Below are 230,686 nucleotides of genomic sequence, written 5' to 3'. Positions count from 1 at the left end.
TCTTTCAAATAATCATAAATTTTTGAAATTGGTGTATCAGGATTAATGGCAATTCCTTTTTTAAAACCAGGGTTTTTTCATTGCAGGAATTCTTTTAATTGTTCTTCTGTTAATGCTTCATAATGCAAAGTAATATTTTTAACTTGCGGTAAAATTATAAATGGTTTTAAATAATCACATACTTTTAATGTTGTTATCTTTACCATCATATGACAATCAATATTGATATTAGAACTAAATTTACATACATCACTTAATATTTTTGCACCAAAACTTAAATTTTCAACAAAATGATGATCCATAACATCAAAATGAATTCAATTAATTCCTGCATTTTGTAAATTTAATAAATCATCTTTTAAAGATAGAAAGTTAGCAGTTAAAATGCTAGCGGCAATTGTTACTTCTTTTTTCATATATTACCATCCTTTATTTTAAATTATTAACTTTATTGAATTCTATTAAAATTTTACAATAATCTTCATAAAAAAAACCAGAAATTATTTTATTTGCAACTGCTTTTTTAATTGCACATTCTGGTTCTTGCTGATGTAAGCAAGTACGAAACTTACAATTTTGTCAAATATTAGTAAAACTAGGAAAATTAGTAGCAATATCAATACTACTTAAACCTTGCAATTGAAAGACCGAAAAACCAGGTGTATCTGCAATAATACCATCATGTAAAAAATAAAGGCGAGTTTTAGTTGTGGTATGTTTACCACGATTTAAACTTGTAGAAATATCCTGTGTTCATAGTTTTAAATTATTATCCAAACTATTTAAAGTTGAACTCTTTCCCACTCCTGAAGTACCTGTTAATATTGATAACTTGTTTGTAAAAACTTTTTTTAAATCTTCAATACCATTTTTTTTAACATTTGAAATAAAAATTACTGGTAAATTTAAATTCTGATATGCTTTAACTTTTGTTCAAACTTCATTATCTTTAGTTACCAAATCAATTTTTGTAAATATTAAAATTATTTTTAAATGATAATAATTAAAAATAGTTAATAATTTATTTAATAGAAAACTACTAAGAAAAGGATTAACAAGAGAACTAACAATTAATACTTGATCAACATTAGCAATGCTTGGTCGATATAGTTCATTAAATCGAGGTAAAATTGATTCAACCAAAGGATTTTTATCATCTTTAAAATTAACTTTAACATAATCACCAACTAAAATTTTTGTTGTTTGAAATTTTAAATTTCCTTTGATTAAACAAGAATAAATTTGATTTTCAATTCTTACTTCAACAAAGTTATTTGCAACTCCAATAACTATTCCTTGTTTAAAGTTCATAGTGTCCTCCAATTAATATAAAATTAATATGCTTATAATAACACCAATAAGTAATAATATAATTAAAATTAAAGATGATAAAAATTCTTTTTTTAAATAAAATGGTTTTTTTAATTTTTGTGAATTTAAGTAATTTTTCTTAAATAACATATTATTTTTATTTTCCGTTTTTAAACAACAATCTAAATCATTACTCAATTCACTAATTGTCCGATAGCGATCATTAATATCCTTAGCAGTTGCCTTCAAAATAATATTTTCTAAACTTTGTGGAATATTTTTATTAATTTCATGAATTAATGGCATTGGTTCTTTAATATGTTTGGCCGCTAATATTTGTGGATTTTTATGAAAAAAAGGTGGTTTACCAACTAATAATTCATATAATATAATACCTAAAGCATAAATATCACTTTGAATTGTTGGTTTTTGAAATTTTACTACTTCTGGAGCAATATATTTCATTGTTCCTACAACTTGATTAGCGTATTTTTTAACTTCATAATCATCAATAACAGCAATACCAAAGTCTAAAACTTTAATTGCTCCACTACTAGTTAAAATAATATTTTCGGGTTTTAAATCACGATGAATAATATTGACTGCATGACACGCATTAACCCCTTTTAAAATTTCTTTCATAATAACTATAACTTCATTAACTGATAAAACTGAATAATTACTTAAATATTCTTTTAATGTTTTACCTTCTAATAATTCAAAAACTAAGCATCAATCTTTCTTATCAATAAAAACATCATATACCAAAATAACATTGGGATGTCTAACTCTAGATACTGCTCTAATTTCTTGCAAAAATCGTTCTTTTATTAAGTCATCTAGTGATGAAATTGGATTAATTACTTTTAAAGCAACTTGCCGATTTAAATATTTATCTTGTGCTTCATAAACTTTAGCCATACCACCCGAACCAATAATTTTTAAAATATAATAACGATTATTCAATAATTTATTTATTTCCATTAGTTTCACCATTACTTTTAAATTTATTTTTTAAAAATTACTAACTTATTTATAATTTATATTTTACACAAAAATGTCAAAAGACTAAAATTTTATTTCCATTAATAATACAGTAACATTATCAGTTGAAACATTAAGTAATGCTTGCTTAATTAATAACTTAACTTTGTTATTAATATTTCCATTTTTTTCTAATATATTAACTATTTCATATTCTTCTAAAAAATCATGAACACCATCACTAGTTAAAAGAAAATATGATGGAATTATTAAGGGTAAATGAAAAATATCGGTTTTTAATGGCTTACGTGGACCAAGAGCACTAGTTAATGCCTTTCAATAAGTGTGATTTAAATCAACACTTGATTCTTTAGTTGTGTTTTTTTGTAAATATAGATTTAAAATATTATGATCAACTGTTAACTGTTTTAATCCTTGTTCACTATATTGATAAATACGTGAATCACCAATATTTACTAAATAAGCTTTGTTATTAGTAATTAAAATTATTACCATAGTTGTTCCCATATCAAGCGCTTGTTCATTACTTAAACTAAAATTATTCATTTCAATTTGAATAATATCTATCTTTTCTTGTAATCATGCATGAATTTGTTTATCGTATTTTAATTTAGTAAAATCTGTTGTTTCAAAAAATTTTTTTAACATACTAACAGCCATATTACTGGCCACTTCACCACATTTATGACCACCCAAACCATCACAAACAACACCAATAACTTGTCCCGTATTATTTGTTAAATATAAAACGGCATCTTGATTATTTGTACGATAATTACCAACATCTGTTTTATAACTAGCATTTATTTTCATAAACTGACCCCCTATATTCCTTTTTTTAATTTACAAATATAAAATCCATCAGTATTGTTATTAAAACCAAAAAATTGTTTTTCTGCAATGATTGTCATATCTGCGTGATTTTTAACAAACTTCTCAATTTGATTTTGATTTTCTTTAATATTGAAAGTACAAGTAACATACACAATTATCGCTTCGGGTTTTAAAAGTTGATAAGCCTTATTTAATAATTTTGCTTGAACAGTAATTAAGTGATTAATTTCTTCTTTACTTCAATTGATAAGTTTAACTTCTGGTTTTCTTTTAATTAAACCTCAAGCAGTACTAGGAGCATCAATTAAAATTTTGTCAAACTTATTATTAAAATCCAATATTGTAGAATCACCATATTTAAGTTCAGTATTTGTTACGCCTAATTTTTTTAAATAAGTAGCACCAATTTTTAATCGTTCTTCATTGATATCACAAGCAACTATCTTACCGTGATTAGACATTAAAGCTGCCATATGAGCTGTTTTACTAGCAATTCCTGCACACATATCTAATACTTCATCATATGGTTGTGGATCTAAAAAATGACTAACTAGCATACTTGCTTGGTCTTGTTTAATAATTTCACCATTTTCATATAATTTTGTGTTAAAAATTGACTTTGAACTAATAATACCATCAGATACTATCTCGCTTAAACAAAAGTTAAAAGATTTATAATTTTCATTGTTTAACACTTTATTAACAGTAGTTTTTAATGTATTAACTCTAAAACTAATTAATGGCATTTTTAAGTTATCTTTTATCAATTGATTTGCAATATTAATACTAAATTGTGATTTTATTAAAGAATATAATCAACTAGGATAACTATATTTAATTAATTTAATATTTTGTTTACTTTCTTTTTGTAAGTTAAATTCTGATCTAAATTCAGTAAAACATAAATCTAATACTTTAGAAATAATAAATGTTAGTTTATTATCAATGGTGCTTACTTTTTTTAAAGTATTTTCAATGAAAATTTCTTTATTAGTAATTTCTAAAAAATAGATTTCATATAAAACTATTCATAATAAAATAGTTATGTGAAAAGGAATAGTAATTACTGATTTCAAAACATTTCATATTTGATTTAATATATAATCTAAATAAATTTGATTTTTTAAAGTTCCTAGTACTATCTTTTCAATTGCTTCTTTTTCTGATAATGTTAGATTTTTATCTCGCATCATTTGTGCTAATAAAACATTACAATGACCTTTTTCTAGGATTACTTGTACTAGAATTTTATAAACATCATTTTGAATTATCATTATTTAACCCCACAAAATTTTTAATTATACATATATTATAACTTAAATTATTATTTTTAATTTTGATAAGTATTTTACTATTATAACTATTAAAAAATGCATCATTACAATGCATTTTTAGTAATAAATTATTATTTTTAATAAAAACTAAACTATTAAAAGTTGCTCTTTATATTTACTTTACCTTTTCATTTTTTACAATCTTCACCATATTTATACATATTATTAATTTTAATACCAAGAATAATTCCTGATCATATTGCACAAGGTGTATTAGCACAAATTATAACTAAATCTTTCATTAAAATTGTTGATTCAGATCCGCCATGATATGATAAATGAATAATGCCCCATAATACTCATAAACTGTTAGCTGTTGTATAAAGAATAAATGTAAGTAAAGAAATACCATCTGTTTTTTTAGTTTTTATTGTTTTTAAAGATTGTGGACAAAATGCTATAACAGCAACAAGTGCTCCAATAATCCCTATTATAGTAATAATTCATCATTCAGTATTTGCCATTATTTTTATTCCTCCAAAGTTCTAGCATTTTCGCCCAACGTTTTCATATTTTTTACTTTAACATAAATAATACAATTAGTTGCAGTCATTGTTACTGTATACGGTATTATTAAGGTAGAACCTCAAATTGCAATTTCAAGAGTATCAGCACCTTCTGGTCACATTACTGGTAATGTTACTGAAAGTATTCCAAATATCAAGAAAAAAAGATTAGCAATATTATAAATTATATAAGTTGATAAGATTATATGTTTAGTTTCCTTAGTTTTTATTGTTTTTATTGCTTGTGGAATAAATGTTATAATAGATAATATTCCGGCTAAATAACCTATAATTCCAATAAAAGTTTGCATTTTCATCCTCCATTAAATTTTAAAAATATTTTAGTAGTTTTTTTAAAACTATTAATATATTTATTTCTTGTTTTATTAAAAAAACATTATTTTACTTTTAATCATTTAAAATAGAAAGTGTTTAATTAATATTTTTTCAAATAAATCTAAAAAAATTAAAAATAATTTATAATAAAAAAATAAAAAACCACTAAAATAGTAAAAATTTATTTAAAATAAAATAATAAATTTAAAAAATATTAGTTAAAAATTAAATAAAATTTTAATTTTACAATAAATATAAAAGGGCGGTTGTCAAAGGACGTATGAGATTAACCCTTAGAACTATGAAGTAACATTAACAATATAACTGCAAATTCTATGATTTGTTAATTAAATTATACCATAAATTTTAAAAAGATTAAAAAATATAATTATAAAATTACATTTAAACAACACAAAAATTCTAATTTTAAAATTAGAATAAAAAATATGAAATTTTAACTTATTAAGTACTATTAAGATAACTTCTAGCATTTAAATAATTTGCTTTTGCTATTAACATATTATTCAATGTTTGATGATGATATATTTTTGCTCCATTAGTTAAAGATTTTAAAAAATGATATACATCACTTTCAGCACTACAACCAATATTTCAATCAGCATTTTGATTAATAATTCCTTGTTCATTATTTTTAAAATAATTATAAGTTTTTTTAGTAACTTTATTATGATTATTTTCTAAAATAGTAATTAATTCATTATACTTACCATTTGAAAAAGTAGTTGTTACATCTAAATACTTTGTTCAATCAAGTGCTTTCTTTTGATGTTTACCACGAACATTAACAAAAGATTTTCATAAATAACTATAAGCATGATATTTATCTAAAATATAATAACAACCCAATCAACTAGCCATTGCTCTAATTCATAATGCACCATCCCCAGCAACTACTACATTATAATTATTATATTCTCAATTAATAGCAAATATATTTAATTTAATATCATAATGATTATTAATAGTTTGCATTGTAAAATTATGTAATTCTTCTTGTTTTGGAGCATTATTAGTTTTAAATAACATAAATGAAGTTATTTTCTTATCTAATTTATTTCTATATGAATAAATTTCTTTTCTACCTAAATTAAAAGTTAAAAGTCTACAACAATATTGCTGTTTTAAACCATTTTCATCTCAACAAGTTATATAAGCATCATCTGCACATATATTTAATTTTTCATTATCTAATACTTTAAATTTTTGTTCTGGTATTAATTTTTCAATTTTTGCATTTTTAAAAATTCTTGAAATAAGATTTTTAGAAAAAGAAGTATATTTAAATTCTGATTGAATATTAAAATAACCTTTTTTACTTATTAAATTTTCAATTAAATTATCTAATATTTCAAAATATAAATCATTAGTAATTCTTGCTCTTTTTTTAATCCCAAATTCTTCATAAATTGGATAATAATGTTTTTTATTTATTTCATCTCAATAAACTCTTTGTCTAAAAGTTCCTATTCCAATTGGAGTATTTACTGTTCTATTACATGTTCAAGCAACTTTATATTGATTTTTATTTCTATTTAGAAAAAAATATTCATCATAATCATGGATTTTTTGAAAATATTTTGCTAAAATATTAGTGATTTCAGATTTTAGAGTATAATATTAAAAAACGATAAAATAAACTGCAAATTCTATTTACGTTTAAAAGATAACTTTTATTAGTTATCTTTTCTTTTTTAATAAAATAATGTACAATAAAGAAAAATATAAATAGAAAAGGAAAATAAAAATGTTAGAAAGAACATTATGGATATTATTAATAATAGTAGTAGAAATGACATGAATTTTATTAATACATTATGGAATTAAATATTGTAATAATGATAAAATTTTTGGTATTTTTTTGATAACAATTTCATTGCCTATAGTAGGTACTTTTATTGGTTGTATGATTATGTATAAATCACAACATCCCGAATATAAATTTTGAAAAAATTTAGGAAATAAAATTAAAAAAATGTTTAAATTTAAAATCAAATTAAAAAAAGTAAATAAAAAAATAGCAGTATAATGCTATTTTTTGTTATAATTATATTATAAAAATTAAATAAAAAAGTATATGAAGTAATTAATAAAGTTAATAAGTTATTACGACCCAGTTCTAACTTAAAGATTATATTAATTATAGCATAAATTTTTATGTTTTTAAAGCATATGAAAGGAGATTTTTATGTGCAAGAAGAAAAAATAAAAATAAGAACAATTTTTAATGATGCTACAAAATTAAGAGAAGCATTAGAAAATTATTTTATTCATTGTAAAGATTTTGATGAAATACCTACTAAATTAGGAATGTTAATTTATTTAGATATAACTGAAAATACTTTAAAAAAATGAAAAGAAAAAAAGAGAAATACTTTTTTACAACAAATTAATTGAGCGCATTCTCAAATTGAACACTTAAATTTACAAAGATATTTAAAGTCACATTCTTCTAATTCTTCATGATATTTAGAAAGAGCATATGTTAATAAATATCATTTATCTACAAAAATTGATATAAAAAATAATGATAATACCACCCCTATAGCAATTAGTTTAGAAAATAAGAGTAAAAATAAATGTTAGAACATTTTGGATATCTTAATGATATTTTAAAACAAATGTATTATAAAAAATCTTTAACTGTAAAAAGAATTGACCAATTAGGTAGTCGTAAATCTGGTAAAACTATTCAAGATTTTGATTTTGAATGTAAAGCAACTGTATTACCTAATACAAAAGTTAAAACTTATGTTTTTAGAAATATGAGTGAACAATTATATGATACTTGAAATCAATTAAAAAATAGATGAGTATTATTTGCAATTGGGTTAGATTATACACTTTCTGAAACACGTAAAACTATTAAATATAAAGATAGTGAAATTGAATGTCGTGCTTTATATAAACAAAATAATAGTGAAATTAAATTAACTGGTTTACCAGATAATTCAAAATATGATTATGTAATTAGACATGTTGATGAAGCACATCAAATTGCTGAAAAAGATTGACAAGATATGGCAGATGCTATTCGTGGTTATAGTCAATTATTAGAAATTAATAGTTGTAATCCTTGAAGTATTTTAAATTATTATATTAAAAATGTAGTTACTTATTGTCCACAAAATGAAAAACAAATAATTAATGAATATGAACAATTTTATTTTAATGAAAAAGATAAAAGAATTGTTCATTATCAAAATTGAAAACTTAATTATTTATTACCAAAACATGAAGATGAAAGTTTATTAGAATTAGAAGCTCTAGACCCAATATCTGCAAGAGTCAGAAGTCATGGTTTAGTAGGTTATGAATCTGGTGGAATATATTCACATTTAATTCATAAAATTAGTAGATTATTACAACCAAGTTATCGCTTTAGTGCTGGATTAGATTATGGATTTAAAGATGATGCTTTAGCATGTTTATTAATAGGATTTGATTATAATTTTAAATTTGTTAATGTTATTGATTCATTAAAAATAGAAAATAAATTAATTCGTTATGATAATAAACAATTAGCAAGATTAGTAGTTGAGTTTTATATTAAATTAGCAAAAGAAAATAATTTGTTATATGAATATGGTTTAACTGTATATTGTGATTTTAGTAATTATACATTTATTGAAATGTTAAATGATACAGCAATTAAATATCAAGTTAATTCATGGCTATATTTTAAAGATTGTGTGAAATTAAGACTTGAATTTAGAATAGGTAAGAATGTGGCTTTAATGGCATCAGAACGCTTAAATATTAGTATGAATGCACAAGCATTATTAGATGAATTTAGATTGGCTGTATGAGACCCTAAGAGTATTAAACAAATACCATTAGCGGGTAATGACCATTTACGAGATGCATTTGATTATGCTATAGAACCATATATTAGAAATTTAAGTGCAAATATAAATCCTTATTTTGAAAGGAAGTAACATATGAATAATCATAATACTGAAATATTAACTCCTAAGTGATGTATGATAAATCTTCAAGAAATAATAGCAAATCATGCAAGTAAATTATTATGAGGTAATGGTTATACTTTAACAAGTGAACATCCAGAATATAAAAATGCTATTGAAAAATTAAAAGAATGAAATAATTTTGATAGTTTATTTTATCAAGATTGTCATATTAAATCTGGTTATGGTTATAGTATTGTTCAAATTGATAGAAGTAAAACTGGAAGAATAGCATTAAATTTTGCTCAACCATATGCTCAATCAAGAGTAGCTAGAGTATTAGAAACTGAATATAGTGCATCAACATGGTCAAGAGTACAATATGATGACCAAAATATTTATGTTAAAACAACATATACTCCAAATCAAATTATTAGATATTTTACTAGTGATACAGTTACATTAGATGGTTTACAAGAAAAAATAAGTAAAGATTTACAATTACCATTAATTTAAAATCATAATTTAGGTATTATTCCAGTTAAATTTATGCAAAATTTACCTAAAAAGAATTTCTTTGGTGGAGTTATTGGTGATTATTATCCAGATATGACTCCAATTAAAAATTTACAAAAATTATTAAATAAAACATTTGAATCAATTGAACATGAACTTGAATGTAATATAACTCGTGTATTTTTAGATATTACTGAACAAGAAATAAATCAATCTAAAACTGCTTTTGATTTAAAAAAATTAATAGGTAAATTTATTTTACAAGCAAATTTAAGAAGTATGGGAAGTACTAGTGGAACACCACCAATTGCAATATTACAAGGTAATCCCATTTTAGATAAATATGGTGAATTTATACAATTTATTATTGATAAAGCATTTGAGGGTAGTGGCTATAGTCCAGTAAATGATACTACAAGTCAAAAAACTGAAGCAGAAGTATTAATTACTAATTCAAGAGATATGGAAACTACAAGAATTAAAAGAACTTTAAATCAAAATGATTGAAATGAAATATTGCAAAGATGTTTTATTCTTATGGAATTAGATGGTGATAAATCTAAATGAACATTTGAAATTAAAGAAAATACTATTACAGATAGATTAAAATCACTTGAAATTGATGAAGCAGAATTAAGATTAGGTATTACTAATATTAAAAGAATTATTGTAAAAAGATATGGTGTTAGTGAAGAAGAAGCACAACAAATTATTGAAGAAAATAGAAAATATCAAAAAGAAGAAATTGAATTTAATAATACTTTTTTAGGAGAAACTAAAAATGATACCGAAAATAAATCATCAATTAATTAAAACAGTTTGAAAATCAACTGGTGAAATTGAAAAAGATTTTACACAAAATAAAGATTTACAATTTCGTGTATGTCCTTTTACTATTATTTTAGGTGCTATAAATTCAACAGAAACTGGTTATAAACCACCAACTAGCATTCCTAATGATTATACTTCATTTAGTAAAATATTTACTGGTAGAGAAGCAATACAAGCAGTTTGAGACCATTCTTATTATCCTATTCAAAATAAAGATAATCCAGATGAAGCATATAAACAATTACAAATTGGTGATGTGTTTTATGGGAATATATTATCAGACCAATTAGGTATTACTTATTCAGCAACACCAGCAAATAATGCTTTTATTCAAGAACAAGCAATTAAAAATGTAGTTATTAATATTCCAAATGAAAAAAAGAATTTTAATTTTATTAATAATATTGTTTCAAATTTATATAAGTTATATATGATTCCAGAAATTAATAAAGTTATAAATACTGATAAAAGTATTAAAGTTGATAGACAATGATATATTCTTGAAGTTGCTAGTAAAACATATAATAATGAAAATAAAGAATTGGCTTATATTCAATGTACTTTTAGTAGTTTAAATGATAAATTAGCGCATAGTGGATTAGCAATTAATCAATATGTACAATTAGGTGCACCTGCTGACCCAGTAGCATTACCAGCATTAGATGAAAATAATAATATTATTTTAGATTCAAATTATTTAACACCTTTACCAGTTACTCATTGTCAAATATCTTTTTATGGTTCAGTAGAACCTATTTCAATAGCATTATGAGGTAGAGAGATTGATAATAATCCTGAAAATACTAAACAACATAAATATAGACAATATCCAAGTAAATTATTATTTCCATGAGAATATCAATGTAGTACATATGACCCAGTAAGTTTTCAAGCATTACCAGAAACTAATTATGTATTAACTGTTCAAGGACAGAGTGTTATGGATAGTTATTCAGATTGACAAAAAGTAATTGCACCAAATTATGATGATGGTGCAACTAAACATTATGAAGGTCATTTAAGAACTAATGTTGAAAAAACTAAAAATACTAATAAAGTTGATGTATCAAATAGATTAGTAAATTATTGAGATAATAATTTTTTAAATGGTGCAGAAATTGAAAATTATAATTATGCAACGGCTGGTAATCCATATTTTCAATATTATAATAAAAATAATAAAAAATTTATTGGTAATACTCATTATAATATGAATAATAATAAATTTAAACAATTAAATACTATTAATGCATTACATTATTTTATTTATAATCCTATTAGTGAAATACCGTTAACAATCAGAGAAACTATTAAAATTAATCTTAATACTATACCTATATTTGGCTCATTTATGAATGCTTTTGTTGGTGGTTTAGATATTGGAGCAAAATTAAGTAGTAATTTATTAATACCTCAATTTCCTTATATCAATGGTTTAATATCTACTGAATTATATAATTTTTATACAACATTATTATATAGTTCACAAAGTACTAATCCAGCATTAATTCCATTCGATGTATTTAGAAATGATACTCCAGATGCTATTCAATCTGTTGCTGGAACAGCAAGTCATATGACATCATTTACATTTAATTTAACTGATAGTTTAGCAATGTCAAAATTTAATATTAATGATAATACTAGTATTAATAGTTATAATCTTACAACTGATAATTTAGTTCAATTAGATAAAACTGATAAAACACAAATATATTTATTACCACCAGATAATGATATTAATCCTTTATTAAAGGAATCAGATTTTACTAATAAAAATATATTAAAATGAGCAATTGATATGATTGATATTAAAGTTGTAGGTAAAAGTAATTTTAAAATCACATTTTATTCAATGCCAGATAATAGAAGTGGTGCTATTAATGATAATTTTAGTATTTGAAGTGGTACTTATCAAACAGTTGGTAAAGCAAGTAATAATAGTAGATTAATTCAAAATACATTTATTTTAGCAAATAATACTTTTAAATTTGACCAACCATTTAATTATCCACAAGCAATACAACCACCACCATTAATAGAAAGAGCACATCCTATATTTATTGATTTAAGTAATCAAAGTCAATATGGGATTAATAATGATATTAATAGAACATTAGAAGCATCACTAAATGATATTTTTCAAATGAGACCACATATTTTAGAAGATGTTAAAGGTAAATTTCATAATAGTATTGGTATTTATATAAATCAATATGGTTATGATAATGTTGATAAATTTAAAGAAGATTATGAAAGTATAACATTTAATTTTACATTAAATATGAAAGATAATTGAAATTTTTCTCCAGATAATCCGAGTTATACTAATTCAAAAAGTTGATTTACACCTATTAAAATAAATTTAAATGATATTGGTAATTTACCAGATAACCAAAATGATACTGCCCTTTTTCAAGATAAGGATATTATTTATAATAATAATTCTGGAAATCATAATGATACTAATAATAATTGGATATTTAATATAAATAATCGTACTAGTTTACCAATTAGTCAAACTGCTTCTTTAACAAATGCAGAAAGATTAAATAATATATATATTAATGATTTATTATGAACAAATGATACTCCAAGTAGTGGTCACACAATACCTTCATCAACATGATTTAAAATAATGGCTTTTAAAACAAAAGCATATCAAAGTCAAGATGATAATTTAATTATCATTGAATATCAATTTATAACTACATTTGATGCACCTACAAAAATTCTAAAATCTGGATTTGCTAATGCTAATTGAAATCTTTAAACTACGTCATTGGTAATTAATCCCAAAAGTTCAACTTAGAAAGGTGGTGGTAATTATGGTAAATGAAACAATTAATGAAATTTATGCTGTTATAGAAAGTTTAAAAGTAATTAATGATAATAACCTAAAAAAATTAGAAGTAGAAAATTTATTAATTACCCTAGTAATGAAATTAAAATATTAATGAAAGAAGGTAATACTATGGAAGAAAAAGAAAAAGATGAACAAGAAGAAACTAAAGAAGAAGAAGTAAAATCAGAAGAAAATACTGAAAAAGAATCTGAATCTGAAGATACAAAAGAACCAGAAACTGAAGAAGTTAAAGAACCAACTTTAGAAAATAAATATAAAGAATTAGAAGAAAAATATAATGCTTTATATAAAGAAAAAACTGATAAAGATAGAGAAATTAGACATTCAGAAAGTTATAAAAAATATAATTTATCACAAGAAAATATTAATTTGCTGAGTTATACTTGTAAGTGCAAGTAAATAAAATTGCAAAAAATTCTCATATAAAAATTTCATAATGCTAAATTTAGTTTAGAAAAAAGTAAGGAGTTTTTATATGAGTTATAAACATCTTGGCATAGATGAAAGGATTTATATTGAGAATCAATTGAAATTTAAATTTAAAATTAGTGAAATAGCTAAAAATCTTAATCGAAGTATTAGTACTATTATTCGAGAAATTAATAGAAATAAAGATAATAATCATTATTTTTCATTAATTGCACAAAATAAAGCTGAAAATCGAAAACAATCACATATTAGTTTTCATAAGTTTAAAAATAAGAATTTAGTAAAATATGTACAACAAAAATTACTATTAGGTTGATCACCTGAACAAATTTATGGCAGAATTAAAAATTTTCATAAAGAGTGAGTTATTAGTTTTAAAACAATTTATACTTGAATTTATTTTGGAATGCTTGATAAAGTTACTAGTAAAAATTTAAGAAGAAAAGGTAAAAAACGAAAATCTAAAGAAAATCGTGGCAAGTTTAATGGTAAATCAATTAAAGAACGAGATATAAATGTTAATGATCGTATAACACTTGGTCATTGAGAAGGAGATACTATAGTATCATCACGAGGTAAAAGCAAATCATGTTTAATAACTTTAGTTGAAAGAGTATCACGATTTACTTTAGCAATATTAGTTAAAAACAGAACTACTAAAGTTATTAATAAAAATGTTAGTTATTATTTATCAATTCTTCCTAAAAACATTGTTAAAACTATTACTTTTGATCGTGGCAAAGAATTTTCAAATTGACAACAACTTGAAAAAAATTTAGATATAAAAATTTATTTTGCCAATCCATATTCACCTTGACAAAGAGGTACTAATGAAAATACTAATGGTTTAATTAGAGAAAAATTTCCTAAAAAATTTATTTTTTCAAAAACTAATAAAAATGAAGTTCATAAATTTATATTGTCTTTAAACCAAAGACCAAGAAAAATACTAAATTATCTTTCACCAATCGAATATTTGGATAGAAAAATAATTTAGTTGCACTTACCTTTACAATTTAGCATTTATTAAAAAGATATCTTGGAGATAAAGATGATATTGATGAAGAATTATCATTATTAAATAAAGATTTTCCACATTTATTTAATAAAAATAAAGATACAAATATTAGTAATTCTTTAGATGTAAAAGATAAATTTAAAGAAGAAAAAGAAGATGAAGTAGATACTAGAAAAATAGGAATGGTAGGTTAAAAATATGGCAATTATTACAACACAATCAACAACAATTAATGACCCAAGTAATCCAACTGGGAAATTAGATTTATCAGTAAAATATATTAAAAATTTAAAAGTTTTATTATCAAAAAGAGTAGCATTAATTAATGCAACAGTAGAAAATAGAGAACAATTAGATGCTGGTACTGCTATTTATAATATTACGAAAAGAAATCCTACTGAAGATTATACAGCAGGTGCTGGTGCCAATAATCTAACAGCAGTGAATACAGTTCAAATTCTTTTAAATAAAAAGAAAGAAATTAATTTTGAAGAAGAAACATTAGATTTAAAGTTATTAGGTGCAAGATATGAGGATGGTAATGTTCTTGTATCAGATAGTTTAGCATCAAGTTGAATTGATGCAAAAGCAAAATCAGTAGAAATATATTTAGTAGCAAAATTATTAGCATTAGCAGTTAAAACAGCCAAAGATAATGGAATTATTAATATTGCATTACCAAGTAATCCAAAAATAGATGATTATAGAATGCTTTTATGATTAAAAATATCAAATACATTAGCAACATTAAAAGCAAGAATTACTGATGAATATATTGGTACAGATGAAGAAGATTATGTATTATGAGTATCTAGTTTTTTTAAACCATTAGTATTATTATCAATAACTACATTAGGTAGTGATAGTGCTTCACAAGCATTAAAAGATGGTAAAATTGTAGAAATTGGTGGTATTAAAATTATAGAATGTCCTTGATTAGGAAGAAATTATCCTGCTGGAGTTATTGATAAACAAGAATCATTTAATTTTTTAGGATGTGATGCTGTATTAGTTCATAAAGAATCAATAGCATTTCCATTTAATCGTGGTCAAGATAATACTTTTGTTTTACAAACAAATGGTAATGTTAAGAATTTTCATAAGTTTTTAGTTTCAGAAGGTAAAGCATTACGTCCAGATTTAGTTAAAGGATTTACAGTTACTTCAAGTATAGATATTGCCACAGCAATTGAATTTACTAATTTAGGAAAAATAACTATGGCTGGTGATACTCCAACTGCAGATGAAGTAGAAAAAGCAGTTATTGCTAAAAATCCTAATTATCAAAAAGGTAATGCTAATTTTTCAAATTTAACAGCAACAAGTGCAAATGTTGAAGGTAAAACTTTATATGATGGTTCTTTACAAGTAACTTTTACAAAGAAGTAATAAAGAAGTAATTTAAATGCCTATTATATTATTATTAAGAATGATATTAGAAACTGCTGTTAGTGATATACAAACTGCTGAATTAATAGAAAAATTTAAAAAAAGTAATTCATTATTTAATAGTTTTTTAAAAAATCCAGCAGGAATATTAAAAAATCAATTAATGTTAAAAGTATTAGGACAAGGTAAATCTCAAAAAGAATTAGCTGAATTTCAACAAGTTTTACAAAAATTAACAAATTTACCAGTAATTCATAAAAAAATAATGACACATATTACTAATAATAATATTGCTAAATTACAACATATTCAAAAACAATATTTAAATGGTAAGTCATTAATGGATAAAGGTAAAGAAATAATAATGAATTCTTTAACACAAGAAGATTATGACAGTATGATTGGAGTTTATGTAAATCTTTCTAGTAGTGCATTAACAGGTGGTATATGAACTCCCGTAGTACAAGCACAATCTGGTACGTATGGTATTGCTACATTAACATATAGAACAAATTTAAGTAAATCATATGATTATTTTAATGTTTGAAGAGAAACTTGAATTGATATGTGTAAATCTATGGGTGCTTATGGTACGGGTGCTAATAGTATTTTTATTAGAGAGTATTTAGGTGGAGTTAATAAAACTAGAAAAGAAATGAATTCTACTGTTAGAAAAAATGTTAGTCAATTAAATAGAGCAGTAACTAAACCTAATAAATCAGTTATTAGTACGGTTAATAAATCACAAGCAGTACAAGGATATGGAAGGTATAAAGATTATGGAAAACAAAAATAATATTGATTGAAATGTAAATTTAAATTATATTACAAAAGATGATTTAAAAACTATATATGGTTTTATACCAGATGCAGACCAAACTACTACTGATAATACTAAAACTGATTTTACTATTATGGCAATTGCTATTTCAAGTGAAAGAATTAATACTATTACTGGTAATCAAATTGAAGTAATAGGATTTAAAAATCTTAATGAAACTCAACAACAATTAGTTAAAAGAGCAACAGCAAGAATGACTATATATTATTTAACTGATGGAATGGCATTTATAAGAAGTTCAGTATCTATTAGTGGTAATGGTTTATCAAGTAGTATTAGTCCACCAAGTGAACCAGATTATGTATTAATGGAAGTATATAATTTATTACAACAAGCAAATTTACATACTCCAAGAAAAGCAATTAATAATCCTATTTCATGTAATACAGATAATTTTAATACACCTAGTATATTTGATGAAAGTGATACAAGAGTTATTACTTGAGATTCTGGTAATAAAACATTTTTACAAAAAATGGGATTAATTGAAGGTACTGGTATTACTATTCAAGATGTTAGTGATACTATACCTAAATTAAAATTTAATGTTGATAGTAATATTGATTCATTATGAGAAGTTGATAAAGATAATCCTAATTTTATAAAGTCAAAAGATTATAAAGGTATTGATGTTAATGGAAAAAGAATTATTGATGTTGGTACCCCTACATTTTTAAGTGATGCTACAACTAAAGAATATGTTGATAGTAAAATTCCAGATTTAACTAACTATTATAATAAACAAGAAACTAATCAATTATTAGATAAAAAACAAGATAAATTAACTGTTGGTTCAAATATTAATATTGATGAAACTAATACCATTAGTGCAAATTTAACTAATTATTATAATAAATCAGAAATTGATAAAAAATTAGAAGATAAAGTGGATATAGATAAATTTTCATATGCTTTTACTATTAATGCTCTTAGTACTGAAAATCCTAATTTAGAAACTACTAATAAAACTATTGTTGGTGGTATTAATGAGTTAAAAGAAAAAATAAAAGATAAAAAATTTTCAAATGATTATTTTAAATATAATACTGAAACAAATGAAGTTTCATTAAATGATGAAGAAAATTCATTACTTTGTAAGGATTTATTAGAAAATAATGAATATCAAATATTAAAAACTCAAAATAAAAAATTATTACAAGCAATTAATGAAATATTAGAAAAACAACCACAACCAACTCCAAGTGGTTCAAATTGAAAAGAAGTAGGAGAAATTATAACAGATAAAAATAATAATAATCAAAATTATATAAAATATATATTTAAAGATAAAACACATTATAGAATATATATAAGTTATGGGGATTATACACGTCAAGAAAATAATAAAAATTATAGTTGACAAATAATTAATTTTTATTATCAATTAGATACAAGCGTTGTAAAAAGTAGTTTATGAATAGCAAATAATAATAATAATAACCAACAAATTGAAATTAATGTTTATAACAATAGAATAATGTGGGGTATGGGTAGAGATTATATTTTTAAAAAATTAGAAGAATTACAGGAATAAGATTATGATTTTTAAAATTATAAAAATTATTTTAGGTTTAATTCGAGTGTTATTATCTTCGGCTGTTGCTGGTTTAATTATATTTATTATAGTAAAAATTGTATTAAAAATTAATCAAATATTTTAGAAAGGTGGTGATTAATATGGATACTACAACAATTATTATAGTTGCTAATTTATGTATTAATGGAGGTTATGTTTTAATTAAATTAGGAAAAGCATTAGTTGCATTTGGTAAATCTTTAACAGACCCTAATAAAAAAGCACTTAAAAAACAAAATAAAATTAATAAATTACAAAGTAAATTAAATTCTATTAATAAACAACCAGAAATAAAAAGTATTTATTAATAGTAAAAAATGCCTTTAATAGGCATTTTTATTTATTTATAAACTCATATGATTATAATCTCAATTTAATGAAGCATTATCATAATTTAATGGTACTTCGCTCATATTATCACTACCGTATTGACTAGTTGTTTCACTATTAATAGTAAATCTATTATCATTAATTAATCTTGTAGTTTCATTATTAAATGGTGTTTCTTGCATTTCTGTATTATTATGATTTGTATCAATTGGTAATAAATTATGAATAATTTCACTTGCACCAGCAACTATTGTAGGAACTGCATAAGCATTATTAAAATCATTATTAATACCCATAGCAACACCACTACTAATCAAACAACCACCAGTAGCCATATTTGCTATTTTACGTATAGTTTCAAATTTACTTGGTATTAATTCAGTAATTCCAGCAACTAAATTTGCAATACCATATGAGTTAAGACTAATAAATGTATCTCAATCCATTAAATGATTATCATTATTATTAGTAGTACTTAATAATAAATCTGGTGGAAAAGGGTCAACAGTAGTAGTTATTGGACTTTCTGTTGGATTAGGATTAATTGAAGAGTTAGTAAATTTAGCATAATTAACTATTCCAATTGTTCCTAATCCTAATGCTATTTTTTTACTTGAATTTAATAGTTTACTTTTTAAACTTGGCATTTGATTTAAATTTCATATATCAATACCTAATTTTTTGCTAAATAATAATGAATTAATACTACCTAATATTGGATTACCTATAAGTTGACCATAATAAGCACTTGTACCAATCATTGCACAAATTGGACTTATTCCAGTTCTTATTAATTTTAATAAAGTATAATTTGATTGTGAATTTTCTGTATTTGGCATTTTTTATTCTCCTTTTATAAATTTAAATTGCATATTTCCTACTGTATCTCGATTATTACCACAAATAATTAAATATCCAGTATTATTTTCTAATATTCATGAATAATAAATATATTGTGGATATAATTTTGGATATAAATTTAATGCTAATAAATAACATAAAGCATCTTCTTTATTTTTTAATAATCCAACTGTTGGACATTTTATTTCTTTTGGACTTTTTTCATTATAAAATCATTCAGTTCTAATATTTCTCATTATTTCACATCCTTTTATGAACTCATCAGCACCGTAAATAAACGGTGGACTATAGAATTATAATGTTATCCAAATTTTAATAATTCTATAGTTTCGTTCTGTATAGAGATAAAATCTCTGTTATAGTTAGGACTTACATTGACATATTTTAAGCAAGAATAAAAAATAGGGAATAGGAGTTAGAAAGGATATATGTCAAATGCCTAAATATTAATTATTGTTTACTTTCCTTATCTTTATTTAGTTCTTTATTTTCGTATTCTATAAAGCAGATTTCATGCATATATCATTTTATTTTTTTGAATCAAAAAATTTTTCTATAATTTCTTATTCAATTACCATCCATTATGAATTTTTTACAATAATTACATTTATAAATTATCATTATCAAATTCTCCATTTTCTATAAATTCAAGTACTTTATAATAAGCAGTAAGTTTACCTGCTTCTTTTAAAGAATCACATAAACAAATACTAATTTGTTTATTTAATCAAATAATTAATTTTTCTTTATTCATTATCAAATACACCTCTTTCTAAATATTCAATTATTAATTCCATATCTAATGTGTCATGTTCAATTAAATATTCAATTAATTTTTCTTTATTAATACAATTTTTATGTCTTGATTTATTAATTTCATCAACTATTTTTCTATGAATAGAACAGTATACTCTGCCATATTTATCTGGTTTTTCTTCTGATTTATTTTCACATTGTATTTGTATATTATCTACTTTATTTTCTATTAAAGTTCCTAATGATTCAGTTCACATACATGTCATGATAAATTTACCTTTCATTAAACTTCAAAATTTTCTATAATTTCTTCTTCTTTTTCTAATTCTTTTAATTTAGATAAGGTAGAATTTAAATCAGTATTATCAATATTATTATTTGAATTAATAATTTTAACTTCATCACCATTATTATCTTTATAAGCAATAGTTTCTTCATCAATTACTACACCTTGGTCTAATTGAAGTGCTAAATTAATATCATCTTGATTATTTAATACAATAATTGGTGTTTTATTAATTTCTCGAATAAGTGCTTTTACAACAGTTTTTAAAGCCATTTGGTCAAAAGCAGAAGTTCATATATGATTTAATTTTCATTCTTGACTTTTTTTATTATAAGTTTTGCCATATTTATCTTTATGTTGATTAATTTCTTCAACAGTCATTCCTTTATAAAAATTATTAATTTTACCATTTTTATCTAAAAGAGAAATATAACAATAATAATCAATTGTATTAATAGTTTTTCTTTCAAAAATTAATGCTGGATTAATTTCTCATTTATTATTTTCTTTATTAAATTTATGTGCAGTTGTTATTTTTTCTCTTTGAAAATCAATTACTAATCCAGTTCTTTGTAATAATGTTAATCAACCATCTTCTTGAATTTGTACTTGTAATTCATCACCATAAGGTATTAATGCTAATTCTTTTTTAATTGGATTAATAGAAAGATTTAACTTATATAAATTAATTAATGCATTAATTAAACTTTGTGTATTCATAGTTTTTAAATCTTTACTAGAATTTATAATCATTTCATAATAATTTCTAAATTTTACATATTCTTCTTTATTACTTTTAATAAAATTAGGAATTTTTAATTCATTTTTATTATTACTCATTAGTTGATTCTCCTTTTTTATTTAATATTTCTAAAATTTCATCTAATTTTTTATTAATTTTGCCTATATGTTTTAATAAAATTAAAATTGATTTATCCATGATTGTCATCCTTCTTATTACTTGTTATTTCATCAACTATTTTTTCTAAACATTTCATACATCAATTTTTACTTAATCAAATTCTTTTATTACAATATTTACATTTATTCATACTTATTTATCCTTGTTTTTAATAAACTTAATTCATATTTAATTTGTTTTCTAATTTCAAATTCAATTACTTCATCATGCGAATATTCTAATAATTCATTTAAATATTTAATATTTTCTTTAATTTGTTTGATTGTTAATTCGTTTTTTATTTCATTAAATGTTTTCATTTTTATCTTCTCCTTTAAAATATTTTGTTTTTGCATTCATTCATTCAATTATTAATTCATTTGTTATTTCTATTTTTATTTCTTGTTGACTATTTTTATTAGTTAAATAAACATAAGTTTTATAAGATGGAGTTATACCATTCTCAAGTAACATACAATAATAAGCAGTTAATTGTAATTTAATTCTTTTTAATTTATCTTCATCAATACAAGCATAAGTTTTATAATCTACTAAATAATATTTATTTTCTTTTTTATCTAAATAAACTAAATCTGGTGTTCCAGCAATTAAATTATCAGCAATAGGTTTTTCAATAATAAATTCATAATTATTTTTATCTTTAAATTTTTCTTTTAAAAATATTAGTGATTTTTTACAATAAGAATAATTTATTGAATTAGTTACTGGTTTTAATTTTTTTAATAAATTATTAATAATATTTTCTTCATTAATATTTTGTAAATATAATTCATTAAGTTTATGAACTCATTTACCACGATTTGAAGCATTTTTTAATACTTCTGGTGCTATATGACTATAACTAAATCCTAAATAATTATCAATAATTCTAGAAACTGATATTAATTCTTTATCTTCTAAAAAATATTGATGAGTTTCTTTTTTAAAAATTAATTTACTCATATTTTTTTCTACCTATTAATATTCAAAAACATTTATTACATAATCTATTACCAAAAGAAGATTGTTTTCTACATTTATCACAAGAACCAACCATTCTATATTCTCTACATTCCATAAATATTTTTCCTTTCATTAATGTTTAGAAGCAATAATTATTAATGTTAAAATCATAATAATAATTCCAATTGTTAAAAATATAATTCTACTTTTTCATGATTTTTTATAAAATTCTTTTTGCTCTTCAATTAATTCAATTTGTTCTTTTAATAATTTATTTTGTAATTCTTCTTTTTATTCTTCCATTTTTAATTCCTTTCATTAATCATGTAAATCTCTAAAACAGTGATAGTGATATGTATATTTAATATCTTGAAAATTGAAAGCAACATATGAATCATTACCAGAAGAATATGAAATAACCATATCTGTTTCAATAATTTCTTTACAATGACAACATTTCATATTTTTTCCTTTCATTAATTAAGTTTTTCTTGATTTGGATATTGCATATCTAATTCAAATGCTAATATTTCATAATGGATAATATATGCATCTTCTAATAAATGATGTTTATAATTTTTATGAAAATTATTTGCTTCCTTAAATGTATAAAAAACTTTATATTTTGTTTCAAATGTATAATTAACTTTATATTTTATTAAATAAACGTATGTCATATTTATTTTTCTCCTTTATTTTATTTATTGTGTTATGATATTGTTAATGAGGTATGTATTTATATATAAATCCCCTATTTTCTTAAATAATACAAATGTAATTATTAATTAGACTAATGGGTTCTTTACTGAACCATAATAAGGCTATTCAAATTAATCTATAATTACATTAAGCGATATACTGTTATTTTCTAATTTGCTTAACATTAGAATCCTTTTATACTGATAGAAGAATAGGTCTATAACCAACAGTAATTTATTTTTCTTCCAACAGGGTATTAAGTTTTAATCTTTAACAAAAAAAGAACGATAGTTATATCGTTCTTTGTTATCCAATTATGAATCTAAGGGTTAAAGTGATGCGCCCGTGGATTAAGTGAAAGTGTAGCCCTTGGATTAGGTGCAAGTGATTTAATTGCTAGTATTAGTGCTGTTGGTGTAGAATTTTTAACTGATTTTACTATTAATCAAGTTTATGATTATTTAAAAGGAAATGTAACACCATTAAATACTTTTTTTAATATATTACCAGCATTTGCTGGACTTAATAAAATTAGTCGTGGTTATCGTACAACTAAATTTATTAAGTTAGCACAAAAAACTAAAACATTAGAACAAGTTGGTATTAAAGAAGCAAAAAACTTACAAGAAATTATTAGTCAAGTAAGTGGAAAAGAAATTTTAACAGATAAAATTATTGGTAATAAACGTTATTTAATGAAGTATAGTTTTACTCCTAATCGTGAAACAGTATTACGAGATTTAGGATATGTTGCTGAAAGACAATATAAGAATAATTTTCAAAAACTAGAAACAGAAAAATTAATGGAACACTTATTATTACAAAATACATTAATAAAATTAAGTCCACAATTAACTCCTAAATTTAAAATTAAAGATATTGAAAAAGCAAATAACTTTTTAAAAAAATTTAATACTGATTTAAAAGAAGTATTAAAAATGAATCAACATGATTGATTAAATTTAGTTCATACAATACATACAGAAAATAGATATGGAAAAACTTTAATTTTAGATTTACAAAAAATTCGTGCTAATGCTATTAAATTTAATTTTAAAAATAATGTTATTCATCAACTTGTTTTAAAAGCAAATCAAACTTTTAAATATTTTGATATTAGATTTTATTTAAAAAAAGGTTTAAATAAATTTTGAAAAGATACACCATATTTTGAAAAAATACGAGAAAGTATATATAAATTACAAAAAAAATTTGAAAAGTTAGAAAAACAAGTATTTGAAAAAATTCAGAAATTAAAAGAAAAAGCAACTGATTTATTTACTAGTGCAGAAAAAAGAGCAATTAAACACGCACAATTAATTCCATTAAATTCACCAGTATTTATGGGTTGTAAAATTCAACCTTTGTCATTAGATAAATGTGCAATTACTATTTATCATCGCAATCCTAAATATAAACCAATTACAGTTGTTGATAGTATTCTTAAAGCAAAAACTTTTGTTACTCAAATACATCCATTCCATTGATATCGTTGATATAGTGGTTGATACATTGGTTATGGAGTTAATCAAAATAAATGATTAAAAGCAATAGCATTTGCTCCACCAGTGGTGCAACAAGTAATTAGAGATAGTTTTAAAGTATATAGAGAAATATTTAGAACTATTAGAACTTATCATAAAGTAGTAAATGTTATTAATAATCCTATTGAAAATATTAACAAATCATTTAAAAATGTTGGTTTAAAATTTAGTGTTAATACTTTATTTGGTACTGGATTATTACATCATTTAGAAAAGTTTGCATATAGTCAAGTTGTAACAAAAAGTAAGAAAAAAATAAAAAAAGGTAAAAATAAAATACAAAAAGAAATTGAACATATAACACATAAAAAAACAAAAAAACATACTCATCATTATAAACAAGCATTTTTTAAGGAATGATAAATTATGATTAATAAACTTTGAACTGATGTCAGTCTTGAAAATTATAATAACTGATATCCATTAACTGGAAAAATTACAGAAACACCACAGCAATACATACAAACATGACCTAATGTTAATGATTGATTTAAAACTTTTGCTATTCGTGCTCAAAATGATATTAATGCTTATCTTGATTTTATTTTATCTAAATTTCCTTTTGATAGTTTTAAAGATGAATTAATTAAAGAAACATTAAGAGATATGGTTTATGTAATGGTTGAACATTGAGTATTTAATCGTACACCAATTGAATTTAATGTTGATGCTACTATTCAATTTAATAATGGTACTCAATTTAGTGCAAATAGTACTCCTACAATTAATGTTTGAGATTTAGCACCTAGTAGAATGAAAATATGAGCAAGATTAACAGAATTAAAACAAATATTTTCAAGTTATAATGATGATGAAATAGATGTTGAAAAAATTGACTTAAAAGCATTTTATACTAGAAATCAAGTTGATGAATTAATTAAAGAACAAAAAGAATTTACATTATTAAAACAAATTAAATTATATGATGATTTAGTTGATGATAATGAAAATGAAATATATAGAGGTCCTGTTAGTAAATTTGTTAATAAAGGTTATGTTGCAACTGGTTATGATAAAGAAACTGAAACAATGATTTTAGATTGACCAGATGAAATTGGAACATTACCACCTGAAGCATTACAAAATAATCCACAAATTGGTGATTTTACACATGCACCAACCTGTGATTTTTCTGCTAAACAACAAAAAAATATTACAGCCTTAACTAATACTAAACAAAATAAATTAATTACTGGCCATGGCATTAATATTACAGAAGATAATGTAATATCTGTAAGTTCTTATTTAATAACACCACAAGATTTTTTAAATAATCCACAATGAGAAGAGCAAAAATCAATGATTTTAACAAGAAATACATATTATCAAATTTTTTGGTCACCTAATATGTCAAGCAGTCAAGGACTTAAAGGAGTATTTTTCTTTTATGGTGCAGTACCAACAGCCCATAATGTAGCTATTGATTCAGCAGGTTATTACTCAAATTCTACTAATGAAATTAAAGCTCATTTAAGTGTCCAACCCGAAAATGATGAATTAATACTATCATATTTTGATGGTAATTCTTGAATAGTAACTAATCTAGATGGAAATAAACTAGGAACTAAAATATATAAGCCTAAAACAAGTAATAAAATTTATAGCATTAAAAGTAATACATTAGATATTACTTCACCAAGTGTAATTAATATAGATAAACCTATAAAAATTAATTCAAAAAGTTTAGAAACTAATGAAATAGAAGAAAATAATTGAGATATTGAATTAAAAGATAGTCCTCCAACACCAAGTCCAAGTGGTTCAAATTGAAAAGAAGTAGGTAAAGTCGTAGTAGATAAAAATAATATTACACATATAGAATATATATTTAAAGATAAAACACATTATAGAATATATTATAGTTTTGGTGATTATACTAGTAAAGAAAATAATAAAAATTATAGTTGACAAATAATTAATTTTTATTATCAATTAGATACAAATGTTTTAAAAAGTAGTTTATGAATATCAAATAATAATGTTAATGCGGATACTGAAATTAATATTTATAATAATAGAATAATGTGGGGTATGGGTAGAGATTATATTTTTAAAAAATTAGAAGAATTACAGGAATAATATTATGTTTTTTAAAAATATAAAAATTATTTTAGGTTTAATAGGAGTAATTTTATCATCAGCAACAGCAGGTTTAATTATATTTATCATTGTAAAAATCATATTAAAAATTAATCAAATATTTTAAAAAAAGGTGGTGAATATTATGTTAAGTCTATTTAAAAGAAAAGAAAAAAGTAATATTAGTGATAATCAAAATGAAAAAGTAAAATTTTTAACTAATAAAAATAAAAGTACACATGCTTCAATTTTAAATTATTTTGGTTTTAATGATTTTAATCATGAAACTTATTTTACTGATTTTGTAGCAGAAAATAATGCTAATTTATATAATGCTCCATTAGATATTAATAATAAAACTATTAAACAATATTTAATTAAACAAGAATTTTATAGAAAAAATTGAAACTCTATTTTTAAATTAAGCAAATTAGGAATTAGTGGTTATTTAATTTATATTGCTAATGATGACTTATATTTTCAAGTAGTAGATATACAACAAAGAGTTTATGATATTACTGGTAAATTAATTCAATGCACTATTTTTTATGATAGTTATGAACAAAATGCACAAATGGTAAGATTATTTGAAATTTATACATTAAATAATGAACAAGTCACAATTAACCGTGCAATTTATAGTGTTAATGATAGTAAAAAACAATTTCCATTATCTTTTAAAGAATATATTAATAATCCCAATTTAGAACAAGAACAAACATTAAATATTAATTATATTCCAATAGCAATTATGCGTAATAAAGCAAATGAGTTAGCAGATTGTAATAAAGTAATGGATAAAATTAAAGCATTAGATGTTATTTATGAACAAATTGTTTTAGATACTATTTTAAACTCACCAAAGTTTATTTTTAGTCAAACTTATGGTAATGTTCAATCAACATTAGAAGAAGCAGTAAGAACTTTGGTTACTAAAAATTATATTTTTAAAAGTGGCGGAGATAATAACGAACAAAACGAAAATATCAATATGACAAATAGTAACTTTAAAGGTAAAAATTTAACTGATATATATGATTGAAATGTTAATGAAATATTTAAACGTTGTGGTATTCATACTCCAAGTCAAAAGAAATCAACACAACAATCAGTTCCCGAAAGTACAGCAGTAAATATTTCAACTATTAATTATATTGAACAAAAATTATGACAATTTAATATTGATATTCTTAAATTTATTCAAATATTAGTGAAAATTGATAAAGATTTATTAAATAGTAAAACATTTAATATTAATGATGAACAAGAACTTAATAATTTAACAGTTAAATTAAAACTATTTAATCCCAAAAATAACCAATTAATAGGAGAGAACAATGGAAAACAAAAACAAACCACAAACGAAGTTTCCACAGAAACAAACTAAACTTAATCAAGCAGAAGTAGAAAATGATTATTTAATTGATAATATTCCTTATGATTTTACTAATATGATGAGTGCTAGTAGTGACCCAGATATTAATAGAGCATACGATGAATTTAAAAAAAGAACTTTATATATTTATGAAATTGAGCGTTTATTTAAAAATAATGAAAATAATAGTTTAAAATTTTCAGCAAATACTATTAAAATAGGTTTTATTGATATTGAAAAAGTATTAAAAACTACTGCTGTTGAAACATCAGACTTTACTATGCAATTAAATCAAAGAGCAAGTACTAATATTAATGATAATACAATTGAATATAGTATGACTGATATTAAAAATTTAATTTTTCAAGAAATAAATTTATTAAATCAATTTAAGTTATATGCAGTATCTATTAATGAACCATTAACTGAAAATAATATTGATAATTTATATATCATAAATAATTATTCACAACCTTATCAAAATCCAAAATCAAGAAGTACTAAAAGTATTACTATTATTAAAATTAAAGATTTTAAAACAAGAGATGGTTATCCCATTATTATTAAATTACAAAAACCATTAGATAAAGATACAAAAGTAACTGGTTTAAAAATTAAAGCCCCTAGAAGCATGATTTTTGGTAATATAAAAGTACTTGGTGAAGTTGACAATATGGAAGTATACCCTAAATTATTTGTTAAAGATAAAATAGCATTTCCGCTGTTATCAATGTCTATTGAAACTCAACCAAAAGTTAGAATATTACAACAATGATTTAGTGAACAAATATTACCATGAAATTTAGCAAAACAATTTATTGGACAAGAAAAATCAGTTTTAAACTTAATTAAAATTAGTAGTGGTTCTGTAACAAGAAGAGAAGTTATTAATAATGCAAGAATAACCCATGCTTGATTAGGATATGAGTTTAGTAATGTTTTAGGTGGTAAATGACCATTAAAAAGTCAAAAAGAATTAAAGGATAAAGAAGTTTGAAATTTTGTAGGTGAAAGTCAATTTTATCAATATGTTGCAACTAATAATAAATTTGATGATATTGAAATAGAAATTAAAGATGCACCAACTATTGATAGTTTACAAAAAGTATTATTAGATATGTTAACTTATACATATACTTATAATAGAAACTTTGATGGATTTCAACCTAATGATTTAACTTCTAAAATAGCAGAATTACGTTCAAAATTTGAAGGACAAAAACCAGAAGATGTAATTACTAATTTATTTAAACAATGAAAATTAGATTATCCAAATTATGTCAATTTACCACAAGTACAAATATTTAAACAAATAGTTATTATGTTATCAAACAATATTTATTCTAATATATCAATAAATAAAGGTTTAAATGATGATTATAAATTATTATTACCTTATTGTTTTGAATTAAAATCAAATCCTATACACACAGGTTCTAACGAAATTTGAGAATTTAAAGATGTAAAAGTAGTATTAAAATCCGATTATTTTGATTTTACGAATATGAATAATATTAAATTAAAAAATAATGATATCAGTCAAAATGAACTATTCAAACTAGATGACAATCAATTTAACTGATTATCTATTACAAATGAATTAGAAAGTAATAATATACCATCATTAATTCCAGCAGATTGAACATTAGGTAATGGTGAATATGGAAAATATTTTACAAGAGCAATGATTGATAAAAATAAAATTGAAAATGCTTTAAATTTATATGGTTCAAATAAATATCAATTATTTTCAAAACTAGAATTTTATAAAGAAATTTTAAAGATTGATAATGATAACAAATTTGAATTACTAATTGAAAATCCGATTAATAACTTAAATCGGATTTTCAATTAGTGGTATATTTGGCGCTGGTAACTATGATTTAATTTTAATAACAGATAAACAAGAAATAAATTTAAATAGTATTAATTTATTTGATAAATATAACGAGAATATTTCATACATTAATTTAGAAATTTAACTTATTTTTTTGAATACCTTTTTCTGTTGGATATTCTCTTAAAGTTTCTTCTCATGGTTTAATTTTTTCTTTTAGATTATTAATCACTTTTGGTATTTGTGGTTTTTGTTGTTTATTTAAAGACAATGAATTACTTGAAGGTAAAGAATTTGTTGATGTAGATTTCGAATGAAATCCTTCATCACTACTGCTAGATAATAATTTATTTTCTAAATCACAAATTTTCTCATTAAGTTTAAATATTTCTGATTCATATTTTTCAATCGTTTGTTCATCAACTTTGATAATTACTTTTTGTTGTTTTTGATTTAATAAGTTAAATAATAAATTACTATTATTTTGTAATAATTTATTATTATGGTTCAATAATTTATTTATATTTTCAGTTATTTTATTAATATTAGTTATTAAATTTTTATGATTTTCTTTTTTTTCATTATAAGTTAAATTTAAAGTTTCAATTTTTTTCTGATTATTTAAATTTGTTTCTTTTAATAATTCACAATTTTTCTCTTCTTGTTGAATTAAATTATTAATATTTTGATTTATATTGATTTTTCCAAATGAAAAAATTTTAATAAAAAAATTTTTAAATATATTAATTTTTTGTTTTTTTAACTTTAAAATTTGATTTTTATAATTAATTATTTTTGTTTCTATTTTTTCCTTTTGTTCACTTCAAAAAATAATATTAGTTTTAAAATTTTTTATTGTAATTTCATTTATTGAAATTTCGTTTTGAAAATAATTTCTTTCTTTTTCTAAATTTTGAATTTGTTTTTCAATTTCTTCAATATTTTTTTGATTTTCTAATATTTGACCATTAATAAAATCTTGTTCTTTTTTTGTAATCATATTTTTTAAATCTCCTTAAAAATAAAAAACTCATTTACTTTAAAAATAAAGCAATGAGTTAAAAAAACTTTATTTAGTTCTTATTGAAATTATATATGTTTATATATAAATATCAATATTATTTGTTAAAATATCCATCGGGATATTTGCCATCTCATTTTATATCTCCTTGATGTCTTGATTTAATATCAAAATACAAAAATATTTTGTGTTGATTATTCATAGGTTGTGACCATATAATTGCTCCTTTACCACCAACAGTTTTTATACGGTCATAATTATAAAATGATAAATCTTTACTATTTTCGTGGGTAAGCATTCCCCCCATGATTAATCCTATTGTTCCGGTTGTAGCACCAGTTAGTGCTAATGCTAATGTTATTTTACTTAAATTTGTTTTTATTCATGTTTTCATCTTTAATTACTCCTTTTTTCCTTGATTTTACTTATAAATTGTACTATTTTTGATTATTTTTACAAGTATCCTTTTAAATGCAAAATATCGCCTAAATTAAAAGCGTTTATTTTGTGAGACCTATACTATTAATTATATGTAACTTGTTGATTATATTGAAAATATGAAAGTACTTTTTTTCACAATACCATTATTTTAGTAATAATTACGTTCTTATGTGGATTATTGTGAATAAAATAAAGAAAAATAGATTATTATTTTAATTTACCATATTTTAACACTTTAAATTTATGTAAATTAAAATTAATAATTGATGCAGAAACAGATTAGGAGAGTAAAAAAATATGAGTTTTAATTATAAATGAAATTTTAGAGAACAATATGCCAAAATTGATAAATTAGTTTTAGAACATATAACAAAGAAATGAGAAAAACGAGATTGAAGAATATTTAAAACAAGAGATAAAAAGAAATATAAAATAGTTGATTATCAATATCGAACAAGAAAAACATTATATGGATTAGTAACTTATAAAAGAAGAATTTATGAATATTTTGATGAAAAATTACAAAAATGAGTTCGTATTTGTTTAGTTGATGAATGACTAGAATTACCTAAATATAAAAGAATTGGTGAAGATGTTGAACAAACTATTATTGAATATTTTGCTGATGGAAAAAGATATCATGATATTTGTGCTATTTGTAAAAAAGCAGGTATTAGTGTTAGTACTATTCATAGAGTTTTTAAAAATTTAGAAGTAATTGAAGCAAATCCAGTAAAAGTAAAATTAGAAAAAAATCAACCTATTTTTGTAGCAATTGATGATGGACATCGAAAGTTTTGAGATTTTAAACGTAAAGGTATAAAACACTCTATGCGTTTAATAGTAACATATACAGATAATATTAATCACAAGGTACAAAATAAAAGAGTAAAAGCAATTATAAGACCAACAAAAACAGCAATTGGAGTTAAAAAAACTGCTGAATTTGTTAAAAAACATTGTCAAAAATTTTATGAAAATATTGAGCAAGCAAAAATTATTATTTGTGGTGATAGTGCTGGATGAATTAAAGATGTAGCAGATTATTTAGGTGCTGAGTTTGTTTTAGATAAATTCCATTTAATTAGAACATTATATCTTGCTATAATGTCTGGAAATAAAGGAAAGTATGTAAAAGAATATAATAATTGTAAAAATTTAATTAATAATGGTCAATATGAACAATTAATTGATTATTTATATAAAGAATTAGATAATCATAAAAAATTAAAGAAAAAATATTTTAAAAATAATAAACAAGGTATTGAAAATCAAAGTGCAAAGTGAAATATTGGTTGTTATACTGAAACTAATATTTGACATGTTTTAAAAGAAATGCTTGGTAATAGAACATATAATATTTTAATTTATATTAAAATGGTTATTTCTAAATATAATAAAATAAATACGGAGATACAATTATTATAAATTAAAAATTTAGTTTTTTTAAAAAAAAACTAAAAATAAATTAAAACTTATTAAATGCACTTTAGTAAGAATTTTTGTTGTGTATAAATATTTAATTTATTTTAGTAATTTTTAAAATTAAGTATTTTAGTTGAAATATCTTTTAAAAAATAGTAAGATGAATATACAATTTCATAAAAATCCAAATTATTTCTTGTCTAAAATATAATAAGACTATATAAGATTTAATTTATTCCGGATTTTTAACAATCTCCCAATATAAAATTATGAAATAAATTCGTCTTTTTATAAAAAAGTGATTTTTTTATTGTATATTCATTTTTTCAATTATAGACTTAAATTAAGATTTACTTAGAATTCAAAAATAAACAATAAATAATAATTTTTCAATTAAAACTATATTCTATAAAAAATAATTTGTTATCAATTTATGTTATTAACAATATTTTTAATATTGTCATAAATTTAACTTATCATTTTATTTTTTATAAATTTACAAACTAATTTAATGTTCTTACACCATTTCGTATTTTTTTAAAATCCTAAATATTATAAATATAATCTATGTTCTAAGTAAATCTTAAATTATGGGAATATATAAAAAAGTATTGGAGTTAAAAATGAAAAAAAATAATTTTATTTATGCGAGATATGATAAAGAAGATAACTGTTTAGGTGTTTATGACACTATAGAAGAAGCAATATTAAAAGTTTACCACATTGATAAAACTAATAAAAAACGCTATTATCAAGTCTATAATAATATTTGTCGTTCTTATCAAAAATATAAAAATAATTTTGGAAATGTTGTTTGTTATGAAGGTTTTTGATTTAAAATACCACTAAATGAAAATGGCTATTAAAATTAAAAAAATAAAATAGTTATACTATGAAATGGTTAAGGATACTTAATAAAAATATTTTTTAATTTTATAGTTAAAGCTCAATAAATTAAAAAACCATTACTTTGATTTATAGATATTTATTTTATTAAATTTTTTCAATTATTTCTTTAGTTTAAAACTTTAACTATTAATAAGAATTTAAATCATAATATTTAATATTTTATTATTTATAATTTATAAGTTGAAAAAAATCTGAATGTTAGTAAACTAAATTAACCTTTACTAACATTCTTTTTTAGATTTAAATTTTTTTATATATTTTTCTAAAAAAACAGCATACTTAATCAATCTTTTATAAAACTACTTTTTTATTAGACTTCTTTTACTCATTGATTAGGTACTACTGAAAAACCAATAGTATTATTACCAGTATGTGTTTTTAAAATATTACATAATGGTTCAACTTTATATTTGGTAAATCCTCTATTTTTTACTTTTTTAATTGCTTCATCAATAATATCTTTTCTACATCAACCATCAATAATATATATTGTTTCTTTAGTAACATCTTTAATTTTAGTAATAATATCTAACATTTCTTCCATAGCTTTACTTAAAGTTCTAACTCTACCAATATTATCAATTGTTTCTTTACATCTTAAAATTGGTTTAAAACGTAAAAAATTACCAATTCTTGCTTTACTCATTGGTAATCTACCACCACGAGCTAAAAATTTTAAATCATTAGGAGCAATATAAGATTCATAAGTTTTGCGGAATTTATTTAAAATTTCTAAAATTTCAGGAATTTTTTTTCCATTTTTAACAAGAGTAAAAGCAATTAAAACCATAAATTTTAAAGGTATTGAAGCAGCACCTGTTTCTAAAATATGGACTTTATTTTTATATTTTTCTTCTTTTTGTAAAACTTGCGAACTTGCATATTGTCCTGAAGCATTATTAGCAATTGGTAAAAATAAAATTTGATCATATTTACTCAAAGCATTATCTCAATATTGTTCAAGTTTACCACGACTAGTTTGACTAGTTTTTAAAATATAGTGTTCATCAATCATCTTTTTACGAATTGTTTCACTATCAATATCAATATTATTATCATCATAAGCATTTTCTCCTTCAATAATATTTAAAGGAATAATTATTATTTCAGGATATTTTTTCATATCTTCAAGGGTAAAACCAGTAGCTGAATCACTTACAATTCCAATTTTCATTTTGTTTGCTCCTAACCTTTTATACTAATAAATTATAGTAAAATTATAACAAATTTATTTTACTATATATCGTTTTAATTTGAAAAAATATAAAGTGACTATAAACTTATTAGTAGTAAAAATAAAAATAGTCTTAATTATTGAGTAATTAAGACTATTTTTTAATTAGTTTTAAGTTAAATAAATAATACGATCAGCAATAATTTCTGTATAGTAAAAATCATTAGATTTATTAGCAAATGTTTGAATTCTACCTTTAATACCAATAATTGCATTCTTTTTTAATAGTGTTTTTAATTCCTCTGTATTAGCTATTCAAGTTTTAATAGTGATAAAATCAATTTCAAATTGATTTTGACGATTTTTAAAAGGTCTTTCAACTGCCATTATAAACTTGGTTCATTTTGTTGGAATTTGTTCTCTGGTTGGTATTATTTCTGGTTCATTCATTAATTTACCTACTAATACAACATTATTTATCATTTTAACACCCCCTCTTATTTGATAATTATAAATTTAGTTCATAAATAAAATATCAAATTATTTTATTTATGAATAAAAGAAAAAATAAATTAATTCAACAAACTCAAATATTAAAATAAGATTAGATAAAATAATTTATTAATTAACACAAAAAGAGCATTGTCAACTGCTCTTTTTGTAAAATATAATTGTATTAATATAGTTTTAATCTAAAACTGGTAATGATCCAATTCTTGAATCTTTTAGTGCATTTACTTTCCCAAAATCTACTTGTAATCACACTCTCTGAACATTAATAAATCTAGTAATTTTATTACCATTTTTAGCGGCATCATAAAAAAATGTATAAACTTTTGTATTTAATAAACCAATTAAAGCTTCTCATTGCTTTTGTTTATATGATGAAAATTCTAATTTAAAACCAGAGGCTAAACTTCCTTTTTTAACTCCCACATTATTATAAAGTTTCAAATCAGGTAAAATTTTTCAAAATTCTTCACTAACATCTAAATCCTTATTGTCGGCTGTATTAATAATATAAGATTTTAAAATTTCATTATTTTTGATAATATCAATTTGACATTTACCTGCTTCTAATTCAAAACCATCTTCGGTGTATTTTTCTTTAATTTCTCCTGGAAAAGTATTTTTAATACTAACAGTTAAACTAACAATTTCAGCATATTCTTCATCTGAATAAACACCAATTTCATCACCAATTTTGAAACCTAAATCTTTTAAAATGTGCTGCATTAGCATTTTCTGCCCTATATTTATGAGGTGGTGCACCTGTTCTTAACAATTTATTTTTAAAAAGATCATTAATTTTCATTAAGTGATCATCTGCAATAACCGAATATTTTTCACTATCAGATGTATTATCATAGTTTAATTTTTGTAAAATTAAACTTTTACCATCAGTATCATATCAACCTAATAATTGTGCATATTTACTGTCTAATTGTGGTAATGAATAATTATCACATGCAACTGTACTAAGGGTTGCTGTTGTTGATATTCCCACAGTAGCTGTCGTTGCTAATATTTTTTTAAATTTTTTCATAAATCCAAACACCTCTCTATATAAATCTTGTGTAAAAATATTGTACATGATTCTTAACAGTAGATTACTGATATACTTATTAGTAATCAATAAAAAAATAAAATTTATTTTTCATCTATCTTTATTTTTTTATTTCTTTATTATTTAATAATAATAACAACTTTTTTTATTGTATATTATTTTTTTCACATATAAACTTTAATTAAGATTTACCTAAAATAACTATTAAAAATATTAGAATTTATCATTACTAATTTATATTTATACAAAACTGTTTCAACAAAATTAAGTATTAATCTACTTTTTTAAATCTATAACAAAACTAGTAATATATTATTGATTAAATTATATATATATATATGATGTTATTATTACTATTTTAACTTTATAAATAATATAAAAAGACTAATTTTTATATGAATTAAATTAATTAACAATATTTTACATTTTTTTCTAAACCTACGATATTAAATAATAAAAAATCAAATTTTTGGTAAATCTTAATATTAAAAATTAATATTTATATTAATTTAAAGAAAGAGGTACTTATTAAAAAATGATAAATAATAAAAAGAAAATATTAGAAAAAGAAAGTCTAACTAATAATAAATATAAAACCAAAATTGAAAAATTAAATAAAAAACTACAAGAAACTCTTGATGATTTAAAAGAAATAAGTGATCTCTATGCAAAATCAGAAAGAGATGCATTAGATAAAAGAAAAATAATTACAAATCTTGCAAATAAAATTACAGAATTAGAAACACAGTTAACAGAAACTCAACAACAAGCAGAAATAAAAAATAATAATAAAAAAATTATAATTCCAAAAATAAATTTAATAATACCTGGTGAAATATGTTCTTTAGCAACTAATACAAAAGGTAATCTTTATCTTGGAACTAGAAATAGTTCTTGACATGGTGCTTTTTATAAATGTTTAGCAGGAGAAACAAACTTTAAACCAATATTAGGAATATATGGTGAAATATGAACAATAGCTATTGATAAAAATGAAAATGTTTATATAGGTACTAGAGAAAGTAGTTTTAAAGGTAACGTTTATAAATATCAAAAAAATCAAAATATTTTTAAAAAAATGGATGGTATAAATAAATCTGTTTCTTCTTTAACTTTTGACAATGATGATAATATTTATGCAGGAGTTTGAACCGGTTCATATCAATCTCCTAGTAATGGTGAAGTTTACAAATGTTTAGCAGGAGAAACAAACTTTAAACCAATGTCTGGAATAAAAGGGGGGGAGTACTATCATTAGTTTTTAATAAAAATACAAATTTTTTATATGTTACTACATGAAACGGAGATGGAAAAACTAAAACTAATGATGGTTCACTTTATAAATGTTTAGCAACAAATAATGTCTTTACTTTAGTTCAAAAAAATTTACCAGCTATATGACATCTAAAAACCAAAGATAGTGAACCATTTATTGAACTTGAATATTAACAAATATCAAAAAAATATAATTGAAATTAATAATTATTAATTTAACATTATTGAAAAATTGATTTCAATTAAATTACATAATTAATCTCTAATGAAAAATAATTTAATTATTTTTCATTAGAGATTTTTAATATTTATATTTTCTAATTTTATTAAACTTCTAATCACTTTAAAATTAAAATTTTACTTCTTAAATTCCAAATTTAATATTGATAACTGATCAGATGAAATTTCACTAGGACTATTTGTTAATAAACAAATACCACGATTATTTTTAGGAAAAGCAATAGTATCACGAATTGATTCATTCTTAATTAAAAGCATTAATAAACGATCAATACCAAAAGCAATACCACCATGTGGAGGAACTCCGTAATTAAAAGCTGATAAGAAAAAACCAAATTTATTTTCAATTTCTGTTTTACTTAAATCTAATAATTCAAAAATCTTTTTCTGTAATTTATAATCATGAATTCTAATGCTCCCACCAGCAATTTCAAAACCATTTAAAACCAAATCATAAGCATCTGCAGTTAAAGTTCCTAAATCTTTATTTTTTATATCTAATAATTTTTCAGGATTTTTTGGACTTGTAAAAGGATGATGACAAGCTTGTCATTTATTTTCTTCCTGTTCAAACATTGGTCAATCAATAATTCAAATAAATTCAAAGTTTTCAATATTATTCATAAAATCTTTATGATTAATTCGTTTTGACAAATCATTAATATAAAAACTTCTAATAGCACCCATAACTTTATTAGCAATATCTTGTTGTTCATATACGAAAATTAAAAAATTATTATTATATTTTATTTTTGATATTTCTTCTGATAAAACTAAATCATCACCCTTTACTTTAGAATTATTATGAATAATTTTTTTCTTAATTAAGTCATAAATTATTAATGTTTTTCCTCCATGCTGATTGCTAATTTCTGTTAATTTTTTTATAGTTGTTTCGTTCATTTTATCATTAACTATAAAACCCTTATAAATAAATCCATCACTATTATTGTTAATATTAATATTTATTAACTTACATGTACAACGTAAATCGGGTTTATCACTACCATATAAATCCATTGCTTGATCATAGGTAATTGATGAAAATGTTGAAGGAATATTACCAATTTTTAAAGTATTAAAAAGACTTATTAGCATATTTTCTACTATTAATTTAATTTCTTTACTAGTAGTAAATGCCATTTCTAAGTCTAATTGTTGAAATTCGGGTTGTCTATCAGCACGAAAATCTTCATCACGAAAACATTTAGCGATTTGATAATATTTGTCAATACCTGATATCATTAATAATTGCTTATAAATTTGTGGTGATTGTGGTAAAGCATAAAAATGTTTTTTTTGAATACGAGCAGGAACTAAAAAATCACGAGCACCTTCTGGTGTTGATTTTGTTAAGCAAGGAGTATCAATTTCTAAAAAATTATTTTGATTCAAAAATGTTCGTAAACAACTAAGAACTTGGTGTTTAAATTTAATATTATAATTCATTGCTGGTCTTCTTAAATCTAAATAGCGATATTGTAAACGTAATTCTTCACTAGCAAGCGTATTATCATTTTTAATAACAAATGGTAAATTAATAGAATTGCTTAATATTTCAATATCTTTTGCTACTACTTCAATCATATCATTAGCAGTTTTTGCATCTTTATTTTTTCGTAAGACAACTGTTCCAATTACTTTTAAAACAGATTCAACTTTAACATTTTTTATTTCTTTATAATATCCGTTATCTGGTTTAACAATGACTTGTGTTGTTCCGTACATATCACGTAAATCAATAAAAATACCAAATTTATTAATACGAATATCTTTAACTCAACCACTAATAATAATTTCTTTTGTAATATCACCCTGCGTTAAATTACCACATGTATGAGTTCTAAAGAGTTTTTCCATATTCTTCATTCTCCTCTAATAATAGATTTTTAACCTTACTAAGCAATTGCTGTTCAGTATCAAAAATTAATTTTATCATTTCTTTTTTAACAAAAGAATAAAAACTAACCTGATTTTTTTCTTTTAAAAATAGTATATTTTTGGCTAAACTACGATCAATAATCTGTGACTTATTTTTATCTTGATATAAATTATATTCCATATCAATATGATAATTTTCTTTACGTAATTGTAATAATAAATCGGAAGCCATTATTAATCCTAATTCGCTTAAAGCAATAATTTGTAAATCAATAATTGGTGGTTTATTAATATTTTTATTTTCTACCAATAATAACATTAATCTTTCAATACCAATTGCAAAACCAATAGCAGGAATTTTTAATGGTGAGCCCAATTCATTAAATAAATTATCATATCTACCACCACCAAGTAAAGTATTTTGACTTTCACCAATTCGTGAATCAATAGTAGTTATTTCAAAAATAATACCATTATAATAATCTAAACCACGAACTAAATGCTCATCAATAATAAAATTAACTTTATTATTTTTTAAACTATTAATAATAGTTGTAAAATATGTTTTTTCTTCATTAGTTAAAAAATCATTTAAATATGGTATTTCTAAATTTAATTTAGTACAAATTTTACATTCAAGAACTCTTAGTGGTGATACATTAACTCTAATTTGACAATTTTCACACAATTGCTTACTTTGATTTAATAATTGTTCTTTAAGTGCTATTTGATATTTATTTTTTGTTTCATTAGATCCAAAATAATTAATATTTAAAGTTAAATTTGGTATTGAAAAACTTTTTATCATTTCTAAGGCCATCATCATTACTTCAACATCAACTAAAGGATGTTTAACACCAACAGTTTCGATACCAAATTGATTAAATTGACGTTGACGCCCTTTTTGAGGTCTTTCATATCGAAACATCGAACCATAATAAAAATACTTTAACGTTTGCTTAGATTTATATAATTTATTTTCAATTATAGCACGAACAATACCTGCTGTTCCTTCAGGACGAAGAGCTAATAATCTATCATTTTTATCATTAAATTGATAAATTTCTTTCTGAATAATATCAGTTGTATCTCCCACAGCTCGTAAAAATAGTTGAGCATTTTCAAAAATAGGAGTAATAAATTCTTGATAATTATATTTAATTGCACACTGTGTTAAAGATTTAATAATATTACGATATATAATAACCTCTTCATTATACATATCACGTGTTCCTCTTGGCTTTTGAAATTGCATACTTTTTTTTACTCCTTTTAATAAAAAATAAATCTTCTAAAAAAACGTTCCTTTATTTTAGGAACGTTTCTTAACGCGGTACCATCCTAATTCATTTACAAAATAAATGCACTTAATTATAATTTATCATATTTAATTAATTAATAATACAAGCTATTTAATGTCATAAAATTAGTTAACCAGTGTTTGCACCAACCACACCGTCTCTTAATGTTTACCCTAAATTTACTTTTAAATGCTGAAAATATTATACTAAAATATTACATAATTATTCTGTTTATTGCAATAATATCAGGAATTTTTTTAATTGATGAAATAATTTGATGTAAACGTTCAATATTAGAAACTTTAATTAAAATTTTTAAACTTCCATGATTTTCCTTAAGTTTATTATTAGCATCAATACTTTGAATTTGTGCCTTTAAATAGCCCAAAATATTTAAAACATCAGTCATCAATGCTGGTCGATCTAAATATCGAATTTGAATTTTTGAATTATAAAGATGATCACTGGTTGCTAATAAATTTCACTTAGTATCAATAATACGTTCTTTCCGCTCTGGCAAACTAACATTAGGACAAATTAAACGATGAACTTTAATACCTTGCCCTTTAGTAATATAACCCGCAATTGGTTCATCAGGAATAGGTAAGCAACAATGAGCCAATGATGTTTTAGTATTGGGGGCATTTTCAATAATAATTTCATTATTACTACTTAAATTCATTGTTGTTTGTTGTTTAGTTTTTAATTCTTGAAATGTTGCTGAATCACTATATAAAATAGTAGTAACCGCCTGTTCAATTGTATAAGTTCCATTAGCAACATCTAAGCAAAAATCTTCATACGTTTTATATTTTAATGATCTAATTCTTGACATAATAACATTACGTTTTGCAATTTTTCAACGAATGTGATTTTCAATAATATATTCTTCTATTTTTTCCTTTGTTTTTTTTATTTTCTCTTTGTTTTCTGTATCTTTAATTTTATTTTCTTGATTAAATTTTTCTTGCTGATTATTTAAATATTTTTTTATTTTATGTTGAGCAAAATTGGTCTTAACAATATTTAATCAATCATGAGAAGGACGTGCGGTTTTTGCGGTTTTAATTTCAACAATATCCCCTGATTTTAAAACAGTATTAATAGGAGAATAAATACCATTTATTCTTGCACCCACTGTTGTTTCACCAATTTCAGTATGAACTTTAAAAGCAAAATCTAAAACAGTTGAACCAAATGGTAATGTTATAACATTACCATTTGGAGTTAATACATAAATTAAATCACTAAAAATATCTTGTCGAATTTCTTTTTCTAAATTATTATCTTTGGCAATATTATCTGCTAATATGTTTTCATCAACATTTGGATTTAAGTCATTTAAATTTAATATTTCTTGAAAAATATTTAATTTTTCATCAATTTCTGCTTGACGTTTCTTAGGATTTTTATTTTCCCCTTCTTTATATCTTCAATGCGAAGCTGCACCTGCTTCAGCAAAATCTTCCATTTCTTCAGTTCTAATTTGTAATTCATAAATTTCATTATCAAAAACAACAGATGTATGTAATGATTGATACATATTATTTTTTGGTGTTGCAATATAATCTTTAAATCTACCCGGAACAGGAGTAAAACTTTGATGAATATAACCCAAAATGGCATAACAACTATCAATAGAATTAGTAACAACTCTAATTGCTAAAATATCATGTATATCATCAAAATCTTTTCCAAAATAATACATTTTACGATAAATAGAATATAAGTGTTTACTACGACCATAAATTTTAAAAATTAAATTTTTATGTTGTGATAATGTTTTACTTAATTCTTTAATAATTTCATTAACTAATTTTTCACGTTTTTCACGATCTAAATTAATAAGGTTATCAATTTTTTTATACTCTTTAGGATGTAATACTGCAAAAGAACGATCTTCTAGTTCTGATTGTAATTTACGCATACCTAGACGATGAGCAATAGAAGCATAAACTTCTAAAGTTTCTTTAGCAATAATTATTTGTTTTTCAGGATTTAAAAAATTAATAGTTCTAATATTATGTAAACGATCTGCCATTTTAATAATAATGACACGAATATCATGAGCTAAACTTAAATATAATTTACGTAAATAATTAGCTTTAATTTCATTTCTTTTTTCTTTTGCAAAATGGCTAACTTTAGTTACAGCTAAAACTAAATTAGCAACTTCCAAACCAAATTCTACTACTAACTCATCAAAAGTTGTTGGTGTATCTTCTAAAATATCATGTAAAAATCCTGCTTGTATTGAAGAGACATCTAAATGCCATAATACTAAATTGTATGCTGTTGATAAAACATGATAAACATAAGGATCACCATTCTTTCGATATTGATCTTTATGTTTTAATAATGCATATTCATAAGCTACTTTAATTTTTGTAATTTGCTTAGGATCTTTGATAAATATTTTTGCTTCCGCTAATAATTGATTAAAATCTTTACAAGTTAAATTATTCATTATTTACTACTTATTAAAACTTAATTATTTCTAACAGCGGAATATTATCAAAATGATGTTTATTAGCAAATTCAGAAAGCGAAATTAAAGTAGCAATACCAACTGATTGAGCGTTACTTTGCTTTATTAAATTAAGACAAGCATTAATTGTCCCTGAAGTTGCAATCAAATCATCAATTATTACTACTTTATCTTTTGTTGAAAGTACATTTTGCTGCATTTCTAATATAGCAGTACCGTACTCTAAATCATAAGTTACTTTATAGGTTTTACCTGGTAATTTACCTTTTTTACGTGCAAGAACTAATTTAATACCCAACTTATATGCTATAGCAGCACCAAAAATAAATCCTCTTGCTTCAGGTACTAAAATTGCTGTTGCTCCACATTTTTTAATAAAATCTACAAAAATATTAACAACACTTTGAAATGCTTCTGGATTACTTAATATTGGGTTAATATCTTTAAATTGGATACCTTTAATTGGAAAATCAGGAATATTAATAATAATCTTTTTTAATGATTCTTTTGTCATTGCAACCACCTATTCATTAATACCTTTAATAACATATTCATCTGCACCAATGAAATGTTTTTTAATTTTATTAATACGTTTTTTATATCTATAAACTCTTCATTTCTCAAAATAAGTTCAAATAAAAGGAGCAATAAAGTAAGATGATACTAAACTTACTATACAACCTATTAATAATGATAAACTAACTATTCAGAAACTAGGAATAATAAACATAACAATTACTGATGTTATTAATACTACAGCATTAATAACTAATGTTCTTGGTAAAGCCTTTTGAACACTTTTATTTGAAATTTGAATTATTTCTTCTGTGCTAATAACTTGTGTTTGATTATTATTAATCTTAATTTCACGAATATTATCAAAAATTGACATAATACTAATTATTGTTAAAATCATTACTCCCAATAATATTCCAACAATTGAAGTAGAAATTACAATTTGGAAAATACTAATAATAGCAAGTGTCATTAGTAAACTAAAAATAATAGCTAAAATTAAAGGAATAACATAAGTCAATTGAAATCTAATAATAATATAAATTAAAATAACAATAAAAGATAAAGCAATTGAAATAATCATATTAACTAATAAATCTACACCTGACTTAGCAACAACTAGATCAATTTCTCCTCATTGTAAAATAGATTCTTGTTTTCAATTTCTAGTAATCTTTCCTAAAAAATTCTTAAACCTTTGCTGCATACTTTGAGAATTTACTGTTGTTTGAACAATAATCTTAAACTGATATGGTTTTCCTTCACCACCAGCAATTAAGGAAAAATTAATATTTTTAAAATATTTACTAAATTGACTATTATTTTGAATTTCTTTATTAATAAAATCTTTTGCTAATTCTGCTTCTTTAATAATATTGTAACTAGGATCACTTGGATCTTGAGTAATTGTACCCATTCCAACAAAATCAGTTCGTTGATCAAAACCAGAACCAAAATTAGAACCAATTACACCATAAGTAATACCTGAAGCAAGAACAATAACAGCAGAACCTGAAAGAATTCATTTTGTTAATTTATGAAAATAATTTCAGTTACTTATTTTAAGTTTTGAAAAAACATTTTTAAAATTAACTAATATTTTTTTGTCTTTTGCTTTAACTATTTGAATTTTTAACGGTTTTAATGCATTAATTAATTCTTGTTTCAATTTATTAATTTCTTGTGAAAGATTTAATTTTAAATCTTTTACTTTTGACTTATAAACTGATCTTGATTTACTATGTTCTTTTTTTAATTGCTGCTTATCAACTTTAAATTTTTTAATTAATTCTTTAACTTTATTTTTATAACTAATTTTAAGCTGACATTTTTCTGAAATTAATTGTTTTTTTATTTTTTTATCACTACTTTTAATATTATTTGTATCTATTGAATTATTTAAAACTATAGTGCTTTTTCTACTAATATTATTAGTTCCTAAAAGTTGAGGTTTATTTTCTAACCAGTTATTTCGTAATAATGTTCATAACATTAATCTTAATAAGATAATTCCAAAAATAATTACACCAAAAGTAGCAATAGAAGTCATAATAATAAAACCTTTGATAGCACGAGTTCCAAATCAGAAAATAGTTAAATTAACAATTAAAATAATAGCACTACAATCTAATGAAGAAGATAATGTTTTCTTATTTGCTGATTTAAAAGCACTAATCAAAGTTTTACCTTGCATATATTCATTTTTAAAACGTTCCAACAAATTAATAATCGTATCTAATAATAGTGCAAAACCAATAATTAAAGCAATTACGCTTTCAGGAGCAATTATGCCATTAATGAAAACAAAACTAACAATAGTAAATAATAAAAATAATGATATTATAATTAGAACAATAACTCCTAACATACGATAATAAAACAGAACAATAGTCATAAGAACAAAGGTAACTAATATAATAATAACAACTGCAATTTTTAAAGATGTTGCACCTAGCGTTGGACTAACATTAGCATAAGATAACATAGTAAAATTATTTTTTGACAATCCTGATGTTAAAACACTTTTCATTTGTTCAACTGTTTCAAGATTAAAAGTATCTGAATTAATTGAAATACTATTGTTAGTTACTTTAACTTCACCAACTCAATATGGAATATAACGATAATCAATAACATCTTCATGTAAAATATCTGAAACATCTGGTAAACGTAATAAATCTTTAATATAAGGCAATCATGCATTCATAGGTGAACCAACAATAGGGGAAGCAAAAGGATCAAAGCGATTAGCAGGATCATATGTATTTTTTTCATCATTAGTATCAACAGAAAGACTATGAACTGAACCTAAATTATCAGAATAAATTCAATTAATACCAAATTGACCATTTTGATTAGGATTTAATAGTCGTGCTAAAGTAGGGTCTTGTGCTTTAGCTCTAGCTAAAATATCAGTACCTTTACCAAGACCTGGTGTATTATTATCTAATAATGATGTTAATGATGCTTTAATCTTACCATCAGTATCATTTTTAAGATTATCAATTATAAAAGCAAGGGAGCGAATACCCTCCATACTACTTCGAATATAATCTAATAACTGACCAATATCTGAATAAATATAAAATGTATTTTCTTTGGCAGAAGTAAGTTCTTTTAAAACTGAATCATTTTTAACATCAAAAACAAGTTCTGGGCGATGAGTAACAGAATTATTAACAGCTTTAATAGCAGAAAAAACATCACTAGTTAATAATCTTTTATCTCTTTTTGTTCAAGTAGTAGCTTTGTCATCTTTCTTTTCAGTTGCTAATAAGTCATTACCATCTTTATCAACAATATAAGAATAACCACGTCGTGATACACTGTGAACAAAAGTAGAAATATCAACTCCCGCATCTTTACTCAACGCTAAATTATACTTATTATTATTATTGCTAGTAATGCTTTCAATATAAACGTTACTAGTACCTAAAGGGTCAACTCTGTCTTTTAATAAATTAATAACATCTTTTTGTTTACCTTTAGCCTCATATTGAACTTGTGTTTGATAACCACCAGCAAACTCAATACTTAATTTACTATTATTTTCAACATATTTAGCACTAAACACTACTGAAATTATTATTGCAGAAACAATAATTATTAAACTAAAAATCCTTAAAAAAAATCCAAGATTTTTAGTTTTTCTTGTCCTAGAAGAAGTGTTCATATTTCTTCACTCCTAAATCATTTTATTTGTATAAACATAGATTGTATATTATTTAAGCACTATATAAGAATACCAACATTCGTTATAAATAACAATTGTTTTACAATAATATCAAAAATAATTATTTTCTAAATAAAATTATATTATTATTAATATACTCTTTACCAATAATTGTTATTTTACGACCCTTAGTTGTCTTAGTAATTAAACCACAATGAATAAGTCAAGGTTCATAATGAATTTCAAGATTTTTTCTTTCTTCATTCAAAAGTTGACAAATAATTTCAATACTCAAACTTTTATCTAAATTTACATTATTAAACAATGCTAAATATGCCAATTGTAAACTATTTAAACCTAAAGGATAAATTTGCAAAAAAAATAAAATTTGCAAAATATTAGTTTCATTTAAATCTACATTCATAACAACACAATAATTATACAATTGTTTAATGATGTTAATAATGAGTCGCGGAATATTACGACAATGATTAGCAATAATATTTATTATATTATTTTCTAATTTTCAATTTAAACTTAAAAAAACTTGTGAAATAATACTTTTAATATCCTGATAATTATAATCAGATAATTGTAAAATATTAGGAATACGACTTATCAACGCTTTAGTTAAGATTCCTACTTTATTAGTAGCACCAATAAATGTAAAAGAGGATAAATTAATTTTAACAATTTTATTATTATAATCTTTACCAATCATAATATTAATAAAATTACCTTCTAATGCAGAATATAATACTTCTAATATTTCATAGTTAACAACATGAATTTCATCAATAAAAACTATATCAGATTGTTTGATATTTGCTAAAATACTAATAATATCACTAGTTTTATTAATGCTTGTTCCTTCTAAACTATGAAAATTTACTTGCAATTCTTCTGCTATTAATCGTGCAATAGTTGTTTTTCCAATACCAGGAGGACCAATCAATAAAATATGACTTAAAGCAATATTTTGAATTTTACTACCTTTGATTAAAATTAGAATACGTTCAATAACATTATTTTGTCCAACAAAATTATTAAAACTACTAATACCCATATTTTATTTCCTTAATAGCTAATGCAATAATTTCTTCAACTTCCAAATCTCAATTAATATTTCTTAATAAAAAATTATTAATTACTATTGAACTAAAACCTAATTTTAATAATGTATCAAATACTAAATCTGATTTTTCATTTTGACTAGTTGTTAAATTACTTATTACTTTAATATGATTACTAAAATAATTAATAATATTATTAGCAATTTTATGAGTTATACCTTTACACTGTTGCAATATCTTATAATCTTGTTTGCTTATAGCCAACTTAATACTATCAAGTGATAGTTGATTTAATAATCTTAAAGCAGTTTTTGGTCCAATATTACTAATATTAAGTAAGTGAATAAAAAAGGTTTTTATTGGTTTTGATACAAACCCAAAAAATTGTTCATAAGTTGGTTTTTGATGAAAATAAACATAAATTTTCATTTTAATATTTAATGGTAATGTTTGTAAATTAACACCTTCAATAATATATCCATGATCATTACATTCAAAAATAATTTTATTTTCATAAAATTCTTTAATAATACCTAAAAATATTCATCCATAACTTATTCCTCCTTTTCTATTCTTACTATTAATTAGATGAAAAAGAAAAATAAACCTTTTTATTTTTTAAAATTATGTTCAATTGAAAGCACATCATCATCATTTTCAATTGTTTCTAACAATATATCAATTAATTTAATTTGTTGTTGATCAGTAATGGTAATCAATTCATGGGGAATATTAACAATTTCATTACTAATAAAATCATTAATATTATTTTTTTCTAATAAATTAGTTACAGCATTTAACTGTTTAGGATTAACTTCAATATCAATAATATCTTCATTTTTTTCAATATTAAAAATTTCAAAATCAATTATTAACTCCAATATTTCTTCAACTGATAATAAACTTGAAAATTGAATTACCCCCGTTGTTTGAAATAAATATTGAACAGAATTAGTAGCAGCTAAATGACCACCCAATTTATTAAAATAACTTCGAATATTACTTGCAGTTCGATTTTTATTATCAGTTAAACAATGAATAATTATGGCAATATTACTTGGTCCATATCCTTCATAAGTGACTGCTTCATAATTAGTTATTTCATTTTTATTACTAGCTTTATTAATAGCACGATTAATATTATCCTTTGGCATATTTATACGTCGTGCTTTTTCTAACATTAATTTTAATCGTGGATTATTTTCAACATTTGCACCACCTAATTTAACAGCAACATAAATTTCTCTTGATAATTTTTGAAAAATTTTACCACGTTTGTTATCTTGGGCATCTTTACGATGTTTAATATTTTCATATTGTGAATGTCCAGCCATATTCTCATTCCTTTATTTTTTTCTTGTTCATTTTGGAGCTTGCGATACAGGTATTCTTTTGTGTGCACTATTCTGATGCATAAATTCAATTTTATTAATTACTGATGATGGTATTAATGATTTATTTCCTAGTAAATATTGATCTAATTGTTCATACTTAAATTGCATTTCCATTTCATCGGTTTGTCCATCTCATAAACCAGCAGTTGGCTTACGAATAATGATCTCTTCATTAACTTTTAATATCTTTGCTGCAGCAAAAACATCTTTTTTTAACAAATGAATAATTGGTAATAAATCAACACCACCATCACCATATTTAGTAAAATAACCAATGTGTCATTCGTCACTATTATCTGTTCCTACAACTAAATAATTATGATTTTGTGCATATGCATAAAGAGTATTCATTCTTAATCTAGCTTTTAAATTTCCTAAAATTAATTTTGATTTTTCTATATTAATTTCAGTTTCTAATGTTTTTTTAAAACTTAAAAAAACATTATTTAAATTAACTACTTTGGCATTTAATTTATGAATATTAACTAAATTATTTGCATATTCTAAATCAATATCTGGTGAAAAACAAGGCATAATTAATGCTAAATGATCATTAGGAAAAGCTTTTTTAATCAATAATGCTACTACTGCTGAGTCAACACCACCACTTAAACCAACAATTAAACCTTTGGCATTTGCTTTTTTTACTTCACTTTGTAAAAATTTAATAATTTCATCTAAATATTGTTCTAAATTCATAATTATTCACTCTCTTTTATTTCTTCAGACATTTCAAAAATATTGTTATAATGTCCAGCAATTTTATTATGGGTTTTATCTAAAGTTTCAATGGCTTTATTAGTTGTATCAAAACCAGACTTAACTTTTTCTCATCTATCAACCCAACGATCAAAATCATCTTTGAATAAACGTAATTTTTTTGCCATTTTTTCTAAATTTTTATTGAAATCAATGTCTTTACGATTTTTATCAACTGTAAATAAAACAGCAGATAAAGTAGTAGGAGAGGTAATTCAAACACGTTTCTTAAAAGCATATTCAACAATATCATCAGCAAATTGTGCGTAAATAAAAGCAAATATTTCTTCAGAAGGAATAAACATTACTGCGCTAGAAATCTTATTTTTAATATTAATATATTTTCCAACTTCATCAATTCGTTTACGAATATCATTACGAAAATCTTTTAAATAATTTTCTTTAACTTTAATATCTTCACTTACTAAATACCTTTGATAGTTATCAATTGAAAACTTTGAATCAATAGCAATTCCTTCTTTTTCAGAATCTGTTTTTACATAGGCATCAACAACTTTGCCATCAATTGTTTTATATTGTCGTTCTCATAATTTTTGATTTGAACCCAACATATTAGTCAAAATTTTTTCTAAAACAAATTCACCAACATTACCACGTTTTTTAGTATTAATAAAAACTTCTTGTAAACTTTGAATATTATCATTAATTTTTCCTAAAACAGTTGATGATTCTTGTAACTTTGCTAAATCTTTAATAACATCTACTACTTGTCTTTGAATGACATCAGCATTGCGTTTATAATCATCTTCTTTTTTATCTAAATTTTTTTGAAAATTATCAATATTACTCATTAAATTAATTAATTTTTCGGTTTTATCACGATCTGAACCATTTCATGATGTTTTAAAATCATTTAATTGTTCTTTTAAAGTTTCTACTTGCATTTTTAAAAAGTCTTGTGCAATTGGGTCACTAGTAACATTCTGACTTTTTTTAATTTGCATATAAATTATTAAGCCACCAATACTACTAATAATTAAAATAACTACCAATAAATTAATTACTATTTCCATTTCCTATTTTCCTTTGCCCTTTTTTATTCTTCTTCTCAAATCATATCATAATTAAAAATCTTAACATGATCACCTTTTTTTATTCCTTGCTTTCTTAATTCATCATAAATTCCTAAATCTTGTAATTTAATTTTAAATAATAAAATATTATGATAATTATTTAAAGGATTTTTTTGATATATTACTTCAACGGTTTTACCAGAAATAGTTCATTGATTACTTGCAATTTTAGTAATAAAAACTTGTGGAACTTCTTCTTTATTAATATATTCATAAAGAATATGTTCTTCATTATTTTCATCATTATTAACTTGATGCAGTTGTTCTTTTTCAACAGCTTTAGCAATATCTTTAATTAATATATCCAAACTAATATGTTTCATAGCAGAAATTGCAATTATTGGTAATTTAATTTGTTCTTTTAATTTCTCTAAATTAGTTTGTGCATCTGGTAAATCAATTTTATTTGCAACAATTAAATGAGGTTTTTTTGTCAAATCTTTATTATAACTTTCTAATTCACTCATAATTAATTGATAATTTAAAAAATGATCTTGAGTCTTATCACTAATATCAATCATATGTACTAAAACTTGACAACGTTCAATATGACGCAAAAATTGTAAACCTAATCCTTTTCCTAAACTAGCTCCCGCTATTAATCCAGGCAAATCCGTCATAACAAAATTATTATTTTTATCAACTCTAACAACACCTAAATGCGGATTAAGAGTAGTAAAAGGATAATCAGCAACTGCTGGAGTTGAAGCAGAAATAGCTCCTAATAATGTTGATTTACCGGCGTTAGGCAACCCAACTAATCCGGCATTAGCCAATAATTTCAACTCACAAATTATTTCAAAATGTTGTCCAGGCATTCCTTTTTCACATATTTTAGGTACTCGATTTATTGCCGAAGCAAAACGAGCATTTCCTCGTCCACCAAGACCACCGGCAGCAATTATTATTTCTTGTTTATCTTTAATAATATCACCAAGAATATTTTGAGTTTTGTTATCTCTAATAATAGTACCCAATGGAACTTTTACATAAGTATTGGTTCCTTTACGTCCATGCATATTTTTGGGTGCACCATTTTTACCATCTTCAGCAGTTATCTCTTTATTTTTACGTAAGTCTAATAGAGTATTCATGCCTGAATCACCAATAAAGATAATATTACCGCCTCTTCCTCCATCTCCACCAGATGGACCACCTTTGGCTACATAAAGTTCACGACGAAAAGCAACAACACCATCACCGCCTTTGCCGGCAGTAACTTTTAATTTTGTTACATCTATAAAACGCATTTCTTACTCCTTTTTTATATTAATAAAAACTCTTATTATATAGTTTTAACATTTTTGTGTAAAATACTATTTTATTTTTCATATAATTTTAGTATACAGATATTATTGTTAAAAAAATAATAATTTACTATATCTAGTTAATATTTTTTGTAAACCATTTTTGCTTTATGAAAAATTATATGAAAAATAAAACTTATAGGTGTTTTTATTAATTTGCTTAAAATCAAATAAATAGTTTTTTTATTTAGTTTTATCTTTGAAAAAATATATTGTATATTGTTTTTTTCACATATAAACTTTATTTGAGATTTATTTAAAGTAATTTAAAAAAATAAATGAAAATTTAATTAAAAATAAATATTTATATTTAAAAAGGGGTACTTTAAAAAAGATAAATGATAAATATAAAAATATAGTAAAAAAATCTGATGTTGATAGTTGATGAGGTATTACCACTAGCAATAAATGTGATAAAAAAATTGAGAAATTAAATAAAAAATTACAAGAAACATGTAATAAATTAGACGAAATAAGCAATCTTTATACAAAATCAGTAAAAGAAAACAAAAATTTTGAATATAAAGTTAAAGAACTAAAAGAAGAATTAAAAAAAATTCAAGATAAAAATACAAAATTAGAAATAGAATTAAATGATTCAAAAAACAATAAAAAAGAATTAGAAACACAATTAAAACAATTTCAAGACAGTAAAGAAAAACTAGAAACAGAACTTAAAGATTATAAGGATAATAATCAAAATTTAGAAGAAGAACTAAAAGCAACTCAAGATAAAAATACAAAATTAGAAACAAACTTAAAAGAAGCAACAGAAAGTATTGAACATTTACAAGAAATAATCCAAGATTACATGGATAATAAAGAAAAACTAGAAGAAGAATTAAAAGAAACTAAAGGTATTAAAGAAAAATTAGAACAACAATTAAAAGAAGCAGAAAAAAATATTAGATATTTACAAAAAAATAATACAAGAAAATACAGAAAATAAAACACAATTAGAAAAAGAATTAAAAGATTATATAAATAATAACCAAAAATTAGAAAAAGAACTAAAACAATCTCAATATCATAAAGAAAAATTAAAAAAACAATTAAAATATTCAAAAGAAAACATTGAAGAACTAAAAAAAATAATACAAGATTGTAAAAACACTGTAGAAAAACTAGAAAAAGAATTAAAAAACACTAATGATATTAATAAAAAAATTAGAAACTTTGTACTTGAATGTATACCTTTAAATTAAAAATATACTTAAATATATAACGTTTTCTTATATATTTATTGATACAAATTAATTACATACTCAAATTCTATTATAAAAAATAAGCAATATGATATTTTAATTTTAAATATATATTGCTTATTTTTTATAATAGAGTTCACTATATAAATAAAATTTTTTTAAAATAATCTATTGTTAGGGAAAAATATTAAAGCAATAAATTCTATTTTTATTATATTAATAATTTAAAATATTTTTACTTATAATATCAACTATCTGTTTAGCAACTTCCACTTTTGAACCAATCAAATTATAATTATTATTTTTAAAATAAAAATTAATTTCTGTTTCATTTTTACCCATAACACTAATATTATTAATACAAATACCATCGCAATTTTTAATTTTCATTTTTTCGATACCAAGATTTTTATCATTAACTTCTTGAGCAGCAAAACCAATTAAAACTTGTTGTGCTTTCTGCTTACCTAAAAATGCCAATACATCAATATTAGCAATCAGTGATAAAGATAAATTTTCATTTTTATTTTTAATTATTTTATTAGGAATATATTTACTTACTTTATAATCATTTAAAGCAGCAGCACATATTACAATATCAGCATTATCAAAGTTTTCTTTCATTGCTAAGAACATTTTTTCATTAGTATTCGCTTTAATAATAGTTAGGTTTTTTTGCGATTTAATTTCAAAATCACAATCACCTGCAACTAATACTACTTTAGCGTTAGTTTTAAGAAAAGCATCTACTAATGCTTTACCCATTTTTCCTGAAGAATTATTAGTAATATAACGAATTGGATCAATATAAGTTCTAGTGCGACCAATATTAATTAAAATTTTTTTATCAGATAAATCAATATTTTTTTTAAAAAAATCTTTAATTTTTGCTAATGCATTATCTGGACTTTTAACCCGTCCATCACCAATCATCTTACAGGCTAATATTCCTGAATCTGGAGGAATAATAGTAATATTTTCAAAATTAGATAATTCTAATAAATTTTTTTGAAAACTTTGATTGTGATACATATTATGATTCATTGCTGGAAATAATATCTTTTCTGCTTTAGAAGCTAAAAATACTGATAATGCTAAACTATCAGCAATTGCTAAATTTGCTTTACTAATAAAACTCATAGTAGCAGGATAAACAACAATTAAATTTGTTTTAATCGCTAAATTAGTATGAGTAATTAAATCTCCTTTAACATATGATTCTTGTTCAAACATTTCAGAATAATAAGAAAATGTTTTATCTTCTAGAAAATGTAAAGAACTTTTAGTACAAATAATATCAACTAAAAATTCTTTTTTTAATTGTTTTAATAAAATTAAGGCTTTGTTTGCTGCAATACTACCAGTAATTATTAAAGTAATATGTTTCATTATTTTCTCCTATCATATCATTAAACATAAAATAAACAAACAAAACCTATCTTCAAAATATGATAGCATTGAAAATAGGTTTTTATTATTAAAAATTTATTTTTACTTTTTATCAAGTATAACTGAAACTCGTGTTTTATTTTTTTTAAAAATAGTATACTTAACAATTCCTGATTTTAAAGCAAATAAGGTATCATCACCACCACGTCCTACATTTTCACCAGGGTGAATTTTAGTTCCACGTTGACGATAAATAATTGTTCCCTCTTTTAAACTTTGTCCATCACCAATTTTAGCACCTAAACGTTTAGAATGTGAATCACGACCATTACGAGTTGAACCCACTCCTTTTTTTGAAGCAAATAATTGTAAATTTAATTTATAAAACATAATTACACCTCCTTTATGTTAATATATTTTGGATATTGTTCTTTAATAGTTTTTAATTGTCAAAGCATTGTTTTTAAAATGATTTGACTATTATTAGTGAAACTAGCAACTTTAAGTTTAACTAATCCAGCAGTATTATTAATTACTTGAACTTGATTATTATCAAGTTCATGAAGTGCATTTAATGTACCAATAACAATGGCTGAAATCCCTGCACAAACAATATCATTTCCAATTTTTGAAAAATTAGCATGACCAATAATTATAACTTCTACAATGTTACTATTTTGGTAATTATAAGTAACTTTAACCATAATTTAATATTACCTTAAATTATTTTTTATTATTTTCATCATCTTCTTTAACAACTTTAACAGTCATATTTTTATGATCAAAAATAGTTTTTAAATTACCTTCACTAACAACAGTTTTAGTGTTATCTGGTTCTGTAATATTATCCTTAACAACTGATTTAGTTTTAACAAGTTTTTCTTTTGTAAGTTCTTTTTTTACTTTACTAACTACTGATTTTGGCTCTTTAATAATAGGAGTTACTACTTCAGAAATTACTTCTTTTTTTACTTCATCTTTAATTACTGGTTTTGATTGTTCAGTCTTCTTATCAACAAGACTTTTACCACCAAGTAAGATATCAGTAATTAATACCTTTGTATATGGCTGACGGTGTCCATACATTGTTTTTGAATTTTTCTTAGGTTTATATTTAAACACTCGAATCTTTTTTGATTTATCTTGTTTAATAATCTCACCATGAACTTCAGCACCTTTTAGGAAAGGTTTACCGAATTGTTGATCAATCATCAATATTTTGTCAAAAATAATCTTATCTTTAGCTTTGCCAACAAGTTTTTCAACAAAAATCTCTTGACCATAGGAAACGTTAATTTGTTTTCCTCCTGTTTGAATAACTACAAACATTTTTCTTATTACCTCCAGTTTAGACTCGCCTTATAGGTGGAATAAATCACTTGTTAACCTAAAGTAGAGCGGTTGAAACTGCATAAACAGTCTTAAATATTATAAAGTATTTTTTATTAAAAGCAATACAAAATTTAGTAATTATACACATAATTTAAATATAAAAATTACTAAAAAAGAAAAATAAAAAAATATATCTTTAATATTTAATATTTAATGTAACTATAATTATATCTACACTAAATTATGTAATTAATATTTTTTTATAATTATTATTAGAATTATGATATTATTTTTCTAAACTTAATATAAGTTTTTAATTCATTACTTGTTAAAAAGTAAATGAGTTTTTTTATTTTTAGAAAGGAAGATAAAAAGAGATGACTAAAGATAAAAATATCATTAATGAAACAATTGATTATTTACCGTTGTTTGGTGCTAGATTAGGAGCTGGATTAGGAGCAATTGACGGTCTTTCATGAACAATCCAGTGCCTGTTACCAACATTGCGATTGGTGCTGCAGCCGGAGGAATAGCAGGTTATCAAATTAAAAAAGCTGTAAAAAATAAAGATAAAAATAAAACTAAAGTTGGAACATCATTAATTTGTGGTGATGGTGGTGGTGTATTAAATGCAGTATTAAATCCAGAAGCATCATTAATGAATACATTAGAAGCAACTGCTGGTGGTATTGTAATTGCTAAAGGTGGTAAATATATTGTTGATAAAGGCAGTAGTTATGTAAAATCTAGACCAGAATATCAAATATTGAAACAAGGATATAAAATTAATAAAAAAGTAAATAAGATTCAAGATTTTTCTTCAATAAAAAAAGAAGCAAATTCACTAAATTCACAAAAAAATCTTCAACAAATCAATATAAATTAAAACTAATGTAAACTGATCAATAGTAAATTAAAATATTAAAAAATTATTTAGGAATGAAAATAAAATTGATATTCAATTTAACTCATTCCTTTTTAAGTATTGAAATTCAAACAAAAAAACAATATAATAACACTTTGGAGTGGTGAAATATGAAAAGAAAATTAAGTTACAAAAAAATGCTAGCAACAGTTGGTGTATTAACTGTTGTATTACCAATGTCTTTAAGTATTGCATCATGTGCAATAAAAGAAAAACAAAAAAAATAATGATCAAAAAATAGTAAATGCAATTAATCAAACTAATTATTCACTTGATAATATTATAATTAATAGTACTATAGATGAATTAAAAACAAACATTAGTTCAGACTTTATTAAAAATTCATTAGATGAAATTAATCAAAAAAATTTTAATAATAATTTATTTTCATTAAATAAAATTATAAATGAAAAAAATGAAGAAATTAATAATAATGACTTTAAAAAAATAGGACTTATTAATGCAAAAATTAATTATAATTATGGAAAAATTAAAAATCAATTTGTTGATTTAAAAATCAGTGTAAAATATTCAGATAAACAAATTGTTGATGCTATTAATGAAACAAAATATACAAAAAAAGTTAATTTTCAAAGTTCAGTAATGGAATTAAATGATTCAATTAATGCTGAATTTATTAAAAATTCATTAATTTCTGAAATTAAAAATTCTTTTAAAAATAATTTATTTTCATTAAACAAAATTACTAATAATAAAGAAATTGATTTAAAAGATGAAGACTTCACAGTTAGTGGTTCTATTAATGCAAAAATTAATTATAATTATGATTCATTTAAAAATTTAACTACTAATCTAACAATTATCATAGGTGAAGGTCAAATTTCTAATAAATATGAATTAAATGATGGAAAAATAAATAAATTTCTTCAAATCTCAGATAGTATAATATTTGCTGCAACAGAAAACGGAAATATTTGAGAAATTGATTTAGAAACTAAAACCCATAAATTAAAATATGATTTTAAAAATAAAAATAATATTATTTTTGATATTAAAGCACTATCTGATACCGAATTAATATTAGCAACAGAAGACAAAATTTATCAGTATGATTTAATCAAAAATGAAATAACAGAAAAAATTAATTTGAAAGATGGTAAAATTTTTTCTTTATCAATAGAAGATTTAAATAACAAAATATATGCTACAACTGATAATAATAATGTTTATGAACTTGATTCAAGTTTTAGTCAAGTAAAAAACAAATATGAATTAAATGCTTCAGTATATTCATCATTAATAGTTGACAAAAAACTATTTGCTGGAACGATTACAAATGTATGAGAATTAGATATTGAATAATTTTTATATAGTAAATAAAAAACACATACTTAAGAAGGTGCGTAACATATATTACGCACCTTCTTTTCGTTTTATTTTTTTAGATTTATATCACTTATTATATCTTAATATATGATTTTTTTGTTTTTTTTCTTAATACTAATAATAAAATAATACTCGTTAAAAAAATACCAATAACAGCACCAGCGATTGAAATAATAAAACGTATTAAAATTTGTTGAGGAGTTAAAAAGTATCCTGACAAATAAAATAATGATAAAACAAAAGCAAATGGAATACTATATGTAAATTGATCTAATTGATGTAATTTTAACTTATATGTAATAAAGGTTATAATAAAAGTAAATATAATTAAACTTAAACTAGAAAGTACCATTATTCAAAAAGGCAATTTAAAAGTAAAAGTAAAATCAGTACTAGTAGTAAAAAAAAGAAAAATTCCTGGAATTAATACTTGTATTATTAAATAACCAACACTTAGAAAAAACTTAGTTCTTGGAAATGTATTTTCACTATTATTTTCAAAATTAACTTCTTGGTTTTTATTTTCCATACTTATCCTCTTCTATAATATAATTCTTTACAATTTTAACATGCTTTTATCAATAATTAAATAACATTTATATTTATTAAATAACACTTATTTTAATACAAAAATTTAAAATAAAAATAGTTTTCCACAATTTAATGAAATTAAAAATTACCTATCCTATAAATTAATTGATTTTTTTGATTTAATTTTTGTTTTATTTTGTAAATCGTATTAAAATTTATTGCGTGTTTTTGTGCTTCTTCTAAATCTTGTTTTTGTACTTTTTTCTTTTCATCAAATTTTTTTGCTGCTGCTTTTCCTTTTATAATAGCTACATGACTACCTTTAACAACTGCATAAGTAACACCACCAGCAACAGCAGTTCCTGCAACAATAATACCAGCAGGTGGAGATACAAAAAAAGATGTAACCAAAATAGCACCAGCACCAATAATAGTACCTCTAACAGCACCTTCAGGAATACCTTCATAACCCCCCTTAACAAGTTCTTTAGTAGATGCAGAAATAATTTTTAATGTTTTTGCTGCTGTTGAATGTTTTGTTTTAAATTTTTTTCAGTATTTGTATTTTTTCTTAGTCATTTCTGGATGATAATTACTATCAACTAATATAAAATTAGTTTCATCTTTTTGTCTTTCATCTAAATCTGCAATTGCCTTTTCTACTTCTAATCAAGTCATTATTAACTTCTCCTTTTTTAAAAAAATAAAAAAACTCATTTACTTTTGAATAAGTAATGAATTTAAAACTTATATTAAGTTTTAAAAAAATAATATCATATTTTCTATATTTAGTATCGAAAATTTAATTATTTTTATCAATATTACATAAATTTTTATACTATCTATATGATTAAAATTTAATAAACTATATCTATAATGACTAGGCTTACTTCAATTAACCACTTACTTTTTAATTTTTATTCTTCTTAATATTGCTATAACTACTGGAATAGCAATAATAACTAATAAAAAAGTACTACCAATAATTATAATATTTCAATTATTAATTAAAGTTGTTGTCTTTGGTTTTATTTCTGCTAAAGCAAAAGGGTTATTTTTATATTAGTAGCTTCTTGTAAATACTGATTAAATTCAATACCAGATTGACTATTAGCAAAATTAGTAAAACCAGAAAACTTAGTTGATAAAGGATTAATATTATAAATATTTAAATATTGTCTTGAAGAATTATCAACTTTATCATTTACTATTCTTTGTAATAAATAAATAGTATGATCTTCAGATTGATATGTTTTTAATGGTTGATTTGAAATAGGTGTTACCTTTTCTTCTTGCGGAACAAGATTATCATCAACACGCTGATATGTTCATTTATCTTCACTAACATTAGCAGTAATAACAACTTCTGATTTAATTTGACTAAAAGCAATCATTTGTAAATTACTATTTTTTTCATCATTAATAAAATATTGATGAATTAATGAAGATTTATCTTCTTTTTCATTAATAACTTGAATGTCTGGCATAGAACTATTAATAGTAAGTGTTTCTTGTCTTAAAACAGTACTACCATCACTATCATTTCATTTAACATTATAATAGTGGGCTTATTTTTACTATAATCTTGGTTTAAAATAGCATAGTCAAAAGTTTTATTACTATTAGTTTTAACATTTTTTTTATTTCTCTGTTTTCATTATTAATAGAAATTTCTAATCCTGATTTTTTAAAAGGAGGATGCACATAAAAAACAAACATTTCATTACTAAAACTATCCTTAGTATTTGCAAATGGTCCAATTGGAAATATTTTAGCACGCGTTTCAAAATTAGATTTTTGAAAATTAGTAGTTGGTTGTAAATTATATGGAACTTCCATTAAAGTATTAATGTCACTTGCTTCATATATTGTTGCAAAAAGTCCTGCATCAATACTTTCTTTAATTGTTTGATGATATTGTAAAATTAAATTATTACTTTTTTCATTAAAAGTATGACCAAAAACACCTGCAGTAAGAAAACCTTCTGCATTTTTAAAATAACTACTATTATCATTAATAATATTTTTTAATTGACTATAACCTTGATCATTAATAATATCATTGGTTTCAATATTACTATGTGTTCAATCATTATTAATAATTTGATCATAACTATCAAAATTAACATTTAATGGTGTATTTTTAACATTATTATATAAATATTGTGAATCATTATTTCAAGATTTAAATACTATTAACTAAGTTACGATTTGATGACTTAACAGTAATATGAAAGCCGCTAACTTTACTATTACTAGTTTGATGATTTTTATTATTAAAACTAATACTTAATACTGAGGTTACTAATAAACTGCTAGCACTAAGTAATAAAATTAATTTTTGTTTAAATTGTTTCATAATATTTCCTTATAAATTTAATATTTAAAAGTTATTAAATTACTATTATTTATTTTTATCTAGCAATTATGTAATTAGTATATCAATTCTTTTAAAAATATGATATATATTATTTACATGAGAAATATATATTTAAGATCTAAAATACCTACAAGATCTATCACAAATATTAATATTATATTAAGTTTCTTTAATTGAAAATACTTATCCCTAAGTCAATTAAATATAAAATTAGCAGTTACTACTTGAAACTGCTAATTTTATTTGTTAGTATATTAATATGATTAGCAATCAAGTAATTATACTGCTAAAAAGAGGAGTGACATTATGCAATTAAATGAAATCCCTAACTATAGTAATGATCCTAAAATTCTTGATAAATTCGCTCGTAATCTAATTGTACAAGCTAAAACAGGAAAAATGGATCCTATTATTGGACGTGATGAAGATATTCGTAAAGTAGAAGAAATACTCTCACGAAAAACTAAAAACAACCCCGTCTTAATCGGTTTACCTGGTATTGGTAAAACTGCTATTATTGAAGGTTTAGCCCAACGTATTGTTCGTGGTGATGTTCCTAGTAACTTAAAAGATAAAATTATTTATGAACTAGATATGGGAGCACTAATTGCTGGCGCTAAATTCCAAGGTGAGTTTGAAGAACGATTAAAAGCGATTATTAACCAAATTAAAAATTCTAATGGAAAAATTATTTTATTTATTGATGAACTACATTTAATTGTTGGTGCTGGTAGAACACAAGGTTCAATGGATGCTTCTAATTTACTAAAACCAATGTTAGCGCGTGGTGAGCTACGTTGTATTGGTGCCACAACGCTTGACGAATATCGTCAATACATTGAAAAAGATGCAGCCCTTGAACGAAGATTTCGTAAGATGATTATTAAAGAACCAACAACAGAAGATACAACTGCTATCTTACGTGGTTTAAAAGAACGTTTTGAAGCTTATCATGGTGTAAAAATTCATGATAGTGCATTACGAGAAGCTGTTTATCTATCTAATAAATATATTAATGATCGTTACTTACCTGATAAAGCAATTGACTTAATTGATGAAGCTTGTGCTAGTATTAAAACTGAAATTGCTTCGGTTCCTAGTGATTTAGATGATATAAGAAGAAAAGTCTTACAATTAAAAATTGAACAAGCAGCCTTAAGCAAAGAAAAAGATGAAAACTCGCAAACAAGACTAATTGAAGTCGATAAACAATTAAAAACTAAAAAAAATACTTTACAACAATTAGAAGATAAATGAATCAAAGAAAAGTCAGCATTAGACCATATTACTAGTTTAAAAAATAAATTAGAAAATGCTAAATCAGAACTAGAATTGTATCAATTATCAGGTAATTTTACAAAAGCTGGTGAACTACAATATAGTATTATTCCCAACTTAGAAAAAGAACTTAAAGATAGTGAAAATATAAAAAAAGATAATCCTTTACTACGCGAAGATGTTACTAGTGAAGATATTGCAAAAGTTGTTGCAAAATGAACCGGCATTCCTGTTACTCGTTTATTAGCAACCGAAAAAGAAAAATTAATAAAATTACCCTTAACTTTAAATACAAGAATTAAAGGTCAAAGTAATGCCCTACAGTTGGTAAGTGATGCTTTAATTAGAGCTCGTGCTGGTATTAAAGGTCCCAATCGTCCAATTGGTTCATTTATTTTCTTGGGTCCAACCGGTGTTGGAAAAACTGAAGTTGCCAGAACCTTAGCTGATATTTTATTTGATAGCGAAAAAAATATGGTTCGTATTGATATGTCAGAATTTATGGAAAAACACGCAGTTAGCAAATTACTAGGTTCACCTCCTGGCTATGTTGGTTATGAAAATGGTGGACAATTAACCGAAAAAGTAAGAAGAAATCCTTACAGTATCATTCTTTTTGATGAAATCGAAAAAGCCCATCCTGAAGTATTAAATATTTTATTACAAATTCTTGATGAAGGTAGAATTACAGACAGTCACGGTCTCTTAATTGACTTTAAAAACACAATAATTATTATGACTTCAAATCTTGGTTCACAAGAACTATTAAGTGGTAAAGATAACAGCAAAGAACAAGCATTAAATATCTTAAAAAAATCATTTCGACCAGAATTTATTAATCGAATTGATGAAATTATTATCTTCAATCCATTAAGTAAAAAAGTAATAACAGAAATTATTATTAAAGAATTAGATACTTTATTATTACGATTAAGACAAGAAAAAAATTTACAATTATCTTATGAATCAGAAGTAGTTAATAAAATACTAAAAGATGCTTATGATGAAGAATATGGCGCACGACCGATTAAACGCTATATTCAACACTATATTGAAACTATTATCGCACAAGCTATTATTAAAGAAGAACTAATACCCCACAAACGAATGGTAATTACTATCAATAAAGATAATATGTTTATTCTCAGTAAAAAAATAAAATTCAATTAAGTCTTGATATTATTACACTCTCAGTTATAATTATATAAGTATTGGCATTCAATGTTAATGAATGCTAAAAAAGGTGGTGAACAATGTTAAGTAACAGACAATCACAAATTTTAAAAATCATTGTTGAAAAATATATTAAAACAGGATTACCAATTGGTAGCAAAACTATTTTAGAAAATAATAACAATATTAATTTTTCTAGTGCTACTATTCGTAATGAATGTGTTGAATTAGAAACATTAGGATTATTAGAAAAAGCACATAGTTCTAGTGGTCGTATTCCTTCAACAAAAGGTTATCGCTATTATGTTGATAATTTAATGAATATGGGTGAACACCAAGAACTAGAAATCTTGAAGAAAAAAATAGCAGAAGTATTTAATAACCGTAACTTAGTAATTACCGAAGTATTAAATAAAACTAGTAGTATTTTAAGTGAAATGACTAATTTGATTAGTATTGTTACTGGTCCTAATCTTAATGAAGATACTTTAAAGAAAATTGAATTAATACCGATTAGTAATGATAATGCTTTAACAATTTGTATTACTAGTAATGGTCATGTTCAAAACAAAATGTTTAATATTCAAGAAACATCATTAACCGATTTATCAATTGCTATTGATATTTTTAATACCAGATTAATTGGTACTAAAATTAGTGAAATTAGTGAGAAAGTAAATTTATTAAAACCAATTCTTGAACAACAAGTACAAAAATCAGAATATATTATTCAAGGATTTGTTAACACTTTAATTAATTTCTCACGACCACTATCAACAACACATGGTGTTCAATATATGTTAGAAAATCCTGAATTTAATGATATTAATAAGGTTAAAACAATTATTAAATTCATTGAATCACAATCACCATGAATGTATTTTGATGAATTAAATAATAATCAACTAGAAATTAAAATTGGTGAAGAACTGGGCAATGAAAATAACGATATGGCAATGATTACTACTACTTTTAAAGTTCATGATGGTGAACAAGGACAAATTGCAATTGTTGGACCAAAACGTTTAGAATATGAAAAACTAACCAAAATTCTAAATTGGATTAATCAAACATTGATTAAAAACTTTAAATAGAAATGAGATGATAAAATGACAAAAGCTAAAAAAGATAACATTGATAACGTATCAGCAACAGAAACTAAAGATACAACTATTTCAACTCCTGTTACTGAAACACCAGTAAGTGTCGAAGAAGAAAAAATATCATTAAATAAAGAAATCGAATTAGAAACAAAAATTAAAGAATTAACAACAGAACTTAATAAAATTAATTCACAGCAAAAGCAATTAATGCTAGCTACTAGATTAAATACGATTAAAGAATTAGAAATTCAAAATAAAGAACACATTAAATATGCTAACCAAAAAATTATTAAAGATTTAGTTCATACTTTATTAAATTTCCAACGAGCACTAAACTTTAAAACTGATAATGCAGCAGTTCAAAATTTCCTAGTTGGTTTTAAATTTATCTATGAAGAATTAATTAAAGCACTTGGTAAAGAAGGTTTAAAAGAAATTACTGCTAAAGTTGGAGATCAATTTAATTCTCACCAACATGAGGCAGTAGAAATTATTAATGATAATACAAACAATGCTTATCAAAATGTAAAAAATAATACTATTGTTGAAGTTATAGCTAATGGTTATGAATTGTATAATCGTGTCATTAGCACTACTAAAGTTAAAGTTTTTCAAACTAAAGAAGAAAAAACAGAAACAAAGAAAAATTAAGGAGTGAAAATATTATGTCTACAAATAAAACAACAAATAAAGAAATCATTTTAGGAATCGATCTAGGAACAACTAATTCATGTGTTGCCGTAATGGAAGGTGATAAGCCAAAAGTTATTGAAAATACCGAAGGTGGAAGAACAACACCATCAGTTGTTGCTTACAAAGATGGTCAAATTATAGTTGGTGAAGTTGCTAAACGTCAAGCTATTACTGATCCAGATAATACTGTTAGTTCAATTAAAAGAATTATGGGAACTAAAGAAACAGTTAAAGCCGCTACTAAAACACGTAAACCAGAAGAAGTGTCTGCAGAAATTTTACGTACTATTAAAACCTTTGCTGAATCAAAACTAGGTAAAAAAATATCAAAAGCAGTTATTACTGTTCCTGCTTACTTTAACAATGAACAACGTGAAGCTACTAAAAATGCAGGAATTATTGCGGGATTAAAAGTAGAAAGAATTATTAACGAACCAACTGCTGCTGCCATTGCTTATGGTTTAGATAAACAAGATAAAGATCACAAAATTTTAGTATTTGACTTAGGTGGTGGAACATTTGACGTTTCAGTTCTAGAATTAGCGGGTGGAACATTTGAAGTATTATCAACTAGTGGTGATAACAAACTTGGTGGTGATGACTTTGATGACTTAATTGTTCAACATTTAGTTAGTGAATTCAAAAAAAGTAATGGTGTTGACTTATCAAAAGATAAAATGGCAATGCAACGTTTAAAAGATGCTGCTGAAAAAGCGAAAAAAGACTTATCAGGAGTAGTACAAGCTGATATTTCATTACCGTTTATTTCAATGAATGCCTCAGGTCCATTACATTTAAATGAAAAATTAACACGTGCCAAATTTAATGAACTAACAAAATCACTAGTTGAAAGAACTATTGCTCCTGTTCGTGATGCCTTAAAAGAAGCTAAATTAAGCAAAAATGAAATTGATGAAGTTATTTTAGTTGGTGGTTCAACAAGAATCCCAGCTGTGCAAGAAGTTATTAAAAACGAAATTGGTAAAGAACCACATCGTGGTGTTAACCCTGATGAAGTAGTAGCTTTAGGTGCTGCTATTCAAGGAGGAGTATTATCGGGTGATGTTACTGACGTTTTACTATTAGATGTAACTCCTTTATCATTAGGTATTGAAACTTTAGGAGGAGTAATGACACCATTAATTTCTCGTAATACTACTGTTCCTACTAAAAAGTCACAAGTATTTTCAACTGCCGAAGACAATCAACCCGCTGTTGATATTAGTGTTTTACAAGGAGAACGTCCACTAGCTAAAGATAATCATTCACTAGGTCGTTTCCAATTAAGTGGTATCGAACCAGCACCAAGAGGTATTCCACAAATTGAAGTTACTTTTGATATAGATGTTAATGGTATTGTATCTGTTAGTGCTAAAGATCTAAAAACTAATAAAGAACAAAAAATTACTATCAGCAATAGTGGTACTTTAAGTAAAGACGAAATTGAAAAAATGGTACAAGATGCTGAAAAGAATCGTGAAAACGATGAAAAACATAAAGAAGAAATTGAATTATCTAATCAAGCACAAGCCTATATTTATGATATTGATAAAATGACTGCTGAAGTTACTAAATCAGCAAAAGAAGGTGAAGCAGAAAATCCACAAATTGCTGAAATGAAAAAACTACGTGATGACTTACAAAAATCACTAGATGAAAAAAAATATGATGATTTAAAAGAAAAACTAGAACAATTAAAACAAGCGTTTGCTGCTGCACAACAATTTATGAACCAACAAAAACAAGAACCAACAGATCATATTAAAAAAGATGATAATAAAAGTGATGATGTTATTGATGTTGACGCAACAACTAAATAAAATAATTAGAGGTGGACAAAATGGCAAGTAAAAAACGTGATTATTATGAAATTCTAGGAGTTTCACGTAATGCTACTCCAGATGAAATTAAGAAAGCGTTTCGTACGCTTGCAAAAAAATATCATCCTGATTCACCAAGTGGTGGTGATGAAGCTCGATTTAAAGAAATAAGCGAAGCTTATCAAGTTTTATCTGATACTAATGAAAGAGCAAAATATGATCAATTTGGTCATGATATGCCTGGAGTTGGCAGTTCTTCTGGTTTCGGTGGTTTCGGTGACTTTAGTTCAGCATTTGGTGACTTATTTGGTGACTTATTTGGTGGTAATAGAAGACAACAACAACAACGCTATAATGGTAAAACACCAGGTGATAATATCCTAACAAAAGTTGAAATTAGTTATCGTGATGTATTCTTTGGCAAAAAAATGACCATTAGTATTAACATTGATGTTGCTTGTAAGGATTGTAAAGAAACTGGTGCTAGAACTCCTAATGATATTAGTACATGTGATAAATGTAAAGGTAAAGGAGTTCTTGAATATGTTCAACAATCACCATTAGGTATGTTTAGACATCAAGGTGTTTGCAACCAATGTCAAGGACTTGGTAAAATTATTCGTCAAAAATGTTTAAAATGCAAAGGACATCGCTATTATATTGAAAATCAAAAATTAGAATTTGATATTCCTCGCAGTATTTTTGATGGTCAACAAATTAGAATTAAAGGTAAAGGTAAAATTGGTCATAATGGTGGCACTCAAGGCGATTTATTTGTTGGTATTAATATTAAGCGACACGCTTTCTTAGATCGTCAAGGTAGTGATATGTATATTAAATTACCAGTATCTTACTTAGATATTATTTTGGGAAATATTATTATGATTCCTACCTTTGAAGGAATAATTAAACATAAATTACCATTAGGACTACAATACGGTGACAAAATTACTTTAAAAAATCAAGGATTCTATTACCCTAATAGTAGTAAACGTGGTGATTTACATGTTATTCTTGATATACAAATGCCTAATAAAGTTACTAAAACAGAGCAAGAAAAATTATGAAATATTAATAACGAAACTAAATTTGATCCAAATGAAGATTTTGTTAATAGTGCAATAAAAAGAATTTAATAAATTAATTGGACCTTTTTTACCAATATAACACATTACACAACTAGTTTCATTTAAATATTTGAATAATCTTCATTAGAGTGGAACCTTTGTCATTGTTTTACTTCTCATATTGGTATGTCGGTAATATTAATTACTACAACATTAAAATACAACGGACTTAATAATCATAATAAATGATATAAATAATTTATATCACTATTAATATTTTTAAATAATAAATCACAAATAAACAATGCTGTCATCATATATCAAAACCCAATTTCTGCTAAATAATTAGGGTGACGACAATCTTTTCATAAACCATAATTAATAAAAAATAAATCATGTTTTTTCTTTAAGGAAAATCTAAACTTTTGTCAATCTGCAATTGTCTCAATAACTAAAAATAAAATAGCAAGCATAATAAAAATAAGTAAGTAATTATTAAATGTTACTATTAAAATAAACAATATCAAGACTTAATGCAAAAACCGTAGGAATACTAATCATAAAAACTGAAATTCCTTGTAAAATTGAAAAAATACTAAATTTTCAAAAATTAATAATAATTTTATCAAACCGATATTCAACCTTATGTTTAATAATTTTTAATAATAAAAAACTACTTAATCTTAGAACTCAAATATTATAAAGAACAAACAACGAAATTTGGACAGGACTAAAATTTTGCTTTCAAGCAACGATAATCACACTTAAACAAATAAAACTTAAACAATAAATAATTTCAGTTAAAATAGCAGTTTTAAAAATAAAAGCTATCATAAAGAAAATAAAATTAATAGTTAATGATATTAAAAATATTCAAAGTATAATATAAAAATCCATAATAAATACCCCTTAAATTATATTAAATATATTTCAATTATAACAACTAATGAAATAAGTTTAATAACTTAGATTTAAATTTTAATTTTGTACAAAAATATAATTAAATTATATATTTAAAATATATAATTTAATTATAAACTTACATAATATAAGTTTATAATTAACTTTAGTTTTAAAGTAATTGAATTTTTAATTTTAAAATAAAGGAGAATTAAAATTATGCCATCAATAACTGAAATAGTTAATATATATTACACACAAGATTTGTTAAAAGAAAGAGAAAAAAATAAAAATATTAAAAAAGAAAAAGTACCTGACAAATTAGATGTTAATAAAATAAATTCTAATGATACACAAAATAAACAAACATTAACAAACAAAGATAATAATTATTGCAGTATTTCATAATTTGTTATTAATACAAATATACAAAAATAGTTAATTGCATTTATTTTTAAAAACACTAAAATGTAGTTAACTTCTTAAATTTAAGAAGTTATTGGAAAAACAAAAAGGGGGTTTTCATTATGAAAACATTAATAAAAACATTAAGTATTTTAACACTTGCAACAACCACAGGAAATTTAACGGGTTTCTTAAACTCAACTATACAAAAAAATAATATTACAACTAACTATATTCAAAGTAAAACTCAACAAGATACAATTTATATTGACAAAGATGGCAAACAAATAACAACTAGTGAAAGAGACTTATCAAAGATAAATAGTAAAGAAATTATTCAAATTGGATTTTTTAAAAATATATTAGGAGAAATTCAAGTTGTTAGAATGCCAAGAACAATTGAAAAAGTACCTGACAAATTGCCACCAGAAATAACATCTTTAAAAAATATGTTTACAGGTACAACCTTATTCAATCAAGACCTTTCAACATGAGATACTTCCAATATAACAAATATGAATTTTACATTTAATGGAGCCACTTCATTTAATAGCAATATTACTAATTGAAATGTTTCTAATGTAAAAAGTACTTTTGTTATGTTTGCAAATGCAACCTCATTCAATCAAGACCTTTCAACATGAAATGTATCTAATATAAACCGTTTTAGTCTTATGTTTTATGGTGCAACCTCATTCAATCAAAACCTTTCAAACTGAAATACTTCTAATGCAGTATATATGAATTTTATGTTTTATGGTGCTAAATTATTCGATCAAGACCTTTCAACATGAAATGTAAAAAAAGTAAGAGAACATAGTAACTTTGCAAATTATTCAGGAATTACTAATCCTAATAAATTACCAAAATTTAAAAATAATATTATAACAATATATTAATTAATATATTACTAATTTTTCTTTCCTTTTATATTAATACTTAAAGTGTTAAAATTAAGATGGATAGAAAATATTTCCTAGTTTTGGATTAATATTATCATTCCTAAAATTTATAGAAACTATTATTAATCCAAAATATCCTTTTAATTTATCACATATATAAAGAAGATGTTTAAAATGAAAAATTTAATTACTGCCCTAAGTGTTTTAACACTTGGTACAACTGTAGGAAATTTAAGTAGTAACTTAAAGACTAATCAAAAAACAGAAGCTGTTAATACTATTTTAAACCAAGATATAAAAAAAGTAAGTAATGTTGATTTATCTAATATTACTGCTGAAAATAACGTTTGAAAATATCTAACAAAAAATAACGTAGCAACATATGCAGGTGGCGAAAACTATTATCAATATTATTTTGCTTACCATGTTATTGGATTAAATCATGATACATTACATAAATTAAATAATGCGATTGGTTCGGGAATAGGAGCAGTCTCTGCTGTCCTAGGTGTTGCCTTACCAGCATTAGCTCCAATAATTGGTGCAGTTGCAGCAATATTAATTGCACAATGATACATATGACAAATTACTGACTATATAATGGTAATGGAGTTGTTATTGATATGATTGGTTTAACACCAACATGAATCGTTAATGTTTCATCACAATAAAAAATAATAATACTTAAATTTATTAAAAACAGACCCGTGAAATAGGTCTGTTTTTAAAATTTCTTTAAATCTTTTCTATAACGTGTTATTAAATTACCAATAGCCGATTTATCTGATGCAATTAGGTTTATATACTGACTTTTTACTATTAAATTATCATCGTATTGACTTAAATGACACTGTATTACTCAATATAATCTTTTATAATACATTCTACTTTCACCAATTTTTAAATAATAATCAACAGCATTTTTATTTTTCATTATTTTAATTTCTTCATTAGAAAAAGATATTGTTGATTTTAATGAAGAATTTGTTATTTTATTAACTTTGATTTCATTTTGAATATATTTTAAAAGATTAATGATTCTTTTTTTACTTTTTTCTTCAAAATTTATACAATAATACAAATCAAATAAATTATATAAAATATCTACTAATATATTTTTTTCAAATACAATACTATCTACTTTACTTTTTATTAACTCAAAAAGATTATTTTCATTTTGTGAATTAAGTATATAATGAATTAATAAATTAAAAGTGCAAGTAATTTTAGTATTAAATTGATACATATATGTAACTCCTGTACCAATTGATGGACTTTCAATATTTAATGATTTTATAACTAAATCATTGAAATAATTATCAATATTATCTATTTTTATTTTTGAAAAAAATATCTCTTCAAAATCTTTATATGCCGAATAAAAATTATTATGATTATATAACATATATATGATTCAAATAACATGTGTATAATCATCTAATAAAATAATTTTGGTAATATCTCATTTATTTTTTTTAAGAAAAAGATAATTTTCAATATAATTTGCAATAAATTTAATATTAAAATATGATTCTTTTTTTAAAACATTTGGATCAATGAATAAAGAAACTAAACGAAAAAATATATATTCCCTATTTCATGTTCCTTTTGAATAATATTTAATTATTTTATATAACTGGTTATAACTAATTATCATTTTATCTTTGATTTCTAAATAAAACTTATCAAATATATCTATTTTTCTATTATTCAAACAGTGAATATAAAAATTACAGATTTTAGTTTGAAAACTATTTAAAGGATCATCAATAAATAAAAAATAAAATTTTTTCATATTAGAATCAAAACATTTTAAAATTAAACTTTTTATCTTTTCCAATTCTTTTTCATAATTTTCTTTAGAAAAATTAATATTTTCAAAATAAATTAAATGTTGATTTAATTCTTTTCTTTTATCTAAATACTTAAAATAATTTAAAATATAATCTGTCTTAATTTTTAAAATATTATCTTGTTTTTTTGAATTTCTTATTTTTTTAAAGTTATTAATTAATTCAGTTTTATTATTATCTATTTCTATTACTGAAATTAAACTTTTTAAGGAACCATTTTCATTTGACATTTCATCTAATAAATAATTTTTAATATATTCACTTTTTTGTTTTATTGAAAATGAGATAAAATTACTTTCTTTTGTACCAATCTGATTATAATCTGTTCAAGTTCTAACTATTGCTCCAACATTTTCATTAACATCATCATCTCAATAATGTTTACTAGGAACTAATTTTAATTTTTCTTCATCTTCTTTATTTTTTTTGTTTATTGCATCATCAAACTCTTTAAAAGTATAATTAAAAATAACTTCTTTTCAAATATGTTCATATATTTTTTTAAAATATGGTATTCTGTATTTTAAATATTCTTCTTGCTTTTCAATTGGAAAATTTAATTTAATATACTCATAATCAATTAAAATAATTTTTTCAAATTCTATTGTATCTAAAAAAGATGCTCCTAAAAATACAAAATCATCACCTAATCTAAATATTGCATAATCACTTTCAACATTTAACAAAAAGTTTTTATTATTTAACAGCTTAAAAAAAGTATCTGAATTTGGATTATTTTTTAAATCTATTGCAAATGCTATTAAAAATAATTTATACATAAGAGGACTATATGGCAAATAGTCATTTCAATCTAAATTTAATAAATTATTTTTTATTAAATTAATTTCATTATCTTTTCAACTTAAATATATATAATATAAATTAATTATTATAAAGTTATTTTTTAATGGTCATTTTCTAAAATTTTTATTTCATTTTTTTACAAATAAGTTATTTTCTTCTTCTTTAATTCAATAATTTAAATAATTATTAATTTTTAAAAAATCACCAGATAAAATATATTCTTTCAAATTTTTAATATCAATATTTTTATTTTTAATTTCAAAATATATAAAATCATTACTTCTTTTAAATTCTAAATTTTCTTTAATACTTAATAAAATAATAGCATTTCTATCATCATATATCACATCTGTTCTTAGTTCACAAAGTAATAAATAAGTATATATTTTATAAAAATTGTTTAAAGAAGTATTACTTTTGTTTTCTTTGAAAATACAATAAGAAATATAACAACAATATAGTAAAGAAGTATTTGAATATTCTTTAACTGTAGAAGAAAAAATATTTTCAGCAAGTTTTATTTTAGAAATTACATTTTTAATTTTTAATTCAATTTCATTAAATTCCCTAAGATAATATAATTCATTTATATATAACATAAAATTAGTATTTTTATCATCACTTATAACATCAAACATTTTAAACAAATTCTCCTAACCATTTTCTAATTTCTTTATCATTAATCCTTCATTTAAGTAATTTTATATATAACTTAGATTTCCCTAAAAACTGTACTATATCTTGTGAAAGAGAAATTTCTTTATTTTTATATAATCAGTCAAATAAATTATTTAAAATGCCATCAATATACTTTTCTTTATAAGTAATCTTAGAATTTAAAAGATCATATTTTTTTCCAAAAAAATCTATAATGAATAATAATTCTTGTTTATTTTCAAATTTAGTATTAATTTTGTCTGATTTAAAATACTCTTCAAAATTAAAGTTTTTTGATTCATTAATAACTTCATGATTAAAAACTAAATCTATTTCATTTAATAAATCATATATGTTTGCATATTCTTTAATATAATTTAAAAATTTTTTAATAACTTCAAATAAATTTATACATTCTTCACTATTAAAAATCTTACTAAATTCAATATACTTTATTCCATAAAGTTTAGAATCTAATGGTGGCTTCTTGTCACATTTAACGTATTTAGTGGACAATACCACTGGAACATTAACTTTACACTTATCACAACAATCACATTTATTTTTTTGTTTTTCATAGTCATTAAATAATACAACAAAATTTTCATTCTCTCATGTTTTAACTTTTGCTTTTTCTAAAATAAAAGTCGCCAAACTATTGGCTACAAACTGATCTTCAAAACTATAACCTAAAAAAATAAATGTATAATTTTGATTTACTGCATCTTCTATTATTTTTTTAAATGATTCTGTAAAATTTTCAATAATTCAATTCTCAATAAAACTTTTATAAGTATCTATAAATTCTATTTTTTTACCTTTTTTATTCAAATTATTAACTTTATGTTCACTTGTTTCATTTGATTTTTCATTAATTCCAGTTATTGAACAATGAATTGGATATACTTTATCATTTAATTCTTCAATACTATTAATTCAATTTTTTATATATTGTTTAGGATTTTCTAATTTATTTCAAGCAAAAATATTATCATAATTTGTAGTAATTATTTTATCAAAATTATTATTTATTAATTCTAAAATTTCTTTTTTTTCACTATCAATTTCCTTTTTTTCTATATCAAGTTTACTACTATATTCTTCTATAAAAAAAAGCACTTGCACTGTCTTTTTTCTCTTTTGTATCTAATAAACTTTTTAAATTATCCAAAACTTTTGAAAGATCAAAGTTATTTTAAACCATACTCTTCAAATTCTTAAGTTCTTTTTTATAATAACCATCTAAATCTTGAAATTCATTCTCTTTTTTTTCAATAATAGAAATTAATAATTCTTTTCATAAAGGAAAACCAAAATTTGCAGAAAAACCTGCTCCTAAAAATAATATTGTTTTCTTTTCAATTATTTTTGAACTAATAAACTTAATGTTTTCTTCTACATTTTTGTCTAAATAATCTTTTGAATCTGCCATTTAATTTTGCATCTTTCTATTATAGATTAATTTAAATTTAACATAAAAAAGTAGTTATTACTACCTTTTTAATTAAACAACATAATTAACATTTTTCGCTGATTTATCGCTTTCAATAATTTTTTTAGCATCTGCTAATTTAATGGCTACCATTTTCGTAATTCCTTGATTTTGCATAGTTGTACCATATAATACATCACAATTTTCCATTGTACCTGGACGATGAGTAACAATAATAAATTGCGTATATTGTGAAAAACTACGAACATATCTAGCAAAACGTTCTAAATTAGCTGGATCCAATGGCGCTTCAACCTCATCTAATATTGTCAATGGCAATGGCTTGACTTTTAAAATAGCAAATAATACCGCTAATGCAACTAATGATTTTTCACCACCTGATAATAAGTTTAAATTACTAATTCTTTTACCAGGAGGATTAGCAAGCACTTCCACACCTGTATTTAAAATATCATCAGGTGATGTATATCGTAAACTACAAGCTCCTCCACCAAATAAAGTTTGAAATGTTTCGGGCAATACCATATTAATAGCTTTGATTGTTTCATCAAATTGCGTTACCATAACATTATCCATTTCATCAATGGCTGTTAACAACGATTGTGATGCTAATTGCAATTCATCATGTTTAGTTTTTAAACGTAAATAACGTTCATTTTCATTTTCAAATTCTTCAATAGCATTAATATTTACAAATCCTAAATCTTCAATCTCACTACGTAATTGTTGTACCAAATTACGTGCTTGTTGTTCATCTGCTAATGGTTCACTATAATGTTCTCTAGCATATTCATAAGTTAAATTATAAGTTTCAACTAAACGTCTTAAATGTTGTTCTACTTTTGACTCCATTTTTACTTGCTCAAGTTTTTGATTATTTAATTTATCACTAGTCATAAAATGTTCTTGATTTAAACTATATAATTCATTTTCTAAAGTTTGCATTTGTTCTAATAATTGATGTTTCTGTTTACGAATTAATTGTAATTGACTTTTTATTGTCGCTTGATCATATTTAGAATTTTCATATTGAATAAAAATATCATTTAATTGATTTGTAGTATCAATATCTAATTTTTTACCAGTCAATGTTTGATATTGAGTAGTTAATAATTGTGATTGATTAGTGATATCACTAATTTCACTAATCAATTTATTTATTGTTAAAGTAATTGTCAACTTTTGACCTTGATAATTATTTAATTCGCTTTCAATACTTGTTCTTTGGACATTTATATTAACTAATTGTTGTTCTAATGATTTAATTTCTTCTTTTAATTCAGAAACTATTAACTTTTCTTTAAAAACATTAATACTATTTTGATGTTGATAACCTCCAACAATAGCACCTCCAGCTTTAATTAATTGACCATCTAAAGTTACACATTGATATTTAGCAGCAATTAATTGTGAAATAACTCTTGCGCTTTCTAAGTCTTCACAAATAATAGTACGACCTAAAAGAAAATTAATAATTGGCTGAATTCTATTATCAACTGCTGTAACTAAATGATGAGCAAAACTTAAATAACCCGATTTGCTATTAACAATAATTTCATCTTCTTTAGTCGCTGTTCGAACTTGAATTGAATTTAAAGGTAAAAAAGTGGCAATTCCCGCTTTATTTTGTTTTAAAAATTCAACAGCCTTGGTTGCATCTTTGTTAGTCGCCGTAACAATGTTTTTTAAAGTATTACCCAATACTTTAACAATCGCTTCACTATAAAGATCGGGTACCGAAATTAAATCACTCACTACTCCAATGATGCCATATAGTTTATCTTTATTATTTAAAATTGTTTGAACACCCAAATATTTTTGATTTTGTCGTTGTTGATAATTAATTACCGATTCTAATTGTGCTTTTTTTTCGCCTAAACCACGATGAATATTATTTTGTCCTAAAATTAAATCTTGATGTTGAACATTTAGTTCTTCAAATAAATTATTAATTTTATCAAAGTTTTCTTGTTCTTTTTTTTGTAAAAAAGTTTTTTGTTCAATAATAGTAAGCAAAGTTTCAATTTCATTTTTTAATTTTTCAACTTCTGTTTGATCTTTTATTTCATTTTGTTTTGTTTTCATTAATGATTTTTGTTGTTCTAAAACTTGCAATAAACTATTAACATTAGATAAATTCATTTCTAAACTATTAATGTTTTTATCTAAATCATAACTTTTATTTTTTAAAAATTTTAATTGTTGTTCATTCTTACTAATATTTAAATTAAGTTGTTGTTGTAAAATTTCATTATCATTTATACTGACTGTTGTAAGTTTTAATTGATTATGATATGTCTCCAAATCTTTAACAATAATAGTAATTTCATATTTTTTTAAATTATCACGTAATTCAACATAAGTTTTAGCTTTCTGTGCTTGTTTTGCTAATGGTTCAATTTTTCTACTTATTTCACTAATAATATCATTAACTCGAACTAAATTTTCATTAGTACGCTCTAATTTACGTAATGACTCTTCTTTCCTCTTTTTGTATTTTGAAACACCCGCAGCCTCTTCAAATAAAGTTCTTCTTTCTTCTGGTTTAGAATCAGCAAATTTTGAAACATTACCTTGACTAATAATTGCAAGTGAACCTTTAGCTAAACCTGTACCCATAATAATTTCTTGTACATCTTTTAAACGAACACGAGCTTTATTAATGTAATATTCATTTTCTGAACTATTACGAAAAGTTTTTCTAGTAATTTGTACTTCATTAAAATCAACTTTAAATATTTTATTAGTATTATCAAAAACTAAAGTAACTTGAGCACTATTTAATGGTTGTTTACCTTTAGCACCATTAAAAATTATATCTTCACTATTTTCACCACGTAATGATTTAACTGATTGTTCACCTAAAACTCAACGAATAGCATCATTAATATTAGACTTTCCAGAACCATTAGGACCAACAATACCTACAATATTAGTATCAAATTCTATTGTTAAAGGCTCTGCAAATGACTTAAAACCATATGCTTCAATTCTTTTTAAGAATGCCATCTTACCTCACCTATTTTAAAATATATACTTATATTTTACCATGAATCAGTTTAATATTTATTGTTAAGATTTAGCAGAAATATTACTTTATTCGCATTATTATTTGTTCTTTAATTGTTTTATAATAAAATTTATTAATTCACAAATAAAATAATGTAGTACTAATAATAGTACTAATAATTAATATTATAACTAAGATACTATTAATTCATAATGGAATTCCAATAATTGAATAATTAAAGTTGAGAATATTATAAGGATAAATAAAATTTTTAACATCATTTGTTTGTAAAATGCTGGCTCTAATATAAATATAAGTTAGATAAATAATTGGATAAATAACTACTAATATAAATTGTTTTTTAATATTGATATTAAATTTATTTTTTTTAAAAGTTAAAATTAAAAAAGTAATCATCAATATTGGTGATACTAAATGATCTAAAAAGGAACAAAATAAAGATAAATTATTCAATTTTCAAAATCAATTAAGTTCTAAATCTAACTTTGAAACACTATCAATAAATATCCCCACTCAAAAAATAAGGACAGTAATAGTTATGTATATTGTTAAATTAATTTGACTATAAATATTAGTGAATCTATTTGTCTGCTCTTTTTGATGATAAATTAAAGAAAATAAAAATCAAATATTAACAATAAATATTGTTTGAGAAGACCAAAATGATAACATTATATCAAAGTTTTGTAATACTATAGAATTATAAAAATTATCTTTATTAGTACTATTAACATATCAAAATTCAGTAAATACAGAAAAGATGATAGTCAATATTGATAAAATAAAAATGAATATACAACTTAATAATTTATATAAAAATCTTCAATCTTTAATTTTTTGCTTATATAATAAAAACACAAATTATTCCTCTTCGAAAAACAAAATCATATTTAATAAATATAATAATAACAATTTTTTTGCTAATTTAACAAAAAATAAGTATTAATTAAATTTTGACATGAATATTTTAATAAGAAGCAAGCGAAGTTGAAGATAAATTTCTACTAGAATCACTTTCTTTACTTTGTTCGAATTCAACAAAATTGTTTTCTAAAATTGGTAAAAATTCTAAATCACATTGCTCCTTTATACCATTAAAACTCATAATTGGACTATTTTTTTAGGTAGCACATTTTTTAATTGTGTCTCTAGTTGTGCAATTTTTTCTTCTTTTTCTTCAAGAATTTTTTTTAAATGTTCTATTTCAGTATCTTTTTTTTCAAAATCAGATTTAAAAGCAGTAGTTATTGCTTCAACTGCATCTCAATCTTCATCTTTGCTTTCTTCTCATTCTTTTTCAATTTCTGCTTTAATTTTTGGAATTGAATCTTCTATATATGTATCAATATATTTAATAATCATTTCAAATAATAAAGAACTTTCATCTTTAGTTCCTACATTTTCATTATTATCAATTGTCTTTCAACTATCAATAACTTTTAATCTTTCAATAGGAAAAAATTCTTTTAATGATGTTACAAGTGACTGATATTGTTCTTCAATTTTTTGAAATATTTCATTAAGTTTTGCTTGAAAAAATTCTTTTTGTTTATTATTTGTTAATTGAGGATGTCAATATCGAGTGAAAATTTCCCAAAAATATTTATAAAAAAATAAATTATTTTGGAAAGTTACAGTGTTAAATAAATATAAACACGAATTCCAAATAAACGTTAAAAATTTAGCTTTAAATTTTGATTTGCGAACTTTTTTTTGTATAATTTAATTAAGTTTAATATAAGTTTTTAACTCATTGCTTTAATTTCAAAGTAAATGAGTTTTTATTTTGAAAGGATGAAAAAATGAATAAAAATTTACAAGAAGAATATAAATGAATTAATAGAGAATTGAAAAAAATAATTATTAATAAAAATCAATTTACTCCAGAAATTATTAGTAATAGAGTTAATTTAGCTCAAACTACTATTGTTGATATTAATGAAAATTTAAAAAAACAAAAGATTAGCAAATTTAAAAAAATTAGTTATTCAATATTGAAAATATTTACTTTTGGAAAAATTGATAAAAATAAAATAATTAAAGAAAAAAATGATTTTTTTATAAAAATATCAAAAGAACTTTTTGGAAATATTAAAAAAGTAAAAGAATTATATATAAGAAAATCAAATAGTGAAATAAATATAGATGTTAATAAAATTAATAATGTAACTTTAAATAATTTATTAATAAATCCGACTAAATCAAACTTACCACAAATGTAAAAACGAGAGATTGCAATTACAATTTCTTTTATATTTAAAATCAATTTTAGAACACCAAATTTGCTCATACGCAAACGTTTTAAAATTTTATATGGTTTAGTATTTATAAAATTAAATATCTTATAAAATAGATTTTTAATTTTAATTAAGAATTATTGATATCCATATCTTCAAGGATGATTTTTATTGGGTATATAAACTTTTTTAGTTTTTATTAAATTTTCTTTTATAATTGGTTTTTGTGCTATTTCTTTTAGTTCATACATTTGATTATTGTAACTAAGATATAATTCATTAATAAATGATTTAAGTACAATTACATCAGTTCTAGGTTGTATGTATTGAACTTTGTTATTTTTATAAGGAAAATACTTTTTACCATAATATGTTATGGTTGAACCACTATCTGTTTTTCTTTTAGAAAATCTTGAAAGATAAATATTGATTTCTTCCTGTGTAGGAGCTTTAACCATAGCAGATTTAGTATCATCAATAGGAAAGACAAATTGTTTATTAAAAGTACTTATGTATGTTTTAAGAAATTTGTTAGCTTCTTCTAAATTTCTAATTTTATTAAGTCGTAATTCACTAATTAAACGACTTTGAAGTGTTCCAAATAAGCGTTCAACGCGACCTTTAGCTTGCGGAATTGAAGTTCTGATTATTTCAACACCTAAATCATTACAGGACTTTTGAAATTGAGTATAAGTGTCATTTTCTGTATTTATTTTTCCTGCATCAACTTTTTTCTTATATCCAAAAACTGTTCTATTATCGGTATAAAATGTTTTTGGTATGCCATAATTAGTTAAAATTTGATAAAAAATATTATAATAACCATCTAATGTTTCTTGATGATCAAATCATAGTCCAACAATATTTCCTGTAGCATCATCAATTGCAGCATGTAAAAATGATTTTGGTTTATCGTTACCAAATCAATGATGATTACTGGCGTCCATTTGAATTAATTCACCAAAATTTGTTCTTCGATTTCTTGTTGGATGTAAGTTATTTTTTTTATTTTTATGTCTTTTTGGTGAAGTAATTTTTTCTTTAATTAATATAGTATAAAGTGTGCTATATGAAATCTTAATTTTTTCTTCATTAATTAATTTCTCATGAAAATGTTGAAAATTAAAATTATAATATTTTGTTTTATACAAGTTTATAATCTTAATTTTGATTTCAAAATTTGTTGCCTTATTAGAAATTTTATTACGAGATTTATGAATAAAATCAACTTTACCTTCTCTATTAAAAATTTGAATTAATTGGTTAATTCTTCTAATAGTTAGATTAAGTTTATTCTTGGCTTGATGTTTAGATAATTTATTAATAATAATATCATTTATAATTTTGTATTTATATTTTTCTTTCATAGTCATACTTCTTTCCATATTTATCACCAAGTATATTTAACTTCACTTTTGGGAAATTTTTACTCGATAACTAATAGGAAATTATCACTAAATAATGACATATTTGTTAATTGAGGAGTTTCATTTTCAATAGTTTTAATATTCTTTAATACTTCTATTTTTTTAAAAATTTTGCTTACTTCCTTTTCACTTAAGAAATTATCTTCAACTAATGTAAATTTAGTGTATAAATTACAAAATTTTCTAGATAAAAAATAATATTTTTCCTCTTCAATTAATTTTTTAAGCAAAATTTTTCTACCTTCTTTATTTAATATTTGAAAATTAGCTTCTTCACTATCAGGAATTGCTAATACCAAATGATTATCATTTTCTGTTTTTAAATAAATAAAATTTGATCATGGTAACTTATATTGTAAATTATCATTTTTATATTCAATTTTAATAATTAATCCTGGTTGTAAAATATTATTGATCATATTGTTTAATTTATATTTTTCGCGATCTCATTCATTATTTTTAAATCATAAAATAAATTCATAAAGTGAAATTGTAAAAAACTTAATAAATTCAATAATTTTTTGATGATAATTTTTAATATTATCTTTCATTAAATTTGTATTATTAATAATTCCCTGTTTAGTTTCTTCTAATTGAAGCGTTTTTTGTTTTTCTTCTTCTTCAATAGCTTCTTTTTGCTTTTTTTACTTTCTGTTATTTTTTCTTTTGTAATAGTTCTAATGTTTTCAATTTGCTGTTTTAACTCTGCTAGCACTTTTTTATCATTATCTAAACTTACATTTTCTAAAGTTCTTGACAAATTTTCATATGTTGTTCTTTCTGTTTTATTAATATTTTCTAATGCTGCTATTTTTTTATTAATAACTTCAATCGATTTACTTTCTTCTTCAACTAATTGTTCACAATGTCTATCAAACTGTAATGTAATTTCTTTTATTCTTTCAGAAGTACTTTTTGTTAATTTTACTGCTTCTGTTATGTATTTCATTATGAAATTTTTTGCTAAGTCACTTTTATATGAATCACTTATTTTTTTTAATATAGTAAATTCATTATTGATAGCACCACATATTCTATTAATATTTCATTCTAAACTATCTGCTGCAAATTGTTCAGTACTATTAAGAATAAGAAATTGATAATAATAATCCATTATCCTAGAATCTTCAATATTATTAATAAAATTTTTTAATTCATTTATACTTTTTGCTATCTTTTTTTGAAAACTATTATAATAACTTTCATTATTATAATCTTCTAAATCAATTAAAAATTGTTTTCTTTTCATCACATTACTAACTAATGCCACTTGTTCACTACATTCTTTAACTTTTTCTAGATTTCTTTTATGATTTAAAATAAATTCTTGATAATTTTCACCAATAATTTTAAATTTTTTAATATTTTTTTCAAAATTAATAAAAACGTTACACAACTCAGCAATTTTTTCTTTTCACTCTACCAATAAAAACTGTTCTAGATTTTCTTCTTGTATAATTTGTTTTCAAAAATTAATCGCATTATTGGGAAGTTTTAATTCAGGAAAAAAGTAATCAAAATTAATTCGCGCTTGTTCTTGTTTAAATTTTATAATTTCAAAATATTGTTCTGGAAATGCTTCTTTAGTTATATTTTTTAATTCAGTAATTAAATTATGTTCTTCATTAAAAATTTGCCGTTCTTTTTCAATTCATTGTCATGAATTTTTTAAATTTTCTAATAAAAGTTCATCAAATACTAAAAACTTTTTATTATTATAAAGAGAAAATAACTCTTGATAAAGATGATGAACAATATTTAAAAAGCAAAATAATGAATCTGCTTTAATTAAACTATTAAAAATATAGTAACGTCATCACTATTAACTGTTTTTATTAATTGTTTACAATACTTTCTTTCTATTTTTGCACTTGTAATCTTAGAAATTATTTCTTTTCTAAAATGCTTAATATTTTTTTGCTTTTTATTATCAGAACCTATTTCTTGACTTTCTGTAGGCACTTCTTTACATCCTTTCAAATAAAAAACCCATTTATTTTATTAAAAATAAAACAATGGGCTTGAAAAACATATTTTTTTAATTTTTTTATTTTAAATTTTCATTAAAATAAGCAAAGGAACAATTCTAAAATAAATTAGTTATAATTTATTTGAAAAAGTTAATTAACAATTTCTAAAATCTCTTGTTAATTACCTATAATAATGCATATAGTTTATCTCTAATATTTGAGATAACTATTGCTAAATAATAGCATGTATAAAACGTATTGCAAATAATATACAAAAATCATACTTTATATTACATTAATTTTACTAATTAAAATGATAAATAAAACCAGATTCAATTAACTTTAACATTTTTATTATGAAATAAATTTTATTTTGTAAATAAAATATTTTATAATAAAAATACTATTTATATATAGAATAGGGGTTACATAAATCCACTATTATAAATAGTACTACTTAAAGGGGGAGGAAATTATGAGCAAATTATTAACATCAACACCAAAAAAAGATGGTTTTTTTGCCCCAATTGAATCAATAGAAAATAAAGGCACATGAATGATTTGACCGCTTATGAAAGATGATTGACAAAAAGAATGTCAACCAGCACGAACTGTTTTTGCAAAAATAGCCAACTCAATCAATAAACATGAACCAGTAAAAATTATTATTAATAAAAGTAATTGAAATGAAACTCGCAAACTATTAGATCCAACTATCAAATTAATCGATATCAAATATCAAGATAGTTGAGCGCGTGATATGGGACCAATTTATTTAATAAATAAAAAAGGACAACGAAGAGCTGTTCACTTTCACTTCACTGCATGAGGCATGAAAAATGAACCAAGTGTTAATCCACCAGGTTGAAATTGAAATTATGAAATTGATAATAAAGTTGGAATTGAAATGACTAAAAATAGTAACATTGATTATTATCAAGCACCAATTGTATTAGAAGGCGGAAGCATTCATCAAGATGATGAAGGAACAATTTATACTACAAAAGAATGTTTATTAAACCCTAATCGAAATCCTGATTTAACAAAAGAAGAGATTGAAGAACATTTAAAACAATATTTAAATGCACAAAAAATAATATGAATTCCTCGTGGTGTTTATAATGATGAAACAAGTGGTCATGTTGATAATCTACTACATATCATTACACCTGGTCATGTTGTTTTAACATGAACTGATGATAAAAATGATCCTCAATATGAGCGTAGTTTAGAAACTTTAACGTTTCTTACAAATAGTACAGATGCTAAAGGACGAAAAATAAAAGTAACTAAATTACATCAACCAGCACCATTATTTATAACTAAGTCAGAGGCAGAAAATCGTGAAAAAAGTCCTCGTTTTGCTAATCGTACCGAAGGATTTCGCATGCCAGCTAGTTATGTTAATTTCTATATTACAAATAAAACAATCATTATTCCTGCTTTTAATGACCCAATATGGGATAAAAACGCAATTAATGTTTTACAAAATTGTTTTCCTAATCATAAAATTAATTCATTCTATACACGTGAAGTACTATTAGGTGGTGGCAATATTCACTGTATAACACAACAAGAATTATAAAAATAACAAATAAGCAAATTAAAACAATAAATCCCTTCTAATTTAGAAGGGATTTTTATTCTAAAATTAATGTAAGAATAATTTAAAAAATAAATAATTTTATTTCTTTATTATTAGAAAGAAATAAAAACCTATTTGTTCAAGATTAACTTAATTCATTTTTAAATTCATAAATATGAATATCAGTTTTATCAACAACAAAACCAATAACATACGAAATACCACAAAGAAAATCTATAATTCTTCTTCGATCATTTTCAACAGTTGTTGTTAAATTAACTTTAATTGGTTTTTGTAAAATCATAGCATTAGCAATTGATTCAATTTCTTGATAATTTTTAGGAGCAAATTCTTGTATTTGTTCTTGAAAACTGGTTTTATAATTACTATTTTCATCATTGTCTTTATATTTTTTACTTCTTCATCCCATAATTAATTAAACTCTCTTTCGTCTTCGTAAAAATGATGGTAAATCATCATCTGCTTCCATTGCTGCTTCTTGGACTAAATTTTGTTGTTCTTCTTCTTTTTTCTTTGTTTGTTCTTTAATTTCTTCGCTTAAATATTGAGTCTTATTAGTAATAAATTCATGATTATCAACTTTTGAACTATAAACAAAATTATTAGCATTAGCACTTTCTTCATCAAAACCAGTGGCAATAACTGTTACAATCATTTCATCATTTAAATTTTCATTAACAGCGACACCAAAAATGATATTAACATCATTACCCGCAGCATCACGAACTAAATCAACAGCAATATTAGCATCAGTTAATGTCATTGTTGTTCCACCAGTAACATTAACAATAGCATTTTTAGCACCCTTAATTGTCACATCATCAAGTAAAGGAGAAGAAATAGCTTTTGTTGCGGCTTGTTTAGCTTTATGTTCACCCTTTGACATTCCAATACCAAATAAGGCATTACCTTTATTTTCAATAATAGTACGAACATCAGCAAAATCTAAATTTATTAAAGCAGGAACAGCAATTAAGTCAGTAATAGTCTGTACACCTTGACGTAAAATATTATCTGCTTCTTTAAACGAATCTTTAAGAGGAATATTACCAATTACTTGTAATAATTTATCATTAGAAATAATAATAATTGCATCAACTTGTTTCTTTAAATTTTCAATTCCAACTACGGCATGAGCATTACGATTACGTCCTTCAAATTTAAATGGTTTAGTAACAATAGCAATTGTTAAAGCACCACATTCTTTAGCAATTCTTGCAACAATTGATGCGGCACCAGTACCAGTACCACCACCCATACCAGCAGCAATAAAAACCATATCTGCACCATCTAAAGCACGTTTAATCTCTGCTTCACTTTCAATTGCGGCTTGTTTACCAATTTCGGGATTAGCTCCCGCTCCAAGTCCCTTTGATAATTCTTTGCCCAAAATAATTTTATTTTCAGCTGGAGATGCATTAACTACTTGTGCATCAGTATTAGCAACATAAAAATCAACACCTTGTACCTCTGCTTCAATCATTCTATTAATAGCATTATTACCAGCACCACCAATACCAATTACCCGAATTGATGCTATTGGTTTAAATTGTGAATTATTATGTTCCATTTTATTTTCCTCCTGATTAATCAAATTGTCTTCTTCTATTTACTACCATCATTATACTGATAATTTGGTTGAAAGGGGGAATTATAATGCTTATTATCATGATTATTAGAATGCGTATAATGATTTAATTTTGATACAATTTCTGGTTTATGTATTGATGAAATATAATTATTACTAAAAACATTTACTAAATGTTGGTAGTGAGTATTACCGATTAAAGTAGTTCACTGATAACTATATGCACCAGGAGTTTGGCTAAGCATATATTTTACTTCTTTTAGTTTGCTATTATTTTTAAAATAGTTGGCAAAACCACATAAACCAATAGTAATTCCCGTAAAAATAATTTCCATATCTGAACTATTATTATCACTAACTTCATCAAGAAAATATTCAATACAAGCAATAATTTCATTAATTTGTTTTTTAACTGTTGCTTGTAAATCAGTTTTTGTTAAACGAACAATAGATTTTGTCTGCTCATCAACATACTTATCAACAACAACATCGCATAAATAATTACTACTTATATTAATAATTTTTTGTAAATATCTTTCAGTTTTATCATAACCACAATGCATTTGCTTCATTAATGATTGAATTATTTGATTTCAACCAATTTTAATATTTGTTGTTGCAAATAATACTGAATTACTAAAAACACTAATCTTAGTACTATTAATATTTCAATCAACTAAAACTGTATTACGATTAAAATCAGTATTTTTAATATTACATACTAATGCAAATTGATCTAAAGTAACCGTTAACAATTCTGTTTCGGCATTAGTTAATACTTCGAGGTGAGAATTATATAAACTTTTAGGTAATGAATAAACTAAAGCATCAACATGCATAACTTGTCCTTTTTTAGCAATTGGTAATTGTTCATTACCAATTGCATGATCAACTTTAAAATTGTATGGTTTAGTTAAACAAATAATTTCACTATTATCAATAGTAATGTTTTTAGCCATTTCAATCACTTTACTACAATCTTCATCAGTAATAATGTGGTTAGCATCTTTAAAATCAAGTGATGCTTGTGATTGATAAATTTTTAAATTATTTGAAGGTAAAGTTAAGGCAATACGTTGTACTTTTATATTTAAAGTATTATTAATTTTATTAATAATTTGCCTTAATAACTTACCTGTAGCAATTGAATTAATAATTACACCATTTTCAGAAAACTGTTCAGTATCAACAGTTTCTTTATATAAAACCTGAATTTGATTATTAACATAATTATTAACCATAACTTTTAAACTAAAGTCTTCAATTTGACATACAACATATAATTCTTGAAAATTCATATTGTTCACCTCCAAACATTTTTATGAATCAATATAAGTAATAACTCTTAACTTTGCACTTCGTGCTCTTGGATTTTTATTTATTTCATCAGGCTTTGGTGTAATTGGTTTTTTAATTATTAATTGATATTTTGTTTTTCAATTATTATGAACTGGTAATTTAGCATATAATTGCGCTTGTGGATCAATTAAAACTTCATTAAAAGTTTGTTTAACAATACGATCTTCTAAAGAATGAAAACTAATAACAACAATTCTACCATTAGAATTTAATAATTTCAAAGATTGTTTTAAAGAAGATTTTAATGTTTCTAACTCGTTATTAACAGCAATTCTTAATGCTTGAAAAGTCTTTTTGGCAGGATGATGATGCTTATTTAATACTCTTACTGGTAATGATTTTTTAATAATCGTAACCAATTGTAAAGTGGTATCAATTGGTTGAAAAGTTCTTGTTTTAATAATATTTTTAGCAATACTACTAGCAAATACTTCTTCACCATAATTTTTAATGATTGTTTTTAATTGCTCATAATTATAATTATTAACAATATCTCACGCATTTAATTTTTGACTTTGATCCATACGCATATCTAACTTAGCATCTTTCATATAACTAAATCCTCTAATATCTTCATCAACTTGTGGTGATGATATACCTAAATCATATAATATACCATCAACTTTAGTAATATTTCTTTTTAAAAGCTCAGATTGAATATTAGCAAAATTACTTTTAATTATTTCATATTTATCTTTAAAATCTTTTAAAATAATTTTACTATTATCAATGGCCATTTGATCTTGATCAAAAGCATATAGTTTGCCAGAGGTAAGTTTTGATAGTATAACTTTACTATGACCTGCTCGTCCTAATGTACAATCGACATAAATACCATCAGGTTTAATATTTAAGAAATCAATTGCTTCTGTTAACATTACAGAAATGTGTCTTGCATTGATATTATTCATAATTTTTATATCTCATCTAGAGCTGCTGCCGCTGACTCAAATTTATCCTTGGTATCTTGATTAAAACTATTTCAATTAGTTTCTGATCAAATCTCAATTTTATTGGATAGTCCAATCATAATTACTTTTTGTTTAATATCAGCTAGTGTCAATAATGAATGTGGAATATTAATGCGACCTTTACTATCAATAGTTAATTCTTCTGAATTAGCAAATACTTGTCTTGCCAAAATTCTGGCTTCTTTCTGACCTTCAGATTGTGATAAGATTTTATCTTGTCATTTAATAAATTCAATTTCGTTACGAATAACTAAACAGCCTTCAAAACCTTTAGAAACAATAACAATCTCATTGTTATGAAAATAACTTCTAAACTTAGAAGGAATTATCATTCGTTTCTTTTCATCTAATGTTGACAATGATTGTCCTAGTAGCATAATATCACCCACACTTTCCCACTATTACCCATATTATATAACCTTTGGCATATAATTGCAATTGATTACTTTAAATGTATGACTAATCAGTAAAATAAAAGAGCATACAATAATAAAAATAAAAACTCATTTACTTTAAAAAAATAAAGAAATGAGTTAAAACTTTTTAAACTTACCGTTTGTCAATATTATATGCTTTTATAAAAAACAAATATAATATTTTATTATACTATTCTAAATTTTATTATAGTTAATTACTTAGAAATTAAATACTTTTGATCAAATTAAATAGTGTTATTAATAAAAAAGTTTTTAAATTTAGGTAATTTATTAGAATCAGAAATTGCTGAACCAACAGCAAAATGAGTGTGATCTAGTACATTGGATACATCTCACTTTGAAAGATCTTGATCAAATAATACTGAGCCAGCAAACATACCAGTCATAATTCTTACATTGGATACATCTCAAGTTGATAAATCTTGATTAAATGCTAAAGTATTGGCAAATGTACCAACCATATCTTCTACACTAGATACATCTCAAGCTGATAAATCTTGATTAAATAAAAAACAACCAGTAAACATACCACTCATACTTCTTACATTAGATACATTTCACTTTGAAAGATCTTGATTAAATTTTAAACTACCATTAAACATAACAAGCATATCTGTGACATTAGATACATCTCAATTTGAAATATTACCATTAAATGAAGTAGCACCAGCAAATACACTCAACATACTTGTTACTCTAGATACATCTCAAGTTGATAAATCTTGATTAAATTGTGAAGCACCCAAAAACATAAAATTTAAAGAAGTTATTTCTGGTGGTAATTTGTCAGGTACTTCTTTAATTGTTTTTGGCATTCTAACAACTTGAATTTCACCTTGTTGGTTTTTATAAAAACCAATTTGAGTAATTTTAGTAGTTTTTATATTTGATAAATCTCTTTTATTAGTTGTTTGTTCTTTTCCATCTTTATCAATGTAAATTGTATCTTGTTGTGTTTTTTTATCTAAAAGTTCAATTTTTTGTGGAGTTTTATTTAAAACAGTATTTAAAGTTCCAATAGATGTTCCAAATGCTAAAACACTTAGTGCAGTAATCAATGTTTTCATATTGAAAACCTCCCTTTTTATTTTATTCAATAACTTTTTATTAAATCTATAAGTTATTTATATCTTAGAATGCTTTTTAAGATAATGCAATAACAAATATTTATACTCCCACAAAACACTACTTTTAGCATAACGTTAACAAATCAAGCAATAAAAATCACTAGCAACAATAAAGATGCTAGTGATTTTTTATTATTAAATTTTAAAAATCTATTCAAATAAATTTAACAAAAAACTATTACTAATTAGCAACAAAAACTGAATTAACAGAGTTTAATGAAGATGAATCATTATCAATATTTGTTTCATTACATCTTGTCTTAAACTCTTCATCATTAATTAATAAAGTACCATTTTCTTCATTATCCAATATGCTCTGATTTTCATTATTAATTTCAAAATCAATAGCATTTCAAAATTTATTTATTAATCAATTAGTAGTTCCAGAAACTCCATCAAGTGTAACAAAAATTGGATCAATAATTTTTGAATCAAGACCAGGTGTTCAAAATAATGATCCTCCTCCAATAACTGCAGCAAAAGGACATAATAAATTAAAACCATCTTCAATTGACTTTAATATTTTATTAGTTGTTGAATCTTTATTAGTAAAATAAATACGTGTAAGTGTTGTTGTTCCAGCCAAAACACCAGAAATAGCAGATATTTCAAAACTAATAAATGGTAGTAAATTAGGAATTGTTAAATCTCAATTACTTGCTTTAGTAAATATTGTTTTAATAAAATTAACATCTAATGTTGTAACTATATATGAGGTATTTGTTAATATTTTTCAAACTTCTATTAATGTTGCTACTTTTTTACTATCTGGTAAAAATGTAAATACTGTCCCAAAAACACCCCTATTTAAAGCATTTGCTAAATTTAATCATTGTGAAACTTGACGAGCATTATGTAATAATTTAGTAGTTGCACCAGGACTACCAGCACCAATAGCATTTAAAGCAATAGTAATAATTTTTTTATACTGTTCTTGATTATTTATCTTTTAATTACTCTTCTTTCTAAGTTAAAATTTCTCTAATTAAACAACAAAAAAACCTATTTAGGTAATAATACTAAACAGGCTTAATGATTTAAGCACATATTTCTTGTCTGTTCATATACATTATAAAATCAAAACATTTAAAAAACAATATTCAAAATAAAGAAAATAGAAAAATATTAAGTAATGTAAACAACAATCTTTACATTACTTTTTTTCTTCAATGGTATTTAAAATATTGATTAAATTCCTGCGGTTGTTGCAAGTGTTAAAACACTTAATCTTGTTAATAATGATTTCATAATTAGTCCCCTTTATTTTCCCCAATAACTTTTTCTTAAATCTATAAGTTATCTATATTTTAAATTGTTTAAAGAAAAAATGCAATAACCGTCTTGTATATTAAGATACTTTTTAAATTAAAATATCTAATTATTGAAGAAAATTATTAAAAATTATTGACTAATATGAAATAACTTTATTTTAAAGATTTTACTTGTAAGAAAATTAGCATTTTTAAATGTAATATCATAACTTTTATTATCTAAATTATTTTTAATTTTATAACTTAAAACTGCACTAACACTACCATCATCATGTTTAAATGTATTCATTGCAATATCACTTAAAGTAAAATAACTATTATTGTTAATATCAAAATATTTACTATACATATCTTTATATAAATTTTCTTGGTCCTTTAACATATTATCAAGAATACCATTATGATGTGTTTTATCAACTATTATATTTAGTAAGGAATTTAAACTACTAGTAGAAGTATTTAATCAATTAGAAAAGTTTGCAAAAACACTATCTTGTTTAAAATTAGTTTCACCACCAAATTGAACACCTAATAATTGTAATATTTCTTTAGTTTTACTAATATTATCTGTTGTTGGATGATTAATAATATATTTAAGATTATTTAAAGCATTAATAAAATCTTTACTATCGAAAGTTAAATCTAAATATTTTACTAAATCTTTTAAATCAATTAATGGATTTGTTGTTAAATATTTATTAGTAAACTCAAATATTTTATTAATTGTGTCACTAATTAGAACATTTTTAATTGCTGATTCTAAACTATTAACAACTTGTTGAGGAATATCATTAATAGCTGAAATAAAAGAAAATTTCTTTTGAATCTCAGGTAATGTTCAATATGAATCAGTTCATGCAAAGGTAGCTTTCGCAATAATATCTTCACCAAAAGGTCCGGTCATTAAATTGGTAACTAATTTAAGCATATTATCTTTTGAAGATATTAATTCTTGAAAAATAGTTAATACTTTTTTTAGTTGAACTGTATTATTTTTAAGTAGTGTTTTATCATCTCAAGTAATACTATCAATGCCAAAAGTTGGATTAGTTAATTTTAATACTTCGCTTTTAACCATTGGTATTATTGTTTTTATTAAATAAGGTCATGCCACTGGATTTGTTAAAATCTTATTAAGAGTTTCACTAAATGTAGCATTAAAATTATCAGAATTAAAACCAATAGGTCCAGCACCTCATAAAGCATATTTAATATTATCGCTAATCATTTCACCAATATATTTTCCTGATATTGACTTAAACATATAATTAAAATTAACACCAGCTATATATTCATAAAATTGATTTCAATTTCAATTTTTTGCTTCATCTTTAACATAGTATCACTTTTCATGACTTGGAATATTTCAAGCTTGAGCAAATGTCGCTTTCTTTGACATATAATCTTGCATTTTTTCAAAAGTAGTATTACCACTAAAATTATCTTCTTGATCTCAATCTGCTAATAATTCATCAATAGTATTAGTTATAATTAGAATATAATTAGTATAAGATAAGTAATCATTAATATTTGGTATTAAATTTTTAATATTTTTTAACATTCCATCAATCATATTAACAGTATCATCATTAGATAAAATAGAATTATTTAAATAATTTTTAACCATTTGCAATATGTCACGATAACTACTATAGCTATTAATATTATTGGCGATAGTGTCAACTTTAGATTGATTAATACCATTACGTTGAAATAAAGACTGAATAGTATTAATACTATTACCATCTAAGTTGCTAGTTCAATCATTAATAAAATCATTTCCATTATTCTTACCTGTAAGATTATCAATTTGAATAGAAGGGGCTTGATTATACATATTATTTAATAAATTATTAGTATTAAAACCTTTATTTTTACCAATTAATAACGATTTACCAACAATAGAGGTTTCATTAGCATACTTAGTTGCTGTTTTAGTATCAACATTGTTGTTAGCAAAATTATTAATACTAATATTGTTTGTATCAATTGTGAATGCTAAAAGCGACATACTAGAACTTAATAAAAGGCTGGTAGTAAAAAATAAATTTAATTTTCGTCTCATATTTTACACTCCATTTATAATGATTTTCTTATTATTATAAACTATTACAAAATAATGTACAGTAAATTTTATTTTTAAAAAAATATCTACTAATAAGTTAAATTAGTAGATACTTAATACATTTTAATTATGAATTTAATTAGATATTCCGTTTTTGTTAAGTTAGGACTAATAACTAGTAAAGGAATATTTATAAATTTATGAGAAAGTATGTTTATTATGTTTTTTTGGTATAGAAACATTAGTTTTTGGTGTAGAAGCATTAGTTTGTGTTTTATTAAAAACATGTGTTGGTTTAACTGAATGATTATTCTCTTGAGTAAAATGAGAATGTTTTTTGTGTTGATGTAATTTATTATTACATTTATTAAACAAATGTTTAATCAAATGTAAGGGATTTACTATACAGTGATGATGATGACATAAAATATCAACAATATTAGTTAATAAATAATTAACATTTTTATTAGCTTCCAAATTATATTGGATAGGTTTTTCTAAAATGCTATAAAAGGTAGGAATAATATTATTATAATTAGCGATATCTCTTTCCTGTAAATATGTTAACATTTCCAAAACTTTTTTATTATTTACTAAATCATTATTACTTTTAAACTTTCTATTCTTGATAATGCTATGATAAGAATTTGGAACACATAAACAATATTTTATTTTCCTTGATGATTTTATTTTCTTTTTTCTTAATTTCAGAAAAAATATTATTATAAAACCAATTAAAAAAATAATACTCATGATAATAATTAAAATAACTATTAACTTCATATATTGCTCCCTAATTTTATTTTTAATTAATAAGTATTAATTTAACATTTTATTTTATAAAATAAAATACTTTTTATTAAAAATAATAACGTTTAGCAGAACCTATCTTTCTTTCAACTAAACTAAATAAGATAAAGATAAAAATAAATCTTAAAATTTCAATACCAAGTAAAATAAATAATATAATTACTGAATGATTATTAAAATTAAGAATATTATTATCATATTCATCAGGTCTTGGTAGGTTAGGACTAAAATAAAGTACTACTAAAGTTAAAGCAAAAGATAAAGTAGCAATAATCGCATTTAAGGGTACTATTACTAGACCAGCACTTATTTTTTTGATAGTATCTACTTTTAAATTTTTACTTTTATTGCACAATTTAAAAAGATAGTAGTAAATAAAATAAAAAGAAACAATAAATAAAATATTAGCAATATTATCAAAGAAAATTTGAATTGGTGGATGATCACTATCTGCTAATAAATGTAATCAAGGTTCGATAATACCAATTGCTAATGTATAATATAAACCAATAATTGGTAAAGCAAAAGCAATAATTAATGAATCAAAAATTCTTAATGGTAAAATTACTCCCATAAACTGAATAGGTATTTCAATTAATGAAGAAGCAACAGCTAATCCCAATAAAATTCCTGTCAAAGTAATATTAAAAATTTGTTGTTTTGAATTAATCTTTATTTTTTTCTTTGTTTTTATATCTACTTTTTCTTTTTCTTGGTCAACACTTTTAACTCTCATTATAACTTCTCCTTTTTAAAATAGGTATTTAATTAAATAAATACTTATTTATAAAAATTATAAATTACTTTTAATTAAAAAACAAGACATTTATTAAATTTTTATAAAAACTATTAATACTACTCTAATTTAGAAAATTAATTAACAATGAAAATATCATAATAATAATTTGATAAATAATTTTTATTACAATAAAAATAACAAAAACTAAAAAAATAAATTATAATATTAATCATTAATTTAAATAGTGTTAAATCCTTATATAGATATTTTTTCTGTATTAGGATTTTTATTAAATTAATATTGAAAAAGAAAAGGAAGATTAAAAGATGGCAAAAAAATATACACTCGAAATAAAAGAAAAAGTATTACAATATTTACAAGATGGTAAAAGTTATGATGAAATCAAAAAAGAAACTGGCATTTCAAAAACAACAATTAGAATTTGAAAACAAAAAGCAAGAAAGAATGAACTTAAAACAAAACATTCAGTCAACTCAACTCCAAAAGATATATTAGAAGAAGCTATCAATATTGCGGAAATAAATTGTGATAATAATGAGAATCAAAATTATAAAGAAGAATTTTTAAATCAACAACAAGCAATAAATTTATTATCAGTAAATATTAACAAACAAATAGAAAACAACTATTTTGATAATTCAGAAGAAGATAGTGATTCAGAACGATTAGTAATTGATGAAGATTATAAAGAAGAAGTAAATATTTGAAGACCTTGAGAAGAATCAGAAATAAAACAAAATAATGAAGAATCTTTAGTAATAGAAATAAAAAAAGATCAATTAAAATATATTATTTAAATATTAAAATGTTGTACTAAAATTTGTACTGGCCTAACTAATAATAAATATAAAAACAAAACTGAAGTAAATTTAATTAAATTAAATGGTACAAATACAATTCAAATCTTATCTTTAAGATCACCAGCACCATACATGTCTAAAATAAAAGCTCAATTATAAAAAGCACTAATTAATGATACTAAAATACAAGTAATAACAATTGTTGGTATTTCAATAATCATTAATCGTTTTCAAGAATTATTAGATTGCGTTTTTCAAAATGGTAATTGCTTAAATAATAATTTAAAACTACTATATAATAACAATAAAGTAATAGTATTTAACATATAAGCAAATTCACCAATTGGTTCAGCATTACCAGAAGGAAAATGAGGTAAGATTAAACTTAGTCAAGGAACAATAATGGCAATTAACAAACTATAAGGAAGTTTAATAATTAACAATGCAATTAAATTAATAGTATTACCAAAATCAATTTTTAAAAAAGGTAAAAAAATAGGTGGTGTTTCTAATAAGGTCATTAATGTCGTAACTGCTAATAAACTACTAACTAATGCTATTCTATGAGTAGTTAGTTTTAAAGAATTATTCATATTACTTTTAAATTGTTGTCACTTTTTCTCATATTTTAAACTCATCTTTTACTCCTTAAAATACATTTATTATTTTAATTATATATAAAAAAACGTTTATTTATTATATAATAAAATTAATTTTTAAAAGGAGATGAAGTATTAATGAATAAAAGCGAAAATAACATTGTGCAAATGGTAGTTGAAATTCCCAAAGGATCAAGTAATAAATATGAATATGATTGAAAATCTAAAACTATGATATTAGATCGTGTTCTTTATGGTGCTAATTTTTATCCCGGTGAATATGGATATATTCCTGAAACTTTAGATTACGATGGTGATCCTTTAGATATTATTAGTTTAATTACTTATCCAACTTTCCCTGGTTGCTTAGTAGAAGTTAGAATTTTAGGAATGATTAAAATGATTGACGGTGGTGAAGTTGATACTAAATTATTTGGTGTTGTTAATTCTGATCCACGCTTTAATGAGTATCAAGATCTAAAAGATGTACCACAACATTTACGTGATGAAATTGTTAATTTCTTTCTACAATATAAAGAATTACAAAAAAAGAAAGTCATAATTGAAGGTTGAGGTAACTTAAAAGAAACATTAACTGAACTTACAACATGTAAAAATATGTTTAAACAATATCAAAATGAAATGAATAATTTACCAAAAGCACAATTAGTGTCATTATTAAACAAAAAATAAAGAAAAAATTTAATATATTAAAAATATATTAAATCATTTATCATTAAATACAACTAAATAAAATTAAATAGATGAACAACTGTTCATAAAAGGGAATTAAGTAATCTTAAGCTGCCCCAGCAACTGTGATACTGATAAAAGTTACATAATCCATTGAAATCAAAGATTTTGAGAAGGGTAACAAGTAAAATGAAGTTAAGCCAGTAGACCTATCTATTTAATACTACTAAACTAATCTCTGGGTGCAGATAACAGTTATATAATTTTAATTGATGTTTTATCTCCGATTAGTATAACTAAACCACCTTTATGAGGTGGTTTTAAATTTAAAAAATAAAGAAAGCCGAGAACAAATATGAGTAACCATGTCCAAAAATTAATTCGTATCTTGATTATTCCTTCATATGCAGCACTGGTCTTTGCTTTAAAAGAAGTACTAGCAATATTACCAAATATTGAAGTTGTAACTTTCCTATTAGCATTTTCAGCATTAGTTTTTCCATTATATATGTCAATTACTATTCCTTTAATTTTTGCTTCATTAGAAATTCTACTTTACGGTGGTAATAGTTGAATATTTTTATATTTTAGTATATGACCAATATTGGTAATAATAATTTGAATATTTCATCATTTAATTAAAAAGCATTGATGAATTTTTGTAATTATTACAAGTTTATGAGGTTTTACTTTTGGTACATTTGATGCTCTAATTCATTTAATATTATTTGGTAAATCCAGTTTTTATCTTTACTGATTATCTGGATTAAGTTTTGATGCTATTCATGGCATTGGTAACTTTATGTTTAGTAGTTTTCTGTATAAACCAATTATCAGTATTTGAAATAAATATTTACAATATTATATTATTATTGATAATAATATTATTGAAGAACGCAATGATGAACAAACATCAAATAATGAAATATTAGTTGAACCATAAAACTAAATTTATATTTAAATCATTAACTATTCATATAATATTATTTATATCATTAAACTGATAATGAAAAGTGTTTATTTCAATCTCTTATTGAATCTTTTTCTTCTAAATTAAATGAATTTATATATTTTTTCAAATCATCTTCTTTTGCAAATAATTCTTTAAGATCTTCTTGTAATAAGTTTTGCTCATTAATTAATATTTGCATATTAGTTTTTACTATATCATATTTTTCTTTTAAATTTTCTTTTTCCCTATTGGTTTTTATAAATTCATTTTTATTTTCACATAGTTCTTTTTCTGTTATTTTATTTCAATCATAAAAATCTAAAGTAATACATTTAATATAAAAATTAATTCTTGGATTTATTTTCTTTGTATTTAAATTAATAATAGATTTTCTTAATTTAAAACTTTTTGACTGTAAAGTTAAAAGTTCTTTTTCTAATTTCTTTAATTCTATTTTAAAATCAAGTATTTTTGGTAATAACTCAATATAATATTTTTTTATTTTTTGATCAATTTCTTTTTCAAATATCTTAAATTTTTGCTTAGCTAAAATTTCTCTTTTTGTTTACTTTGAAATGTTTCTTGTTCTGGTTGTTGTTTTTTTAAATTTTCTTGAGTTTTTGACTGATTATTTTCTAAATTATTTTTAATTATTGCGTGACACTCAATTTCTCTAGAGTAATTTTTAATCATATTTTTTATGTTTAACTAAAACATTACGCGCTTCACTTAATTTTTGAAAATTAATAGTTGCTTCTGGATTATTAGTATTTTTATCTGGATGTAATTTTAAAGATAAACGTCTAAAAGATGCATTAATTTCGGGAATTGTTGCACCAATAGATAAACCTAATAATTCATAATATTGTTCCATTTTTAGTTTTTTTTCCTTTTTAATAAGCATTACTATATTCATAAATAATGATTATATTTATGGTAAGTTTGTACACGATCATTTACTGCTGTTTGACTAGTTAATTCTAAAGCATTAATTTCTTGAACAAATTTAGAACAAGAAAATTCTTTATCTGGTGAAGTGTTTTTTATACTATTTTTTTTATCATTAATATTTTTTCATAATTCAGTTAATTTAATTAAATTATTTAACTCATCATTTATTTTTTTTCTTTCTAAACTAATATTTTCAAATATTATTTTTAAATCTGTTCGTTCATTAGTTTTTTCTTGTATTTCCTTTTTATTTTTATTTAGTTTTTTTTCTATTCTTTTATTTGTATTAACAGAACCACAACTAAGCATTCAAAAAATAAAATTTTTAAAATTGCCGATTTTTTGCTTTTCCAAAGAAACATTTTCTTCTAATAAACTAGTTATTTTAAAAGTAGCATCAGTAATTACATCAATATAATTTGATAATATTATGGTTCTTTTTTCAACTTCTTTATCTAATACTTTAATTTTTTCATTAAATACTTGAATTTGTTCAATTGATAATGATTTAATATCATCTTCGGTAAGTAATTGAATTTGCTCATCTGTAAATATTTTAATTTGTAAATCTTGTTTATCCTTATCCTTATCTAATGGCATATTTTACTCCTTATTTAATAAACATTTTTGTTAAGTTGTATTTTAACTTCATTAATCATTTTTTCTAATTGATTAATTGCTTCTATTTGTTCTGCAATTCCTTTTTTAGTTTCCTTAGAAACAGAAACTGTTTCTGCTTCATTTTGTAATTTTATTAATTTATCTTTTTCTTTTTGTAATTTTTCTTGTCCAATTTCTATTTTTGATTTTAACTCATTACTAGATGTTTGTGTTTTACTTTCTTGCTGTTCCATAAGTTGATCTCCTTTTTAACATAAAAACCCATTTGCTTTAAAATTAAAACAATGGGTTTAAAAACATTATAAATCATTATATGCCTTTCTAAGTGAAAATCAATTAAAAACATAATAAACTTCCTTTTTTAAATTTTTACTAGAATAAAATTTTTATTAACTAATATCTTTACTCCATAAATGCTCATAACTTATATTTTCTAAAATTTAATAATCAAGTAATAATATAAGCACTAATATAAACAATAATATTAATACCAAAAGCTAATAAAAAATATCATCAACGAAAAATAATTGGATAAATAACATGACTAAAAGTAATTAACTGCTGTGCTAAAATATTAATCAATATTGGGGTAATAAAAATACTAAAAACTGAAAAAATTAAAATTAAAGGGACAACGATTATAATAAAATTGTAAGATACTTCCATAGTATTATATCCCAATACTTTTAAAATATTAATCAATATTCAATTATCACGAACTAAAATATTAGTAACCAAAGTCATAATCATCAAAGTCATAATCATCAAGTTCCTAGGGGCGTTGCCCCTAGTTGCTTCGCAACCTACCCCAGTGGGATAAACCCCACGGTTCCACCAACCAAGGTTCTGGTTGGAACCAACCATTAATATTGCTTTACTACATTTTATATTCATATTTATTTAAAAATAAAAAAATTCCCATCTGAATAGGAAAAGAATAAATTACCCTACATACTTAACCTGAATTTTAATTTAATCGAACAGAGGTATGCCTCTCTTTCTTTTAATAAAATCATATAAATATATAAATACATTACGTAAAAATATTAAATTGTCTTTAATAAAACTATTATGTTTAAACAATTGTAATAATTAAAAAAACAAAAAAGTAAATATTTAATTATCCTTCAGATGAAATTGTTTAAACAATTGTAATAGTTAAATATTTACTCTTAATAACCCTTTACTACTATTAACTCGTTACATTAACGCAATTATTAAGCAAATAAATACCTACATACATAATAACATAAAAAAGAAAAAAATGTAACTATGCTTTCATCTGAAAAAAAACATAATTACAAATAACATTATATATATATATATATATATATACAAGTATTATAATTAAAATTTAATTTAACTTTTTATTACCAAAAATTATTTTTTCAACCTTATCACCAAATACTTTATCTAACCAAGTTGAAACATCTTTATCTTTATGAATTAAATAGCCAATTTCACTAGTCCGTAAATAATGCTTATGTGATAAAGCACTTAAATATACATACCGTTCATAATCTTCATATTCTTTAAAATAATCATTTACAACAGTACTTTCAATAATACCACCAGTTAAAATAGTATTACCATCACTATCTTTTGGAGTTTTAAAATAAAACACATTTGTAGCATTAAAACTTGCTTTAATTATATCTTGAATTGTTATTTTCTTAATACCACGAATTACAATAGGATTTTTACAATTACGACTAAAAGCATAAGCCTTTACACCTACATCCGCTTGATTTAAAGACTTAACATCATCAAATGCTTTTGTAACATATTTTCCTAAATATTTAATAACAAATTCATTAGTTCCTTTTTTAACTACTTTTAAATCACTAAAACCATGAGTTCATCATTCTAATAACATACTTTTATGTACTTTTCTATTAAAAACTATATGAAAATGAACTGCTCCACGAGATTGATATTCATAAACATAAAAATACTTTAATTCACCTAAATATTTTAAACGTTTAGGATCATTTCATCATTTTTTTAATTTAATAAAAAATAAGCCAATATCTTTTTTAGCCTTTTTAATATCTTGCATATTATCTTTATAGGTTAAAGTAACAAAACTCATTATTTTACTATCATAAAAATTATGCAATGCTTTTTGAATTAAATTATTTTTTGCACGAACAGTACTATTTCTCAATTTTTGTTTACTACCAACATAAGATTTACCTTTTTTATTTCCAATATTACTCAAAAATGAAATTGGTAACACTATATTTTTCACATAACAAGCATAAAAAACCTTTTTAATATAAAAATCTTGTTGCATAACAAAAAAAACTACCTTTCAGATGAAGCATAAATACTTAAATAGTTAATTATTAATTAATACAAAAATATAATAGCACATAATTATATAAAATATAACTATAAACAAAATAAAAGAAAAACGTTACTTAATTAAATGATAATATAATACTACAAATTGCAAAAAAACCAATAAGTAATTGAATACTTATTTCATTATTTTCTAATGCTGCTTTTTCATTACCAATTGGAACAATACCACTCAAAGAACTAACAAAACCACTAGAATTAATGTAGTTAGTATTCAAAATTTTAGTTAAATCAAGATTATAATTATTTTCAGTATTAATAAAAGTTAAGTAATGTCGTAACTCATTATCATTAAATTTACTCATTTTGGCATTATTAATTAATAATCCTGTATTTTCATTAATAGCACTATTTAAAAGTGATTGTGATACTAATAATGTTGATATTCCTAAATTCCTAAAGCCATCATAAATAATACCAATTAAATATTTTTTATTACCATTAAAATCAAAATATGGATATAAAATAGCTTTACCAATATTGTTACCATTACCAGTACTAGTATTGGATGCTGGGCATTAGATGCTACAATCGGTAAAAAGGTAACATTTGGGGCATTAATACTAGTAATATGCAATTGTTTTTTTATATTGTTAACATTTTTAGTAAATTCTTTATCTAATCAAAAATCAGAAGTGTTCATTGTATCACTGTTCATATTAATAAAATTTTTAAATTTACTATTAATTAAATTAGGTTTAATAAAATTATTACTATTTGCATTAATACCATAGATAGTTTGTCTTATTGTAACTTCATTACTAAAGCATGAATCATTAAAAGTTTGAGTTACACTATCATAAGTATTACCAATAGCATTATTATGACTAAAATCCAAATCATAAGAATCTTCAATATTCAATTTAATAAAAGGTAACTCATTTTGTTCTTGATAAGGAATAATACCAAAGCTAATTAATAAATCATTATTATTACCACTTTCATTTGTTAAATACTTAATAATATTTATTTGTTTTGTTCACTGTTTTTTAAATGTTTGTGGTAATAAATTTCATGTTGTCGATTTTTCAAAATTTTTACGCATCTTTAATAAATCGCTACCCAAAAAATATTTATTCAACAATGTCAATTAATAATGGCCTAAACGATGATTATAAATTATTATTGCCTTATTATTTTGAATTAAAGTCAAATCCTATTCATTCTACATCTGATAAAGTTTGAGAATTTAAAGATGTAAAAGTGATATTAAAATCTGAATATTTTGAATTTACAGATATTAATAACATTAAATTAAAAAATAATGACATTAGTCAAAATGAATTATTTAAACTTGATGATAATCAATTCAACTGATTATCTATTACAAACGAATTAGAAAGTAATAACATACCTTCATTAATTCCAGCAGATTGAACATTAGGTAATGGTGAATATGGAAAATACTTTACAAGGGCACTTATTAATAAAAATAAAATTAAAAATGCTTTGAATTTATATGGTTCAAATAAATCTCAATTATTTTCTAAATTAGACTTTTATGAAGAAATTTCACAAATTGACAATGATAATGAATTTGAATTGCAAATTAAAAATCCGATTAATAACTTAAATCGGATTGAAATCAGTGGAATATTTGGTGCCGGAAATTATGATTTAATTTTAATAACTGATAAAAGTATTGATATCACTTTAAACAATATTAGTTTATTTGAAAAATATAATGAAAATATTTCCTATATTAATTTAGAAATTTAGATTATTTATTAAAATATCCATCAGGATATGTACCATCTCATTCTATGGCATCATCTGTAAATTTATTAATTGCAAAATATAAATCCATTATATCTTTACTATGATTTTTTCTTTCTCATATTGTTGAAGTACCAAAAATAATTTGTTTATTGTGGTCTAAATAATGCTTAACATTAGTACCTACATTATGGGTAAGCACTCCCCCCATGATTAATCCTATTGTTCCAGTTGTAGCACCAGTTAGTGCTAATGCTAATGTTATTTTACTTAAATTTGTTTTGATTCATGTTTTCATGTTAAATAACTCCTTTTTTTAATTTGTTAGTTTTTTATTTTTTCTATAACTTTTAAATTCTTTTTGTAATTTTTGTACTAAATTATAATTTTTAGTAAATTCTCTTGTAAAAACTTTATGTTCATTTTTTTGACAATATTCCAAAGCATTTGAAAGTTTAAAAAATTTATCAAAGCAAATTTTTGAACACATTGCTCAACGATTTTTTTCTGTTTTAAAATTATTTTTATTAATTTTTACATTTTTAGTACAAAACTCACAATTTAAAATTACTAAATCTTTATCTTCAATTTCATTTTCGTTTTCATTTGTTATACAAATGTTTATATCTTCCGTATCTTTCATTTTTTTACTCCTTTTTTCCTTGATTTTACTTATAAATTGTACTATTTTTGATTATTTTTACAAGTATGCTTTTAAACGCAAAATAACGCCTAAATTAAAGGTGTTTATTTTGTGATACATATACTATTAATTATATGTAACTTGTTTATTATATTGTAAATATGAAAGTACTTTTTTTCACAGTAGCATTATTTTAGTAATAATTACGTTCTTATGTGGATTATTGTGAATAAAATAAAGAAAAATAGATTATTATTTTAATTTACCATATTTTAACACTTTAAATTTATGTAAATTAAAATTAATAATTGATGCAGAAACAGATTAGGAGAGTAAAAAATATGAGTTTTAATTATAAATGAAATTTTAGAGAACAAAGTGAAAAAATTGATAAATTAGTTTTAGAACATATAACAAAGAAATGAGAAAAATGAGATTGAAGAATAAAAAATACAAGAGACAAAAAGAAATATAAAATTGTTGATTATCAATATCGAACAAGAAAAATAATGTATGGATTAGTAACTTATAAAAGAAGAATTTATGAATATTTTGATGAACAATTAAAAAAATGAGTAAGAGTTTGTTTAGTTGATGAATGACTAGAATTACCTAAATATAAAAGAATTGGTGAAGATATTGAACAAACTATTATTGAATATTTTGCTGATGGAAAAAGATATCATGATATTTGTGCAATTTGTAAAAAAGCAGGTATTAGTGTTAGTACTGTTCATAGAGTTTTTAAAAATTTAGAAGTAATTGAAGCAAATCCAGTAAAAGTAAAATTAGAAAAAAATCAACCTATTTTTGTAGCGATTGATGATGGACATCAAAAGTTTTGAAATTTTAAACGTAAAGGTATAAAACACTCTATACGATTAATAGTAACATATACAGATAATATTAATCATAAAGTACAAAATAAAAGAGTAAAAGCAATTATTAGACCAACAAAAACAGCAATTGGAGTTAAAAAGACTGCTGAATTTGTTAAAGAGCATTGTCAAAAATTTTATGAAAATATTGAGCAAGCTAAAATTATTATTTGTGGTGATAGTGCAGGATGAATTAAAGAAGTTGCTGATTATTTAGGTGAACAGTTTGTTTTAGATAAATTTCATTTAATTAGAACATTATATCTTGGAATAATGGCCGGAAATAAAGGAAAGTATGTAAAAGAATATAATAATTGTAAAAATTTAATTAATAATGGTCAATATGAAAAATTAATTGATTATTTATATAACCAATTAGATAATCATAAAAAATTAAAGAAAAAATATTTTAAAAATAATAAACAAGGTATTGAAAATCAAGGTAAAAAATGAAATATTGGTTGCTTTACAGAAACTAATATTTGACATGTTTTAAAAGAAATGCTTGGTAATAGAACATATAATATTAGTATTTACATTAAAATGGTTATTTCTAAATGTAATAAAATAAATACAGAGATACAATTATTATAAATTAAAATTTAACTTTTTTTTAAAAAATCAAAATAGAATAAAACTTATTAAGGATACCTTAATAAGAATTTTTGTTGTGTATAAATATTAAATTTATTTTTTAATTTTTTAATAATGTTTAAAATTAAGTATTTTAGTTGAAATATGTTTTAAAAAATAGTAAGATAAATGTACAATTTCATAAAAATCCAAATTATTTCTTGTCTAAAATATAATAAGACTATATAGATTTAATTTATTCCGGATTTTTGACAATCTCCCAATTATTTTCAATATCTTCATAATGATAACTATTTAAATAATTAAAATTAATTCCTTCAAATTGTAATGATAACATATCATTAACTAAACGACTAGCTGCAATTGAAAATAGCATTAATGTGGCAGCAAAAATACTAACTATACTAATGATAACTAATTTACCAAAACTACGCATGCTAATAGTTATTGCCAATTTATTATGATAACTAATATCACCAATAACTTTAACACTAATAAAATTAAAAATTTTGCTAATATTTAAATGATGATATTTTTTAAAATTTTTACTACTAATTAAGTCAAGTGGTTTTTTTGTAAAAATAAATAAACTATAAAAAAACTAATAATTACTAATAACAATAAAGGAACAGTTACCACAATAATTGTCATATGCACATTTATATATCATCCATAGTTAATTAACGCTAAATACAAGTTATGACTATTAATAAGAATATGACTAATAAATACTGATATAAAAACACCAATAATAGCAAAAATAAATAAAAGTCAAATAATAGCTAAAACCAAAGAAATTGTTAATTGTCAATTTTTATAACCCAATGTTTTTAAAATTCCAATTAATTTATGATTATGATGAATCATCTTTCATACTACCATTAAAATAATAACACTAGTGACAGTAAAAATTAATGTTAAAAATATTATACCGACATTTTGTGTCAAATTAATTCGCTCATTTAAGAAAAAAATAGCATTTTCATTATAAGGTCTTCATAAATAATCATCATTTGTTAAAATACTAGCAACATTAGCAAAATTTATACCATTAGTAAGATTTTGATAATGGTGACCATATGCTAATTGATTATGTAATATATTATATAATCATGGATTTAAACTACGTTCAGGATAAACTGGATTAAAACTATTTTTTTGTTTATTTTTATCAATAAAACCCTTAAAATCATTATTGATATTAGTCATTGTATTACTATTAACAAAAGCAACTGTTTTATTTTTTGGATCCATCAATCCACTAATATTATTAGCAATAAAAGCACTATTACGACTAGTAACAAATCCTCTAACAGTAAAAGTACGATTAACAATATTATACTTATCACCAATTTTTAAATTATTATTATTAGCAAATTGTTCATAAATTAAAATTTCATTATCTTGTAATGGTAACTCTTCTAAACTTTGTTTATAATTACCTACTAAAATTGGTGGATCAATAATATTTTTAGGAACTGTTTGTGTAAATAGAAAAGATTTACCGGTCATTAATAAATCATTAACTAAAGTATATTGATTTCATTCAATATTTTGAAATAACATGCCATTAATAATTAAAAAATATAGTTGTGATTGCAAAGAAATATCAATTGTATTATATTCATGATTAGCGTATGATATTTTATGATAAATTTCATCTTGATAAATTTTTAATGCTTTATCATTTAAAATAAAATAGTTTACTTGATTAATATTTGTCTTTCCATCATAAACATAACTATTAATTAAATTACGCATTGCATTTTTATATTCTTCAGAAGAATTATAACCTTGATGATAATCATTAGGAACTAATAGTTTAAAATCAACATAATGATGATGATATTTAGTAGATATGTTATTTCCGATTTGTAAATAATTATTAGCATGAGAATCACTTAAATCACTACTACCATTAAAAATAAAACGATAAGTATCGCTATTAGCATTAACTAAAACAATTTGAAAAGTTGCATGATTTAATTTAAAAGTATCAATACTATCATCTTGTTTATAATATGACATATTTTCCAATCATAATCCTAAATGTGTTTTATAATAATTATATTCTTTTTCAAAACTATTTTTTTCAATTGGTAATTCATTTAATTCTTGAAAATTAGTATTTTGACTAATATCATTTAAATATTGATTTTTTACATATTGATCAGAAAATTGAATGCTTAAAAAAGTTATAATCATAATCATAACTAAAAAGCCTAACCCTAAAACTTGAATAATATTTTTTCTTTGTTCACGCAAATAATTGAAAAATATTTTTACCATATTCCACTAACCCCAGTTGATACTTCAAGTTAATTTTATCAATTTAAAAATATTTTTAAAATTAAAACATTTTAATGTGTAATTTTTTATTTTAAGCAGTAAACCAGATTATATATTATTTAGTTAATGTCATTAATTGTTTATTATTAACGTTTAACTTTCAAGTAATAATGTATGAGACTAAATAAATTAAAATATTTATACTAATCATCAATGCAAAATATCATCAACGAAAAACAATAGGAAATGCGATTTTTGCAAAAGTTGCTAATAAATTAGAAAGTACCATTACTAAAGAAGGAACAATAAAAACAGCAACCAAACTACTCATTACCAATGCAGGTATTATTACCAGAAAGAAATTATAAGAAACTTCTAATGCAGTATAACCTAAACTTCGTAAAATATTAATTAATATTAAATTATCACGAACACTAATATTAGTAACAATAACAATAATCATTAGTGATAATGTAACACTAAAAATACCAAAAAATGAAATTATTATTTGTAAACTATATTGATTATTCTTCATAATACTACGTAAATTACTAATATCATACACCAATGATAATGAAGTACTAATACCTTTACTTTCCAAATATCCTGAGTGTGAAATTTGTGCTAAATCAATATTATAATCATTTTTATTACTAATAATTGGTAAGTAATGTTTAAACTCATTATCAGTAAATTTGCTTAATTTACTATTAGCAAAATTATTTTCTAATAAATCACTTTTACTACCAAATAAAATCTCATTAAGTCAAAGTTTGGGCATTACTATTATTTTTGGATCTAATTTATTAATATAATCATAAGCAACACCAATTATATATTTTGTTTGATTATCTAATCCTTTATACCTATAAATAACACTATTATTAAGTTGTTCTCCACCATTATAAACATTAACAACCGAAGGTAAAGCAGAAGTAGCCATTGGAATAAATTGAACAGCACTACTATCTGGATTTTTAATTCCTAATTTTTGAATTAAATGATTACGAATATTAATAAATTGTTTATCTTGCCAATTATTAGAAACTTCCATATCAGTTAAATTTAATTTACTAAAAGTAGAGAAATCACTTATACTAAAATTTAGAGATAAAAAATCACTTAAACTATCATCAATACCATAAGCAGTTCTTGGTGCACTTCAATTTTTAAAAGATTCTTTTGATAAGGTTTGTGTATCATTATCAAAAACAGCACCACGCTGATTAGGAAGTAACAGATTAGCCTTATCAAGTTCTAATTGTGTGTATGGTACTTCATACTGTTCATCATAAGGAATTAAACCAAAACTTATCAATAAATCAGTATTGTTTTTACCATTATTATTGGTTAAATAATTAAATAATATTTTATTTTTTTCTAAAAAATTCTTAATTATTGATGGAATCTTTGATGGATTAGCATCAATTCATTGTTTTATTTTTAATAATTCACTACCCATAATATAACGATTTTGAACATTAATTACAATTGATTTATTAGGATTAAGAGGATCAAATTGTTTAATTGCCGCTAATAATTCTGGATATAATGAAATTTTACTTTTAATATTATCAACACTATTAAATTGATACATTAATTTATTTTCGTTATTAATAAAGTTAGTTTTAATATTATCATCAAATTGATAACCATTTTGATAATTAAAATTAGTTCCCGCAAATTGTGAACCTAACATATTATTAACTAAACCACTAGCAGCAAGCGCAAAGAATACTAATGTTGCAGCAAAAATACTAGTAAAACACATAATTAATGTTTTACCAAAACTACGTAGTGAAGTAGTAACGGCCAACTTATTACGATAACTAAATCTACCAATCACATATCTTGCAATAAAAGTAAAAGTTGAACTAATATTTATTTTATATTTTTGTTTTGAAATATTATTAGTAATTAAATCTAAGGGTTTATTTCTTAATAAGAATAATACCATTAAAAAACTAATGAAAGTTAAACTAATGATTGGAATAACAAGTAATAAAATAGCAGTAACAATATTAAAATACCAACCATAACTAATTAAGGCAACAGTACTAATATTAGTAATATAAATTAAATAATGCGCAACTGGAATCGAAATTAAAACACCAATAATAGCAAAAATAAATAAAGGAGCAATAATTGAAATTACTAATGATATACTTAATTGTCAACTTTTATATCCTGTTGCTTTTAAAATTCCAATTAATTTTTTATTACGATCAATCATTTTAAAAGTAATAATAAAAATAATAATAGTAGTCACAATAAAAATTAAAATTAAAAATAAACTAGAAATCTCTTCAATAACATTAATTCTATTATTAATGGAACTAAAAGATCATTCTTGCATACTAGTATAAAATCTAGGATTATTGATATTTAAAGGTGAAACTATTTTATTATATTCAATACCATTATTATAATATTTTGTACTTGCTATATCAGTAGGTGTTTTATAAGTTGCATGAAGATAATTATAAATTCATTCATTATTTATTTGTGAATCAATATTTTTAGCCAAGTCAGGATTAATACCTAAAAAAAAATCATCAATATTACTGCTAAATGCCTTTAAATCAGATTCAACTTTGTGCATCGTATTACCATTAGTAAAAGCAACAGTATTATTTTTTAAATCAAGTGAATTACCAAAATAACGACCAACAAATGCTGCTAATGAGCTTGTAGCATAACCACGAATAATAAACGTTTGTCCAGCAATTACATAATTTTGACCAATATGTAAATTATTTAGTTCAGCAAAATGTTTGTAAATTAAAATTTCATTATCTTGTAATGGTTTTTCTGTTAAACTTGGGCCACCATCTTTGACAATAATTGCTTTATTAACAATATATTCAGGTCCTGTTTCAATAAAAGCAAAATTTTTACTAGTAATTAATAAATCACGGACCATAACAGCATGTTGTCATTCAATATCTTTATATAACATTCCCATTGACATTATTTCATATAACTTAGCTTCATTTTTAATATCTATTTCACTATAGTTTCGATTAGCATATGGATACTCAGTTTTTCCTTTAAAATTATCATTATAAAACTGTAAAGCAGCTTCACTAGTAATCATAAAATTTGTTGCATTTTCTGGATGTAATGGATCATATAGATATTGATTTAGAATATTAGCATATTGTTCTATCGTTGCTTTATGAGTATCATAAGATGGATAATTAATAGGAATATTAATTTTAAAATCAATATATTTATGGCTAGTATCATTAAAAAAACTATCACCAATAGCAAAATATTCTTTACTATTAGCGAGTCCTCCATAAAAAGTAAAACGATATATATCAGGTCTAGTAGCATCTGGTATTGTTAACTGAAAAGTAGCTTTTGCCATCTTTTCTTTATCAATAATATTATCTTTTTGATAATAATTAATATTATTTAAATAAGAACCATTTTTATCTTTTTCATTATATTTTCCATCAAAATTAACATATTCCACTGGTGAAAAAAATGTATATTGGTTAAATTCATTATGAGCAATATCGTTAACATATTGTTCAAATAAATAATTATTAGAAAAATTTAATGATAAAAAGGCAATAATCATAATCATTACTAAAAAACCTAAACCAAACATTTGTAATAAATTGTTTTTTTGTTCACGAATATAATTACGTAATAATTTAAACATGATTATCCCTTCTTATGATCACTTATTAATAAATTAGATTTTGACAGTTTTGCTAAAGCTGACTTTGCTGCTTCTTGCTCAGCTTTCTTTTTATTTGTTCCTACTCCTTTCCCCATTAGTATTTTATTATCTAAATACACATGAACAATAAAATAAGTAATATTATCTTTTTTAATTTGTTCCATAGTTTTATAATTAATAGGATCTCTTTTTTCTGCCTGTACTAATTCTTGTAATTTAGTTTTATAATCAATAATTGTTTCTAACTGATTAGTTTTAATTAATTCAAATAAAGTTAAATCTAAGATTTTTTTAACGGCACTATTTCCTAAATCAAGATATACTGCAGCAAGAAATGATTCAAAAACATCTGATAAAATACTTTCGCGTTGTTGCCCACCTGTATTTTTTTCACCATTTCCCAAAAATAAATAATCTTGTAATCCTAGAGCAATTGCCACTGCTGCCAATGTTTCTTGTCTAACTGCTTTACTACGTAAACTTGTTAATTGTCCCTCATCTTTATTTGGAAATAAGTGCCAAATGTAAGTTGAAATATTTTCCCCTAAAATCGAATCACCCAAAAATTCTAATCGCTCATATGAATAATCTAAATTATGTTCGTTTGAAAAAGAACGATGAGTAAACGCTTCACGATAATTACGATTAGATTTAATTTTTTCTAAAATACTCGATTTTAAAATATGTTCAATATTAATCATATTTTTCTCCTTAATACTTATTTATAAATTATAATTCTTGAATTTGTTTAGCTATTTTATTAGTAACATCTTGCTCAATAGCACGAATTAAAAGTTTTAAAGTACTATAATAAGATTTTTTATCACTAGATCCATGTGCTTTAAAAGCAATGCCATTAATACCTATTAATTGAGCACCACCTGTATTCTTATAATCAAAAGTCTTTTTAATATTTTTAAAAATACCAATTGACATTAAACCTAAAAATTTAGTTCATAAATTTTTTTTATAACCATTTTTAATTAATGTAAATAATAATGATGCCATGCCTTCAACTGATTTTAAAACAATATTACCTGAATAACCATCACAAATAATAATATCAACATCACCACTTAAAACATTTCGTGGTTCAATATTACCGTGAAAATTTAAAAAACTTAACTTTTCATTTTTTTGTGTTAATTGTTTTAGTTTAGCATATGTTGCTTTAGTTACTTCTGGACCTTTGCTTTCTTCAATGCCAATATTTAATAAACCAATTTTAGGACGTGAAATATTTTGAATAGTTTGACAATAAATATGAGCCATTAATGCAAAATTAATTAATTCATCAACAGTGTTTTCAATATTTGCTCCAACATCCAATAATACTACTTGTCGATCTTTTATTAAAGTAGGCATAATTGGCATGAATGCCGGACGTTTAATGCCTTTGATTTCGCCTAATAAAAAATGACAAGCACCAAGATAGGCAGCAGTTGAACCCGAAGTTAGAATCCCATCTGCTTTTTTATTTTTAACTAACTGAATGGCTTGATTCATAGAAGAATCAGTCATTCTAATACCAGCGAGTGGACCATCATTCATAGTTATTACTTGGGTTGTTGCTAGTATTGTTATTCTTGATGATAATGGCTTATTTTTTAATAAAATCTGCAAGTTTCCATTAATTTGTTTTTCATCACCAACTAAACAAATTTCAACGTTTTTGAATTCTTTAATAACTTCTAACGCTGCAGCAATAGCGGGCAAACTACCATGGTCTGAACCCATTACATCAAAAGCAATTTTCATAGTTCCTCCTAAAAACAAAAAATAATTTAAGAAACCTTAAATAATATTATATTATATTATTGATAATTTAATTATACGTTAATTTTTTTAATTCCTTAAGATTAACAATCCAACTAATACTGCATTTATTTATTTTAAATATGAATATTTCATTATTTGCTAGTAAAAAGTTAAAAAACAATTTATCTCTAATTATTTTGATATTAATTTTCTAAATAATTGTTTTTATTTACACCAGTTTTTTTTAAAGACCAAAACCCTTTTATTTATTTTATTAATAAAAAAAACTTTAAAAGCAAAAAACTAATATAAATATAAAAATATCTTATCATAATTTTACTAAAATCAAAAATAATCAAAGAATTAAAAAAATATTAAAACATTTAATAGTGTTTATTTTTATTTATAAAATAAACACTATTAAATTGATTATTATTCATAAAAAATAAAAATAAAGTTAATTAAAAATAATTTATGTCATTATTTAGTGATAATTTCCTATTAGTTATCGAGTAAAAATTTTCCAAAAGTGAAGTTAAATATACTTGGTGATAAATATGGAAAGAAGTATGACTATGAAAGAAAAATATAAATACAAAATTATAAATGATATTATTATTAATAAATTATCTAAACATCAAGCCAAGAATAAACTTAATCTAACTATTAGAAGAATTAACCAATTAATTCAAATTTTTAATAGAGAAGGTAAAGTTGATTTTATTCATAAATCTCGTAATAAAATTTCTAATAAGGCAACAAATTTTGAAATCAAAATTAAGATTATAAACTTGTATAAAACAAAATATTATAATTTTAATTTTCAACATTTTCATGAGAAATTAATTAATGAAGAAAAAATTAAGATTTCATATAGCACACTTTATACTATATTAATTAAAGAAAAAATTACTTCACCAAAAAGACATAAAAATAAAAAAAATAACTTACATCCAACAAGAAATCGAAGAACAAATTTTGGTGAATTAATTCAAATGGACGCCAGTAATCATCATTGATTTGGTAACGATAAACCAAAATCATTTTTACATGCTGCAATTGATGATGCTACAGGAAATATTGTTGGACTATGATTTGATCATCAAGAAACATTAGATGGTTATTATAATATTTTTTATCAAATTTTAACTAATTATGGAATACCAAAAACATTTTATACCGATAATAGAACAGTTTTTGGATATAAGAAAAAAGTTGATGCAGGAAAAATAAATACAGAAAATGACACTTATACTCAATTTCAAAAGTCCTATAATGATTTAGGTGTTGAAATAATCAGAACTTCAATTCCGCAAGCTAAAGGTCGCGTTGAACGCTTATTTGGAACACTTCAAAGTCGTTTAATTAGTGAATTACGACTTAATAAAATTAGAAATTTAGAAGAAGCTAACAAATTTCTTAAAACATACATAAGTACTTTTAATAAACAATTTGCCTTTCCTATTGATGATACTAAATCTGCTATGGTTAAAGCTCCTACACAGGAAGAAATCAATATTTATCTTTCAAGATTTTCTAAAAGAAAAACAGATAGTGGTTCAACCATAACATATTATGGTAAAAAGTATTTTCCTTATAAAAATAACAAAGTTCAATACATACAACCTAGAACTGATGTAATTGTACTTAAATCATTTATTAATGAATTATATCTTAGTTACAATAATCAAATGTATGAACTAAAAGAAATAGCACAAAAACCAATTATAAAAGAAAATTTAATAAAAACTAAAAAAGTTTATATACCCAATAAAAATCATCCTTGAAGATATGGATATCAATAATTCTGAATTAAAATTAAAAATCTATTTTATAAGATATTTAATTTTATAAATACTAAACCATATAAAATTTTAAAACGTTTGCGTATGAGCAAATTTGGTGTTCTAAAATTGATTTTAAATATAAAAGAAATTGTAATTGCAATCTCTCGTTTTTACATTTGTGGTAAGTTTGATTTAGTCGGATTTATTAATAAATTATTTAAAGTTACATTATTAATTTTATTAACATCTATATTTATTTCACTATTTGATTTTCTTATATATAATTCTTTTACTTTTTTAATATTTCCAAAAAGTTCTTTTGATATTTTTATAAAAAAATCATTTTTTTCTTTAATTATTTTATTTTTATCAATTTTTCCAAAAGTAAATATTTTCAATATTGAATAACTAATTTTTTTAAATTTGCTAATCTTTTGTTTTTTTAAATTTTCATTAATATCAACAATAGTAGTTTGAGCTAAATTAACTCTATTACTAATAATTTCTGGAGTAAATTGATTTTTATCAATAATTATTTTTTTCAATTCTCTATTAATTCATTCATATTCTTCTTGTAAATTTTTATTCATTTTTTCATCCTTTCAAAATAAAAACTCATTTACTTTGAAATTAAAGCAATGAGTTAAAAACTTATATTAAACTTAATTAAATTATACAAAAAAAAGTTCGCAAATCAAAATTTAAAGCTAAATTTTTAACGTTTATTTGGAATTCGTGTTTATATTTATTTAACACTGTAACTTTCCAAAATAATTTATTTTTTTATAAATATTTTTGGGAAATTTTCACTCGATATTGACATAAAAATAATTTTTATTGTATTTTATTTTAAAAACTTTAGAATTTAGTTACTTCTTATTATATATCTAAGAAGGCATTGGGGAAAAATTAATAACACAACTAAAAACTTTACTTATAAACAGTTATTTTTTGGATATCATTTTGAAATACTTATAAATTTTTGTAGTAAAACTAATTCAAAAAAATTAATACTACTACTTTTGAGGATCTTGTTAAAAGAATATGATCCTTTTTAAAATATATACTTACTGTTATTAATAACAAATTAACATTATATTAAATAAAACTTTTGTAATTAAAAAGGAGTAAAAATGATAAATTTAAAAAAAATAAAATTAACAAAAAATAATAATCGCTTTGGTGGAAAAACAAAGAAATGAAAAAATAATAAAGGAGAATGAAAATATAAAACTGAAATTAGAAATAAATCTAATGAACTTGATTCAGTTATTTATGAATCGTATATGACAATTTATGACAAAAACAAAAATGATTTTAAATGTTGAACTAAAAGAATTGTCTTTCCAAATAGTCAAATTATTTTTGAAATATTTTTAATTAAAGATAATAAATTATATAAACACGTTAAAAAATATGAAAACATTGACAAATTATCAGATGACCTAAACAATAATAAACTTTTAGATTCCTCTCCTATCAAAGTTAAAGGAGGCGAAAAATCAGATCCAAAATATTATTATTTTTTAGAAAACGCTACTATAAATTCTATTAATAATATAGATATGTTTATAAAAAATATTACCTCATTTAATCAAGAATTAAGTATTAATATTAATTATGATAATTTATTAAATTTATATCAGTATTTAACAAATATACAAAAAATTATTGATAATCCTACTTCGTCTAGCAATATTTCAATAAATGCCAAAATTAAAAAAACATTACCTAATTTATTGTTAGGATTACTACTAGTTTATATTGCATTTACTGGAAAAAATGCACAAAGAATAATTTCTACATATATTTTTGATGAGCAAGAATATACATCAGAAGATTATTTTTATGGAATATTTCAAAATAAACAAAACTATTTCACAATATTCATTGATACTATTTTAACGACATTTTTTACCTCAGCAATTGCTGATTGATCAAGAAATACAATTTTAAATATAATCCAAAGTCAAAAAAGTAATCCAATAAATGATTTTAAAATTAAAAAAATTCCTATTGAACCATTTGAAAAATATAAACATGAATTTTTAACCCTTTTATATGAAGAAAATGAAGTAAAATTAAAAAATAATATGTCACGAATAAAACGTATTAATAATTTAATAAAAAAATTTAATAATATTCCAAAATCTACAGATTTTGAATATCATCCAAATTTTAAAAAAGAAATTGAAAAAATTAGTGACTTTAATTGTTTAAAGAAGCCTATTGATAATAGTATAATAAAAGAATTAACATCTTCGGCAAACAAAGTGATTGATAATTTAAATAAATTGCTGAGTTATACTTGTAAGTGCAAGTAAATAAAATTGCAAAAAATTCTCATATAAAAATTTCATAATGCTAAATTTAGTTTAGAAAAAAGTAAGGAGTTTTTATATGAGTTATAAACATCTTGGCATAGATGAAAGGATTTATATTGAGAATCAATTGAAATTTAAATTTAAAATTAGTGAAATAGCTAAAAATCTTAATCGAAGTATTAGTACTATTATTCGAGAAATTAATAGAAATAAAGATAATAATCATTATTTTTCATTAATTGCACAAAATAAAGCTGAAAATCGAAAACAATCACATATTAGTTTTCATAAGTTTAAAAATAAGAATTTAGTAAAATATGTACAACAAAAATTACTATTAGGTTGATCACCTGAACAAATTTATGGCAGAATTAAAAATTTTCATAAAGAGTGAGTTATTAGTTTTAAAACAATTTATACTTGAATTTATTTTGGAATGCTTGATAAAGTTACTAGTAAAAATTTAAGAAGAAAAGGTAAAAAACGAAAATCTAAAGAAAATCGTGGCAAGTTTAATGGTAAATCAATTAAAGAACGAGATATAAATGTTAATGATCGTATAACACTTGGTCATTGAGAAGGAGATACTATAGTATCATCACGAGGTAAAAGCAAATCATGTTTAATAACTTTAGTTGAAAGAGTATCACGATTTACTTTAGCAATATTAGTTAAAAACAGAACTACTAAAGTTATTAATAAAAATGTTAGTTATTATTTATCAATTCTTCCTAAAAACATTGTTAAAACTATTACTTTTGATCGTGGCAAAGAATTTTCAAATTGACAACAACTTGAAAAAAATTTAGATATAAAAATTTATTTTGCCAATCCATATTCACCTTGACAAAGAGGTACTAATGAAAATACTAATGGTTTAATTAGAGAAAAATTTCCTAAAAAATTTATTTTTTCAAAAACTAATAAAAATGAAGTTCATAAATTTATATTGTCTTTAAACCAAAGACCAAGAAAAATACTAAATTATCTTTCACCAATCGAATATTTGGATAGAAAAATAATTTAGTTGCACTTACCTTTACAATTTAGCAATTAAAAAAAACAAATTTAGATACTTTAGAATGAAAAGAAAGAATAAATTATTCATTATTTGATTTATTTTTAGAATCAGTAACATGACTAATGGCACATTCTATAATGACAGGTGCAATAGCAAATGCTATACAAGAAAACTTTAAAATAAGTGATTGAATTAAATATTTTACTAAACCAAATATTATATTAGCAAATACAATCACTTATTTTTCTATACGACCAGTTAATTATATATTTAAATGAGGATTAGAAACATTAAAAATTAAAACTAATATTTGTCCTCAAATAATTTCAAACTGAATTACAAAACAATCAAATTGTGGAAAATTTTCAATGGCAATTTTGTTATTTTTTTTCAATGCTGTTTTTACTAATATTACTAAAACAACAACACTACTTACTAAATATGAAGTTACAAAATCTCATGATCTACTTGAATTAAAATTAAAAAAATGAGAAACATGATTATTTTTTTTCTTAGCAACAGGTTCTCAAATGATTTCTCTTTCTATTTCAAATTTTTATAAAATCTTTAGTTTTGAAACTTTAATAAAAAAAATTAGATATTTTCATAAAACAAACATAAGTTTACTAGAAGAAAAATTAATAGAATTAGAAAATAATAGTAATATTCCAATTTTTAATAAATCAGAAGTAATAAAAATGCAAGATAGTATAAATGAAGTAAATAAGGCTTATAAAGTAATATATTCAAATATAAAAAAATTCAAGACAAAAGATAATAAATAGCACTGATTATGATTCAGATCAATTTCCATTATCAAACAAAAAAATGACTTTATTTGTTTAATTCATAATATAACTTAAAAATATATTTTTTTTTAAAAAATATTTATACTAATTTATGGATATTTTTAAAAAAAAGAAAAAAATAATCCAAAATTTAACATTAGAAAAGAGGATCTTTTTATTATGGATAAAGATAAGGAAATTGAAAAGTTAAGAAAACAAGATTCAGAAAATAAAAAACAATTTGAAGAAGAAAGATTAAAAAAAGAATTGAAGAAGCTGAAAAAGAAAGAAAAAGAATTGCAGAAGAAAAAAACAATATAAAAAAGATAAAAATTTATAGACATAATACATTTTTATTATACTTACAATATAAAAAATATTTTTTTATAAAATTAATATATTATTAAAATTAAAAAAAATATTAAGTATAATAAATTTATGAAATATTTAGGCATTGATTTAGGTAGTAAAACATTAGGACTTGCTCGTGGTGAAGGAAAAATTGCTTTTTCTTGAAAAACTATTCGTTTCCCAGAGCATGATTTTAATAATGCTATTATCCAACTCCAAAATGTTATTAAAGAATATGATGCTGATATTCTTGTTTTTGGTTATCCTTTAAACATGGATAGCACAGTCGGCCCCAGCGCAAAAATTGTTTTAAATTTTATTGATAAATTTAAATTAACACAAAATAATGATAAACTAAATATTGTTTTACAAGATGAAAGAAGAACTACCTATTCTTCGCAGCAAATATTAATTAAATCTAATGTTTCTTCAAATAAAAGAAAACAAGTTAAAGATCAATTGGCTGCTGCTATTATTTTACAATCATACTTTGATAAAATAACTCAATCTTAAATTTTAGGAGATAAATGTGAAATATAAAAAAATTAATTTAATCGCTATCGCTGGCGGCAGTGCTTCAGGAAAAACAACAGTAGCAGAAAAAATTGCTGAAGCTTGTAATAAAAAAAATGTCATTTTTGTACAAATGGATAATTATTATCATGACCTTAGTAATTTAAAAGTTGAAGAAAGAAAAAAAACTAATTTTGATCACCCTAATGCTATTGATATGAAATTATTAATTCATGATTTAGAACAATTATTACTCGGCAATGCTATTGAAGAGCCTATTTATGATTTTAAAATCAATAGTCGCAGTAAAAACACTGAGATTATTGGTCCGGGTGATGTTATCATTCTGGATGGTATTTTTGCTTTAGAAAATCCTATTATTCGTGAATTATCTACTATCAAAATTTTTGTTGATACTGATAGTGATACTAGACTACTAAGAAGAATTAAACGAGATGTTAGTTTTAGAAATCGTACTCTTGACAGTGTTTTACAACAATATGCATTAACTGTTAAACCTATGCATGATGCTTTTGTTGAGCCAACTAAACGTTATGCTGATATTATTATTCCTTTTGATTTTCATAATACTGTAGCTATTGATATTATTGCTACTAAAATTAAAGCAATTATTAAATAATTGCTTTAAGCTTTAATTTTTAGAATAACAAAGAAGATTATCAACTTAAATAATCAATTTTGTCTTCATTTAGAAGAGATAAAATATTAAATTTTTGTATTTGCATTACTTGCTCATAAACACTATTTTTTATTTCATATTTTTTTCTATACTATCAATATTTAAAACTTCAATTACTGTATTTCCATTTTCATGTGTTACTAAACCAAGTTCATTATTTAAATTAAATAATGTTTGAACATTAATTGATAAATCTAATACATAATTTACTTTATTACTATCTAAATCACTATAATATAATTTTGCTTTTTTACTTGCTAAATTTAAACTATAAAAATATATTTTACTATTTATTTCTGTTATTCACATTGTATCGTTAATGTTAAAAAAATCATCTCCAATTATTGGTTTGGCTTCAGATTGACCTTTTTTTATAATTAACACACTATAACTTATAGGTTTATTTATAAATCTATAAATAGCAAGATAAATATTTTCATTTTTATCAATAAATATAGAATTAACTATTAGATTGTTTGGTAAATTTATTTTTTCAGTAATTTCAGTATTAATATTATATTTATAAAAGCCATCAAAAGTTGATACATAAATATTATTTTTCAAATAAATAATATCAGTTACCATACCTGAAACTAATGGCATAGTTTTAGATTGATTTTTATTATTAAGAATTAGTGCTCCACCAGCAGAAGTTAAATAAATATTACCTTTAATATCAATTATCATGTGAAAAGAACCTACTTTGAATTCTTTATTTTCTCAATAAATTTCATTATCTCTGGTACTGATATTATATTTTCAAATTTTTTGTCCAGGTGTATGAAGATCAGAACTATCAAAAGTTGTATAATACAAATTACCATTGTCATCCTGTGTTTGTTTTACATTTTTTGTTGATATTATATTTTTATAATTGAAGTTAGTATCTTGATAATTATCATATATTTTTTTCATTATATTATCCCCTTCATTCTTTTTTTAAAATAGTTATTTTTATTATTTCTTCTTTTAAGTACATATCAATAATTCTAGTAACTAAAATGAACAAACGATATCATATGCTTACTAGAACTTACTATAAAAGAAAAATAATTAGTAGTATTTTTTATTATCCATTATATTTTTATATTTCACATTATCTAGGTTAAACCTTGTTTACTTTAAAAATTAAAGTATCGGTCAAAAAATTCTATAAATTTTATAAAAATAATTATATTTATTTATTTTCTATAAGTCAAATTTTAATAAAAATACAAATATAAATAATCAATAATAGTCATCAATATTTCTTCAATCAATTGTTGCAATTTGATATTAATGTAGCAAAAATGATAAAATAACACGTTGGAGTGGTGAAATATGAAAAGAAAACTAAATTATAAAAAAATATTAATTACAACTGGTGTATTAGCTGTCGTTGCTACAAAAAGCACAAAATCAGAACCAAAAAAAGAATTAAGTTCTATCATTACTAAGTTAGAAGTTGACGGTAACAAATTTAATACCGAAAAAACAGTTCTTGATGAAATCATTAAACAAAACAAAGATGTAACTGCTAATGATGTTGAAATTAAAAACTTCAAAGCAGCATCAGAAGGAACTGCTGGTTCAGCAGAACTACATGTTAAAGCCGACAGTAAATATACAGGAAAAGTTAACATTACAATTACTGCAAAAGACAAAATCGCTTTAGACAGTAAAATTACTAACAAAGAAGTTGACGGTAACAAATTTAATACCGAAAAAACAGTTCTTGATGAAATCATTAAACAAAACAAAGATGTAACTGCTAATGATGTTGAAATTAAAAACTTCAAAGCAGCATCAGAAGGAACTGCTGGTTCAGCAGAACTACATGCTAAAGCCGACAGTAAATATACAGGAAAAGTTAACATTACAATTACAAAAATTGATACTGAAGAAGAAAAATTAGAAAAAATTATTAAAAAAATAAAAGTAGCTGCTGATAAAGAAAGATATGGCAAGGAATATGTTGAGGCATATAAGGAATATTTTGCATTTCTTCAAAAATCTATCGAAGCAAAATTTAAAATAGATCCTTGAATTATAGATGTAAAACCTACAGAAACAAATAAAAAAGAAATTTTTACAAAATTGGAAAATTATATTAGACAAATTAGAATATCACATTATAAAATTGGATTAATGGAACAAGGAATTTATTTTCATTTTAAACCAGAACAAATGATAATTACTGATAATCAAGAATTAAAACTTCATAATTTGTGAGTATTTTTACATAATTATGATGAAAACAAACATTTACCAAATTCTTTTTTTAATATAAATACAACTATTAAATACCAAGTAAAATAAATTTAAAATATACTAAAAGTAACCAAATATTTGGTTATTTTTTATTAATATAACAAATCAATAAATATAAAATTGATAATACTAATTAATTAGTATTTGCATTAGTACTTTCTTTTAATAATTGTTGATCTCCTGTTTTTGAACTATTAATTATTGGTTTAATAAATGATTCAAAAACAAGATTAGGATTTGTAAATAATTGATCTTGATTATTTAATTCAAAAATAGATTTTTCTAATATTTCATTTTTTTGATGTGCTGGTAGTTTAATTATATCTTCAATAAAAATATCAATTATAGCATTTTGTGTTTCTTCATTAATTTCTTTATCAGACAACTGATTTTTAAGTTTCAATCTAGCATTAATTAAAAAATCAGCACTTTCCTCTCTTGGAAATAAAATACTTTCTTGAGAACTATTATTACTTGAATTAACTTCAAATGAAGGCGTCACTACTTTTGTAGTTTCTTCCTCATTCCTTTTTGCTGGTGTTTGATTAGTAACATTTGAAAAATATTGATAATGTCGAGCTTGATAGTATAACTTCACCTCATTATTAGCAATTACATTATCTGGTTCAAATCTTTCCCTACTTGCAACATCAAAATCTTCATTAATTCTAATAATATCACAATTTAAAATATTACAAATCGCTTCAATTTCAACAGAACCTGTTATTTCACCATTTTTTCTCATTTGTTCTAAAGTTTTTCTTATTTGTGTATCTTCACTATTATTAGGATACAATTCTTTATTTTTTTTATTGATTTCACTATCTAATAACATTGATCTAAAGTTAGCTTTATTATCTGGCCGTTTTGTATCTAAATTTATTTCAATATAATCACAAATACGATTACGAAAGACTTTAACTAATTTTTCATTTTCTTTATCAGTAAAATTAAAATCAACAAAATTAAAAATTCGTTCTCAACCGATTTCTATACCAAAAAGTGATTTATATCTTTTTTTAAATTGGTTTTTATTAGTTTTAACTTGTTCTAAATATGAAACAATTACTGCTCATAATAAACAATTGCCATCTCTTTGTACATCTTTAATTGCCATGGTAATGTGTGCTCCTTTAAAAGAAAAATAGTTACTTTAAAATAAAATAATAAACTAAAATTTTAAATAAATATATTGGGATTTTAGTGCTCGTTGCTTTGCAATTCATCGCAAAATTGGTAATAAATATTACTACTTATAATATAACAAAAAAACAAAAAAATAATAGCAAATCATTATTAAAATATTGGGAGCGTACCGATGTTGTCAATAAGATTCAAATTTGTCTTAAAATTATAAAGTTAGACGAGAATAATTTTGACTTCAATATGCAATTGTATGTTAATCTTAACACTTGAAAAATATTAGTCAATAATAATACTTAATTTTATAACTCAAAAACTCTTATTAAAGTAAAACTTAATAAGTTTTATTTTATTTTTCATTTTTTTTAAAAATCTTTAATCTTAATTTATAATAACTGGATGGCAGTATTTATTTGATAGCATTTAAAATTAACCATTTTTGTATACATATCAATATTATAAGTTCTATCATCAATCATATGTTTTAAAATTTGTTTAATATTAGTTTCAGTAAAGCAACCAATATTTTCAACTAATGCTTGGTTTAATACACCATCTTTTGCATTAATAAAATAACCAACTTTTAATTTTTTATATTGTAAGGTTAATGATTGTAAAAAATCAATTAATTCATAATATTGACCTTTTTCAAATAAAGTTATTGCATTTTGATAGTGTAATTTAGTGATTTTATTTTTTCTTCTTCCAGCCATTATTCCAAGAAATAAAACATGAAAAGCATGAAATTTATCTAAAATAAATTTAGCATTTAAAATTGTAGCAGTTTTTCTAATTCATTTTGCACTATCACCACAAACTATTAAATTTGCTTGGTCAAAGTTTTCAAAATATAAATTACCATATTTTTGAATAAATTTAGCTGTTTTTTCTGCACCAATTTCTGTTTTTGATACTCTTATTTTACAAACTGCTCTTTTATTAATTAATTTTCCATTTTTCTTTTTACCAGTACAAAATACTAATAATCTCATAGAACATTTTTTACAATTTTTAGTATTGTGTTTTTCATTAAACTTAAATTTTCTATGTCCATCATCAATATTTATATATAAAGTTTGATTTTTTTCTAATACTATTTTAGGTATATTTGCTTTTGGTAATTCAAATTTTTGATATGTTCTACAAACTGTACTATTGCTTATTAAACCTTCAATAAAAGTATCACAAACATCACGATACTTTTTATCATCAGCAAAATATTTTAAAATTTGTTTAATAACATTTGGTGCAAGCTTACTATATTTTTTAACACCAAGATAGTTATCTAATAAGGATACGTATTCAGTTTTTTGTTTTTCTATGTTATAATGTTTATAAATACGCCGTTTATAAGTTAGTAAACCCTTTTTTGTTTTTAATTTTCTTTTTCTAAATCTATATGATTTATATTCAGATTTATCACATATACTTCATAAATAATCATCTATTTTGGAAAATAATTCTTCTGTTTATTTTAAACTTAATTCATCTTGATTAAAATCATGTTTATCTCAATCAAAATTATTAGTAAATGGTAATATAAACATTTTTAATGTTCCTTTCTAATTTTTGTTTGTTAATAATTTAAGTTTAATTTTTTTTTAAAAAATAAGGAGTAAATATGGCTTTTATCACTAGTTATGCACAATTAAATAAAAAATATAGTCTTAATTTTAGTGATAATAATTATGGTTTTAGTTGAGATATTTTTAAACAATTTGTTGGTGATGAATGAGCAGAATTTTTTACTACCAATTGTTTTTATCGTTTTGTACCAACTGCACGTGGAACAAGAAAAACTTGAAACTGTTTAGCATTTGATTTATTTATATGTTGTAATTTTAGTGATAGTAGTGTCCAAGAAGTAAGAAGATATGAAAATACTCATAGTGAAACTACAATTGGTGCATTAATGAATGTTTGTCAAGTTTTATTAGATAAATATGATATTAATTTACTACCTAATAACCCACATGGTATTAAATGAAAAATAACTAAGGATGGTGGTTGTATCATTTTTCCTAATAATCAACAAATTGATTTTATTGGTTATGCTAATGGTAATAAAATTTTTGGAAAAGAAGCGGGTGGGTCAAGTTTTTTAGGTTCAAGAACAGATGAAATAATAATGGCTGAAGAAAAAGAAACTTTAACAGAAAAGCAACTAACATATCGATATGAAAGATTACAAAACTCTATGTTTAGAAGCAACAGAATTAAAGTGTCAAATGAACCAATTAAAGAGTGAAGTTGAACATTTATTGATAAAAATATATATAGTAGTACATTTGGACAAAAGATTACTCGCTATTTTTACAAAAGTTTCTTTATTACTTTTACATGTAATCCATATGATAAATATCATCCATTTTATTTAAAATACTGTACGCCATTTTTACCATTAAATGATAAAGTGATGAATAATCTTAAAAAAGTTGGTAAAGTTTACTATGAAAATCAAGACATATTTAGTGGTTTAGGTTTATTTGTTTTAAGATTTACTATTCAACCATTTTGAAATAAATTACCTGAAATTCAAAAAAGAACATTATTAGAAATGAAAAAAAGTAATCCTGATGAATTTAATACTGTTTATTATGGTTTTGAATTTTTAGATAGTGATGCAACAATTTTTCCATTTCAAAAAACAGTAAAATATTGACAATCATATAATTTAAAACAATTTTATAATCAAGAAAAAGATATGTATAAATTTGATTTTTATAGTGTTGGTATTGATTGAACTACGGGACCAAAAGACCATACTGTATTTATGGTAGTTGGTTTTAAAGAATATAATAATACTGGTTATTATGACCCGTATGTTATTTGTGAATTAGTAGTTACTCCAAACGATTTTATTAATGAAAACGAAAAAATTAATGCTTATGTTAATGAAATTTTAGGATTAATGGATAATTTTGAAAATTTTGACCAAGTAATTTATTTTTATGATGATAAAGCAAGAACAGCAATGGATTGATTAAATCAAAAATTAATAGATGAACATAATACTATTTTAATAACACAAACTGCTATTAAACATGCTTCAAATTTAAATCAAGAAGCAGGATTAACTAATAGAGTGGTTTGAATGAGAAATATTATGAGTTATGGAAACTTTTATGCTAATAAAGATGATTTACCAAAAACTACTCAATGTTTAGAAGAATTACGTTATGATGAAACAAAAACTAACATTCCAGACAAAAATATGTACCAAGACCCATATGATGCTTTGTTTTATGCACTATATCCATATAAAAATGTAATTAGAGGTAAAAATAATGCTACTGTGAAAAAAAGCATCTTCACATTTGCTATATAATAAACAATTTCAATATAATTAATAGTATAGGTCTCATAAAATAAACGCCTTTAATTTAGATGTTATTTTGCATTTAAAAGCATACTTGTAAAAATAATCAAAAATAGTACAATTTAAAAGTAAAATCAAGGAAAAAAGGAGAATTAAAATGCAAGATAGCAAAGAAATGATAAAAAATATAGAAAATGAAAAAGAAGAAAAAGGAAAAAAATTAAATAATTTTAAAAAATGAATTAAAATAAATTATAAAAAAATAATATTATGAACTGCTGTTATAGCTGCACTTTTATTAAGTATAATGTCATATTATAAAACTTATAATTATAAGTCATATTTAGGACATGATTATACAGTCTACTGGGGGGGGCTGGAACAACAATATGATCACATGAAACAAGTGATGAACATAAAATAAATTTATATTTTAGTGTTAAACAAATTCTTGATTATGACATAAAATGAGATGGTATTTATCCAGATGGATATTTTGATAATTAAATTTCTATATTTATATAAGAAATATTTTCATTATATTTATCAAATAAATTAATATTTTTTAAATTTATTTCTTGTTTATCAGTTATTAAAATTATTTCATAATTACCAGCACCAAATATACCACTAATTTCAATCCGATTTAAGTTATTAATCGGATTTTCAATTAGTAATTCAAATTGATTATTATTATCAATTTGTGAAATTTCTTTATAAAATTCTAATTTAGAAAATAATTGAGATTTATTTGAACCGTATAAATTTAAAGCATTTTCAATTTTATTGTTACTAATAATTGCTCTTGTAAAATACTTTCCATATTCTCCATTACCTAATGTTCAATCAGCAGGAATTAATGACGGAATATTATTACTTTCAAGTTCATTAGTTATAGATAATCAGTTAAATTGATTATCATCTAATTTAAATAATTGATTTTGGCTAATATCATTATTTTTTAACTTAATGTTATTAATATCTGTAAAATCAAAATATTCAGATTTTAATATTACTTTTATATCTGTAAATCTTCAAATATCATCTTTAGTAGGTTTTATTGGGCTTGATTTTAATTCAAAATAATAAGGTAATAATATTTTATTATCATCATTTAATCCTTTATTTATTGATAATGATGAATAAATATATTTTGATAACATAATAAATACTTGTTTAAATACTTTAATTTGCAATAATTTTATATAATTTGGATATTCAAACTCCCATTGTTTAAATAAGTTAGTAATTATTTCATCGGGTTTTTGTCCTGAAAATGTATCACGTAATTCTGCCATCTTATTTATTGCTTTTCCTTTGTCATTGTATAAAGCACCATTAAAATTTCTATTATAGTTATATGTATAACTTAACATATCTAATAATAACTGTTGTAAACTATCAATTGTTGGCGCATCTTGTATTTCAATTGCTATACTTTTAAATCTATTATTAGTTGCAAGATAAACATATCATCCTTCATTACTATAAGATAAAACTTTTTTATCTTCCAAATGTATTTCATGTTTTAATGGTCAATTACCATCTCAAACAGCACCCATTTCCCAACCTAATCAAGTATCAGTTACTCTTGCATTATTAATAACTTCTTTTCTTGTTACAGTACCAGTACTAATTTTAATTAAATCTAAAACTGATTTTTCTTGTCCTATAAATTGTTTTGCTAAATTTCAAGGTAAAATTTGTTCACTAAATCATTGTTGTAATATTCTAACTTTTGGTTGAGTTTCAATAGGCATTGATAACAAGGGAAATGCTATCTTATCTTTGACAAATAACTTTGGGTATACTTCCATATTGTCAACTTCACCAAGTACCTTTATATTGCCAAAAATCATGCTTCTAGGGGATTTAATTTTTAAACCAATTACTTTTGTATCTTTGTCTAATGGTTTTTGTAATTTAATAATGATTGGATAACCATCTCTTGTTTTAAAATCTTTAATTTTAATAATAGTTATACTTTTAGTACTTCTTGTTTTTGGATTTTGATAAGGTTGTGAATAATTATTAATGATATATAAATTATCAATATTATTTTCAGTTAAGGGTTCATTAATAGATACAGCATATAACTTAAATTGATTTAATAAATTTATTTCTTGAAAAATTAAATTTTTAATATCAGTCATACTATATTCAATAGTATTATCATTAATATTAGTACTTGCTCTTTGATTTAATTGCATAGTAAAGTCTGATGTTTCAGCAGCAGTAGTTTTTAATACTTTATCAATATCAATAAAACCTATTTTAATAGTATTTGCTGAAAATCTTAAACTATTATTTTCATTATTTTTAAATAAACGTTCAATTTCATAAATATATATAGTTCTTTTTTTAAATTCATCGTATGCTCTATTAATATCCGGGTCACTAGTAGCACTCATCATATTAGTAAAATCATAAGGAATATTATCAATTAAATAATCATTTTCTACTTCTGCTTGATTAAGTTTAGTTTGTTTCTGTTTCTGTGGAAACTTCGTTTGTGGTTTGTTGTTGTTTTCCATTGTTCTCTCCTATTAATTGGTTATTTTCAGGATTAAATAACTTTAATTTAACTGTTAAGTTATTAATTTCTTGTTCATCATTAATATTAAAGGTTTTACTATTTAATAAATCTTTGTCTAAACGTATTAATATTTGAATAAATTTAAGAATATCAATATTAAATTGTCATAATTTTTGTTCAATATAATTAATAGTTGAAATATTTACTGCTGTACTTTTGGGAACTGATTGTTGTGCAGATTTTTTTTGACTTGGAATATGAATACCACAACGTTTAAATATTTCATTAACATTTCAATCGTATATATCAGTTAAATTTTTACCTTTGAAATTACTATTTGTCATATTGATATTTTCGTTTTGTTCATTATTATCTCCACCACTTTTAAATATGTAGTTTTTAGTAACTAATGTTCTTACTGCTTCTTCTAATGTTGATTGAACATTACCATAAGTTTGACTAAAAATAAACTTTGGTGAGTTTAAAATAGTATCTAAAACAATTTGTTCATAAATAACATCTAATGCTTTAATTTTATCCATTACTTTATCACAATCTGCTAATTCATTTGCTTTATTTCGCATAATTGCTATTGGTATATACTTAATATTTAGTGTTTGTTCTTGTGCTAAATTAGGGTTATTAATGAATGATTTAAAATCTAATGGAAATTGTTTTTTATTATCATTAATACTATAAATTGCACGATTAATTGTTACTTGTTCATTGTTTAACGTATAAACTTCAAATAATCTTACAGTTTGTGCATTTTGTTGATAACTATCATAAAAAATAGTACATTGAATTAATTTACCAGTAATATCATAAACTCTTTGTTGGATATCAACTACTTGAAAATATAAATTATCATTTGCAATATAAATTAAATAACCACTAATTCCTAATTTACTTAATTTAAAAATAGAATTTCAATTTTTTCTATAAAATTCTTGTTGAATTAAATATTGTTTAATAGTTTCATTATTAATATCTAATGGAGCATTATATAAATTAACGTTATTTTCTGCTACAAAATCAGTAAAATAAGTTTCATGATTAAAATCATTAAAACCAAAATAACTTAAAATAGAAGCATGTGTACTTTTATTTTTATTACTTAAAAATTTTACTTTTTCATTTTGATTATCACTAATATTACTTCTATCTTTTCTAAAAAAACGACTTAGCATAAATAATATTCACCACCTTTCTAAAATATTTGATTAATTTTTAATACAATTTTTACAATAATAAATATAATTAAACCTGCAATAGCCGAAGATAATAAAACTCCAATTAAACTTAAAATAATTTTTATAATTTTTCAAATCATAATTTTATTCCTGTAATTCTTCTAATTTTCATACATTACCTTTTAAATTACCTTTTCCAGTATAAATAGTAATCAATTTTGCATGTTGAACTGATAAAATTACTATATTAGCACTATCATTAAAGGTTTGTATTTGTACACCAGCAATTTTTTTATCAATTATAATAAATTCTTGAATAGTATAAACTGGATTATATATACTTCAAGAATAATAAACTCTATAATGTTTATTCTCTTGAAAATCATAAGTAATTTGTCAATTATCTCATTTATTTTTTTCTCTTGTTCCTACTTCTTTTCAATTTGAACTACTTGGACTTGATTGTGGTTGTTTTTCTAATATTTCATTAATTGCTTGTAATAATTTTTTATTTTGAGTTTTTAATAATTTATATTCATTATTTTCTAATAAATCCTTACAAAGTAATGAATTTTCTTCATCATTTAGTAAAATTTCATTTGTTTCAGTATTATATTTAAAATAATCATTTGAAAACTTTTTATCTTTTATTTTTTCTTTTAACTCATTAATAGCACCAACAATAGTTTTATCAGTAGTTTCTAAATTAGGAATTTCTTGACCAATAGCATTCATAGAAAAAGCAATTGGAAATAATGCTTTTGTATCTTCTAATTTTTTATCAACTTCTGGTTTTGTATAATAATTAGTTGGGTCAATTCCACCACCAGTAGCACTAATTTTATTATTTTCATCAATATTTATATTAGTACCAGCAATTAATTTATTTTGTTTTTTATCTAATAAATTATTAGTTTCTAGTTTTGTATAATAATCACGTTCAGTACCTTCTTCCGATATAAATTCAGTTGGTGTTCCAGTTCCTTGATATTGATATATTTTAGAAATAAATCCTGAATAATATGTTCCGGGTGTAGCACTAGCGCGAATTTTATAATTACTGCAAGTTAAATATAATCTAATATTATTAGTTTTATCTGAATAAAAAGTATCTAATAGAGTATATGATTTTATTGCATATTCTTCATTTAATTTAAATATAGATTTTCTAGTATATTTATATTTATAAATATCACTCTCATAAATATAACCTCATATTACTAATATTTCTTTATTTAAATTATCAGTTGAAAGTTCATTAGATATCTCTTTTCATAATGGACTAGTTTCAATATTAAATCAGTTATTTTTAATATCATCAATATTTTGTTTATTAATCTCAATTTTATTTTCTATTGATTTGATATTATTATCAACTTTAGTTTCTAATAATTTAATATTATTTTCATTTGTAGTAATTCGTTTTTGTTGTTTAGCAGAAAAATCACAAGTTGGTGCATGTGTATAATCACCAATTTGTGGATTATTTTGTAATGCTTCGGGTGGTAATGTACCAATTTCATCAGGTCAATCTAAAATCATTGTTTCAGTTTCTTTATCATAATCAATTGCAACATAACCTTTATTAATAAATTTACTAACAGGACCTCTATATATTTCATTTTCATTATCATCAACTAAATCATCATATAATTTAATTTGTTTTGATAATGTAAATTCTTTTTGTTGTTCGATTAATTCATCAACTTGATTTCTAGTATAAAATGCTTTTAAATCAATTTTTTCAACATCTATTTCATCATCATTATAATTTGATAATATTTGTTTTAATTCTGTTAGTCTTGCCCATATTTTCATTCTACTTGGTGCTAAATCTCAAACATTAATTGTAGGAATACTATTTGCACTAAATTGACTACCATTATTAAACTGAATAGTAGCATCAACATTAAATTCAATTGGTGTACGATTAAATACTCAATGTTCAGCGGTTACATAAACCATATCTCTTAATGTTTCTTTAATTAATTCATCTTTAAAACTATCAAAAGGAAATTTAGATAAAATAAAACCAAGATAAGCATTAATATCATTTTGAGTACGAATAGCAAAAGTTTTAAATCAATCATTAACATTTGGTCATGTTTGTATATATTGCTGTGGTGTTTCTGTAATTTTTCCAGTTAATGGATATCAGTTATTATAATTTTCTAGACTGACACCAGTTCAAAGTTTATTAATCATAATTTATCATTCCTTAAAAAATGCTTTTTTATAATGTTTAGTTTTTGTTTTAGTTTTTCTATGTGATATATGAATAATTTCTTTTTGTAATTTTTTCTTACCTTTTTCTACAACTTGACTATATGCAAAATTTTCCAAATGATGTAATAATCCAGTACCAAATAAAGTATTAACTGAAAACTTTAAACCAACATTTTTAAATGATTTGTTAATATTTTCAATAGGATTATTAATAACATTTATTACTTTATGATAAGTTCTAATAGTTCTAAATATTTCTCTATATACTTTAAAACTATCTCTAATTATTTGTTGAATAACTGGCGGAGCAAATGCTATTGCTTTTAATCATTTATTACGATTAACACCATAACCAATGTATCAACCACTATATCAACGATATCAATGAAATGGATGTATTTGAGTAACAAAAGTTTTTGCTTTAAGAATACTATCAACAACTGTAATTGGTTTATACTTAGGATTACGATGATAAATAGTAATTGCACATTTATCTAATGACAAAGGTTGAATTTTACAACCCATAAATACTGGTGAATTTAATGGAATTAATTGTGCGTGTTTAATTGCTCTTTTTTCTGCACTAGTAAATAAATCAGTTGCTTTTTCTTTTAATTTCTGAATTTTTTCAAATGCTTGTTTTTCTAACTCTTCAAGTTTTTCTTGTAATTTATATATACTTTCTCGTATTTTTTCAAAATATGGTGTATCTTTTCAAAATTTATTTAAACCTTTTTTTAAATAAAATCTAATATCAAAATATTTAAAAGTTTGATTTGTTTTTAAAACAAGTTGATGAATAACATTATTTTTAAAATTAAATTTAATAGCATTAGCACGAATTTTTTGTAAATCTAAAATTAAAGTTTTTCCATATCTATTTTCTGTATGTATTGTATGAACTAAATTTAATCAATCATGTTGATTCATTTTTAATACTTCTTTTAAATCAGTATTAAATTTTTTTAAAAAGTTATTTGCTTTTTCAATATCTTTAATTTTAAATTTAGGAGTTAATTGTGGACTTAGTTTTATTAATGTATTTTGTAATAATAAGTAATCTTTTAACTCTTGTGCTTCTAATTTTTGAAAATTATTTTTATATTGTCTTTCAGCAACATAACCTAAATCTCGTAATACTGTTTCACGATTAGGAGTAAAACTATAATTCATTAAATAACGTTTATTACCAATAATTTTATCTGTTAAAATTTCTTTTCCACTTACTTGACTAATAATTTCTTGTAAATTTTTTGCTTCTTTAATTCCCACTTGTTCTAATGTTTTAGTTTTTTGTGCTAGTTTAATAAATTTACTTGTACGATAACCACGACTAATTTTATTAAGTCCAGCAAATGCAGGAAGTATATTAAAGAAAGTATTTAATTTTGTTACATTTCCTTTTAAATAATCATAAACTTGATTAATAGTAAAATCAGTTAAAAACTCTACACCAACAGCACTAATACTAGCAACTAAATCACTTGCACCTAATCCAAGTGCAAAACTTTCACTTAATCCACCAGTAAAAGGAGCAAGTGCTACTGCTATAACTTGTACACCAATCATTTCTAAAATTTCTCATCAAAAACTTTTGTTTTCTTGTTGGTTACTTGTTCTAGTATGTTTTGGTTTATTTATGTTTAAAAGTATTGCTGTACTAGTTGTACCGATTGGCATGATATTAATTTCCTTTATTTAAGAGTTATTTTAATTGGATTTGTTGAACCTTTATAATTTAAATCATTAACATTTGAAGAAATAACTATGTATAAGTCACCCGCTTTTTGTTTTTGATTACTTACATTAGTTTTTCCTTGTGCATCACTAAAATATTTAATAGTTGGATTTGTTAAATTAGGATTTAATGATTTAAGTTCATTAGTACTTTTTATTTGTGTATTTAATTCACTATTATTGTTATTAACATTTGCAGTAATATCAGTTGTTAAACTTGTAATTTTAGTTTTTAAATCATTTTTATCATTATTAACAATTGCACATAACATTCAGCGTGAAGTTGTTTCTTCATCTGTTATATAGGGTATTGATTCACCAGTTACTTCTCCACCAACTAAATATCTTCTTCCAACTTTACCATCAGCAATATCTTGAACATATACAACTGTATTTTGTAACATATATCTTTTCATTGCTCTTGGTGTTGCTAAAACAAAAGACATAATTTTAGTTTCATTATTATCAGTAAATGTCATATAATCATCCATTACAATTTGAGATAGTACACCTTTGATGTATAAATCATTTCCATTTAATCTTAATTGTTGAGCAATTTGATTATCAGTAATTAGACCTTTATTATTGGCTAAATAAACAATAGTATCATAAAGATTATTAGTAATAAAAAAACGACAATTATTACTATTTCTTAGTTGAAATAAAGTATTTCAAGCATCTAACATTGATTTTAAATATCCTAATGGTGTTTTATCAGTAATTTCTATTTTAGTTGCATATTTTGCAATTACATTTGTATCATTATTTGCTAAATAATCTGCTAAGTCATTAGCAACTTCATATTGCATTGTATTTAATAAATTTTGTCCATTTTCAGCATTTAAATCAACATTAGCAATTATTTCACCCGCAACAGCTTCTTCTTTAATTTCTTTTAAAATTTTAACAGTTTCAGCATAACTAACATCTAATCCTTTGCTTTTATCATTTCATTTTAATACTTTAATTTCTGAATTTTTTGGTTTTTTAACTATAAATTCAATTTTTGTTGAATTAACCATTTCGATAGGAAAAAAACTTGCTCATGGTGAATTTGATTGTTTATAAAATTCTATAAACTCTGGTGCTTCTACTAATTTTTCGGTATTATCTAAATTTTTATTGAATTGTATTGCCATTTTTTGATTTCCTTTCTGTTATAAATTATTATTTTTTTTATAATCCAATAATGTACTTTTTATTGAATTTTGTTGATTTGTTATTATTGTTTGTTGTTTACCACCTGTATTAATTATTTCTTTAAATACTAGTTGTTCTTTAATAATTTTTTTAATAGTTTCTTCAATTTTTGAATTTTCTAAATTATTAGTTTTAAATTTTAAAAAATCATAAAATTCAGTTTTAACTTGATATTTTTTAAATATATTAATTATTTCTTTTTCTTTAATTTCTTGATTAAGTTTATTTAACTTATTTTTTGCTTCATTAACTTTATTTTCTATTTCTTGTTGAGCATTATTTTCAATTAAAGGTTCAGTTGTTTGTTGAACATTATCTTCATTTTCTAACATTTACATCACCCTTTATTATTTATTTTCTTTATTAATTTTTTCATTTAATTTTGCTAATTTTTTTTGATGTTTTATAATTTTGTTATTTGCTCTAACATGTTTTGGAGTTGTGATAAATCTTTTTAATAAAACAATAATTTCTCTGCAAATTAATGTTCCAACACTTGTTCCAATAATTATTAATTCATGTAAAAATTCTTTCATCTGAATATTTTCCTTTCAATTGTTTATTTTTAATTATTCATCAAATTGACCAGCATTAATTCTTTCAATCATTGATTGTGAATTACTTATAATTTCTACTAATACAGATATTTCTTTATTGAATTCTTCTATTCTTTCTTTATATGTTTTTATTTCCTGATTATAATATTCAATTATTTTTTCTTTATTCATAAATTATTCACCTCCTTTATAAACTCATGTGATTATAATCTCAATTTAATGAAGCATTATCATTATTTAATGGTACTTCGCTTATATTATCACTACCATATTGACTAGTTGTTTCACTATTAATAGTAAATCTATTGTCATTAATTAATCTTGCAGTTTCATCATGAAATGATGTTTCTTGCATTTCTTCATTATGATGTGTAATTTCCATAGGTAATAAATTATGAATAATTTCAGAAGCACCAGCAACAATAGTTGGAACTGCATAAGCATTATTAAAATCATTATTAATACCCATAGCAACACCACTTGATATTAAACAACCACCAGTAGCCATATTACAAATCTTTCTTATTGTTTCAAATTTATTAGGTATTAATTCAGTTAATCCACTAATAAGATTTGAAATACCATAAGCATTTAAACTAATATATGTATCTCAATCCATTAATGACTGATTTTCTTGTTTATTTAATAGTAATCATGGAGGACCTTCTGTTGTAGTTGTAGTAGTTATTGGAGTTGGTGTTGTTGGAATAATAGGATTAATATTATTTTCTGTTCATTTACTATAATTTGCTAAACCAATTGTTCCTAAACCTAGTAATATTTTTTTACTACTATTAATTAATTTAGTTTTAGTATTTGGTCTTTGATTTAAATTTCATATATCTAAACCTAATTTTTTACCAAATAATAAACTATTAATTGAACCTAATACTGGATTTGCAATTACTTGACCATAATAAGCACTTGTACCAATCATTGCACAAATTGGACTTATTCCAGTTCTAATTAATTTAGTTAAAATATAATTTGATTGTGTATTTTCATTTGGCATTATTTAACTTCTCCGTTCATATTCAATAATTTTTCTAAAACATAATGATTTTTATCAAATTCTTTAATAAGTCATTTTTTTTGTTTCTGACGGATTTTTAGTAACAAGAATTAATCTTTCTATCATATAAATTAATTCTTGTTTATCTGTTCTATCAAAAATTACTTTTAAAATTTCATCTAACATAATTTATTCTCCTTTGTTTGTTTTTATCAGTTCTCTTATAACATCCAATAAGGAATCTACTACATAAGAATTTAATTCAAATTCATAATTTCTAATTTTAATTTTTTCCTTATGCATTTGTTTATGCTCCTTTAATTTTCTAATTTTTTAATTGTTACTTTAATTCAACCTTGATAAACATCATTATCACCAACTATTAATGCAACATTACTTTCTGGGTCCGAAACAATTATGTGTTTGGATTTAACATTTGGGTATTGTCTTAAAATAATTGCTCTAATATCATTACTTGTATGAATTACTTTTGGAAATGGTGATAATATTTCAATTTCATCTTTATTTTCAAACAAAGTAGGTAATATTATCATTAGTCAAATTCACCTTTTTCTATTTTTTCAATTAATAAATTTAAAATATTTTTGTCAAAATCAGAGTTTGTATAATTAATTTTTTTAGTTCATTTAATTATATCTTTCATATATTTAAGTAATTTTTCTTTATTCATTATCAAAGTCTCCTAAATTTCCTCAACTTCTTCTATTTCATTTATTAACTGCTTCTAATCAACAACTATTACAGGTATTGGATAAAAAGTTTTCTTTTACTTTATTGCACATAGAACATTTATCTTCATATTTCATATTATTTCTCCTTATTTTCAATTTGATTAGCAATTTCATTTAATATTTTTAATACTTTATATTCATTTTTTAATTCTTTAATAATAAATATTAAAAATATTATTAGTGTTATACTTGTTATTAATATTGGTACTATTAATAAAAATTTTCATAATATCATTTTTTACTCTTTTCATTTTTTAAATCATTTAACATTTATTGAACAAAATGCACGATTTTTAGGAATGTTTAAAGTGTTAAAGATTTGACCAGTTACAATAATTTCATCATTTTTGTTTAATAAAATACAGCGTCTATAAAGTTTTGGGTTATTAAAAATTAAAGTAACGTAGTTTAATCCATTTCATTGACCACGAACACTATAATATAATTCTTTATTACCTTTTTCGTAATATTTTGCTTCAATAGTGTTACTCAGTTTTACTGTTAATTTGACATAATTTGCTTTATCTTTCATTTTTATAATTCCTTAAATAATATTGAATATGTTTATATGCATCTTGTTCATGTTTTGTAAATTTTATATTTCCTTTATAATTTTCTATTTTAGTTTTATTTTTTGGTTCACTTTCTTGAAAATCTCAATTCATAACGTCTTCTACTAATACCATTAATGCACCAATAATTTTAGGTGTTGCTAATGGATTAGTTAATAATTGTTTTGAAGTTAAAAAGAAATTTTCTACAATAACTAATATTTTTTTATCAATAAATTTGTTTTTAGTTATTTGAAAATATATTTTATAAAAATCTTTACTTTCTAAAATAGTTATTGTTTTAAATGTTTTATTTAAAACAATACTATTAGTTTCATTTGAATATATAACGATTCCATTATTACCAATTCCAGCAGGGTCAATTCCAATAATTAAGTCATATTGCATAATTAATCAAATTCACCATTTTGAATTTTTTCTTGTAATTTCATTATTAATTTAAGTTTTCAATTACTAATATTAATTTTAATTTCATCACTAATATCATCTTTAAGTAATTCCATAAATTCATTATCAAGATAATAAATTAATTTTTCTTTATCCATATTTATACCTCCTACTTAACCTAATATTTAAAATACAGTCATAACAAATCGCTTTACTATTTTTATCTCTTAAAAAATATTTTCTTGTTTTTATATCATTAGTATTAAAGAATAAATAATCTAATTTATTTTGTTTACATGTTCAACAAAAATACTTTTTCATTATGAGTTGAAATTTCCTTATAAGAAGTAACTAAATAATTAATTGGTAAATCATCATGTTTATATGGATTATTTATTTTAAAACCTTTTCTGTTTTCTTCTCACGTAATGTTATATTTAAAACAAGGATTAGTAATTTTAGTTTTGTTATCAGTTATTTCACCCATAAATCAACTATTATGCTGTTCATAAAATGTTAATGGTTCAAGTTTTATATCATTAAGATAATATTCTTTTGGAGTAATTGGTTTATTAACAGTTATTTTTTGGTCTTTAATATATGGTTCTAATAATTTTATTAATTCATTACCACTTAATTCTCTTTTAATATTTTCTAAATTAAAAACTCAATATGTGTAACTGTTATCAACAATAAAAGAATTATTTTTAATCATTCATTTTGGAAGTGATAATTTATATTCAACATAATCAATAAGAATAGATTGTGGTTTATCTTTAACAATTTGTTCTTTTTTAAATTCTATTTGCATAATAATCCTTTCCTAATATGTTCTGTTGCTTCTAGCATAAAGAACATATATTTTGATGTTTAGATTATTAATACTACTACTATTCGTTTTATTCATTCCATGAAAACTGGGCTCAAAAATAAATTTTTCAAAAAAAATAAAAAATAAAACCAACACTTGCTCACTGGGGAGTGGCAAGGTTGGTTAAATAAAGAATAGAATTAATACAATAGGTCCCTACAACAGGTCTATATATACTAGTTTCCAATTCGCTCCCACCCCAAGAATTACCATTTCTGGTTAGTATATTTTATTAGGTATCACTCCACTTTTTATTTATCCATGCAAGTCCACATGCTAGCTACTATTTTTAACAACTGTGTTGTAGTTCACTTTTTTAGTTCCCTAACACGTGTTGATAATAGCGTTAAAGATGGTTATTAAAAATTTTAAAATTTTACAATTACAAAAAAAGACAAGATTTTTATTCTCGTCTTTTATCATTTATTTTTAATTTAAGGATTTAAAAAAGAAAGGAGCTATTTTTAAAACTTTTTAGTTATCGACATCTTCGACACGCTCCCAAATATTATATATAAATATTTTATAATTTAATTTTATTTAATAAAAAATATATTATAATACTTTCCTAACAAATAAAATTAACCTATAAATAAAATATAAGGAGATTTTTAGAAATGAAAATTCAGAAACTTAAAAAAATAAATTTAATAATACTATCACTATTGATTTTAACTATTTTGGTTATATTTACATCTTTAACCTTAATAGATTTTTTTAACATAAAAAATGATATAAAATATATTCCTTCTTTCTATAATTATTGTCGAAAGCAAGAAATAATAACAAAAGAAAATAGTTTTAATTTAATAAAAGAACATGGTTTAATTTATATGTTAACTAATAATAAATTATATTTTTGTAAACATTAGCTCTTCCAAAATATTGTTGAAAACTATAATCTTAAATCATTAGTACAACTAAAAATTGGAATTGTTTTTGCTATAATTTTAAGTCCAATTTTATTATTTATAACTATATTACTAATCTTTTTAAATATTTATTTAAAAATAAAAAAAGTAGATAATAACTTTTGAGATGCTATTGAAAATTGTGAAATTATTAATAATTATTATGTTCATTAATTTTTTATTTATTATTAGAAATTAAAGTAAGAAATTTAAAAACTATTGATTATATTTATTATTTAATATAGTAAGCATAGATAAAATTATATGCTTACTATAAATTTTTAATTACTCTTGATAAAATTAACTGAATATTATCATTATAAATTTCTACCTTTCCTTCCATTAAAATTACTTTATTAACTTGTAAATATTCTTGGTATATTTGATATAACTTTTCAAAAACCGTTACTTCAATAACATTACTATCATTTTGCATTTCAAAGAAAGCCATTAATTTTTTAGTTTTAGTTTTAATTACTCTAATATTATTGATAACTCCATATACTCTAACATGTTGATCAACATAATTATTAATATATGCTAAATCAATAGCTTTATTATGAGGATCTAATTGTTCTTTTCATAGTAATTTAGGATTATATTTTAAATAAAGTCCTAATGCACGATGTTCATTAATACTATTATTATTTCAATCATCTTCTCTTTGTAACATAATTGGTTTAGCAATTAAATTAAAATTTAATGATAATTCGTCACTAGTTTCATCTTTTACCTGCACCATATTGGCATATTCTAATGCAGCATCCAAGTTTAATAATAACATTGTTCGATTTGATTGAATATCATCTAAAGCACCAGCGGCAATTAAATGTTCAATGTTTTTACGATTCAAACCAATAAATATTGCTCGAGCACAAAAATTAAAAAAATCTTGAAAAAATCCATTACTAGTACGTTCTTTAATAAGATTACTACAACTACCTTGACTCATTTGCTTAATTGCTTGTAAACTATAACGAATAGCTTTTTTAGCATCATCAATTAAAAAATCAATGCCAGAAAATTGAATTGATGGTGGTAAAACTTTAATTTGATATTTTTGACATTCATTCAAATATTGTAACATTTTTTGATCATTACCAATAACACTACTTAATAACGATACCATAAATGCCAATGGATAATTTGCTTTTAAATAAACTAAATAATAACTAATTAATGAATAAGCAACAGCATGAGATCGATTAAATCCATAACTAGCAAATTTTTCAATATCTTCTCATATTTTCTTAACAACTCTTGATGAATAACCTCTATTAACAGCACTTTTAATAAATAAGTTTGCTTGTTCTTTCATAACTGTAGTATCTTTTTTACTAATTGCACGACGAATTAAATCAGCTTTTCCTAATGAATAACCAGCAACTTTCTGTAAAATTAATAATATTTGTTCTTGATAAATAATAATGCCATAAGTTGATGCTAAATAAGGTTTTAAATCTTCATGAATATACGTAACTTTTTGTTTTCCTAATTTACGATTAATATAATCTTGAATGTACTCTTGTGGTCCAGGACGAAATAAAGAAGAACTAGCAATAATATCTTCTAAGCTATCAACTTTCATTTTAATTAAAATTTGACGCATTCCTGAAGATTCCAATTGAAAAATACCGGTTGTATCACCATTTTTAATAATGCTAAAACTTTTTTCATCATTTAAAGGAATTTGAGATAATTTTAAATTTAAAAAATAATGTTTACTTACTTGTTGTAAAATATTTTGCAAAATAGTTAAATTACGTAATCCTAAAATATCCATTTTTATCAAACCAAGAGCTTCTAGGGTTTGCATTGGAAATTGCGTTTGATAAATACCTTGAAATCCTAATTGTAATGGAATAGCAGTAACTAATGGTGCACTTGTAATAACGATTCCTGCTGCATGAGTACTAGTTTGTCGTGGAAAACCAAGAATTTCTTTGGTTAAAGTAAACAATAAAGGATACTTATTTGCATATCATGCTAATTTTGGTGATTGTTTAATAGCCATATCTATTTCAAAATTATATTGAATTGGTATTAATTTTGTCATTTCATTAATATCTTCAATATTAACTTGAAAAACTCTTCCCAAATCACGAATTGCCATTTTACTAGCAATTGTTTGAAAAGTAACAATATATGCAACATGTTCTTTGCCATATTTTTGATGAATATATTTAATAACTTCATCTCTTCTTGTATCTTCAAAATCGATATCAATGTCTGGTAATGATATTCGTTCTGGATTTAAAAATCTTTCAAAAATTAAATTATAAGCAATAGGATCAACACCAGTAATTCCTAAAACATATGCCACTAAACTACCAGCAACACTTCCTCTACCTGGTCCAACCATTATATTCTTGCTTTTTGCAAATTTAACATAATCATTAACAATTAAAAAATAATCAGCAAAACCCATTTCATTAATTACTTGTAATTCATATAAAACTCTTTTAACGTATGTTTCAGGAATTTCACGACTTTGAAAATGCGCTTCTAATCCCTGCTTACATAATTCTTGCAAATATAAATTACTAGTAAGATTATTAGGGCAAGTAAATTTTGGTAAACTTAATTCTGCACTATTTGGCTTATTTTTAGGAAATTTTAAATTACATAATCAAATAACCTTTTCAATGTTTTCAATAATTTCATTTGGATAATGTTGCATTAAATCTTGTTTAGTTTTATATAAAAACTCATTACTTTTTGATAAATCTTCTGATTTTAATGTTTTTTGTTCTTTAATAGCTTGTAAAATTTGATAAATACGATGTTGTTTTTCATCTAAATATAAAACCAAATCAATTGGAATAATATTAGATGTAATCGATTTTAATAAAGTAATATTATCCATATCACTAGGTACTAAACCAAAATAAACTAGTTCATGACCTGTTGAATTTAAAATATCATAATTATTTTTAATATATCTAATATTTTTGTTATTAGCATGAATAATAACTAAAACTTCACGTGTTTGATTAAGATATTTTTTTACATCATTAGTAGTAACAATATTATTATTAGTACTAATAATAGTAGAAAGCTCTATTAATCTTTGATAACCAGCATATGAAGTTGCCATAATAGTTAATTCAACTTTATCAGTAGTACTTTCTCAAACGCAATTTAAACCAATTAATGGTTTAATTTCATTCTCTATACATAAATTACAAAATTCATAAGCACCATACATTATATTTTTATCTACTAAAGATAGAACTTTTAAATTATTTTTTTTAGCAAATTCAATATAATCACTTATTTTAATAGTTGATGAAAGAAATGAATAATTAGAACGAACATTTAAATTAACTATATATTTCATACTATCCCCTACAATTCTTGAATGACTTATATTACAAGTTAATTTTAACATCATTTTATCTTGCTAGGTTATTCTTAAGTTATTGTTTTCAATACAAAACTATTTAAAACACTTAAAATAAACTTTTTTAGAAATAAAATTTATATTAAAAAAGAAAAAATAAACATTATTTTTTTCAATAATTAATAATAAATAACTTGGAAAAATTATAATATATTTTTTGCATATTAAAACCAATAATATGATAAAATCTGCATAAACTTAATATAAGTTTTCAACTTATTACTTCATTTTAAAGTAAGTGAGTTTGTTATTTTTAATCAAATAAGGAGAAAAAAATGGACATTCAAAATATTAATTTAATAAAAGCTGCTAAAAATGGTGATCTACAAGTAATTAAAAAAAATTAAAAATGGTGGCAATGTTAATTATATATGCGATGATATAACCGCTTTAATATGAGCAGCGCAAAATGGTCATTTAGATGTAGTTAATATCTTAATAGATAATGATGTTAATATTTATCATGTAGTTAAAAATAGACCTGATCCTTGAATATTAAATAATATTAATGGACAAATAATTATAGCCAAATATTTAAAAACAAATGGTTATTATAACTATGCTAATCTTTTACTAGATACTATTGAAAATGGTGATACAGCTTTAACAATAGCTGCTAAAAACAAACACCCAAAAATAGTTGAAAGATTAGCCTATGAAATTTATGAACAAGAAATAAAACAACGATATAAATTTGGATTACCTACTATTCTTAATGTTACAACCAATAAAAATAATTTTGAAGTTAAATCTCTTCAAGAATTAGCAAATGAAGTACAAAAAATAACAACCAATATTGATTTTAGAGAACCAAATCCATATCAAAAATTACAAATAAATTTAAAACTTGCTCAATTAGAAATTGATAAGAAAAAAATAAATGAAATCAATAAAAGAATTGAAAAAACAAAATTATTAGTAAATGAAATAAATGCAATCGATTTACAAAATCAACCTTCAACAAGTAATCAAAATACTTATTGTAATATTTTATAGTTTACTATTAAAAAATAACAAAAAGAGTGAAACTTCACTCTTTTTTTATATTTAAAGTAAATAAACTGCAATTTATTAAAACTATTAAATTATTAATAATTTTATTTATATTTTTTCAATATCTTTAAAACTATTTATTAAAATTTGTTCTCAATCAATTATTTGCTTTAAATCATTTTCTAAAAGTTCACATTCTTTAATCTTTGGTTGTGTAACAGGGTTTTTGGGAACAAATAATGAACAACAATCAGCGAATGGTAAAATTGATGTTTCATAAGTACCAATTTTTTTAGCAAGATTAATAATATCAACTTTATCTTCGGCAATTAAACTACGCAAAATTGGTAAATTGCTAACAATATTAATAACATTAATACTTGCTAATGTTTGTGAAGCAACCTGACCAATTGCTTCACCAGTTGCTAATGCTTGAATTTTATATTTTTCTGCAAATAAACTAGCAATTCTAATAAACATTCTACGCATTAAAGTAATACGATAACTTTCTTTCTTAATATGACTTAATTCATTTTGCAAGTTAGTAAAATTGCAAATATATAAATTTTTACTACCAGCATTATAAGGTGCTAAAATTTGAACTAAAGTTTCTACTTTTTTTAATGCTGTTGGTAAAGTAAAAGGTGGAGTAGCAAAATGTAAATATTGAACTTGTAATCCTCGTTTCATTAATTTATATGCTGCTACAGGGGAATCAATACCACCGCTCAATAATAATAACACTTTCCCTGAACTACCTACTGGAAATCCACCAGCACCAATAATTTTATTTGCAAATAAATAAATATCATCGTTATTAACTTTGATATTTATTTTTAAATCAGGATTAGTAACATTAACTTTTAAATCTGTTTTCTTTAAAATTATAGAAGCTATAATTTTAACTATTTGTTCTGAATTTAATGAAAAACTCTTATCACTACGACTAACAAAAAGTTTAAATGTTTTAAAATTTGTTAGATCTTGACTTAAAATTAATGATATTACTTTTTCTGATAATATTTCCATATTTTTAGCAATTCTAAAAGCAGGTGATAATGAACTAATACCAAATATTATCACCAAAATATTAATAACATCATTCATTACATCAAGAGATAAATTGGTTAGTTCCATCCGATCATGAAAATGAATAATATTTATTTGTTTATAATCACTAAGAGCATACTTAATATTTATTTTTAATTGTTTAATAAAATCAATCCGATTTTTACTTTTAGTTGTTAATTCACCATAACGAATAATAATAATAATTGGTACCATTTAATTTTCCTCTTTTTTAAAATTTATTCCATTAATTCCAATAATAATGTTAATGCTTTTTGATTATGATTATTAGTGATATTATTTTCAATTTCATTAAATTTACTATTAAGTTGCTGATTAATTGAACGATGACGATTAGCATAAACAAGAGTTAAATGTGATAATTTATGAATAGTAATTTCCATTTTTAATTCAGTATAAAGATGAAAAATTTTATTTTGTAAATCATTAAATTTACTAAAAGAAGAATTATCATAATTTCCATTTTTAAAATTTAAAATAGTATCATTTATTAAATATTGTAAATCACTAAACTTTTCTTTATAAATTTCATTTAAATAATAAAAATTAATATTATTTAAAATATTATCAATTTGTAACATCATTGAATTGATTTTATCAACATAAGTTTTAAATTTAATTTTTGCTTTATTTTGTTCATTCAACAATTTATTATACTCTTTTAAACTATTAAAAACAACAATACTATTTTCAAATAACGCCGCTAATAACATCACTAATGTTTGATAACTAGTATTTTTTATTGATTTTTGATGTTCTATGATTAATAAATTATCAAAATGATTAACAGTAGCAAGTTGTTTATTAATAATAGTTTCTAAGTTAGTTATTTTGCTATTTTCTATCATTTTAGAATTAATTTTATTTGAAAGAGCAATTTCATTTTTAATAGCTTCAAATATTTCATTAAAATTAAAACTCATAACTAAAAATTTTTCATAATTTTGTTTAAAAATATTATAAAATATTTGTTCTTTATCAATTTTATTACTAAAAGTGGCAATTAATTTTAATATTTCTTGAGTGTTAACCTTAACTTTTTTGTATTGTAAATTATTAATTTGTTTATTAATAAAACTTAACTTTTCATCAACGTTTGCTACTAATTGTTCATATTGTAAAAGTAAAGTATTATTTATTTTTATCATTTGATATTTATTTTTTAAGGCAGCCATTTTCTGTTTAATTTCATATGTTATAATATAACGAAGTGTTGGTAAATTATCTAAAATTTCTGCCAATGTTACAACAGCAATCGCAATCTCACTTAAAATAGTAATAATTTGACTAACATTAATAGCATTAATATTTGTTTCTAATTCTTTAAACATATCATTAATTATCTTAATAACTTCATCTAATTGTTCTCGATTAAGATCGTTTTGTAAATTAATCTTGATCATTTGATCTTGTAAATAATTAAAATTTTGTTTAAAAAATAATTGATATTCTCGTAATAATTGATCAATACTAATAAAATAATCTATTTCAATTGTTAATAACTGCAACTGATTTTTTAAATTATTACTCTTATTATGCATTCTATACATTAATTTATATCTTTTTCATAATTCTTTATTATTTTGTAATTTTAAAATTTGAATATAATTTTTAAAAACCTTATTTAAATCTTTTTTTAAAAAAAGATTATAACGACTAATTCAAATTCCTAAAATAGAACTATATTGTTCATTTGCTTGTACCATTTGATTAATACGATTTAATCTTTCTTTAATATTAATATTTTGAATATATTGCAAATTTTTATAAACCATAAATTGTTTATTTTTATACGAACTAAAAATTACTAATAAACTTGTTAAAACAATAACAGTAAAAATTAATAAACTAATAATAGTTATTATAATAATTTGTGCACTAGTTAATTTATAAATTTTTATTAACATTAACATAGTTTTTTCTCCTTTCCTTATATTTTAAATATATTAAAAGATATTAATCTTTTATTTTATTATTACTTCTAAAATATTTAATAATATCAACTAAACCTAAAAATAACATTTGTGGTTCATAAATATAAGAAAAATCAAAATAAGATTTTAAAATTGGTACACTACCTCCTGTTAAAATTACAGGTAAACTAATATTTGTTTCATTTTGAATCCTAACAACAATACTATTAATCATTGCACTAAAACCATAACCATAACCAATTGATAAAGCATGATTAGTATTTTTACCTAACATTGATTGATAATGTTGCATTTCAAAATCGACAAGTAAAGCAGCATTATCAATCAATGCATCTTTACTTGTACTAAATCCAGGTCCAATAATAACGCCAACCAAAACATCATTAACAACAATACTATAGGTAGTAGCAGTTCCCAAACTAACAACTATCGCATTGTGATACTTAGTATAAGCAGCATATGATAATGCTATCAAATCACTACCTAATTGGCGATTTTCTAAATTAAGTTTTAAAGGTAAAAAACTTAGCAAATTAAAATCAACAATTAACGGTTTTAAATTATATGTAAAAACAATTAATTTTTCTATTATTATTAAAAAATTTGGAACAACACAACTAATAACAGCTTCTTCAAAATGTAATTGTTTATTTAATTTAAATGCTTTTTTCAATTGATCAATTGCAGTTTTACTTTTGGTTTCTATTACTGCTCATTGTTCAATAATTTCACTATCATTAATCATAGCAATCTTAATTAATGTATTACCAATATCTACTAATAACAAACTTTTCATTATTATACTTGTTGAACCATTTCTTTAGTTGAAGCTAATTCATCATATAGTGTACGAACAAGATTATTTAAGTTTTCAACTTGTAAAAACTTACCACTACGAGCTATTGAAACAGAACCATTAGTTTCACTGACAATAACTGATACTGCATCGGTTTGCTCTGATATTCCAATAGCAGCACGATGACGTGAACCAAATTGACTAGATATTTTTTTATTAGTTAGTGGAAAATAAGTAGAGGCACATTCAATACGACCTAAACGAATAATAACTGCACCATCATGCAATGGTGAACCTTTAATAAAAATAGACTGTAATAGTTGTGAAGTAACTTCACCATCAATTTTTACTCCCAAATCAGTATATTCATTTAATGAAACATTCCTTTCAATAGTAATTAGTGCTCCAATTTTTTCTTCTGCTAATTTAATCACTGCTTCTGCTAAAACACTTGCTAACATTCTTTTTTCTGAAGTTGCTAGTAGTTTCATATGAGATTTATTTCTTGTTGTTCATCAAACTTTTTTACCACGAATAAAAGTATTCATAACTATTAAAATAAGAATTGTCATTAATAAAGAAATGGTTATTCCAAATAAAACCGCTATTTCAGCAATAACTGTTCCAATATCTGCTGAAATTACAGTCGAAATAATATTTAACGGTAATACACTCATATTAAATACCACCATTCCTTTATTTTTTGATTCCACTACTTTAATTATAAAGTAAAAAAATTATTTTTGATATTATTAGTATAACAACTTATCATAATTTACAAAATACTCCTTTTAAATTTATTTTTAAAAGGAGTATTAATATTACTAATAATTTTAGATTTTACCTTATATAAGTTTATAAAATTATTATTTGTTAATTATCTTTATTTACTATAAATTTGGTACAGTTTTATGAACATTATTTTTATTTACTACCGATAATATTGGTAAATTCTCATTTACTTCTGCTTTTATTGAAAAATCGTTATCACTATCTTTACTATTTTCTCTTGAAGATAATTTATTTTGTAATTTTTCAATTAATTTTAGTGAATTTGATAGTTTTTCCTGTAATCATACTGATGCTACTGATATATCTGTGATTGTTACTGTTGCGGATTCTGTTTTTAATTTTTCTAATTTTTCTGATGCATTTGATAATTGTTCTTCTAATTTTTTTAAAGATTCTACTAATTCTTTTAATATTTCATCTTCTCATAGTTTTTCTTTTAATGTTTGTAATACTTTTAATGCTGTTAATACTTTTGTTTCTAATGTTTTTATATCTTGTAGTTTAATATTTTCTGTCTCATCTTTTAATTTTTCTTTTGCTTTATTTTTTGTTTTACTGGTTTTGATTGATTCTATTCCTTCATATATTACTTTCCCTAACCTAACTAGTGTTTTCAGTAAGATTGCAATTGATTTAGCGTCCATATTTTATTCACCTTTTTCTAATTAAATAAAAAATCTACTACTTTAAAATTAAAATAATAGGTTTAAAAACTTATATTAAGTTTATAAAATTATTGTAATATAGTTTTTTATAATATTATATTTTTATACAAATTAACATCGTTAAATGTTTTTAATATTTAATTCTAAACTATCAAATCAAAAACTAATTAATATTATTTTTAATAATATCTGTTATTTCTTTAACAGCAATATCTAAGTCATCATTAATAACAATATAATCATATTCATGTTGAACTTTAAATTCTTCTTTTGCTTTATTTAACCTTTTCTCAATAATTGCTTCTGACTCACTAGCACGCATACGAATTCTTTGTTCTAATTCTTGATAAGAAGGAGGCATAATAAAAATACTCATAATATCATTGCGATGTTCATAATTTTTTAAAACTTGACTAGCACCATCAACCTCAATTTCTAAAATAACATTATAACCTTGATTTTGCAAATTTAAAACATAACTCTTACTAGTACCATAGTAATTACCAATAAAATTTGTATATTCTAAAAAATCATTACCTTTAACATGATTTAAAAAAGTTGATACATCAACAAAAAAATAATTAATGCCATCTTGTTCTTTATTACGTGGTTTTCTTGTTGTCATCGAAACTGAATATGCTAAATTTAATGATTTATCAGCAAATAATTTAGCAATAATTGCACCCTTACCAACACCACTTGGTCCAGAAAGAATAATTAATTTTCCTTTTTTTTGTGCCATTTAGATTCTACTTTCTACTTTTCATAAAATTGAATTATTTTAATATATATTTTACCGTATTTTTTATTAGATACTACTTTAAAATGGAAATTTAATTGTAAATTTTCAAGTGGTACATTTGTTTCTAAAACAATTAAAGCATTATTAGCAAGTAAATTATTTTTATAAAAGAAATCAATAATTCACTGTTGACAAGTAATATTTACAAACGGTGGATCAATAAAAACAATATCACACTGTTGTACTAGTGTTTTACTAAAAACTTGATAATCCAAATTACTTAATTTAACTTGTTCTTGTAAATTACAAGCAAAACAATTTTGATTAATAATATTACAAGCAGCTTTGTTAATATCATTTGCAAAAGCAAATTTTGCCCCTCGTGATAAACTTTCAAGAATTAAATTACCACTTCCAGCAAATAAATCAACAACAATTTTATCTTCAAAACTACAATAATTTAACATAATATTAAAAATATTTTCTTTAATTCGATTTAATGTTGGCCGTGTTGATAAACCATCTAAAGTAATTATTTTTTTTCCTTTTAATTTTCCAGCAATAATTTTCATGTTTTCTCCAAAATTTAGTTTATAATAATTTTATCATTAAATTTGATAAAAGCAAATTAGTTTAATTTATTATTTATTACAAACTGATGAAAGGATCTGCAATGTTAAACAAATTACAAAACGAAGTACCATCAGCATCTTGAATTACTGAAGATACAAAACCTAGTTTATTAAAACCTTGTGCTGATGTTATTTTACCCTTAACACCTAAAGATGAAAATATTATGAAACGTATGATTGATTGAGTAAAAGCATCACAAGATAAAGAATTTAATGCTAACAACATTTTAACCGAAGCTATTGGTATTGCTGCACCACAAATTGGAGAAAATATAAAAATGTATTATATTTTATTACCAATTCCTGATAAAAATGAAAAGATTATTTACTATGAACATGCATTAATAAATCCAAAAATCATTGGTAAAAGCGAACAAATAGCTTATTTAAAAAAAGGTGAAGGTTGTTTAAGTGTAACTAATCACCCTCATGAAGGTTTAGTTCCACGTAATTATAAAATCAATGTTACAGGTTATGACTATTTAAAAAAGAAGAAAGTAACTTTAACTGTTAGAGGTTATGAAGCAATTGTTTTTCAACATGAGCAAGACCATTTAGAAGGAAAACTCTTTTATCATCACATTAATAAGGATAATCCTTGACTTAATGATGATAAATGGATTATGATATAAAGTAGAATGATAAACTTAAGTTTTTAAATTGTTTTATTATAGTTAAATATAATATACCAAATAAGTAATAAGTAAAAACATGATTAAATTCATTACATTTTTTTATGTTATGTTTTATGTTATTTTCTTATAATTTTAAAATGAATGAAGGAGAAAAAATATGAGTGATACATCGACAAAAAATACTATACCAGTTAAAAAGTTCGTCACGAAAATCTTTGCGCTTGGTGGGCTAGAAGAAGTTGGAAAAAATACTTATGTAATTGAACAAGATAATGAAATTATTATTATTGATGCTGGAGTAAAATTTGCTGATGCTTCTATGCCAGGAATTGAAGCAGTAATTCCTGATTATAGCTATCTAAAAGAAAATAAACATAAAATTAAAGGAATATTTATTACTCATGGTCATGAAGATCATATTGGTGGTATACCATACTTATTAAAAGACATTAGTGATATTCCGGCTATCTACGCTCCTAATTTAGCAGTAGCTTTAATTCGTCATAAAATTAAAGACAAAGGGATAAAATCAAAAATAAAAATAAATATTGTTGATGGTAATAGTAAAATTAAAACTAACAGATTTATTATTAGTTTCTTTGCTGTTAATCATTCAATTCCTGATGCATATGGAATTTGTGTAGAAAATTCAAATGGAACTGTTGTAACAACAGGTGATTATAAATTCGATTGAACACCTTTAGGTCATAAAGCAGACATTGATAAAATGGCACAAATGGGTCAAAAAGGAGTAACATTATTTTTAGCAGATTCAACCAATGCTGAAGTACCCGGTTATACAATGACAGAAATGCTTGTTGTTAAAAGAATTAGTGAAATATTTGCTAAAGCGAAGGGCAGAATTTTAATTTCTACTTTTGCTTCTAATGTACACCGTTTACAACAAATTATTGAAGTTGCAACAAAACATAATAGAAAAGTTATTGTTGTTGGAAGAAGTTTAGAAAGAATAGTTAATGTTATTCGTCAAATGGGACATTTAAAAGTTCGCGATAGTTCATTTATTAAAGCAGAAGAAGCTAAAAAATATGATAATAATCAAATTGTTATTATTTGTACGGGTTCCCAAGGTGAACCAATGGCAGCATTATCAAGAATTGCTAATCGCGAACATCGTCAAATAAAAATTATACCCGGTGATACAGTAATATTCTCTTCATCGGCAATTCCCGGTAACCGTGCTGACGTTGAAAGAGTAGTTAATAAACTAACACGACTTAGTGCGATTGTTGAAGAAAATTCACCATTAAATTGATTACATACTTCTGGTCATGCTTCACAAGAAGAACAAAAACTAATGTTAAATTTAATTAAACCATCATACTTTATGCCAATGCATGGTGATTATAGAATGTTAAAAGTTCATAAAGAAACAGCTGTATCAATTGGAATCCCTGAAGAAAATATATTTATTTGTGCTAACGGTGATCCAATTATTATGGATAATGGTAAATGTTCTTTAAGTGATAAACGCATTGCTGCTGATCCTATTTATGTTGATGGTGGTAAAGATATGTCAGGAGTAACAACTGCTGCAGTAATCCGTGATAGACAAATTCTTTCTAAAGATGGTTTAATTGCAATTGTTGTTTCTATTGATTCACAAAATAATAAATTATTAGCACCACCAACGTTTATTTCTCGCGGTTCTTTCTATGTTCGCGATGCAGCACCTTTAGTATCTGAAGCAATATCATTATTAACAAAATCTATTAATGAAGTATTAAAAAGCGAAAGACCTACTTTTGCCACAATAAAAAATGCTATCAAATCAACATTAGCACCTTATATATTTAAAAAGAAAAGAAGAAACCCTTTAATTATTCCTGTTATATTAAATAAAAAATAGTTTTTAAAACTATTTTTTATTTTTTTGATATATTTTTTTATCTGTCAATGATTATATTTGGTTGCAAATAATAAAGCAGTATTGCCATTTACATCTACATCATCAATATTAGCATTATGTGCTAATAAAGTTTTAACTATATCCAAATATCCATTTTTAGTAGCAACAATTAAAGCGGTTTCTTCAATTATATTTTCATGATTAACATTAGCGCCATTTTTGATTAAAGTATTAACTACTTCTAAATGACCTTTTTCAGCAGCTCACATTAAAGCACTCAAACCATCAATAGTTACATGATTAACATTAGCGCCATTTTTGATTAAAGTATTAACTACTTCTAAATGACCTTTTTCAGCAGCTCACATTAAAGGCGTATAACCAAACATATTTTTTCTATTAACATTAGGATAATTTGTTAATAAGGCATTAGCTATTTCTAAATAATTAGATTTAATTGCTAATATTAAAGCAGTATTACCATTTATAGAGACATGATTAATATTAGCGCCATTTACTAGTAAATCATTAACTATTTCTGTATATCCATTTTTAGCAGCCACTAACAAAGCAGTTTCGCCATATCGATTTTCATGATTAACATTAACATTAAGTGTTAATAAAGTTTTAACTATTTCCAAATTTCCATTTTCAGTACTTAAAATTAAAGCAGTATTACCAAATTGATCCTCACAACTAACATTAGCATTATGTTCTAATAACAGATTAACTATTTTTGTATAATTTTTTTTAGCAGCTAAGATTAAAGCAGTATTACCATTTACAGATATGTAATTAATATTAGCATTATGTTCTAATAAAACATTAACTATTTCTAGATAACCTTTTTCAGCGGCCCACATTAAAGACGTATAACCAGTTCTATCAATATAATCAATATTAATATCATATTTTAATATTTTATTAACTACATCTAACTTTTTATTTTTAATAGCTTCTATCATTTTTGCTTCTTTGTTATTAATATTTATATTTATTCCAAATATTTCTCTAACTCACTCAAACATATTCTTTTCCTTTCATTGTTTTTTTAAAAACAATGTATTTAAAATATTATTCTTTAAAATTTACCTTCATTATATATTTTTTTCTCCATTTTACAATGTTTAATACCAGCGTCCAAAAATATTTCAGACCAAACTTTATAACCCAAATTTTTATAAAAATTTAGTGCTTGAATTTGGGCATAAAGAGATATAACTTTAAATTGATTTTTAATTGCAACTTTTTCCATAAATTCCATTAATTTTTTACCAATACCCAATCTACGATATTCTTGCAATATACACATTCTTTCAATCTTTACAATATCTTCAACTTTTCGCATTCTACTAGTAGCTATTGGTTTATCATTATCATCAAAAACTAAAAAGTGAATCGATACATCTTCAAATTGATCAATTTCTTCTTCAAAAGGAACCTTTTGCTCATTAACAAAAACTTTTTTTCTAATCAAAAATGCTTGTTCTAATATTTCAATATTATTAACTATTTCAATTTTCATGTTTTCTCCTTAAATATAAATAATATTTTAAATTAATTATATAATTAATTTTTAAATTTAATTTAACAATTAGTAAATTTTACCAATTAATAAGTGAATTTTTAATTAGTGCTATAATTTAAGTAAGCGATTTTAAAAAATATTTTTTTTGGGGGAGGGAATAAATTTTGGAAGTACAAAAAATTCAATTTAAAAAATTACGACCGCATAATTTTTTGGGAGGGCAATATTTTGTTTTATTATTTTTTTGAATAATATTTATTACATTACTAATTACTGCATTAGTCTTATTTTTAAATGAAAGAACAAGAATTGATAAAGAAAATAATGTTAAAGAACTACTAGAACAAATTGCTAACGCAAAACAAGAAAGTGACAAAACTCCTTTCTATAAAAATTAATGACTATTTATTATCCATTAATTGATTTTTCATTAATGTCATTTATTTTTACTCAACATGATGATGCACCAATAAGTGACTGAGGAAGTGCATGAACACAACGTTTAAATAGTATTAATACTGCTTATTCATATATCTTTATTACAATTTTAATCGCTTTAATTGCTTTACTTTTTTATATTATTATAATCATTAAACTTTATCGTCGTCGAGCATTTCAAAGAAAATATGGTTTAACAACTCAATTTGCAAATGATTATCCAATTTATGATATTAAAATGTATCTAGGTTTTACAGTTAATTTAGCTATTGTTTTTAGTTTTTTCAATTTTCTAACAACTATCATTGTATTAATTTATGGTATTAACTTCTTATTTCTTTTGATATATTTTAAAAATTAAAACAAAAATATTAATTATGCATAAATGATGAAAAACACCAAACTTTGCTTTATTTTTATCTGTTATTTTATTCCAAAATGGTTATACTTTATTAAAATCAATATTTGCTCAAAAGTTTAATGTTAACTTAGACTTAATTTTATCAATTATTTTACCAATTGGAACAATTACCATCTTTATTACCTTATTAATCAAAAATATGCTTAATTCACAAGTTACAGCAGTAAAAAATGCTATTAAAACAATTGGTGCTAAAATTAGTGCTTTTCAAATTTTCTATTATACACAAAAAGAAAAATCTTTAGAAGACTACATGTTTGTTAGTCAGTTGCCAACACTTGTTCGTATACCATTACAAAATAATAGCATTAACACCAAACAAGCAGTAATGCTAATGGCAACTATTGATGAAACAATAATATTTTTTAAAAAACACTTTCATAAACCAAAAGAATTAAACTATATGCTTTTTCACTTATTTAATAGAATAACTGATATTGAAGAAATTGAAGAAATCAAAAATAATATTCTTAAAATAGAAAAAAATAATTTATCAAAATTTAACAAAAAAGTTTTAAAAATAGTTAATACCATAGAAAATAATAAAATTTGTTATAATTGAGTAGAGTAATTATGATATGAGGAAAGGAAGTTATATACATGTGACCATTTAAAAAAAGGGATAAAACCGGAGAAGCAAAAGATCAAAAAAAATGTGATGGTTGTGGGAAAATGAAAAGTTCATCTGAATGTACTAAAGCAGCAGATGGTAAATGTTTGTGTAAAGATTGTGCTAAATAAATATATTAAATAAGTGTGTCATTAACACACTTATTTAATATATTTAGAAAGGAAGGATATAATGAAATGATTCAATAAAAAAAACAAAAAAACTGATGATGAACCTTTAACAAAAACCGTAAAATATTTTAATTGCGAAATGATGTTTGAACCTTTTGACATTCTTGATACAAAAGAAGGGAAATCTTTATGTAAAAAATGTTTCATTAAAGAAGAAGAAAAATAAATTAATGATGTGTTTAGCAAAACACATTTTTTATTATTTAAAATAAAATAAATAACTATTTTCACAATATTTTATTATAATTACTATGATAAATTAAATTAATTAAAAGGAGAAAAAATGAACATTTTTATAGAAATATTGGGGTATCTTGTAGCCATTTGTATTCCTTTGCCATTCTTACCACAAACTATTAAACTAATTAAAACAAGAAATACTTCAGGTCTTTCTATTTTTTCATATAATATCTATCAACTGGGAGGTCTTACTTTTTTAATATTTGGCATACTTCGTAATGATATTCCCATGATTACTTGTCAAACTATTACTGCTATACTAAATTTCATAATAATTGGGATTATTGTTAACAATTTAATTAAACAAAAAAATAAGGAGGAAAAAAATGTCTAATATTCAATTGATATTATTGGATATATAGGTGCCTTTTTTATTTCGGTTGCCTTTTTACCACAAACTATTAAACTAATTAAAACTAAAAACACAAAAGGTTTATCGTTAATTTCTTATAGCATATATCAAATAGGATTAACTTCATTCATAATTTATGCTAGTTTAATTAAAAACATTCCCTTACTAGCAGCAAATGCCTTTGGCACAGTTATTAATATCATATTATTAACATTAATAATTTATAATTTATACTATAATAATAAAGATAAAAAGAACAATTTAACTTCCAAAAAATAAAATTTTTATTAACATAATACTTGCACAAGAATGGAGAAAAAAATGGAACATATTAATCTATTAGGAACTTTTATTTTTATTATCATTGGTTATTTAATTGGCTCAATCTCACCTTCAATTATTATTAGTAAAATAAAATTTAAAACCGATGTTAGAGATTATTACTCTAAAAATGCTGGTGCTACTAATTCAACACGAGTTATGGGTGGTAAATGAGGAGCTATTATTTTAATTATTGATGGTTTTAAGCCCGCTATTCCTATTTTAATTGCATACGGTTTAACCTTTATCAATATTACTAATCCTAATTATGAAACAATGTTTAAACAAGCATATATTTATCCAACTGGTCTTGCTGCAATTATTGGTCACTGTTGACCACTATTTTATGGTTTTCGTGGTGGTAAAGGAGCTGCATCTTCATTAGGAGTACTATTAATGATTAATCCTATTTATTGCGTTATCACAATTGCTAGTTGATGATTTATTTTATATTTAAGTAGAATGTCATCTTTATCTTCAATGTTAATGATGATACTTGCTTTTATCTTATCATGAATACCGAATATGCGACTGCATGCTTTTCTTTCCCAACAAGACACTCAATACTATATTGTTAATATAATTATGGCTCTAATTTGAATATTAATTATTATTCGTCATTGAGATAATTGTAAAAGAATTCTTAATCATACTGAACGTAAAGTGACTATTTTTGATAAAAAAAATAAAAAAGCAAATGAAGAAAAAAAATAAAAAATCATCTCTTTATACAAAATTAATAAAAATATTTTTTTAAAAAATGCTTGTTTTATGTTTAAAATTAATGTATTATTATAATCGTGTTGACTTAACATTGTTAATATTCTCTCCGATATTAGCTTTGTTTAAGCCGAATTATATTTAAAGGAGAGTTGTCAAATATGGAACAAATTAAACAAGATGAATTGATTAAAAAATTTCGCTTAAATGCCAAAGATACTGGTTCTTCTGCAGTTCAAATTATTAATTTAACAAAAAGAATTTTAGAATTAACAGCCCATCTACAAGTACAAAAAAAAGATATTACTGCAAAACGAAGTTTGTTAAAAATGGTAGCAAGCAGAAAACGCTTCTTAAAATACTTTAAAAAACAAGATGTTGCTACATACAATAAATTATTAACAGCACTATCACTAAAAGATAACTAATATTAAATCAGTATTTACTTATTAATACTGACTTTTTTATATACATCTAAATAATATTAAACATAGAAATAGATTTACAAATGATTTAAACGATAATAAAATTAATACTAAAAGTGTTATAATATAATTATAATTTAATATATGTTTCTAACCCATTTATTTTTCACTAAAATAAATGGGTTTTTGATTTCAAAAAGGAGGAACAAAATAATGAATGATAAAGATATTAATGGTGAAAAAATAATATCAGTTATTTTAAATTCTGTCACTTCATATCAAAATATTACATATTTTAATTATTGGGATTATATAATTAAAAAAGAAAAAATTAGTTCTGAAATAAAAAAAGAGATCAATAATTTAATAGAAAAAATGCTAATCTAAATTATACAAACGAAAATGGTGATAGTCCTTTAATAGTAGCAAGTCACTATTATCAACTTATAGATTCCATTAAAATTTTAATAGAAAATGGCGCTAATATCAACCACGCAAACCAAGCCTTGCATTTAGCTGCTAAAAATGGACTAGCACAAATAGTTAATACTTTACTAATAAATAATGCAAATATTCATTTCATAAATCAAAATGGTGATACGGCTTTGACAATCATTATTAATGATAGTTTATTTTATGATAAAAACATAAAAAATATATTAGAAAACATATTTTATCAAGAATATGAAGAATATATTACAAATAAGGCGAAAGTAGAAATTATTAAATACAGGCCAGAATTTTCAAATAATGAGTTATTTCATGATATTAAAGATAATATATTAATACATTTAAATACAAATAATTCAGTAAAAAATATAAAAGAAAATTTAATATTAATTGGATTAAAAATCGATAAGAAAAAAATTTTTTAAAAATTGAACAAAGAATAAAGAAAATATTTAAATGTAACATTAATAAATTAAATACTAATCAAGAAAAAGAAAAAAATGACAGAAAAAAATTAAACAAGAATTAAAAGAAGAAAATTATCCACAAAATAAGCCATCAACAAGCGGATATATAAAACATTAAATTTATCACAAATATAATGAATAAAAATAGTTACCATTATGGTAACTATTTTACAATTTATATTTAATAAAATTATCGTTTTTTAGTAGTACTTTGTTGACGTTTCATTGCTTGCATTACTGATTTAATTTGAGATTCAGTAGGTTTACGTCCCATTTGTAAATACATTGCACGAATCATATTTTCATTAATAGGAGGATTTTTCTGTAATTGTTTTTCGAAAATCTTCTTAGTAACAATAAAACCAACTAATCCACCAATTAACGCACTAGCAATGCCAATGATTAATACTGCTCACCAAACCATCATTATTAATTTCTCCTTACTTACTGTTTAAAAACTTATTAATTTTATCACACACTTGATTTGATGTAAAGCCATATTTTTCTAGTACTACCTTATCAGGAGCAGAAATACCAAAAGTACTTACGCCAATAACAAAGCCATTACCTGCAACATATTTATATCAACTATCTTTAGAACCCATTTCAATAGCAACTTTTATAATATCATTAGGTAAAATTTTATTTTGATATGTTTTATCTTGTTTATCAAAAATAAAAGTAGAAGGCATTGAAACTACACGAACATTAAGTTTTTGATCGTTTCATAGTTGTTCTTGACTAGCAATAGCCAACGAAACTTCACTACCGGTAGCAATAATAATTAAATCTAAAGCTTTACTACTCTTCTCTTTACTAATAATATAAGCACCTTTTTGAACTGCCTCAATATTACTATTTGCAAGTTGTGGTAAATTTTGTCTAGTAATAATAATAGCACTAGGGTTAGTTTTGCTAGATAATGCCATTAAATATGCACCAATTGTTTCTTTTGTATCAGCGGGGCGAATTACATTAAAATTAGGAATAGTTCTTAACATTGTTAGTTGTTCAACTGGTTCATGGGTAGGACCATCTTCGCCAACTGCGATACTATCATGACTAAAAATAAACAAAGATGGAATTGACATTAAAGCTGCTAATCGTAATGCAGGCTTTAGATAATCACTAAACACAAGAAAAGTAGAACCAAAAGGAATTGTGCCTTGATGTAACGTCATACCGTTAACAATAGCGCCCATTGCAAATTCTCTTACTCCATAATGAATATGTCTTCCTGAATGATCAAGAGGTAAAAAGTCTTTATCTGTTACTAATGCTTTAGTTGAGCCAGCTAAATCAGCACTACCACCAATTAATGTTGGACAATGAGCTGATAAAAGTTTTAAAATATTACCAGAGTCTACTCTTGTTGCTTGTGGATTTATTCCAATAATTGAAGTTCAATCAATTTTATTTAATTGATAATCTTCATTAAAAATTTCATTTTTCAATGCTGATTTAATTTCATTATACAATTTTGGATATAATTTTGCATATTTTTCAACTTTTTGATTTCAAACTAATTCTATTTTAGAACCATGATTAAGTGCTGTTTGTGTGAAGTAAGTACTTACTTCTTTTGGAACAGTAAATTCAGGATATTCTCAGTTTAAATTTTTAGCAACTGTTTTAATATCTTCCATTAAAGGAGAGCCATGAACACTGGGTGTTCCTTGTTTACTAGCCCCATAACCAATTATAGTTTTAATTTCAATTAAAGTTGGTTTATCACTAAGTTTTGCTTTTTTAATAGCTTCAGAAATAAGTTTATCATCTTCACCATCTTCAACTTTTAAATAATTTCACTCTAATGCTTGAAGACGCATTTTTAAATTTTCTGAATATACTAATTTAACAGATGAATTTAATTGAACATCATTTGAATCATATAAAATAATTAGTTTATTTAATTTAAAATGTCCAGCAAAACTAAGTGCTTCTTGCGCAATACCTTCTTGTAAATCACCATCACCACAAATTGCATATGTATAATGATCAATAATATTAAGATCTTTTTGATTATATTTAGCACCAAGAAAACTCTCAGTAAGCGCCATTCCAACAGCATTAGCGATACCCTGACCTAATGGTCCAGTAGCCGTCTCTACTCCATAGTCTAAATGATATTCGGGATGACCAGGTGTATTACTATTTAATTGACGGAATTGTTTTATATCATTGATTGTATATTTATAACCAGCATGATGTAATATTGAATATAATAAAGCACTACCATGACCTGCTGATAAAACAAATCGATCACGATTAAATCATTTTGGATTTTTTGGATTAAAAGATAAATGATTTTTGAATAAAGAAAAAGTCATTGGTGAAGCACCTAAAACAATACCAGGATGGCCACTTTTAGCAGCATTAACTGCTTGTACTCCTAACATACGAATTGAATTAATAGTTAATTTATCTAAATTAATTTTATTTTCCATAATTTCTCCTTAAATTTTTAATAGTTATTATTTAATATAATATTAACAATATTCTTAATAAAATAGGTAATTTTTTAAAAATAATTAAAAAAGTATAAATAATAATGACAAAAATATAATTTTATTTTAACTAATTTGAATCTTTGAACAAATTAAAAAAGAAAAGATCACCCCAAGATAAAAAAATAATATTTCATCTTAAATAAGATAACTCTTTTCTTAATATTTTACATTTGTGATGTTCTTGGTTTATTTAAATTTGTTAATGGTGCGTTTGTTGAGTCATTGTTTACTTGTTGTTTATTAAAAGCTTTTCCAGATGATTTTGAAAATAATGTCGGATTTGTTTTTGGCTTTTTACTACATGATTCTGATATTTTTTTCATTTTTTACTAATTTCTAATTCAATTTTCTTATTTTTATTAATTTTTCCAAAAGTTACTAATTTAATAAATAAATTTAAAAATTTATTTATTTTTTGTTGTTCTAAAACTTTAATTTCTTCTATTTCAGATTTTTTGATTACTTGCATTAAATTTGATTGTCTTTTTAATGATAAAGCCTCTAATGCAATCGCTCTATCAATATTTTCTCTTTCTTTCTCAGATACTTCTTCTGATTGTAATGTTTTATAAGGTTCATCAACAACTACAAAACCAAATTCATCATCTTCATTGGTTACTTGTAAATCTAAACTACTTTCATAAAGAGATGGTGAAATGGTTGGTTCGGAAATTATTGCCTTTTCTTGATGATTATTATTTGTATGTTGAATTTGACGTTGAACAATCTTACTTCCTTTGGGTCTTACTCCTTGTTTTAGTATTTCCTCTTCAGTAACTAATTTTACTTCTGTCTCTACTTTAAATGTTTGTGATGAGGGCATTGATGTTTCTTTAAATTCTTTTATTATTATGTCAGATTGTTTTTCTTTTTCTAACGATAATTTTTTTGCCAGTTCCACTTGTTCTTCTTCTTCTGATAATCTCATGATTTCATCAATAAGACCTGGTTCAATTGCAAGTTGTTCCATTTGTTCAAGTGTGAATGTTCTCATTTGTTCCATTGTAAATACTGGTGTTTATTTTTTATCAATCGCTTCTCTTTGCTCTTTTGTCAATGAACGAATTTGTTGTGTTGTGAATGCAAATGTTGGCGATAATTTTAATTTTCTAATATAAGTTTCAGCTGCCATTATTTTTTCTTCCTTTCTAAAAATAAAAAAACCCATTTATTTTAAAATGCTAAATTGTAAAGGTAAGTGCAACTAAATTATTTTTCTATCCAAATATTCGATTGGTGAAAGATAATTTAGTATTTTTCTTGGTCTTTGGTTTAAAGACAATATAAATTTATGAACTTCATTTTTATTAGTTTTTGAAAAAATAAATTTTTTAGGAAATTTTTCTCTAATTAAACCATTAGTATTTTCATTAGTACCTCTTTGTCAAGGTGAATATGGATTGGCAAAATAAATTTTTATATCTAAATTTTTTTCAAGTTGTTGTCAATTTGAAAATTCTTTGCCACGATCAAAAGTAATAGTTTTAACAATGTTTTTAGGAAGAATTGATAAATAATAACTAACATTTTTATTAATAACTTTAGTAGTTCTGTTTTTAACTAATATTGCTAAAGTAAATCGTGATACTCTTTCAACTAAAGTTATTAAACATGATTTGCTTTTACCTCGTGATGATACTATAGTATCTCCTTCTCAATGACCAAGTGTTATACGATCATTAACATTTATATCTCGTTCTTTAATTGATTTACCATTAAACTTGCCACGATTTTCTTTAGATTTTCGTTTTTTACCTTTTCTTCTTAAATTTTTACTAGTAACTTTATCAAGCATTCCAAAATAAATTCAAGTATAAATTGTTTTAAAACTAATAACTCACTCTTTATGAAAATTTTTAATTCTGCCATAAATTTGTTCAGGTGATCAACCTAATAGTAATTTTTGTTGTACATATTTTACTAAATTCTTATTTTTAAACTTATGAAAACTAATATGTGATTGTTTTCGATTTTCAGCTTTATTTTGTGCAATTAATGAAAAATAATGATTATTATCTTTATTTCTATTAATTTCTCGAATAATAGTACTAATACTTCGATTAAGATTTTTAGCTATTTCACTAATTTTAAATTTAAATTTCAATTGATTCTCAATATAAATCCTTTCATCTATGCCAAGATGTTTATAACTCATATAAAAACTCCTTACTTTTTTCTAAACTAAATTTAGCATTATGAAATTTTTATATGAGAATTTTTTGCAATTTTATTTACTTGCACTTACAAGTATAACTCAGCAAATTAAAATAAGCGGATTAAAAAACTTTATATTCTTTTGTAGAATATTATCATAATAATAATATTTTTCCAATAAATTCGTATTATTTTTTTCATTGAGTTATAAATAAATATTATAACTTAAAAAAGGACTTATTTAATATGCAAATTATTAATATTGAAACATATTGTAAAGTACGTTTAATACACATTATTTATTTAAGTTTTTTAGTTTTTGCTAATTTCAAATAAAATGTTTATAATTAAATCAACACTTTTTAATGACTAAAGTGTTATAAAATATATATTTATTAATTTTTTAAATAATTATTTAAAAAATAGAGGTATAACATTATGAATAAATATTTAATTTTTTTAAGTATGATACCACCTTTAACTTTTTTAGGAAACAATATTAATAATATAAATATTGAAAATACTGTACTAATAAATCAATTAGAAGAAAATAATGCTTCATTCAATAACCAATTTAACTATTTAAGCAATAGTGAGTGAATTACTAATCAATCAATAACAGATCATAAATTTTATAGTTATGATACATTATCTTTAGCAAAATACACTTTTCCTAAAGCAAGGAATACTTTTTTAGTAGATAACTATGGTAACCTAGTTTATAACCCTAATATAAATATTCCAGATAAAGATAAAGTAAATATTGAAAATACAAAACAAGAAATGAACAGCCACAAAAAAGTAACTATTATTAAAGATAATTATAATCCATATAGTAAAAGTGAATATTCTGATTCATACTTTACTGGTTATAATAATTGAAAATATATTCAACAAGGTGATATTGAAAAACATATTGATATTTCTAATCAAGCAGGTGCTGATAAAGTTGAACATAGCAATAATCTAAATGAAACACTAGGTTTATATTATATTGCTAAAGCAACACATGATAATAAAATTAGTAAGACAATAGCTAATAACTTAGCAATGTATTTTATTAATCAAACTAGTTTAAAAGGGCAAATTAATAATCAATTAACTAGTAACATTGTTAATTTAATTATTGATAATCAAAATGTTTATAATTTTTTGAATAAATCACCACTAACATTAACTACTAAAAACTATTCATTAAATTGAATTTTTGATAAAAGTAATAATCTAGTTGCTATTTATTATAATAATTGAAAAAACACTAATAATATTATTAATGATAAAATAAATTATTCTTTTTCAGATTGACATAATGGAACATCAATCGCTACTGATAATTCTAATGTTTATAATATTCTTAAGTGAAGCAATTATGCGAGAGACTGAAATACCTTCAGTAATATGTATCCAACTTTTTGTTTTATTAATTCATATTTCAAAGTATCAACTTCAACAGGAATTGAAAGTAGTCCAACACTATCAACTAATACTGCAAAAATTGAACAATATAAAAACCCTGGTAATGCTAATGTTCTTTTTATTGCTTATATTAATACTAAAGATGGTGGAGGATGAGGAACAGAAATTGCTCTTAACTTAGATCTTTGACATGATAATGATAATATTTACTTTCAATGGTATTGTTTTTTAACTTCTTCATTTGGTCGTATGACATATGTTAACATTGCATTAAACAACATAAATTTTGATAACATAATGAACAATTAATGACCTTTATTTACAATTTTTAATTAATAAACAAAATTAATAATAAGGACAAAGTTTATTTTGTCCTTATTATGATTATAAAGATATATTTTTTATTATTATAATAATTTAAGTAAATCTATTCGAAAAAATTTATCTAATTTTTCTCATCCAAGATCACGATTTTGTTCAGGAGTCATTATTCAACGACCAAAAGCTTCTGGAAATAAGTCAATATATGATGTTCTTCCATATCAACTTCTAACAATACCATAACTTAAAAGTTTTTGATAAGATTTATTATTAATCTTAGTTCCTTTTGCTAATGATGAAATCATATATTTTCTTGCATCAAAATTATTATTTTGTTTATTACGAATTAAAGAATCCAAAATATGACCATATTCATGTACCATAACTTCCATTCCATACTTTATATCTCTAAAAATATCTGTATCAAGTATTATTTTAGTATTACACATATTATTATTACAAGAACCAAAATATGCTTCTCCTGACATATTTATTTTTAGACTGTTCTCACAATTTTTGATCTAATTCAATTTTTTCTAACATTTTAAAAATATTATTTTTTCCATATAATTGAGCTAAAATATTATAAAAACGACATATTGCTGTTTTTAATTCATCAATGTTTGCATTTATATGATAATTACTAATTGTTTTAATAAATGATTCAAAATCAATTTTGCCATCAAATAAAAGATGATGATCATTAAATTGTTTTTTTAAATCTTCAAAATCTTCTAAATTATCATTATTATTTTCCAACTTTTTAAAAGCATTATTTGATTCTTCATTTGCTTTAAATTTAACTTGTTCATTTAAAATATTAATAAAATCATTTACAGCAGGTAAATTTTTAAATTCATTATCATTTAAAATATCATTTTTTCCAAATAAAATTTCTTGATGATGTTGATAAGAATAAGTAGGAACTTGTTTATCTCTTATATTCAAATCAGGAACAATATAATCTAACGTTACAAAAAATCTATTAGGACTATACTTAAGCTTTACTGTTCCAATATAAATATCTTCATTTATTGAAGTAATTATTGCTTGATTTTGGTTATTAACAATTTTAATTTCCAAACTAATTACATCTATATTATATTTATTACTAAAAATATCTATAATTTCTTTTTTTACTTTTTCATCATCATTTATAGCAGTTATGTTTTATCCAATATAAATTTTACCTAAATTTCTTTTTCCTTTAGGAAAAATTATTTCTAAGTTTTTTTTCTTTTCAATTTCAATTTCTTCTTCAATATTTTCTTCCATTTCAGAATTATATAAAATACCAGTAGTTGCACCACTAATTAAAACCGCAGAACTAATTATTCCGGCAATAATTTTTGAATTTTTATTTTTTTTAGACATATAATACTCCTCCATATTTTGATTTCAGAAATAAGTTCTTTATATTCTTGCCTTTGATATCAATAGATATAGACTAGTATTGTTTTTATTTATAATTTGTTTTATTAACAATTAAGATGAAAATTGTTTTAGAAATCTAAAACAATCAGTAAAAATTTTTAAAATTAGTTGATAAGGGCTATTGATAATAATATAAATTTTATTAATAATCAAAAAATTATTGATTAGCACACTCTGGGCATTTCATAATTTTTCTTGCTGTTTTTGAGTTTGAAGCTAAATCATTACCATTAATTTCTTTATTACAACTTGAACAATGTAATACTTTTCTTTTTTTCATATCTCAATCTCCTTTATCTTTTTTTATTAATGCTTAAAATTATAGCATCATTAATAAAAAATGCTTTTTTGATGAAAACAAAAAGGTAGTTATGCCACTCATCAATTAATAATTTTTATAAAATTTGATAATTAATAACTATTATAATATTTTTTTCTTATTATTTATGTTGAAAATAAACTCTAAAAATATTATTAATTATTTATTAAAAATTGGTTTAATACTATTTTCAACCAATATTTTAAGTTATTAATAATTATTTTATGACTTATTTACTATTAAATATTCATAAAATAGAGCCAAACGCCATGATAATATGTGGTAAAGCATTAATATAAGTTCATGTTGACTTATAATCTACATCTTTGCCAACAAATAAACCAATAACTATTATAACTGAAAGAAATGATATAAATAGTGCTCATAGTCTTGATCATAATCCAGGTTTAACTGAAAATGGTATTAGAATATAAATAATACCTATTATAACTAATGTAGCTCCATTTTCATTTCAACCATAGAAACTATAAGTTATAACTCCCGCTGCATACAATAAACTAAAAACAATAATTCATACAGCACCAATTAGCATTAATATTTTAGGTAAAGTTAATAACTTAAGACTTTTCATTTTTTTCCTCCTTAAATATTTTTTACATTAATTGTGATTTTAGTATTTTTTTAATATTATTAATATCATCAATTGTAACATTTTCTTTTGTCCTATTAATTAAAAACCCTTTTTCACGAATATATTTTGGAATAATATGAACATGATAATGAAACACTTCTTGAAATGCTTCGCTACCATTATTAGTTAAAATATTAAATCCTTTAATTTCGGGAATAGTTTTTATTAGCAAATTAACAATTTTATGAGTTGTGATACTAACATCACTCACTATTTTGGGTGTAGTATCAATAAAAGTTTCAAAATGTTGCTTTGGAATTACTAGAATGTGTCCTTTAGTTACGGGATTGATATCCATGAATGCTGCTGTATTTGTATCTTCAAAAATTAAGTTATTTGTATCTTTAATAATTGTACAAAAAATGCATACTTTATTTGTCATATATTTCACCTCAACTTACTTTATAAGTATAACTTAAAATATTAAGTATTATTATGGATAAAACTCTTTTACCTTATTTCAAAATCCTTCTTCATATATATTATTTTTTGGAATATATGTTGGAAATAAATTTTGAGCAGCGATTTTAAAGTTTTCAGTTGCTGGTGAATCTTTACTTGCAGAGTCACTAGCAGATATAGAATATAACATTTGTCAAAATATATTTCATTTTGTTTCTTGGGTAATAGTGCTTTCGTTACTATCACCCCTTATATACTTAGAAAAACCTGTCTTAAGACTAGCATTAGGACTCATATTTCATGAATGAATTAAATTACTAATTTCTGGAATTCAGCCTTGATTTTTATTATTTAAAAAACTAAAATCTAAATTTTGTAAAAGATTTAGGAAATAAATAGGAGCAGAGTAAGTAAATGTAGCAATATTATTATTTGTAGTATAGTGTAATCCACCATTAGTTACTCAACTTGCAGCTTCTTGGGTAGTAGTAGCAGTACTTAAGAAACCATTAACACCAAAGTTAGGATCAATTTCACTAATGGTTGATGCATTACCACTTGTTAATTGATTAAAAAAAGCAGAATTTAAAGTTTCTTTTCCTGAACCATTATCTTTAACAATTGATTCTCATGTCGGAAGTTTAGAAGGAGTATTATTTCAATCTCTATCAATTTTTTGCGCATTTGCTAAATCAGTAGTAAAATTTCAAGTTGCATTATAATTACTTTTATGTCAACCAGTAGTATCTTGTAATTGACTTATGTAAAGGTTATTTGTTTGGGTTGAAATTATAGGTTTACCTGCTTCATTATCTTTAATATCAACAATATTGTCTAAAATATAAGACATTGTAAATAAAGTTTGATTTAATTCTGGTAAAATTTGATATTGATAATATTGTTGATAACGAAAACGTAATCATCATTGGAAACGTTTTAAATATTTTGAATAAGTTGGAATATCAGTACCAGAAAGACCTTTTTGTGTTTTATTAATACCAGCACTACTATTTCATTTTTTAGCATCATTTGGTAATAATTTACCAATTTCATTACTATAATTGTCATCTGGATGTTTAGCAATGGCAGCTAATTGTTCATCAAAAGCAGCATCTTTATCACCATAATCTTTATATAAACTATCAGGAGTAAATATTTGATCAGGATCATTAACTTTATCAGTATCTTTATTTTTTTCTTTATAAAATTCTACATTTTGATAATTAAATTTACTTGTACCATCCTGATGTCAACTTTGATTTTGAAATAATAACTCATTATTATCTGCTGCTGATACTTTATCTAATGAATTAGCTGTATTAATACCACTTAAGTACTTTTGAGTTAATAAATTTAATCCTAAATCATCTTTAAGTTTTATAAAAGCTTTATTGGCTTCTCCCATTGTAGTAGTACCATCTGCATTTTTTGTGTCTTCACTATAATGAAGTTTCTTATGAAAAAATTCATAAAATTTTTGCTGAGCAATTGTTCCTTCAACATCTTTTAAAATAAAATCAAGACCTTGTGAATAAGTATTCTTAAACTGAGCAGAAATCGTTTCATTAAAGTTTACTCCTAAAAAATTAAATAATACACAATTTTTATAATCATCAGGAATTTTACCACTAGGTAAATTACTCATATCACGTTCATTATCACAAGCAACTAATAATAATACAGGGCCAGATAAAAGAGTAACTGAAGTTAATAATGGTAAAATCTTTTTTATCTTTTTCATTTTTTATACCTCCCATCTAAGAACTAATGATACTTGGATCATATCATCATAATGTTCGTTTCCCAACAACATCTAGATAATTAGCAATATTAGTATCCATACGAGCAACTGGTGCATCTTGTGTAAAGCCATCTCATGTATTATTAGTTTTTATAATATTATCCTTAAATGTTGCATTAATATTAATACCTTGTCTATTGTTTCAACGATTTTCTTTAGTTTTATCAAATCAACTTTTCATTTTTTCAACAAAGTCATTAATTTTCTTATCAGTTGGATCAAGAGGACTTGAACCAAATATATCCTGTAAATTTCAATGAATTAAACTTGAGTTATTATTAAAGTATAAATTATAATCTCATCAAGTTGCATCACCAAGGCTACCAGTACCTCCAGTAAAGGCTGTTAATGCATCATTTAAATTAAAAGTAGGAGTTGTATTTGGAGTATATTTTTGTAGTAAAAAACCAGTTTGTAAATAATCAAGATAAGGAGAATCAGATAATCCACCTGGACGCTCAGATAACGGTGCTAAGTCTTTTCACTGATAAGTATCTTTTCTATGATTTTTAAATGTTTTAATTATATTATAAGTTGATTCATCGCTTTTAGGTTTGTCTTGCTGTTGATATGTGATACCTGGCGTTTGAATAAAATGAATACCACCAGTATCAATAAAAATACCAACTCCAGGTCCATTATTAACTGCAGCATCAGGAAGTTGTGGTCCTTTTATATCTTTCATATAAACTAAATCATTATATTGACTAGTACCATCTTTACCTTTATCTTTAATACTATCGCGGTCTATATAAGGAATTAAGTCATCTAAACCCTTTTCCTTGTCAGTTGGTGAAATAAATTGTGTTAATTTATATGGTTGAATACCATCAACATTTTTACCAACACCTTCAGCACTAGTTACATAACGATATAAGTAATAATAAAAAGGACTATTCTCTTGTGAAGATTTAGTAATATCCATTAATCCTAAATCACCAGTTTTACTAACATCAGTAGTAGCGGCCCCTTTTTCTTCGGTGAATGTTTGATCGAAACCATTGGTTCTAATATTGTTTAAAATTTCATTAATTTTAGTTTTATTTTGAGAAAACTGAGAGGCACTAATCTTTTCTTGTAAAGGTTTAGCAGTAGAATCAAAAGGAATAACAATTTGACGAGTTCAAATTAATTCTTGATTTCTTAACATTACTTTAGCTATTTTAGATTGATTATCACTTAATAAGTCATCAATAGTATTGTATGAATCTGTTTCATAATTACTATCATTCTTATCATCACTAGTTTTTACGACAGGAAGACTAATATTAACACCAGTTCATGTTTTAGCAATTTTGACATTATCGTTTAATTTTGTAATAACATCTGATTCTGAATTATTAGCATTAGCAACAATTCAAACTTTGCTAGAATATTTACCAGGAGCGATACTACCTGCTTTACCATTAATGTATTCTTGTACACTATCATAAGTACCATTTGGATTGTTTACTTGTTCTCATAAATCCTTTAATCAAATATTAATTTCATTTTGATTGTAGTATTTATAATCCTTATAATTACTAGTAACATAACTACGTTGAATAATACCTAAAGCACTCTTTTTTAAAATATTATCAATGTAAGTATTAACATCATCATCGCCCAATACTTTCTTTCATTGTTTTTCTCATGAACGACCATATTTTGCTTGTAATGATTTTATTTTATTTTCCATTTCAGATTGAGCTGCTGTCAAAGCAGCAAGATAATCATCTTTATATTCTGGAGTATTTTTTAAAATTGAAAGATTAATATATTGATTAATATCAGTATATAATGTTTTACCTCATCCACTATTGGGATTATTTAATAAGTAATTAAAAAAGGTGTCAGTCGTAGTACTTGTATCTATAAAAGCACTATTTCAGTCGAAAACATTAGTTGTGCCTCTTTCATTTGAATTATTACAAGCTATAATAGACATAGTTGATGTTGATGATAACGTGAAAGCTGCAACTAAGGCAAGAATATTGCGCACTTTATTCACTCCTTTTAATTAAATCTATAGCAAAAAAAGATTTTTTAATTTATTTTACTAAGATATTTTAACATAAAATTTATATTTAAGGGATAGTTTTTTCTAATTAATTTTAAAATGAAATAATTAATTACCAATTATTTATTTTAAAAAATTTAAAATATTATTTTTTTTAAATATTATTACTTTATAGTGCACAAATAATATTTTATTCATTTTTTAATTTTAAGAAAATTAGCACAAAATTAAGTGTATAATCATTAGTATAAGTATATTATATTTGGTGTAATGATATAGGAGTAAATATGAATAAAAAAATAAACATTAATGATAATACCTTTAAAACTGATTTTCCCTTTTTTAAAAATAATCCTGATTTAGTTTATTTAGATACAGCCGCTTCTTCACTAAAACCACAAATAGTTATTGATGCTGTTAGCGATTATTATGAAAAATATTGTATTAATCCACATAGTCAAGATTATCAACTTGCTGTTAAGGGAAATGATATATTTGAAGATACTAGAAAAACAATTAGTAAATTTATTAATAGTAACGAAAACGAAATAGTTTTTTGTCCTTCAGCAACTTTTGCTTATAATCAAATTGCTTTTGGCTTAGAAAAATATTTACAAGAAAATGATGAAATTTTATTAACCACTTTAGAACATAGCTCATTACTCTTACCATTTTATCGTTTGATACAAACTAAAAAAATTAAAATAAAATTTATTGAAACAAATAAACAAGGAGTCATTACTGTTGAAAGTTTAAAAAAAGTTTTAACACCTAAAACCAGAATAGTTGCTTTTGCAAATATTAATAATTCTTTAGCAATAGAAAATGATACTGAAACATTAACTAATTTTATTAAAGAATATGGTAAAAAAAATGTTAAAAGTGATAATTGAATTTTTAAAAATATTTTAGTAATAATAGATGGTGCACAATCAATAGGACATATAAAAACTGATGTTAAAAATTGAAATATTGATTTTTTTGGATTTTCTGGTCATAAAGTTTTTGGTCCAACTGGAATCGGTGTCTTTTGAGGAAAAAACAAATGATTAAATATACTAGATCCACTAATATTGGGCGGGGGCATGAATGGTGATATTTATGAAAATGGTAAATTTAACTTATTAGATAGTCCTTATCGTTTTGAAGGTGGAACACAAAATATTGCAGGTGTATTTGGACTGGGTGCAGCTATTAAGTATTTATTAAACATTGGTATTGAAAATATTAGAAATCATGAAATTTTACTAAAAAAATACGCAATTGAACAATTAACAGCACATTTAGGAAATAATATTGAAATTTATAATATTGATGGCAATAGTAGTAACATAATATTTAATATTAAAAAAGTATTTGCACAAGATGTTGCTAATTTTTTAGGAACACAAAATATATGCGTACGCAGTGGAACTTATTGTGCTAAATTATTACCTAATATAATTAACACCGAAGTAACAATTCGTCTTAGTTTTTACATATATAATTGTAAAAAAGATATTGACTTATTAGTAATAGCTTTAAAAAAAGGGATTAATGAAGGAGGAGATTTTTTAAATGAATTCTTTTAATAACAATCAAGACTATTATCGCAAACTAATTGTTGAACACTATAGTAATCCAAAAAATAAAGGTTTTAAAAATTTACCAAATAGTTTGACATATCATCAAAACAATGAATCATGTGTTGATAATTTTCATGTTGAAATTTCTATTAAAAATAAAGTTATTAATAGCGCACGCTTTACTGGAATTGGGTGTGCTATTTCAACTGCAGCAACCGATCTTTTTTGTATTTTAATTGAAGGTAAAAGAATATCACAAATAAAAGAAATTATTATTAATTATCAAGCAATGTTATCAGAAAAGCAATTTAATGATAAAATAATTGAAAATATGATTGCTTTTAAAAATGTACCAAGACAGCGTAATCGAATTAAATGTGCCCTTATTGGTATTAATGGTATTAATAAAATAATTGAGAAAGAATGTGAAAAAAATGGAAATGGAAATTAAGGATAAAATTAGTTTAAGAACCATTTATTTAAAAAAATTAAAAAATGTTTCTAAAAATAATTATCAAAAGTGAAATAAAATTATTTTCAATAAATTTAATGAATCACATTATTTTAAACAAAATAATGTATTTGCTCTTTATAATTCCTTACCATATGAAGTAGAAACTAAAGAAATTATTGAATTATTATGAAAAAATCTAAAACAAGTTTGTTTACCAAGAATGAATGGTGAACATTTGAAATTTTACTTTATTAATAGTTGAAACGATATCGTATTTGATAATGATTTTAAAATTGGACAACCAAGTTTAAATTGCCAAAAAGTTATAGGAAGTCAAATTAATTGTATATTAGTACCATTGATTGCCTTTGATAAAGATTATTACCGTATTGGTTATGGTAAAGGTTTTTACGACCGTTATTTATCTAAAAATAAATTTAACTTTAGTAAAATAGGACTTGGTTTTGCTATTCAAAAAATTCCTTATATAATTAATCACGATAATTGAGATATACCATTAGATTATATTTTTACTAATTAATATTTTAATCTAAAATTAAATACACTAATCAATAAATAAAAGATAGTTTAATTAATCAAATTATCTTTTTTTATTTTTATTGTATATTCATTTTTTCAATTATAGACTTAAATTAAGATTTACTTATAATAATTATTTTAAAAAGACTAAAACTACTCATTAGTTTAGTTTATACACACTTGAATTTTATAAAAACTGAATTAATTAAAATTATTTTATATTTTTTATCAAAATGAATTCAAAATTTAAAAAACAACAAATAATATTTTTAGTAAATCTTAATACTAAAAAATAAATATTTCTAAAAAAATAATGAAAAAATACATAGGAGGCAAATAAACATGCGTTTATATAACTTAACGTGTGCTACACTTTTAAGCTCATTATCTTTATTAACTATTAATTCAAAGCATTGTTATTTAAATAAAGAAGAACGAGCTATAGAACAAGTTGATAATTTATACGTTATTGGTGATAGTTTATCAGATAATGGTGCACTTGTTGGAGCTGGAACACAATTTTTTAAAGGTAATAAAATCCTTCCAAAAATTCAAGAAATTAAAATTGAGGAACCTTATCATAATAATCAGTTTTGTAATGGTCCAAATGCAGTTAGTATTGTAGCAAATTATTTTCATAAACCTTTAACACCAGCATGGAAATTTCAAAAAATACCATTTGTTGGCAAAACTTATCAACAAATTGGCGAAAATTATGCTATTGGTGCTGCTAGATTAGGATATAGTATTTATCCAGGTGGATTTTTTGTTAGTAAATTTTCAGCACAAGCACAAGTTACTTCTCTACTTTCACAACATAAAAATATTAATGATCATGATTGAGTACTATATGTAATGGGCGCTAATGATCTTTTAGCAGTAATGCAAGATACAACTTCTCCTTTCTTAACATGAAAACTTTATTTAGATTCTGCAATCCTTAATGAAAAAATATCACTAATGCGACTACTTAAACATCATGTAGCGAATATTGTTGTTACTGATGTTCCAGATATTAGTGAAACTCCTGCTTATAATAATGATCCTATCCTAGAAACAAAAGCAACAGCAGCTTTTAAATATTTTCATTCACAATGAAAAGCAATGATAAAAACTTTAAAAGAAGATTACCCAAAACAAATTAATGATTTTGAACTTTCATCAGTTGTTAAACAAACATTAAATGATTTAGGTAAAAGGGGAATGAATATTAAAGAAGGAGCTAGTGATATTAGTTTTTATGAATCATTTTTAAAAGATGGGATTTTACAACCCAAATTAAATCCGGGTGTAACTTTAGAAACAGTTAATAACTACTTTTTTGTCGATACTGTTCATCCAACTGAAATACCATCAAAAGTAATTGGTATGCAGTTAGCTCATTTTATTACTAATAAAATTAAACAAAATTTAAATGATTAACAAAAAAATAAAAAATAACAAATAGGAGGTACAAATTATATTTATAAAAGCAATGGAAATTATGAAGCATTTGCACAAACTAAACCAGCACAAGAAATAGAAGATAAAAAAGCATTTTTAGTAGGAGCAGGATTAGCTTCTTTAGCCGCTGCTACATTTTTAATCAGAGATGCAAAAATGAATTCAGAAAATATCCATATTTTTGAAGAATTAAGTATTGCTGGTGGTAGTTTAGATGGGATTTTAAATCCAGATAAGGGTTTCATTATTCGTGGTGGACGAGAAATGGAAAACCATTTTGAATGTCTATGAGATTTATTTCGTTCTATTCCATCTTTAGAAATTGAAGGGGCTTCAGTTTTAGATGAATTTTACTGATTAAATAAAGAAGATCCAAATTATTCTAAGTGTCGACTTATTCATCAACAAGGGAAAAGAACAGAAGATGATGGTAAGTTTACTTTAAATGAAGAGGCTTGTAAAAAAATAATTGAATTATTTTTAACAAAAGAAGTAAATCTAAGTAATAAAACAATCGAAGAAATATTTCCAGAAGATTTTTTTAAATCAAATTTTTGATGATATTGATCATCAAAAATTTGCTTTTGAAAAATGACATAGTGCTATGGAAATGAGAAGATATATTATGAGATTCATTCATCATCTTGGTGGATTACCAGATTTATCAGCACTTAAATTTACCAAATACAATCAATACGAATCACTTGTTTTACCATTAATTTCTCACTTAGAAGAACAAGGTGTTGTTTTTCACTATGAAACAACAGTAAAAAATATTATAATTTTAGAAAATGAACATAATGAAAAAATTGCAAAAAAAATCATTTTTCAAAAAAAGAATAAAAAACAACAAATAATATTAAAAGAAAATGATTTCGTTTTTGTAACTAATGGCAGTATTACTGAAAGTACAACATACGGCGATCATAATACTCCAGCACCAATTAGTGAACAACTCCAATTAAGTGGAAGTTGAGAATTATGAGAAAATTTGGCAAAGCAAAGTGAAGATTTTGGAAAACCAGAAAAATTTTATGCAAATTTACCAAAAGAAAGTTGATTTATCTCAGCAACATTAACAACTCTAGATAAAAAAATGGCACCTTATATTGAAAAAATTAGTAAAAGAGATCCATATGCTAAAAAAGTTGTAACTGGTGGAATTGTTACAGCTATAGATTCCAGTTGAATTTTAAGTTATACCTTAAATCGTCAACCACACTTTAAAAGCCAATCAGATGATCAATTAGTTGTTTGAATCTATGGATTACTTTCAAATAAGGAAGGAGATTATATTAAAAAAAGTATTACTGAATGTTCTGGCATGGAAATAGCTCAAGAGTGATTATATCATATTGGTGTTCCTGAAGAAGAAATCTTTGAACTTGCTAAAAACTCATGTAATGTGGTACCAGTTTATATGCCATTTATTACCTCATATTTTATGCCAAGAGAAATTGGTGATCGTCCTTTAGTAGTTCCAGAAGGTTCAAAAAATTTAGCATTTATTGGTAATTTTAGTGAAACTGAAGATGATACAGTTTTTACAACCGAATATTCAGTGAGAACTGCTATGGAAGCCGTCTATAAATTATTAAACGTTGATAGAGGAATACCAGAAGTTTTTGCTTCAGCATATGATATTAGAGTACTATTGAATTCAACTTATATTTTATGAGATAAAAAAATTAATGATATACAAGTTCCTCTCATCTTAAAAATTTTCCGTAGAGGTGCATTAAAAAAAATCAAGGGAACTTTTCTAGAAGAATTACTTGAAAAATCTGGATTACTATAATAAATTCCAATATTTTTAATAATATTTATAAAATAAAAATATTTATTTTAAATTACCGTTTTAAGTATAAAATAAAGAAAAATATTAAAAAAAATTAGTGATATTGTTACAAATAACATTCATTTCTTTAAAAACAAACAAGTTGCTAACAAATTTAATATTCTAATAATCTTTAAATTTAAAATCAATTAATAATTTCTCATTCTAATGTTTAGAAATTCATAAAATTAATATTATTAATTTTAACTTCAAGATTAAATATAATGTTATAATATTTTTATGTATTATTAAATTATACAAAAGAAAGAGGAATTAACTTATTATGAGTACAATTATTAAAAATGAAGAAAATGAATCAAATGTTCAACAATTTCAAGTTGGTGATATTATTACCGTAACTCCAACTGGAATAAAGGAATTTGGAGTTTTTTGTAAGTGTCCAAATGGATTTTCTGGTTTAATTCACATTAGTCGTATTACCCCTAAATTTGTTAAAAATGTTAGTGATTATTTTACAATTGGTACATCAGTTAAAGCAGAAATAACAGGTATTGATCATACTAAACAACAATTAAGTTTAAGTACAAAAGAACAAGGATTAGTGGCAAAGAATAATTCTTCAATTGAAGAAAATGGTAAAGGATTTGCACCAATAAGAGAAACTGTTGATAATTGATTTAAAAAAGAAGAAAATAATTAAAATACTATTTTTCTTCCAAATAATAAAAAATATTGCCATTAAATAGCAATATTTTTTATTTTTTTCTTGCAATCTAAAATTTTTACAACTATATTTTTATTATAAATATTAAATAGTATTATTACGAATTAATATTTTAATTTTAAATACTATAAGGAGATTATAGAATAGTGATAAAAACTAATTTAAAGTTTACTAATTTAGATATGAAAGAATTATCAACTTTATATCAAGAAAAAGTAACGGCGATTAACGCCGAACTGGAAAGTAATGCTAAAAATGAAGATGGGTGATTAGGATGAATTGATTTTCCATTTGCATACCAAAAAGATATTACTTTTCAAGAGTCTTGAAAGCGAATGAAAACTCTAGCATTGAAACTACAAAAAGAAATACAAGTTTTAGTAGTAATTGGTATTGGTGGATCATATTTAGGTGCTAGAGCAGGAATTGATATGGTGCAAGGTTTATTTAATAATACTGCTCCTGTTAAAGTAATTTATATGGGTAATACTATGAGTTCAACTTATGTTCACCAAGTTTTATTATATTTAAAAGATAAAGAATTTGCCATTAATGTTATTTCTAAATCAGGAACTACTACTGAACCAGCAATTGCCTTTCGTTTGTTAAAAGAACTATTAATTAAACAAAAGAAAAATAAGAATATTGTTAATAACAGAATTATCGCTACTACTGATAAAACAAGAGGAGTACTCCATGATTTGGCAAAAGAAGAAGGATATGAAAGCTTTGTTATCCCCGATAATATCGGTGGTAGATACTCTGTTTTAACTCCTGTTGGTATTTTTCCGATGATGGTAGCAGGAATTAACTGTGAAGAAATTATTGCTGGTGCACAATTAGCAGCAAAAGAATGTAAAAGTGATAAAATTGATGTTAATAATGCTTATTTATATGCAGTTTCTCGCTATCATTTACATAAAACTAATAATAAAGCAGTTGAAATTTTAGTAAGCTATGAATTACAAATGCAAATGTTATGTGAATGATGAAAACAATTATTTGGTGAATCAGAAGGTAAGGATGGCAAAGGATTATTACCAGCTAGTGTTATTTTTTCAACTGATTTACATTCAATGGGCCAATTTATTCAAGAAGGTTCAAAAATGTTTTTTGAAACAGTAATAAAAATCAAAAAACCTAATGAAGATATCAAAATTCCACTTGATAAAGAAAACAATGATCAATTAAACTATTTAACAAAACATTCTTTACATAAAATTAATAATATTGCCTTACAAGGAACTATTGAAGCTCATAGTGATGAAATAGTAGGAAAAACTCCAAATATTTTATTAGAATGGGATACAATGGATAGCAAAATGTTTGGTTATGCTAGTTATTTCTTTATGAAGGCTTGTGCTGTTAGTGCAAAATTATTAGGTGTTGACCCATTTAACCAACCTGGTGTTGAAGTATACAAAAAGAAAATGTTTACATTATTAGGTAAAAAATAATTTCCTAATAATAAATTTAATAAAACATTAAAATATAGTTATATAAAAACCATTCTGAAAAGAATGGTTTTTATATAATTTACTTAGTTGTTTTTCACTTATTAATTTACAATATTATATTATGACATTTTTTTGCAAATAATAATCTAAATAAATGTAATTATAAGTTAAGTTGTATTTTAAATGATGGTAAATGATATATACCAGTACTAGTTGATGGTGCATTTATAAAATCAAATTGATTTATTTCATTTACCATTTTTTGTTCTTGTTCTTTAATTAAAAAACTTTCTACTATATGCTTAGTTATTTGTTCTTGAATAGAATATTGTGCTTTTTCTTCAGAAAAACCTTGATTAATACATTCAATAAAAATGAAAGATAATTTTTCATTTATTTCATTATTCTTAATAATCTCTTGATAACATCATTAAATTCATTATTTAATAATTTTATATTTAATATTGATAAATCTTCATAACTCATATTTATAAAATTTAAATTAAATTCAAATTTTTCAAAAATATTTATTATTAATTGTTGATTTTCAAGTTCTTGATACTCACTTTCTGATTGGATTACTTTACTAGCCATCTTTTAATCTTCCTTTTCTAATATTTTAATTTAATAAAACCTAATATAGAATAATTTCTATTCTAAATATAAAAATTATTAAATAATATGGATAAAATTTATTATTTATATAAATTTATTTTATTTAAAACTCTACTTTAATTAAATAACATCCTTAACAATAGTAATGCCATTTTTAAGCATTGAATATCATGCATATTGATTTAAAATATGAGCTGGATGCTCTGGTTGATCATAAGTATTTGTCATTGTCATTGGAACAATAACATTTACTTCTTTATTGTGCTGATTAAATCAAGTTTTACAACTAATAGCAAATTGATAAATACAAATATCAGTACAACAACCAACAATAATAATGTTATCCCATTGTAAATTTGGCTTAAAATCAAAAGCAAAAAAACCATTAGTACTATTTTTTTTAATAATCTTAATATTGTCAAATTTTAATTCTTCTACTAACTCTGATTCAATAGTATTTTCCAAACAATGACTAGGAAAAGTATGGAATTCGGGACTATGTTCATTATGAGCATCATTAAAAGCAATAACTTTGGTTTCATTAGTATTTACTTTTGCTAATAAATTTTTAATTGGTTTAATAATTGAATTAATATTAGGTGAAAATAAATTTCCTTTTTTAGCAAAGCCATTAACCATATCAACAATAAATATAATATTATGACCTTTTAAAGTTTTAAAATCTAAATTAACTGTTTTATCCAAAGTTTTATTTATCATTTCAATAAATGAATCATTATTTTTCATTATTCACCTCTATTTTTTAAAAATTAATCGTTTAATAATAAATCAAATTATACTACAGCCAGAACAAATTGGCATTAAGAAAATAGTAAAAATAATTCCTACTTTTAAAAAGAAAATATCTACTGTTATTCCTTGACTACTTTGATAGGTTAAACTATCAATTACACCATTTATATAAATAAAATTAAATCCATTAAAAATATCTATTTTAATACTTAATAACATAATTAACCCTAATAATAAAAATATAAAACCAGAAAAAAATAAAATAGTAATTATTTTTTCATCAAGAGGTAATTTTTTTCATCAATTTTTAGTTATCATTATTATCACCTATTTTTTTTAATTATATCATTGTTATATTAATGCTATAAAATAAATAAAAAAATTCTTACTTTAATGTGAAAAATAAGAATTTTTTAAAATTAATAAATTGCTATTTTTACTTTTTTACTACTTTTAAATAACAACTGTATCCAAAAATAATAATACTTGTAAACAATAAGATTGGAGTAGCAATAACCGATAAGATTAATCCTATTTGTAACTGTGCTGCTGTACCTGTTAAAGTTGCAGTTCCACCTAATGCAGCAACTACAATTTTTAATTTATCAAAATAATCAGTTAATGACATAGTAACACCAAAATTAGTTATACTACCCTTAATAAAATCTCCAATAGTTCAAGGATGAGAATTTCTTAAAATTCAAAACCCATCATGACTTTCGGCCACTTTAGCTCCTAGAGGTTTAACTGTTCAAGATACTGTTCCAATTAAAATTAATCCTAAAATCATTACTATTAACATAGTTATAAATACGTAAAAACTAATTTTATCTAACTTTGATAATTTTTTTCAAATTTTTTGCATAAATTTTCCCTTTTTTTTAATATAAATATGGCTCAAAAAAATTATAGCAAACTCTAAAAAAATATTATATTTAAAATATATAAAAACTGAAAATAGGTATAAAATAGTAATATTTAACATAAAATTACTTTTTTTGGTTTTTTCTCTTAAGTTTTCTTTTAAAAAATAATTAAAAATAAAATAATTTTACATTATCTTTAAAAAATAATTGTAAATGTGAAAAATATCTATTATAATGATTAAGGTTTTTTAAGAATAAATAATTCTAATAAAACAAAAAATAAGGAGTATTAGCTCAGCTGGGAGAGCAATTGCCTTACAAGCAATAGGTCGGCGGTTCAAGTCCGTCATACTCCACCATTTACCTGCTGATGTGGCTCAATCCGGCAGAGCAACGGTTTTGTAAACCGTAGGTTGCAGGTTCGATTCCTGTCATCAGCACCATTATTATTTATGGAGGGGTAGCAAAGTGGCCAACTGCACCTGGCTGTAAACCAGATCTCTTCGAGTTCGGGGGTTCGACTCCCTCCCCCTCCACCATATTACTTATTGGGGTGTAGCCAAGCGGTAAGGCAACGGCCTTTGACGCCGTCATGCGTTGGTTCAAATCCAACCACCTCAGCCATATATTTTATTAATTTGTCCTCGTAGCTCAGCGGTAGAGCACTCGGCTTTTAACCGAGGTGTCGCAAGTTCGATCCTTGCCGGGGACACCATTTGATGCCCAGGTGGTGAAATGGCAGACACGTCGGGCTTAAGATCCGATGACTTTTACAGGTTGTGCGAGTTCGAGTCTCGCTCTGGGCACCATTTTATATATTTATTAATGACGAGGAAGTATTCCTCATTTTTTATAAATAAGTAAACTATATTTTGCCCAGATGGCGAAATGGCAGACGCAGTAGACTCAAAATCTACCGAGAAATCATGCGGGTTCGAGTCCCGCTCTGGGCACCACCAATATTAAATTATTAGTATAAAAAGGTATTCTTAAAAGAATACCTTTTTATTTTTATAACATTAAATATTATTAAACTGATAATCGACGTTCTGAAGATGGTTGTTTAATTGGCAAACGTTCTTCAGAATTTAATGTTGCTATATTAAGTGGTTTAGGATCAGGTATTTCAACAACATGAGAAGTTGACATGACTGATTGTGTTTCTTCTCCATTATTAATTTTTTCTGGATTAAAAGATTTATTTAATAATGAAGTATTATCATCACTATCTTCAGAACTTGATGATGATGATGGCGAAGATGTACTGCTAGAAACATTTTCATAAGTATCTTCTTCATCAAAATTATTAACATCCGCACATCAATTTTCATATAATTCCATTCCAGTATTTATTAATAAACCAGTACCAACTGTTGCAAGACCAGCTATTGTTTCTCAAAAAGCAATTGATCTTTTTTTATAAAATGGTTGATCATCATCATTATTATTTGGATTACTTAATTCATGATATGCAAAAAGACTAACACCAGTAATTGCACTAGCAATAGTTATTGGTACTAATAAACTTGCTGCTGTATTACCTATTTTTTGTCATATATTACGTTGTTGATTTATTACATTTTCTTCATTATTAGGTGCACAACATTCTGATATTTTTTTAGCGATTGTCACTATGTGATTTAAACTTGAAGCTGCTGCTGCTGTAATAAAAGCATATGTAACAGGTAATATATCTGGATTGGGTGTTGGTCAGTTAAGTCAAGCTACTACTAGTGGTAATAATGGTGCTGTTGCAAAATTTACTCCTGTTAATAAATTATTAATCCTTACATTATTAATATTTCGATATCTTAATATTAAATTAGTTAACGAAATTTTTGAATTAACTGTGCCTTCCACCATAAAACATAATGCTGGTACTAGTGATAATACTCCATCTTGATATAATAAATAGTTACCCCCGTTACCATTGAATTACCAATAGTAAGTAATACATCTCTTATAGTAGTTATTAGTTGATATTAAATCATTTGGTAATAATTGTTCTGTAGAAGAATAACTTCTTGCTGGTGATGAATCCATATTTTTCATCCTTTCTAAAAAATAATTTAAAGTAATAAAATTAATATAAAAACACCCATATTAAGAATTACAATCCTTAAATATGAGCTAAACTCTAGTCTTTATTTATTACTTCTTGTATTATAACCCTATATTAAATAAATGAAAGTAATATAATCATTAATATTAAAATTATGAAAAATAATTTTAAAAACTTAAATAATTAAATTAATAACACTAAAAAATAAATTTTTATTATTTCCTTATATAAGGAAAAGTTTTATTTTTTATTAATCTTTTTTAAAATTTACTCAAAACCCTTATTTTTTTCTTATTATTTATTTTTAATAATATCATTTTATTTAATAAAATAAAATTTTGATTTTCTATATATTTTTCAATACACATTATTAATAAATAACATCGCAAAATTTTATTTACTGAAATTGGTTTTAATAAAATATTTTTTTTGTATAATTAACTATTATAAAGGAGGTCATTTATTAATATGAAAAAACAACGCTTAAATATCTCAAAATTAGGATTCTTACTTTCAGTAATGGGTTCGGCAGTAGGATTAGGTGGTATTTGAGGATTTCCAACTCAAATCTATAACCATCATGGTGCTTTTCTAATACCTTTTTTAATATGTATGGTAATTTGTGCAATACCAGTTTTATTTATTGAAATGACAATTGGTAATAAATATCGCAAAAATCATATTGAATTTTTTAGTGAGGTTGGAGGTAAAAAGGGTGCTTTTTTTTCTTGATTGCATTCAACAACCGTTATTTTACTAAGTACTTATTATAGTGTTTTAATAGGATGAACTTTAATTAATATTATTATTAGTTTTACTTCTAATTTAAATAAAGGTTCTTATTTTTATCATAATATTTTACAACAAACAAATGATCAAGATATTAGCAATTTAAATAGCCTAGGTAACTTAAATTGAATGATTTTACTTGCAACAATTGGTGTATGAATTATTTTGGGTATTATTCTATTAGGTGGTGTTGAAAAAGGAATTGAAAAAGCCAATAAAATTATGATTCCATTTTTATTTTTAATGATTATTATTTTAGCAATTTATACTAGTACATTATCGGGTGCTAAACTTGGATTAAATGTAATGTTTGATTTAGATGCTAAAGAATTATTAAATCCTGGATTATGAAAAGATGCTTTTGGTCAATCATTCTTTATGTTATCAACATGTACAGGAACCATTTATATTTATGCAGCTCATGCTCCCAAAAAACAAGATAGTACTAATCAAGCTTTTGTAGTAGCCTTTGGTACTAGCGTTATTGGTATATTAACAACAATTATTGTTTTTAATTCAATAGGTGCAATTGCTCAAAATCAAGGTAAAACTGATATTAAAGATGTATTTCAAGCAGGTCCTGCTTTGATTTTCCAAGTAATACCACAATTATTTGCTATTATTAATAATCAAGTTCCTATTTTAGGAAATATTTTAGCAATATTATTTTTTGTTACACTTTTCTTTGCGGGTATGTCCTCACTAATTGGTCAAGTTGAATCAATGGTAAATGGTCTAGAATATGAAATTCATTTAAAGCGCAAACAAGCATTAGCAATATCATTATTAGGAGCAATGGCAGTATCAGTATTATTTACCTTTAGTAATTCACCAGCGCTGTTTAATGGGCTAGCAATCTGAGTAGCACAAATTTGATTACTAATAATTGGGTTTATTTTATTAATTGGTATTAGTCCATATGGCTGAAAACTATATGATACATTAAAATTATATAATAATGAAAATTCATGAATGAAATGAACAAAAGGATATAAAATAGTAATTTTAATTATCGCACCAATTTTAATTTTAATTAATATTGCTACTGGTATCTATGATTTTATTATTAATATTCTCAATGCTAATTTTGTCTATGGTACAGTTGGTCTAACACTTGGTGTTGGATTAGTTTTACTTTTAACTTTTATCTTAACTTATCATAAAAATATTCATAATGGTTTTAATAAATTATTTAAAATAAAAACAAAAACTGAAAGAGGTTAAAAAACATGGATGTTGGAGCAATTATTTTAATGGTAATTTCTTTAGTAAGTATTATTGGTCTTTTTATTTTCTTTGTCATAATGGATTTTAAAAGTCATAAAAAACAAAAAAGAAAAGAAAATAACAAAGAATAATATTTTTTAAAATATTTTAGTATACTTATGATAAAGTATTATAATTAGGTTTTTTTGTAATCTGGCATCAAAATGCCAGATTACAAAACTTATTATTAAATGGTGAGTGAAATGGAAAAAAATAAATTAAAACAAATTTTATTAATTAGCAAAATAACTTTAACAATTGCTTCTTTATTTTTATTTTTAGTTTGACTAATGTTTATGACTAATAATTTTTTTCCTAAATCTCAAAACTCATTTGTTGCCAAAATTATGAATACTTCAATTCAAATTATGATTTGACCAATTACTAGTATAATTCTATTTATTTTTATTATGCCAATATGAGTTACTAATAAAAAACAAATTTTATTAGTATTTTTAACATTGTCACTAATTATCACAATATTGTGTTCAACTTTTCTTTTCAGTTTAAATATTAATAAATTCTGAATTATATGATTAATTGCTCATTTTTTTGCTATAGCTTCAATTATTTTTGTATTTTTTTCTTTAAAGAAAAACTTCTTTTATTTAAAAAGAAAAAAAATAAACATATTGAAAAAAAGATTAAAAAATAATTTTTTTTAACTTGTTTATCAAAAGTAGTTGACTTTAATTTTAGTAATATGATATAAATACATGGTGGTTAACATAACTGCGGGTGTCGTATAATGGTATTATTACAGCCTTCCAAGCTGAAGACGTGGGTTCGATTCCCATCACCCGCTCCATTATAAAAAAATAAAAGCCGTAATTAATACGCCTTTTTTTATTTTATAATGGTTTATATTTTAGGACCTTTTTTAGTTTGTAGTACTACTGCTGTTTCTTCATCACTAGAATTACTGCAAGCACATTTATTAACTATTTCTGCTCATGAATTTACTGGATACATAACTAAATACATTCCATTAGTTCTTTCTGGTAATGATTCTAAATATTTTATTTTATTATTTGTGCATTCTTCTAAATTAATTTTCATTAGTTATCCCCTACTTCTTTTAAAATTCGACTATTAAAAGCATCTGCTAAGAACTTATAAACTTTTACTTCAGAAATATTTTTTAAATCATAACAATTAATGATATCAGTTAATTTTAAAATCACATCATGATATTTTATAAAATAAGTTTTATTTTCAACATTTGCTCACTTTTCCAAATTCATTGCATAATAAATTATTCCATCTCTATAAAATTGTGATTTCATATTTCTCACTCCTTTAAACGATATAATAAAACAAAAAACCTAATTTAAATACAAAAATTTAAACGAGGTCTATAAAAAAACCAAAATATTTTGTTCCAAAGTTCCTTTAAAACTTTAATACAATTGTAACTCATTTACAAGAAATTCCAAGTAAAATCAATAAAAAAATTAATAACTTAAAATTAATATAAAGAGATAAATAAAGATTGCATTTGCAATCTTTATTTATAATTGTCCTGAAATTGTTTTTAAAACAAAATTTTTTATATTCACTGATTGAAACTTCAGTTTTATTTATTAAATCACTCACTTGTTTTTGTCATTTTTTAACTAAGTTTTTCATCTCTACATAGTCAGGTGTAACAATAGAAACAAAAATAATCATTTGTTTCATAATTTGTAACTCAGCCTCACAATGTTTCTTATTGACTAATCTGGCGTCTCAAGCATAAGCAAGAACTGTTCTATTGCTTACTGCTACTTTAATTAATTTGTTTTAGTTTTATCTTTAGGAATTTCTTTTAATCTTTTTTTCCTTTTCTTTAAAACTTTAATTTAATAAAAATCCTAACATAGAAATATATCTATATTAGGACTGAACAATTATTAAATTATGAATATATAATAACATAAAAAATAATACTTTTGATGAAAATTATAATTAACACTTATATAAGTATTAATATTTAATTTCCTATACATGTATTTTTTATAAATAATTAAATTATAAAACTTCTAAGGAAATAACTATTTCTAATTAAACAATAGTTATCTAATACAAGAATAAATAAAAAATATCTATATTAAATATAGATACTATGATATAATTTTTCTAAAATTAATATAAGTTTTTACCTATTTACTTTTATTTTAAAGTAAATAGGTTTTTAATTTAAAAAAGGAGATATTTAAAAGTGCTATATAGTAAAAAAACAGAAAATCTTATAACAGAAAAAGAAAAACAAGTTTTTAAAGAAAAAACAACAACAAATTCAAGAAAAATTAAACCACAATTACCAATAACAACATCTCTTGCTGAAATATTACTAAATAATAATGAAAAGCTTGTTGGTACTATTACTAGTGATCAGTATCTTAATAAAGATAACAAACAAGTACCATTATATAAAGTAATTAAAACTTCAGAACCAAATAAAAAAATAAACATTAAAGCAATAAATTCTATTAAAAACGACAAACAACCAATAACAATTCTAAATAAAACCAATTCACAATCAATATAAAAATAAAATAAAATTATTAAAGATTAAAATTGAAATTTTTAATAATTTTATTTTTTATTATTTAATTAAAAGTTTATGTTTAGATTAACTACTAAAATTTATTTTCTTCTTATTTTATAGTATGATTTACCTATAAACTTAATTTTTTATTATAAAGGAGAAATAATAATGAATGTACTAAAAACATATGAGATTTGAAAAAAGCAAAACTTACCACAACACTTAAAAAAACAATTAACTACAATGTCTAAAAGTGAAATTGAAGATGCTTTTACTACAACTTTAGAATTTGGTACAGCTGGCATGCGTGGTATTACTGGAGTTGGTACCGGCAGAATTAATGAAATTATTATTATGAAAGCAACTGTCGCATTTATTCAATATTTAAAATCTGCTTTTTCTGAAAAAGACTTACTTCGTGGTGTTATTATTGCTCATGATAATCGTCACTTTTCAGCAGAATTTACAATGTTAACAGCAAAAACTTTAGCCAAACATAAAATTCCTGTTTTTTTATTTAAAAATAATGATTTAAGACCAACACCAGTACTTTCATATAGTATTAGAAAAGTTAATGCTCTTGCTGGAATTGTTATTACGGCCAGTCATAATCCTCCTGAATATAATGGTTATAAAATTTATGATCAATATGGCTGTCAATTTCTTCCTAATGTTACCAATATAATTAGCAATAAAATGGAACAATTGCCTGATGATTTTCAATTAACATTCGATTATGATACTAACCTAATTAAAGAAGTGCCTTCAACAGTAGAAGATAATTATCGTGATGATATTAAAAATTTACAGTTTTATCCACAAGTTAAAAATCGTAACTTTAAAATTGTATTTTCTAATCTACACGGTACTAGTCGTGAATGAGTTAAACCAATTTTAGAACAATGCGGTTATGAAATTATTTTAGTAACAGAGCAAGCTAACTATGATCCTGATTTTAAAGGTGTGGTGTCACCCAATCCCGAAGTAAAACCAACATTTGATTTAGCAATTAAACACGCTAAAAAACATGATGCACCATTAATTATTTTAAATGATCCTGATGCTGATCGCATTGGTATTGCTGTAAAACATAATAATGATTATGTATTATTAACAGGTAATGAAACAGCACCAATTTTATTAGAATATTTATTAAGCCATTATCAACTTAATAAAACAATGCCAAAAAATCCCGTTATGTACAATACATTTGTTACTTCCAATTTATCTGACATGATTGCTAAATCATACGGATGTCAAGTCATTAAAACGTTAACTGGCTTTAAATGAATTGGTGCAGAAATGCTAAAAGAAAAAGCACGTAACATTAACTTTGTTTTTGGTTTTGAAGAAGCATATGGTTATGTTATTAAAGATATTAATCGTGACAAAGATGGTATTCAATCAGCAATAGTAGCAGCAGAAGCGGCTTGATATTATCAAAATTCACAAAAAACATTAGTTGATGTTTTAGAAAATATTTATCAAAAATTTGGATATTATTACTGTTATACTGTTAATCTTATTTTAAAAGGAAAAACAGGACAAAATACTATTAATAATATGTTAGAAACATTAAGAACTAGTAAAATACCAACGCTTAATAATATTAAAACAATTAAAGTTGAAGATTATCAAACTGGTTTACATGGAATGCCATCGCAAAATTTACTAAAATTTTACTTCAGTGATGGTTCATGATTTGCTGTTAGACCTAGTGGAACTGAGCCAAAAATTAAATTCTATTTTGTTTGTGTTGATAAAACCATTAATGATGCACAATTAAAAATGAGAAAAATGTATGAAGAATTAGCTATCAAACATCTAAATATCAAAGATATAAAATGATAGAAAGGAACTAAAAAATGACTGTAATTAAAGATATTAAACCTAATAATGTTTTAAGTTTAGTAGTAATTATTAATCGAGTAATTCAAGGTGTTGCTTCTAACAATACTAATTATTTAAACTTACAATTACAAGATAAAACTGGGACAATTTCAGCAAGAATTTGAGACGTAAGCAAAGAAACTATTGAACAATTAACAATAGGACAAGTAATTAAAATTGAAGCAAATAGCATTAATTATAATAATGAAATACAACTAAAAATTAATAATTGAACTATTATTACTAATCCTAGTGAATATTATGATTTATTACTTACACAAGCACCAATTAATATTATTGAAGCATGAACTGAAATTAGTCAAACAATAAAGGAATTTAAAAATCCAATTTTAAAAAAAGTATTAATCCAATGTTTTAATAAAAAAAATATTGATGATTATAAAAAATGACCAGCAGCAGTTAAAATGCATCATGCTGTTCAAAGCGGTTTATTATGACACTCAGTAACAATGCTAAGAATGGCAAAACAAGTAGTAGCACTTTATAATGATCGTAATATTAATAGTGAACTATTATATGCAGGAATCATTATGCATGATTATGGAAAAATGGTTGAATTAAATAATAATCCTATTAGTTCATATACACTATCAGGTAAAATGATTGGTCATATTTCATTAGGTGCAATGCAAGTTACACTTGCTTGTAAGGAATTAAATATTAACTTAGAGGAAGAAATCGTAGTTTTATTACAGCATCTAATATTATCTAGTCATGGTAAATATGAATATGGCTCACCTGTCTTACCAAAAACAATAGAAGCTGAAATTTTACATCATTTAGATAACTTAGATGCAAAAATCTATGCAATTGATGAAGCATTGGTTAATATTAATGTTGGTGAATCAACTGCTCGTATTGCAAGTATTGAAAATAGAATGTTTTATAAACATCAAAATTTAAAAGAAAAAAAATAAAAATGTTACTTGAATTTTTTTCAGATTTAAAATACAAATTCCCTTTTTAATTTAAAAGGGAATTTGTATTTTAAAGTAATTTTTCAATTAATTTTAGTTAAGTTTCCATTGAATAAAATTAAGTTATATTTATTCAAATAGGAAAGAAATAACCATCTTCTTCTTTTACACTACCATAAAAAATTATTATTAATGCTGGTTTCTTTGTTTCTTTATTTTCAAATCAATTATTAGAAACCGGCTTTTCATTTAGATCATAAATTTCATTTTTATTTGTAAGTTTATTAAAATCAATTTTTTCCTTATACATACCTTCTAATATTGACTTAGTAAGATATTCAAATTTTTTTTGGATTTTTTTTAAACTATCTGTAACATTTGCAATTGCCTGCTGTTTATCTGATGTAGCAGGAGTTGAAGGATTTTCTGGTGCAAATTTGGCTACTGGTTTAGTTTTCTCTGCAAAATAATTTTGCATATCAATATCTGAAATAATTGTTTGTTTAGTTATATCAATCATTGTTGAACCTTGATAATTTGGATCATTTGAATTACTACTTATTTTGACAACTATTTTAGATACTTTTTCAAGTTCTTGTTTATTGTTTGTTATTTCTTGATTATTTTCGTTATAAAATTGAAGTTGATAACCAGCAGCTAATGGTGTTGACTTAAATTCATCAAAACTATTTATATTACTAATTAATTCTTTATAACTTTTACTTGGATTAGCAATAATGTCTAAACCAGTTAATTGAGTAATAGTACTTAAATCAGTTTTATCAGATTGTTCTTTTATATTTATTTTAATTGGTGCTGTTGAACCTTGATAATTCAAATCATTACTATTGCTAGTAATAACTATATATAAATCACCAACTTTTTCTAATTTAGTAGTTATATCATTTTTAGCTTCTTTATCACTAAAATATTTAATTACAGGGTTAACTAACTTTGGATTTAAGTTTTTAACTTCTGTTGTATTATTTATTAATGTATCTAATTTTTTATTACTTTTATTAACATCTATAGTAATATTTGTTGTTAATTTAGTAATTTTATCTTTTAATTCTGTTTTTTGTGTTGTGTTATTATTACAAGCAACAACTGATAATGATATTGGTGTTGACATTGTTAAGATCGATAATAATTTTACTAAGTTTTTCATTTTTTACCTCGCTTAAAAATAATAAGTTAATTTAAAAACCAATAAAGATTTTGAATTAATAATATATGAAAACCAAATATTTTACAATATAACTTTAATATGCAAAAATACTTGTAAATTAAGAAATTTTTTAAAAAATTTCTTTTCTTTTTTTATATATGCTAAATTGTAAAGGTAAGTGCAACTAAATTATTTTTCTATCCAAATATTCGATTGGTGAAAGATAATTTAGTATTTTTCTTGGTCTTTGGTTTAAAGACAATATAAATTTATGAACTTCATTTTTATTAGTTTTTGAAAAAATAAATTTTTTAGGAAATTTTTCTCTAATTAAACCATTAGTATTTTCATTAGTACCTCTTTGTCAAGGTGAATATGGATTGGCAAAATAAATTTTTATATCTAAATTTTTTTCAAGTTGTTGTCAATTTGAAAATTCTTTGCCACGATCAAAAGTAATAGTTTTAACAATGTTTTTAGGAAGAATTGATAAATAATAACTAACATTTTTATTAATAACTTTAGTAGTTCTGTTTTTAACTAATATTGCTAAAGTAAATCGTGATACTCTTTCAACTAAAGTTATTAAACATGATTTGCTTTTACCTCGTGATGATACTATAGTATCTCCTTCTCAATGACCAAGTGTTATACGATCATTAACATTTATATCTCGTTCTTTAATTGATTTACCATTAAACTTGCCACGATTTTCTTTAGATTTTCGTTTTTTACCTTTTCTTCTTAAATTTTTACTAGTAACTTTATCAAGCATTCCAAAATAAATTCAAGTATAAATTGTTTTAAAACTAATAACTCACTCTTTATGAAAATTTTTAATTCTGCCATAAATTTGTTCAGGTGATCAACCTAATAGTAATTTTTGTTGTACATATTTTACTAAATTCTTATTTTTAAACTTATGAAAACTAATATGTGATTGTTTTCGATTTTCAGCTTTATTTTGTGCAATTAATGAAAAATAATGATTATTATCTTTATTTCTATTAATTTCTCGAATAATAGTACTAATACTTCGATTAAGATTTTTAGCTATTTCACTAATTTTAAATTTAAATTTCAATTGATTCTCAATATAAATCCTTTCATCTATGCCAAGATGTTTATAACTCATATAAAAACTCCTTACTTTTTTCTAAACTAAATTTAGCATTATGAAATTTTTATATGAGAATTTTTTGCAATTTTATTTACTTGCACTTACAAGTATAACTCAGCATATTTTAAAATTATTTTTTAATTAAAAATGATAATTTTCTATTACTAGTAAAGAAAATATGATATTATATTATTAAAATTTAATATAAGTTTTTAACCTATTTACTTTATTTCAAAATAAATAGGTTTTTTGTTTTAATTTAGAAAAGGAAGATAAAGAAATTCCTAAAAATAAATTTTTAACAGCTATTGAAGAAGGTGACTTACAAACAGTTAAAACTTTACTATTTGATTCTGATAACAATAAGTTCGATATGGAGGGTGACTTAATAACAGCTGCTGATTATGGTCACATTGAAATAGTTAGATTTTTAATCCAAAATAATACTGATATCAATCATATAAATAGTACAAAAGATACTGCTTTAACACTAGCTGCTGAACAAGGTCACACAGAAATAGTTAGATTTTTAATCCAAAATAATACTGATATCAATCATATAAATAGTACAAAAGATACTGCTTTAACACTAGCTGCTGAACAAGGTCACACAGAAATAGTTAATCTTTTAATAACAAACGGCGCTAACGTTAATCATATAAATAGTACAAAAGATACTGCTTTAACACTAGCTGCTGAACAAGGTCACACAGAAATAGTTAATCTTTTAATAACAAACGGCGCTAACGTTAATCATAAAACAAAATTTGGCAATACTGCTTTAACAAAGGCCGCCAAAAATGGCCATTTAAATGTAGTTGATTTATTAATAGCCAATGATGCTGACATTAATCAAATAAATTTACGTGGTGAAACTGCTTTAATAAGAGCACAAAAACAAAAACATACAAAAGTAGAAAAAATTTTAACAAAACAATGTTCTTTAGAATCTAATAAAAATGAAATCAATGCAACTAATTATAATAATAAACCATCAATAAAGGTTACTGTTCTTTTAGTACAAAAAAACAGTAACCTTTATTAAATGTTTAAGCTTATCTATTATAAAACTTTTTATTATTTATGCAATATTTTTAATATTATTAATTAATTTATAATTAATAGGATTATTAAAATTATTATCTTCGTGCACACATTTTCCAACATGAATATCATTAATACTGTTTTTTAATAAAACATTAACATTTTCTAAATTAACTCCACCACCAGCAAGAATTTTTATTGGTAAATTTAATTTCTTTAATTCTTTAAATTTATTAATATTATTCACAATATTATCTTGACCACCAGACGTTAAAACTGTAGTAACACCTAATTTTACTAATTGTTCTAAAGCTTGTTTTTTATTAAAAATTTCATCAAAAGCACGATGAAAAGTTATTTTTAAAGGCTTTGCTAATTTAATAATTTCACTCATTCTTTCAACATCAATATTATTATCTTTAGTTAAAATACCACAAACAATACCTGATGCATGAGTTGTTTTAATAAATTCAATATCTCTTTTAAAGATTTTAAAATCATTATCAGTAACATTAAAACCATTATTATTATTATTTCTAACCATAACCATTACTGGTTTCAATGAAATTTTACATGCTTCAGCAATCAATTCATAACTTGGAGTATAACCACCAAATTCCATAGCAGTACAAAGTTCAACTTGATCAGCTAAAGAATTATTAATTTTTTCTATATCTTTTAAAGATGTAGCTATTACTTCTAAAAACATAAAATATTTCTCCCCATCTTATTTTTTTGGTAAATAAGTTTTCAATAAACTAACTTTATCTAATTTCTCTCAAGGTAATTGTAAATCATTTCTACCAAAATGACCATAAGTTGATAATTGTTGATAATTTTGTTTCAATAACTCTAATTTATCAATCATAGCACTAGCAGAACAATCAAAGACTTGATAAATTATTTCTGTTAATTTTGCCTCTGTTAAACCGGAAATAATAGTTTGATGAGTATTAACAAATATTGCAATTGGTTCAGGAGTTCCAATTGCATAAGCTAATTGTACTTCACAAATCTTTGCTAAGTTAGCAGCAACAATATTTTTAGCAATATACCTAGCATAATAAGCACCCGTTCTATCAACTTTAGTGGGATCTTTTCCTGAAAAAGCTCCCCCACCATGACAAGCAGCTCCACCATAAGTATCAACCATTAATTTTCTTCCTGTTAAACCAGTATCACCGGCAGGTCCACCAATTACAAATTTACCGGTTGGATTAATTAAATATTTAAAATCAAGATTTAAATGATATTTATTAGCAATATATTGCATAATTTCTGTATGAATAAACGTTTTAAATTGTTTTTCATCATAATTTGCTTGATGTTGAATGCTCATTAAAATAGTATGTATTTTTAAATTTTTAGGGTCTTCTTGATCAATAGTAACTTGCGCTTTCATATCAAGAAGTGCATACTTAAATTTTTTTTCCTTTCGTAATTTTGTAGCTCGTTTAATTAATTCATGTGCTAAAACAATTGCTAATGGCATATATTCTGATGTTTGCTGACATGCATAACCAAACATTATTCCTTGATCACCAGCACCAATTTGATGATTTTTTAATTCAACACCTTGTAAAATATCAGGTGATTGTTCATGAATTAACACTTTAATTTCACAAGTAAAACCATTGAATCCAATTTCATCATTTATATAACCAATTTCAGTAATAACTTTTCGCGCAATTGCTTGATAATCAACTTGAGCGTGACTATGAACTTCACCGCCAATTAAAACAAAATTTGTAGTAATAAAAACCTCACATGCTACTTTGGCATGTGGATCTTGTTTTAAAAAAGCATCCAAAATTGCATCAGCAATTTGATCGCAAATCTTATCAGGATGACCAGGAGCAACAGACTCACTAGTAAAAAGAGGATGGGTAATATTAGGTATTAATTTCATATTTTTTAACCTTTCTCAAGTAAAATATTTTTTGTAATTCATGGCATAATTTCATTATCAAATATATCTTTAATATTAGGTTCATTAATTAAAGCATGTTTACCATCAAAAATAAAAACATAACTATGATGTTTCTTCCAATATTTTTTATTAATTTTAAGTTGATGAAAATCACTAAATACATCATCAGCGCTTTGCAAGATTAACGTTGGAAGTTTTGAATTACTAATTTCCATTATACTTTTTTTATTAATTTTTTTAAATTGTAGTAAAAAACGTAATGATCAATTTTGACGATTACTATATCTTTGATTTATATTAGTAATATGAGCATTATTACTAGAAATATCTTGATTTTCAACATAGATTGGCATTTGAATATTAGAATTAAAAATAAAAGCAAAACAAAAACAAATAATAAAACTTAATGAAAATTGATAAAGATTTTTTTTAGTCACTAAATTACTAGTAATTAATGCTGATACTTGTGAATTATTTTTAACAGCATGACTAGCAATAGCTGCGCCTAATGATTCACCAAAAACAATAATTTTTTGATTGGGATATTTAGATTTTACTGCACTTATTATATCTTTTAAATCATTAATATCAGTACCTAATGATTTAAATTTTCAATCTTGTCCATTTTTACCATTACCTCTTCGATCATAAGTAATCAAAGATAGTTGTGATTTTTTACAAAAAGAACTTAGTAATTTAAAATCATCTTTTTGACCTTGCAAGCCATGAGCACCAATAATAATGACTGTACTTTTATCAACCATTTGCTTAAATAATTTTACTTCATAACCATCACGTAAAATAATTACCTTTTCTCGTATTTCAGCAGCTTGTTGTACATGAACATTGTCTTTAATTTTTGCCATTAATAAAATTCTTAAAATTACTAATATACTAATCCCAATTAAAATCGAATATAAACCATTTTGTTCAGTAAAAAAATTAGCATTGTTTCATATCATGTTAAAGTTAGTCCCTTCCTATATTTGTAATTATTCGTAAATTTTAAAATTAGGTGCTTGTGGATGAATAAAAATACGTTCAATTTTTTGTGCTTTATTTGTTTCATCATTAATAGTTAATAAAACAGCTGAAAATTGACCTTCACCATCTGCTGGACTAAATTTTGCCGGCATACTTTTTTTATCACGAATAATAACTTCTTCAGCTTTAGCACCAATAATAGAATAAAACGGACCTGTCATTCCAACATCACTAATAAAAGCGGTACCTTTTGGTAATAAACGATTATCTGCTGTTTGAACATGAGTATGAGTTCCTACCACACAAGTAACTTGACCATCAAAATTTCAAGCAAAAGATAACTTTTCCGCTGTTGCTTCAGCATGAAAATCAATAATATGAATGTCACTTTTTTCTTCACTATTTTGTTTATCAATCGTAATAAGTTGTTCAAGAGCAAAATAAGGATTATCAGATTTATCCATGAAAGTACGACCAATTAAGTTTGTTACACGCACTTTTTTATTACCAACTTTAACTAAAATTGTACCATTACCTGGATGATAAGGATTATAATTTAAAGGACGCAATAAATCGGGAGTTGTATTAATATACTTAGCAACATCAGGATGACCAAAAATATGATTACCGGTAGTAATAATATCAATACCAGCATTTTTTAATTCATCATAGTGTTTTTTACATAATGATTTACCATGCGTAGTATTTTCACCATTCGCAACTACTAAATCAATCTTAAATTGATTTTCATATTCCTTTTTTATTTTAGGAATTCAATATTTAACCATTTGTCTACCAACAATACTGTAAATATCACCAATTATTAAAATTTTCATTAATTTCCACCTGCTTTATTCTATTTTATCAATTTCTTGTAAAACTTTAATAAAATTATACTTTTCCGTATATTTTTCATATATTACTTGTCGTTGTTTATATTTTTCATAAAGATGCAACTTACTTTCATATTTATTTAATAAAATAATAACTTTTTGTAGACTATCATGAACAGCCGTTCGTGATACTTTTTGTAAATCAGCGATTTCTTGTAAAGATAAATTCTCAATAAAGTAATTTGTAAAATATTGTTTTTGTTTTGCTGTTAATAATGTATTATAAAAAGCAAATAAACTATAATATAAAACTTGTTTTTCTAAACTATTCATTTTCATACTCCACAAACAAATCACTTGTTAAACTAAAAATATACTTATCTAAATCAAACTCTTCCAAGTCATTAATACCTTCACCAAAACCCATTAATTTAACAGGAATATCTAATTCTTCCTTAATAGCAAGAATAATACCACCTTTAGCAGTACCATCCATTTTTGTTAAAATAATGCCAGTCAAAGAAACAATTTTCATAAATTCTTGCGCTTGATTAATACCGTTTTGTCCAGTTGTACCATCAATTACTAACAATGTTTCATTAGCTTCATGTCCTAATTTCTGAGTAATAATTTTATTAATCTTTTTTAACTCCTGCATCAAATTAACTTTATTTTCTAATCTTCCTGCCGTATCAACAATAATAACATCACAACCTTCAGATTTAGCTGCTTCAACTCCAGCATAAACAACACTAGCTGGATCTTGCTTTGGTGTTCCTAAATAACAAGGAATGCCAATTCTTTCTGCTCAAATTTGTAATTGTTCAACTGCACCAGCACGAAAAGTATCAGCAGCAACTAGAATTGGTTTTTTACCTTGTGTCTTTAATTTAGCTGCTAATTTAGCTGCTGATGTTGTCTTACCATTACCATTAACACCAACAACTAAAAATAACGAAATATTATTACTACTAAAATTTAATCTTGTAGAAACCAACTGACCATCAGTATAAATAACAAACATTTTATCAATAATAATATCATTAATATCTTTTGGTTTTGTTAATTTTTGGATTTTGGCTTCATGACGAATTTCATCAGTAATAGTTTCTGCCATTTTGTATCCAACATCTGCTAAAATTAATACTTCAGTTAATTCTTCAAAATATTGTTCATCAAGTTGATGATAACGCGCTGCTAATGCTTTAATTTTAGATGCAAATAATGTTCTTGACTTTTTAAGGCCCTGATCATATTTAGTTGTCTTTTGACCAAATAATTTTGTCTTTAAATTTTTAAAAAATGCCATATTTTCACCTACATTGTTTATTATACCAATAAATAACTAGTTATTTATGACATTAATACTTTAATTTTATTAAAATATTAATAGTACGATTTAAAAGTTTTATTTAATAAGTAATTTATTATATTTTAATTTAATAATAAATCCAAAAAATATCAATCAATTTTTCTTGATTTTAACTAAAAATAAAAGATTGCTTTTGCAATCTTTTTAACTTGTTTTATTAAATACATGATGAATTTGATGGTTTATATCCACTTGTTGAAGGTTGATTTTGTAAATCCATTGCATTTATTTTTTTAGTTTTATTAAAACTTAATCGGTTGATTTTTTCTTCAAATACATGTTTCTCATTATTAGCAATTTCTTTTTCTAATAATAAATTTTAAAGTTGATCAGTTTTAATTAAAATATCCTTATTTATATCTTTGTTCTTATTAACACAACCAAAAGTAAAAATAATAATAATATAATTTAACACTGAATTTATTTTTTTCTGTTCAAAACGTGCAATATCTCTTTCAATATTGGTAATTTTTTTAGTTATATTTAATAAATTTTTTTGATTTTGTTTTATTTTTAATTTTTTCATTTTTTTAAAAAAAATTCAGAAACTTTCTTATCTTTTGAAAAATCTTTGGCAAAAGATAAACTATCATTACCCATTTTATCTTTCTCAATAAAATTAGCACCTTTTTCAACTAATAAATTAATAAATTTTAAATCAGCATTACCCATTATAGCATAATGTAAAGGAGTATTATCTCTATTATTTTTGGCATTTATATTAGCACCATATTTAATTAATAGATCTGCAGTTTCTAAAAAATTATGAAAACATGCATAATGTAAAGGAGTATTACCAGAATTATCTTTTTCATTTATATTTAAATTATTTACTTTATTAGTAAGAAAATAAATAACTACCTTATTATTACCATTTTTTAAAAAGTAAATAAAAAGTTTTTGATCAAAAACTTTTCTTAAGTTTTCATCTGTTAATATTCTTTTTGCTTCATTCAATTCTTGCATTTTAAGTTTTGATTGAGGATTATTATTTTTATCTGGATGAGTTTTTAGAGCAGTCTGTTTGAATTTTTTTTAATTTCTGCTACTGATGCTGTTGGTAATACATTTAATATATCATAATAATTAAAAATTAATGATTCATCTTTCAAAATTCTTTTTTTCTCCTTTCAAATTAAAAAACCCATTTACTTTAAAAATAAAGTAATGAGTTAAAAACAATATTTAGTTTTCAAATAAAGTATACATATTTGACTATTAATTTGGTAAATTTAAATATTTAAATTTACCAAACATTCTTTAGTGAACTTTATTTTATTCATCAGATTTTAATAATTCAATTAAATTCATTTTATTTAATTCATGATTATTAATAATAAATGTTGATATATATATACCACCAATTATGATAAAACTTACTGGTAATATTCATCATGTTATTGTAAATGGTAAAGCCACACCAACAAAACTAATAAGAATATTAATTAAACCATAAATAGCAAGGTAACCTAGGGCAAACCCTACAATATAACCAAGTAATGCTCAAGGTGTAAAAATACCTAAAGTAAAAGAATTAATTTCTAAATTAGTATATCCTTCTGCTTTCATATGAGCCATAAAACGACGAAATTGATCGGTAAATAAATCAGTAATCATAATAACAATTAATATTGAACAAATAATCGTTGTCACAATAAATAAAGCACTAGCACTGAAAGCAATATCTGATATTTTAGTAAGCATTGCTTGTTGTCTTGATAATAAATAATTTTTTTTAACCATTGGTATATTTTGATTACCACTTAAACTAGTGGTTGCATAAATAGTATAATCATCTAAATTTGATTTAAAACTCATTCTTCCAATTAAATCAAAAACATTAGCATTAGCACTTAACTTACCATTAAATCATTGAAATACATCCGTTCCTGAATAATAAGGATTATCATCAATATAACTATAACCCATAATTTCATTAGCTCATTTTTGATCAACATAGGCTTTAGGAGTATCATAAGAATCTTGAATTCCCACAACTTGATATGTATGAAGTGGATTATCATTACCCGTAATATTTTTTCATCATGTTGGCATGTTATTTTTAATATCTGCTTGTAAACTATCAGCATTAATATTATTTTCTTTAGTTAAAATATTATTATTAACCATTCCCATAAATCATTCTGCTGGGCGGTTTAATAAAATACTTAATGGATCTTTAGGATCAAATCCATTATATGGCTTTACCAAATCATATGAAAAAGGTCTAATTCATTTACCTGTTGAATCGGAAATACGTGATAAATCAAAATCAATAGTTTTAGCATTATCAGCTATTGGAATTTTACCAGTTTTAGCACTACCACTAATATCAGAAGGCAATTTTAATCAAATATCATTAACATTATTTCAAGTACTAGGTTCATTATTTATAATTGGTTGTCCTTTTTCATTATACATACCATTATACCTAGTACCATGGATATCCCTATATTCTTTACTATTATCAGATAATTTTATTTTTTGATCACCACGATAATTTCATTTTGTTCCACTTTTTGATCAGATGCCACCATTTGTAGTATAAGAATCTGTTGGTGGTGTTTCACCGTAATATCAATTTTCTTTTGGTAAAGGAATACTTTTACCATCAATATTTTTATAACATAAAGTATTAACTTGTGGTACACCACTAAATTGTGAACCAACATCTAATCCAAATTTAGATTGAAAAGCACGATTGATAACCATTGGAATAGCATTAGCATTAGCATTATATTTTAAAGCTTTAACTTCATCATTTTTTAATACTAACATTGCAGTATTGGGATTAATCCCAATAACATCCATTAGTTCTTTTTTAGCAATTTTTGTACTTTCATCAACACCAACTTTAAACTGTGTTACTAATTCTTCATCTGGTCCATTAATATCGCCATTATTAGTAGTTTTTGGATTAAAAGCAATAGAATTATGACCAATACTAAAATAATCATAAGGATCTTCTTTAATATTAGGTCTTGGCAAACTATCAATACTCTGACGAACAAAGCCCGGTAATACTTGCTTTAAAATTTCTTTAATTGCCTCTGGACCAGGTGGCACTCCAGGATTGGAAACTTGCAAAATATTAGGTAATTGACCACTTGCAAAATTAACAATATTATATGAAAATATTTTTGATGGTGTATTATCTTCTTTACTTAAATCAGTTATTAACTGATTACTAAAAGCTTTGCCACCTAATCAACTATATGATCAAACTAAATCATTAAGATCTAATGTCCCTGTTGATTGTTCTTGATAATAAGAGGACATTTTTTTTATAAACTCTGCTCTTTCAGATTCAGGAAAAGATGAATCAAAAGTAAAAATATCAGCAAAATTATTAGTTAATTTTTCTTTTTTAAACAATAATGGATTATATCATCCAACACGTGCCTTTTTCTCATCATAAACAATTTTATCTTCAGGTCAAGGCATAGCACCATAAGTTGGATAATACTTCTCACCACTTGGTCGATTAAAAAAATCTCATGAATATAATCCATATTTACTCATCGGCATATTCGGCATTGGTGTTTGATACTCATAATAATTTTTATATTTTTGAGTTTTGAAATAATTAACTTTTAAGCTATTAATAGTGGCAGGAACTAGTGTTGTTGCTACAATTGAAAGTGAAGCTAAAGTAATAACTCCCGAAGTAACTAAAATCTTTTTTCAACTAGTTTTTGACAATGATAATAAAAAACGAAGACGAAAATTATTTTGTAAAAACTTGCTAGTTCTATTTTTAGGAACACCTAAAGCTAAATCACTATCTTTTTTAATTAAAAATAAAGGATCACGTTTTAAAAGACGAAAGGCAGTTAATAAAGTAACAATTGTAATAAAACCAATAATTAAAACAATTGAAATAAATAATGGAACAACATCAAAGTTAAAAACATTATATGGTAAAACAAATAAAGTATTAAAAATCTCAGTTAAATATACCTGAATTACAAGACCAACAATTCAGCCAATTGGAATTGCAATTAATAGCGTTAATAATGGATATGCCAAATAAGAAATCGTAATTTGTCATGTTTTATAACCTATTGATTTTAAAATACCCATTGAAACTTGTCCATGTTGGATTGCCTTTTTAACAATTAAAGTGGTGATAAAAATAACAACCGCTAGTAAAAATAATACTCCTGCTATTGCTGCAAATAAAAATCCAATTATTGCTGAATTAAATATCTTTTCTTTACTATTATAAAGCGAAAACTGACTATTACTACTTGTAACTACAGGATTTGGATTAATAAGGTATGTAGAAGATGATTGTGGTGTTGAATCTGTATTACCATATTTCTCAACTAAATACTTATTATAATCATATTGATTTAAATCACTAACACCATTATCACTAAATATTGTTTTTTGAAAAAAATCATTAAATAAATCAACATCAAATTCATGAATACTATTTTTAGGAATATTATTTCATTTTGTAAAATACATTAAAGTATTATCGGTTTTATCTGCTGTCTTATATCAATTTCCATCATTTCATGCTGAAGGTGTAACATAAGCAATAAATTCAGTTCTTGTATTAGGAATTGGATCTAAGTCACTAATCGTTGGATAAATATCATAAGCATCACCACCAATACCACTAACAATAAAGTCAGTACCATTAATATTAATATGATCGCCTGGTTTATACGCTTTATTACTTTTATTTTTTCTTGCATATTGTGGCGTAATAACTATTTCATTTTTACTTGTTGGTGCAACACCTTCAAATACTTTTAGATTAGTATGATTTAAAGCATTAGGTAAACCAATATCAATAATTTTAGTATTAATTTGAGTATTATTAATTACTCCAGCACTGGCAGTAAATTGATTACGAACATATAAATCACGCATTTGTAATGCTGCAACCGCACGAATTAAATATGTAGAAAATGCATCTCTTTCAGTGCCATCACTAATCACATTATAGTTAAAAGGTGAATGATAACCAATAGAAGTATTAGTAAAATTAGTATAAATATTACTATCTGATTCTGTTACAGAAAAATTACGATAAATTCTCATTCATTGACCATTCATACCATAATCATTATCTAATCTTGGATCAGGTTCAGTTTCCTTAACTACTTTAATAAAAAGTTCATTTCTTTCTGTTGGATCTTGCAAATTAACACTATCAGGAATAGTAGCATCATTAGAAGAAGATCTAAAATTTATTTTATTTTCTAAAATTCAAGTGGTAACTTTATCATTATCAGTTTCCTTTAATATCGGATCTGTTGAATGTTTTGTAATCCATTCCTTAATAAAAGTATTAATAGATTGAAGAATATTGGGTGCTGTTTTTTTTAAAAAAACATCACGATATAAATCATCTGTTGCTGTTTTAAAATGGTTTTTTAAATTTTCATTAGCAGCATTTTTTGATTTTAATAATAATTGACCATAGATGCTTGCTTTAACATTATTATTATTCAAATTAAAAACTAAAGGATTATCCGGATTTGTTCATCTTATATCATTAAACCCAATAATATTGCCTGTATTATCACGAGTATAATCAATAGTTAAGTTATCTTTAGTGATTGGTAGTATTTCTTGATCTGTACCTATTTTTGTATCATCAAAATAAAGCGCTTTAGTACTTTTACTATTAGTTCCATCTTGAACATAAAATCGACCTAACTTTAAACTAAAAGCTTGATTAGCAATTTGTTTAATACCTTGTGACACTGGTGAATAAGGTAAAACAGCATCAAACTTAAGATCATTTAATCCTAATTGATTACTTCCTTCAATCATTCTAACGTATGATATTCAACTTCCAGTAACCAACGAAGTTGCAAAAGCAGTAAGTAATAGTAAAATAACTAATTGTAATTTACTTTTTCATGTAGCAACTAAAGTCTGCTTTAATAGTAACGCATTCTTAAATAAACTTTTTTTTGATTTCTTATTAGTAGATACCATTTTTTTATTATTCGCTTTTTCGCGTTTATTTAACCTTGCCATTACAGTTCTCCCTAATTCCTGAAATTAAAATTTTGCATTTAATTTTAATTATTAAGTTCACATATGGATTAATAATATCACACTTATACAAAATTAATATATAGGATAATTTTAAAATAAATAATAGATAGTTTTTATAATGTTTAATTTTTCTCTGTTTGATATATTACCATATTTAAATTGTTTATTTAAATAAATTTTAAAATTAAAATAACTAATGATACAATTTGTAAGAAATGAATTTAATTATTTTCAGAGTTAAATATATTAAATTTTAGTAAAATAAAATTGACAAAAATAACACTTTATTTAAGGAGAACTGCTATGAAAAAAGTATTTACCAAGTTAGGAATTATCTTAATAGCAAGTGCCACTATTTTACCTCTATCGGCTTGTACCTTTAATTTTTATGTTAACCGTGTAACTAATAGTATCGCTAAAAGTTTTGCTGACCAAACTTCTGCTTTAATTAAAAGTATGGTTATGTCAAAAGAGTTAGGTGCTGATACTAGTAGTACTAATGATGATATTATGGGAAAAATTAAAATTAATAGTATTAATAATTTAACTAAAAATACTAGTTTAAATAATTGAGGTGATTTACAAACACGTTGAGGGAAAAATGGAAAAATTGATGTAAATAACTTTGATCCTGATAATTTTTTTAAAGCTTCTGGAACAGGTGAATTAACTAAAACCATCAATAGTAAAAAGCAAGTTAATGATGTTTTTTCATCACTTGATTATATTAGAACTATATCAATTATGGCTAACCCGCAATTAGAAAATATAGTTGTAGGTGCTGGTATGGACCCCATTTCTAGTTTTTTAAAATCATTACAAGGTGACTTAAGCAGTTTACCAGCTGGATTACAATTAGTTGCTAATTTAATTAATAACTATGGTTCTAATTTTTTAAATCCGCTAACTAGAATATTTGGTAATTTAGTCAATGGCAGTTGATCTGATCAACAAACTTCTACACCCACTGATGAAGAAACATTAACTAAGTTTATGAATAATTGAAAAGATGATAGTGGTCAACCTTATAGCGCTTGAAATGATGATGGAAAATGAAAAATAAGTCCAAGTTTTGGTCAATTTCCTGGTCATAAAGTTGAAAATTGAAAATCAAAACAAGATTATGATTTATATCATGGTGGCACTTTAATTAATTACTTGTTTTGAAAAATGAGTGAAGACAATAAAATTTTTGGTAAAGATGGTAAAACTCCAAGGTATTTAGGTAATATTCTTTCAGAATATATAACTGTTAATGGTATAAATCCACCGGATGTTCAATCTGATGATAAAGGATTTTTTGCTGATATTGAAAAATACTTTCCCTATCTTTTAACTAACCCACTTTATATCTTAACAATTATTGAAGCAATTATTCCGGTTATTAAAAAATGAATATTAGATATGCCCGATATTACTGAAGGTGTTAAAAACTTAACAATTGGTAATGATTATCCATCAAAGCCAAGTGCTGGTAGCTATAATTTACTTGACATTATCAATACTATAAAATCTTTAATTAACCAACCAGAAAAATTAAAACAAATACTTCTAACCGTATTTGGTAAAACTACAGCAGAAACTCGTGGTTTCGATACATTTCTTTATGATGTTAAACTTAATTTAAAAGTTAAAATTGGTCCTTTACCTATATCAGCAAATTTAACCTTAGGCGGGCTTATTGGTGATAGTGCATATGATCCTAGTCCATTAATTGATACCATTATCAAAGCAATTAATACAGATAGTGTTAAAAACATTATTACTAGTATTACTGATCTAATTACCAAAATTTCAGAACAATACCCAGGTAATGAAGGTATTAATATTGATCTACAAGATTTAGAGAATTTTTTATTTAATAATACTACTGGTCTCTTAATAATTCTTAAAAATGATACTATTGTTACTCTAAAAAACATAATTAATAAAAGTGATGTAACAGCAACCGATGTCGAAGAATTATATAAATCATTAGGTGGACACATTAATAAAGATGATCCAGAATATCCAACTTTTACTCAGGGTTCAATACTTGATATTTTACAAAAAACTATGCTTGAACCAAACAGTCAACTAAATAATATCTTAAATTTATTACTTGGTACTACTGATGAAAGTCATAAATTAGGAATTAAAAATATTATTACTGCTAATAATAATCAATGAATTAAAGATAACTATGAAGTTTATTTTGATGCTGATAACACAACCGGCATTAATAAAAAAATAGGTAATACTTCTAATATTACTATGACTAAAACTACCATCAATAATATCGAAACAATTAATTTAAAATATGATTTTACATATAAAATTAAAAACACTACATATCATTTTATTATCACTGCTATTGATATTGAAAATTTAATTGATTTTCAAGGTATACGTACTTTTAAATTTAAAAGTATTACTTTAGTAAAATAAAAAACTAATTTTAATGTATTATTTACTAGATATTTAATAAAAAAATAATAGTTATCATAATAATAATTATTTTTAACTATAAAATATATGACTATATACTATACAATTTTAATTTTAATGCTATACTTAATTAAGTGCTTATTAATCTCATTATATCAGATATTATTATCAGATTTATCAATTAGGCGCCAGAAAGAAGAGGCATTGTTAATGGAAAACAATCAAACAATAGAAGCATTATTAGAAGAAATTAAAGTTTTAAAAGAAACAGTAATTACTATTAATGCAAGTTTAACAACACTTGTAAAAATCACAGAAGAACGTGAAAAACGTTTTGTTGAACGTGGAGCAAGAACACAAGGGGATAGAAATTCTTCTGATCGTGGAAACTTTAGACCACGTTCTGACCGTGGTGATTCTAGTTGAGGAAACAGTGGTGGATTTAGCAGACGAGACCGTGACGACCGTAATCGTAAAGGATAATTTAAACAAATAAAAAAAAACTTATAACTAAGATTTAGTTATAAGTTTTTTTTTATTTGTTTAAATGTATAAATTAAATATTAAAAATAACTATTTTAATTTCACTAATTTGTTAATTTTTCAAAATCTAAAACCCCATCAACTCAACTATTATTAAAATTAGTATCATGAGTTGTCAATAATACAGTGCCTTCAAATTCTTGCAATGCTTTTAATAAAGACTCTTTAGCTAAAACATCAATATGATTAGTTGGCTCATCTAAAATTAATAAGTTATAAGGTTTTAATGCCAATGCTGCTAATCTAACCTTAGTTTGTTCACCACCAGAAAGTAAGTTCATTGGTTTCATTACTAAATTACTACGCAAACCAAAACTTGCTAAAATTCTTCTAATCTCAACATCATTTAATTTAATATCTAACTCTTTTAAATAATTAAATGGAGTAGTACTAGTCATTACTTCAGTTTGATGAAAATACGCTACTTGCATTCGATCATCTAAATTAATATTTCCAGCAAGTGCTGGAATATTACCAGCTAACGTTTGCAAGAAAGTAGTTTTACCAATTCCATTATACCCTTTAACAACTCACTTACTACCAGTCTTAATAACAAAAGTAAGCGGCTTAATTAATGGTTTATGATAACCTATTTCAAGGTTTTTAGCTTGGACAGCAATTGAACTTGTTGTTTTATAATACTTAAAATAAAACTTTGGAGGAGACTGGATTTGCTGTTTTTCTAAAACATTAATTTTGGATAATTGTTTTCTTCTTGATTCAGCACTTTTAGCAGTCGAAGCACGTGCTGCATTTTTACTAATATAAGTTTCTAATTTTTCAATTAATTTCTTTTGATTTGAATATGCTGATTCATATTGACGATGATGTAAACTTTTTTGTTCTAAAAAACTTTCAAAATTACCAACATAACGAGTAATCATATAATTATCAATATCAAAAATAATATTACATGTTGTATTAATAAAATTACGATCATGTGACACCAATAAAAATGCACTAGGGTAATTTTGTAAAAACTTAGTTAATCAATTAATTTGTTCAATATCCAAAAAATTAGTTGGTTCATCAAGTAATAAAAAATCATCTTCATTTAATAATAATTTTGCTAATAACACTTTTGCTCTTTGACCACCACTTAAACTACCTAAAGTTTGTTCTAAAAGTTGTAAATTAATACCCAATCCATCAACTAAACGACCAATTTTTTTACTAATAGTATCAAATCCTTGGTGTGTCAATTCATCTTGAATTTTCATTGCTTTCGTTAATAACTCTTCACTATAATTATTAGCCATTTCTGTATATAAGTTTTCCATTTGTTGTTCGCGTTCAAAAAGTTTTTGATAACTTTCACGCAAATATTGTAAAACTGTTAATTCTAAATTAACCTCTTGATGTTGATCCAAATACCCAATTTTAATTTTAGGATGAATATTTAAATTAATATGATCTGCAGATACTGTTCCATTAATAATATTTAATAATGTTGTTTTACCAACACCATTCATACCAATTAATGCCACATGTTCACCTTTATTAATTTGTAAAGTGGCGTTTTTATATAAAACTTTTCCACCATTAGCATGTGTTAAATTCTCAATTGTGACAATACTCATCTTATACCTCATTAATATTTTTTAATTACTTAGTAATAATAACATGAATATTAACCATAAAATAAGAGAAAAGAGAAAATAGTATTAATTTTATAGATTAAAATTTTATTATTTTCAACAAAATTGTTAACTTATTAATTATATTGAAATAAACATTTTACTTTATTTCAAGTATTAGTTGAAATTGGAATATTATTAATACTCTTTGCATCAAATTTTTCTTGAGTTTGATGAGACAATTTTCTATTTTTAATTATATTAATATTTTGTTCAAAACTTGGTCTAATTTCATCAAAAGGTATGTTTTTTTGAGAACTTAAATAGTTTTTTAAAACTCTAGAATTGATATTATGAAAATCTATTTCTTTTAAGTCTTCCATTTCTAGTTTTTTTGCTTTTTTTAATTCTACCAAGTTTCACATTTTTTTTAATAAAGGTTTAATTCCATATTCTTTTAGTAACTGAACGCCTAATACTGCTACAATTGCTAAAACTATACATCAACCTATAGGCAGAGCAGTAAATGTTGCTATTCCCAAAGCTGCAGGAGTTCATCAACAAAGAGCCATTGCAAAGGGAATTTTAAGAGCAAGAACAGAAATAATTCCCGAAACAAACCCAAAAAGATAAGTTTCAAGGGTAAAAATAGAAAATTTTCCAACTCACCTACCTAATTTACCTAAAATATTTTTACTTTCTTTAATCTTTTCATCATTATTAATGACACCATTAATATTTTCTTTATTTTTAAAATCCAAAATAGATTTTTTTCTAATAACTACTTGATTATCATTTTCATTTTTTATGAATTGACTTTCTTCTAAAAGTTCTTTTTTACAAAAATAAACTCTATATTGTTCTATTATTTTTTATTCAACATCAGTTTCTTTATTATTAATATATACTATCTTTTCTCATATCTCATCATTACTAAAATAAATTCTCGTCACAATGCAAGGACCATTATCTTTATCTTTTATTTTCTCAAAAAAATATTCATAAATTATAATATCCTTATTAATTTCTGTTTTATATACAAAATCATTTTCTGATTTTATTTTATATGTTATTAATTCTCTCTGTATTTTCTCTTTATTTTGATGTAAAGGTTCATCTCTAGTAATTCATCGACTTTTTTTACAATATCACTTATGGCTTTTGCTAATATCTGTTTCATTTTTTTCTCCTTATTTGATTAAAAAATAAAAAACCCATTTACTTTAAAATAATAAAGTAATAGGTTTAAATAAAAACTCATATACACACCAAACATCTTGTTATATTTTATATAATTTTTAAAACAAATTTATTTTTTCAAACTAGATCCCGCTTTGTTTTGTTTTTGTTGTTTTTTTTCTTCTTCTTTTTCTCTTTTTCATCTTTCTCTAGTTTCATTCACATCATTAATTTCCCATTTAGCAACTTTGCTTAAATCTGTTGGGCCATTAGGTTCTGTTTTTCATGGGTTTGACATTTTTTAATTTTCTCCTTACTTTAAACTTGAATATTTTTTCTCCATTTTAAATATTAAATATCCGACATCATTATATATCTTTTTTATTTTATTACTTTTATTAGTGTTTAAAAATTTCATAATATGTAAAAATTTTTACTAAAAATAAACACTCCATTAATGTACTAAGATTTTTTATAAAATTAAGATAAGTAAGGTAAAATTATTGCAATTTTTCCAAAAATATTTATCAAAAAAATCAAAAACTTATATAGAGTATGAATATATTTTTGAAAAAAAACTGAAAATATAAATTATTTCTAAAAATAATAACAAATTTCCTTGCAATTTAAATATTATTTGTTATTATTCTTATAAGGATTTAGATAGCCTAGGTCCTTTAAAATTAAGGTAATATGTCAAAACATTATTCAATTATAATATTTTTAAATATAAAAATTTAAAATTAATCTAAAACCCCTAATTTAAACTCTATAACCCCAATAACCTTAAATTTTATTTATAAATACCCCCCCCTTTTTTTTTTATAAATGACATATTATCTTAGCAATAATTCTTGTGTAGACAAGAGCTGAAAAGCTCTTGTTTTTTATATATAAAAAAGAAAAAATGAATTTAAAAATTAAAAATTGAATGTTATAATAAAACTTAAGGATCTATTTATAAATATCCTTAATATTTAAATAATTAAGTTACAGAACTCTAATCACTATAAATATAATAATTCTCTTAAAATTAACCCTAAAACCTTATATTTATAATGTTTTCTACACAATTAAATCTGTAACTTAATTATTGTTCGATAGCAAGAAAAAAATCTTGTTTTTTTTATATGCTAATTTTTTAATTTTATATGAAGTTATACTTACTTATTGTTATAATAATTTTATGAAATTAGGTGAATAAATGAAAAAAGCATTAATTATTGATGGTAATAATTTATTATTTAAAGCATATTATGCTACTGCATACCAAGGAGTTAATCTACATTCGCTACAGGGTATTCCAACTAATGCCGTCTATGCTTTTATTAGAATGCTGACTAAGTACTTAAAATCTAACAACTATGCTAGTGTTTTTGTTGCATTTGATGCTGGTCGTAAAACATTTCGTCATGAAACTTTAGCAACATATAAAGGAAAAAGAAGTGAAACTCCGGTTGAGTTAATTGAACAATTTAATTTAGTTAAAATATTTTTAGACTTAGCACAAATTCCTTGGGGACAAATAAATAATTATGAAGCTGATGATATTATTGGCAGCATTGTTAAAAATAAAGTTGCTAGTAATTATCAAATTGATATTATGAGTAGTGATAAAGATTTATTACAACTATTAGATAACAATATTAAAATTCTTAATCCACAAAAAGGGATGAGTGATTTAAAGGTTATTACTATTTCTACATTTCAATCAGAATATGAATTATTACCTTATCAAGTTACCGATTTAAAGGGATTAATGGGTGATAGTTCTGATAATTTACCTGGCATTAAAGGAATTGGTCAAAAAACTGCTATTAGTTTATTAAAAGAATATGACACATTAGAAAACATTATTGAAAATGTAGAACAATTAAAACCAAATGTTAGTAAACTAATTAAACTTAACTTTAATAATGGTATTATTTGTAAACAACTAGCACAACTTAATTTAAATACACCAATTACTGGTAATTTAGAAACGTTTAATTATAATGTTGAAAATTTAAATAATGAAAAGTTACAAGACTTTTACAAACAATATAATATGAACTCTTTATTAACACAAGACACTAATCCTAAAACTAATAAAAATAGTACATCTCACGTTCAAATTATAAATAAGTGAAGTCAAGAATGAAATTGTGATTCAAATTACTTATGATTAGAAATTTTTGGTGATAATTATAATTGTGATAATATTATTGGTTTTGGTATTAAAAATAAAAAAGGAACATTTTATATTAATAAAATCAATGCAATTAATTGTTCTAATTTTCAACATTTCTTACAAAATAAAAAACTACAAAAAATAACTTGAGATTTAAAAAAGGTTATTATCGCAGGACTACGTTTAAAATTAATAATAAATAATATTATTTTTGACCATATGTTAGCTGCTTACCTTCTTTATGCTAATGAAAAAATATTACCAGAAAACATTGCTGTTATGCTTAATGTCAATGTTAAAGATAATTTAAGCGCTGATGATTTCTATGGCAAAGGTATTAAAAAAAATATTCCCAATGATGAAAAAGAAATAGCTATTTTTTTAGAAAAAAAATTAAATTTTTTAACAGATTCTCATCTCATTCTTATAAAAAAATTAAAAGATACTAATAACTGAAATTTATATCAAGAGATTGAACTACCTGCTGCTTTTGTATTAGTAAATATGGAGTGTAATGGTGTTAACATTGATCAAAAAAAATTAAAACTACTAACTGATAAAACTTTACTAAAAATCCAAGATTTAGAATTACAAATTAAAAAAGAAAGTAATAGTAATTTAAATCCAAATTCACCAAAACAAATTAGTGAATACTTATTTAAAGAATTAAAATTACCTAATTATAAAAAAGGTAGTACTGCTTTTGAAGTTTTAATTAGTTTAAAAAATCAACATCCAATCATCGATATTCTTTTAGAATATCGTAAATTACAAAAATTATATTCCACTTACTTACTTGGTTTACAAAAATATATTTTTGATGATGGTAAAATTCATAGCATTTATAATCAAGTGCAAACCAGTACTGGCAGGTTATCTTCATTAGATCCTAATATGCAAAATATTAGTATTCGCGATAAAAAGCAAAGAGAAGTTCGCAAAATCTTTATTCCAAGCAAACCACATACTAAAATACTATCCTGTGATTATTCGCAAATTGAATTAAGAATATTAGCTCATATTAGTGAAGATGAAAATTTAATTAAAGCTTTTCAGCAAAAGCATGATATTCATCGCGAAACTGCAAGTAAAATATTAAATATACCTTTAGCAGAAGTTACTAACGAACAAAGACAAAATGCAAAAGCTATTAATTTTGGCATTGTTTATGGCATTTCTAGTTTTGGTTTATCACAACAAATAGGAATTAAAGTTGAAGATGCTAAAATATTTATTAATAAATATTTTTCGGTTTTTCCAAAAATTAAAAGTTATATTAATAATATAATTGATTTTTGTGAAAAAAATCGATACGTTCAAACAATTTTTAATCGTAGAAGAGAAGTAATGGAAATTACAAATAAAAATAAGGTGATTCAAAATTTTGGTAAACGAATAGCAATGAACATGCCAATTCAAGGTAGTGCTGCTGATATTTTAAAATTAGCAATGAATAAAATTTATGAAGAAATAAAAAAACAAAATATTGATGCAATATTAATTGCACAAATTCATGATGAATTAATTTTTGAAGTTGAAGATAATAAAGTTAATGATGTTATTACTAAAATTACTAAAATTATGTCTAATGTTACTAAATTAAAAGTTCCCTTATTAATTAATACTAGTATTGGTGATAACTGATTTGAATTAAAATAAATTTTTAAAAATTTATTAATATTTAAAATAAATTAGTTTATTATATTTTATTGGAAGGAAAATAAAAATGCCAGAATTACCCGAAGTTGAAACTGTTCGCAAAACTTTACAACCACTTTTAACTAATCATAAAATTATTGGTGTTAGAATTCTTTTAAATAAAATTATCAAAACACCAAGTATTGAACAATTCACAAAACAAATTATTGGACAAACAATAAATGATGTTCAAAGAGTTGGTAAATTATTAATATTTATATTAGATGATTATGTATTATTAAGTCATTTACGAATGGAAGGAAAATATTATTTTCAACAAAATAATCAATCAATAAATTGAAAACATGTCTTATTAATATTAGAATTAGACAATAAATACGAATTAAGATATCATGACACAAGACAGTTTGGAACCTTTCATTTACAAACTAAAAATGAATATCAAAAAATAAAACCTTATATTAATATTGGTCCAGAACCTTTTAATAAAAATGTTACTGCTGAATATTTAAAAAATAAATGAAAAAATAAAAGTCAAAGTATTAAAGCAACATTATTAGAACAAAATGTTATGAGTGGTTTAGGAAATATTTATGCAGATGAAGTATTATTTTATGCTAGTATCCATCCGCAAAGTATTACTAAAAACTTAACACTTAAACAATTACAAGAAATCATTAATAAAGCAAAATTTGTGCTTAATAAATCAATAAAACTTGGTGGATCAACAATTAGTAGTTATACTTCAAGCCTTGGTGTAACAGGTTACTATCAACAAGAATTACAAGTTCATACTAGAGCAAAAATGCCTTGTTTTAAATGCCATACTATTATCAAAAAAATAAAAATAAACCTTCGCGGAACTTACTTTTGTAATCACTGTCAAATTAAATATTAACTGTGGAAAACTCAAAAGTATATATTAATAAAGAATATTTTTAATAAAAAAAAGTGGAATAAATGTGGATAAGTATGTGTTTTAATCATTTCACTTTATTTATATTCTTTATGTGCATATAATTATCATACCATGAAAGAAATGGATAGTAAAAAGAAAGTTAGGAAATGAATATGAACAGAACAATAAATGATATTGATATTTTTAAGTTGAACCAATCAGAATATATTAGTAACGAAGATTACCAAATTTTATTTATGTTATATCAACCAATAATTGGTATTGAAGCAATAAATTTATATTTAACTTTAGTTCAAGAAAAGTTATTAACAAAACGTATTAATCTTGATTTCAATCACGGACGAATTAAATCTTTATTAAAAATAACTTCCACTCAATTACTTGTTGCTTTCCAACAACTTGAATCTGTTAACCTTATTAATACTTACTACTATTCTTTAAAATCTACTTACATTTATCAATTGTGTTCTCCCTTATCTGCTGATGATTTTTTTGCTAATACCCATTTAAACTCAGAACTACTTAAACAATTAGGAACTTTAAATTATGAAAGACAAAAATTTTATTTTTTGAAAAATGATATTGAAATTACAGAAAATTATGTTAATATTACTCAACAGGAAAATACTATCCCTCAATCTTTAAAATTAAAAACAGCACTTAATAATATTTATGCTAAACAAGAACAAACATCAATCTCTAGACCAATTTATTCATTTCAAAATAAAAATCAAATTAACACTATGAAAGTCAATTTAAATTCTAATGGTAATACAATTATATCTAGAGATAATTCTAATGTTATTAATACCACATTAAATTTAATGCAACAAAAATTACCTGAAGAATATTTAAAAAATTTAACTGGTAAAATACCAACTGATAAATTAAAAACAACATTAGAAATATTAACTAATAACTTTCAATTAAATAATGCTGTAATTAACTGCTTAATTGAATATGTTTGATTTAAAAATAATAAACGTTTAGAACCAAACTATATTATTAAAATTGCTGAAACCTTTCAAGAAAATCAAATTAATACTATTGATGATGCTTTATCTCATTTAAAACTTGCTTATGCTCGTAGCAAAAAAAATCCACAGCAACAATTTCAACAAGAATCATTATGATCTACTACAGAACAATCAACAACAAATAATTTCAATAAAAAATTAATTAAAAAATATAAGGTTGATAATATTAATAAAAAAGATATAACATTAACTCAAGAAGAAATAAAGAATATTTTAAAGGAATTTGATGCCCATTAATTTAATTATTAAAAGACACTATTATTAAGTAAGGAAATGATTATCATGAAACTTAAAGCGACAACTATCTTAAAAGAAAACATTAACAATGCTGAACTTCATGACTTTATTAAAAAAAACAACTTAACTAACAGCAAACTAGAACCATATGTTGAATTATTAAAAACTTATATTGATAGCTACAATTTATGTAAAAAACGAGAAAATCTTAGCAAATGTCTACAAAATGTTAAAGGATATCGTTATAAACTAGTAATGTTACCTAATCAAAAAATAAGTTTAGTACTAACCGATTGTCTTCATTCTATTAATAGATCTGTCCAACAACAAGTACATAATAATTTTTTAATTAAATACTATGATGATAAACTTTTATCACTTTCATGAAGTAAAAATTTTAATGTCTCAACTAATGCAAGAAAAGAAATCATCCAGTATTTACATCAATCTTTAAAACACAAAAGTTATCAAGGTTTATACTTATATGGTGACACAGGTAGTGGCAAAACTTTTATTTTTATCTTATTTGCAAATAAATTAATTCAAAAAAATCAAACTGTTTGTTTTATTGTATGACCTGAATTTGTTATGGACATTAAAAAAAGTTTTAAAAATGATACTGATACTAATCAGCAAATTGAACAATTAAAATCATGTGACTTATTATTTATTGATGATTTAGGCGGTGAAACCGTTAGCGCTTGAGAGCGTGATGAATTATTATTTAGTATTCTTAATGCACGAATTTTACCATTAAAAACTACATTTATTAATTCTAACTATAGCATTAGTGAACTATATCAACATTATTATTTAAAAAATAGTAAATCAGAAGAAATTAAAGTTAAACGCTTATTAGAACGTATTCAAACTTTAACTATACCAATTGAATTAACTGTTGAAGAATCACAAACTACAATTGAAAATATTAATATTGACAATATTAATAATGAAATAGAATATATACCAATATAAAATATAGTATTTTTCATAAAAAAAGGGCGGTTGTCAAATTTACGAAATAATTAATTATCATATTAGTAACTTATTTCCAATATTACCATTTAAAAATGATGATAGACAAATTAAATTCTCTTTTACCCTTAAATTTAAATTTATATTCGACGTATTTTAAAAAATATACATTTAAAAGATAAAATAAAAATTATTAACAAGGAAAAAGACAAGAAATAATCTTGTCTTTTTTTGTAATTGTAAAATTTTAAAATTTTTATTATTAACATCCTTTAAATATCTACTACACGCAGTGACCAAGTAGGAGAAGTTAATAATTAATAACCGTCTTTAACGCTATTATCAACACGTGTTAGGGAACTAAAAAAGTGAACTACAACACAGTTGTTAAAAATAGTAGCTAGTATGTGGACTTGCATGGATAAATAAAAAGTGGAGTGATACCTAATAAAATATACTAACCATTAATGGTAATTCTTGGGGTGGGAGCGAATTGGAAACTAGTATATATAGACCTGTTGTAGGGACCTATTGTATTAATTCTATTCTTTATTTAACCAACCTTGCCACTCCCCAGTGAGCAAGTGTTGGTTTTATTTTTTATTTTTTTTGAAAAATTTTTTTGGGCGAGAAAATAAATTTAAAACTTGTAAAAAAAATTAAGCGGTGCCGGTTCAATTAAAATATTAATTTGTTCAACACAAATTAAATAAATATTGAATCGAATGCCTCAATGTTTTTTAAAATTTCATAATTTATTTTTGAGCCCAGTTTTCATGGAATGAATAAAACGAATAGTAGTATTATTAATAATCTAAAAATCAAAATATATGTTCTTTATGCTAGAAGCAACAGAACATATTAGGAAAGGATTATTATGCAAATATAATTTAAAAAAGAACAAATTGTTAAAGATAGACCACAATCTATTCTTATTGATTATGGTGAATATAAATTACAATGTCCAAAATGAATGGTTAAAAATAATAGTTTTATTGCTGATGATAAATATACATATTGAGTTTTTAATTTAGAAAATATTAAAAGAGAATTAAGTGGTAATGAATTAATAAAATTATTAGAACCATATATTAAAGACCAAAAAATAACTGTTAATAAACCAACTGCTCCAAAACAATATTATCTTAATGATATAAAACTTGAACCATTAAAATTTTATGAACAGCATAATAGTTGATTTATCGGTGAAATAACAGATAACAAAACTAAAATTACTAATCCTTGTTTTAAATATAACATTACGTGAGAAGAAAACAGAAAAGGTTTTAAAATAAATAATCCATATAAACATGATGATTTACCAATTAATTATATAGTTACTTCTTATAAGGAAATTTCAACTCATAATGAAAAAGTATTTTTGTTGAACATGTAAACAAAATAAATTAGATTATTTATTCTTTAATACTAATGATATAAAAACAAGAAAATATTTTTTAAGAGATAAAAATGGTAAAGCAATTTGTTATGACTGTATTTTAAATATTAGGTTAAGTAGGAGGTATAAATATGGATAAAGAAAAATTAATTAGTTGATTAAATTTAATTTTAGATAGTGATATAGAACAATATAATAAAGAAAAAGACATATATTATTTAAATAAATTAAAAGGTTCAATTGATATTATTAAAATTTTAATTAATAAACTACAATGCAGAGAATTTGATTAATATGCAATATGAATTAATTATTGGGATTGACCCCGCTGGTATTGGTAATAATGGAATTGTTATATATTCAAATGAAACTAATAATATTATTTTTAATGAAACATTTAAAACTAAAACAGTTTTAGAAAGTAAAAATATGTATAAAGAATATTTTCAATTAATTCAAAAACAATTTATTAATCAAAAAATATTAATTATTGTAGAAAATTTCTTTTTAAGTTCAAAACAATTATTAACTAATCCATTAGCAACACCTAAAATTATTGGTGCATTAATGGTATTAGTAGAAGATGTTATGAATTGAGATTATTTAGAAAGTGAACCAAAAAATAAAACAAAAATAGAAAATTATAAAGGAAATATAAAATTAACAAAACATGAACAAGATGCATATAAACATATTCAATACTATTTAAGGAATTCTAAAAATGAAAGATAAAGAAAATTATGTCAAATTAAAAGTAAAACTGAGTAACACTATTGAAGCAAAATATTACGAAAAAGGTAATAAAGAATTATATTATAGTGTTCGTGGTCAATGAAATGGTTTAAACTATGTTACTTTAATTTTTAACAACCCAAAATTTTATAGACGCTGTATTTTATTAAACAAAAATGATGAAATTTTAGTAACTGGTCAAATTTTTAATACTTTAAATATTCCTAAAAATCGTGCATTTTGTTCAATTAATGTTAAATGATTTAAAAAATGAAAAGAGTAAAAAATGATATTATGAAAAATTTTATTAATAGTACCAATATTAATAACAAGTATAACACTAATAATATTTTTAATATTTATTATTAAAGAATTAAAAAATGAATATAAAGTTTTAAAATTATTAAATTCAATTGCAAAAAATTTAGAAAAAAAATAATCAAATAAGGAGAATAAATAATGAATAGATGTACATGAACTGAAACAATAACATTTGAAAAATTTATTCATGAACCATATTATGATGAAATTAAAAATGAACAAAGACAAAGACAATGTGAAAATATGACAGATGAGCAATTTGATGAATATGGAAGAGCATATTGTAAAGAACATAGAATTAAAGTTGATGAAATTAATAAATCAAGACATAAAAATTGTATTAATAAAGAAAAATTAATTAAAGATTTAGAAGAACGAATAACATGACTTACAAATGAAATATCTAATGTTAAATATTTTAAACAAATAGAATTTTATATATGAGAAAAAATATGTTTAAAAGATTTTTTAATTAAAATAAAAAACAAAAATATTGAAATTGGTGAATTTGATTATGAATAAAGAAAAATTAATTATTTCTATGAAAGAAAGAATAGATTTATTAAATAATTCATTAATAGAATATTCATCCAAACTTTATGAGTTAGAAAACTGAATTATAAGACTTGAAAGAGGTGAATTTGACTAATGATAATATTACCTACTTTGTTTGAAAATAAAGATGAAATTGAAATATTATCACCATTTCCAAAAGAAATTCATACAAGTAATGATATTAGAGCAATTATTTTAAGACAATACCCAAATGTTAAATCCAAACACATAATTGTTTCTGACCCAGAAAGTAATGTTGCATTAATAGTTGGTGATAATGATTTTTATCAAGGTTGAATTAAAGTAACAGTTAAAAAATTAGAAATTAAAGGAGAATAGAAAATGCCAAGTATAGAAAATCAATCAAATTATACTTTAACTAAATTAATTAGAACTGGAATAAGTCCAATTTGTGCAATGATTGGTACAAGTGCTTATTATGGTCAAGTAATAGATAATCCATTATTAGGTTCAATTAATAGTTTATTATTTGGTAAAAAATTAGGTTTAGATATTTGAAATTTAAATCAAAGACCAAATACAAAAACTAAATTAATTAATAGTAGTAAAAAAATACTATTAGGTTTAGGAATAATTGGTTTAGCAAATTATAGTAAATGAACTGAAAATAATATTAATCCTATTATTCCAAGAACACCAACTCCAATAACTACTACAACTACAACTGAGGGTCCTCCATGATTATTATTAAATAAGCAAGAAAATCAGTCATTAATGGATTGAGATACTTATATTTCATTAAATGCTTATGGTATATCAAATCTTATTAATGGATTAACGGAGTTAGTACCTAATAAATTTGAAACAATAAGAAAGATTTATAATATGGCTACTGGTGGATGTTTAATATCAAGTGGTATTGCTATGGGTATTAATAATGATTTTAATAATGCTTATGCAGTACCTACCATAATTGCTGGTGCAAGTGAAATTATCCATAATTTAATACCTATGGAAACTACAAATCATAATGAAGAAATGCAAAAAACATCATTTAATGATGAAACTGCAAGATTAATTAATGACAATAGATTTACTATTAATAGTGAAACTGCAAGTCAATATTATGGTAGTGATAATATGAGCGAAGTACCATTAAATAATGATAATGCTTCATTAAATTGAGATTACAATTACATGAGTTTATAAGGGAGGTGAAAAGCAATGAATAAAGAAAAAATTATTGAATATTATAATAATGAAATTCAGACATATAAAGAAAGATTGGAACAATTAAATAAAGAAATATCTGTATTAGTAAAAATTATAAGTAATTCACAGTCAATGATTGAAAGAATTAATGGTGGTCAATTTGATGAATAATTAAAAATTAAAAATAAATAGTTGAAAGGAAAATATTGAAATGAAAGAATTTTTACATGAATTAATAATTATTGGAACAAGTGTTGGAACATTAATTTGCAGAGAAATTATTGTTTTATTAAAAAGATTTATCACAACTCCAAAACATGTTAGAGCAAATAACAAAATTATAAAACATCAAAAAAAATTAGCAAAATTAAATGAAAAAATTAATAAAGGAGAAAAATAATATGACAAAAATTGAATTTAATGAAAAATATAGAAAACAAGATATCAGTATTGATAGAGATTTTGATTTACATATTGATAATTGTTTTAAATTTTCTGATATCAATACATTAGAAAATGCTGTTAATGATTATAAAAAACTAATAAGTGAAATGCCACAATTAGTTAAAGATTGATTACTGGGATAAGATTAGGAGAATGTTAAATGTTAGAAAATGAAGATAATATTCAACAAACAACTGAACCTTTAACTGAAAATAATGCTCAACAAGAAATAGAAAATAAAGTTAATGAAGCAGAAAATAAGTTAAATAAACTTAATCAAGAAATTAAAGAAAAAGAAATGATTAATATATTTAAAAAATATCAAGTTAAAACTGAATTTTATGATTATTTAAAATTTAAAACTAATAATTTAGAAAATTCAAAAATTGAAGAAACTATTAAAAAAATGATTAAAGAACAACCAGTATTTAAAGAAACAATTAATACAGGTGGCAATAAACAAATAATTATTAATAATAAACCAAATGATAAAGAAAATTTTTTAATTAATTATAAAAAGAAAAATTATTTATAAATGAAAGGAAGAAATAAAATGTCAGTACCATTTAATCAAAATTTAGACAATACAGAGAGATTAGTAGAAGCACCAGAATTTATAGAGTTTTTTAAAATTTCAAATAGTCCATGGGCAAACTTTTTCCCTACTGAAATTGTTGACTCAGTAAATATTGAGTTTATTGTTAAAAAACCAAAAAAACCAGAAGTTAAAATTATTGCTTGAGATGATAAAAGTAAAAGATATGAATTACCATATGTTGATACAGATAAAATTAGTAAAAAAATAACTAAAAAATATCTTGCAGGAGAAATTATTACAGATGTAGATTTAAAAGCAAATAATGGTCAAAATTTATTAGATAGTATGCAATATGAAGTTGCTAATGACTTAGCAGATTATTTAGCAAATAATGATACAAATGTAATTGCAAAATATGCAACTAAAATAGACATTACTGATAAAACACCATTAGGATATTTAAAATCAATGTTAGATGCTTGAAATACTTTATTTCAATTTAGAAATATTGCAAATAGTAAATTTTTTATTACTAATGGTCTTTATGATAGTTTAGTTTATTTAGCAGATAATAAAGGTTTAATTACTGATAATCAGTTGGCACAACAATTACGTTTAAATGGAAATAATTTATATGTAAAAGGTGTATTATGTGAAATCGTTCTTGATGACTATATGGTTTTTACTAATGATAAAAATGAACAACAATTAATGACCTTTATTTTAGCAACACCAAGAGCAATGAAAAGATACATGATAGAAAATACAGTTATTTATGTAGATTTTATTAAAGATGATAAAGCAGGAAGAGCATATAAAGTTGCTGGTGAAGTTGTTGGAGAAGCAATACCATATATTTCTAATAATGAAACAACATCAAGATGAATGTTATGTGGAGTTATTAAAACAGAAAAAACTGATTTAAAAACTAAAATTACAAGTTTAACAATTGATATTACTGCAAATGTTAATAACAATAATAGTGAATTAAATACACAAATAAAAAGTACTAATGAACTTAAATCATTAAATCCAAATTTAACAAATCCAACTATTAAATATTTTAGTGATGCACAAGGAAAAACTAATGTAAGTAATCAAAAAGAAAAAGCCGGTGACTTATATATAACTATTACTGCAAATGTTAATGACTTAAATTATAAAGGAACAACAAATCAAATTAAAATAACTCTTAAATAAAGGAAATTAATACCATGCCAATAGGTACAACTAATACAGCAATACTTTTAAACATAAATAAACCCAAACATACTAGAATAAGTAAACAACAAGAAAATAAAAGTTTTTGATGAGAAATTTTAGAAATGATTGGTGTACAAGTAATAGCAGTAGCACTTGCTCCTTTTACTGGTGGATTAAGTGAAAGCGTAGCCCTTGGATTAGGTGTAAGTGATTTTATTGCAAGTGCCATTAATTTTGGTATTTATGCTACAACTGATTTTACTATTAATCAAGTTTATGATTATTTAAAAGGAAATGTAACAAAATGAAATACTTTCTTTAATATACTAACTGCATTTGCTGGACTTAATAAAATTAGTCGTGGTTATCGTACTACTAAATTTATTAAACTAACACAAAAAACTAAAACATTAGAACAAATTGGCGTTAAAGAAGCAAAAAATTTACAAGAAATTATTAGTCAAGTAAGTGGAAAAGAAATTTTAACAGATAAAATTATTGGTAATAAACGTTATTTAATGAATTATAGTTTTACTCCTAATCGTGAAACAGTATTACGAGATTTAGGTTATGTTGCTGAAAGACAATATAAGAATAATTTTCAAAAACTAGAAACACAAAAGTTAAAAGAACACTTATTATTACAAAATACATTAATAAAATTAAGTCCACAATTAACTCCTAAATTTAAAATTAAAGATATTGAAAAAGCAAATAACTTTTTAAAAAAATTTAATACTGATTTAA

Annotated in this window: 252 protein-coding genes, 8 tRNA genes, 4 pseudogenes, 1 riboswitch and 1 other annotated feature (2 of these 266 cut by a window edge); of the genes and pseudogenes, 113 read left to right on the top strand and 151 right to left on the bottom strand. The window is 23.3% G+C overall.

Translation table 4 applies throughout. The annotated features are described in order from the left end of the window. From AACK81_RS02980 to AACK81_RS02945, 8 genes are all read right to left on the bottom strand, one after another. Positions 1-416, bottom strand: partial view of a ribulose-phosphate 3-epimerase gene (locus tag AACK81_RS02980; RefSeq protein ID WP_281749492.1) — the 5' portion only. The gene continues 271 nt to the left of window position 1, outside the view; only the first 416 of its 687 coding nucleotides appear in the window; the start codon lies at positions 414-416; the stop codon falls past the left edge of the window. A gap of 13 nt (positions 417-429) precedes the next feature. Beyond that, the gene (gene rsgA, locus AACK81_RS02975) at positions 430-1,311 is read right to left on the bottom strand and encodes a ribosome small subunit-dependent GTPase A (protein ID WP_338962489.1); all 882 of its coding nucleotides are present in this window, start codon (positions 1,309-1,311) and stop codon (positions 430-432) included. A gap of 12 nt (positions 1,312-1,323) precedes the next feature. Beyond that, positions 1,324-2,295 carry a serine/threonine-protein kinase gene (locus tag AACK81_RS02970; RefSeq protein WP_338962486.1) on the bottom strand — a complete coding sequence of 324 codons (972 nt, stop codon included), beginning with the start codon at positions 2,293-2,295 and terminating at the stop codon, positions 1,324-1,326. Positions 2,296-2,379: 84 nt separating this feature from the next. After that, complete coding sequence (locus tag AACK81_RS02965; RefSeq protein WP_338962483.1) at positions 2,380-3,129, bottom strand: protein phosphatase 2C domain-containing protein; 750 nt, start codon at positions 3,127-3,129, stop codon at positions 2,380-2,382. Between the two features lie 11 nt (positions 3,130-3,140). Further along, on the bottom strand, positions 3,141-4,424 hold the full coding sequence (locus tag AACK81_RS02960) for a methyltransferase domain-containing protein (protein ID WP_338962481.1): 1,284 nt from the start codon (positions 4,422-4,424) through the stop codon (positions 3,141-3,143). A 155-nt stretch (positions 4,425-4,579) separates the two neighbouring features. Then, positions 4,580-4,948: a SemiSWEET family sugar transporter gene (locus tag AACK81_RS02955; RefSeq protein WP_338962479.1), complete on the bottom strand. Its 369-nt coding sequence runs from the start codon at positions 4,946-4,948 to the stop codon at positions 4,580-4,582. 5 nt (positions 4,949-4,953) lie between these two features. Beyond that, a complete protein-coding gene (locus AACK81_RS02950) occupies positions 4,954-5,301 on the bottom strand; it encodes a SemiSWEET family sugar transporter (protein WP_286642184.1) in 348 nt (115 codons plus the stop codon). 487 nt (positions 5,302-5,788) lie between these two features. Then, positions 5,789-6,373, bottom strand: coding sequence for a UPF0236 family transposase-like protein (locus AACK81_RS02945; RefSeq protein WP_338962472.1), 585 nt, complete (start codon positions 6,371-6,373; stop codon positions 5,789-5,791). A gap of 718 nt (positions 6,374-7,091) precedes the next feature. On the opposite strand from AACK81_RS02945, the gene AACK81_RS02940 reads away from it, so the two are divergent. The 14 genes from AACK81_RS02940 (at position 7,092) to AACK81_RS02875 (ending at position 19,026) form a co-directional block, all read left to right on the top strand. Beyond that, on the top strand, positions 7,092-7,373 hold the full coding sequence (locus tag AACK81_RS02940; RefSeq protein ID WP_338962469.1) for a hypothetical protein: 282 nt from the start codon (positions 7,092-7,094) through the stop codon (positions 7,371-7,373). Positions 7,374-7,534: 161 nt separating this feature from the next. Continuing rightward, complete coding sequence (locus tag AACK81_RS02935) at positions 7,535-7,930, top strand: terminase small subunit (RefSeq protein WP_338962466.1); 396 nt, start codon at positions 7,535-7,537, stop codon at positions 7,928-7,930. Next, a complete protein-coding gene (locus AACK81_RS02930) occupies positions 7,924-9,282 on the top strand; it encodes a hypothetical protein (RefSeq protein ID WP_338962464.1) in 1,359 nt (452 codons plus the stop codon). The genes AACK81_RS02935 and AACK81_RS02930 overlap by 7 nt, the downstream gene beginning before the upstream one ends. Positions 9,283-9,285: 3 nt before the next feature. Beyond that, positions 9,286-9,768 carry a hypothetical protein gene (locus tag AACK81_RS02925; RefSeq protein WP_338962462.1) on the top strand — a complete coding sequence of 161 codons (483 nt, stop codon included), beginning with the start codon at positions 9,286-9,288 and terminating at the stop codon, positions 9,766-9,768. A 33-nt stretch (positions 9,769-9,801) separates the two neighbouring features. After that, complete coding sequence (locus tag AACK81_RS02920) at positions 9,802-10,581, top strand: hypothetical protein (RefSeq protein WP_338962460.1); 780 nt, start codon at positions 9,802-9,804, stop codon at positions 10,579-10,581. Continuing rightward, positions 10,550-13,372 (top strand): hypothetical protein, encoded by a 2,823-nt coding sequence (locus AACK81_RS02915; protein ID WP_338962457.1) that lies wholly within the window; start codon positions 10,550-10,552, stop codon positions 13,370-13,372. Before AACK81_RS02920 ends, AACK81_RS02915 begins: the two co-directional genes overlap by 32 nt. Positions 13,373-13,427: 55 nt before the next feature. Next, on the top strand, positions 13,428-13,556 hold the full coding sequence (locus tag AACK81_RS02910) for a hypothetical protein (RefSeq protein ID WP_338962454.1): 129 nt from the start codon (positions 13,428-13,430) through the stop codon (positions 13,554-13,556). Beyond that, positions 13,556-13,864, top strand: coding sequence for a hypothetical protein (locus tag AACK81_RS02905; RefSeq protein ID WP_338962452.1), 309 nt, complete (start codon positions 13,556-13,558; stop codon positions 13,862-13,864). The genes AACK81_RS02910 and AACK81_RS02905 overlap by 1 nt, the downstream gene beginning before the upstream one ends. 76 nt (positions 13,865-13,940) lie before the next feature. After that, complete coding sequence (locus tag AACK81_RS02900) at positions 13,941-14,891, top strand: IS30 family transposase (RefSeq protein ID WP_338960236.1); 951 nt, start codon at positions 13,941-13,943, stop codon at positions 14,889-14,891. A 219-nt stretch (positions 14,892-15,110) separates the two neighbouring features. Further along, a complete protein-coding gene (locus tag AACK81_RS02895) occupies positions 15,111-16,301 on the top strand; it encodes a hypothetical protein (RefSeq protein WP_338962450.1) in 1,191 nt (396 codons plus the stop codon). Between the two features lie 16 nt (positions 16,302-16,317). After that, positions 16,318-17,097 carry a hypothetical protein gene (locus tag AACK81_RS02890; protein ID WP_338962448.1) on the top strand — a complete coding sequence of 260 codons (780 nt, stop codon included), beginning with the start codon at positions 16,318-16,320 and terminating at the stop codon, positions 17,095-17,097. Next, positions 17,081-18,676 (top strand): hypothetical protein, encoded by a 1,596-nt coding sequence (locus AACK81_RS02885; protein WP_338962446.1) that lies wholly within the window; start codon positions 17,081-17,083, stop codon positions 18,674-18,676. Before AACK81_RS02890 ends, AACK81_RS02885 begins: the two co-directional genes overlap by 17 nt. A gap of 4 nt (positions 18,677-18,680) precedes the next feature. Beyond that, on the top strand, positions 18,681-18,803 hold the full coding sequence (locus AACK81_RS02880) for a hypothetical protein (protein WP_338962443.1): 123 nt from the start codon (positions 18,681-18,683) through the stop codon (positions 18,801-18,803). A 16-nt stretch (positions 18,804-18,819) separates the two neighbouring features. Continuing rightward, positions 18,820-19,026: a hypothetical protein gene (locus tag AACK81_RS02875; RefSeq protein WP_338957961.1), complete on the top strand. Its 207-nt coding sequence runs from the start codon at positions 18,820-18,822 to the stop codon at positions 19,024-19,026. A 36-nt stretch (positions 19,027-19,062) separates the two neighbouring features. Here the strand turns inward: AACK81_RS02875 and AACK81_RS02870 are convergent, their stop codons facing one another. The 10 genes from AACK81_RS02870 to AACK81_RS02825 form a co-directional block, all read right to left on the bottom strand. After that, a complete protein-coding gene (locus tag AACK81_RS02870) occupies positions 19,063-19,887 on the bottom strand; it encodes a hypothetical protein (protein ID WP_338962440.1) in 825 nt (274 codons plus the stop codon). A gap of 3 nt (positions 19,888-19,890) precedes the next feature. Then, complete coding sequence (locus AACK81_RS02865) at positions 19,891-20,145, bottom strand: hypothetical protein (protein WP_338961756.1); 255 nt, start codon at positions 20,143-20,145, stop codon at positions 19,891-19,893. 371 nt (positions 20,146-20,516) lie between these two features. Continuing rightward, positions 20,517-20,663, bottom strand: coding sequence for a hypothetical protein (locus tag AACK81_RS02860; protein WP_338961757.1), 147 nt, complete (start codon positions 20,661-20,663; stop codon positions 20,517-20,519). After that, positions 20,656-20,931 (bottom strand): hypothetical protein, encoded by a 276-nt coding sequence (locus tag AACK81_RS02855; RefSeq protein ID WP_338962437.1) that lies wholly within the window; start codon positions 20,929-20,931, stop codon positions 20,656-20,658. Before AACK81_RS02855 ends, AACK81_RS02860 begins: the two co-directional genes overlap by 8 nt. 17 nt (positions 20,932-20,948) lie before the next feature. Further along, positions 20,949-21,791, bottom strand: a complete 843-nt coding sequence (locus AACK81_RS02850) for a recombinase RecT (RefSeq protein WP_338962435.1) — start codon at positions 21,789-21,791, stop codon at positions 20,949-20,951. 204 nt (positions 21,792-21,995) lie between these two features. Beyond that, entirely contained in the window at positions 21,996-22,172 is a 177-nt protein-coding gene (locus AACK81_RS02845; protein WP_338961762.1) for a hypothetical protein, read from the bottom strand. Beyond that, positions 22,159-22,815: a PD-(D/E)XK nuclease family protein gene (locus AACK81_RS02840; protein WP_338962432.1), complete on the bottom strand. Its 657-nt coding sequence runs from the start codon at positions 22,813-22,815 to the stop codon at positions 22,159-22,161. The genes AACK81_RS02845 and AACK81_RS02840 overlap by 14 nt, the downstream gene beginning before the upstream one ends. Continuing rightward, positions 22,808-22,930, bottom strand: coding sequence for a hypothetical protein (locus tag AACK81_RS02835; RefSeq protein ID WP_338962430.1), 123 nt, complete (start codon positions 22,928-22,930; stop codon positions 22,808-22,810). Before AACK81_RS02835 ends, AACK81_RS02840 begins: the two co-directional genes overlap by 8 nt. 203 nt (positions 22,931-23,133) lie before the next feature. Then, positions 23,134-23,292: a hypothetical protein gene (locus tag AACK81_RS02830; RefSeq protein WP_338962428.1), complete on the bottom strand. Its 159-nt coding sequence runs from the start codon at positions 23,290-23,292 to the stop codon at positions 23,134-23,136. Continuing rightward, a complete protein-coding gene (locus AACK81_RS02825; protein ID WP_338962426.1) occupies positions 23,292-23,492 on the bottom strand; it encodes a hypothetical protein in 201 nt (66 codons plus the stop codon). Before AACK81_RS02825 ends, AACK81_RS02830 begins: the two co-directional genes overlap by 1 nt. Positions 23,493-24,209: 717 nt before the next feature. On the opposite strand from AACK81_RS02825, the gene AACK81_RS02820 reads away from it, so the two are divergent. Genes AACK81_RS02820 through AACK81_RS02800 form a run of 5 tightly spaced genes read left to right on the top strand, consistent with a single transcriptional unit; the run spans position 24,210 to position 30,367 of the window. Beyond that, a complete protein-coding gene (locus tag AACK81_RS02820) occupies positions 24,210-25,421 on the top strand; it encodes a hypothetical protein (protein WP_338962423.1) in 1,212 nt (403 codons plus the stop codon). A gap of 3 nt (positions 25,422-25,424) precedes the next feature. Further along, on the top strand, positions 25,425-27,137 hold the full coding sequence (locus AACK81_RS02815) for a hypothetical protein (RefSeq protein ID WP_338962421.1): 1,713 nt from the start codon (positions 25,425-25,427) through the stop codon (positions 27,135-27,137). Between the two features lie 4 nt (positions 27,138-27,141). After that, entirely contained in the window at positions 27,142-27,264 is a 123-nt protein-coding gene (locus tag AACK81_RS02810) for a hypothetical protein (RefSeq protein WP_338962418.1), read from the top strand. Positions 27,265-27,282: 18 nt separating this feature from the next. Continuing rightward, the gene (locus AACK81_RS02805) at positions 27,283-28,524 is read left to right on the top strand and encodes a hypothetical protein (protein WP_338962415.1); all 1,242 of its coding nucleotides are present in this window, start codon (positions 27,283-27,285) and stop codon (positions 28,522-28,524) included. Then, positions 28,475-30,367, top strand: coding sequence for a hypothetical protein (locus tag AACK81_RS02800; protein WP_338962413.1), 1,893 nt, complete (start codon positions 28,475-28,477; stop codon positions 30,365-30,367). Before AACK81_RS02805 ends, AACK81_RS02800 begins: the two co-directional genes overlap by 50 nt. Positions 30,368-30,482: 115 nt before the next feature. Here AACK81_RS02800 and AACK81_RS02795 read toward each other — a convergent pair whose 3' ends face one another. Then, on the bottom strand, positions 30,483-31,349 hold the full coding sequence (locus AACK81_RS02795) for a hypothetical protein (RefSeq protein ID WP_281748376.1): 867 nt from the start codon (positions 31,347-31,349) through the stop codon (positions 30,483-30,485). A gap of 118 nt (positions 31,350-31,467) precedes the next feature. Next, positions 31,468-31,764: a hypothetical protein gene (locus AACK81_RS02790; protein WP_338962410.1), complete on the bottom strand. Its 297-nt coding sequence runs from the start codon at positions 31,762-31,764 to the stop codon at positions 31,468-31,470. Positions 31,765-32,108: 344 nt separating this feature from the next. Between AACK81_RS02790 and AACK81_RS02785 the strand changes: the two genes are divergently transcribed. Together AACK81_RS02785 and AACK81_RS02780 are read left to right on the top strand one after the other, a co-directional pair. After that, positions 32,109-33,239: an Mbov_0401 family ICE element transposase-like protein gene (locus AACK81_RS02785; protein ID WP_338962407.1), complete on the top strand. Its 1,131-nt coding sequence runs from the start codon at positions 32,109-32,111 to the stop codon at positions 33,237-33,239. Between the two features lie 620 nt (positions 33,240-33,859). Then, positions 33,860-34,102: a hypothetical protein gene (locus tag AACK81_RS02780; protein WP_338962405.1), complete on the top strand. Its 243-nt coding sequence runs from the start codon at positions 33,860-33,862 to the stop codon at positions 34,100-34,102. 353 nt (positions 34,103-34,455) lie between these two features. On the opposite strand, the gene AACK81_RS02775 is transcribed toward AACK81_RS02780, so the two are convergent. The 4 genes from AACK81_RS02775 to AACK81_RS02760 all read right to left on the bottom strand — a co-directional run bounded on the left by AACK81_RS02775 (position 34,456) and on the right by AACK81_RS02760 (position 36,865). After that, on the bottom strand, positions 34,456-35,319 hold the full coding sequence (locus tag AACK81_RS02775; RefSeq protein WP_281748924.1) for a DegV family protein: 864 nt from the start codon (positions 35,317-35,319) through the stop codon (positions 34,456-34,458). A 171-nt stretch (positions 35,320-35,490) separates the two neighbouring features. After that, positions 35,491-35,802: a single-stranded DNA-binding protein gene (locus tag AACK81_RS02770; RefSeq protein ID WP_338962401.1), complete on the bottom strand. Its 312-nt coding sequence runs from the start codon at positions 35,800-35,802 to the stop codon at positions 35,491-35,493. 204 nt (positions 35,803-36,006) lie between these two features. Next, complete coding sequence (locus AACK81_RS02765; RefSeq protein WP_338962398.1) at positions 36,007-36,555, bottom strand: hypothetical protein; 549 nt, start codon at positions 36,553-36,555, stop codon at positions 36,007-36,009. Beyond that, the gene (locus AACK81_RS02760) at positions 36,470-36,865 is read right to left on the bottom strand and encodes a hypothetical protein (RefSeq protein ID WP_338962395.1); all 396 of its coding nucleotides are present in this window, start codon (positions 36,863-36,865) and stop codon (positions 36,470-36,472) included. Before AACK81_RS02760 ends, AACK81_RS02765 begins: the two co-directional genes overlap by 86 nt. A gap of 556 nt (positions 36,866-37,421) precedes the next feature. Here AACK81_RS02760 and AACK81_RS02755 point away from each other — a divergent pair. After that, a complete protein-coding gene (locus AACK81_RS02755) occupies positions 37,422-38,144 on the top strand; it encodes a hypothetical protein (protein WP_338962393.1) in 723 nt (240 codons plus the stop codon). 374 nt (positions 38,145-38,518) lie between these two features. On the opposite strand, the gene aspS is transcribed toward AACK81_RS02755, so the two are convergent. From aspS to obgE, 11 genes are all read right to left on the bottom strand, one after another. Next, positions 38,519-40,261, bottom strand: a complete 1,743-nt coding sequence (gene aspS / locus AACK81_RS02750; protein WP_338962390.1) for an aspartate--tRNA ligase — start codon at positions 40,259-40,261, stop codon at positions 38,519-38,521. After that, complete coding sequence (gene hisS, locus AACK81_RS02745) at positions 40,245-41,537, bottom strand: histidine--tRNA ligase (protein WP_338962387.1); 1,293 nt, start codon at positions 41,535-41,537, stop codon at positions 40,245-40,247. Before hisS ends, aspS begins: the two co-directional genes overlap by 17 nt. 260 nt (positions 41,538-41,797) lie before the next feature. Further along, positions 41,798-44,050, bottom strand: a complete 2,253-nt coding sequence (locus tag AACK81_RS02740; RefSeq protein WP_338962385.1) for a RelA/SpoT family protein — start codon at positions 44,048-44,050, stop codon at positions 41,798-41,800. Between the two features lie 13 nt (positions 44,051-44,063). Further along, complete coding sequence (locus AACK81_RS02735) at positions 44,064-44,585, bottom strand: adenine phosphoribosyltransferase (RefSeq protein WP_338962383.1); 522 nt, start codon at positions 44,583-44,585, stop codon at positions 44,064-44,066. Between the two features lie 9 nt (positions 44,586-44,594). Beyond that, positions 44,595-47,759, bottom strand: a complete 3,165-nt coding sequence (secDF, locus tag AACK81_RS02730) for a protein translocase subunit SecDF (RefSeq protein WP_338962380.1) — start codon at positions 47,757-47,759, stop codon at positions 44,595-44,597. A 121-nt stretch (positions 47,760-47,880) separates the two neighbouring features. Then, positions 47,881-48,825, bottom strand: coding sequence for an AAA family ATPase (locus tag AACK81_RS02725; RefSeq protein WP_338962378.1), 945 nt, complete (start codon positions 48,823-48,825; stop codon positions 47,881-47,883). Then, positions 48,815-49,360: a Holliday junction branch migration protein RuvA gene (ruvA, locus tag AACK81_RS02720; protein ID WP_338963021.1), complete on the bottom strand. Its 546-nt coding sequence runs from the start codon at positions 49,358-49,360 to the stop codon at positions 48,815-48,817. Before ruvA ends, AACK81_RS02725 begins: the two co-directional genes overlap by 11 nt. 83 nt (positions 49,361-49,443) lie before the next feature. Then, positions 49,444-50,166 carry a YebC/PmpR family DNA-binding transcriptional regulator gene (locus tag AACK81_RS02715; RefSeq protein ID WP_338962375.1) on the bottom strand — a complete coding sequence of 241 codons (723 nt, stop codon included), beginning with the start codon at positions 50,164-50,166 and terminating at the stop codon, positions 49,444-49,446. Between the two features lie 12 nt (positions 50,167-50,178). Continuing rightward, positions 50,179-50,925 (bottom strand): NAD(+) synthase, encoded by a 747-nt coding sequence (gene nadE / locus AACK81_RS02710; protein ID WP_338962373.1) that lies wholly within the window; start codon positions 50,923-50,925, stop codon positions 50,179-50,181. A 2-nt stretch (positions 50,926-50,927) separates the two neighbouring features. Then, the gene (locus AACK81_RS02705) at positions 50,928-52,019 is read right to left on the bottom strand and encodes a DNA recombination protein RmuC (protein ID WP_338962371.1); all 1,092 of its coding nucleotides are present in this window, start codon (positions 52,017-52,019) and stop codon (positions 50,928-50,930) included. Positions 52,020-52,042: 23 nt separating this feature from the next. Further along, entirely contained in the window at positions 52,043-53,329 is a 1,287-nt protein-coding gene (gene obgE, locus AACK81_RS02700; RefSeq protein ID WP_338962369.1) for a GTPase ObgE, read from the bottom strand. Positions 53,330-54,197: 868 nt separating this feature from the next. Between obgE and AACK81_RS02695 the strand changes: the two genes are divergently transcribed. Next, entirely contained in the window at positions 54,198-54,335 is a 138-nt protein-coding gene (locus AACK81_RS02695; RefSeq protein WP_338962367.1) for a hypothetical protein, read from the top strand. 472 nt (positions 54,336-54,807) lie between these two features. Here AACK81_RS02695 and coaBC read toward each other — a convergent pair whose 3' ends face one another. The 4 genes and pseudogenes from coaBC to rplU form a co-directional block, all read right to left on the bottom strand. After that, entirely contained in the window at positions 54,808-55,980 is a 1,173-nt protein-coding gene (gene coaBC / locus AACK81_RS02690; RefSeq protein WP_338962365.1) for a bifunctional phosphopantothenoylcysteine decarboxylase/phosphopantothenate--cysteine ligase CoaBC, read from the bottom strand. 102 nt (positions 55,981-56,082) lie between these two features. After that, positions 56,083-56,370, bottom strand: a complete 288-nt coding sequence (gene rpmA, locus AACK81_RS02685; protein WP_174481212.1) for a 50S ribosomal protein L27 — start codon at positions 56,368-56,370, stop codon at positions 56,083-56,085. Between the two features lie 2 nt (positions 56,371-56,372). Next, positions 56,373-56,684, bottom strand: a complete 312-nt coding sequence (locus AACK81_RS02680) for a ribosomal-processing cysteine protease Prp (RefSeq protein WP_338962363.1) — start codon at positions 56,682-56,684, stop codon at positions 56,373-56,375. Positions 56,685-57,018: 334 nt separating this feature from the next. Then, positions 57,019-57,309 (bottom strand): annotated as a pseudogene (gene rplU, locus AACK81_RS08865) (50S ribosomal protein L21); the annotation flags it as partial. 11 nt (positions 57,310-57,320) lie between these two features. After that, positions 57,321-57,393 (bottom strand) — a sequence feature (ribosomal protein L21 leader region). A 296-nt stretch (positions 57,394-57,689) separates the two neighbouring features. Between rplU and AACK81_RS02670 the strand changes: the two are divergent. From AACK81_RS02670 to AACK81_RS02660, 3 genes are all read left to right on the top strand, one after another. Continuing rightward, a complete protein-coding gene (locus AACK81_RS02670; protein ID WP_338962359.1) occupies positions 57,690-57,845 on the top strand; it encodes a hypothetical protein in 156 nt (51 codons plus the stop codon). Continuing rightward, the gene (locus tag AACK81_RS02665) at positions 57,800-58,198 is read left to right on the top strand and encodes a hypothetical protein (protein ID WP_338962357.1); all 399 of its coding nucleotides are present in this window, start codon (positions 57,800-57,802) and stop codon (positions 58,196-58,198) included. Before AACK81_RS02670 ends, AACK81_RS02665 begins: the two co-directional genes overlap by 46 nt. 642 nt (positions 58,199-58,840) lie before the next feature. Further along, the gene (locus AACK81_RS02660; RefSeq protein WP_338962355.1) at positions 58,841-59,560 is read left to right on the top strand and encodes a hypothetical protein; all 720 of its coding nucleotides are present in this window, start codon (positions 58,841-58,843) and stop codon (positions 59,558-59,560) included. A gap of 97 nt (positions 59,561-59,657) precedes the next feature. On the opposite strand, the gene AACK81_RS02655 is transcribed toward AACK81_RS02660, so the two are convergent. The 4 genes from AACK81_RS02655 to AACK81_RS02640 form a co-directional block, all read right to left on the bottom strand. Next, positions 59,658-60,113: a DxFTY motif-containing membrane protein gene (locus AACK81_RS02655; protein ID WP_338962354.1), complete on the bottom strand. Its 456-nt coding sequence runs from the start codon at positions 60,111-60,113 to the stop codon at positions 59,658-59,660. A gap of 140 nt (positions 60,114-60,253) precedes the next feature. Then, on the bottom strand, positions 60,254-60,793 hold the full coding sequence (locus AACK81_RS02650; RefSeq protein WP_338962351.1) for a hypothetical protein: 540 nt from the start codon (positions 60,791-60,793) through the stop codon (positions 60,254-60,256). Positions 60,794-61,152: 359 nt separating this feature from the next. Further along, entirely contained in the window at positions 61,153-61,602 is a 450-nt protein-coding gene (locus tag AACK81_RS02645; protein WP_338962348.1) for a hypothetical protein, read from the bottom strand. 103 nt (positions 61,603-61,705) lie between these two features. Further along, positions 61,706-61,954, bottom strand: coding sequence for a hypothetical protein (locus tag AACK81_RS02640; protein WP_338962346.1), 249 nt, complete (start codon positions 61,952-61,954; stop codon positions 61,706-61,708). A 10-nt stretch (positions 61,955-61,964) separates the two neighbouring features. Between AACK81_RS02640 and AACK81_RS02635 the strand changes: the two genes are divergently transcribed. Then, the gene (locus AACK81_RS02635; protein WP_338962343.1) at positions 61,965-62,117 is read left to right on the top strand and encodes a hypothetical protein; all 153 of its coding nucleotides are present in this window, start codon (positions 61,965-61,967) and stop codon (positions 62,115-62,117) included. 183 nt (positions 62,118-62,300) lie between these two features. On the opposite strand, the gene AACK81_RS02630 is transcribed toward AACK81_RS02635, so the two are convergent. Beyond that, positions 62,301-62,474 carry a hypothetical protein gene (locus AACK81_RS02630; protein ID WP_338962341.1) on the bottom strand — a complete coding sequence of 58 codons (174 nt, stop codon included), beginning with the start codon at positions 62,472-62,474 and terminating at the stop codon, positions 62,301-62,303. 327 nt (positions 62,475-62,801) lie between these two features. On the opposite strand from AACK81_RS02630, the gene AACK81_RS02625 reads away from it, so the two are divergent. The 5 genes from AACK81_RS02625 to AACK81_RS02605 all read left to right on the top strand — a co-directional run bounded on the left by AACK81_RS02625 (position 62,802) and on the right by AACK81_RS02605 (position 69,698). After that, entirely contained in the window at positions 62,802-64,943 is a 2,142-nt protein-coding gene (locus AACK81_RS02625) for an ATP-dependent Clp protease ATP-binding subunit (protein ID WP_338962339.1), read from the top strand. Positions 64,944-65,026: 83 nt separating this feature from the next. Further along, positions 65,027-66,040, top strand: coding sequence for a heat-inducible transcriptional repressor HrcA (gene hrcA, locus AACK81_RS02620; RefSeq protein WP_338962338.1), 1,014 nt, complete (start codon positions 65,027-65,029; stop codon positions 66,038-66,040). A 15-nt stretch (positions 66,041-66,055) separates the two neighbouring features. Continuing rightward, complete coding sequence (locus tag AACK81_RS02615) at positions 66,056-66,700, top strand: nucleotide exchange factor GrpE (protein ID WP_338962336.1); 645 nt, start codon at positions 66,056-66,058, stop codon at positions 66,698-66,700. Between the two features lie 14 nt (positions 66,701-66,714). Continuing rightward, positions 66,715-68,562, top strand: a complete 1,848-nt coding sequence (dnaK, locus tag AACK81_RS02610; RefSeq protein WP_338962333.1) for a molecular chaperone DnaK — start codon at positions 66,715-66,717, stop codon at positions 68,560-68,562. Positions 68,563-68,582: 20 nt separating this feature from the next. Continuing rightward, positions 68,583-69,698 carry a DnaJ C-terminal domain-containing protein gene (locus tag AACK81_RS02605; protein ID WP_338962331.1) on the top strand — a complete coding sequence of 372 codons (1,116 nt, stop codon included), beginning with the start codon at positions 68,583-68,585 and terminating at the stop codon, positions 69,696-69,698. 53 nt (positions 69,699-69,751) lie between these two features. Here the strand turns inward: AACK81_RS02605 and AACK81_RS02600 are convergent, their stop codons facing one another. Together AACK81_RS02600 and AACK81_RS02595 are read right to left on the bottom strand one after the other, a co-directional pair. Continuing rightward, a complete protein-coding gene (locus AACK81_RS02600; RefSeq protein ID WP_338962328.1) occupies positions 69,752-70,102 on the bottom strand; it encodes a DUF1295 domain-containing protein in 351 nt (116 codons plus the stop codon). 22 nt (positions 70,103-70,124) lie between these two features. After that, positions 70,125-70,526, bottom strand: a complete 402-nt coding sequence (locus AACK81_RS02595) for a DUF1295 domain-containing protein (protein ID WP_338962325.1) — start codon at positions 70,524-70,526, stop codon at positions 70,125-70,127. A 222-nt stretch (positions 70,527-70,748) separates the two neighbouring features. Here AACK81_RS02595 and AACK81_RS02590 point away from each other — a divergent pair, with 222 nt between their 5' ends. The 3 genes from AACK81_RS02590 (at position 70,749) to AACK81_RS02580 (ending at position 72,472) form a co-directional block, all read left to right on the top strand. Further along, positions 70,749-70,937 (top strand): hypothetical protein, encoded by a 189-nt coding sequence (locus tag AACK81_RS02590; RefSeq protein WP_338962322.1) that lies wholly within the window; start codon positions 70,749-70,751, stop codon positions 70,935-70,937. 119 nt (positions 70,938-71,056) lie between these two features. Then, on the top strand, positions 71,057-71,833 hold the full coding sequence (locus AACK81_RS02585) for a BspA family leucine-rich repeat surface protein (RefSeq protein WP_338962319.1): 777 nt from the start codon (positions 71,057-71,059) through the stop codon (positions 71,831-71,833). 177 nt (positions 71,834-72,010) lie between these two features. Next, the gene (locus AACK81_RS02580) at positions 72,011-72,472 is read left to right on the top strand and encodes a hypothetical protein (RefSeq protein ID WP_338962316.1); all 462 of its coding nucleotides are present in this window, start codon (positions 72,011-72,013) and stop codon (positions 72,470-72,472) included. Between the two features lie 88 nt (positions 72,473-72,560). Here AACK81_RS02580 and AACK81_RS02575 read toward each other — a convergent pair whose 3' ends face one another. The 7 genes from AACK81_RS02575 to AACK81_RS02545 form a co-directional block, all read right to left on the bottom strand. Then, positions 72,561-75,131 carry a hypothetical protein gene (locus AACK81_RS02575; RefSeq protein WP_338962314.1) on the bottom strand — a complete coding sequence of 857 codons (2,571 nt, stop codon included), beginning with the start codon at positions 75,129-75,131 and terminating at the stop codon, positions 72,561-72,563. Position 75,132: 1 nt separating this feature from the next. Then, entirely contained in the window at positions 75,133-76,275 is a 1,143-nt protein-coding gene (locus tag AACK81_RS02570; RefSeq protein ID WP_338962311.1) for an SIR2 family protein, read from the bottom strand. A gap of 70 nt (positions 76,276-76,345) precedes the next feature. Further along, positions 76,346-76,582: a hypothetical protein gene (locus tag AACK81_RS02565; RefSeq protein WP_338962308.1), complete on the bottom strand. Its 237-nt coding sequence runs from the start codon at positions 76,580-76,582 to the stop codon at positions 76,346-76,348. Between the two features lie 72 nt (positions 76,583-76,654). Next, complete coding sequence (locus AACK81_RS02560) at positions 76,655-79,612, bottom strand: AAA family ATPase (RefSeq protein ID WP_338962306.1); 2,958 nt, start codon at positions 79,610-79,612, stop codon at positions 76,655-76,657. A gap of 82 nt (positions 79,613-79,694) precedes the next feature. Then, the gene (locus AACK81_RS02555; RefSeq protein WP_338962303.1) at positions 79,695-80,492 is read right to left on the bottom strand and encodes a hypothetical protein; all 798 of its coding nucleotides are present in this window, start codon (positions 80,490-80,492) and stop codon (positions 79,695-79,697) included. A gap of 109 nt (positions 80,493-80,601) precedes the next feature. Further along, positions 80,602-80,739: a hypothetical protein gene (locus AACK81_RS02550; RefSeq protein ID WP_338962300.1), complete on the bottom strand. Its 138-nt coding sequence runs from the start codon at positions 80,737-80,739 to the stop codon at positions 80,602-80,604. Then, positions 80,721-80,996 (bottom strand): hypothetical protein, encoded by a 276-nt coding sequence (locus AACK81_RS02545; protein WP_338962298.1) that lies wholly within the window; start codon positions 80,994-80,996, stop codon positions 80,721-80,723. Before AACK81_RS02545 ends, AACK81_RS02550 begins: the two co-directional genes overlap by 19 nt. A 440-nt stretch (positions 80,997-81,436) precedes the next feature. Between AACK81_RS02545 and AACK81_RS02540 the strand changes: the two genes are divergently transcribed. After that, positions 81,437-81,856: a hypothetical protein gene (locus AACK81_RS02540; RefSeq protein WP_338962296.1), complete on the top strand. Its 420-nt coding sequence runs from the start codon at positions 81,437-81,439 to the stop codon at positions 81,854-81,856. A 152-nt stretch (positions 81,857-82,008) separates the two neighbouring features. Here AACK81_RS02540 and AACK81_RS02535 read toward each other — a convergent pair whose 3' ends face one another. From AACK81_RS02535 to AACK81_RS02520, 4 genes are all read right to left on the bottom strand, one after another. Next, complete coding sequence (locus tag AACK81_RS02535; RefSeq protein ID WP_338962293.1) at positions 82,009-83,256, bottom strand: ISNCY family transposase; 1,248 nt, start codon at positions 83,254-83,256, stop codon at positions 82,009-82,011. A gap of 41 nt (positions 83,257-83,297) precedes the next feature. Further along, positions 83,298-83,849: a hypothetical protein gene (locus AACK81_RS02530; protein WP_338962290.1), complete on the bottom strand. Its 552-nt coding sequence runs from the start codon at positions 83,847-83,849 to the stop codon at positions 83,298-83,300. A 38-nt stretch (positions 83,850-83,887) separates the two neighbouring features. Continuing rightward, entirely contained in the window at positions 83,888-84,724 is an 837-nt protein-coding gene (locus AACK81_RS02525) for a hypothetical protein (RefSeq protein WP_338962286.1), read from the bottom strand. Between the two features lie 362 nt (positions 84,725-85,086). Next, positions 85,087-85,260, bottom strand: coding sequence for a hypothetical protein (locus AACK81_RS02520; RefSeq protein WP_338962283.1), 174 nt, complete (start codon positions 85,258-85,260; stop codon positions 85,087-85,089). Positions 85,261-85,743: 483 nt separating this feature from the next. Between AACK81_RS02520 and aguA the strand changes: the two genes are divergently transcribed. After that, on the top strand, positions 85,744-86,853 hold the full coding sequence (aguA, locus tag AACK81_RS02515; RefSeq protein WP_338962280.1) for an agmatine deiminase: 1,110 nt from the start codon (positions 85,744-85,746) through the stop codon (positions 86,851-86,853). 145 nt (positions 86,854-86,998) lie between these two features. Here aguA and sepF read toward each other — a convergent pair whose 3' ends face one another. The 10 genes from sepF to AACK81_RS02465 form a co-directional block, all read right to left on the bottom strand. Then, on the bottom strand, positions 86,999-87,283 hold the full coding sequence (gene sepF, locus AACK81_RS02510; RefSeq protein ID WP_286642494.1) for a cell division protein SepF: 285 nt from the start codon (positions 87,281-87,283) through the stop codon (positions 86,999-87,001). Between the two features lie 6 nt (positions 87,284-87,289). Continuing rightward, the gene (ftsZ, locus tag AACK81_RS02505) at positions 87,290-88,444 is read right to left on the bottom strand and encodes a cell division protein FtsZ (protein WP_338962274.1); all 1,155 of its coding nucleotides are present in this window, start codon (positions 88,442-88,444) and stop codon (positions 87,290-87,292) included. Positions 88,445-88,479: 35 nt separating this feature from the next. Next, positions 88,480-89,760, bottom strand: a complete 1,281-nt coding sequence (locus AACK81_RS02500) for a hypothetical protein (RefSeq protein ID WP_338962271.1) — start codon at positions 89,758-89,760, stop codon at positions 88,480-88,482. 21 nt (positions 89,761-89,781) lie between these two features. Beyond that, entirely contained in the window at positions 89,782-90,732 is a 951-nt protein-coding gene (rsmH, locus tag AACK81_RS02495) for a 16S rRNA (cytosine(1402)-N(4))-methyltransferase RsmH (protein ID WP_338962268.1), read from the bottom strand. Positions 90,733-90,737: 5 nt separating this feature from the next. Further along, the gene (gene mraZ, locus AACK81_RS02490; RefSeq protein WP_281748124.1) at positions 90,738-91,181 is read right to left on the bottom strand and encodes a division/cell wall cluster transcriptional repressor MraZ; all 444 of its coding nucleotides are present in this window, start codon (positions 91,179-91,181) and stop codon (positions 90,738-90,740) included. Between the two features lie 272 nt (positions 91,182-91,453). After that, positions 91,454-92,296, bottom strand: a complete 843-nt coding sequence (locus AACK81_RS02485) for a BspA family leucine-rich repeat surface protein (RefSeq protein WP_338962264.1) — start codon at positions 92,294-92,296, stop codon at positions 91,454-91,456. 241 nt (positions 92,297-92,537) lie between these two features. After that, positions 92,538-92,942, bottom strand: a complete 405-nt coding sequence (locus AACK81_RS02480) for a hypothetical protein (RefSeq protein ID WP_338962261.1) — start codon at positions 92,940-92,942, stop codon at positions 92,538-92,540. 815 nt (positions 92,943-93,757) lie between these two features. Further along, on the bottom strand, positions 93,758-95,692 hold the full coding sequence (locus AACK81_RS02475; protein WP_338962259.1) for a hypothetical protein: 1,935 nt from the start codon (positions 95,690-95,692) through the stop codon (positions 93,758-93,760). A 198-nt stretch (positions 95,693-95,890) separates the two neighbouring features. Continuing rightward, the gene (locus AACK81_RS02470) at positions 95,891-96,262 is read right to left on the bottom strand and encodes a hypothetical protein (RefSeq protein WP_338962256.1); all 372 of its coding nucleotides are present in this window, start codon (positions 96,260-96,262) and stop codon (positions 95,891-95,893) included. A gap of 289 nt (positions 96,263-96,551) precedes the next feature. Beyond that, entirely contained in the window at positions 96,552-97,238 is a 687-nt protein-coding gene (locus AACK81_RS02465) for a hypothetical protein (protein ID WP_338962254.1), read from the bottom strand. 329 nt (positions 97,239-97,567) lie between these two features. On the opposite strand from AACK81_RS02465, the gene AACK81_RS02460 reads away from it, so the two are divergent. Next, on the top strand, positions 97,568-98,059 hold the full coding sequence (locus AACK81_RS02460; RefSeq protein ID WP_338962251.1) for a helix-turn-helix domain-containing protein: 492 nt from the start codon (positions 97,568-97,570) through the stop codon (positions 98,057-98,059). Here the strand turns inward: AACK81_RS02460 and AACK81_RS02455 are convergent. Next, complete coding sequence (locus AACK81_RS02455; RefSeq protein ID WP_338962248.1) at positions 98,056-98,700, bottom strand: hypothetical protein; 645 nt, start codon at positions 98,698-98,700, stop codon at positions 98,056-98,058. The two genes, AACK81_RS02460 and AACK81_RS02455, sit on opposite strands and share 4 nt — an antisense overlap. Before the next feature lie 99 nt (positions 98,701-98,799). Between AACK81_RS02455 and AACK81_RS02450 the strand changes: the two genes are divergently transcribed. Both AACK81_RS02450 and AACK81_RS02445 read left to right on the top strand, forming a co-directional pair. Further along, a complete protein-coding gene (locus AACK81_RS02450; RefSeq protein WP_338962245.1) occupies positions 98,800-99,354 on the top strand; it encodes an inorganic diphosphatase in 555 nt (184 codons plus the stop codon). Positions 99,355-99,406: 52 nt separating this feature from the next. After that, a riboswitch (cobalamin riboswitch) is annotated at positions 99,407-99,585 on the top strand. 124 nt (positions 99,586-99,709) lie between these two features. Further along, positions 99,710-100,297: a hypothetical protein gene (locus AACK81_RS02445; RefSeq protein WP_338962242.1), complete on the top strand. Its 588-nt coding sequence runs from the start codon at positions 99,710-99,712 to the stop codon at positions 100,295-100,297. Positions 100,298-100,349: 52 nt separating this feature from the next. On the opposite strand, the gene AACK81_RS02440 is transcribed toward AACK81_RS02445, so the two are convergent. From AACK81_RS02440 to AACK81_RS02400, 9 genes are all read right to left on the bottom strand, one after another. Next, positions 100,350-100,505, bottom strand: a complete 156-nt coding sequence (locus AACK81_RS02440; protein ID WP_338962239.1) for a hypothetical protein — start codon at positions 100,503-100,505, stop codon at positions 100,350-100,352. A gap of 347 nt (positions 100,506-100,852) precedes the next feature. Next, on the bottom strand, positions 100,853-100,999 hold the full coding sequence (locus AACK81_RS02435) for a hypothetical protein (RefSeq protein ID WP_338962237.1): 147 nt from the start codon (positions 100,997-100,999) through the stop codon (positions 100,853-100,855). Continuing rightward, on the bottom strand, positions 100,992-101,180 hold the full coding sequence (locus AACK81_RS02430) for a J domain-containing protein (protein WP_338962234.1): 189 nt from the start codon (positions 101,178-101,180) through the stop codon (positions 100,992-100,994). The genes AACK81_RS02435 and AACK81_RS02430 overlap by 8 nt, the downstream gene beginning before the upstream one ends. A 32-nt stretch (positions 101,181-101,212) precedes the next feature. Then, the gene (locus AACK81_RS02425; protein ID WP_338962232.1) at positions 101,213-101,857 is read right to left on the bottom strand and encodes a hypothetical protein; all 645 of its coding nucleotides are present in this window, start codon (positions 101,855-101,857) and stop codon (positions 101,213-101,215) included. Positions 101,858-101,871: 14 nt separating this feature from the next. After that, positions 101,872-102,111 carry a hypothetical protein gene (locus AACK81_RS02420; protein WP_338962231.1) on the bottom strand — a complete coding sequence of 80 codons (240 nt, stop codon included), beginning with the start codon at positions 102,109-102,111 and terminating at the stop codon, positions 101,872-101,874. 169 nt (positions 102,112-102,280) lie between these two features. Then, positions 102,281-102,742, bottom strand: a complete 462-nt coding sequence (locus tag AACK81_RS02415; RefSeq protein ID WP_338962228.1) for a hypothetical protein — start codon at positions 102,740-102,742, stop codon at positions 102,281-102,283. Positions 102,743-103,232: 490 nt separating this feature from the next. Then, complete coding sequence (locus AACK81_RS02410; RefSeq protein ID WP_338962225.1) at positions 103,233-104,174, bottom strand: rolling circle replication-associated protein; 942 nt, start codon at positions 104,172-104,174, stop codon at positions 103,233-103,235. Positions 104,175-104,301: 127 nt separating this feature from the next. Beyond that, positions 104,302-104,547: a hypothetical protein gene (locus AACK81_RS02405; RefSeq protein WP_338962222.1), complete on the bottom strand. Its 246-nt coding sequence runs from the start codon at positions 104,545-104,547 to the stop codon at positions 104,302-104,304. Positions 104,548-104,663: 116 nt separating this feature from the next. Further along, positions 104,664-105,287: a hypothetical protein gene (locus tag AACK81_RS02400; protein WP_338962219.1), complete on the bottom strand. Its 624-nt coding sequence runs from the start codon at positions 105,285-105,287 to the stop codon at positions 104,664-104,666. A 38-nt stretch (positions 105,288-105,325) separates the two neighbouring features. Here AACK81_RS02400 and AACK81_RS02395 point away from each other — a divergent pair, with 38 nt between their 5' ends. Further along, positions 105,326-105,961 (top strand): hypothetical protein, encoded by a 636-nt coding sequence (locus tag AACK81_RS02395; RefSeq protein WP_338962216.1) that lies wholly within the window; start codon positions 105,326-105,328, stop codon positions 105,959-105,961. 1 nt (position 105,962) lies between these two features. Here the strand turns inward: AACK81_RS02395 and AACK81_RS02390 are convergent, their stop codons facing one another. Further along, positions 105,963-106,256 (bottom strand): hypothetical protein, encoded by a 294-nt coding sequence (locus tag AACK81_RS02390; protein WP_338962213.1) that lies wholly within the window; start codon positions 106,254-106,256, stop codon positions 105,963-105,965. A gap of 18 nt (positions 106,257-106,274) precedes the next feature. After that, positions 106,275-106,601 carry a hypothetical protein gene (locus tag AACK81_RS02385; RefSeq protein WP_338962211.1) on the bottom strand — a complete coding sequence of 109 codons (327 nt, stop codon included), beginning with the start codon at positions 106,599-106,601 and terminating at the stop codon, positions 106,275-106,277. A 341-nt stretch (positions 106,602-106,942) separates the two neighbouring features. On the opposite strand from AACK81_RS02385, the gene AACK81_RS02380 reads away from it, so the two are divergent. Continuing rightward, positions 106,943-108,073 carry an Mbov_0401 family ICE element transposase-like protein gene (locus tag AACK81_RS02380; protein ID WP_338962208.1) on the top strand — a complete coding sequence of 377 codons (1,131 nt, stop codon included), beginning with the start codon at positions 106,943-106,945 and terminating at the stop codon, positions 108,071-108,073. 235 nt (positions 108,074-108,308) lie between these two features. Here the strand turns inward: AACK81_RS02380 and AACK81_RS02375 are convergent, their stop codons facing one another. The 5 genes from AACK81_RS02375 to plsX all read right to left on the bottom strand — a co-directional run bounded on the left by AACK81_RS02375 (position 108,309) and on the right by plsX (position 115,814). Continuing rightward, complete coding sequence (locus AACK81_RS02375) at positions 108,309-108,527, bottom strand: hypothetical protein (RefSeq protein ID WP_338962206.1); 219 nt, start codon at positions 108,525-108,527, stop codon at positions 108,309-108,311. Positions 108,528-108,628: 101 nt separating this feature from the next. After that, positions 108,629-110,362 carry an FtsX-like permease family protein gene (locus AACK81_RS02370; protein ID WP_338962204.1) on the bottom strand — a complete coding sequence of 578 codons (1,734 nt, stop codon included), beginning with the start codon at positions 110,360-110,362 and terminating at the stop codon, positions 108,629-108,631. Between the two features lie 115 nt (positions 110,363-110,477). Further along, on the bottom strand, positions 110,478-114,035 hold the full coding sequence (locus AACK81_RS02365) for an ABC transporter permease (protein WP_338962202.1): 3,558 nt from the start codon (positions 114,033-114,035) through the stop codon (positions 110,478-110,480). A gap of 2 nt (positions 114,036-114,037) precedes the next feature. Next, positions 114,038-114,757 carry a ribonuclease III gene (rnc, locus tag AACK81_RS02360; RefSeq protein WP_174481262.1) on the bottom strand — a complete coding sequence of 240 codons (720 nt, stop codon included), beginning with the start codon at positions 114,755-114,757 and terminating at the stop codon, positions 114,038-114,040. Positions 114,758-114,785: 28 nt separating this feature from the next. Beyond that, positions 114,786-115,814 carry a phosphate acyltransferase PlsX gene (gene plsX, locus AACK81_RS02355; RefSeq protein ID WP_338962200.1) on the bottom strand — a complete coding sequence of 343 codons (1,029 nt, stop codon included), beginning with the start codon at positions 115,812-115,814 and terminating at the stop codon, positions 114,786-114,788. 557 nt (positions 115,815-116,371) lie between these two features. On the opposite strand from plsX, the gene AACK81_RS02350 reads away from it, so the two are divergent. Continuing rightward, on the top strand, positions 116,372-117,619 hold the full coding sequence (locus AACK81_RS02350; protein WP_338962198.1) for an ISNCY family transposase: 1,248 nt from the start codon (positions 116,372-116,374) through the stop codon (positions 117,617-117,619). 152 nt (positions 117,620-117,771) lie between these two features. Here AACK81_RS02350 and AACK81_RS02345 read toward each other — a convergent pair whose 3' ends face one another. Next, the gene (locus AACK81_RS02345; RefSeq protein ID WP_338961431.1) at positions 117,772-118,191 is read right to left on the bottom strand and encodes a hypothetical protein; all 420 of its coding nucleotides are present in this window, start codon (positions 118,189-118,191) and stop codon (positions 117,772-117,774) included. Between the two features lie 543 nt (positions 118,192-118,734). Between AACK81_RS02345 and AACK81_RS02340 the strand changes: the two genes are divergently transcribed. The 6 genes from AACK81_RS02340 to udk all read left to right on the top strand — a co-directional run bounded on the left by AACK81_RS02340 (position 118,735) and on the right by udk (position 123,238). Beyond that, positions 118,735-119,925: a hypothetical protein gene (locus AACK81_RS02340; protein ID WP_338962196.1), complete on the top strand. Its 1,191-nt coding sequence runs from the start codon at positions 118,735-118,737 to the stop codon at positions 119,923-119,925. Between the two features lie 76 nt (positions 119,926-120,001). Continuing rightward, positions 120,002-120,952: an IS30 family transposase gene (locus AACK81_RS02335; RefSeq protein ID WP_338960236.1), complete on the top strand. Its 951-nt coding sequence runs from the start codon at positions 120,002-120,004 to the stop codon at positions 120,950-120,952. Between the two features lie 116 nt (positions 120,953-121,068). Further along, positions 121,069-121,731: a hypothetical protein gene (locus tag AACK81_RS02330; protein WP_338962194.1), complete on the top strand. Its 663-nt coding sequence runs from the start codon at positions 121,069-121,071 to the stop codon at positions 121,729-121,731. Positions 121,732-121,914: 183 nt separating this feature from the next. After that, on the top strand, positions 121,915-122,055 hold the full coding sequence (locus AACK81_RS02325; RefSeq protein ID WP_338962192.1) for a hypothetical protein: 141 nt from the start codon (positions 121,915-121,917) through the stop codon (positions 122,053-122,055). Between the two features lie 117 nt (positions 122,056-122,172). Beyond that, positions 122,173-122,598 (top strand): Holliday junction resolvase RuvX, encoded by a 426-nt coding sequence (gene ruvX / locus AACK81_RS02320; RefSeq protein WP_281749598.1) that lies wholly within the window; start codon positions 122,173-122,175, stop codon positions 122,596-122,598. Between the two features lie 16 nt (positions 122,599-122,614). Next, positions 122,615-123,238, top strand: a complete 624-nt coding sequence (udk, locus tag AACK81_RS02315; RefSeq protein WP_174481256.1) for a uridine kinase — start codon at positions 122,615-122,617, stop codon at positions 123,236-123,238. Between the two features lie 129 nt (positions 123,239-123,367). Here the strand turns inward: udk and AACK81_RS02310 are convergent, their stop codons facing one another. Beyond that, entirely contained in the window at positions 123,368-124,213 is an 846-nt protein-coding gene (locus AACK81_RS02310; RefSeq protein ID WP_338962185.1) for a hypothetical protein, read from the bottom strand. A gap of 405 nt (positions 124,214-124,618) precedes the next feature. Between AACK81_RS02310 and AACK81_RS02305 the strand changes: the two genes are divergently transcribed. Beyond that, positions 124,619-125,596, top strand: coding sequence for a hypothetical protein (locus AACK81_RS02305; RefSeq protein WP_338962183.1), 978 nt, complete (start codon positions 124,619-124,621; stop codon positions 125,594-125,596). A gap of 85 nt (positions 125,597-125,681) precedes the next feature. On the opposite strand, the gene AACK81_RS02300 is transcribed toward AACK81_RS02305, so the two are convergent. Beyond that, positions 125,682-126,665, bottom strand: a complete 984-nt coding sequence (locus AACK81_RS02300) for an OTU domain-containing protein (RefSeq protein ID WP_338962181.1) — start codon at positions 126,663-126,665, stop codon at positions 125,682-125,684. A gap of 412 nt (positions 126,666-127,077) precedes the next feature. Next, positions 127,078-128,052: an Mbov_0401 family ICE element transposase-like protein gene (locus AACK81_RS02295; RefSeq protein ID WP_338963019.1), complete on the bottom strand. Its 975-nt coding sequence runs from the start codon at positions 128,050-128,052 to the stop codon at positions 127,078-127,080. A gap of 260 nt (positions 128,053-128,312) precedes the next feature. Between AACK81_RS02295 and AACK81_RS02290 the strand changes: the two genes are divergently transcribed. Together AACK81_RS02290 and AACK81_RS02285 are read left to right on the top strand one after the other, a co-directional pair. Continuing rightward, positions 128,313-130,019 carry a hypothetical protein gene (locus tag AACK81_RS02290; RefSeq protein WP_338962178.1) on the top strand — a complete coding sequence of 569 codons (1,707 nt, stop codon included), beginning with the start codon at positions 128,313-128,315 and terminating at the stop codon, positions 130,017-130,019. 148 nt (positions 130,020-130,167) lie between these two features. After that, the gene (locus tag AACK81_RS02285) at positions 130,168-130,434 is read left to right on the top strand and encodes a hypothetical protein (RefSeq protein ID WP_338962175.1); all 267 of its coding nucleotides are present in this window, start codon (positions 130,168-130,170) and stop codon (positions 130,432-130,434) included. 79 nt (positions 130,435-130,513) lie between these two features. On the opposite strand, the gene AACK81_RS02280 is transcribed toward AACK81_RS02285, so the two are convergent. The 20 genes from AACK81_RS02280 to AACK81_RS02185 all read right to left on the bottom strand — a co-directional run bounded on the left by AACK81_RS02280 (position 130,514) and on the right by AACK81_RS02185 (position 142,993). Continuing rightward, a complete protein-coding gene (locus AACK81_RS02280; RefSeq protein WP_338962173.1) occupies positions 130,514-132,544 on the bottom strand; it encodes a hypothetical protein in 2,031 nt (676 codons plus the stop codon). Then, a complete protein-coding gene (locus tag AACK81_RS02275) occupies positions 132,489-133,736 on the bottom strand; it encodes a hypothetical protein (RefSeq protein ID WP_338962171.1) in 1,248 nt (415 codons plus the stop codon). Before AACK81_RS02275 ends, AACK81_RS02280 begins: the two co-directional genes overlap by 56 nt. Before the next feature lie 20 nt (positions 133,737-133,756). Continuing rightward, positions 133,757-133,879 (bottom strand): hypothetical protein, encoded by a 123-nt coding sequence (locus AACK81_RS02270; RefSeq protein WP_338961822.1) that lies wholly within the window; start codon positions 133,877-133,879, stop codon positions 133,757-133,759. A gap of 4 nt (positions 133,880-133,883) precedes the next feature. After that, positions 133,884-135,944, bottom strand: coding sequence for a hypothetical protein (locus AACK81_RS02265; RefSeq protein ID WP_338962170.1), 2,061 nt, complete (start codon positions 135,942-135,944; stop codon positions 133,884-133,886). A gap of 3 nt (positions 135,945-135,947) precedes the next feature. Further along, complete coding sequence (locus AACK81_RS02260) at positions 135,948-137,645, bottom strand: hypothetical protein (protein ID WP_338962168.1); 1,698 nt, start codon at positions 137,643-137,645, stop codon at positions 135,948-135,950. Between the two features lie 14 nt (positions 137,646-137,659). Then, positions 137,660-138,841, bottom strand: coding sequence for a hypothetical protein (locus AACK81_RS02255; RefSeq protein WP_338962165.1), 1,182 nt, complete (start codon positions 138,839-138,841; stop codon positions 137,660-137,662). Between the two features lie 18 nt (positions 138,842-138,859). Continuing rightward, positions 138,860-139,234 (bottom strand): hypothetical protein, encoded by a 375-nt coding sequence (locus tag AACK81_RS02250; protein WP_338962162.1) that lies wholly within the window; start codon positions 139,232-139,234, stop codon positions 138,860-138,862. Between the two features lie 15 nt (positions 139,235-139,249). After that, positions 139,250-139,438 carry a hypothetical protein gene (locus AACK81_RS02245; protein ID WP_174480113.1) on the bottom strand — a complete coding sequence of 63 codons (189 nt, stop codon included), beginning with the start codon at positions 139,436-139,438 and terminating at the stop codon, positions 139,250-139,252. A 33-nt stretch (positions 139,439-139,471) separates the two neighbouring features. Next, positions 139,472-139,630 (bottom strand): hypothetical protein, encoded by a 159-nt coding sequence (locus AACK81_RS02240; RefSeq protein ID WP_338961250.1) that lies wholly within the window; start codon positions 139,628-139,630, stop codon positions 139,472-139,474. A gap of 16 nt (positions 139,631-139,646) precedes the next feature. Then, positions 139,647-140,471 (bottom strand): hypothetical protein, encoded by an 825-nt coding sequence (locus AACK81_RS02235; protein ID WP_338961249.1) that lies wholly within the window; start codon positions 140,469-140,471, stop codon positions 139,647-139,649. Positions 140,472-140,534: 63 nt separating this feature from the next. Then, complete coding sequence (locus tag AACK81_RS02230; RefSeq protein WP_338962159.1) at positions 140,535-140,657, bottom strand: hypothetical protein; 123 nt, start codon at positions 140,655-140,657, stop codon at positions 140,535-140,537. 131 nt (positions 140,658-140,788) lie between these two features. Next, positions 140,789-141,025 carry a hypothetical protein gene (locus AACK81_RS02225; RefSeq protein WP_338961245.1) on the bottom strand — a complete coding sequence of 79 codons (237 nt, stop codon included), beginning with the start codon at positions 141,023-141,025 and terminating at the stop codon, positions 140,789-140,791. Further along, positions 141,025-141,162 carry a hypothetical protein gene (locus AACK81_RS02220; protein WP_281747958.1) on the bottom strand — a complete coding sequence of 46 codons (138 nt, stop codon included), beginning with the start codon at positions 141,160-141,162 and terminating at the stop codon, positions 141,025-141,027. Before AACK81_RS02220 ends, AACK81_RS02225 begins: the two co-directional genes overlap by 1 nt. Beyond that, positions 141,155-141,298 (bottom strand): hypothetical protein, encoded by a 144-nt coding sequence (locus tag AACK81_RS02215; RefSeq protein ID WP_338961243.1) that lies wholly within the window; start codon positions 141,296-141,298, stop codon positions 141,155-141,157. Before AACK81_RS02215 ends, AACK81_RS02220 begins: the two co-directional genes overlap by 8 nt. A gap of 1 nt (position 141,299) precedes the next feature. Next, entirely contained in the window at positions 141,300-141,458 is a 159-nt protein-coding gene (locus AACK81_RS02210; protein ID WP_338961242.1) for a hypothetical protein, read from the bottom strand. A 3-nt stretch (positions 141,459-141,461) separates the two neighbouring features. After that, entirely contained in the window at positions 141,462-141,755 is a 294-nt protein-coding gene (locus AACK81_RS02205; RefSeq protein ID WP_338961240.1) for a hypothetical protein, read from the bottom strand. After that, a complete protein-coding gene (locus AACK81_RS02200; protein WP_338961238.1) occupies positions 141,745-142,182 on the bottom strand; it encodes a hypothetical protein in 438 nt (145 codons plus the stop codon). The genes AACK81_RS02205 and AACK81_RS02200 overlap by 11 nt, the downstream gene beginning before the upstream one ends. A gap of 2 nt (positions 142,183-142,184) precedes the next feature. Then, positions 142,185-142,340, bottom strand: coding sequence for a hypothetical protein (locus AACK81_RS02195; RefSeq protein ID WP_338957292.1), 156 nt, complete (start codon positions 142,338-142,340; stop codon positions 142,185-142,187). Further along, entirely contained in the window at positions 142,333-142,503 is a 171-nt protein-coding gene (locus AACK81_RS02190) for a hypothetical protein (protein WP_338961236.1), read from the bottom strand. Before AACK81_RS02190 ends, AACK81_RS02195 begins: the two co-directional genes overlap by 8 nt. Then, the gene (locus AACK81_RS02185; protein ID WP_338961234.1) at positions 142,475-142,993 is read right to left on the bottom strand and encodes a hypothetical protein; all 519 of its coding nucleotides are present in this window, start codon (positions 142,991-142,993) and stop codon (positions 142,475-142,477) included. The genes AACK81_RS02190 and AACK81_RS02185 overlap by 29 nt, the downstream gene beginning before the upstream one ends. A gap of 677 nt (positions 142,994-143,670) precedes the next feature. Here AACK81_RS02185 and AACK81_RS02180 point away from each other — a divergent pair. After that, complete coding sequence (locus tag AACK81_RS02180; RefSeq protein ID WP_338962156.1) at positions 143,671-143,925, top strand: hypothetical protein; 255 nt, start codon at positions 143,671-143,673, stop codon at positions 143,923-143,925. Positions 143,926-144,235: 310 nt separating this feature from the next. Here the strand turns inward: AACK81_RS02180 and AACK81_RS02175 are convergent, their stop codons facing one another. Next, positions 144,236-147,304, bottom strand: a complete 3,069-nt coding sequence (locus tag AACK81_RS02175; RefSeq protein ID WP_338962153.1) for a DNA polymerase III subunit alpha — start codon at positions 147,302-147,304, stop codon at positions 144,236-144,238. 396 nt (positions 147,305-147,700) lie between these two features. Between AACK81_RS02175 and AACK81_RS08860 the strand changes: the two genes are divergently transcribed. After that, positions 147,701-148,363, top strand: coding sequence for an ankyrin repeat domain-containing protein (locus tag AACK81_RS08860; protein ID WP_422397552.1), 663 nt, complete (start codon positions 147,701-147,703; stop codon positions 148,361-148,363). A gap of 105 nt (positions 148,364-148,468) precedes the next feature. On the opposite strand, the gene thiI is transcribed toward AACK81_RS08860, so the two are convergent. From thiI to AACK81_RS02140, 7 genes are all read right to left on the bottom strand, one after another. Further along, the gene (thiI, locus tag AACK81_RS02170) at positions 148,469-149,644 is read right to left on the bottom strand and encodes a tRNA uracil 4-sulfurtransferase ThiI (protein ID WP_338962149.1); all 1,176 of its coding nucleotides are present in this window, start codon (positions 149,642-149,644) and stop codon (positions 148,469-148,471) included. Between the two features lie 23 nt (positions 149,645-149,667). Further along, positions 149,668-151,356: a hypothetical protein gene (locus tag AACK81_RS02165; RefSeq protein ID WP_338962146.1), complete on the bottom strand. Its 1,689-nt coding sequence runs from the start codon at positions 151,354-151,356 to the stop codon at positions 149,668-149,670. Positions 151,357-151,405: 49 nt separating this feature from the next. Then, a complete protein-coding gene (locus AACK81_RS02160; RefSeq protein ID WP_338962144.1) occupies positions 151,406-152,179 on the bottom strand; it encodes a type III pantothenate kinase in 774 nt (257 codons plus the stop codon). 2 nt (positions 152,180-152,181) lie between these two features. Beyond that, the gene (locus tag AACK81_RS02155; protein WP_252320291.1) at positions 152,182-152,856 is read right to left on the bottom strand and encodes a diadenylate cyclase; all 675 of its coding nucleotides are present in this window, start codon (positions 152,854-152,856) and stop codon (positions 152,182-152,184) included. A 213-nt stretch (positions 152,857-153,069) separates the two neighbouring features. After that, positions 153,070-153,615, bottom strand: coding sequence for a hypothetical protein (locus tag AACK81_RS02150; protein ID WP_338962142.1), 546 nt, complete (start codon positions 153,613-153,615; stop codon positions 153,070-153,072). A 184-nt stretch (positions 153,616-153,799) separates the two neighbouring features. Continuing rightward, positions 153,800-154,378 carry a guanylate kinase gene (gene gmk / locus AACK81_RS02145; RefSeq protein WP_338957663.1) on the bottom strand — a complete coding sequence of 193 codons (579 nt, stop codon included), beginning with the start codon at positions 154,376-154,378 and terminating at the stop codon, positions 153,800-153,802. A gap of 14 nt (positions 154,379-154,392) precedes the next feature. Next, positions 154,393-154,950: an RsmD family RNA methyltransferase gene (locus AACK81_RS02140; protein WP_338962139.1), complete on the bottom strand. Its 558-nt coding sequence runs from the start codon at positions 154,948-154,950 to the stop codon at positions 154,393-154,395. A 101-nt stretch (positions 154,951-155,051) separates the two neighbouring features. Between AACK81_RS02140 and def the strand changes: the two genes are divergently transcribed. Next, positions 155,052-155,642: a peptide deformylase gene (gene def, locus AACK81_RS02135; RefSeq protein WP_338962137.1), complete on the top strand. Its 591-nt coding sequence runs from the start codon at positions 155,052-155,054 to the stop codon at positions 155,640-155,642. A 160-nt stretch (positions 155,643-155,802) separates the two neighbouring features. After that, the gene (locus AACK81_RS02130) at positions 155,803-157,515 is read left to right on the top strand and encodes a ribonuclease J (RefSeq protein ID WP_338962134.1); all 1,713 of its coding nucleotides are present in this window, start codon (positions 155,803-155,805) and stop codon (positions 157,513-157,515) included. Here AACK81_RS02130 and AACK81_RS02125 read toward each other — a convergent pair. Further along, entirely contained in the window at positions 157,452-158,543 is a 1,092-nt protein-coding gene (locus AACK81_RS02125) for an ankyrin repeat domain-containing protein (protein ID WP_338962131.1), read from the bottom strand. The genes AACK81_RS02130 and AACK81_RS02125 overlap by 64 nt on opposite strands. Before the next feature lie 53 nt (positions 158,544-158,596). Continuing rightward, positions 158,597-159,040, bottom strand: coding sequence for a GNAT family N-acetyltransferase (locus tag AACK81_RS02120; protein ID WP_338962129.1), 444 nt, complete (start codon positions 159,038-159,040; stop codon positions 158,597-158,599). Positions 159,041-159,207: 167 nt separating this feature from the next. Between AACK81_RS02120 and AACK81_RS02115 the strand changes: the two genes are divergently transcribed. The 12 genes and pseudogenes from AACK81_RS02115 (at position 159,208) to AACK81_RS02070 (ending at position 163,636) form a co-directional block, all read left to right on the top strand. Then, positions 159,208-159,441, top strand: a complete 234-nt coding sequence (locus AACK81_RS02115) for a hypothetical protein (protein WP_338962127.1) — start codon at positions 159,208-159,210, stop codon at positions 159,439-159,441. Continuing rightward, positions 159,441-159,842, top strand: a complete 402-nt coding sequence (locus AACK81_RS02110; RefSeq protein ID WP_338962123.1) for a hypothetical protein — start codon at positions 159,441-159,443, stop codon at positions 159,840-159,842. Before AACK81_RS02115 ends, AACK81_RS02110 begins: the two co-directional genes overlap by 1 nt. Positions 159,843-159,858: 16 nt before the next feature. Beyond that, positions 159,859-160,473 (top strand): hypothetical protein, encoded by a 615-nt coding sequence (locus tag AACK81_RS02105; protein ID WP_338962121.1) that lies wholly within the window; start codon positions 159,859-159,861, stop codon positions 160,471-160,473. A 2-nt stretch (positions 160,474-160,475) separates the two neighbouring features. Then, positions 160,476-160,643 (top strand): hypothetical protein, encoded by a 168-nt coding sequence (locus tag AACK81_RS02100; RefSeq protein ID WP_338962118.1) that lies wholly within the window; start codon positions 160,476-160,478, stop codon positions 160,641-160,643. Positions 160,644-160,704: 61 nt separating this feature from the next. After that, complete coding sequence (locus tag AACK81_RS02095; RefSeq protein ID WP_338962116.1) at positions 160,705-160,869, top strand: hypothetical protein; 165 nt, start codon at positions 160,705-160,707, stop codon at positions 160,867-160,869. 117 nt (positions 160,870-160,986) lie between these two features. Further along, a complete protein-coding gene (locus AACK81_RS02090) occupies positions 160,987-161,277 on the top strand; it encodes a SemiSWEET family sugar transporter (protein ID WP_338962114.1) in 291 nt (96 codons plus the stop codon). Between the two features lie 6 nt (positions 161,278-161,283). Further along, entirely contained in the window at positions 161,284-161,574 is a 291-nt protein-coding gene (locus AACK81_RS08855; protein WP_422397365.1) for a SemiSWEET family sugar transporter, read from the top strand. A gap of 42 nt (positions 161,575-161,616) precedes the next feature. Next, positions 161,617-162,330 carry a glycerol-3-phosphate 1-O-acyltransferase PlsY gene (plsY, locus tag AACK81_RS02085; RefSeq protein ID WP_338962113.1) on the top strand — a complete coding sequence of 238 codons (714 nt, stop codon included), beginning with the start codon at positions 161,617-161,619 and terminating at the stop codon, positions 162,328-162,330. A 167-nt stretch (positions 162,331-162,497) separates the two neighbouring features. Then, positions 162,498-162,764, top strand: a complete 267-nt coding sequence (gene rpsO / locus AACK81_RS02080; RefSeq protein ID WP_252319942.1) for a 30S ribosomal protein S15 — start codon at positions 162,498-162,500, stop codon at positions 162,762-162,764. 210 nt (positions 162,765-162,974) lie between these two features. Further along, entirely contained in the window at positions 162,975-163,148 is a 174-nt protein-coding gene (locus AACK81_RS02075) for a hypothetical protein (protein ID WP_338962111.1), read from the top strand. 26 nt (positions 163,149-163,174) lie between these two features. After that, positions 163,175-163,249: pseudogene (locus tag AACK81_RS08850) on the top strand (hypothetical protein); the annotation flags it as partial. Between the two features lie 18 nt (positions 163,250-163,267). Further along, positions 163,268-163,636: a hypothetical protein gene (locus AACK81_RS02070; protein ID WP_338962108.1), complete on the top strand. Its 369-nt coding sequence runs from the start codon at positions 163,268-163,270 to the stop codon at positions 163,634-163,636. 232 nt (positions 163,637-163,868) lie between these two features. Here the strand turns inward: AACK81_RS02070 and AACK81_RS02065 are convergent, their stop codons facing one another. The 4 genes from AACK81_RS02065 to AACK81_RS02050 form a co-directional block, all read right to left on the bottom strand. After that, entirely contained in the window at positions 163,869-164,105 is a 237-nt protein-coding gene (locus tag AACK81_RS02065) for a YneF family protein (protein WP_252319938.1), read from the bottom strand. Positions 164,106-164,118: 13 nt separating this feature from the next. Continuing rightward, a complete protein-coding gene (gene tkt, locus AACK81_RS02060) occupies positions 164,119-166,125 on the bottom strand; it encodes a transketolase (RefSeq protein WP_338962106.1) in 2,007 nt (668 codons plus the stop codon). 289 nt (positions 166,126-166,414) lie between these two features. Beyond that, entirely contained in the window at positions 166,415-167,191 is a 777-nt protein-coding gene (locus AACK81_RS02055) for a hypothetical protein (protein WP_338962103.1), read from the bottom strand. 201 nt (positions 167,192-167,392) lie between these two features. Then, positions 167,393-168,343, bottom strand: a complete 951-nt coding sequence (locus AACK81_RS02050; RefSeq protein WP_338960236.1) for an IS30 family transposase — start codon at positions 168,341-168,343, stop codon at positions 167,393-167,395. A 437-nt stretch (positions 168,344-168,780) separates the two neighbouring features. Here AACK81_RS02050 and AACK81_RS02045 point away from each other — a divergent pair, with 437 nt between their 5' ends. After that, the gene (locus AACK81_RS02045) at positions 168,781-170,067 is read left to right on the top strand and encodes a hypothetical protein (RefSeq protein ID WP_338962101.1); all 1,287 of its coding nucleotides are present in this window, start codon (positions 168,781-168,783) and stop codon (positions 170,065-170,067) included. Positions 170,068-170,165: 98 nt separating this feature from the next. Here the strand turns inward: AACK81_RS02045 and AACK81_RS02040 are convergent, their stop codons facing one another. The 8 genes from AACK81_RS02040 to AACK81_RS02005 form a co-directional block, all read right to left on the bottom strand. Continuing rightward, on the bottom strand, positions 170,166-170,567 hold the full coding sequence (locus tag AACK81_RS02040) for a hypothetical protein (protein WP_338962099.1): 402 nt from the start codon (positions 170,565-170,567) through the stop codon (positions 170,166-170,168). Further along, positions 170,536-171,162, bottom strand: a complete 627-nt coding sequence (locus tag AACK81_RS02035) for a hypothetical protein (protein ID WP_338962096.1) — start codon at positions 171,160-171,162, stop codon at positions 170,536-170,538. The genes AACK81_RS02040 and AACK81_RS02035 overlap by 32 nt, the downstream gene beginning before the upstream one ends. An 87-nt stretch (positions 171,163-171,249) precedes the next feature. Beyond that, positions 171,250-171,453, bottom strand: coding sequence for a hypothetical protein (locus AACK81_RS02030; protein ID WP_338962094.1), 204 nt, complete (start codon positions 171,451-171,453; stop codon positions 171,250-171,252). 217 nt (positions 171,454-171,670) lie between these two features. Continuing rightward, complete coding sequence (locus AACK81_RS02025; RefSeq protein WP_256468302.1) at positions 171,671-171,793, bottom strand: hypothetical protein; 123 nt, start codon at positions 171,791-171,793, stop codon at positions 171,671-171,673. Positions 171,794-172,061: 268 nt separating this feature from the next. After that, positions 172,062-172,424 (bottom strand): hypothetical protein, encoded by a 363-nt coding sequence (locus AACK81_RS02020; protein ID WP_252318892.1) that lies wholly within the window; start codon positions 172,422-172,424, stop codon positions 172,062-172,064. Between the two features lie 22 nt (positions 172,425-172,446). Further along, positions 172,447-172,866 (bottom strand): HIT family protein, encoded by a 420-nt coding sequence (locus AACK81_RS02015; protein WP_338962091.1) that lies wholly within the window; start codon positions 172,864-172,866, stop codon positions 172,447-172,449. Positions 172,867-172,917: 51 nt separating this feature from the next. Further along, positions 172,918-174,627, bottom strand: a complete 1,710-nt coding sequence (locus tag AACK81_RS02010) for a hypothetical protein (protein WP_338962088.1) — start codon at positions 174,625-174,627, stop codon at positions 172,918-172,920. 16 nt (positions 174,628-174,643) lie between these two features. Further along, positions 174,644-176,668: a hypothetical protein gene (locus AACK81_RS02005; protein WP_338962086.1), complete on the bottom strand. Its 2,025-nt coding sequence runs from the start codon at positions 176,666-176,668 to the stop codon at positions 174,644-174,646. Positions 176,669-176,973: 305 nt separating this feature from the next. Here AACK81_RS02005 and AACK81_RS02000 point away from each other — a divergent pair, with 305 nt between their 5' ends. The 7 genes and pseudogenes from AACK81_RS02000 (at position 176,974) to AACK81_RS01965 (ending at position 184,667) form a co-directional block, all read left to right on the top strand. Then, positions 176,974-178,257 carry an aminotransferase class V-fold PLP-dependent enzyme gene (locus AACK81_RS02000; protein ID WP_338962083.1) on the top strand — a complete coding sequence of 428 codons (1,284 nt, stop codon included), beginning with the start codon at positions 176,974-176,976 and terminating at the stop codon, positions 178,255-178,257. Next, the gene (gene sufU / locus AACK81_RS01995; RefSeq protein WP_338962081.1) at positions 178,244-178,702 is read left to right on the top strand and encodes a Fe-S cluster assembly sulfur transfer protein SufU; all 459 of its coding nucleotides are present in this window, start codon (positions 178,244-178,246) and stop codon (positions 178,700-178,702) included. The genes AACK81_RS02000 and sufU overlap by 14 nt, the downstream gene beginning before the upstream one ends. Continuing rightward, positions 178,692-179,246 carry a 5-formyltetrahydrofolate cyclo-ligase gene (locus tag AACK81_RS01990; RefSeq protein ID WP_338962078.1) on the top strand — a complete coding sequence of 185 codons (555 nt, stop codon included), beginning with the start codon at positions 178,692-178,694 and terminating at the stop codon, positions 179,244-179,246. Before sufU ends, AACK81_RS01990 begins: the two co-directional genes overlap by 11 nt. A 341-nt stretch (positions 179,247-179,587) precedes the next feature. Further along, complete coding sequence (locus tag AACK81_RS01985) at positions 179,588-180,667, top strand: SGNH/GDSL hydrolase family protein (protein WP_338962075.1); 1,080 nt, start codon at positions 179,588-179,590, stop codon at positions 180,665-180,667. Between the two features lie 39 nt (positions 180,668-180,706). Beyond that, positions 180,707-182,486 (top strand): annotated as a pseudogene (locus AACK81_RS01975) (oleate hydratase). A gap of 322 nt (positions 182,487-182,808) precedes the next feature. Further along, positions 182,809-183,186 carry a S1 RNA-binding domain-containing protein gene (locus tag AACK81_RS01970; RefSeq protein WP_252318945.1) on the top strand — a complete coding sequence of 126 codons (378 nt, stop codon included), beginning with the start codon at positions 182,809-182,811 and terminating at the stop codon, positions 183,184-183,186. A 170-nt stretch (positions 183,187-183,356) separates the two neighbouring features. Continuing rightward, positions 183,357-184,667, top strand: a complete 1,311-nt coding sequence (locus AACK81_RS01965) for a glucose-6-phosphate isomerase (RefSeq protein WP_338962073.1) — start codon at positions 183,357-183,359, stop codon at positions 184,665-184,667. A 393-nt stretch (positions 184,668-185,060) separates the two neighbouring features. On the opposite strand, the gene AACK81_RS01960 is transcribed toward AACK81_RS01965, so the two are convergent. The 4 genes from AACK81_RS01960 to AACK81_RS01945 form a co-directional block, all read right to left on the bottom strand. Next, on the bottom strand, positions 185,061-185,261 hold the full coding sequence (locus AACK81_RS01960; RefSeq protein WP_338962070.1) for a hypothetical protein: 201 nt from the start codon (positions 185,259-185,261) through the stop codon (positions 185,061-185,063). A gap of 141 nt (positions 185,262-185,402) precedes the next feature. Then, on the bottom strand, positions 185,403-186,029 hold the full coding sequence (locus AACK81_RS01955) for an isochorismatase family cysteine hydrolase (protein ID WP_338962067.1): 627 nt from the start codon (positions 186,027-186,029) through the stop codon (positions 185,403-185,405). A 9-nt stretch (positions 186,030-186,038) separates the two neighbouring features. Next, the gene (locus tag AACK81_RS01950; RefSeq protein WP_281748332.1) at positions 186,039-186,353 is read right to left on the bottom strand and encodes a hypothetical protein; all 315 of its coding nucleotides are present in this window, start codon (positions 186,351-186,353) and stop codon (positions 186,039-186,041) included. Between the two features lie 118 nt (positions 186,354-186,471). Next, positions 186,472-186,900 (bottom strand): hypothetical protein, encoded by a 429-nt coding sequence (locus AACK81_RS01945; protein WP_338962057.1) that lies wholly within the window; start codon positions 186,898-186,900, stop codon positions 186,472-186,474. Positions 186,901-187,184: 284 nt separating this feature from the next. On the opposite strand from AACK81_RS01945, the gene AACK81_RS01940 reads away from it, so the two are divergent. The 7 genes from AACK81_RS01940 to AACK81_RS01910 all read left to right on the top strand — a co-directional run bounded on the left by AACK81_RS01940 (position 187,185) and on the right by AACK81_RS01910 (position 187,857). Next, positions 187,185-187,260, top strand: a tRNA-Val gene (locus AACK81_RS01940). Between the two features lie 7 nt (positions 187,261-187,267). Continuing rightward, a tRNA-Thr gene (locus AACK81_RS01935) sits at positions 187,268-187,344 on the top strand. An 11-nt stretch (positions 187,345-187,355) separates the two neighbouring features. Then, positions 187,356-187,440 (top strand) — tRNA-Tyr (locus tag AACK81_RS01930). A gap of 10 nt (positions 187,441-187,450) precedes the next feature. Further along, a tRNA-Gln gene (locus tag AACK81_RS01925) sits at positions 187,451-187,525 on the top strand. A gap of 16 nt (positions 187,526-187,541) precedes the next feature. Next, positions 187,542-187,616, top strand: a tRNA-Lys gene (locus AACK81_RS01920). Positions 187,617-187,622: 6 nt separating this feature from the next. Further along, positions 187,623-187,710, top strand: a tRNA-Leu gene (locus tag AACK81_RS01915). Positions 187,711-187,775: 65 nt separating this feature from the next. After that, a tRNA-Leu gene (locus AACK81_RS01910) sits at positions 187,776-187,857 on the top strand. 73 nt (positions 187,858-187,930) lie between these two features. Here AACK81_RS01910 and AACK81_RS01905 read toward each other — a convergent pair. Continuing rightward, on the bottom strand, positions 187,931-188,533 hold the full coding sequence (locus AACK81_RS01905) for a hypothetical protein (RefSeq protein WP_338962054.1): 603 nt from the start codon (positions 188,531-188,533) through the stop codon (positions 187,931-187,933). A gap of 1 nt (position 188,534) precedes the next feature. Between AACK81_RS01905 and AACK81_RS01900 the strand changes: the two genes are divergently transcribed. The 4 genes from AACK81_RS01900 (at position 188,535) to AACK81_RS01885 (ending at position 191,826) form a co-directional block, all read left to right on the top strand. Next, positions 188,535-188,816, top strand: a complete 282-nt coding sequence (locus AACK81_RS01900) for a hypothetical protein (RefSeq protein ID WP_338962052.1) — start codon at positions 188,535-188,537, stop codon at positions 188,814-188,816. A 615-nt stretch (positions 188,817-189,431) separates the two neighbouring features. Next, on the top strand, positions 189,432-190,976 hold the full coding sequence (locus AACK81_RS01895; RefSeq protein ID WP_338962049.1) for a sodium-dependent transporter: 1,545 nt from the start codon (positions 189,432-189,434) through the stop codon (positions 190,974-190,976). Between the two features lie 5 nt (positions 190,977-190,981). Further along, the gene (locus AACK81_RS01890) at positions 190,982-191,110 is read left to right on the top strand and encodes a hypothetical protein (protein ID WP_281749467.1); all 129 of its coding nucleotides are present in this window, start codon (positions 190,982-190,984) and stop codon (positions 191,108-191,110) included. Positions 191,111-191,752: 642 nt separating this feature from the next. Further along, a tRNA-Gly gene (locus tag AACK81_RS01885) sits at positions 191,753-191,826 on the top strand. Between the two features lie 53 nt (positions 191,827-191,879). On the opposite strand, the gene AACK81_RS01880 is transcribed toward AACK81_RS01885, so the two are convergent. Beyond that, positions 191,880-192,077, bottom strand: coding sequence for a hypothetical protein (locus tag AACK81_RS01880; protein ID WP_338962045.1), 198 nt, complete (start codon positions 192,075-192,077; stop codon positions 191,880-191,882). Then, on the bottom strand, positions 192,077-192,304 hold the full coding sequence (locus AACK81_RS01875) for a hypothetical protein (RefSeq protein ID WP_174481002.1): 228 nt from the start codon (positions 192,302-192,304) through the stop codon (positions 192,077-192,079). The genes AACK81_RS01880 and AACK81_RS01875 overlap by 1 nt, the downstream gene beginning before the upstream one ends. 914 nt (positions 192,305-193,218) lie before the next feature. On the opposite strand from AACK81_RS01875, the gene AACK81_RS01870 reads away from it, so the two are divergent. The 3 genes from AACK81_RS01870 to AACK81_RS01860 all read left to right on the top strand — a co-directional run bounded on the left by AACK81_RS01870 (position 193,219) and on the right by AACK81_RS01860 (position 196,376). Further along, the gene (locus tag AACK81_RS01870; RefSeq protein ID WP_338962042.1) at positions 193,219-193,548 is read left to right on the top strand and encodes a hypothetical protein; all 330 of its coding nucleotides are present in this window, start codon (positions 193,219-193,221) and stop codon (positions 193,546-193,548) included. 168 nt (positions 193,549-193,716) lie between these two features. Then, positions 193,717-195,399, top strand: coding sequence for a phospho-sugar mutase (locus AACK81_RS01865; protein WP_338962040.1), 1,683 nt, complete (start codon positions 193,717-193,719; stop codon positions 195,397-195,399). Positions 195,400-195,413: 14 nt separating this feature from the next. Next, positions 195,414-196,376 carry a 3'-5' exoribonuclease YhaM family protein gene (locus tag AACK81_RS01860; RefSeq protein WP_338962038.1) on the top strand — a complete coding sequence of 321 codons (963 nt, stop codon included), beginning with the start codon at positions 195,414-195,416 and terminating at the stop codon, positions 196,374-196,376. 118 nt (positions 196,377-196,494) lie between these two features. Here AACK81_RS01860 and AACK81_RS01855 read toward each other — a convergent pair whose 3' ends face one another. Next, the gene (locus AACK81_RS01855) at positions 196,495-197,544 is read right to left on the bottom strand and encodes a hypothetical protein (RefSeq protein ID WP_338962036.1); all 1,050 of its coding nucleotides are present in this window, start codon (positions 197,542-197,544) and stop codon (positions 196,495-196,497) included. A gap of 184 nt (positions 197,545-197,728) precedes the next feature. After that, positions 197,729-198,679 carry an IS30 family transposase gene (locus AACK81_RS01850; RefSeq protein ID WP_338960236.1) on the bottom strand — a complete coding sequence of 317 codons (951 nt, stop codon included), beginning with the start codon at positions 198,677-198,679 and terminating at the stop codon, positions 197,729-197,731. Positions 198,680-198,923: 244 nt separating this feature from the next. On the opposite strand from AACK81_RS01850, the gene AACK81_RS01845 reads away from it, so the two are divergent. Further along, positions 198,924-199,709 carry an ankyrin repeat domain-containing protein gene (locus AACK81_RS01845; protein ID WP_338963011.1) on the top strand — a complete coding sequence of 262 codons (786 nt, stop codon included), beginning with the start codon at positions 198,924-198,926 and terminating at the stop codon, positions 199,707-199,709. Positions 199,710-199,745: 36 nt separating this feature from the next. Here AACK81_RS01845 and AACK81_RS01840 read toward each other — a convergent pair whose 3' ends face one another. From AACK81_RS01840 to AACK81_RS01800, 9 genes and pseudogenes are all read right to left on the bottom strand, one after another. Beyond that, positions 199,746-200,417 carry a copper homeostasis protein CutC gene (locus AACK81_RS01840; protein ID WP_338962034.1) on the bottom strand — a complete coding sequence of 224 codons (672 nt, stop codon included), beginning with the start codon at positions 200,415-200,417 and terminating at the stop codon, positions 199,746-199,748. Positions 200,418-200,435: 18 nt separating this feature from the next. Continuing rightward, positions 200,436-201,611 carry a methionine adenosyltransferase gene (gene metK / locus AACK81_RS01835; RefSeq protein ID WP_422397364.1) on the bottom strand — a complete coding sequence of 392 codons (1,176 nt, stop codon included), beginning with the start codon at positions 201,609-201,611 and terminating at the stop codon, positions 200,436-200,438. 11 nt (positions 201,612-201,622) lie between these two features. Further along, positions 201,623-202,600 carry an alpha/beta fold hydrolase gene (locus AACK81_RS01830; protein ID WP_338962030.1) on the bottom strand — a complete coding sequence of 326 codons (978 nt, stop codon included), beginning with the start codon at positions 202,598-202,600 and terminating at the stop codon, positions 201,623-201,625. 30 nt (positions 202,601-202,630) lie between these two features. Further along, complete coding sequence (locus tag AACK81_RS01825) at positions 202,631-203,458, bottom strand: TIGR00282 family metallophosphoesterase (protein WP_174480992.1); 828 nt, start codon at positions 203,456-203,458, stop codon at positions 202,631-202,633. 15 nt (positions 203,459-203,473) lie between these two features. Then, positions 203,474-203,788 (bottom strand): YlxM family DNA-binding protein, encoded by a 315-nt coding sequence (ylxM, locus tag AACK81_RS01820; protein WP_174481096.1) that lies wholly within the window; start codon positions 203,786-203,788, stop codon positions 203,474-203,476. Beyond that, positions 203,781-204,764: a signal recognition particle-docking protein FtsY gene (ftsY, locus tag AACK81_RS01815; RefSeq protein ID WP_281749505.1), complete on the bottom strand. Its 984-nt coding sequence runs from the start codon at positions 204,762-204,764 to the stop codon at positions 203,781-203,783. The genes ylxM and ftsY overlap by 8 nt, the downstream gene beginning before the upstream one ends. Before the next feature lie 382 nt (positions 204,765-205,146). Next, positions 205,147-205,353: a hypothetical protein gene (locus AACK81_RS01810; RefSeq protein ID WP_338962026.1), complete on the bottom strand. Its 207-nt coding sequence runs from the start codon at positions 205,351-205,353 to the stop codon at positions 205,147-205,149. Continuing rightward, positions 205,341-205,850, bottom strand: a pseudogene (locus AACK81_RS01805) (ankyrin repeat domain-containing protein); the annotation flags it as partial. The gene AACK81_RS01810 and the pseudogene AACK81_RS01805, both read right to left, overlap by 13 nt. Before the next feature lie 252 nt (positions 205,851-206,102). Further along, a complete protein-coding gene (locus AACK81_RS01800) occupies positions 206,103-210,830 on the bottom strand; it encodes an ABC transporter permease (RefSeq protein WP_338962024.1) in 4,728 nt (1,575 codons plus the stop codon). 324 nt (positions 210,831-211,154) lie between these two features. On the opposite strand from AACK81_RS01800, the gene AACK81_RS01795 reads away from it, so the two are divergent. Together AACK81_RS01795 and AACK81_RS01790 are read left to right on the top strand one after the other, a co-directional pair. Then, a complete protein-coding gene (locus AACK81_RS01795; protein WP_338962021.1) occupies positions 211,155-213,278 on the top strand; it encodes a hypothetical protein in 2,124 nt (707 codons plus the stop codon). 210 nt (positions 213,279-213,488) lie between these two features. Next, a complete protein-coding gene (locus tag AACK81_RS01790) occupies positions 213,489-213,761 on the top strand; it encodes a hypothetical protein (RefSeq protein WP_338962018.1) in 273 nt (90 codons plus the stop codon). 104 nt (positions 213,762-213,865) lie between these two features. Here AACK81_RS01790 and AACK81_RS01785 read toward each other — a convergent pair whose 3' ends face one another. From AACK81_RS01785 to AACK81_RS01775, 3 genes are all read right to left on the bottom strand, one after another. Beyond that, a complete protein-coding gene (locus AACK81_RS01785) occupies positions 213,866-215,401 on the bottom strand; it encodes an ABC-F family ATP-binding cassette domain-containing protein (protein WP_338962015.1) in 1,536 nt (511 codons plus the stop codon). Positions 215,402-215,535: 134 nt separating this feature from the next. Next, positions 215,536-216,159 (bottom strand): hypothetical protein, encoded by a 624-nt coding sequence (locus AACK81_RS01780; protein WP_338962012.1) that lies wholly within the window; start codon positions 216,157-216,159, stop codon positions 215,536-215,538. A 548-nt stretch (positions 216,160-216,707) separates the two neighbouring features. Then, positions 216,708-216,875: a hypothetical protein gene (locus AACK81_RS01775; protein WP_338962009.1), complete on the bottom strand. Its 168-nt coding sequence runs from the start codon at positions 216,873-216,875 to the stop codon at positions 216,708-216,710. Positions 216,876-217,781: 906 nt separating this feature from the next. Between AACK81_RS01775 and polA the strand changes: the two genes are divergently transcribed. The 20 genes from polA to AACK81_RS01675 form a co-directional block, all read left to right on the top strand. Beyond that, positions 217,782-220,406, top strand: a complete 2,625-nt coding sequence (polA, locus tag AACK81_RS01770; RefSeq protein WP_338962006.1) for a DNA polymerase I — start codon at positions 217,782-217,784, stop codon at positions 220,404-220,406. Positions 220,407-220,473: 67 nt separating this feature from the next. Continuing rightward, a complete protein-coding gene (gene mutM / locus AACK81_RS01765; RefSeq protein ID WP_338962004.1) occupies positions 220,474-221,304 on the top strand; it encodes a DNA-formamidopyrimidine glycosylase in 831 nt (276 codons plus the stop codon). 173 nt (positions 221,305-221,477) lie between these two features. After that, complete coding sequence (locus AACK81_RS01760; protein WP_338962002.1) at positions 221,478-222,599, top strand: DnaD domain protein; 1,122 nt, start codon at positions 221,478-221,480, stop codon at positions 222,597-222,599. A gap of 45 nt (positions 222,600-222,644) precedes the next feature. Continuing rightward, positions 222,645-223,574: an ATP-binding protein gene (locus AACK81_RS01755; protein ID WP_338961999.1), complete on the top strand. Its 930-nt coding sequence runs from the start codon at positions 222,645-222,647 to the stop codon at positions 223,572-223,574. Positions 223,575-224,547: 973 nt separating this feature from the next. Further along, entirely contained in the window at positions 224,548-224,970 is a 423-nt protein-coding gene (locus AACK81_RS01750) for a hypothetical protein (protein WP_338961997.1), read from the top strand. Then, positions 224,942-225,112, top strand: coding sequence for a hypothetical protein (locus AACK81_RS01745; protein WP_338960340.1), 171 nt, complete (start codon positions 224,942-224,944; stop codon positions 225,110-225,112). Before AACK81_RS01750 ends, AACK81_RS01745 begins: the two co-directional genes overlap by 29 nt. Continuing rightward, the gene (locus AACK81_RS01740) at positions 225,105-225,266 is read left to right on the top strand and encodes a hypothetical protein (protein WP_338961994.1); all 162 of its coding nucleotides are present in this window, start codon (positions 225,105-225,107) and stop codon (positions 225,264-225,266) included. Before AACK81_RS01745 ends, AACK81_RS01740 begins: the two co-directional genes overlap by 8 nt. 1 nt (position 225,267) lies before the next feature. Next, entirely contained in the window at positions 225,268-225,705 is a 438-nt protein-coding gene (locus tag AACK81_RS01735) for a hypothetical protein (protein ID WP_338961991.1), read from the top strand. Further along, positions 225,695-225,988 (top strand): hypothetical protein, encoded by a 294-nt coding sequence (locus AACK81_RS01730; RefSeq protein WP_338961988.1) that lies wholly within the window; start codon positions 225,695-225,697, stop codon positions 225,986-225,988. The genes AACK81_RS01735 and AACK81_RS01730 overlap by 11 nt, the downstream gene beginning before the upstream one ends. A gap of 3 nt (positions 225,989-225,991) precedes the next feature. After that, a complete protein-coding gene (locus tag AACK81_RS01725) occupies positions 225,992-226,144 on the top strand; it encodes a hypothetical protein (RefSeq protein WP_338957299.1) in 153 nt (50 codons plus the stop codon). Between the two features lie 20 nt (positions 226,145-226,164). Further along, positions 226,165-226,548, top strand: a complete 384-nt coding sequence (locus tag AACK81_RS01720; RefSeq protein ID WP_338961986.1) for a hypothetical protein — start codon at positions 226,165-226,167, stop codon at positions 226,546-226,548. Then, positions 226,541-226,675, top strand: coding sequence for a hypothetical protein (locus tag AACK81_RS01715; protein ID WP_338956809.1), 135 nt, complete (start codon positions 226,541-226,543; stop codon positions 226,673-226,675). The genes AACK81_RS01720 and AACK81_RS01715 overlap by 8 nt, the downstream gene beginning before the upstream one ends. Further along, positions 226,675-226,920 carry a hypothetical protein gene (locus tag AACK81_RS01710; protein WP_338960331.1) on the top strand — a complete coding sequence of 82 codons (246 nt, stop codon included), beginning with the start codon at positions 226,675-226,677 and terminating at the stop codon, positions 226,918-226,920. Before AACK81_RS01715 ends, AACK81_RS01710 begins: the two co-directional genes overlap by 1 nt. 3 nt (positions 226,921-226,923) lie before the next feature. Beyond that, positions 226,924-227,751 (top strand): hypothetical protein, encoded by an 828-nt coding sequence (locus tag AACK81_RS01705; RefSeq protein WP_338961983.1) that lies wholly within the window; start codon positions 226,924-226,926, stop codon positions 227,749-227,751. Positions 227,752-227,766: 15 nt separating this feature from the next. Next, positions 227,767-227,925: a hypothetical protein gene (locus AACK81_RS01700; protein WP_338959443.1), complete on the top strand. Its 159-nt coding sequence runs from the start codon at positions 227,767-227,769 to the stop codon at positions 227,923-227,925. 40 nt (positions 227,926-227,965) lie between these two features. Further along, positions 227,966-228,154 carry a hypothetical protein gene (locus tag AACK81_RS01695; protein ID WP_174481134.1) on the top strand — a complete coding sequence of 63 codons (189 nt, stop codon included), beginning with the start codon at positions 227,966-227,968 and terminating at the stop codon, positions 228,152-228,154. Between the two features lies 1 nt (position 228,155). Continuing rightward, on the top strand, positions 228,156-228,341 hold the full coding sequence (locus tag AACK81_RS01690; protein ID WP_174480219.1) for a hypothetical protein: 186 nt from the start codon (positions 228,156-228,158) through the stop codon (positions 228,339-228,341). Between the two features lie 17 nt (positions 228,342-228,358). Beyond that, on the top strand, positions 228,359-228,733 hold the full coding sequence (locus tag AACK81_RS01685) for a hypothetical protein (protein ID WP_338961982.1): 375 nt from the start codon (positions 228,359-228,361) through the stop codon (positions 228,731-228,733). A gap of 18 nt (positions 228,734-228,751) precedes the next feature. Further along, a complete protein-coding gene (locus AACK81_RS01680; protein WP_338961981.1) occupies positions 228,752-229,936 on the top strand; it encodes a hypothetical protein in 1,185 nt (394 codons plus the stop codon). A 14-nt stretch (positions 229,937-229,950) separates the two neighbouring features. Beyond that, positions 229,951-230,686 carry the 5' portion of a hypothetical protein gene (locus AACK81_RS01675; protein WP_338961979.1) on the top strand. 218 nt of this gene lie beyond the right edge of the window, so 736 of the gene's 954 nt are visible here — the first part of the coding sequence; its start codon is at positions 229,951-229,953; its stop codon lies off the right edge, out of view.

It is taken from the genome of Spiroplasma endosymbiont of Lasioglossum villosulum, from assembly GCF_964020195.1.
Lineage (GTDB): Bacteria > Bacillota_I > Bacilli_A > Mycoplasmatales > VBWQ01 > Spiroplasma_E > Spiroplasma_E ixodetis_A.
The sequence above is the reverse complement of the archived record's forward strand: the minus strand, read 5'-3'. Positions and strand labels throughout refer to the sequence as shown.